This window comes from Paenibacillus swuensis (genome assembly GCF_001644605.1).
Taxonomy (GTDB): Bacteria; Bacillota; Bacilli; order Paenibacillales; family DY6; genus Paenibacillus_N; species Paenibacillus_N swuensis.
Map to the genome: position 1 here is coordinate 370,687 of NZ_CP011388.1, position 206,814 is coordinate 577,500.

Genomic DNA, 206,814 nt, shown 5'->3' on the forward strand with positions numbered 1-206,814 from the left:
TTGCTAAAAACATCTTAAAAGCTTTTTCATTTGCATGTAGAATCTCCGGTTTAGATTTTAATCTTGGAGTCTCCAACACTTTTCCTGTAACTGATATCGGCCGGCTCACACTTGTTCCAGATCTCATTTTATTCCTTGCTGTTACCAGTAATGAATTAGGATCTTGTCTTACTTTAAGACCAAAATCTCTTGGCGTTTGTCTGTACTTATTCATCTTGCTTATTTCAAGTTTCAGCTCATTTGCTGCAGATGTTATATAGCCGTACCAGTCTATGGCATCTTTCGCCATCCATACTTTAAATAAATCATCGTAGTTTGGTCTGTAACCAAACCATCTCCCCATTTGAAGTAAAGTATCATACATCTGTGAGTTACGATAAAAATAACTTACGCATAGCCCTTCTAAGGTTAGTCCTCGTGATAGACTGTTTCCTCCAACTGCTATAACTCTGAATCCATTGTCTCTATAAGCGTAATAATTCAGGCTTGCAGCTCCAGTTTTCTGGTTTACTGCTCTAACTTCGATAGGTGATATAGCCTTATATAAATATTCCTTAATTAACAACATCCAGCTTACAGCGCATTTCTTCTCGAGCTCATATTCATCCCAAACATTCTTAAGGAAAACAATTGAACCAATTTTATCCCATTGTCTTTCATCAAGTCCTCCATAATTCCTTATGTCAGATTTCACTTGATCAATCCATACATTAATATTTTCTTTAACTGAGACTTGCACATCAGTGAATCTACTAACATTTATTAGCATAGATCTATGTTCATTATTATCCTTACGTACATCTCGTATTGCATTAACTAGCATAAAGTACCCTATGGCAATATGAAGGCTTGTAGGTAATAAATCCACTTCATGATTTTTCTTATGCTTAAATGGTAAGTAATCTTCTATTTCATCAGTTTCAATTTTAATTAAACTACCATAATATTTAGGTTCATCTCCGAATAAGGCATCTGCACCAATGTAACTAGTAGGAGGTGATAATACATATATAAAATCTCTAGGGAATAAATCATCGCCTAACATTTCTTCGGATGTTTCAGGATTAATAAATATATTAGCAAACGGTGTAGCCGTAATTCCAAGATAGGAGGCTCTATAAAATCTCTTTAGAATTGAACGTATAGCAGAATTTATGGCAGTCGGACTTTCATCTTCTTTTTTAGTATTTACAGATGCACTATCTGCTTCATCATCAATAATCAAAAGAGGTAAATCAATCATTCCATTTTGATCAGCATTGTTGGAACAAAGCCAACTTTCTAAATTTTTGAGAATTTGTTTATTCTTCTTTACAACAAATAATGCAGGTTCATTTATGTTCTTTAGTGTCAAGTCATTACTGTTTAATATTGAAGAGTTGAAGTCAAAGAGTACAGTTGTAAATGCTGAAATTCTTTTAGTTGAATCTATTTTCCCAACTCCGTCAAACACATTCTTCACTTCTCGATTGCCTTTAATTTTTAATAAATCTTTACTTAAACGCCCAGCAAATTCTTTATCTAATCGTTCCTGGGTTTGCATTCTTAAATTTTCCATTGTTCCTGCAAGCACAATAATCACCTTGTAACCGGTATCTGCAGCTTTATTACAAATAGCAGTATAATTAGCTGTTTTACCTGATTGAACATCTCCTAATACTAAGCCTCTTCGTTGCCAAGAATTTATGTTTTTAGGATCTCCAAGTAAATCTACAATTTCACTAGACACAATATCTAGGTTTGAAGTAACTCTAGTATTCCAACCTTTTAAATCTTCAAGGTATCTTCTATAACGTTGCCAATAATAAAAGTCTGTTTCTGCACGACGGCCTGGCAACCAAGATTGGTGATCGCTGTGTTCATCGGATATGTATACTCCGACATCCATTGCAATCATTAATGATGACTTTAATTTCTTAACAACATTTTCGAATTCATCATCTGACACTGGATACAGAAGATTTAATGTATTCCGCAATGTCGTAGCTTCTGACATAAAATCCTCTTCATTTGGAGGTGTATCCGGAAATTTAGTATTTATTGCTGCCCATATAAATTTATCTAGAGTTTGTACATTGGGATTCATTAATTAACCTCCTGCATTAATCTCTTTATTACTTCTGGGTGTTGATTAAAAGGGTCAGATATAGAAAGCCTGCCCAGCATTTCGTTCTTTTCCCTTTTGTCTTTACATCCACTTAAAATATGTTTTAGCATTTTAAGGATCTCAGCATCCATAATGTTTTCTGTATTTGTAATTTGTTCGTCATTTGTCAGATCTACATATAACTGGTTTAACGGTAGATTAGTTTCTATTTGCCTTATTAAATGATTCAGTGATTGTTTCTCCGATTTATTTAAATTCTCAAGTCCATCAAAGAGTAAATGATCCCTATTAATCTCATAGAATACTCCTTTACCTCTAGTAATTATTCTATTCCACATATGTATATTCGAATCGTTAGTTTCTTTTTTACCACGGTATGTCCATGTCCTTTTGCTGCGATCAGCTAATCTTTCAATGACAATTGATAAATTTTTTTTTACAACTTCGGGAGGAATAGCCATGGATTTCTTAATATCAAGCGTCCATAGGTAGTCAAGGGAATTAGGTATATCAACACGAACTCGTGCTAATTTTGACATTTCGTCTTGCCGCATCATATTAAACCATGTTCCTGAAACAAGCAGCCTTTTGTTTCTGTAGATGTAAAAACCTTGTTTCTTACGCAATCCATCTTTTCCACCGAGTTGTTCTAGTTCTAATTGTGTGAGGTTAGAGATATGAGGTAGTATAAATGGACTTACCGTCACTTTCTTTCCTTCAATATTAATGACTTCCTCTTCCATGATCTGGTTGCTTTTCTCTACTAAAAATGGATCATTTGCTTCAACCTTTAAATTATTAATAGATATTTTAATTTTCTTTAATCCTTTTTCACCTGAGATATACCTGTGAAACACTAAAGAAAGATGGTTTCTAACAGTGTCCATATATTTGCCCATGCTTAATTCAATATTTTTCTCACCCAAGATAAGTCTATCTAGATCCTGCATTATAACTAATGTCCCAGCCTTAAGTAACATAAGCTGACTAACTTGAGGTAATTCACTCACATCATCCAGGTCTAATAGCTTTAGTGACCATTCTCCTGTATTAATCACCAGATCCAAATCCCATTGAGCTCCTAATAATGATGAACCTACTTTAGTTACAACTGTGAGTTTTTTGCATTGTGAAAGCGCAGCTGTTTTTAAACCGAGACCGAACCTTCCTAAGTCTTTAGTTCCTCTAGTGGCCGTTGGGTTTTTGCTTCCGTATCTCATCGCATTTATTAAACTATCTTGATCCATTCCATGTCCGTCATCAAGAATAGATATATACGGATTGATTGGAAAAAAGGCAATATCAATATTCGTTGCTTTCGCAGCAATACTATTATCAATTATATCTGCAATTGCAGTTTCTATAGAGTAACCAATCGACCTAGTTGATTCCATCAACACTGGGGCAAATGGAGGTACTGATATAATATTCATTTCTACTTCCCCTTTGTATTAATAAACAATGTATTATTAACTTTTCTTTCAAAATGCCAATGCAATCTATATTTACATATTTGCTCAACCCAAACGTATATCAATTCTGATGAATCAATATTATTCGGAATGTTAAACTCAAATCTTCCACCCTCAAATGACACTAACCCCTTAGAACTCCCACTCCATTTGGTCATAGGCATCCTCGCGATTAACTTGGCTACTTTAGCCTCATCATAATCCCATAACTTCTTTGTTTCAGCATCGGAGAAATCAATCTTCTTTCTATAGTCCTTCTCCATATAGAAGCGATGGAAATAGGGTGCAACTTCTTCTGGGGTAATAGCATCCGCCCAGTGATCTGGTCCGCGCTCCAACATGGCTGCTAATACAACCATCTTGTAACTCTTGGTCATCACAGTTCCTTCGACCTCACGGATCCAATCTTGGTGTTGCAAGTACACCTCAACCTCGTGCTCATCTAATTCCCCTGCCCAATGCAGGAAGCCGAGATAAGACTTAAATTCCTGCACATACTCCCGGCTATTCGCATGTCCATGGAGGTGTAATTCCAGATAGGTTGGACGTCGTCCAAGCTCACTCTTTAGCTTGAAGTATGAGAACTTAAGGTTATCTTTCCTTGGTTGCCGCTTCCGGAACAGTTCCTCAAGTAGATTGATTACTCTTAATTCAAGATTGATTTCGCAACTAGCCACTGTAGAAGGCACAGCGGATTTATTATTACGTTCCGTACTCTCCTCTGCAATTTGGAACAGGCTCATCTTCAAGTCAGCGTAACGATAGTTCCCGATCAGGTCGATGATGGAGCAATGCGATTTGCCCCCATGTAACCTTAGGCCCCTGCCCACTTGTTGGGTGAATACGGTTAATGACTCGGTTGGTCTTGTGAACAGTAGTGTATCTACCGATGGAATATCTACACCCTCATTAAACAGATCTACGGTGAAGATCAGCTCCAACGTCAAGTCCTGAATCCCTTGAATTGCCTGAACTCTGGACATTTCTCTTGTATTGGAATGCAGAGCCAGAGCTTTAACACCTTTGCCCTTGAAGAATTGCGCCAAGAAATTTGCTTGCCGAATGGATGAACAGAAGCCGATGGTTCGTGTTTGCTTATGTTGTGTCCATGCCTGATATATCTTCTCCGCCATATCATCCTTGAGCTGCGCCGCCAGTAATTCTTCCTCGTCATAGCCGGAACCAACCCAAGGGATAGCACTATAATCCGTCTCGTCATAAACCCCGAAATACCGAAATGGACTTAACCACTGTTGTTGTATTGCATCCAGAAAATGCAACTGATACGCCACATTCCCATCACAAAGGCCATATACATCCTTGCCATCCATCCGATCAGGTGTCGCGGTAATCCCAAGCATGAACTCAGGCTGGAAGTACTCCAGCACCGATTGATACGATCTGGCCGCAGCATGGTGAAACTCATCCACAATGATAAGATCAAAGGCATCTGAATTGAACCGTTCACGATGCTTCTTCATCCCAAGTGTGTAAATGGATGCAAACACGCAATCCGCCGTCACATTCTTCTCTTGCCCGTTATAAAGTCCGACGGAACGATCGGGTAGCACTCTATGGAATGAAGCCGAGGCTTGTTGAAGAATTTCTTCGCGATGGGCTACAAACAGAACTCTTTTATAACTTTTTGCAAAAAATGCGGCCAAATACGTCTTCCCAAGCCCCGTTGCCATCACAACCATGGCCTTGTTATAGTCTTCCTCTACGGTTGCTGCTAGAGCCTCAAGGGCCAACTGTTGGGCAGGACGGGGTTCAAGGAAGGTTATTGTTTCCTCAATAATAGGTTCTGTAATCGCAACAGGTGCAGAAGTATGTAACTCCAGTTCATCTAACTCGATCACCAGCCTCTCAAGCTCTGGATTTCGTTGTTTGTGAATCTCGTATTCCTTCTCATATTCCGCAATGGTCAGTTCGTTAAGAGGGACTGTCCACTCATGATGGAAATTGTGCATGAATTTATCCAGTGCATCTTGGAACGTTGTCGGCTCCGCTTGAGCATTCATTGCTAGATTCCACTCAATCCCTAACTTAAACGCGGAACGGGACAAGTTGGATGAGCCCACAATAAGCAAGCCCTCATTCTCTTCAAAATCAAGCAGGTACGCCTTCGGATGAAAGGATGCACCCCGGCTGCGCCATAATCGGGCTTCTATTCTCGGGTCGATCTGAAGAAGCTTTCTTAGGGCATCCGGCTGCGTAACAAAAAGATAATCCCCACCCAACACTTTAATCTCCGTGCCGTATTGAGCGGCCTTCCTTAAGTGTGGGGCAAGGATCTGCACGCCGGAAGCCATAACGAACGATGTCATGATATAAATCGATGTGGCTCTCTCTATCGCTGGGATTAGTTCATCTGCCAAGTTCTCTGTAATCAGTTTGATATTAGGCATCTTGAACGTCGATCAGGAAGATCCGGTCGTTGAATCCTCCGCGTTTCTCTGCTTTAGCCTGACGTAGTTGTTCCAATTGTTGAGGTGTGGAGCCGTGAACGGCGGTCAACGCATGAACAAGCTCAAGCAAATCTGCTAACTCCTCAAGGGATTCTAGATCCGTGCCTGCTTCAAGGTATTCATTGAGCTCTTCCCCAAGTTTGTTGCGAAGTTCTACTACATACTCCGCGTTATCCAGGATGCGTGTGTTATAGGTTTTACCGCTATTATTTATAATTTGAGGGATGAGATCCCGGACAAGTTTGTTGTAGGTTGGCATGGTGTAATCTCCTTTATTATGCGTCTAATGAACTATGTAAGGACTATATTCGACAAGATCGCCTATTATCCTTTTATCACCAGTTAAAGAGTTTATTCCCTCCCACACCTACCCCCGCCGCCTACTCCGATACTTCTGTGCATGCAGCTCTTTCCGCATCCCAGCCGAATACTCGAAGTTCTCGAGCTTCTCATACAACAGCTGCGACTCCTCGCGTAGCACCACGTTGTCCGTCAGGATCGCCTGTGCCAGCAACGCATCCGCCTGATGCTTAAGGATCTCCTGCCCCTCGTTCAACTCACCGCTGTCGAATGCGTGCATCGCCCGCTCGATTGCCTCGGCGCTTTTTGTAATCTGAACTTGTTGATCAACGTAGGGGTTCGCGGGTTGGTCCAGAAGGTCCACATTTTGCGTATAATGCGCCTGGATGTCCATGTTCTCTTCTACCGCTTGCACGGTTCCTGTCACGTCCATGTACTGTAACGCTGCGCCCAACACTCTGTGGATGCCGGCCGATTGGCGGGTAGAGCTGATCTCGATCAATAACGATTTCACCTCATGATGATACAGGTCGCCTAACTGGAACGTGAGTTTGTTAGAATCACCCGCCGGAATGCCGTAAATATTCATGATGCAGACATGGGGTTCGGGGGTGAGTTGGAGTTGGAGATTTTGCGCGAGAACGGTGAGGAGTCCTTCCAGTTCCTTATGAAAGATAAAAGGAATCCGCTCCGCCTTATCAATATAGTAGAAGTTCCCGCCGCCGTTCTCGCTGATTGCTTCCAGCACCTCTTCGTCGAAGTTCTCGCCCACACCCATGGTGGTCACGCCGATGCCCGCGGTTACATACTCTTTGGCGATACTGCCCAGTTTCTCCGGTTCGATAATCCCACGGTTCGCTTGGCCGTCAGACAGCAGGATCACCCGGTTCACGTACCCTTCCCGCTTGTTCATCGCTACATACTGCAGCCCTTTCAACAACCCGCCGCTTATGTTCGTGCAACCGCCCGGCTGGATCGTCTGGATTCTCCGCTTCAACTCGGACTTGCGCTCGGCGAACTGTGGCTCGAACACCGTACTCACCTCATCCTCGAACGTCACCATACTGAGCATATCCCCCTCGTTCATCTGGTCGACCACGAACTGGCAGGCTTTCTTGCTGTACTCCAACGGGTTCCCCGACATGGATCCGCTCCGGTCCAACACCAGGCAGAGGTTCAGCGGCGCGCGCTCCTTGACCTTCTTATCTCCAATGCCTTTCATCTCCAGCAACAGATACTCCTTCTCCACACCCGCTTCCGGCCAAAAAGGGCGATTCCAAGCATACGTAAACTGTACAGGTTTCATAGGTACATTCCTCCATTTTTATGTCTTTGCACCCATCTTACCTGAGACTTATGTCACGGGGATGTCAGAGATCATATGTTCTTGCCTATATAAAAATAAAAACCCCGGATCGGGGTTAAAGTTCTCTCGATTTCCATAGACCATAGATTCCCGCCGATAAACTGAAAATGATACAGAATATATTAAAAGCCTTCTCAAACGGAGACATCCAAGTATCATGGAGAAAGATGAGTGAAATGCCGCTCGCCAGTGCCAGTATAGGTAGTAGTCGTTCAGACATCCTATGACCTCCTTTCGTACTTGCTGATATAATGATCTTACACAACACTTTTGACAACTGTATGTCATCAGATCATGCGTTCGCTGACAACCCAACGTCTCATTTCCCTGCTATAATAGACCTATATACATATACCTTGGGCCAAAGGATGATGACCTTGAAGTTTATCATTTATGATCTGGAGTTTACGGTGCTGCGGAACAGGCAGCATCTGTCGGAGATTATTGAGTGGGGCGCGGTGATGATGCGCGTGGATGAGGCCGGCGGTGAGCTCTATATGGCGGATTTGTTCCACACCCATGTACGTCCGCGCAATCATCCGAATCTGTCGCAGATGACCCAGCAGTTTACTGGCATCACGCAAGAAGATATGAAGGATGCCCCTTCCTTTCAAGAGGCCGTGGAACAATTCCGTGAATGGGCGGGTTCGGACGAGGAGTACTTCCTGTGTTCCTGGGGCAACGACGACCGGTTCCAACTCATGCGCCATTGCAAAGACCAGCAGATGGACCTGACCTGGATCGCAAACCACAACGACCTACAATACTCATTTACCAAGAAACACAGTGAAGACACCCGCCAACGCTATGGTCTCAAAAGAGCGCTTGAACTGCTGGACTTCCCCTTCACCGGACGGCAACACTCGGGGCTGGATGACGCGTTCAATACGGCGAAGATTTTCCGTCACCTTTACCCGGAGCTGAAGCTGGAGCGCAACATCGCTTCCGAGGAGCAATTGGTTGCATCCGAGACGGTGTACAGCACGGAGGAACCGGAAGGCAATTTCCCGCTTAGCGGATTGAGCGCCCTGCTCAACTTGAAGATCGACAAAGAGCCTATGCCTTCGGCATAAGCTCTTTTCTTTGTGCGCGTTTATGCAGCTGTTTACGCTTTATAAATCAGAGGATTCAGCACGCTGTTCACTTCATCCCCCGGCTGCAAGCCCGGCATCCAAGTCCGCAAATCACCCTTGCGCGCGTTCGTGTCCGGCTCAATGACTTTAGTGCCGTCCTTGACGTAGATGACGGTCATCACTTCCCGCGTGTTCGGCGTCGGGTTGCCCGGCGCGCTGTGCAGCGTCCATCCCGCATGGAACGTGGCATCCCCGGCGGTCATCGCGCCATAACACACTTGCGGCAGATTCTCACCTTCGATGTACTGTTTCAGCGTCTGGTGGGATTGATCGGAAATCTCCAGCTTGCTGATATACCCCCGGTGGTGCGAGCCAGAGACGAAGGTCATGGATCCCACTTCCTCGGGAATATCCACGAGCGGCATCCACAACGTAATGGTCTGGTCCGTATCGACCGGCCAGTAGATCTGATCCTGATGCCACGGCGTATGTCCGCCGCCCGGTTCCTTGAACAGCGCCTGGTCATGGTACATCCGAACACCGTATACCCCCATCAACTCCGCTGCTACTTTCGCAAACCGCCGGGCGAGGACGAAGGACCTTAGCTTGTCGCTTTTTTCCCACAAATTCTGTATCTGCAGAAAAGCCTTCCCATACGTATCCCGCTCCTCCAAAGGCCGCGTTTCCCGGTTCAGCCGAATCACTTCCTCTTGAATGACGGGTCTGTATGCTTCCACCAGGGGGCGTGACGCGAGCTTCGGCAACAGGATATGTCCCTGCGCCTGGTAAGCTTGAATCTGCTCCGCGGTTAATGTATAGTCCTGCTGTAATTCTTCGTTAAGTTGAATAATCTCGTTCATGCGTATCCACTCCTTGAGCTCTGATTAACCCCATGATACTATGGATTTATTCGTATAGCTTTGCAGAATGGAGGCATAAAGTTGGACTTTTCCGATATCCCAAAGAATGCTCCCCAGACCTATCCGATCCTTCGGGAAACCGACTTCGGCGAGGTATCCCCGAGCGTCCATTGGGCGCAGCTGCATACGACGCGCAAGAAGCAGGAGTATCCGCTTCGGCGCATCTATGATCACGAGCTGCTGCTCTTGCTGGACGGCCGTCTGACCGCGCGCATCCACGATCGGGAGTTCAGCCTGTCTTCAGGCGAGCTTCTATTCATCCCCGCCGGTGTACCGCACGAGCTCCGTGTGCATTCGGAGGAGGCTTTGTTTTTGGGGGTGCATTTTGACTATTATGATGAGTTGGAGATTGCGTATGATTTGGATATTATCGTGGATGAACGGTCGCCCCGAGTGGAGGATTTCTGCGCGGAGGCGGTGATGCCGGGTTGTTCGCCTTGGAGCGCGAGCCCGGTGCTGCCTTACAGTTCGGAAATTCTGGCGGACATGCAGCGCCTGATTCGCGAATTCGGTTCGAAGCTGCCCGGCACACCCGCCGTATGCAAAGGGTTGATGCTCCAGATCCTCACGGGATTGTACCGCATGCAGATGGATCAGGCGCAAGCGCTGCCCCCGAATGCCGGGGAACGCTTGTCCGTTGTGACTTCGTGGCTGGAAGAGCATTACCGCGAGCCCTGCTCCAACCAGACGCTGGCGCGGCTCATTCATGTACATGAGGACTATATGGCCAAGCTGTTCAAGCAGATGTACGGGATGACGCCGAACAAGTATCTGCAGTTCATCCGTCATCGGAAGGCGAAGGACCTGCTTCGGCACACGGATCTCACGGTGGAGGAGATCGGACGGGATGTGGGTTACGAGGATTTGCATTATTTTAGCCGGACGTTTCGCAAGTGGGAAGGGGTATCGCCGAGGGGCTATCGAAACGCGGATCTGTTCTATTAGCGTGAAATCATTACTTCTTCAACCCAGCCGCGAAGAACGGACCGTTAGCCATCATAGTCGTCAGGATCCGAGCCATTTCTTGAGGAGACTCCTGCCTGCCGCTTTCCAACCATTGTTGAATGACTCCTATGATGGCGGTCCCCATGTATGCAGATAAATACATTCCTGGAACCAGTGAATTTTCTTCTTTAATAAACGCGTTAGAATTATTCCCGTACAGGGTTTCCCACATAAACTCTTTCAATTTCGTATGAAACGATAAATCCCCCCTCGGACCTAAGACAGCTTTCATAAATTCACTGTTTATATTTAAATACTCAAATAATGAAACGGTTAAGGAGAAGGGTGTTAACGTCTGCGTGTCTGTTTCAAGTGCAGCTATTACATCCGGGAATTCTTGCTGAGTAATTCTGGACATATCCACCATAATTTCCTCTTCACATTTCGTCAGCAAATCAAATTTGTCTTGATAGTGCGCATAGAATGTACCTCTGTTGATCCTCGCTCTAACCGTAATATCTTTAACCGTAACGGACTCAAAACCTTGCTCATTGATTAAGTCTACTAATGCTTGCCGAATCGACTCTTTGGTCCGAATGACACGTAAATCATGAATATTGCTCCGCAAGAAAACTCCTCCTTTACATTTTACCCAACACATTGATTACAGGTGTTCCGTAACCAACACATTCGCCATTATTAGTGATTGAACAGAATCGGTTTCGGTCCTATACTTTGACTTGTAATAAACAACAGGTTGTTCATTATTATATCTTATTCGTTTCAAAATAAGTAAAATGTTTCACCCCAAATTGGGAATAATGAAAGGAAGGTAGATGGACCATGAACAAATTTTTAGGTAATTCTTCAGCAGTCCTTACAAATTCGGAGGATGTTCAACCAGGCTTGAACAACATCGTCATAGATACAGTGCATTACGGGTATCAGGAAATGATTATGGAGAAAGATGTCCCCGTTGTCATGCGTGACGGCGTGACTCTTTATGTGAATGTAACCCGTCCAAATAAACCTGGAACATTCCCTGTTGTGATGTCAGCGGACACCTATGGGAAAGATAACAAACCGAAAATCACGAACATGGGACCGATTTGGCCCACTTTAGGTCCGATTCCCACATCCAAATTTACACCGGAAGAATCACCGGACCCTGGTTTCTGGGTACCCAATGATTACGTTGTAGTGAAAGTGGCGCTTCGCGGCAGTGCTAAATCGGAAGGCGCGCTCTACCCTTGGTCACGTCTGGAAGCAGAAGACTATGCCGAAGTGATTGAATGGGCGGGTGTACAGGAATGGAGTAACGGTAACGTCGGAACCAATGGTGTTTCTTATCTGGCCGTAACCCAATGGTGGGCTGCTTCTCTCAATCCGCCACATCTGAAAGCCATGATCCCTTGGGAAGGTCTTAACGACATGTATCGCGAAATTGCCTTCCATGGCGGGATTCCGGATACAGGCTTCTTCAGATTCTGGTACGACGGTATTGTCAGAAGATGGCCCGATAACAACAACATTGAAGACTTGAGAGCCAAACAGCAAGAACATCCCTTATTCGATGAATACTGGCAGGGTAGACAAGTGAATCTTACCGATATTCAAGTGCCGATGTTCGTATGCGCAAGCTGGTCAACCCAAGGGTTACACAACAGAGGTACTTTTGAAGGCTTTAAGCAGTCATCATCCGAGCACAAATGGTTGAAGATTCATGGCCGTAAAGAATGGGAAACTTATTATACCCGGGAATCATTGGAGCAGCAAAAACAATTTTTTGACTATTTCTTAAAAGGAATCGAGAACGACTGGATGGATACGCCGCGTGTATCTTATGAAGTGAGAGATACATTCTATCAAGGTCATAATCAGGTGGGCACGGCTTGGCCATTAGCGGACACAATGTATAAGAAGTTATATCTCAATGGCTCAGCGATGACATTAGACGAACAACAACCTGAAGAATCCACGAAAGTTTCTTATGACAGCGAAGCGGTAGCAGCTCATCAAGATGAAGTGAGATTCAGCACAACATTCGATACAGATACCGAATTGACGGGTAACATGAAACTGAAATTATGGGTTTCCGCGGAGGATGCGGATGATATGGATCTGTTCGTTGGGATCAAAAAATTAAATCGCCGCGGTGACGAAGTGTATTTTCCTGATTTTAATCATATTGAAAACGGTCAAGTCGCCACTGGTTGGTTACGCGTATCTCATCGTGAATTGGATATGGATAAATCAACGGAGGCACAACCTTGGTTAAAACATGAGAGAACCCTGAAATTAAAAGATCAGGAAATCGTCCCGGTCGAAATCGAAATCTTGCCTTCAGGTACACATTTCAAAGCGGGAGAACGTATTGAAGTTGTTGTTAAAGGCAGCGAGGTTGTGAAAGGAAGCAGCGCGCCAGGATTGAAAGTGCGTTATGAACATACGGAAACGGTCAACAAAGGAACGCATGTGATTTACACCGGTGGAAAGTACGATTCTCACCTTTTGGTACCAGTAATTCCAAAGAAATAATAACGAAAGGGTGACATGTCATGTTAATTACCTATAGATCCTCTCTTGAAGGAACTCTGAACATAGCAGAATCATTTGAGAAGAATTGTTGGATTAACATGACCGCTCCTTCCACAGAGGAATTAGCACAGGTATCTCAATTCTGTAATATCCCTATGGAATTCTTAAGAGATCCGTTAGATTTAGAAGAAACCGCTCGGATTCAATATGATGAAGAGACGAATTGCACCTTAATCATTATTGATTTTCCTACGATCGATATGAATTACGATCAATTTGATTCCTATATTACCATTCCGATCGGAATCATCTTGGGTACAGATTACATGGTTACGATCTGCAGCCAGTCCACCGGCTTTCTAGAAAGTCTGGTCAGGAGAAATGTGAACACGTCCATGAAGAGTCGATTCGCATTAGAAATCTTATTCTTAATTTCAACTCAGTATATTGAGAAATTAAAACAGCTCAACAAACAACGCCATAAAATTGAGAATAATTTGCGGAATTCCTTAACGAACAAGCAGCTCTATGACCTCATGGAAATTGAGAAAAGTCTGGTGTACTTTCTAACATCATTGAAGGGTAACGGGGATATTATCACCAAATTATTTCGCACGCATTCCGTAAAGTTATACGAAGAGGACAAAGAACTCCTCGAAGATGTAATCATTGAAAATAATCAAGGCATAGAGACCACAGAATTATATACCAGAATTCTGAACAGTATAACGGGGTCCTATTCCTCGCTGATCTCGAATGAATTGAATAACACCATGAAAACTCTTACGAAATTCACAGTCTTCTTAACCCTTCCTACGCTTGTATTTAGTTTTTTCGGTATGAATGTTACCTTACCTATTGCGGATCAGTCCCCCTTATCCTGGATGTTTACTTTGATTATAGCCGTCCTGTTTATCGTCTTAATCGGATTAGCCTTCCGGAGAAGGAGGATTTACTAATTCGTTACGTATACATTAAAAAAAGCAGTCGCTTTTCAATAAAATCGGACTGCTTTTTTTATATTTTATCCCGTCAGCACAGCCCCGCAACCGATACAGAACAGCGAGCCCGGCTCGTTTTCTTTGCCGCAAGAGGCGCACAGCACGGCGACTTTATCCTGCGATGCAGGCACAGCCTCGGTAAATTCCGCATCCGAAGATACCGCTACAGGCTCATACTTCTTTCCGCACTTGGAGCAGAATGTCGCATCCCCCGGAATCACATGGCCGCAGGTACATACTCGCTCATTCTTCACTTGCAGAATCTGCTGTTCCACAACCTGAATCTCCGATTGCAGTTTCACAATTACGCTGCAATACTCGTTTACCGCGGACTCCGAAGACGACAAGTCCCCCGCCTGAAACGCCGCGAACACCGCTTGCCCGATCGCCGTGTGGTTACGCTCAATTTCCCGTTCCTTGGAGGAAATCTGCGACTTCAACTTCGTAACCTCCAGCGTTTGCTGCGCCATTCTGGCGGCGTCGGTTGCGCCTTGCTTCATTTTGTTCAAAAAAGACATAATCCCCTCACCCTTCGCTTCATAGTCGTTCTCTTCTTTATTAACCCGATTTATATGATTATACCCTACTTGGCCGCAAACAAAATAAGGGAGCCTAAGCCCCCCGCTATTCAGACCTATTTATTTAAATCCAATATACTTCTTCCCGCACATGGAACAGTAGTAGGCTTCCTGTGAGATTACGGTGCCGCATACGCACACTTTCTCCCGCTTCAGGTTCATGATTTGTTGCTCCAGCGCCTCGATATCTTTCTGCAAATGGACGATGACTTTACAGTGCTCGGTAATGGTAGTCCTGGACGTGACCGGATACGGCTCTCCCGCTTGGAACGAGAGAAACACCGCCTGCCCGATAAGCATCTGGTACCGCTCCACTTCCCTTTCCTTGGATGCGACCTGTGATTTATATTTGGTGATTTCCACTTTATTCTGGGCGAGCTTGGCTGCGTCGGTAGCGCCTTGTTTCACTTTTTGGATGATATTCATGGGTCATGCGCTCCTTTCTTGGAGGTCCTATACTTCATCTTATGCGGCGCGCGCGGCATTCATCCCATGAACTCGTTGTCCCTATTGCAAAAGAACCCCTAAGAACTCGGTTCTAGCGATCCCTCCGATACCAAGGCAGCCTGTGGATCGGGGCCGAAACCATCTTCCTGCAAGGTCCCGTCTCCACACGGCCGTCCTCTCCCGTCCAACGTCCCTCGGGAAACCGGATTTCCCGCTCCACACCGCCTTTAATCAGCACCGGCGCCACCAGAATGTCCTCCCCCAGCATAAACTGGTCCTTCACCTCATCATAACCCGCATCCGGGAACATGTAGCTCATATGCCGAATGACAGGCTCGCCTGTTACGGCCGCATGTTCTGCCCACTTCATGATTTCCCCGTCCATCCGCTCATGCAACCGGGCCGCTTCAAGCACATAAGATTGATGTTCATCGTCCAAAATACGCCAAGGCGCCGCAGAAAACTGCATCATCGGAAACAGCGCCGAGCATTGAGCATAGCGGACGATTAATTCCTGATCGAGCGAATCCGAATTCTCGAGAAAATTCAGATATTCCCCGCCGCCGATCATATCCGGACAACTGAACGCATACCCCAGCAGCCCTTGGGCCAAACCATCCGATATCAGATGCGCGAGCCCGTTCCTTCCCCACTGGTGATGCTTATCCTTCAGCCGCTGAGCGAGCGGTTGTCCCGCCAGCTTCCAGCATGCGCGGTACTCGTTCAAGGGATAATGCAAACCCACTTTGGCCCAAGCTTCGCATTGATCGTTCCGCGTACCGGGAATCGCGCTCTTATCCGCGGGTTCATAGGAGTCGAGATCGCCCGCATCCAGCTTGAATCCATCCACCCCGTACGTTTGCATAAGCTCATCCAGTTGTCCCCTCAACCACTCCGACGTTTCCTTATTCGTGCAATCCAGCACCGCGCTGTAACCGTTCCACCACTTTCGAATGGCGGTATCCCCATGGGCATCCTTCAAGAGATAACCTTTGCGCTCCAGCTGACGAAAAGTCATCGAATCCGGACTGACTAGCGGGCACACCCATAACATAATTTTAAATCCCATCTCATGCAGCTCGTCACACATCGCTTTAGGATCCGGAAACCGGCCGGAATGAAATTTCCAGGTGCCGTAAGGCTCATGCCAGTTATCGTCAATCATAATGACGCCGGGCGGGTACCCGTGCCGCAGCACGTTGCGCGCATAGTCGAGCACCTTCGCCTGCGTCGGTTCATACAGAAGCTCAATCCACAGATTATATTGCGGAGCCGTGAACAGAATTTCATCAGGAAACGTGCCGGATGGCGGAAAATACGTCTTCGAAGCATATCGAAAACCTTCCCGCAAATCGCCAAGCTCCTCTGTGCATCGCACATCACCGCTGCCCGTTAAGGTTATAACCCCTTGTTCCATCTCATAGGCAAAAGGTTCCTCCGACCATATCACCCGCCCCCGGTTAGAGAGCAGCAGCGGACTACCCTGATTGCCGTCGAGTTGAACGGAAAGATCCGCGTGTACAACACTATCTTTAGAATAAGGCATGTCGATTCCGTCTGCCGCTTTACCGCCCCACCAATATTCGCCTGGCAGGAGTGGAATTACTAGTGTTCTGTTGGACATCTGTGTACCTCCGATTATTAAAAGTTCTATCATCAGGGTACCATCAGGAATGGGTGCCGCCAATCTTAACATATTGCTATGGTATAACAATATTGACAATCATTGATATTACATGTTGTTATTAAATCATTCGCAGATTCAACTCTCATATAACAATCTTGCTGATTCCATGGAGGGCTGCATGTTGGTTAAGGACTATCAATCATTTTCTTTTAGGACAGAAGATAGCCCGTTTATGACGTTAGATTCCATAGGCTGGAGTTCGGTTGACGGGGTAGAGTACAGCTTCGACGGCAGGTTGCGGCCGGATCAGGGTCATGTTATTTTTCAATACACGTTATCGGGGGAAGGCCGAATTGAAATAGGGGAGCAGGTATACCGGTTACCGAAGGGCACCGCGTTCTTTGTGCAAGTTCCCGGCGAGCATCGTTACTATTATGAACAAACGTCTGAACCCTGGGAATTTCTATGGTTGAATGTGAAAGGTGCGGACGCGCAGATGTTCTGGGATCGGATTCAACAACGTTACCAAGGCGAACTTGTCGAACTGCACCCGCAATCGCAGCCGATTCAAGCCTTGTGGGACATGTACCGGAGAATTCAGAATGAGCAAGCGCGGGATAAACATAATCTATCCGTTATGGTTTACAATTGGATCCTCCTGTTTCTGGGAACCCATGCCGAAGATCACCCTTATCATGCACCAGTACAAGACAGTAACTTGAGGATAATTGAACAAGCGCAGCAGTACATGAAAAATCATTTATCGGAATCTGTAAGCTTGGACGACATTGCAGAGCATTGCGGTACGAATAAGTATCAGCTGTGCAGAATATTTCAAAAAACCGTACAGGTCACCCCCCTCGACTATATGACCAAACGTAGAATTGAAGCGGCCGCTTATGCGCTGCGGAATACAAATAAACCCGTTTCTCAGATTTCCGAAGAGAACGGGTTTGGCAGTGTAAGCTATTTCGGGAAGAGGTTCCGGGAACAGGTGGGTCTGTCGCCGACGGGTTACCGGGAACAGTCCATTCCGTATCCAACTTCCCGATTGTATGTAGACTAGGCTGAGCCAAGTCTATTGCTGTTTGTCTTCAGGCTTGGCTTGCTGATCTGCGTTGCTAGGCGCTATAGGCTTGGCTTGAGTCTGCGGCCCATCATACGATACAGGTTTGTCGTGCGTCTCATGCTCGTTGTGCGATACTGGCTTGATATATGTTTCATGCTCGTCAGGAGAAACAGTCTTGATGTTCGTCTCCGGTTTGTCTGGCGATACCGGATTGATACGTGCCTCAGGCTCGTCATGCGATACTTTATCAAGCGAATCATGCTTGTCACGCGCTTCTTCCTTCGACCCGCCGAACCGTTTCTTTAACCGGCCCCATAGGCCGCCGCCCAGGAACTCGTTGGCGTTCTTGAGAATCTTCTGAATCAGCTCCAGCACATCGTCATCGCCCGCCCAATGCTTACGAACTAAGTCCGCATTCGTGTTGTTCACGACGCCGCTAATCGCGAAAGCCGCAAGCGATAAATCATCCGCGAATCCGGCGGGTCCTGTGAGCAGTTCCGGCAGCATGTCCACCGGGGCTACGAAGTAAGCGATGACTCCGGCCAGCTTGGCTTTCTCCGCTGCGGGGACCTCCGGGTCCAGCGCGAGCCTGCACAGCAGATGAAACAGGTCCGGCGCGAACAACACATACTCCGCGACCTTATTGGTCTTTCCCTCGTCCGTGGCGAGCCAGTCCTTGATTTTGATACGGAAATTTTGATAGAAATCATGATTCATGCCCATACGTGGATCCCTCCCGAAAGTCGATATACATAGTATTACACCGCTTCTTGGGCTCCAAACCTTGGATTAAGATGATGGGACGTGTTCTGCCGGCGTTCTGTACCTATTCTGACCGTATCAGGAAATTGTAGTTTCGGTCTTGCTATACAGGGACTTCCAGCGATCCAACTGCTCCAGCAGCGCCACCCGGTACGATACCGGTTCCAGAATTTCCGCCGACGGACCATATTGATACACCCAATTCAGGAATTCCCGATCGTCATTCACCGTCACCTCGAACAGCAACCCGCCGTCTGGCAGATCCGTAATCCGCGGCCGCACGAACAATTCCTCCTCTTTAATGTAACGCGCCACATCCGGGTAGAATTTCACCTTGAACTTGATCTGCTTGTCGCCCCGCTCAATGGACCAGGTGTTCTTCAGATAGGATTTGATGTTAAAATCTTCTCTCTCATACGTCTGCGGCATGATTGTAACCTCCCGAAACCGCGAAATCCGGAACGTCCGTACGGCGCCGGCGGTGTGGCAATAGCCTAGCAAGTAGAATCTTTGGTCCCGCGGAACCAGATAATACGGGTCGATGATTCGCTCCGTCTGGGTGTTACGGCTCTGGGTATGGTAGATGGCTTTGATGGATTTATGCTCAAGGGACGCTTGCAGGATCGTATACAGATAGTTGGGGCTGTCCTCCCTGTAGGCGGGTGTACCCATCTGGATGACTTCGGTAATCTGTTCTAGAATCTCCTTGTGATTGGACCGCTGTTTATTATATGTGGCCATGACTTTCTCATAGGCGGAGTCGAACCCCGGCGGCAAGAGCGTCTGCACCTGGTCCATCACCTTTGGCAACATCGAGAACACCAGCGCCTCCTGCTCCGTCCAATTGAGGGGATAGATGGCGAAGTTGCCCATGAACGTGTACCCTTTGCCGTACCCTTCATTCGTCAGGGGTGTAACGATGGCGAGTAAGTTCAGATCGCGGTAAATGGTTCTTTCGGTGGCCTCGCATTTCTCGGCCAGTTCTTTGGCGGTGATGCCGGGCTTGCTTTGTATCGCGATAATCATGCGGATGAGGCGGATCAATCTCTCTGTCATTTCTTTCGCTCCCAGTTGTTGGTTTGTTACCATAGGAGGTATTCTGTGGAAGCAGGCCGATTCCTTCTTTCTCACTGCATTAAAGTATGGCTTAGGATGGTTTAAAAGTAATATATAATACATAGGCAATCTCATACGCTATTCCAACGAATAGGGTGGGTAAGCCGAAGGCAAGAACACCTTTTATGATTTCGCTAATTTGCCTATATTTAAACCCCTTGTAGAGCCGGTTCATCACCTTCCACATTGCGTGTACCATTACAGAGGATATTAAAATTCCTCCTGTTATTAATTCCATTCCGTGTACCTCCATATCATCTGTCTGTTATATTTGACGCAATCTGGACTATAAGGTTACAACTTTATAATCAAAAATTCAGCCCCCCATCTTCCTTCCTGTTCCAAAACATTCTATGATAAATATCTTCGTTGAGCTAAACTATTCCTATCAACTACATATAATCAGGAAGCGAGGGAACCAATGATTGAAATAACTGTCGAATTAGTACGCCGATTAATGGATAGTCAATTCCCACAGTGGAGTCATTTATCTATAAGGCCCGTAGAAAGAAGCGGACATGATAACCGCACCTTTCGTCTCGGTGATGAATTGTCCATTCGTCTGCCCAGTCATGAAAGCTACGCTTCGGCTGTTGAGAAAGAGTCGCTGTGGCTTCCTGTATTCCAGCCTCTTCTTTCCTTGCCCGTTCCTGCTCCCGTTGCCAAAGGCGAGCCGACGGACGAATATCCCCTCCCATGGTCGGTCAACCGATGGATCGAAGGCGATACCGTCTCGCGCTCTAATATACGCGATCTTAACGAATTTTCCGAAGACCTCGCGGAATTTCTGAAAGAGCTGGAAGCGATCGATCCGAGCCGTGGTATACCTGCAGGCATCCAAAACTTCCATCGAGGAGGAAACCTTGCCGTTTACGACCATGATACAAGGTCCGTCATCGAGACTCTTTCCGGTGAATATGATCCAATGCTTCTTACAGAAATATGGGAACTATCACTTAAAACAAGATATCAATCAGTTCCGCTCTGGGTGCACGGCGATATCGCAGTAGGCAATCTGCTTGTGAAGGACGGACGACTGTGTGGCGTTATTGATTTCGGAACCATGGGTGTTGGAGATCCTTCATGCGATCTTGTAATGGCATGGAACTTCTTTGACGACGTCAGCCGCGAGAGATTCATTAGTCGCATGAACATAGATGAAGACACCGTCCATCGCGCTCGCGGCTGGGCCTTGTGGAAAGCACTCATAACCTACGCTTGGAATGACAAAGGCTCAGAACTTTCAGATTGGGGTAAGCATGTGATTCATGTGATTATCCGAGACTACAAACGACTTTAAATTCTCTTATATCATAAAACAGGAGGTTCTAAATCCCATGATTGAACATATTGTTATATTTAAGTTTAACGAAAAGGTAACGTCGGAGCAGGAACAAGCCTTACTGGATCAATTGCTGGCTTTCAAAGGTCAGATTCCGGGCATCGCCGAGCTGTCCGCGGGCATCAATGTGACGGAAGAAACCGAAGTTGCCCATGGCTTCTCCCTAGGCTTGCGGGTAACCTTCGAGACGCAGGAAGACTTACGCAATTATGGTCCGCATCCGTTGCATCAAGCTTTTGTCGCTTCGCTCAGCGGGTTGCTCGAGCAAGTGATTGTGGTGGATTACCCGATTCTATAGGTTGGTGAGGGGGCATGTGATGGTTATCTTCATTCTGGATTTATTCAATCTTGGGGAAGCAGCCGTCCGTGGCACCTCGCACCATGTGAAAGCATGCATACCGGATGCGGTGGTCATCGTTGCCGAGTCCGGCCAAGCTTCCCTTGTCCTGAATGAAACTTTGCGAAGCCCTGAGTCGATGGGAGAGGCCGGCATCGGTGAATATTTCATAACTGTTGTGGCCGGAGAGTTATTTTCTCCGGCCCTTCTTTCGTTGGCGGAGGGCCGATTGGAATCCGGTTGCGCAGGGGTGGCAGCCCCGGAACAGGCACCCGGTGCAGGGAACAGCAAACCCGTCCCCCGCGGTCCCTTCCTCTGGCGCAGGGAAGCTTGCTTTACGGGGGAGGGGGAGCGGCTTTATTTTGCAAGTAGGGAGAAGCTGCCGTTCGAATGTTATGTCTTGCTTGAGATGCAGCTCCGGCTGGGCAAGGAATGGACCTGGACGGAGTGCGCCCTCGACATGTGGACCCGTCACCCCGTTCCCCCGAAATGGCATAAATCCATGGCTCAATGGACGTATATGGAACCGCTGTTATCCGCACGTTCAACATATGGCATTACTCCTGTTGGTGCTCTGCCCTATTTCAGCATTGTTCTGTGCTTTCATAATGACATCTCGTACTTGTCTTGGAGCATCCAAAGTGTGATGAGGCAATCCTTCCCGAACTGGGAATTGATTCTGATGGATGACGGTTCCACGGAATCGAGCGACGGTATGATGAGAGACTACGGTAGGGATGTCAGGGTTCGGATGCTGCGCAGTGATCGTAATGAAGGGAAAGCCGCAAGTCTCAACAAGGCCTTGATCCAAGCTCAAGGAAGCTATCTTCTCGAGTTGGATGCGGATGACTGGCTTGATCCTGCTTGTTTGTCTGTGCTGCACCGGACTATAACCTCTCAGCCGGACTTAGGTATGGTGTACGCGGACCATATCCTCTGGAAAGAACGTCCGGACGGGCAACCTGTATTTCATCAATATGTACCCGCCATGGCAAGTTTCTCCGCGCTTAAGCTGCTTCGCGATGCTATTCCTCTGGCTCCGCGTTGCTATCGCATCGAAGCCTTACGCTCGCTTGGCGGTTGGTGGGAGCACGGTCCCGGAGGAGGACGGTTGTATGAAGACTTTCAAATGATGGCCAGACTGGCCGGTCACTACACGGTCGAGCGCATCCCGGAGCCGTTGTACCATAGGCGCTTGCGGGAAGACAGTGTCAGCGCCAGCCATACCAGCCACTATGCGGAGTGGAGAGATTGGTTCAGCCTGTTTGTGAAACCGTTAGAAGTCTAGATCGGCGGAAGGCGCACAAATTCAACCCGGCTGACCGATACAGACACAGGCGTCACTTGTTCATACGCGGTTGGTGTTTGTTGTACGGTAATGATGGCCGGTTCTACCTGCAGGATAACGCCTCTGGTCAGTTGGGAAGCTTGATAAATCTCAGCTCTCCGTCCTGTAAAGGCGCGCAAAGCTTCTGTGAATGATGGCATGAGGAACCTCCTTTCTTCTGGGAACATATCGTCTGTCGCTATTCAATCGTGTTGATCTGACCAAATGGGATGAATACAATCGCTCCCGTCGGTTCATTCATGCGCGCATAGTCGCTTCCTACTTCAGCCAGGGTCCCGACAATCGGACCGGCATCGGTCTCCAGAGCAACGGTTGTACCGAGCCGCGGTGTCAAGATCGAGATGATGCCTTGGAACGGAATGGGACTCACGATGCCGCCGCCCCGGGCTAAATCTGTAAGCCGCGATTGCTGCAAAATCGTGATTTCCCGAGCCAAATTCTGCGATACCGTTGTAAGGTTGGCTATAGCGGCCGCTGTCTCCAGTCTGCGTTGATTGTAATCTGTCATGAAATAGGCCAGCTGTCTGGAAACCCTGCGAATTCTGTTCAACAGTTGAATCGGCGTGATGCGAAACCTGGACAGCTTCCGTTTCTTTTTGGGTTTTCTTTGGCAACCGTGAATGACGACCTGTTTACCGCGTGTGCCCTTCTTTAACTTCAACGTTCTCATTTCGCACCCCACCCTTTCTTGCTAGTTGGTTTACTGATAGTTGGTTAATCATGACGAACAATGCGTATCGGGCCCGGTTAATCCAAGAATTTCGGAACGCCATCCTTTGCCTTTGACGCACCTTAACTTCATGATTATCCGCTAATGCTCTGGCCACCGTGTCCGGCGCGTTGGTTACATTCGTAATATAGGCTAAATTTCCAAACTTCCGCAGCTCCGGCATATCCGAGGCGATCACGGGCTTTCCAGCGGAACTATACTCATAAAACTTCACCGGATCACAGCCTTCGATCATCGGAGTCAAACGAAAAGGAATCAAGGCGGCATCGAACCAGCTTAAGTAGCCGGGTAACTCCTCGTATGATTTCATCTCCAGTTTGGTCACCCGAGGGTGCTTCACTTCCAGGTCATAGAGCCGGTTCGCTCCGATTAACACAACAGGATAACGTTCCGCTACGGCGTAAACCATCTCCAGATCCATCCAGCTGGTCACCGCTCCGTAATATCCGATTAAAGGCTCATCCTTGGTTTGAGGTAAGTCAGAAGGTCGTGACAGTCGCTGGGCCGCGCTTTTGAAATGCTCATAATCAGCCGCATTCGGTAACAACACCGTTCGAATTCCGCGGGAAGCATGCTCGTTATAGATTGCCTGCGCCGAGGCAAAGGTAATCGCCGTTTTCCGTTCCATAACGGGTACGAGTTGATGCCAAGCCGAAAATTCATCCGCCGCCAGATCACAAGAATCAAACACCGCCAGATCATGATCATTGGAGTCGATAAACCACCCTTGATTTACCGCGCACCAGAACACCACCTTACCTCGAATGTAAGGTTTATAGTCTACACTGCGATGAATGACCCTGAAGTCAGGAAGCTCCGGATAAGGCTGGATGACCGGTTCATGCTGGGGAAACAGATCCGCCGGATTAATGAACACGACGTTGGCACCGGCTTGGGCAAAAGCTTTCATCATCTGATGCGGCCTTTGATGCATAAACTGATAGTCAATGGCTGGCGGGTAGATGATGGTGATCTCCGTCTTCATGGCTTCTCACCTATCCGTATATTTTTCTGTAACCGAGACTTTATCACAGTATGTATAGGCCTTAGCGGTTGATTGTGTATCTACCTAGTTTGTCATCCGATTTCCTGTACCGACATAAGCTGATAACGGATGAAAGGAGGGATGAAAGTTGAGGATTCTCTTTCTGAATTGGGCTCCCATCATCACATTCGGGCTTGCTGCAGGGTTTCAACAACTCGGACACGAGGTTGAGATTCTACGCCCGGAAGAAGATTCCACGGAAGGTATGCTGCATCGTATTGCGGCGTGCAAGCCTGATGTGCTCCTGACTGAAGGCGGCGTGGGCCGGGAAGATGTCATCTTTCCCGTTCTGGAACAGAGCGGCATTTCCCACGTGTACTGGGGCATCGAAGACCCTGTCGCCTATAATCTGTCATTGGCGTACGGGAAGCGGTCTGTGTTAACCTTGACGACCCATCGCGAGTGGCTGCAGGAGATTTATGAGCCTGCCGGTGTGGAGGCGATTTGTATCCCTTTTGCCTGTAATCCGGCGTTTCATAGAAAGGGTTTGTTGCGCCCTGAATTTCACCATGAGCTTGTGTTCGTAGGCAATAATTACGAGAATCATCCCCATCGGATTGAAGGTCATCGAATCTTGTTTGATGCTTGTCTACAGGCTGATTTACCGCTCGTGTTCTACGGCGATGACAACTGGGTGAACGGAAAACTGGGGTACCAGGTGCCGCCGAACGCTTACAAAGGATATTTCGGTTATCTGGATTGGCCCGATTTATGCGCTTCATCCGCTTTCATTCTGGGCGTGCACAGCATTGGCAACTCGTCTACGATGCAGTCGATGCGTACGTTCGAAGTGTTGGGCTGCGGCGGATTTTTCCTTACACAACATACCCCTGCTATTGAGCACATGTTCGAGAATCATAAACATCTGGTGTGGACTCAGAGTCCCGAGGAAACGGTCGAGTTGGTTCGCTATTACCAGGCCAGACCAGACGCCATGAAACGGATTCGTACGGAGGGGCAAAATCACGCTTATGCCAACCATACGTACAGGCATCGGGCGGAGGATATTGTGGCGCGGTTGGGAGCATTAACGGGGTTGAGGTAATGTAAGGCGTGGCGGGGCAATAGCATGGTTAACGCAGCTTTGCGACGTTGAATGCTTGGAGGGCGGCAGGTGAAAGTGGCTTAGATTTGTGGAAGCGGAGGTATAAAGCACGGGAAGGTGGGAGTGTAGCGCATGGGAACTGAGGATAGCCGATTTTTTAAGGTTTCGGATCCGCATTCGGATGAAGTGCTGTTTCGGATTCCCCACTATTGGTGGAGCCGACTCTATGAATATGAATGGGCCAAAAACTTTGTCAGGCCTGGGGATGTCGTGCTGGATGCCGCTTGCGGGATCGATCATCCGTTTAAGTTTTACCTTACCACGGTCACGGATCAGGTGTATGCCTGTGATATCGATCCTCGGATTGTGATGCCGGAACAGGTTATTGAGAGCATGAGGGGGAGCTTCTTCGGGGCTGAAGCGGCGGAGGTTGTTCGGAATCAGTATGTGGATCGGGTACAATTCGCCCATGCGGATTTGACGCGGCTGCCGTATGCGGATGCTTCCTTTGACCGGGTTTTCTGTATCTCGGTGCTGGAAGAAATGCCTGCTCAAGCCTGCCTTTCCGCGCTTAAGGAATTTCGGAGAGTGCTGCGGCCGGACGGACTTGTCGTGCTGACATTCGATTACCCCAATATCGACCTGGCCTTGTTGCGCGAGCAGTTGGAGGAAGCCGATCTGGCTGTCGCCGGCCCGGTTGACTGGGAGCTGCCGGAGGATGCGCTGTACACCGAGATGTGGGGCGGGTTGTATTGCTTCCGTGCTTTGTTGAAACGAAAATAGCTTAAATCGCTGTGCTAATATTTAATTCTTCGCAAGTCTTTCAAGCACTTCACGGTGACGTTTCATAACCTCCATTGCCGCTTGGCTTACGGCTTCCTTGGAAGGGATAATACTCCCTGTTTGTTGTGACTCTTCTAGTTCTTCACGTTTGATGACCCTGTTTTTATCATCCTTCATACAGTCCACCTCCTCTATTAGTAATTTACCATATTTTATAGTATTATTGTTCAATAATTTCTAGCAGCATAGCTTTCCGCTCAGCAAAAAAACTCTGTGGTAATTCTCCACAGAGTTTGCTTATTTTGAAAAGTCGCCTAAGACCAATACCGCCGCGAGATGCAATGCTCCTTTTCCAGCCTGAAGCCCTTCAGGTCCACCAGCTCGATACTGGAAGTGGATTCCGGCGCATGAATCATCCGCCCGTCACCTGCATAAATGCCTACGTGATGCACCCTGCCCTTCCCCTCTTCATGAGCAAAAAAGAGCAAATCCCCCGCTTCCAAATCCGCCTTCTCCACCAGTAAACCATGTCTGGCTTGATCGGATGCGTCCCGCGGGATGTTAATGCCGAAAGAATGATGCATGTTATACGCAAATCCGGAGCAGTCGTACCCGAACGCGGACATGCCGCCCCAGAGGTAATGGAGCCCGAGAAAGCGGCGGGCTTGCTCAACAATGGTCTGACCGGCAGTGGCGTTCGGCTTGGAATTACCCGACATGTCCTCCATTGAAAATGGAGATGTTCTGCCAGTGTGGAAATTCGGTGATGACCCAGGCACCGGCTCCGCCGAACCCGTAAGGATCCGAACATCGTCCGCCTTAAAGAAGCCGGTTCCTTCCGTTGTCTGCACCTTCACCCAGTCGCCTGCGGCTTCAAGCACCGGGAGCTTCGTCAGGTAGCTCAGCTCCAGCCGCGGCTGCGGCTGCGCCTCCGCGGGCAAACCCCCGCCACCGACCGCCTCCGCGGCACCGTAAAGCCACGCCGTGCCGGCGACCACCTCCGCCCAGGCTGCGCCCGGCGGAGCAACCATCGCCGCAGCCAGCTGCGCGCGCGGCACCCAGCCGGGGTACCCGGCTTCGTGCTGTCGCGTGCTTTGCTGCGGCAAGAGCACCTTAACCCATTGCTCGCGTTCCTCCGCAATGCGTACGGTCACCCCATAAAGCGCCTGCGTCTGCACCCGGTTCGACGCGCACAGATCCAGTCTGTCCGCTATCGTCATCGCGGACAGCCACTCCCGGATGCCGGCCGGCCGCGCCAGGGCCGGAGCATCCAGCGCCCGCGGGGACTCCGGTGTCGTCCACACCGTGGCTACGGACACCGCTACCGTCATTTGCCGCATTTCATGTTCGTCAGCGTTCATCATCACGCCCTCCTCGCCTAGAGGCTATATCTTTCATCTCCTGCTGTTCTGCGCTCACCCTCTACGCCTGGCTTTAACCTTAATCCTCGCCTTCCACTTTCCTGCGCCATTTCCCTCTTCTTTACGTTTCGACAAAATATTGCCCGGGCAATATCTCGCTCATTCCTCGCTTCACTCAACCTTTACGAGCTACATCCCCGCCCCGACCGAAGAATGCCGGAGCACATCCCGAATGCCCAGCCCCGCTTCCTGCGGAAACGTCATCCGCCGGCCGTCATACTGCACGCCGCCGACCACAATGTCGTTCATCAACATCAGCGGCGCGTCGAAGTCGAAACGGGTGATGTTTTTTTTGCTTGCCGCCAAGTGGGCTGCCGCCGTGACCGCCACCCTTGACTCAATCATGCTCCCCACCATACATTCCACGCCGCATTCCTCCGCGAGATGGTTAATCATCTGCGCCTTATAGATCCCGCCCGACTTCATCAGCTTAATGTTGATCAGATCCGCGGCCCGACGCTTCAGCACTTCAAACGCCTGCCCCGGCGAAAACACGCTCTCATCCGCCATAATCGGCGTTTCCACCGCATCCGTGACCGCCTTCAAACCCTCGATATCATGCGCCTTTACCGGTTGCTCCACCAGCTCAATGTCCAGACCCAGATCCTCCATCCGGCGTATGGCGCGCACCGCGTCCTTCACCTGCCAGCCTTGATTCGCATCCACGCGGATCTTCACAGCGGGCCCTACGCACCGGCGAATTTCCTCCATCCGAGCAATGTCCTCGGCCATACTGTCCTTGCCCACCTTGATCTTCAACACATTAAAGCCGTCCTGCACATACCTGACCGCATCCTCACCCATTTCCTTCGGCGAGTTCACGCTGACCGTGAAATTTGTTTCAAGCTCATCCTTGTATCCGCCCAAAAACTGATAGAGCGGCAATCCGCAGCACTGCGCAATCAGATCGTACACCGCCATGTCCACGGCGGCTTTGGCGCTTGAACTGCCGATCATGGATTGGTGTACCGCTTGCAGAATCCGCTCATAGCCGCGTACATCCTGCCCGATCAATAGCGGTTTGAACGTATTCTCAATTGCCGCATGGATCCCTTCCAGACTATCGCCCGTAATCACAATCGTGGAAGGAGCCTCGCCCCATCCCGCGCGTCCATCCTCGGTTGCCAGCCTGACGATGATCGATTCGGCATGATATACCGTGCGAAGCGCGGTTTTGAACGGCTTGATTAGCGGCGTGGATTGCCTCATGATTTCTATATTTTCAATAATCATCGTATGTAGTCCTCCTTAGGCGTAAGTCCCGGGCTCATGACATTCCAGCCGCTTCTCGTACGTGTTCATGGTTGCTTCGATGCCGAGCGGTAACGCGATATTCGGTGAACAGTGTCCGATGCGGAATCCCGCCATGACCGGCTTGCCTGCAGCAACGATGTGATCCTGTATGACCTCATCCAGTGATAATGACACTTTCCGCTTCCTCGGCGCACAGTTGTTGAAATCGCCGATCACCATCCCGGCCGCGTCCGCAAACTTCCCGGCTAACCGCAATTGGTTCAGCATCCGGTCGATCCGATACGGTTCCTCATCAATATCTTCTATGAACAGCAACGCTCCGGTGGTGTCGATTTCATATGGCGTGCCCAGCGTGCTCACGATTAACGATAAATTCCCGCCAATCAACGGGCCCGAAGCGACACCTTCCACCAGTACATCCAAAGGCGCGATTTCTTCCGTATAACACAATACCCCCGGCTGAACCAGGAGTTGCAAATTCTGAACGGTGAGTGGATTCACATCCATTTTGCACAAATCAATCATCATCGGTCCATGAAACGTCACTAAACCCGACAATTTGCCAATCGCCGCATGCAGGAACGTAATATCGCTATATCCCCAGAACACTTTCGGATTCGCCCGTATCATCTCATAATCGAGTCGATCGGCGATTCGGGGCGTACCATACCCGCCCCGCGCGCACAAGATCGCATGAATCCCCGGATCAGCGAACATCGCGTTCAACTCCTCCGCCCGCTCCGCGTCCGTTCCCGACAAGTACCCGTGCTGCTTCAACACCGTATTTCCTACTTGCACCCGTAATCCCAGCTGTTCCAAATAAGCCGCAGCCGACTTCATCTGCTCCCAGTCCCCGGGACTTGCAGGCGCTGTGATTCCCACGGTATTTCCCGGGACTAATGCCCGCGGTTTGATCCGATGTACGCTCATAGATGTCCTCATTTCTGCCCAATTCTCTAGAAAAAAAGGGGAAGCCACCCTAAAGGCGCACACCCCTTATTTCCTAATTGATTATGATTTCAAATCGGTCCACTTAAAGTCGATAAATCCGAACGGATGACGGACCACACCTTCAAGTTTCTCCGTTTGCATGTACACGGTGTTGTAGAAATATAACGGGAGCACAGGGGCCTCATCCATCAAAATCTTCTCCGCATCATGCAGCATCTGGAACCGTTTCGGTTCATCTGGTTCATTATATGCGTCTTTAATCAATTTATCATACGCCGCGTTGACCCAGCCTGTCCGGCTGAACGGGTTGGTGGACTGGAAACCGTCCAGGAAGTTGATCGGATCGGCAAAGTCCGGCAGGAACGAAGAGCGGGAGAGTTGCAGCTGCAGTTTCTTTTGCTCATCGGATAATACCTTGCTTTCCTTGTTCGCCAGCTTCACATCGACGCCCAGATTGTCTTTGAACATCGCTTGCAGCGCCTGAGCCACCCGTTGGGAAACGTCGTTCGTGTTGTAAGTCAGGGTCACTTCCGGCAGTGTCGTGTAACCCGCTTCTTTCATACCTTTGTCCAAAAGAGTCTTCGCTTCCGCCGCGTCAAACTTGATCAAATCCCCGCCGACTTCGCGGAAATCCTTGCCGGACGGCTCGATCAGCCCCGGGGAAACGAAGGCCACCGCTGGCTTCTGCTTCTGCTTCAGTACCAGATCCACCAGCTGCTGCCTGTCCACCGCGGCCACAAACGCTTTACGGATGTTCGCATTTTTGAACGGCTCTTTCGTTACGTTGAAACGGTAGAAGGCGACGCCCGCGCTTTCTTCCACGGTCACCTTCTTCTCTGCGAACAATTGGTCGCTGAGGTCGGCCGGAATGGAGCCTGTCGTATGCAGCTCGCCCGTTGAGTACAGTTGGTAGGCAGTGTTGGCGTCATTGACCATTTTGAACGTAAGTCCGTCCAGCTTCACATTCGCTGCATCCCAGTATTGGTCGTTCTTTACCATCTTCAGTTCGCTGTCGTGGGCCCATTCCTTGATGGTGAACGGTCCGTTGCTCACGATCGTTGCGGCTTCACCGGCCCAAGCGGCATTGCCTTCCACTGTTGCTTTGTGCACCGGGAAGAACGCCGGGCTGGCTACCATGTTAATCAACCAGGAAGCAGGCTGAGCCAGGGTAACTTCAAGGGTTTTCTCGTTGACCGCTTTAATCATGACGCCGTCCGCTGCGCCCTTACCGGAATTGAACGCTTCAGCGCCTTGAATCGGATATGCCAGGAAAGCCGCATCCGAAGCCGTTGCCGGATCCAACAGCCGCTTCCATGCGAATTCGAAATCCGCCGCGGTCACAGGGTCGCCGTTGCTCCATTTGATACCGTCGCGCAGGTTAAATGTGTATTTCAGGCCATCCGCCGCAATCGTCCAGTCCTTCGCCATCGCGGCTTCCGGCTTCTGGTCTTTGCCCAGGCGGGTCAGGCCTTCAAAGGCATTGTTCACGACGTCGTAGGATACTTGATCGAAACCGATCGGAGGATCCAGGGAAGTCGGTTCGCGCGTGTTGTTATACATGACAATTTTGGCTTCCGCCTCCGCTGTTTTCTCTTCTTTCGCCTGCTCTTTGTTATTTCCCGCCGGCGTGTTGCCGTTGTCGGTTGTGTTGTTATTGCTGTTGCAGCCTGCCAACACAGCTCCGAGTACGAACGTTAAGACGATCACCCATACCGATAGTTTTTTCATTCGTTTTGTTCTCTCCTCTTAATGATTTATTTGTATTTCTATCGCACAGCCGCAACATAAGCCTTCTTCGCGGGTGGCTGGGATATTCGCTTGGCTCTCGGATCTTGCAACCAACAGGCAACCGTGTGATGCCCGCTCAATCCGGTGTTATCGGGTTGGTATACGCCGCAAACTTCCATGGCATGACTGCATCGCGCGGCGAAAGCGCAGCCTTGCGGCGGAGCGAACAAGTCCGGCGGGGTGCCGCCGATCGGCTTGAGCGGTTGGGACCGATCCATATCCAGCCGCGGAATGGAATCCAGCAGGCCTTGGGTGTACGGATGCTGCGGGTTGTAGAACAGCTCGTGCACCGTGCCGCTCTCGACAACTTTGCCGGCGTACATCACATTCACGCGATCCGCGATGTTGGCTACAACGCCGAGGTCATGCGTGATAATGAGGATGGCTACGCCTGTTTTCTTCTGCAGGAACTTGAACAAATCAATAATCTGCGCCTGAATCGTTACATCCAGCGCCGTAGTCGGCTCATCGGCGATGAGAATGGACGGGTTGCATACCGAGGCGATCGCGATCATCATGCGTTGCCTCATCCCGCCGCTGAACTCGTGCAGGTATTGCTTGAGGCGCATCTCCGGGTTGGAGATGCCCACAAGACCCAACATCTCGATCGCCTGTTTGCGCGCGGCCGAACGGGAAAGCTTCTGATGGCGGATGATGCCTTCCATTATCTGTTCCCCGATGGATAGGGTGGGGTTGAGCGCCGTCATCGCGTCTTGAAAGATCATGGAGATTTCGGAGCCGCGAAGCTCCCTCATCTGCTTCTCGCTCAGCTGGGTCAGCTCCCGGCCTTTGTAGCGAATGCTGCCCTGGTCGATGCTGGAGCTGTGCGGCGGCAGAAGGCGCATCACGCTGCGCGCGGTGACGCTCTTGCCGCAGCCGGATTCGCCTACGATGGCGAAGGTTTCGCCCTTGCGCAAAGTGAAGCTGACACCGCGAACCGCTTGCACGCGGCCGCCGTGCGTGGTGAAGGAGACGTGCAGGTTCTCGACTTCAAGCAGCAGGTCGGATGCTGTTGTTCCCTTGATGTCGTTCAAGTTTTCCAAACCCCTCGATTTCTTCGGGTCCTTCAGGTCCTTCAGGTCCTTCAGGTCCTTCGGATTCGTTATGTCGTTCAAGTTTTCCATGCGCTTACCTCCTCAGCTTCGGATTGAAGGCGTCTTGCAAGCCGTCACCCAGCAGATTGAACGCCAGCATCGTGATGGAGATGAAGAACGCCGGGAAGAACAGCCGCCACCATTGTCCGGACAGGATCGTTGTCAACCCGTCGTTCGCCATCACGCCCCAGCTCGCCATCGGCGGTTGGATGCCGAGACCGAGGAAGCTCAGGAACGCTTCCGCGAAGATCGCCGACGGCACGGAGAACGTGACCTGGACGATGATGACGCCCATGGCGTTAGGCAGCAGATGCTTGCGGATAATCTGGCTCGGGGAAGATCCGAGCGCTCTGGCCGCGAGCACGTATTCCGAGCTCTTCAGGCTTAGCACCTGGCCCCGCACGATCCGGGCCATTCCAATCCAGCCCGTAGCGCTTAGCGCGATAATAATGGTGAGCAGCCCCGGGCCCATAATGACCATCAGCAGAATAACAATCAGCAGGTAGGGAATGCCGTACAGCAGATCCACGAACCGCATCATGATGTTATCAATACGACCTCCGGCATAACCGGAAATGCCTCCGTACACAATGCCGATCAGGAAGTCGATCAGCGCCGCCATCAAGCCGATGAACAGCGAAATTCGCGCGCCGTAGAGAATCCGGGCATACACATCGCGCCCTAACTCATCCGTGCCGAACCAATGCGCGGCGGATGGCTTCTGATTTCCTTCCAGCAGCACCTGTTTGGAATAGCTTTGGTCCGTCAGATACGGTCCCGCCACAGCAAGCACCGCAATCAGCACAATCAAAATCAATCCGAGCATCGCCAGCTTGTTCTTGAGCAGCCGTGTCCAGGCTTCCTGCCAGAAGGTCATTCGCGGACGAACGATGGCTTCCCCCATCCCGGCTCGCGGTTGCATCGGTACGAATAATGAATCCGGAACGTTCATGGTCAGGCCTCCCTTCGGTGAAGCTTAATGCGGGGATCAATGAATCCGTAGGCGACATCCACCAGAAACATCATGAACACCAACAGCGCGCTATAGAACACCGTTGTGCCCATAATTAATGAATAATCACGGTTGTTGATACCGTCCACGAAATACTTGCCCATCCCCGGAATCGCAAAAATCTTCTCAATCACGAAACTCCCGGTCAACACGTTAGCCACCAAAGCCCCAAGCAATGTGACCACGGGCAAAATCGCGTTACGCAACGCATGCTTGACGATAATGCTGAACGGCGACAGCCCTTTGGCCCGCGCCGTTTCAATGTAATCTTCCGTCAGCACTTCCAGCATGTTCGCGCGGGTCAAGCGCGCGATGATGGCAAGCGGACCGGTCGAGAGCGCTAAGGCCGGAAGAATGACATGCTTCCAGCTCCCCCACATCGCGACCGGCAACAGCTTCCATTCCACCGCGACGTACTTGATGAGGAGCGTCGCTACAACAAAGTTAGGCACCGTGATGCCGATCACGGCAAAGATCATCGCCATGTAATCGATGATGCCGTTGCGGCGTAACGCCGCCAGGGTTCCCAGCAGCACGCCGGAAACGACGGCGAATCCGATGGACACCATCCCCAGCTTGAACGATACCGGAAAACCCCGTTCAATCATGGAATTCACCGTATTGGGGAAATGGCCGATGGACGGACCCAAATCCAACTGCAGCAAGGACTTCAGATATAACACATATTGTACCGAAACCGGTTTGTCCAAATTGTAAAATTCCATCATGTTCTGCACCGCGGTCGGATTCGAATTCCGCCCGTCTTTCTCAAACGGAGACCCGGGTACCGTATGCATCAGAAAGAACGTTACGGTAATGATCAGCCATAAGGTGACAATCATGGAGATAAATCTGCGAAGTATGTATTGTGCCATGCTATGCCCTCACCTCACCCGTTTAGTTAACAGAAATTCGTACGCATCGCCAGCTCCGTCATGACCAGCATCGCTTGGTAAGCCTCAAGGATATCCTTGGCCTGAAAAGAGACGACGGGACGGTTCCCCTCCAGGGTGGTGCCCGGCATCAGATGAGCCCATTCGGCCTGGCCGTAGTTGGCGAATTCGATTGTCAGCAGCGGACGGTCCGGCGGTACGAGCGGCTTTACGCGTTCGCGGCTCGCCAGCGCTTCCTTCGTCTTCGCCTGCAGGAGTTCGCCGCTCTTGGCCGGTGTCAGACTCAGCGCCGAGGTGCGGGAGATGCGCTTCTTGACCACAGCCGTCGTGACGCCGGGGATCAGCGCTTCCGCTTCCAAGGCGGTTTCGTCATCGCCCGCCACCAGCAGCACCGGTACGCCGTAATGTCCTGCCACGTAAGCGTTAAAGCCCAGCTCGCCCACGGCGACATCGTTGATGTACATGTTCCGGACGCCGAAAATCATGGTGTGGCTCAGCACGCCCTTCGTGGCCGCCATCGTGTGGTAACCGAGGAAAGCCGCTCCCCCAAAGGAGGCGTCCAACCCCTGTACCATCGAATACGGCTTCACATCCCCGGTAATCAATTGTGTCTCCGGATGAAGTTTTTCAATAATCAGATTATTCATTTTGGAATGACTGTCATTCACGATGACTTCCGAGCATCCCTCCTGAAAAGCGCTGCCGATCACGTGGTTCGCTTCATCGGTCATGATGTGCCGGCCGCGTTCATAATTATGCTGCCTGGAATCTACAAAAGTGGAATCTACTAAACCGGTTACCCCTTCCATATCAATCGAGATATAGAGTTTCAATGTGTTGGCCTCCATTCAAATCCAAATATGAAAAAAACCCAGCAAACAGCATCAGGAAGACTCTTCCTGCATGTCCGTTTGCTGGGTTTTATTTACGGGTATGTAGTCCATACGTATAAATAAAGCAGCTTACACTGTACCGGAAGAGGGGAGTACCTGTTCTTTCCGACCGTTAAGTGTGTGGTTATACTTCTTCTGAGCATCCTTATACGCCACAATCAAAGCCTTCTGTGAAGAACCGTGATACCGTCTGCGTATTTCTTCCGCTATGGGTTCGTAATGGAGTATATTGTGTCCGATAAAGATGGAGCGCACGAACTCGGATGTCAAAGGAATGGTCGATGAACATCCCGCGTCAACTATCTTATGACTTGCCGTGTCAACAACGAGCCCGATGAAGAACGCGCTGTACCTCTGTGTAATCGGATTGTTCACGGATGCCTGGGCATCCCCGATGACATAAACCGTATCCTTGTCGTATAGCATTCCTACCAAACTCCTTATTCAGCATTCAGACACGATTCCGAACGGGATATATGAAGGATGTGCTTCCTACGACCGTCGGACGCCAGAACACTCTATGTGTAACATAGTCTAACATAGCATTAACATGTTGTAAATCATTTTAAGAACGTATTGTAAAGCAACCCCGCAAGCTCCGATTCCGCCTTGAAAAATACGGATGCATCCTTCTTCTGATGAAGACCGTTCATAATAAGAAGAATGCCCCATTGCTCTTCCGGGTGGAAATACATATTGCTTAAGAGACCATAGGCGTCGCCGGAATGTCCGATGAGCCGCTTGCCGGGAATCAGATCTTCTGTGATCATAAACTGAAGACCAATAGTACGAAAGAACCCTTCATGCCGGTTACCTGACCAATGAGTGTTATGCATAAGCTTGGCTGTCTCCTGTTGGAGAATACGCGTCCCCTCTAAGGCTCCCCCCTCGGCGTGCGTGCGCATGAAACGGCTTAAGTCCTTTACCGTGGTGCGCAGCCCGCCTTGCGGACTGAAAATCGCGCCGTTCGTTCCCGGTACGTAATCGCTGAAATCCGTCGCATTCGGTTTGTGTCCGCCGAAATCATCGGTTCCAACCGTAAAACGGCGCTCATCCTCGACATATTCGTAGAGCACCGCGACAGCGTCCATATCAGGGATATCCTGAATGTTAAAGCTGGAATCTGCCATGCCTAGCGGGTCAAAAATATGATTGCGGCAATAGAGATCAAATCTCTCATTCGACAGTTTCTCTATGATGGTAGCGAGCAGAATAGCGCCTGTGTTGGAGTACTCAAAGAAATGAGGGTCCCCGGGTTCTCCGTCCCCCCACAACCCCTCGGAATAATAAGCTCCCTCCGGTTCAATCAACTCTCTCAAGTGTAGCTTAGGCGGATTTTCGGTCCGTGAGTCAATAACAAAGCGAACATATTCATCTTGCAATCCCGATGTGTGGGTCAGCAGATGCTTCAGTGTCACCGGCTTGTCCGGGTGTTTGGGATTGCGAACCGTGAAGCCCAGAAGCTCTCCCGCTTCCTGATCCAGCGCGGCCCGACCTTGCTCGACCTGTTGCATTAGGGCCGTCGCAACAACGGTTTTCGAGATGGAGGCAACACGGAAAACGGTCTTCTCCGTAACCGGTATACGGTTCGCCAGGTTCGCCCAGCCGTACCCGCCGGTCCACACGTCTCCCCCGGGCTTCAGCACCGCCGCGGCCAGCCCCACGACATGATGCTCCTCCATGATGCGTTTAATTTCCTCGCTCGGTGCGCTCATTTCGCTTCCCCCAATTCAGTAAGTTTCTACTATTATACACTTACATAAAGTTCTTGGTCAGCTTGTGAATATATGTACTGGGATGCAGGTTGGGATGCCGGAAGAAGGTGTTTGGATCCGTTATTTTGCTGGAAACGTTCAGGTCGTATTCAATCATGGTCTTCACCTTATCCGCCGTTTCCTTGTTTTTCACCAATACCCCCAGCTCAAAATCATGACAAGCACTGCGTTCATTAATGTTGTACGAGCCGTGGAAGAAGCAATCCGCGCGTTTATCGTAAGTGATTTTCCAGTGGGAGAAGCGCTCCGTATGGCTATAGTCGTAGAAAGTCACACCTTTCATGAAAGGCCCGTACATATTGCTGCGGACTGCGGATTTGTTCGTCGGATGGTCATTGACCTCGAGCGGGTTACAGATGGTGATCCACTTGGCTTGCTCCTCATCCAACGCCTGCAGACATTCCCAGAAAGCCTGATCAATCAGATAGGGATTGACGATGATCGTTTCATCGGACACATTCTGGATCAAAGAAAGATAGTATTGTTGAATCAAATTGACGGGATTTCCAGGAAAACTGGACAGCAGCGTACACTCATCTTCCCCGTACCGTCTGTCCGTCTCGGGCGCATAGAACGAATCCTTAGGATCGAACACATCCCCGCCTAACACCGTCCACTGGAGTGCAAAAATTTCATTCAACGGCAACGCCAACGCTCCCTGAATGCGTACACAACCGTCATGCCATTGCTCTGTTTCACTGGGCACGCCTAATGGGTGATGGTCCACTTCTGCTGTAATCGGCGTATGAAGCGGCGTTTCGTACAGATACTGATCCCCGATATTGATGCTGCCGAGAATCGATGTTACACCGTCAATTACAAGAAATTTTCTGTGGTTCACCACGTTAAGACCGGTGACGATCGCCGCTTGCACTTGGTCCTCCAGAAACAGATGGCTTTCGGGCACACCGGCGGCTGCAAGCTCTTTTCGCTTGGCGGTCCAATCCCGGTCGGTGTAGTGTTCATCGAACGTATTGATTAATTTTGCGCCCGCGGCAATTAATTGTTCGGACAAACTGTGAAAGTCGCCAAAGCTTAGATTCTTCGCATAGCCGAGCGCCGTGATTCCGTAATCGGCCATAATACGAACCTGAACGCCGCGCTGTAACGCTTGAAGCAGAGCCTGAACAACTTGATTTCCGGCTCGGTCGTTAAAGAACAGCATGACCGACAGATGGATGTAACGCTCAGCTTTGTTGATTTCACTCAGCAGCACCTTCAGGCAGTCCACACCGTTCACGTAAGCATCCACCCGGTTATGCGTTGTCGTTTTGGGGGCCAGTGCATTTAGTTTTGCTAGATCGATTTGGTTCACAAGGTATGCTAGTTGGTGGAGGAATTCGGTAGGTTGTTGCGGCATATCCGCCAACTGCTTGACCGATGTAAACACACCCCCGATATGCTGTCTGTATTGGGCTGCTCCGGACTTGTCCATGTTAGCGTCCGCATAGGCTACGGCAGGTTGCGCCTCCTCCAGCACGTTCTCCAAGGCGCCGTTGGATACATAGTAGTTCATAAAATCGAGCATCCCTTGTTGCAACTCTTCGCTCCAGTCAGATACTGCGATCGCGCCGTTCTCTGTACTCGTTCCTGATCGATTCGTCTCCATCTCGTGCCATCTCCTTATCCGTACTTGTCGCTATACTTATATAAACCAATTAGGCTGTTCTTATCTAAAGATTTAATGTTTCCATTTGATCCGTGTTTTTCCAGTCTGGGTTAGTATGCTCTTTATGCTGGAGTATTAGGAATATTCAACGCATTAATAATTTAATATGTAGGTATTAAGGTACGCTCATTGTATCTGTCGGCACGCGAACATTTATTGCTAAAGAGCACGGGTCGAGCTATACTATGGAACATTAGGTCGTGAAGCACACGCCACATCATAGACAGATCTGGGAGTATTCATCCGGATCGGTCTGCGGTGTGGCGTTTGTTTTTTCTGGAAATTACGCTAAAGGGTGTGTTTATAAATGCGATTTGATTTTGAACAACAATTTACTTTGTGGATGGAGGCATTGGTTTCCGCAGAAGTGAATCCCAGAAGGCGAGAATTATTGTTGAAAGGTTTAGGTCATGGAAGTGTAGAGTTTTTAAGACAAATTTGGTTTCCGATTGTTGGTCATTTTGATCATTTGCAGCCGGAATGGGAGGTGCGTGACTTTGGAAACGGGTATCGTTATATTGACTTTGCCTACCTTCCCGGGGGCCGTAAAGGGGCCATTGAAGTTCATGGGTTTGCCTCGCACGCCAGGGATTTGGATGTTCGCAGATTTAAAGATCTGTGCTACCGCCAAGGATATTTGGGTTTGGATGATTGGACTTTCTTGCCTGTTGCTTACCCTGCCATCATGGACGAACCTAAACATTGTCAGCAAATCGTTTTGTCGTTTATAGGCAAATTTCTGGCTGTGGACGTCCATGCTTCATTAGATTGGCTGGAAGCCGAAACGGTTCGGTTGGCCCGCCGTCTCCTGCGCCCTTTCACTCCGGATGAACTATGTGCACATTTGCGTATTACCAAGCAGCACAGCCGACGTTTATTATCCAAGCTTGTGGAATTAAAAATTCTTAAAGTAGCAAGCGGAACGGTTCGGTATCGTACATATCAACTGATTTATTGATTTTACAACAAAATAGGCTCTTTGTGCTTATGCTGTGGTGCTGGGGGCTGAGGGCTGGGGTGCTGGGTTGGTGTGCTGGGGCTGGGTGTCGGGGCTGGGGTGCTGGGTGTTGGGTGCTGGGTGCTGGGTGTTGGGTGCTGGGTGCTGGGTGCTGGGGCAATTGATACTTTGTGCAAAAAGCTTAGGTGCTTGGTACTAAATTAATGTACTCTCCATTCTCTAACGAACTCCAGTGACCTTATTGAGCCAATTTTGGCCACTTTCCCACGCTAACGAACTCCAGACACGCTATTTCATCAAATGCACCCTCGGAATCATCTCTTTTGACACTTTAGCGTCACTGGAGTTCCTTAGAATCTAGAATGTGTTCATTTTCATCCATTAGCGTCACTGGGGTTCCTTAGAGATTCAAGAGTTAGAACATTTCTACTAGTGTGCCATCATTCGGACTCGATTGCTTATGCGCTCGCATGTTTATGTTGTTTAGGTGCTTGGGTGTTATGTGCTATGCACCTTCGTGCTTGGGTGCTGGGATGCTAATTTGCTGAGTACAGTTACTCTCATTTTCTAACGAACTCCAGTAACCTTATTAAGCCGATTCTGGCCACTTTTCCACGCTAACGAACTCCAGACACGCTATTTCATCAAATGCATCCCCGTAATCATCTCTTTAAACACTTTAGCGTCACTGGAGTTCCTTAGAATCTAGAATGTGTTCATTTTCATCTATTAGCGTTGCTGGAGTTCCTTAGAGAATCAAGAGCCATCATTCGGACTCGGTTGCTTATGCGCTTGCATGTTTATGTTGTTTAGGTGCTTGGGTGATATGTGCTATGTACCTTCGTGCTTGGGTGCTGGGATGCTAATTTGCTGAGTACAGTTACTCTTATTTTTCTAACGAACTCCAGTGACCTTATTAAGCCGATTTTGGCCACTTTCCTACGCTAACGAACCTCAGACACGCTATTTCTCCAAATGTCACCCAGTAATCATCTCTTTAGACACTTTAGCGTTACTGGAGTTCCTTAGATTCTGGAATGTGTTCATTTTCAGCAAATAGCGTTACTGGAGTTCCTTAGATTCTGGAATGTGTTCATTTTCATCCATTAGCATCACTGAGGTTCCTTAGAATCCAGCAAGTGTTCATTACAAGCCAATAGCGTTACTGTTGCAGCTTCAGTGGACGCAAGAAAACCGCCCATCCGAGATGAGCGGCTATTTAAACCAGCCTTTTTCCTTAAACTGCATGATGGCTTCGATTCGGTTACTTACCCCAAGCTTATCCAGAATGACGGATATGTAATTACGCACCGTGCCTGTGGTAAGAAACAACTCATTCGCGATTTCTTTGGTGTTCTTGCCGTCGGCGATGAGGGTCAGCACTTCTTTCTCCCGCTCGGTTAGCGGATTCTCCTGTCCATACGCGCTGTCCACAAGCTCGGATGCGTATATGCGGCGTCCGGCCATGATGCTGCGTATGGATTCGGCCAGCTCTTCACTCGGGCTGTCTTTCAGCAGGTATCCGTTCGCTCCCGCCTTCATGGCCCGCTCAAAGTATCCCGATCGGGCGAAAGTCGTCAGGATCATCACCTTCACACCGGTGCCTTTCAACTCTTCAGCCGCATCCAGACCGCTCTTGACGGGCATCTCGATATCCATAATTACAACATCCGGCTGAAGTTGGCGTACCAGTTGTATGGCTTCCTCACCGTTACTTGCACGGCCGATCACGGTCATATCTTCCTCCAAATCCAGCAAAGAAGACAAGGCGCCAAGCAACATTCGCTGATCTTCCGCTAAGACGATTCGAATCATACTTCCGCCTCCGTTTCCGGTTGTTTGAAGACGTTGGGCACTTTAATCACCACCGATGTTCCTTCATCAGAGTTCAGTTCGAGCGTGCCGTTTACGAACTCCAGCCGTTCCTTCATGCCTCGCAGCCCGTTGCCGCGAACATAGACCGAAGCTCCTGCCAGCCCTACGCCGTTATCCGAAACCGTCAGGACTAAATCCGTCCGCGTCGGTTCAATGGTAATCTCGCATACCGTTGCGGAGCTGTGTTTCACGATGTTGGTAATCGCTTCTTTCAGGCACATACTAAGCACATTCTCAGAAATTAAGGACGTGTTATTCAACTTAGGATCCCCTTCAACACGCAACTCGATATCCGCCGCCTTCAACATTTGTTGAATCCGGAAGATTTCATCCTCTAGCCGTGTTCCCCGCATCTGGGTAACTAATTCCCGAACTTCCTTCAATGCGGTTCTGGCCGTTTGGCGCACATCACGAATTTCAGCTTGGGCTTGTTCAGGATTAATGGTGATCAGTTTACCGGCGAGATCGCTCTTGAGCCCGATTAATGAAAGCTTTTGGCCCAGTGTATCATGTAAATCCCGCGCAATCCGCTGACGCTCCTCCATCTTGACCAGATCCGAAATCCGCTTATTCGCATCCTCGAGCTGCCCTTGAAGCTTGTCGCGCTTATTCTTGTTATAGGTGCTCACCGGCATCAGAATGACGGCAATGAGGCTGACCAGAACGAACGGAAGCTGGGTAATAAACACCGGATTCAGTGAAACAAAACCATAGTTGATGGTGACGACAGTAGAAATCAGATGGATGGTGTACAGAATAAGAAATCCGACCCGGTGCTGTAAATTCCCGATGAAGAATGCCAAGAACAACGAGAAATACACATAGCCGAACAGCAGGGTCATCGCGATGGAAATCATAATCTGTAAACTCGTCCAGAAATAGACCAGCCAGCCCCGGGAAACAAAGGACAGCACATAACAGATAAAGAATGCGATGATCATGGCAATGCCGATCCCGACCTGATACATGGAAGAAGAGCGGAAGATAAAGTAGAAGGGAAGAATATAGAAGACGACCCAAACATATGGGCTAAGACCTGTATTTCTGTGAAAAATCTGGTACCACTTCTGCATGGTCGTCTCCTTCTTGCACCTTGCGTCTCAGCAGCTTTAAGGCTATTCTCCCTGCAGACCTGGTTTTTTGGGTTTCATGGCGGACATGAGGCCTTGTTGCTGGGTTGCCCCGCGTTTCAATTCCCTGTAGCCGATAAATGTCTTGTTCTCTTCATCCCAAAGGCGGAAACGAAGCGACTTCAAGCTCGTCGACAATGTAATAGTTGTTGCTTTATGAAGCGGAGGTACAGCGTTATGCGCCTTCTCCAGGTTATAGTTAGGTACTTTAGGGCTTAAATGGTGAACGTGGTGGAAACCGATATTACCTGTAATCCACTGCAACACCTTAGGCAATTTATAATAAGAGCTTCCGTCTACAGCCGCTTTCACATAGCTCCATTCTTCTTCATTCTCGAAGTAGGAATCCTCAAACTGATGCTGCACATAGAATAGCCAAATGCCCAGCATGCCGGAGAAGAAGAAGATCGGACCCTGAATCAGCAGGAAAGACTGCCAGCCAATCGCCCAGATCAACAGAGAATACAACGCGACCAACGATACATTCGTAACGTAGGTGTTAATTATTTCCTTGCGGCGGGCCCCTTTACGGTTGAAACGATATTGGAACAGAAACACAAAGATCGGTCCGATGCCGAACATGACGGCCGGATTACGATAGATACGGTAAGCCAACCGTCTTGTGAACGAAGAGGACTTGTATTCATCAACGGTTAGAACCCACATGTCGCCTACACCGCGCTTATCCAAGTTGCTGCTCGTTGCGTGATGCACAGAGTGTGTATGTTTCCATTGTTGATAAGGCACAAGTGTCAGCACACCCATGATGGTTCCAAGTATATCATTCGCCAAACGGCTTTTAAAGAACGATTGGTGACAGCAGTCATGAAACAGAATAAACGTGCGAACGACAAAGCCCGAAGCAACCAAGGCGATCGGCAGCGTAATCCAGTAGGATACGGATAGTGTCAGGTAAGCCGTGTACCATAACAGCACCAAAGGCACCAAGGTATTCACAAGCTGACGGATGCTGGATTTCATATCGGTTTTTTCAAAAGGCGCTACATTCTTCTTTAGGTGAGATATACTTTCCTGTTGTTGATTCATCGGATGTTTCCTCCTTGATCTGACGCGTGCAAGTGCAGGCTTAGCAACAATACGCGTTATCATATACTTCCATTATATAAAATACCCCGATTATCCGGCAGTCATAAACGTCAGTACAAAGAGATGACAAATGTCATATAGACAATCATCCCGATATGATAGATTAATTCTTGACTTCCCCTTGATTCTGCATTATATTGGTAAAAAGTTGAACGACTTACGACGGAAGCACCCGTAAGACGAGGCGGTCTATGCCTTGTTTACGGGTGCTTTTTCTGTTGGAGTCTTATATCACGAATGGAGGTTGATGTTTCATGTCCATGTTCCACAAAACCATCGGGTTGACGCTGTTGATCCTTGCCCTGCTTGGGAATCCGCTTTATAGCTCCGTGGCCAACGCCGCGGCAATGGATCTTCCGGAGAGTACAGCCGCAAATCTAAACAAATTAATGAATGCGGGCGAGGCAGTCAACGCAGAGAAGTTAAAGTCGGCGCATGCCGAGTACAGCATGTTCAGGCAACAGGAAATCGAGCTGGGCCGTCTGATTGCTCATCACCATAAGACGAACGAAGAAGCTTTAATCCTTCTCCGCAAACAAATACGTCAGATTGACGCCATGAAGCTGGCCGCCATGCAAGCCGAATTAACCGATACGAAGGAGCGAAGCAAGCCCTTATACGCTTTGTCGGAATCACTCTATAAGCAGCTGAAGCAGGCTAAATTAACGAAGAATAAAGCGCTGGTCTCGCAGCTGGAAGACAATATTCTTCGAATTAAGCCCGCCATTCTGCTGACCCGGCAAGATGTGAAGAATAAGGAAACGTTCCTTAAAGAAGCCAAAGCTTCCGCCTACAAGAAGATTAAAGACCTTCGCGCGATGGCAGACGAAACAACTGTCACATATGCACAACTGAAGATGGATAAGAGTGTGGTCAGCAGCACACTGAAGCTTTTTTCACCGCAGATGAAATATTTGGGGAAAACCGCGAAGGCCGGAGACTCCGCGGCTGCGCTGCACGCCCTCCGAACGCTAACCGACTATGTTCGGATCGTCGTAGAGAAGCAACAAAGAATGTATACGCTTGAGCAGAAGATCGGCACCATCATTAGCAATGCTCAAGTCCAACTATCCCGACACAGCCAATAGGTCGGACAGGGCGCACAGGAACAATAGAGTACGACACAAAGAAGAACCTCCGGATGAGGTTCTCCCAGGGTACTTATTTGTTTATTCGATGGAGCCGGGATAGATGTTTTTGCCATAGAAAATTTCGTCCATCTCCCATTGCACGCTCTCCGTAATATCCTTCTGCTCCTCAGGTGACAGCTGATCCTTCGTATAGCCAAACAGGTAATTGTTCAGATCGAAGTCGCGCAGCTTACACTTGGTGTGGAATATATTTTCTTGGTACACGTTAACATCAATCATATGGAACAGATCTTTCACATCGTCCGGTATATAGTTCTGAATCGAACTGATCTCATGATCAATGAACAGTTTATGACCGCTCGTATCCCGGGTAAAGCCCCGCACTCTGTAATCAATCGTCATAATATCCGTATCGAAGGAATGAATGAGATAATTCAACGCCTTCAGCGGTGAAATTTCGCCGCATGTGGAAACGTCGATATCCGCCCGGAATGTGGAAATCCCTTCATCGGGATGGTACTCGGGGTAGGTGTGTACGGTGATGTGACTTTTGTCCAGATGCATGAGCACATGGTCCGGATAAGGTCCCGGCGATTCCTCGAAGGAAGCATCCGGCGCCTCTTCCAACGGCCCCTCGGATACAAGCATCGTTACGCTCGCTCCCTGCGGCTCGTAATCCTGCTTGGCCACATTAAGCACATGCGCGCCTATAATATCCGCCACCGCTTTAAGAATCTTGGTTAAACGATCGGCATTATACTGTTCATCGATGTACGCCAGATAGGTTTCGCGCTCTTCTTTGGTTCGGGTATAACAGATGTCATACATATTAAAGGATAACGATTTGGTTAAATTATTAAAGCCGTGCAATGTAATCCGTTGCTCTTGTGTAAGACTCATAATGTTCTCCTTTGCGATAACCAAGTATAATAAATCTCTTTATTTATTACCCCGCTATTCGATAACATACCACTTTGCATTCGAGAAACTGATATTCGCTCCCCTATAATGACAAAAAAAAGGCTATACTCGGTCCTGATGACCTTAGTATAACCCTTCTTCAGCAATTATGAATTTATGTTTGTGTAAATGTGAACGGCGTCCCGGAGAAACACCGCTGTGCCTGGTTGTTCCTTGTCATAATAGGCTGTGAACCTCTCATCCTCGACGTACATCTGCGCTAAACCGGCATGCGCTTCAGCGCTGTACTCGGGCCAGTAGAACATCAGCCATTTCCGATGAAGCTTGGCGACTTCCTGCGCGAGTTCGCCGGACGGGTCACCCGACCTATAGGCTTCGGCCAGCTTCGTGTGAATTTCTTCCCCAAGGGCAGTCACGGCGTCATGATCTTCCTGTGACATGTTCTTTACTTTATGATTGGATTTATTCACGATGTCGTCCCCGTACTTCTCGCGAACTTCTTTACCGTATTTACGTTCATTGTCATCAATAAGATTCTGCTTGAAGCCTTCAAACTTTTCTTTATCCGTCATCGTTATTCTCCCTTCCGTGGATGCAATGGTTTTCTCAACGTTAGCGATCAGTTGATCCAACTGCATGCGTTTCTCAAGAAGCTTCTCACGGTGTTCGACCAGTGCCTGGGCTCCGTTATACATGGGGGCCGAAACGATCTCATGGATCTGGTCAAGGCTGATCCCCAGTTCGCGATAGAACAGAATCTGCTGCAGCCGGTCGACTTCGGCCGCACCGTAGATTCGGTACCCGGATGAGTTGATCCGCGCCGGCTTCAGAATGCCGACTTCATCATAATACCTGAGGGTTCGGGTGCTGATTCCAGCTAACAAGCCCAGCTTTTGCACGGTGTATTCCATGGTCTCGCCTCCTGATAAATCCACTTTACACCTTGACGTAGCGTCAAGGTCAACAGGAAACTTTATATAATTGTATGTTCAATCATATCGCGTACCCGCTCCGGCAAAGCATTGGCCTCTTCCTTCGTAAGCGTGGAAGTTTCAACCGGCGGCAGAATCGTGACCTCCACTTCTGCCGGACGAATGAGGAATCCGAAAGTGTTAGCTTCCATCACCTTGTAAGAACCGTTGATCCGGATTGGTACGATGGGCGCGCCGGCTTTCGTGGCGATCTTGAAGCCGCCCCCCTTAAATTCTCCGATTGCATCGCCTTTACTGCGGGTCCCTTCGGGAAATATAATGATGGAATGCCCTCCGGACACCAATTCCGCGGCTTGCTGCAAGCTCTTCATGGCTTGTCGCACATTCTCCCGGTCCACAAAGATACAACGCAAATGATGCATCCATGTGCTGATGATGGGCATTCGCAATAATTCCTTCTTGGCCATCAAGGCGCCGGGGGTGCCGACATATCCGAGCAAGATGGGAACATCGAAGTTCCCCTGATGATTGGACACCAGCACAGCGGCTTCCTTCGGCAGATGTTCGGCGCCTTTCAGCGTGACCTTCACACTGGCCACACGCAACAAGGATCGCGCCCAGCGGCGCACAACCGCGGCTGTTAACGCATCTCGTTCTTCCAACTTCCCTTCACGCTCCAGCCGATTCGCCTTCCAAAGCGACGGCATTAATGCAATTAAATATATCCAGAAATAAATAAACCACACGATCGTTCTCATGCTGTATCCCCTCTCAAAAACCTATACCATTATACCTAGTCTCCTCCCAAAATACGAATCATTTCTAAGAATGCCAACCTTCCCGGCAAGCCATACTAGAAAGATCTTAAACTACTGGAGGTCACATCCATTCATGAACCCACCATGGATTATTCCCGCAACGGAAGGGCTCGGTTTCCGCATGAAGCAAGGTCAGATTGTGCGTGTAACCGACATCGAAGGGGAACAGGTTGCCGATTTCGTGGCCTATCGCGCAGATGATTTCTCCGAACGTCTGGACCCCGGAGTGACGATGGACGCACTGCACGCCATGAAAGTAAATGCGGGAGACATCCTGTACTCGAACAAATACAAGCCTTTGCTGACGGTCATCGCGGATACCGTCGGCAGACATGACTTTATCAATCCGGCCTGCCGCCAGGAAATGTATGTACTTCTGTATGACAAACCCAATCACAGGAGCTGCTATCAGAATTTGAAGGACGCGCTTGCGCCCTATCAGACTCCTGTTCCCGACCAACACTACCCTTTTAATCTGTTTATGAATACGACCATCGACGCCGACGGACAAATCAAGATCGAAAGACCCTTATCCAAACCAGGCGACTATATCGAACTTCGCGCCGAAGCCGATTTAATTGTGGCAATTTCGGCTTGTCCCACATCGGAAAGTGCCTGCAACGGCTACAAATGTACGCCTATTGGCGTTGAACTGGTACACTAAGCCCTTCTAAGCCGGACATCCCTTGAATACAATGTCTATGACTTGTACAGCGACTCAATTCAAGGAGTGATGTCATTGAACGCGTTCTTTACTTATATGTTCCTAGGTTTATCCCTGTCGGCTCCCATTGGTCCGATTAACGCCGCTCAATTGGATAAAGGAGCCCGATACGGCTTCACCCATGCCTGGTTAATCGGACTCGGGGCCATGTTCGCCGATGTCTTGTACATGCTGTTAATTTACTTCGGTGTGGCTCATTTCCTAAGTACCCCTTTTATGAAAACCTTTCTTTGGATGTTCGGTTGTTTTATTCTCATTTATACAGGCATTGAAACGTTAAAAAATATGAAGAACACCCCGGAAGCCGACTCCCGTGAAACCCAGACCGGTATAAGCTCGTTCCGTACCGGTTTCGTGATGGCTATGCTGAATCCACTGAACATTCTGTTCTGGCTGGGGATTTACGGCTCCATCCTGGCGGACAGCATCAAGAACCATTCCTCGGAACAAATGCTTTGGAACAGCTTGGGGATCTTCGCCGGAATTCTGCTCTGGGATTTCATCATGGCCTCTCTCGCTTCCACCTTTCACCGTATGGGAAACCGCAAAGTGCTGCAAATCATTTCCGGGCTGGCCGGATTATCTTTAATCGGTTTTGGTTTCTATTTCGGTTATCAGGCGGTACTGCAGCTCCTGTCCTAAACGCATAGACATTCACCTACACCCCCTTCTCATCATAGTATGCTTTCGTACAGATGAGGAGGATTTCAGCATATGAGTAATCTTTACACCAAGAGCTGGCTCGACGCCAACCTTACCGAAAGACCCCTATGGCAACAAGACGCCTTTACTCAATTTGGCGCGATGATTGCAGATCCTGATCAGAGCTATCCGTGTGTGCCGGGCCGGCAGGGATTTCTGACAGATCAATTGCGTTTCGGCTTTGCCGGCGATCCCCGTAGCGAGTCCAGTACGGAGGAAGTTGCCGAGCTGCTGGTTCAGTACGGTGAATGTTCCCGTGAAACCGGCAAGTACGCTTCCCTAGTCATTTTCTTCGACACCCCTTACGAGTTGCGCGCTGACTCCACGGTTGAACAATATGAAGAGTTATTCTGGTCGTTCCTGAATCGCTTGACCCAGCTGGATACCAAGCCTTGGCCTGAGCATATCTCTAAAGATCCGTCCGACCCGACTTGGGAGTTCTGTTATGACGGTCATCCCTATTTCAGTTTCTGCGCCACGCCCGCCCACATCATTCGCAAGAGCCGCAGTTTCTCCTACTTCATGATGGCGTTCCAACCCCGGTGGGTTTTTGAACATATTAACGACTCCACCCCTTTTGGCCGCAATATGAAAAAAGTGATCCGCAGCAAGCTCCAAGCCTACGACGGCATACCTGTTCATCCCGCGCTCAAGTGGTATGGCCAGGAGGATAATCAGGAATGGAAGCAATATTTCCTGCGGGACGACGAAACTTCACCTTCCAAATGCCCTTACACGGCGATGAAAAATAAACTAAAATCGCTAGGCTTGTCCTTCCACAAGTGAATAGAATCAGCTTGATTCCTTTGCAGCCCAATGATGCTTCATCCCTAAAGTGATGACCGCAACGATGAGCAGGATGCCTAGACTTGCCCAAAATCCGGGACGGCTGCTTGGCTCCATCAAGGTCCCGGACACCGCGAAGAGGATGAACCCTATAGCGATCCAAGTGCGAAGTCGCCCCCAGACGGACGGTTTGCCCAACTTCAGATACGACGCCGCAATGATGAGCCAATTGTACAGGAGTACCAGCCCTCCCGCGGTTACAATGTGCTCGAATATGCTCTTAGGCATCCATAAAGCCATAGCAATCGAAACGAGTAAACCTAGCGTATTTACACCCAATGCATATAAAGGCAGCTTTCGTTTACCCACGGTGTCAGCTAGTTTAGCCGGCGCGTCCCCGTCCTGGGAAAGCGTGACCAGCATCGTTGACACCGCATAAAGGGAAGCTACAAGGATTGAAAAGCCGGCAATAATGAATACCCCGTTTAGCAAATGTACGAAAAAGGGAGTTCCCGTGACCTCCAAAGCTAAAGTCAGGGGACTCTTGTCCGGGGTTACGTCCTTAGGCGAGATGTACACTAAAGCCAAACCGATCGACACGATGTATAGCAAGCCCACAGCCAACAGCATGACTCTGCCCGCTTTCAGCGCTTCCTTCGGATGTCGCAGGTTCATCGCCATAAAGCCCATGACTTCAATGCCGCTAAACGCATAAAAAGCGTACAGAAGTCCCTTCCACGCTCCCTTCCAGCCAGGGCTGAGCCATTCGTCCATCCGTTGCCCGGAGAGATCCATTTGTTTCGGGTTTCTGAACAGAGCAATGACGACGATGGTGATGAACATGAGTACAGCGGCTATTTTGATAATCGCAAAAAAATCTTCCGCTTTATTAATCCCTCTGGATCCTATAATGACAACGATTAGGGCGAGCAACGCGTAAAATCCTGCGTAAACCCACAGCGGAACGGAAGGAAACCAGAATTGGGAGAAGAGACCCAAAGCCGTCAGCGACGCTCCTAAGATCAACATCTCGGAAGCCCAGTACAACCAGCCGGTACTGAAGCCCGCCCAACGCCCGAAGGCTTTTTTGGCATAGGTACGAAACGAGCCTTTCTCGGGATGTTCTGCCGTTAATTCCGCCAGCGCGGCATAAATGAAATAGGTGATGATTACAACGAGCAGAAAGGTCAATAGAACGTAGATACCGCTTTTCTCAATGGCAATACTGGACCCAAGAAAAAAAGCCGTCCCCATCGTGCAGCCCACGCCAAAGAGCGTAAACTGCAGCCAGCTTAACTTCCCTTGCTTCGGTTCATGCTTATGCTCATCTGCTGATGGACTCACCGGAACGCCTTCTTTCTAAATGAAAAACCGGATCCGGCACTTGGCCAAACCCGGGATTTCTGATGGTTTAGTTCATGTAGTTCGGTCTTTGGTTCGGGTTCTGATAAGAAGGCATGCTTGGTTCGCCTTGATGCTCCGCATAGCCTTTCACCATCTGCTGCATATCCGACTGCTGTAGCTGCGGGACTTGGTAGTATGCATTTTTGTTTTGGTACAAAAAGATTTCGTAAGCCATCTCAATGTAGTTCTGGACCTGCGAAGCCAATACTCGTCTGACCACCGGATTTGTAGCTTCCACCGCGGTCATCGTAAGCAGGGATGCGCTGGACTTGATCAAGCCCAACATATGTCCGCTGATTCCGGCATCCTTCACATCCGCCAAGGATTGATTCGGTTTCTTCGGCTGGCTCGGCTTTAAACCGTACGTAACTTGCGTGGATCCCTTCATCATATACGTTGACGTTTCGCGGCTTGGCTTCCGGCCAGTAGAGAAGCTTTCAACCGTTGTGTCGTATTCGGACAGGATGAAGTGATATTGGCGATCCAGAATGTCCAGAAGTTCCTGATCCTTCACGAACGTGCGGAAAATCATATATTGATCCAGAACGTTGATCATGCCCGCCAACACCTCATGAAGGTCAAACATTTCGTGACCGCCATGATTCAGTTGAGGCTGTATATTTTGGGATGAGTAAGTCTGACCTTGTTGTTGCATTCCTTGTTGCATAGCCTGGTGCTGTTGATGTTGCTGCATGCCTTGCGGCACATGTTGCTGCTGTATGCCTTGCGGTTGATTTCCGTAGCGTTGCTGATGCACTGTAATGCCTCCTGTCAAATATTTGAACTTTGTCGCATAGGACTATGATATTATGCTTGATTTGCTTTTGGATCATTCACAAACTTTGGACAGCGATCGTTCGTGTATAATTCTTCAGTTCATGTCTGAACCTAAGGGGTATGTATGTATATCCCACGTATGGAGGTTATTACATGAAAGCTGTAACTTATCAAGGCGCTAAGGATATCCAGGTGAAAGAGGTGGAAGATCCAAAGCTTCAGAAGAAAGACGACATTATCGTTCGTATTACTTCTACGGCCATATGCGGCTCTGATCTTCATATCTATCAGGGCGCGCTTCCTACAACGTTAAAGGATTATGTTATCGGACATGAGCCCATGGGGATTGTGGAAGAGGTCGGACCTGAGGTTACGAAGGTGAAAAAAGGGGATCGCGTCGTTCTTCCGTTTAACATCGCCTGCGGACACTGCTTCTACTGTAATCATGAGATGGAGAGTCAGTGTGACAATTCCAACCGCAATGAAGCCATAGATACAGGCGGTTACTTCGGGTTTACCGAGCGTTACGGCGGTTATCCGGGCGGGCAAGCCGAGTACTTGCACGTACCCTACGGCAACTTTGTGCCGTTCGTGATTCCGGAGTCCTGCGAACTGGAAGACGAGGCGCTGCTGTTCCTCTCCGACGTGCTGCCGACTGCTTATTGGAGCGTGGAAAATTCCGGCATGAAGCCCGGAGATACGGTGACTGTACTGGGTTGCGGGCCGGTTGGTCTGATGGCGCAAAAATTCGCGTGGATGAAAGGCGCGAAGCGGGTTATTGCGATCGATAACTTGCCGTATCGGTTGAATAAGGCAAAGACGATGAATGACTCGGAGATTTTCAACTTTGACGAGTACGATAATATGGGCGGACACATTAAGGAGATTACACAAGGCGGAACCGATGTGGTCATTGACTGCGTCGGCATGGACGGCAAGAAGACCGTCGTGGAGAAGATTGAGCAGAAGCTGAAGCTGCAAGGCGGGACGTTGAGCGCCTTCGAAATCGGCATCAATGCGGTGAAGAAGTTCGGAACGATTCAACTGACCGGCGTGTACGGTGCCAACTACAATATGTTCCCGCTGGGTACTATCTTTGAACGAAATATCACGCTCAAGATGGGACAAGCCCCCGTCATTCACTACATGCCCGAGCTGTTCCGGAAAATCACGGCAGGCGAATTCGACCCGCGGGAAATCATTACGCACAAAGTGCCGCTGGAACGGGCTAGTGATGCTTACAAGATGTTCTATGAACACGAGGATGAGTCGATTAAAGTAGTATTGAAGCCTTAGGGATGGACACATCTGGTGCGGACGCCATGCAATTTCTAGGTAATACGGACACCAGCCAGGTCGTTCCCATGCCATGCGAATGTAATATGTAGTGAAATAGTATCTATTTGCGGGTTTCGGATACATTTCTGGATTTTAAGTAGTATGTCACTACTTACATATTCCGGAAATGACGGGAATGGCGCGTAACTGGAAAAAGAAGATGTGTTTTGCTACCTCATCTGACGTCAAAAACACCATGGGGCGAAACAAGTAGCGATACGCTACTTATTTCGTCTGCATGGTGTGTGTTTTTTTGGCGTGAGTAACTGTGCTATTCAAATCCTTCGTAACTCTCTTCATCCGCCATCGCCTGAATTTCGTCCGAAGTGATTGAGATATAGCGGTAGCCTTCTTCAGCGTGTTTCTGAAGCGCCTTTTGCTTGAAGTATCGCGGACTGGCTTCTCCTGCCTCTTCATCATAGACCAGAATGATGCCGTCCGACTTGCGGAACAGGAGCTCATCCCTCGCTGTAAATTGCCAAACCCCGCTGTATCCTTGCTTGCTCACCGAACCGTAATAGTCCACGCCCTTCAGAATGTTATGATAATATTCCTTCTTGGGGTCCTTCCACTTCTCCTCCGGATTCATGAACGCGGTCAGGATGGACAGCTTCAGGTCGGGATAGTCCTTCTTGAGCGCAATGACCGCTTCGCACGCCCATAAGTCCACACCGTACTGTCCCGGGGTTATCACCCACTCCAGCCCTTCCTCCACGAGGGGAAGAAGTTTCGCGGTTATGGCTTTTTGGATATAAGGAATGCCCGGATGCTTCTGATCGTAAATACTCAGTTCCTGCGCACGATAGCCGGTAATCAACAGATTCTTCATTGTTATTTATGCGTGCCGAAATCGACCATAGTTTCTTTCTTGTTCTGAGGGGATTGCGAACGGTCCCGGGACCCTTTGTTGACCTCCGCCTTCTTCTTGTTGGAGATCGCTTTCGGCGCGCCCGGCACCGGTTTCTCAACGCGCTTCTTCGGCTTTTCTTTCCACCGGGTCCAGCCCTTCTTGTCGGTTCCCCGACCTGTGCCGCCTTTGGCTTTAGCCATCTATGTTCACTCCGTTCCGTCATGGACCTGTATCTCTTGATTATTTAACCAAGTCTGATGAAATATACACTATATTGTCCAATCTGTATAGACGGAGCCTGCGGCTGGCCGGTTACTGAAGCAGCTGTTGAAGTACTACTGCGGCTTGCGCCCGCGTTACAGGAGCCTTCGGCGAGAATTGCGCCGCAGCCGTTCCGCGCATCAAGCCGGCGCTTACCGATTTCTTAACGGCATCCGACGCCCAAGCGGAAATGCGTTGTTGATCTTTGTACGAAACGGCCTCAGCGGTAAGCTGTATCCCGTGGTAAAGTTCATAGGCCTTGACCATCAGCACCGCCAACTCTTCACGGGTAACCATTCGATCCGGCTCAAAGGCAGCGCCATTGCTTGTTCCTGTTGCCAGCTTGGCGCGAACCAGCGATTTTACCGCTTCGGCATACGAAGCCTTCGGGTCTACATCCGCGAATACAGCTCCCGATGAATCCGATTTCAATTGAAGCGCGCGGGTAAGCCATACCGCAAGTTCCCCTCTCGTCATGTTTGAATGTGGAAGAACGGTTGCCTCGTTACGGTCAGCCCCTTGTTCGCCTCGGAAAACATGCTTAGCGAACAAGGTTCTGAAAGCTTCAAACGCCCAATGCTTCGGCGCCACATCTGCAGGTTTAACATCATAGCTCATCAACGCATACTTGCTGAAGTGAGACAATTCGGTTGTGATTTCTTTCTTGGCAGCATTCCATTTACCGCCGACATATTCCCATAGGCTGGCAGCTTCGTTCCAGCGATAGATGCCTAACAGTTTCGCATGTCCGGAGCCTGCGTATGCGAAACGGACTTCAACCGGTGTGTTGAACGAGTCTAGCTTGTGCTGCTTGCCGTCTTTCGTGACAGCAAATAGTTCAAGATTGAACACAGATCCGGCTAAGGATAATCCCTTATCCTGCTGAGCTTTCGCAATTACCGTAGCTTGATCTGATGTGATTTCCTCCAGCTTCATATGGACGGTCGCCGTCTCCAGCTGCGACGATGCGAGCAACTGTGTCAGTTGCTTCAATGTGCCGCCCGGGATACTGACGGAGACCGAACCCTTCGAGATCTGCAGGCTTTTCTCCGCATGACGGATGACATCGCTTGCGGACAATACCGCTTCATTCTTACCCTCCGACAGCGCGACATTTATGACTCCAGCTTGCGCAGCCTCCACTGTAATCTGTTGCTGCTTGGATGCAGGCTGCGTCTTTACCTCCGGCCCGTTCGTTCCCGATTGCCCGCCTGTTCCAGGTTGCTCCGGTTGCGGTTGCGGCTGCGGTTGCGGTTGCGGTTGCGGTTGCGGTTGCGGTTCTGGTTGAGGTGTCGCAATCTTATCAGTAGTTACCTTAACCGTATTGCTATCTTCCGACCATAACCCTGCCGGAGATTGGGTTCTTAGCATAAAGTTATACTCTGTTCCAGGCTCCAAGCCCGTAACTGTTGTTTCGGAACTCGTCCCCGGAGCGGCCTGAACCATGTTCCCGTTCATGTACAACTGAACTTGTTTCACATTGCCTGAAGGCTTCGTCCAAGCGAGCTTCACCTCATGCTCCGAATGTTCCACGGCGCTGAGCACCGATGCCTCGGGCTTCATCTTCGACGCGGCGATGGTCTGCGACGTTACGTAGACGAGCGAAGCGTTCCAGTATATAGCCTGTTCGTTCACGGTCCAATCGCCGTAGCTGTCCGCGAATGCTTTAGCCTTAAAACGGGAATAATTCTTACCCTCATTGCCGTTCGGCCCACCCGACAGGTATCCAGCAGGCGCGGTTGCCAGTCCATCCATCTTGTAGATGTTACTGAAAGGCTTAAGCAATGAATGTTCCCCGTATCCCGACACGAAAGAGAAGCTCAACGGATTCGTACCCAGCGCAAAATTCAAATTGTTCCGAAGCACTTCATAAATCTCGGAATCATCCGTCCCCAGCGCTTTGGAGAAGGAGTGCAGCACTTGCGAAGTGTTCAGCATGCCGAAGCCTACACTGCCCCAGAAGTACGTTTCACCGGCATTATTCTTCCAGGCGCCTGAAAGACTTCTGGACTTCAGCATGGCTACAAAGTGATTGAAGTTGGACTTCACATAATCGATAACACGTTGATCCGCTCCGGGCGTAAGAATGTAATCCAGGTAACCCATTCCATGATCAATGCCTAGATTCAGGTTGCCGAATATACGATTCTCCACATCCACATCGCTCGGTTGGCCTGAAGAGGAAGGCGCAGGGTCTGCTTCATAAGTCAGATAATGCTCCAGCATATAGTCGCTGTACGCTTGCTCCCCGGTCGCCCTGTACATAGCACCTGCAGCCTGCAAACGGAAGAAGCGGTCGTCTTCGAAGTAGTCGGCTGTGCCTTTTTTGCCTTGAATCATAACGGGATGGTCTACCAGGTACTTGAATCCTTTACGAGCCGCGCTCAGCAACTGATTCGCATAATCCGCGGTTTGCGGGTTCTCCCTGTAAATCACGGCAGCATGTGCCAGTGCGGATACCGCGGCTCCTGTGCTGTATGTCGGCTTCACGTTAGTATTGCCCGCATCATCTGTGTCCGTGACGTACCTTTTGAAATCATTACGCAACCGCGCTTGCTCCGGATCGCTCAAATCGGTCGCGAACGGATTCGTGTTCATATCCATGACAGCCGAATAGAAGCCGCCGCTAGCCTCGTCTTGCATGCTCAGAATCCAGTCCAGTTCCCACTTTGCTTCGTCCAAAATATCGGGAAGTCCGTTGCCCGACTCCGGAATCCGGTTCTGACCGTCTGTGAACATCTGAGGCGCTTCTTCGTAAGCGTACAGAAGCTGTTTCACGGACCAGCCTGCAGAGCGCATGTATTTCCCGAAGTCACCGGCGTCATACCAGCCTTTACTTACATCCCGCTTGGGCCCGTCAACGTTCCCCGCGCGCATATCGGATTCGAACGGAGCGCTGAAGTCGTTCTCATCCGGGAATTGCTCGGCGTAGCTTCCGCCGAAGAACATCGGGCGGGCATAGATTCCTGCATAAGCGGGATCCAGATCTATCCCTCCGCGTTGGTAATAGTAATATTTCATGCTGTCCGCCAGCAGGTTATCAAAGACGTTTTCCCCGATCTCGAAAGGATGCGAAGCTTCCGAATAACCTTCCACCTTCAGCACATATTCGCCGGGAGTTTGCAGATCATCAAAGCGCGCAATAAGCACTTTCTCGCCGCTGGCAACAGGATCCCAAGCTGTCACCAGCTCTAGCGATCCTTCATAAACGGTTTCACCGTTGGTTGTGTTCTCGATCGTGAACGCAGTGCCCTCATCCGCGAGCAGATTTTCCGCGAAACCCGATACATTCGCGTACTTAGGCATCGTTGTCAGATAGCCGACTTGATTCACCTTCAGCGGATCATAGCTTCGCTCCTTATCGGGTGAGGTGATGCGAATATTGGCAATCCAGAACGATTGGGCTGCGGCATTGTTCGACCAATCCGGTCCAAATCCCAACGTCCATAGATGGTCCAATTGGAAGGCCGGTTTCTGGTCCGCCAGCGCTTTCAACGGGATGGAAACGTGTTGCCAGTTCCTGTTACTTTTGGTAGCGTTATCATCAATCTGTATCGTTTGGCCCACCTTGATCATCAAGCCTGCGGCCCGCTCATCGACACGATCTCCCAGTTCCACCATAAACGATTCCAAGCCTGTTTCTCCCAACACTTCGAATTCCAGCGTTCCATTCTCATAATAGGCGGACAGATCGTTCGTCGCCCATCCTGAGATGGCAAGTTCGCCGCCCCACCAGCCTGAATTTCCACCGGCTTTGTCGAAGGCTACGGAAGGCAGGTACACCGTGTCGTTAACACTGCTGCCGTACGTCGCGAAAGTAACCCCTTCATCCATCGGGAACGTCGCCGCGCCGCGCTTATTAATTTGACCGTCCGCCCAACCCATCAACGGGGTTGTCCGATCCTTGAATATGCGAATCTCTTGCAGGCGATTGTAGCCTTCCGGCGGTACGGCTCCCCCGGCTTGTCCTTCAACAACGGGATCGTTCGCATACGCTGTCAACACAGAGGAACACACCGACCACAACATGATCAAGACTAGAAAACCCATCTGTTTCTTCTTCACGCTTTCACACTCCTATTAGGATAAAGTTTAGTCCGACTGTCATGTATCCGCTTTCTTTTTGATTATAGAAGTGTGAGAGTTGGGCGTATATGGTAATTTATTATGTTTATGGCACTCTGTTACGCAAAAAAAAGAACACCTGTCCAACGACAAGTGTTCTCTTGATTAAATTTCAATGCCTTCAAAAGCCGCAATCCTCTCGCGGACTTCCTCCGGAATTCTCGTGCTCTTGCCGCTCTTCGTGTCGATCAGAACAATGGCCCCGCGCCCCGCCGCTTTCAACTGATTATCTACGACGACGGCGTATTCAACATCCAGCGAAGACCTGCCGATTGACGCCACTCTGACATGGAGCTTCAGCGCATCCCGCAGATAGAGTTGAGCCAGGTACTGGCATTCCAGGTCCGCGACCACCGAAACTTGATCATCCCCGAACAAGTCCGTGGTCAACCCAATATGCTCGAAATACTCAATCCGTCCCTGTTCAAAATACATAAAGTAACTCACATTATTCACATGCCCCAGCATGTCGGTCTCACAGTAGCGAATTCGGATCGGAATGGAGAAATGGAATTGCTCTAGCCAGCTTTGCTTATCCGGCTGAATGAAAGTGGGTTTTCTCATGTTGGTGTTCCTTTCGGGTGTTTTTTCTAGTATCGTACCATTTCAGTTGAGCAAAAGGTAGCTTGATTTTTCATACAATATCATGCTAAATTTGGGAGGAAATCCAAGGGATAGGAAAACAAAATATGTCTGATTACCATACTCTTTATGACGAATATCGCCCGTTGTTATTCCATATCGCATACAGGATGCTGGGATTGTCTCAGGACGCCGAAGATATCGTTCAGGATGTGTTCGTCTCCTTACAGCAACAGAATACCGTTGAAATTACCAATATGAAAGCATATCTTTGTAAACTTGTCTCCAATCGCTGTTTAAATGAGCTCAAATCATCGCGCAAAGCAAAGACGACTTACATCGGCCCTTGGCTGCCAGAACCGATCGTAACGGCGGCGGAAGGCAATCCCGAAAAGTCTCTGGAGCTCCAGGACGACATCGCCTACGCTTATCTAGTCGTGATGGAACGGCTGACACCGATGGAAAGGACCGTATTCGTGCTGCGGGAAACCCTCGGCTTCGCTTTCAAGGAAATCGGCGAATGGATCGGCACCTCTGAAGTGAATTGCAGGCAGCTGTTCAGTCGCGGGAAACGAAAGCTGGACGCTAAGGTAAACGACCCCGGTGTACCCATTTCTCGGATAAAACCTGAATCCCGGGCACTTAGTGTTTCGTTCAGCACCGCTTTTCGCGCCGGAGATATCCCTGCCATCGTTGAACTGCTGAGTGAAGATGCCATCATGCATACAGACGGCGGAGGTATCGTAAAAGCTGCAATCAACCCGATTATCGGCCGGAGTCGTGTCAAGGATCTGCTGGCCTTTTCCATTTCCAACTATCTTCGAACTGGGACTTTCAAGAAGGTACTTGTTAACGGCCAGGAAAGTTTTATGGTCCTGTATGACGGTAAACCGCACGCCGTGTACACTCTGGTTGTAACTCCTGACGGAACGGCCGTTTCACGTGTATATGTCATGATGAATCCGCACAAACTTCTGGGTGTTGCCCGTTTGCTCGAGAGGCAGTCCTAACGGGTTTATTTTTTTACGAACATTGTCACAAATCAGTTCCTTCAGTTGTCTTCTTTTAAGTACTGACTAAAAACAAAGTGGAGGAACCATCCAATGAACAAACTGCTTGTCATCAATGCGCACCCTGAAGTGAATTCTGCTTCTTCCTACAGTTTAAATGTCCTAAATCATTTTATGAAAATCTATAAAGAGCGTCATGCCAATGACGAGGCTATCGAACAAATTAACCTTTACAATGATGTTATCCCCATGGTAGACCAAACGGTTTTAAGCGCATGGGGAAAACAAAACAACGGCGAGGAATTAACAAGCGAAGAGCAAGAAGTAACCGGACGGATGAGCAATATTTTGCAGCAATTCAAGAGTGCCGATAAATATGTAATCGCCTATCCATTGCATAACTTTAATATCCCGTCCAAACTGAAAGATTATATGGATAATATTCTGATCGCAAGAGAGACGTTCAAGTACACCGAAGACGGGTCCGTTGGTCTTCTCAAGGACGGACGCAGTATGCTCGTTATCCAAGGCAGCGGCGGCATTTATACTAACAATGACTGGTATACGGAAGTGGAGTACTCCCATAAGTACTTGAAGTCGATGTTTAACTTTCTTGGCATTGAAGATTACAATATACTGCGGGTTCAGGGAACGTCCATCTTGCCCCAAGATGAAATCTTGCAAAAAGCATATCAAGAGGCGGAAGAAGCCGCTTCCATCCTTGCGGTAAAATGAGTGAGAACCGGACTCACAGAGCACACAAAAAGAACTCAAACTTAAAGTTTGAGTTCTTTTTGTGTGCTATTACCCGCGCTTGCTATACAGATCGGACCACTGCTCCTCCAGCCAGGTGTCGAACTCCGCGCCCTTCTCGCCTTCATACGCGTCGTAGATGTCGATTCGCATCTTCTTCAGCTTCTCCTTGAACTCTTCGAAGGTGTGACCCGCCGGCAAGCTCTTCTTGATTCTCAGCAGAATTTTCGGCAAACCCTTGAACAGCTCCGGCTTGTTCTTCGAAGGCAGCTTTGCGTCCTGGCCCAGCTTCTTCAGACTGTGGAATGCGGCTTCTTGCACTTTATACACGAGATCATTGTTCATGATCTTAGTCAGCATCGTAATGGTTTGGGACGCGTGAATGTTGCCCAGCGCTTCCACCGCATCCAGACGCTCGCGCCAATTGGACGCGCGGTGGGCGGATTTCTTCAGTTCCTCAAAGTTCTCAGGCAATTCGGTTGTTGTCTCTCTGTTATTCAAAAGATTCATGCTCCTTCGCGGTATGTTCATAGTCACATACTTTATTAGAAACATTGTACCATAACCTGTTCCAATTTCGTAAAGTTACTGCAACCCCCGCTTCCGCCGGGCTTTGCGGTAATCATGAGGGTTGTGGCCGTACACTTTGCGGAACAGCCGCGCGAAGTAGGAGAAGTTACCATAACCCAAGGCCGCAGCGACCTCAGAAATGGATTGATCTGTCTCGGTGAGAAGGCTTGCGGCGCGGTGCATTTTCTGCTGCAGGATGTAGTCCGTCAACACCTCTCCCGTCTCCTTTCGGAACAATCGCGACAGATAGGCGGGATTAAGGTACACGTGTGCGGCCAATTCCTCTCTGGAAAGCTCTTCACTCAGGTGCGCGGCGATATAAGCTTTAAGCTTTAGCACCACGGGGCTCTCGGCCGGAACGGGCGCACTCCACAGCGAAGAGGCGGCTTGAATGAATTCCTCTGCCCAGCGCTTGAATTGCGGCACAGACCGGGTGACGGCATGCGGGTCTGAAGACATCCCTTTCTCATAAAGGAGCTGTGCGGAAAATCCCTTGCGCTGCAGCACATAGTAAACGGCTTGCAGCAACGCGTGATAGAGCATCGTCAGCGTTTCCACGGTCATTCTCTGGCCATCGCCTTCACTAAGCTTTACATCCAATTGATGCATGATCGCATGGACGTCCCCCTCTTCCACAAGGTCGGCCCATTCTAACTGTTTATGATGACCTCCGGACTCGACTTCTTCGGAAGTAACCGGGGCACCGGTTTCATAGAAGATGACCTCATTCGTGCGGGTCACATTGCGATATTCCATATCCCGAAGACCAAGGTAAGAGGTCAGTATTTCCGCCAAAGGAACCGTATTCCCCACATAACAAGACACCTTGCAGTAGAAGTAAGCTTTACAAGCCGCGATCCATTCACTGCAGAGCTGCTCCGTCAACACCGATTCCGGTTCGCATTCGCCCGCATACAGGATCAGCATCACATTCCCTCGCGGATCCTTCACCGCATGGCCCGGCATTTGCTCCAGAATCATTTCCTCCGCGGCTTTCAGAACAGCGAATTCCAGAATGTCCTCATCCCAATCGTTAAGCGGTTTCTCCCAGCCTTCCACGCTGATGAAGACCAGACGAACCTTGCTAATGAGGTTCACATCCAGCGTAATTCCGTAACGCAGCAAGGAATCCTTCATAGCTTCCATGTTTCGGGCCGTGCGCCGCTCCAATACATCCTGCCAGAACCGCTCGATCAACAACGGTTTGTGGCTGTTCCATCGCTCGGCGATCTCACGGTACTCCTCGTCGGATTGCGACATTCGCTTGCGTTCCTCCGCTTTCTCCATGGCTTTCATCAGCGCCATCTCCAGCTCGGTGTAGACGACCGGCTTGAGCATATAGTCGCAGCCGCCCAGTTGGAGCGCCTTCTGCGCATAGGAGAATTCCGAATGACACGTAAGCACAATCGTCTCCAGTGCCAACCCCTGAGCGTCTACCCATGCCATCAGATCCAATCCGCTGCCTCCCGGCATTTCGATATCGCAGATCATAATATCCACCGGATCTTGGGTCAGCACATCTTGAGCCATCGCGGTATGGTAGGCTTCAAACACCTGATTCACACCGATTACATCCCATCGCACACCGGAACGAAGTCCTTTCACCGCGTATATTTCGTCATCCACTATGAGTACATTCATGTGATGCTCCCCGCCTTCTCCAAATCTGATCTTGTGCTGATGCCGACATCGGGCAGACAAAGCGTAATTACAGCCCCTCGCGGACTTGCGGTGCTAAACCTCATAAACACAGCGGTTTTGTAATACAAGCGGCACCGGCGCACCACATTCCACAACCCGACATGACTGCCCTGAGGCTCCACCCCGTGCACGCTGTCCTCGAGAAAAGCCACCCGTTCCGGCGTGATGCCCTTGCCGTTGTCCTGCACCTCGATGCACACGGCTCCAACTTCCAAATCCCTGTAAACACGCAGCTTAATTTCAAAAGGTCCCCCTTGTTCCACCGAAAACCCGTGAACCATAGCGTTTTCTACTAACGGTTGCACAATGAGCGGAGGAATTTCAACCCCTTCCAGCTCAGGATCGATATCGAACGTAAAGTTCATCATCATCGGGAACCGGTAACGCTGGATCGTTAAATAGCTGTTGATATGATCCATCTCTTCCCGGATCGTAATCGTAGTGACTTGGGTGCGTGTCGTGTAGCGAAAATAACGGACCAGGTGCAGGGCCATATTTTGAATAATGTCATAGTCGCGGGTTTGAGCCAGGTTGTACACGATATTCAGCGAATTCATGAAAAAATGCGGGTGAATCTGCGCCTGCAAGTGCTTCAATTCGGCTTTCTGGGTCCGGATCTGCTCCTCATAGATATCGATTTTCAGATGCTCAATCTGGTCGACCATCCCGTTGAACGTTTCCTTGATGGTCATAAACTCCGGCAAATGATGCGCCTCCAGACGGGCGGTCAGATCACCGGAGCGGATTTTGCGCATGCCGCGGATGAGACTGTGCATCGGATTGACTATGGATCGCTGCAGATAGATCAGGTAAAGCACGAGCATGATGCTTGCGGCCAACGGTACCATATACGTCAAGTTACGGAAGAACGGGAGCCCTTCCAGTAACGTTCTCTCAGGCAGCATGAGCAGCAAATTCATATTCACCATCGCTGACGTCCGGTTGACCAAGAGGTAAGACTGGGGCAAGTTCACGATATTGTAAGCGGACGCCTCCTGATTCAGGTGCGGCTGAAGACGGTTATGCTCCAGCGCCTCCGTCACGACGGGACCGGCTTTGGACATCAAGCGCCCCTCACGGCTAAGCAATAAAGCCTCGCCTTTGCCTTCTTTACTAAGAGCATGCAGCGGCTGCATGAGTCGGTCCAGATTCACCCAAGTGCCGATATAGGATTGGTAATTGGTGCTCACAATCCGCACCAGAGCCGTCCCGTCTTCCGATTCAACGATATTCCACTCGCTAAGGAAGGCGGGGTCCTCTTGCTGCAGGCGAAGAAGGTTATGAAGCTTTACTTCGATCGCCTTCTTTTGGATAAAGGATACGGATTCTTGCTGGGCAACGAACAATTCATCATAACGGGAGCTATAGGCAAACAGCGCATCCGCCGCCTGATAGTAATTGGTATTGAGGTAGAGATCGTTCACCGTTTGGGTTTTCGCCAGATAATAACCCCAGCTGTCCTTCTCGTTCTGGCTTAAGGAGATGAGGCTCTGATCCTGCTCCGCGGTTTTGTACAGATAGTTCTGGATTTCCTCCAGCACTTTGTCCATATCGTTCATGTACATTTTGAGTAAATTCTGGTTGGATTGGGCCACTTGGGAATGCACGACCTTCGTCGCGTACAAATTGTTGAGCAGCAGTAAGATCAGCAGGGGCAGAATCACCATCCCGAATCCGATAATCAATCTGACGCGTAATGTGGCTTGCTTCATAGAGCTTCCTTCCTTTGGACAATCCATTCATCAAGCTGGCGCTGCTTCTCCGCAATGACTTTGTCGGCACCTGCCGCTTTCAACTTCTCCATGTACATGGGCAAAATAATGCTCGGATCCTGCGCACCCGTATACACCGCCGGCGTAAACTCTTTGTCGACGAGGTTGCAGGTGGCAATTTCCGTCTTCACTTTGTCCGGATTGAACACGAAGCCCAGCGCTTTGGACCGTTCCGCTTCATCGTTGAACCGTCTGTATTCGGTCCATAAATTCGGGTCCTCGTTATCCCACAGGTACGAATTCAGCTGGTTGCCGAACATCCACGACTGGTTCAGGTTATAGCCTACAGTTCGGGAATCAACGCCCTCAGGGTAGCTAATCATATTGCCGTTCTTCTTCACATAATGCTGGCCCTCAATGCCCCAGTTCAACAGGTTCAAAATATATTTATCGCTATAAAGTAAGTTGAGAAACTGCATCGCTTTCTCGGGGTGCTCCGACTTCTTGGCGATAGCGAACATGGCGCTGGTCGTGTCCGCCGTGGTGGTGTAGGGCTTGGTGAGCGGGATCGTGACCATCGGCATGCCTGTATCCCGGGAAGCCTGAAATTCGAAGCCCGGCTTCAGGGATTCCGCGTAGGCGAACGCTTGGCCGGCTTTCACCGCTTCGAACTCATTGTCCTTGGTCGTCGCGGCGTCTTCGTTGAAGTAACCGGCCCGTTTCCACGCGTACATTAACTCGGCGTACTTGCGGTACTCGGCTGTCTCGACCATGTTCACGACCCGCATGGAGGACTCCGAACGTTGCAGAACACCGGGGCCTTCGCCCAGCATGTCGAAGGTGCCGTACTGCATCATGTAGGTGAACGGACTGCGGTCGGCTTTGGCTTGGAGCGGGACGATGCCCGGCTCATGCTGGCTGATCTCATGAAAGACGGGCCCGAGGTGCTCGAGCTTTGTGATCTTGGTTATATCGACGTTGTACTTGTCGACTAGATCTTTGCGCAGCACCATGCCTTTGGAGGAAGCGAACTCTTTGTTCGTTACGATGCCATAGATGCGTCCGTCCACTTTGCCGGCTTCGACGATGGATGGATCCAGGACTTGGCGGATGCCCTGTCCGTATTGTTGCAGGAGCTCTTCCAGGGGCAAGTAACGACCCTTGGAAACTTCATCGCCGAACCGCATCCAGCCGGCTGTGAACACAAGGTCGAGCTGCTCGCCTGAGGCGTACATCAGACCGGTTCGGTCCCACCAGATGCCGAGATCGATGGGCTTGATGTCAAGCACGGCACCGATCTTCGGCTCGAGGTATCGGTTAATCTGCTCTTCGACTTCCTCCAGATCGGGCGGCACCACGGCTGCGGGAAACACCATGACCAAGCGGTCGGCGTTAGTTGGGGAAGCCGATTCCGGCGCCGGCTTAACGGTGTCCTTTGCCGCGTTGGATGCCGGAGTGGATGTGCCGTATGCGGATTTAGTCTCGGATTCGGTCGTGTTGTTGAAGAGTCGCATGGATTGCACAACAAAGAAACCGACCAATAGAAGAGCGGATATAATCGCAAGCGTTTTCAATTTAGGTTGTTTCAGGCGTTTCATCTTTCATCCCCCACCGTTGCAGCGCTGATGTGTCAACTATTGTAGTCTATTGTATCGCATTTCACTGCCAATTTGGTGACCTAAAAGCGTAATATTGTGACTTAGCTATTGACGCGCCAGCTACTACGTGTTACATTGTAGTGGTAGTAAGTAATACATGTTAGCAGTGATACAGAATAGCAAAGGGTGTTTGTATTGGAAAACCTAACGGAAATGCTTAAAGGAGTGCTTGAGGGCTGCGTCCTTGAAATTATAAGCCGCAAAGAAACCTACGGCTACGATATCACGCGGCAGCTTAACGCCCTCGGCTTCACAGATGTTGTGGAGGGAACGGTGTACACCATCCTGATTCGGCTTGAAAAGAACAAGTTGGTGGAGATCACCAAGAAACCCTCCGATATGGGACCGCCGCGAAAGTTTTTCGCGATCAACGACGCAGGGCGGCAGGAGTTGCTGAGGTTCTGGGAGAAATGGAAGTTCGTATCATCAAAAATGAATGAGTTAAAGGAGAAAAAAGGATGAACTTTTGGGAAAAAATTACCGGCAGCGACCTGACTAAAGAATTTAAAAGCTATGAATCGCGAGTGGCAAAGCTGCCGGCTGATTATCAAGCGGCATGGAAAATAATGAATGCCAATCTGTGGTCTCAGTCCGATTTCACGGGCCGCAGCCTGATGCCGATTCTTGACGGTGTGCTTGGATTGTTCGAAGAAACGGCGGCGGACGGTCAGAGTGTCCAAGAGGTTCTGGGTGACGATATTAAAGGTTTCTGTTCAGCGCTGGCCGGTGAAGCTGGTGCCAAGACATTTCGTGACAAGTGGCGCGAGCAGCTCAACAGCAATATCGCTAAAAAATTAGGTAATTAGGAGGCGGGATACAATGAGCATACGAGATATTATCGAAGGCAAAAAAGAGTGGAGAGCGCACGTCGCGCGTGTCAAAGCGATTCCGCAAGATTATCAGATTGTTTATAAGGAGATTCAGAAATATCTCTTTAAGGTCGGCCCTGTGGAGTTAACCAACGGGACGGGTTTGCTCTCAGGGATTATTGATCTGTTTGAAGAGGGCGCAGCCTCGGGAAAAGGCGTGCTTGAAGTGACGGGCAGGGACGTAGCCGCTTTCTGCGACGATTTAATTAAAGATTCAAAAACATACTCTGACATCTATCAAGAAGCTATTGCCCAAGAAGTGAACAAGAATATGAAGAAGTAGAAGAGATCCTGTTGTTAGCAATAACAAACGGGCACCTCAATGGAATTGAGATGCCCGACCACCATACATTAATCTACCAGCCTGAATTGCCCGCGCCGCGGTTCACAGTGAAGTTGGTGATGTTGTTCAGTCCGCCGGAAGCCGCTCCGCTGACTTTCACATTGCTGAACGCAGCGGATCCGTTGGCATTAAGCTCGATGCCATAGCTCCCCGCTCCGGTAATATTGATGTTGTTAAACGTTACGTTGTTGATCGTCCGATTATAGGACATCAAGATGCCTTGATGCGTACTGTCCAGAATGTCCATGTCGCGCACCACTATCGGCGCGGTGATGTCGGACGAATCCGCATAAATCCACAATGCCCCCAGCTGTGAGCCCCAGTTCGGCTCATAGCCGCCTGTACGCAACAACGTGTTGCGTTGTATCGTCGTGGTCCCGCTGAAAGGCGCCGGGTTAAACCGGGAACTTACCGCAATACCGGATGAGCCCGTTACAGTATCGCTGATCAGGTTATCTTCCGCCCGGTTGGAAGTGCCTCCATAAATGCCGATTCCGTTGGCCAACAATGGCAATTGAATCGTATTAAATTTGAAATTGTTGAACTGATCCGCCTGACCCTCGGAGAACATAGCCGCGCCGTCGTCCCCCGTATTACGAATATGACTTTGCTCCAGACGAACATTAATCGCTCCCGCATGCAGGTTCAATCCGTCCGCGAAGGTGTCGCGAATACGTACGCCGCTAATCAGCAACCCGTTCGTCGGGCCTTTCACCCAAAAACCTACTTTGGTGTGCTCGATCCAGATATTTTGAATCAACGAACCGGTACCGAAATTCCCTTCAATGGCGGTATGGAAGTTGGCGTCATCCCGGTATGAAACATCTCCGATGATGGCAAAGTCATGCATCTGCACATTGCTGCCCGTCCCCATGAAACCGCCGAAACCGTTGGAGCCTGTAATGGCGGAGTACCAAGGACCCGCTCCGCGAATGGTTACATTGTCCACGTTAATGTAGCTGCTGATTTTGAACTTCCCTTGGGGAATCCAAACGCCTTTGCCTTGAGATTTGGCAGTGTTGATCGCATTCTGGATCGCCGAGGTATTGTCTGTAGTTCCGTTGCCAGACGCGTTATACGGCGCCGCACTGATGTCGATGAAATTCGCAGGCATCGCGTAAGCCGCATCCGCTTTCTCCAGTTCGACCAAATCAATCGTATAAGAAGCAGCCGTATTGCCGGCATCCTTCTGAAGCTTAATGATGTCACCCGAATTTACATTGGCAATGAGAAACCTTCCGTCATCAAAAAACCGATGCGGCGAGCCGTTGGAAGGGTTGTTGTTATAAGGGTAGCCGCCGTAAACCCAAGCGTATTTCGAAGACAATTGCAGATCCTGTGATTTCGTTCCGTTAATGTACAGGGAAAGGGTAGCATTGGTCCCGTTACCCGCCGCGTCATCCGGAATGGAGTAGCGCACTACCAAGGCGTTCGCTGCTTTTTGCGCGGTAAATTGAACATAGTGGCCGTTGGCTGTCAGTTGCACCGCTTTACGACCCGAAGCTTCGGATGGTAGCTGCAAATACGTGCGGCTCGGCCCCAACACAGTACCGTTCGTCGTTCCGTTCTCCGCTTCATAAGTGGTGTACGGCATCGTTGCTCCGCGTGTGTTCAGCGCGGCTCCGGTGTTCCCCGATAAGGAATCAATCTGAACATTCCCTGTATCGCCTGCCGCATATTGATAAGCAATCGTGTTCAGTCCGTTACGCAAAGCCAGCGTCTCATTCTTCACAGCCCATGTGGTCCAATTCGCTGTGGCCGGCAACGATGTTGTCACCTGTTTAACTCCGTTTACCAGGACACTCAGCGTTTTCGCTGAACCGGAGCCGTTCGCGTAGCGTAAGCCCACGCTTGCGTTACCTGCAACCGCGTTAACTGTAAATACGGTACGTGCCCCGTTAACAGTTAGACCACTGACATAGCCTGTTCCGGTATAGCCGGCATTCGCTGTGTTTATCGCTGTCCCCCCGGACAAGAACGCTTCTTCCGCTTCAATCGCACCGGCAGGTGTCGGGTCTGGCGGCGTCACAACGGTGCCCGCAGTAAGCTTGATATTGTCCACGTTCACGTTGCCGCTGTCTGTGGTATCGAATTTCAACGCAATCGTGTTATTTCCGGCGTTCAATGTAACACCCTCAACCTGCGTGCCCCAAGTATCCCAATTAGCCGTATTCGTTAAGGAAATCTGTCTTAGTTTAACACCGTTCACGTATAGGCTCAGGGTCTTCGCGCTTCCCGTGCCGTTCGCGTAACGAACCGTCACATCATAAGCGCCTGCAGCGGTCACATTCACGTTAAAAAGCGCAGATGCGTTTCCTTTGTTACTGTCCGTGTAACCTCCTACGAATCCCGTACCCGTATAACCCGGATGGTCACTTGCAACTTGAGTCCCGCCCGTTAATGAAGCGCCCTCAGCCTCATAAGTGCCGGCCGGCGGCTGCGTATTGGTCACCGCTTCCATGGAAAGCTGATCCACATTCACGTTACCGCTGTCTGTTGAATCAAATTTATAGGAGATCGTGTTGGTACCCGAACCAAGCGCCACTGTTTCCGCCATGGTTACCCAAGTGTCCCAATTCGCCCCATGGGGCAAGGTGGTTTGCTTCACCTTTGTGTTGTTCACATAGATGCTTAGCGTCTTCGAACTTCCCGTACCATTCGCGTAACGAAGTATAGCGGTGTGGTTCCCGGCCGCAGCCCCGTTTACCGTGAATTGCACTCTGGCGTTTCCTTTATTCGCATCTGTAAATCCACCTACAAAGCCCGTACCGTTATATCCCGGGTGATTCGTTGCCGTTACGGCACCTCCCGATAATGCCGCGTTTTCTGCTTGATAAACCGTCGGTGCGGCTTGGGCAAGCTGCGGAATGAAGCCCATCACGATCAGTTGTGCCAGCATGATACACCCTACCAGCCCGCTTCCGAGCTTCCGCATTCTTGTTGCTTTGTTGATTCTGTTCTTCACAATATTCCTCCTTTGCAAAATGAAAACTGGATTGAAGGCTTCATTAGTTATGTAAAATATCATGATGTGTAAGCGCTTCATATGGTAATTATGATCATTTTCACACCTCGCTTCTGCCACGATTGATACCTGAAAGGGAAAGATAATGACTTCGCGTGCAAAAAAAGAAAAAACCACAGTCAATGATGATAACGACTCAAGTAGATCAAGCCGTTATCATCATCGAAGTGGTCTTCAACTTACTAAGGTTTATGTCCCTGGTGTTTCCTGTGTACTTGGCTATCCGGTACCGCAGGCGCCTCATAGTAAACGCCAACATCAGGCTCATCAGCGGTTCGGAACGTAAAGTTATTACCCATCGTGCTGAAATGCTTCCCTACCTTGGTGTTCCGCACAATCAAGTTGTCCACGGTAACGCTGCCCGTCACACTGTTGCTCACATGTGTGCCCCAAGTGCCGGTTCCGTCAATGACCAGATTCTGAATGAGCACCCGGTGCTCGCCGGATTTATTGATAGGATGCGGACCGTTGATGTAGAGACCCTGATACGTACTGTCGGTCACTTGATTGTTCCTAACGATGATGTCCGAATCAATCGGCTTATCTCCCGTGAAGATCCAGATGGCGCCGAAATCCTGACTCCAGTTGTGTTCACGACCTCCTGTGCGAATCAGCGTATTACGTTCAACCACGGTCGTTCCGCTGAAAGGTACCGGATTAAACCGCGTAGAGATGGCAATGCCCGCGCCGAAGCCGACCGTGTCGGACAAGATATTGTCCTGTATCGTGTTATCCTTCCCTCCGAAGATGGCGATATTATCCGCCAGCCAAGGCAGCTGTACGGTGTTAAACCGCACCGTGTTCCCGTCTGTGGTGGCATCCTGATCGGATACGCCCTCCGGTTGAGAGGACCATACCGCAATGCTGTCGTCTCCCGAGTTGCGGATATGGGATTGCTCCACCACCGAGTGCTTCGTACCGGTGGAGAAGTTCACGCCGTCCGCATACGTGTTGCGGATGCGCAAGCCTCCCGCGTACAGACCGTCCGTGCTGACGCCTTCGTCGCTGCGAACCGACCAGACCCCCGCTTTGGCATGCTCGATCCAGATATTCTGGAACACCGAACCGGTACCGAACGTACCGTCAAATGCCGCTTCGCGCAGTTCATCGCGCCGCGCCGTCACGTCTACATCAATGGCCAAATCATACACCCTAATATTACTGCCTACGCCCATGAATCCTGCACCTAACAGCTGTGTATACCACATACCGGCTCCGCGTAACGTTACATTCTGAACGCTTATCGGCCCTTGACGAAGCTCGAAGGTTCCCGATGGAATCCATACACCGGCATATTTCTTACCTGCATGGGATTGAACTTCAGCTATAGCAGCTTTCACCGCATCGCTATCGTCCTTGCCGTCATCTCCCACAGCACCGAATTCCGTAACGGATACATAATCCTTTGGCTTACTGTAAACCCCTTCAACCTGCTCCAGTTCGGCCAAATCCAGAACATAGTACTCTGCGGCATCATCCGCGTTCTTCTGGAAGCGAATCGTTGCTCCCGCCGCGACATCCCCGATAAATTTGTGGGACTCATCATAGAAACGATGAGCGTCTCCGTCCGCCGGATAGTTGCTCCAAGGGTATTTCCCGTATACCCAGCTGTACTTGGAGGATAGCTGAAGCTTTCCGTGCTCCTTGCCGTCTACATACATCGTTAGGGAAGCATCCTGGCCTTGACCGTCCTCACTGTCAGGCAGAATATACCGGAGTGTCAGGAAATTGGCCGACTTCGCCAGCTTCATCTCCACATAGTCGCCGGTCTGATTCAGCTGCACCGCCTGACGTCCTGATGCTTCAGAGGCGAAGGTTTTGAACGTCCGGTTCGGCTTCAGCACTTCACCGTTCGTCGCGCCATGCTCCGCTTCATAGGCGGTGAAAGGCAAGGTCGCGCCGCGATAATCCCGATTCACCGCATGATGTACGGTCAAGGCATCAACCGCGAGGGCTCCTTTGTTGTCCGCTTCATTTTGCAGAAAAATCGTATTCATTCCCGCTCGCAAAGTCAGACGGACATCCATCGTATCCCAAGCGTCCTTCGTACCTTTAAAATGCAGCTCATCCACCCGAAGTCCGTTCACATATAGCGCCAGCTTCTGCGGCTTATCGTTGCTGTAACGAAGGGTAGCCGCGTATTCATCGGTCTTCTGCGCATTCACCGAAAAGATTAGATTCGCACCCACGCTGCTAAACCCGTCCGCATACCCTTGACCGGTAAATCCGCTTCTCTCCTTTCTGACCCGCACACCACCTGTGGCAAAAGCTTTCTCCGCCTCCACCCTCACAGAGCCCGCCAAAGGCTCCAGCGTCCACAGGGTGGATTCACGGATCGCGGCTCCCTCGGCACTCAACTTTCCGGAAGCGTTCAGTGCGCCTGGTTTCCCTCCCAGGTTGCTGATAAACCGCTGACGGCCCGCATAGTCCGCAAACGACCATCTTGCGCCGGCACCCACACCATCTGCAACAGCAGAAATGATTCCGTTGGCATCAACCGACACATAATGGCCGCTCAGCCTGTTTTTCAACCGACGCAGGCCGTTCTGATCCTCAAGCAGCCAATGAGAAGCTCCGTCATATACCGTAGCCCGACGGGTAATAAGCCTTCCGTCTTGTTCCGCCAAATATAATCCGTTCTCGCTGCTCCGAATCTGCACATAATTCGTATGCGCGATGACCGGGGTAAGCGCGGAAGCATCTTCCGCTTCTTCCTCCGGTACATTCGCCTCGGCCGGCGCCGCTTCGAATGTCCATTGAACGGAAGCATTCTCTACGGAACGGAGTTCCAGCTGCGGGAAGCCCAAGCCGTCCTGAACATGGATATAGGCATCCGTGTAGCCGTCCGCCTGACCGCGAACCACATAAGTGCTTTGGGTCACGGTCCGTTCCACGACCCACTGCGCCTTCGTGCCCGCCGCCTGCAAGTCCTTCGACGTTTCCAGATAACTCATCCCGTTCTCGGTGGACATGTAGTTGCCTGTAGCGCGATTCTTCAATAAGTGAACGCCGTCTACCGTCTCCCATTGCCAATGTCCTGTAGCATTATCCGCAGCAATGTTGCCATAAAGGATGACGTTATTCTGATTCTCGTACAGGTATTGACCGTTACCCTTGCTCTTCACGCGAATAAAGCCTTCAGGCAACTCGATTGGCTGCTCCGGCGCAGGCTCTATGGCCGTTACAGGCACAAACTCCCACTTCGGGCTTCCCCATTCCCGGGGAATCACGCCGTATTGAGCATGCTTTAATTTGTTCTCCACATGAATATATTGTCCGTCAGCACTTGAACCCGCACTGCTTCGAATCAGCTTGAAGCCTTGAAAATCCTCAACAATCCAATCTCCGTTTACGGAACCTTCCGAAATCTCCGAAGCCTTCAAAGGATCTCTGGCGCCTGTCACGCCTTCCAGATTCATGTAATGGCCTGTTGCTTTGTTTTTGAATCGTTTTTTGCCGTCCGTATCTTCAACTAACCATTGTGCTTTCTCATCTGTCATCCCTGCATTCCCGTACTTCACAATACCGTTCTCTTCATATAAGTACAGCTGCAGGTAATCGTTCTTGATTCGAATATATGGGGAAGCCGGAGGTTCTTCCGTTCCGCCGCCGCCCGGGAGAGGGGGCTCATCCGAAGCGGGCTCCAGCTTCCACAGCGCGCTGCCCCAGCCTGGTTGTGCCCAGTTATTGCTTGTGGCGAACCCGCTCTGCGTCTGCACATTGATCAGGCGGTCCGGATGATCCTTACTGAAGAAATTCATCCAGCCCGGTTGCCCGGCCGCCTCCACCAGAGTCCACACTTGTGAAGAAGCCCCTGATTCGACCCCCAACACATCCAGAGGCGCCGTGATGTTCTCAGGCGCAATCACATTCCGCATATCCATTACATGTCCCGTAGCGCGGTTCGTTACCTTCGTTGCATCACCTGTGGTTTCCACAATCCAATGGGATGAGGTGTCATTGGAAGCAGGCGCCCCATACTTCACTTTCCCGGCATCTTCATACAAATACGTGCCCTTCCACTGGTTTACGATTCGGACAGGCGCTTGATCGTAAGCGGTTTCAAGTTGCCATACGGCGCTGCCCCATGCGGGTTGGGCCCAGTTGTTGGCTTGCGCAAAGCCGTCTTGCGTCTGCACATTAACCAATGGGTCCGCATAGTCCGTGCTGATGATATTCACATAACCGGATTGACCTGCGACTTCCGTTACGTTCCATTCATCGCTGGTCCAGCTCTCTTCCACCTCGGTAACTTCAAGCGGCTTCGTTATATCCGCCGGCGCGGTCTCATTCTGCATGTGAAGCAAGTGACCTGTGGCACGGTTGCGGATGCGCTTCGCTCCGTTGTGTTCCTCCAACGTCCATTGAGACGCAGGATCGTTTATCGCTGTGTATCCATAACGGACCTTGCCTTCCGACTCGTATAGGTAGTTGCCTTTCCACTGGTTCTTGATTCTCACATAAGAAGCTTCTGCTGAAAGCGAAGTTGGCTCCAGAGCGGGACTGCCCCCCGTCCCCGGGTCCGCAAACGCGGACAGCGGAGACAGAGACAGAACTGCGGTTAAAGTCAGAGCCCAAAATTTCTTGAGGGATTTCATCCGATAAAGTCCTCCTTAGAATGGGTTCGATACCATCACACAGATTTCAAACAACTTAACCTTTCGTCGCCCCGTCCGCCAAGCCGGAAATCAGGTAACGCTGCAGGATCAGGAACACGGTCGCAATTGGAATCGCGATCAGAATCGTGCCCGCCGCGAAGATCGTAAAGTTGTTCGCAAACTTATCATTAATAAAGCTGAACAAACCGAGCGCCAGCGTGAACTTCTCGGGCGACCGCAAAATAATGCGCGGCGTCAGGAAGTCCATGAACGGCGCCATGAACGTGAACAGACCCACAACAGCGAGAATCGGACGCGTTAACGGCAGCAGAATGCGGAAGAAGATCGTCAGATGCCCGGCACCGTCCATCTTGGCCGATTCGTCCAGGTCCCGCGGCAGGGTGTCCAGGTAGCCCTTGACCAGAAACACATTCATAGGCAATCCCCCGATCAAGTAAATCAGGATCAGCCCCGTGAACGTATCCAGCAGGTTGGCCAGATTCAGCAGCAAATAAATCGCCACCATGCCCATCAGCACGGGGAACATTTGCAGAAGCAAGAAGGTGTAAATCCCGTATTTGCGCCCTATAAATTTGAATCGGGAGAATACATAAGCCACAAGCGATACCATCGCAACGGATGCCGCCGCATTGGCGAAGGCAATGATCAGTGTGTTTTTGTACCACAGCACATAATCGCTTCGGGGGTCCGTAAATAACCATTTATAATGCTCGAGCGACCAGTTATCGGGAATCATTTTGGCGCTGAACAGGGAGGTTCCGGGGTTTAGAGAGATGCTGAGCGCCCAGAGCAACGGATACATAATCAGCGTAAACATAAACAGGACAATCGCATAAATGCCCGTGAGTTCAAGTTTGGATTTCAAGGATGATTTCATGTTCATCTTAATACATGCCCTCCTCTTTGAAAGACCGGGTTCTGCGGAATTGATAGAAAGCGAAAATCGCTACAAGCAGCCCCATAATAATGGAAATGACCGCGGCCATCTTGTAATTGTTCTCGTTGAACGTCAGGCTGTACACCCATGAAATGAGAATATCCGTCGCCCCGGAATTCTGACCCGGCACCGGAGGACCGCCCTTGTTAAACAGGTAAATAATATTGAAGTTATTGAAGTTATACGAGTACTGCATGATCAGCAGCGGCGCCGTGGCATACATCAGGTGCGGGAACGTAATACTGCGGAACTTGTCCCAGCGCGAACCCCCGTCCACATCGGCCGCTTCGTACCAGTCTTTGGAGATACTCTGGAGCACACCCGTAAACAAAGTAAATACATAAGGAAAGCCCAGCCACACCTGGATAAAGATAATGGCCACACGCGCCCAGAACGGATCCGTCAACCAAGGAATGAAGCCGCCCAAATGGCTGAAAATATCGCGGTTTATCGCCCCGAACGTATCGTTGAACATAGCCGCAAACACGAGCACGGTCATAAAGGAAGGCACGGCCCATGGCAAAATAAACACCGTCCGAATCACTCGCTTAAAGCGCACGCGCCGGTCGTTCACCATGACGGCCAAGAACAAGGCAAGCGCAATCTGCAACGTAGTCGCCACAAGCGTCCAGATTACCGTCCAGGACAGCACGGAGAATAAACTCTTCGTCCATACCGCTTCGGTGAACAGCGCTTTGAAATTCAGCAAGCCTACCCAATCCAGCAGGTGCGCCGGCGGGGAGTTATACAGATTGTAATTCGTGAAAGCCAGGCAAATCATAAAGACTAACGGAAATATAACGATCATCGTCAGCATGACAAAAGTCGGGACCACGACAAAATACGGAAAGCCCCGGTCATAGCTGTTGTGGAACGATTCCCGGATCGAAGGGATGCGGAAGCCGTCCTGATGCAATTGCGCATCCTTGCGGGCATCCGCAATATTCACCGCATAGAACAGGGCAGCAATGGCGGTCACAAGAACGGACAGAATGCCTTCCACCAGGAGCGCTTGCGAATCATCCACGTCCGGCGTGTCGCCTAAGGTAATGAGACCGATGAAGCCGTTGATGAGCGGAACCAACAGGGTGGCGGCGAAGACGGCCGCTACACTCAGGAAGAGAATTCCCTTTATCCACCTGCGGTTATACAGCTGACCCAAGCCGGGTATGATGGACAGCAAACCGGCTGTAAGTGCTCGATTTCCTGTACGTTGCTGTGCGGGTTTCCCTACAGAAGGGTTGATATGCATAATAATTCTCCTTCCGGCGATGGTATCGTGATTTTAGGCAGAAAAGAAGAAGGGACTTTGTACAAGCCCCTCCTGTCTTCTTGGAGAATTTACTTCGTTGCCGCACCGGCCATTTTCATTTTGTCCTGAACCAGTTTAACCGCATCATCCAGAGATGTCTGAACGTCTTTACCCTCAGCTACGAATTTCAGCGCGTTCGCCATAGGCTCCCACACATGATCCAGCTCTGGTACTGTCGGGAACGGTTGACCGTATTGAATCTGACCCGAGAAACCAGCCACCATCGGATCGCTTGTCAATTCGCTGTTCGACAGGACTGTCTTTACCGGAGGCACTTCGCCGGTTTTCTGGAACCATTCGAGCGAGCTCTCTTCGTTCGTAATGAAAGCCGCAAGGTCAGCCGCCCATTCCGGATGCTTCGAGAACTTGGAAAGCATGTAACCTTTTACACCGATGAAGGAAGTCGGGTGTTTGTCGCCCTCAAGCGTCGGTAGCGGAGCTACAACGAGGTCGTCGCCAAGCGCTTTTTTGTAATCCGTGATCGCCCATGGACCGTTAATCACCGCGCCTACATTGCCTTGCGTGAATAATCCGCCGACGATGTCGCCGTTTACGCCTTTAGGCAGGTAGCCCTTGGTGTACCAGCTTTGGATCAGGTTCGCGCCTTTAACTACGCCTTCTTTGTTCAATCCGATATCATTAATGTCGTAAGTTCCGTTGTTGTCTTTAAAAATGTATCCGCCGCTGCCGCCCAGCAGAGACCATGCAAAGTAGAAGTTAGCCGCTTCGAACAGGAAGCCGTACTTCTGTTTCTTCGCATCCGTTAACGTTTCGCCGAGCTTCTCCAGGTCCGCAATCGTCTTCGGCGCCTCGGGTACCAGCTTCTTGTTGTAGAACAACGCGTACGTTTCGGTAACCGCCGGCAAACCGTACAGTGTGCCCGCTTGGCTTAACGCGGCAAGCGATTCAGGCGTGTACAAATCCAACGTCGCTTGCTCCGCTTTCAACGGCTGCACAAGTCCCTTCACAACCAAGCTTCCGATGCCCGGCTGGTAGAACAAATCCGGTCCTTTGCCCGCAGGGCCGTCGAGCGCAAGCACCTTCGGCTGTTCGTTCATTGGAACGGGTTTCACGTTCACTTTAATACCGGTTTTGTCTGTGTATTTCTCCGTGATGGCTGTGAAAAACTCCATTTTGTCCGCGTTATCATCCTGCCATACCGTTAGCTCAGCCGGTTTCTCCGGCATGCCGCTCGGGTCGGCCGCCGCGTTCTCGCCTGCCGTGTTGTTCGCTCCCGCATTGGCGTTCGCCGCCGTGTTCTCGGCTTTCGCGCCGTTATTGCCGCTTGCGTTGTTGTTTCCATTCCCGCAGCCTGCCAATCCGCTGACGGACATCATCAGGCACAGTGTAAGCAGCAGTCCTTTGCTCTTTCTCATGTTCTTGTTTCCTCCCCTAAGTGCGTTCAACTCGCGTCCCCCTGTGGAAAGCGGTTCATGCTCTCATTGTAGAATGTCGGGCAGGACGTCACTACTAACTTAGTGACCTGAAAGGTAACGATTGTTACATGACTTCATCTTCCCTTATAATGTAACCATTGGTTAATACACGGAAAGAAGGATGCCCGATGTCACGAAAGCTGTACGGAACCTTGATTTTGCTCAGTCTGATTTGGGGAGGATCGTTTTATTTTATCAAAATACTGCTGGAAGACTTCGGCCCCTGGACCATTGCCTTCTTCCGCTCGGGAACAGGACTCGTCACCATTATCGGCATCATGCTTGTGCTTCGGAAACCGTTCGGATTCAAGCGCATGGCCTGGGGTCCGATGGCGATTGTGGCGATGCTGAACACGGCCGTTCCCTGGGCTTTAATCGCTCACAGCGAGACCCTGCTCACCAGCGGGATGGCTTCTGTGCTGAACGCGACCACGCCGATGTGGACATTGTTGGTAGGGCTTCTGTTCTTCGGGGGTGTGTTCAACCGCATGCAAGGACTGGGTTTGGTGATGGCCACCTTAGGGCTTATTGTGCTCCTGGATGTGAATCCGGTGTCCATCATTTCGGTTGACCCGATCGGATTACTGGCAATGATGGCTGCGACTTTCTGCTACGGATTATCTTCGCAACTGTCCAAGCGTTATTTAGGCGGCATGTCCATGTATCAGATCGCTTTTGGCACCTTGCTGTGCGGTATGATCGGCAGCGGGTTCGCGGCGTTTACGTTCGAGCAGGTAAATTTTGCTCCTTTGGCATCGTTGCATCATGTGGGTGTATTAGTGGGGTTGGGAGCTTTCGGCTCGGGCTTGGCCTATATTCTGTTCTATTCATTGCTCCAAAAGGGATCCCCCGAATTCGCAGCCAGCGTCACTTATCTCGTGCCTGCAACAGCCATTCTGTGGGGGGCGACATTGCTTGGCGAGGAGCTTCGTTGGAGCTTACTTGCGGGTTTGGCTTTGATTCTGGGAGGCGTGTACATGGCCAACCGGAAACCGCGAAGCGTTGCGGCGGCTGTAGGGAACGAGGCTTGATGGGGATTCGCTTTAAACGGGCATATATAGTAAGATGAAGCTACATCATAAAGACGCAAGAGGTGCCCGATGCCCATTAGTTTCACACAGTCCATAGTCACACGATTAAAGAAGGAAATTACCGATATGGAGCAACAGAGCGCAAGCCAAGACATCAAGAAAACCAAAGCGCTCTCGAAGATCAAACAGTTGCAGAAAGACGCGAAGCTCTCCAAAAATCCGAACGATCTGAGTTCCAAAATGAGCCGGATCACGAAGCTGGAAGCTGAGGTTAAAGAAATCACGATTTCGCTGAACGAGATGTCCAAGCAACTTGTCGCCAAGAAAGCCGCGTTAAAGGAGCATTTGGCTAAGGGGTAAGTTAAAAGCCGTTTCCGATTTTTGGAGACGGCTTTTCTATTGAGCTCATCTGGAAATCATTTGTTTCAGGGGCAAGTGTTGTGATAAAATAATCCAGAACTATTTTCTACCACTTTAATCATAAGGATGGGATAAGAATGAGTGAAGGTACTAAGTATGGAACTTGGAAACAACTAAAAAAGCAAGCCGTTAATGCTAGATCCAGAGTAATTTACAGCGGGTTAATGATGTCATTTGCTCTTCTTCCGACCATTTACGGAAGTGATTGGCCTGAACGGTTTATGTGCTAGGAACTAACGTATATTCATGAAAACTAACCCGAGATAAAACACTTTAATTAAAGTGTTTTATCTCGGGTTATCTTATTTCCGCCGCACCAACCGTTCCCCCGGCTCTAGCACCGGGACTTCCACTTGCACCGTCTCCGGATACTTAATCCCGCTTCCCGTGTTCAGCACCACAACCGTCTCGCCTTCGTGGATCCATCCGGCTTCACGCAGTCGCCGGGCCGCCGCGAATGCCGCCGCTCCTTCCGGACAAACGAACGCGCCCTCCAAACGGGCCACCGTTAACTGCTCCTCCAGGAGCTCTGCATCTTCGATGGCGATGGCGCAACCTTGCGTGTTGTACACGGCGTCCAACACGAGGAAATCGCCCAACGCCTTCGGCACGTTGATCCCAAAAGCCGCCGTAACCGAATCCGGCCAAAACTCAGATTCCCGCTTCCCTTCCTGCCACGCCTTCACGATCGGCGCGCAGCCTGCGGCTTGCACCGCGACCAGCCTCGGCAACGGCTCTTGCACCCAACCCAGCGTGACCAGTTCCTGCAACGCTTTATAAATCCCGATGAGACCGACGCCGCCCCCCGTTGGATAAAGAATCACGTCCGGGAGCTTCCAGTCCATCTGCTCCGCGATTTCCAGCCCCATTGTCTTCTTACCCTCGATCCGGTAAGGTTCTTTCAACGTCGATGCATCGTATAAGCCAGACTCTGCTACCGCTTGAGCCACAATCTTGCCGGCATCGCTTATTAACCCGTTGACCAGGTTCAGATTCCCTCCGGACACGGCACATTCAGCTCTCGTAATCGCGGGCGCCGCCACCGGCATGACAATCGATGAGCGCAGCCCCGCCCTCGCGGCATACAGCGACCATGCCGCTCCCGCATTACCGTTCGTCGGCATGGCCAGCTCGCTCACGCCGAGCTCCTTCGCCTTCGAGACGCCGACCGCCGCGCCGCGCGCCTTGAAGCTCCCGGTCGGGATGACGCCTTCGTCCTTCATCCATAACCGGGAAAGGCCCATTTCCTTACCCAAGCGGCTCATGGGCAATAGCGGGGTCATGCCTTCACCCAGTGTCACTATGTTTTCGGGTGAAGTGACCGGCAGCAATTCTTGATAGCGCCAAAGTGTCGGTGGCCGGCGAATCAAATCCCCAGGCTTTAACTTCAACTTCAACCGCTCCAAATCATATTCAACCAACAAAGGAGAACCACAGGTACATAATTGCTGAATTTTATTGGCGGGGTAAGAGAGGTTACATTTTGGACAGATTAAATGGGATAAATAACTGAATGCCACCGCGCGCTCAACTCCTTTATTTCTCTGCTTTAAGTTCTTTCAGCGCCTGCTCAATATAAGTATTGTCGACGACCTCGGATACATTGAGCTTCTCTTTCAGACCGCCAATGGACAACAGCAGATCCGCCGTTCCTTGCTGCGCGTCAATGATTTCCTGGGTAATGGCGACATTAGACGGTTCCGAATTCTCAAGTACGCGGCGCATCGTTTCGTTGTCTTGCTTTTTCAATTGGGCATAGAAAGTAATCGCTTCATCCTTATTCTCCAGTTGCCAGCGTGTCGCTTTCTCCGTGACCTTCAAGTACAGCACGACCAACTCCGGATGTTCCTCGGCAAATTCGGTCCGAACCAACTGGAATCCCGGCGTATACGAGCCTACCGTTTCTCCGTTTGCAAGCACACGAGCCCCGTTCTTCAACACTTGAATGGACTGGAACGGTTCCCAGATCGCCCAAGCATCCACTTTCCCCGTTTCAAAAGCGGGCTGGCCCTCATCCGGCTGCAGCTGAATAATTTTCACATCCTCGGGCTTCAGACCCGCCGCTTCCAGCACTTTGTAGAGCAACCCATATGCGCTGCTTCCTTTGGCCACGGCAATTTGCTTGCCTTTCAAGTCTTGGATTTTCTGAATAGGACTGCCCTTCGGAACGAGGATCGCATCCCCTTTTTCCCCTTGACTTGCAGTCGCAATCTCTTTGAACCCAATCTTTGCCGCCTGCCCCGCCAGCACCGGAATGTTACCCACACGGCCGAAATCCAGCCTGCCCGAAGCAAACGATTCGAAATACGCAGGTCCGCTCTGGAACTCCACCCATTTCACCTTAGCCCCGACTTTGGAGAACTCTTCCTCAAACCAACCTTTCTCTCTTGCCGCGAGGATCGGCCAGATACTCTGCTGAATGCCGATATTCACAACGACTTCTTCTTTGGGTTCGGCGGGTGCTGCATTCGATGGGGTTACTTCTGTATTGGTTTCTGTCTTAGCATCTGTCTTGGCTTCTGGATTATTATTTTGTACGTTGGCGTTATCGTTTTGAGCGCACGCACTTAGAACCCCAAACACCAACAGTACTAATAACAATAGTAACGCCTTCCCCTTAACCATACTCATCTCTCCACACCATCCCTTTATTTATATTGATTTCTCCTCCAAAATAAAACAGCTCCCCAACACCCTGTAAAACAGAGCGCGAGGAGCCATCAGTCATCTGGTAGGCAACGATATTGAATAAAACCAATATATTCCTATAATTCCGATGTGTCAACAATGAATTAACTATGTTACGGTTATGGCTAATAGCGCTTAATCATCAAACTAGATTTATCTCAACGTCTTCATGCTTTCATTCAATAAGGTAGTCTGTACATTCACCTGTTCTTGTGTGGCGGAGTCATTCTGCATAAGGGCATTGGCATTCCCAATTTGCAACGCAAGCGCTGATTTGCTTGCACCATTATAATAGCGCGGATTGCTGTACACCGCATTCGCGTTGGCAATGGCACTGCTGAGCGCATTTTTGAGCACTGGCACATTCGTCTGCGGCGTCCCGTCATAGACGCTGAATTCTAAAGCTGCGGTCCACGCTGTCCCTGGGGCTTTACCAAAAGTCAGCTTATAATAACGGCCACTGGAACTCACCTGATGCATCTGCTTCATCGCATAGCTTGTCGTGTTCAGTTGATCGACAACAAGCCTCCACTGTGCAGTTGCCAATTTCGGGTCGTCATCGGTCGCTTCAATTTTGTACTTCCAGATCATTTCGGGCGTCGATGTCGTCATCACAACCTGTAGGGCAGACACTTCACGTACTGCGCCCAAATCCACATAGACGAAACGGCCAACGCCGCCTCCACCCCCATTCCACATCGTGGACAAGTCTCCGTCTACAATGACTGACGCCGACTTCCCGTTGCTGTCCACGGTCGGTTGCTTTAACGCCAGGTTCTTCTGCACTTGCTTGGCATACACCTTGAACTCACTGATGGAAGCATATTTCGTGCTCGGTACGGCATCAAACCGCAGACGCACATAACGCGCCGTATGGCTGCCGATCGGGATGATTTCCTGAATACGAGCTGTTCCTGGTTCAGCAGAGATATCCGTATAAGTGACATCGTCGCTCGAAACTGAAATGGTATACGGCAGCATGGCTGCGTCATTTTCAAAGGCAATCTGGAAGCCTGCCAAATCGGTATTCGCGCCCAGGTCCACCTTCCACCACGGATTGCCGCCCGCTGACTGCGCTTTCCATGAGGTAAGAGTGTCATCGTCCAGCGCAAGACTGGCGTCGTTCGTGTTTCCAGAAGCAGCGGCCGCCTTGTACAGCGCGACATTATACGACTCGTTCGTCGAATTTCCATACAGCGTCAACTCGTTAATCCCTAAGCTACGTGCTGCCGATTGTGCCGGGGCATATACCCGCACATATCGTCCGACAGCGGATGTCTGGAAGCTTTCTACCGATCTCGCCGCGTCCTTCGTTTTATCCACGATGGTCGTCCATGTCTTCTCATCACCGGATACTTCCACTTTGTAGGGAGCCGGCGTGCTCAGTTGAATTTTGCCGCCGGTGAGCGAGAAGTTCTCGCCAAGATCTACTTCAAGCCTTTCATCCCGGAGCGAGTTACTGGAACTCCAGGATGTCGAGACGCTGCCATCCACCGCCTTCAAGCCCGATAGCGTTGCTGTGGAGGCGAGTACTGTTTTACCTGCCGCGATATTGCTGGCTTGGGTAAGTTTGACTGCCTTCACAGCCTCATTCAGCCAAGTGACTTGCACATTCACCTGTTCTTGTGTGGCCGAGCCGTTCTGTATCAACGCAGCGGCAAGTCCGATTTGCGTTTCAAGCGCTGTTTTACTTGATGGACTGTAATACATATTGTTATAAACCACATTCGCGTTGTCGATGGCCTTGCTCAGCGCATATTTTTGTACCGTTGCATTCGTCTGCGGCGCACCGTCGAATATGCTGAATTCCAAAGCTGCGGTATAGGCAGTCCCCGGCGCTTGTCCAAAGGTCAGCTTATAATAACGGCCACTGGAACTCACCTGATGCATCTGCTTCATCGCATAGCTTGTCGTGTTCAGTTGATCGACAACAAGCCTCCACTGTGCAGTTGCCAATTTCGGGTCGTCATCGGTCGCTTCAATTTTGTACTTCCAGATCATTTCGGGCGTCGATGTCGTCATCACAACCTGTACGGCAGACACTTCACGTACTGCACCCAAATCCACATAGACGAAACGGCCGGCACCGCCTCCTCCCCCATTCCACATCGTGGACAAGTCTCCGTCTACAATGACTGACGCCGACTTCCCGTTGCTGTCCACGGTCGGTTGCTTTAACGCCAGGTTCTTCTGCAGTTGCTTGGCATACACCTTGAACTCACTGATGGAAGCATATTTCGTGCTCGGTACGGCATCAAACCGCAGACGCACATAACGCGCCGTATGGCTGCCGATCGGGATGATTTCCTGAATACGAGCTGTTCCTGGTTCAGCAGAGATATCCGTATAAGTGACATCGTCGCTCGAAACTGAAATGGTATACGGCAGCATGGCTGCGTCATTTTCAAAGGCAATCTGGAAGCCTGCCAAATCGGTATTCGCGCCCAGGTCCACCTTCCACCACGGATTGCCGCCCGCTGACTGCGCTTTCCATGAGGTAAGAGTGTCATCGTCCAGCGCAAGACTGGCGTCGTTCGTGTTTCCAGAAGCAGCGGCCGCCTTGTACAGCGCGACATTATACGACTCGTTCGTCGAATCGCCATACAGTGTCAACTCGTTGATTCCTAAGCTACGTGCTGCCGATTGTGCCGGGGCATACACCCGCACATATCGTCCGACAGCGGATGTCTGGAAGCTTTCTACCGATCTCGCCGCGTCCTTCGTTTTATCCACGATGGTCGTCCATGTCTTCTCATCACCGGATACTTCCATTTTGTAGGGAGCCGGCGTGCTCAGTTGAATTTTGCCGCCGGTGAGCGAGAAGTTCTCGCCAAGATCTACTTCAAGCCATTCATCCCGGAGCGAGTTACTGGAACTCCAGGATGTCGAGACGCTGCCATCCACCGCTTTCAAGCCCGATAGCGTTGCTGTGGAGGCGAGTACTGTTTTACCTGCCGCGATATTCTCTTGCTCAATGCCATACAGTAGTTTCAAAATAGGCTGATACTTGTTATAAATTGCCGTAGCAACCTGTACCTCGTTCCCTGTGCCTACACTTGGGTAAACCTTCTTGTTTTTCGCCCATACTTGTGCAAAATCATAAACTTGATTATTAATCGCTGCAGTGTCAACTTTAGCGCCGCCGTTAAGCTCTGCTGTTATAGCGTTAATTAAAATCTCCCAGCGCGGCCTGTTATAATCGCTAAGCAGACCAGACCATTGTTTGTTCGCATAGTTATCCAAACTGCTTTGTTGACCCTTGTTCGGCTGCCAGATCGTATTGGCGATCCGAACATTCTTGTCGTTGACCCATTTCTCGCTCTCAGTGGCTCCGAAGCTCTTGGCCTTCTCCAGCCAACGGCCCAGTGTCAGTTCCGTCCGTGTTCCGACGACTTGATCCATATCTATAAATACATCAAGGAACATATGCGAATATAGTTGGAAATCGGCGATATGTTTCTCGTTGTAAGCTTTGATCATACTAGCATAAATATCATTGGAAATGTCCGCCAAAACCTGTCTGGTCACGTCTACCAAATCGTACCGATACCCGTTAGAGCCCCCTACTTCAGCAGCCGCTTTAATCATGTCAGGCCAGGCTTTTAAAAAGTCGCTCAGCTTATATACAGGTTTGTTGGCCCCGTAGACTCTGGCCAAGTTTCCTGATCCCGTTGCTGTGCTGCTCACAGTAAGAGTAAGGGATGGCTTGGCGTTGATAACGGACTGATGCGGGCCTTGATATGGATATTTTGAGTAAGAAGTCTTCTTCATAATGTCCCAAGCTTGCTCCGCATTACTGCTCTTCTGGCCATAACGGCGTTCGATATAGTCATGCATCCACAACTCTGCGTTAACCGGGGTATCATGCCAGCCCATTTCCGCCATCAATTGGTACATAATCGGATTGGTTTCCGAACCTTCCGGCGCGATGCTTATACCGATTAATCCGTTATTACGATTCATATTGAGGTCTTGTACAGGTGTGGTAGCAATTCGCTCCAAATTGCCGCCCATACCTTGATTGCCGCCAAAATTTTGTAGCATTCCCCAGGCATAATTCAGTCCGCCGAAGGGCCCTTTCTGCCTGTACTCCGCTTCCAGGTCAAGAATGAGTATATTTTTACGGTAAGGCGAATTGATCAACTCCGTCCTGAGTGCAGCATTCATGCTCCAAGATGTCATGCACCAGATGGAATCCGGGTTATACGCAACCATTTCTCCATACATATTATTGACGCTGGATAGATCAATGCCTGTTGGAAGCCCTGTCTCAAGCGCAAAGTCTGAGCTGTAAAATTTGGGTTTGAAACCCAGCACCTGCTCTTGTGTTGCAAAGAACTCCTGAGAGAACGCTTTGTAAAACGGATCCGTAGGGACAATGTACAGATTAGGCAGGCCTGGAACCGTCATCCTTGCATCCACATACTTCACCGGACTTCCGTTATAGGTAGGATTGGCATCCTTGACTTCACGCGGTACGACCCCGAAAAACATACGGACTGAAGGCTGTATACCGAGCGAGAGCGCTTGACTGGACACCGTCTTGGACAGGCTCAGGAAACGATCAATCATCCCGTCTGTCATCGGCTCGCCATGGCTGGCGTTATTGTTCATATTGCACCAGGCCGGAGAACCGGCAAACCGTGATGCAGCCGTTTTGTCTATATTGAATTTCGGCAGCACCTCACGCCAGACAGCCTCCCAGCCAAGATAGTGAAGATACACGTTGATGCCGTTCATCGCATACCAGTCAATTCGGTTTTGCCAGTCAGCCTCATCGTAAAACGCCGTCGTATACGATTCTACATCGTTTCCGTACCAACGCCATTTGTAAGGCGAGACTACAACTTCTTTCGTAATATTGACAGGCAATTGTTCCGGCATGCTGACAGTGTTGTCCCCTGTCTTCGGAAACGCATAATCCACTTTCACATACTTTTTCAAATATTTATTGAAAGCGCTTGCAACGGAATAGCCCTGATTGCCCCTCAAAATAATTTTGCCTGTTATCGAGTCATAATCCAGTTCGTACACGTCTTGATTTGCAGCTGTTGTAATTTTCTCCAATTTAAAACGGTTAATGTCCAGATTCGGAGCTACGCGCAGCATTAATTCTTTGACTGCCTGCTCTGCCTCAGCTTCCAGCTTCCCTCGCGTATAGCCATCACCCGTGTCCGCCGAACCTGTCAAGGGCAAGGCCAACTGAAACAACAAAACGAAGGTGAGCATGCTGACAATCATCTTGACACTCTTATTCATCATTATTAAACCCCTTTCGTGTTATGATTGCTTGCACATTCATTGTACAAAGAATCAGGGGCGAGTTATATTGCTTAGTTTTGCAAAAAATGTTTGTATATTTTGTGAATTTGTAAATTAGACAGAGGTTCTATGAAACTTCTTTAAGCCACGCAATCGTTGCATCCAAAGAACGCTGTCCGTCCAGATACGCAACGGCTGCCTGTGTAAGTCGTTGTTCAAACTTTGGATCGATAAAATCGAGCTTGATGGGACGAATTGTTCCTTGCTGAAAGGCAAGCTGCATGGTGCGCATGTTCTCTTCCAGCGGCAGCCCATCCATATTCACATAACCGGCTGCAGGCGTTTGCAGCATGCTGACCATCTTCTGCAGCGTGTCTTCCCGATACAAAAATGCGATAAACCGTCTGGCCTCCTCTTCATGCCTGGTATTCGCCGATACAGCAAACCCGACTGAACTGATGACGCGCACATCCTTCATTGTCTTCGTTTCGTTCAGAATTCCGTCTACACGCTTTAATTGGAACGTTTCCGGCAGATATGACGCCATTTCATTGCGAAGCCACATTCCGCTTGGAATATAAGCAATGTTGTGCGCCAACCATTCCTTTTGCGTATGTATATGGTTCATCTTGACCGGATATTTCAGTAATAACCCTACTTGGGCGAGCTTCTCCAGTCTTTTCATATATCGCACAAAAACTTCGCTGTCATACAAGGCAGGATCAGCCGACAGCAGCTGTTGAGCAACCTGCTCTCCTCCCTCTGCAATTAAACCCGGAATGAGCAAGCCCCGAATTAGATACAATGGAAACTGTCCCGGGTATCCAATAAGGGCGATGCCATTCTTCTTCATTTCTCTCCCTGTTTCCAGAAGCGATGTAAAATCATCCAGCCCTCTCTTCATATAGCGGTCCAGCAAATGTTGGTCATACCACATGCCCCATGAAGTTAGCATATATGGCAAAATGTACAGTTTGTCTCCGTACCGTCCGATTGTCTCAGGCATGATGACCTCTCCCAGCGTTTGAGTGGGGGAAACCTCCAAGTTGTCCAGCCATGCGCTCACTTCCTTGAATTTACCCTCCATCTGGAATAGAGCTTTGGGGAAATTCGCACCGTCCGTAAACACAAGATCTGGGGCATTCCCTGACAGCCATTTCAGTTTCATCTGTTCGTTTACGTTATATCCAATATTGGCAGTCACTTTGATGTCCGGATTTTCTTTTTGAAATTGTTCGATAGCATCGCGCCAGAACGCACGGCCGTAACCGCCTTCAAATATTTGAAGCTCGATGGTTTTTTCAAGCGGTAATGCATCCGTGGTGTCCGTTTCTTTTGGAGCAGACAGCTCCAAATAGAGGTGAGAAATACCATATCCTGCACCGATTGTACAGATAATGAGAAGGATAAGCGCCAGGCTGACCGTCGTATACTGTCGTTTCATAATCTTTCCCCTCAGGTTCGCATCTGTTTGTAAACAGATGGTGTTATACCCGTATGTTTTTTGAAAAACTGGCTGAAGTAACGCTGATCCGGATACCCTACTTTTTCTCCGATTTCGCCTATGGAATACTTCGTGTTGCGCATCAGCTTGGCCGCTTCACGAATGCGGATCCCGGCGATATAATCAGAATAATTCATCCCCGTTTCCTCTTTAAAGAGATTGCTTAAGTAAGAAATATTTACATAGAAGGTCTTTGCCAAACACGTTAAGGATAGATCCTCCTCCAGCCGTTCTTCCACATAACTTTTAATTTGTCTGATTAAAGCATTCTCATTATGTTCATGCAAGGTTAATAGTATCGTTTGCATCGTATGATCAAGAAGACACTGCATGTCCGCTGCCGAGATGCCGCCGGGAATGTCCGGATAAATATGATTGATGACATGCCCTCGTTCTTTGAAATAACATTCCTGGCCGAATCGTATCGATTGCCATATTTGGCGAACCTGGCTGTCGGGGGTGTTATATCGCTTAAAAAAAACGAACAGGTCCCGAATCAAGTCCTCAACAGCAGGAAGGTCATTGTTCTCAAGCGCGCATTTCAATTTGCTCTCCAGTTCATACGGAAAGGGAATGTTGTTTTCTTGTTTGATTTCTTTTACACGGATGAGCGTTTCGATGAGAAGCTCCGCATCAATCGGCTTTAATAAGTAATCCAGCACTTGGTTGCGCAAGCTTTTCTGAATATATTCAAAATCATCGTAACCCGTCAGGACAATGACATTCGTAGCCGTGAAGGTCTTGTTGATTTCCTTCGACAGCTCGATCCCGTCCATACCGGGCATCATCAAATCTGTAATGACCAAATCTACAGAGTGCTCATGCAAAAACTCTAGCGCGGCTTCCCCGTCCTCCGCTTGGGCAATGACCTGCCAACCGAGCTTCTCCCAATCAATTAACTTTTGTAAGCCCAGCCTGATCAAGGGCTCGTCATCAATCAGCATTACTGTTAGCATCATCCATCCCCCTTTGGCAGTTCTACGGCGATTTGCAAAATTTTACTCATCCATACATGCTTGCTGACCTTGCCGGTAACTTGAGTTCCACACAAGTCCCCTCATGGTGAGTGCTGTTAATTTGCATACCGTAGGCTGTCCCGAATATGAGTTGAATCCGGCTTTGTACATTTTGCAATCCGATATGCTCTCCATGAAGCTTGGCATCCTTGTCCTCAAGAGCTCTCCTTACATGATGGAGTCGCTCTTCATTCATACCGGCACCGTTATCCTTGACGTAAATATGCAAATTTCCATGAAGCAGTTCCGCAGTCAGTTGTAGCAATACCTTTCCTTTTTTCTTCTCTATGCCATGCTGTAACGCATTCTCAACAATCGGCTGTAACGTTAGCTTCAGCACTTGGCATGACATGGAGGCTGGTGAAGCATGGATCTCCACTTCAAATTTGTCTTGGTAGCGCATTTTTTGCAAATAGAGATAGTGGGTCACATGAGTGATTTCTTTCTCAAGGGTGACAAAATCATCAGTGCCACTAATACTGTAGCGCAGCATTTTGGCAAGGGAGGTTACACTGCCAGCAATCTCGGTTTCGTCGTTGATCACAGCCTGCATACGAATGGTTTCCAATGTGTTATAGAGAAAATGGGGATTTATTTTACTTTTCAATGCTTCCATCTCAGCAATTTTGCGTTGCATGTCAATATTTCTGTTGGTCTCAATCAATCCGCCGATTCTGCAGACGAGCTCATTAAAGTTGCCTGCCAATTCTCCCAGTTCGTTTTTGCCCTGTGCCGGTACTGTCACAGTCAGGTCTCCCTCCTGAGCCCGTTTCATCGCAGCACGCATCTTCCGGATCGGAAGCACAATACTCTTGGCAATCATGGCCGAGCATAGGACAGCAAGCAATAGAATCGCTACGGCCAATATGACGAACAACACGATTGTCATAGTTCCCATTTGCGTTACTTCGATGTAAGGCAGCATGCATACGACGCGGAACCCGGTTTTGGATGAAACATTCTGTACGTACAAATACTTTGTTCCCATAAATTCGACGACATGGCTTCCATTGGTTTGTTTCTGAAGTCGGGAAATCAACTGTGTTTCCCAACCTTTTTCGAGATTGTTTTCGGCAGCGTACAGCATTTGGTCACTGCCTGTAAGAACGAACCAGAAACCGTTGCTGCCTACCTGTGTATCATTGGCAATCCGGTCCAGTACGTTTAAATTGCAGTAGAGCAGCAAATAGCCAATATAATAGCCGGAATTAAAATCCAATAGCTTGCGTGCCACAGAAAATACGGGAGTCGGCGGTGCGAATTGAAAGTCAGCGATATGTTTAGGCAGCACCACGGTTTCACCGTGGGAGCGTAAGAGCGGTTCTAACATTTCTTCTTCTAAATAGAGATTGTTCATTCTTACCGGCCCATAAATGCTTTTCGTATATGTTTTATCGTCGTTGGAAATGATCGAAATAAAATCGATATTATCGGTCACTGTCAGCACATCATCCAGAAACGTGTCGATAGCTTGTACAGCCTGTGAAACCGTTTTTCCCCGCGACGAAGAATTTTCCATGATTTGAATGAGATGGTTCTGAAGCTCCTGATTGTTGTAGCTCATATACGAAATCGTTTCCATTTCCCGCAAATACTCATTAAGTGAAATATTAATATGTTTAGCAAGCTGCGTCGTTCCCGCCGTCACTTCCGTCTTGATCTGAGCCATCTGTATAAAGAATAAAACGCTGCCAAAGAGCAGCAGCGGAAATAGGATACAGGCGGAATACATAATCATCAGCTTCGGCTGCATCTGGATATCGTGAAACAAAGATTGCCAGTAGCGCTTCACAGGTGTCCTCCCGTCTCCTGTATAATGGAATAGCCGTCGGCCGTAAATCGGGTATTTAATCCGGCAGGTCAATTATATGATAGAAATGTTACCAAACAACCTCTAGAAAAGATAGTATGATTTACTTGTTTATGTGAATCACCCTTTGACGCCGCTTCCCATCGACATCCCATCCTGCAGCTGTTTCTGAAAAAAGCCATATAGCACTAATACAGGCAGCATAGCGATGGTTAATCCGGCGAATAAGGCGCCGTAATCGGTACGATATTGCATGGCTGTAGATAAGAATGAGATCCCGATGGGAATCGTAAATTTCTCCTCTTCCGAAATGAACGTGATGGCAATCGGGTACTCGTTCCAAAAGTTAATTACATTTACAATAGCGGCTATTACTATACCCGGCTTAACCAAAGGTAAGGCGACCCTAATAAACATTTGATAATACGAAGCTCCGTCCAGTACGCTTGCTTCCATTAAGGAATGCGGAATCGCTTTGAAAAATCCGCTCAATAAAAACAGCGTAAAGGGGACTTGCAACACAGCATAAATGATAATAATCCCGGTCAGACTGTTCGTCATGTGCAAAGCTTGGGCTTGAAAGAACAACGGCACCAGCAGCAGAATAGAAGGAATCATCATTCCTGCCGTATAGACGAACCCCATGATTTTTGAACCCATGAAGCGAAACCGGGACAAGGCAAACGCTGAGGTAGACGCCATCAAGAGGACCAGCACCAATGCGCCAGCCACTACCAAAAAACTGTTCATAAAATACAAGTAAAATTTGGAGGAGAACCAGGCGTTGTAATAGTTGATCCACTGCGGTGAAGCAGGCAGCGACCAAGGGTCTGCAAAAAATTCCGCATTTGTCTTCAGCGAAGAATTTAATACCCACAGCAGCGGCAAAAGCACCGTCAAGGCGCTCAGCAGAAGGAACAGCCGGAGTACGATCCCTTGTGTTTTTTTCCAAACGATATTGTTTTCTGCCATCTTTATAACTCCTCGCTATTTCGTTCCAGTACGCGCTTAACCAATAAAGCCAAACCTGTTGAAATGATAAGCAGAATGACTGCTGCAGCGCTTGCGTAACCTACACGGTTGGAAGCAAAGGCGAAGCGGTAAATATACGACCCCATGACTTCCGACTGATAATTTGGTCCGCCGCCCGTGGTGGACATAATAATAACAAAATTCAAATTCAACGTGGTGTAGAGCACTGTAATAATGACAAATTTAATTTGTTCCATAATTAGCGGCAAGGTGATCTGGAATAGCTGACGTGTCTCACTTGCGCCGTCGATTCTCGCAGCCTCGTAAATTTCTTCGGGAACATCGTTGATGGCAGCAATAATCGTAATCATAAACAATCCGATACCCGCCCATGATGCAATCATAATGACAGACGGGATGACCGTTTTGTATTCACCCAGCCAGGCATGGGTCCAGCTCTCGAAGCCAACCAGCTTAAGCAGCTCGTTCACAAATCCGTTATTCGGCTGCAATACAAAAGACCACAATATACCGATTACCACTACGGAGATCACGCATGGCAGGAACAACACGAAGCGGTAGAAGCCCGCCTCTTTCTTTGAAATCAACTTTCGTGTCAATAAAGCGGCAAGCAGCACAGCCAATGCTAAAATGAGTATCTCCTTACCCAGAAGGATCAACATATCGTTCATAATAGATTCTTTAAAAATGGGATCCTTGAACAATTCCATATAATTCTGTAAGCCAACGAACGTGCGGACATCCGAATAACCCGACCATTCGTACAAACTTGTTTTGATGCCTGAATATAAAGGGATGATTGCAAATATTACATACAGTGCAAACGTGGGAACTGTAAACAGCAGCAAAAATCTGCTTCGGGCACCATTTCTTATATCTAACTTATTCATAAACACTCTCCTTGGAAAAATATCCTGCAAACCGGGGTTTGCAGGATACGAAAGAAATTACCTTACTTTTACCGCCTCTTGTTCAGCGCTTTCAGCTACACTATCCACTGTCGCTTCGCCGAGAATAATCGCATTGACTCCGTTTCGAAGCACATCCTCGACTTGTTGAGGAATGTTACGCGGCTGCGGTACGACAGCAACGTTGCTGTCGGCAAGCCAATTCTGTACGCTCTTGGTGCTGTCTGCCACATTCAAATTTGAAATATCAATATTTAGTGCCGCAGGGGAACCTGTCATCTCTACAAAACGTTTCACATTCTCTTCGCGGTACAGGTAACCCAGGAAAGCAAGCGCCGCCTCTTTGTTTTTGGCTTTAGAGGAGATTGCTATATTGATGCTGTTCACGCCGACAGCATAAGGCTGCCCGGCATCCTGCATCACGGATGGAATGAATTTCATATTAAAGCCGGAGGGAATATCCTTCTTCATCTCCGACTCTAGCCATAATCCGTTCGGAATAAGTGCCGCGTTATGGTTAAGCCACTCCATTTGCGATTGCGTATGATTGAGCGCCACCGTGCCGTTCAAGAAGTAGCCTGCTTTTGCGAGCTTTTCATATTTAGTCAACGCTTTCTTAAATGCAGGGCTTGTAAAGACGCCGGGCTTGAGGGAAACAGCATCTTGCAGCAGCGTACCGCCTTCAGAAATCAACTGCTGATACAACGTGCCTCTTAGCAAGTATTGGTATTGACCGGCAAAGTCCATCAAGCTTACTTTCTGCTTCTTTAGCTGCTCTCCCAGTGCCATCAGTTCATCGAAGTTGGAAGGAACCTTCAGGTTATTATCGGTAAAGTATTTGTCATCGTACCAAGTCCCCCATGTACTAAGGATGTACGGAGCGCGGTACACTTCTTTATTCTCATCCACGAGACCCTTCATAATTGAATCTTTCACAAGCTTTCCTTCACTGATGGCAGCGCTGCTGTAGAAGCTGCGCAGATCCAGAAACTGCCCGTCCGCCTCCATCGCATCCCAAGCCAGATCGGGGCCGTCCAGAAAGACTAAATCCGGCGTATCTTCTCCCAGCCAGCGGGTTTTCATCGTTGCATTAATTTGCGCGCCCATATTCTTTTTGATTTTAAGATCTGGATTTTCCTTTTGGAAGCCGTCGATCATTTCGTTCCACCATGCATCGCCATAACCGCCTACAAAAACTTGAAGCTCCAGATTACCGCTCAATCCTTTGGAGGCAGTCTCGCCAGATGCGTTCTCCGTCGGCGTGTTCGTTGAAACCTTGGAATTTTCCGCAGATTTCGTACTGCACCCGGTAAACAGCATTGCGCTTACAAGTACGGTTGTCATAACCGTTGTGATCATTCGGAACCCCTTTTTCATTGCCAATCCCTCTCTTTTGTAGACGCTTTCGCACCTTGTTAACGTTATGGAACCGTCAGTAGTTATCCCTTGCCGATTCCAACGTTTCTACTCTAATCATAAATTTGCAGGCGATTTGGAGAAACCATCGGATTTTGTATAAAATGTTTGATTATTTTGTTTTCTGCGGCAATGTTACGGGTCTTCCAAGTGTTGCTGATTCATAAGCTCCCAGCGCAACCTCCACTGATCTCAATCCATCCTCGCCGCTGATCGGGACCGGGTTCCCGTCAAGAATGGCCTGAACGAAAGCTTTGAGCATGTACAAATCCATGTTATCGCCCCAGTAGCTCCATTCCCCTTTTCCTGTCTCCTCACTATATACAACATTTTTTTGAGCGAAAGAATCGATTGAAAGGACGCCCTTCGTCCCGACGATTTCCATGGTTACGTCTCCCCAAGTCGGGTAACTTGCGGTGCGTGACCAGCTCGGATCCAGGACAGCAAAAACGCCATTGTCGAACTTTACATGTACCATGCCCGAATCATCAATTTTCTTGCCGTAAAACAAGCTCTCCGCATAGGCGTGCACTTCAACTACCCTGGAGCCAAGGAACCAATTCATCAAATCCATGACATGAACGGTATGATCCATGACCGCTCCGCCCCCTGACAACGTCTTGTCGGCAAACCATTCGGGCTGCGGGAAGCTTCCGCGGTTTGTGCCTTTGATGGCTACTATATTGCCGATTTCTCCGTCGTCAATGGCCTTTTTCGCCTGAACAACAGCAGCCAAATACCGGCATGGAAACGCTGTCATCAGTTGTACATCATTTTCCTTACACACCTCGATCATGCGCTCCATCTCTTGCACGGAAATGCCGAGCGGCTTCTCGCACAGTACATTCTTACCGGCGCGTGCGGCATCTATTGTCATTTGTGCATGGTACGCATTTTCCGAACAGATCACAACGGCATCCACATCCGTAGCCAGCAGATCGTGATAGTTTTCGTAATACGGCAGTTGGTAACGGTTTAGTACGTCTTCCACCCGGCTTCTGTTCTCGTCAGCAATGCCGACAATAACGACATCGGGCATCTGCACCAACGCGTCCAAATAACTGTGCGCATGCAAATGAGCAAAGCTTATCATGCCGACCTTCAATTTATCCATTCAGTGTCCCTCCAGTTCCATCAAGATTACAACATGACAACGTTCCCGGTACGTGCGGATTCAAGTGCAGCTTCCGCAATTCTTACGGCCTGACAGGCGTCCTTCGCCGTAACCCTTGGCTCTTGCTGCTCTTGAATGCATGCAAGAAAATGGGCCAGCTCCAGATCGTATGGGCTCTTGTAGCCTGGACTTTGCGGCACTTCCGCAAATTTGGAACGATCGAAATTCACAGACGCCTTACGGATATGCAACGATTGCGAAGCCATGCTGTCATTCTGAATGATGCCCTTGGAACCGGCGAATTCCGCAGATGTGCGAAAAGATCCGGGATATCCCCAGAATCCTTCCAGATTGGCAATGGTCCCGTTATGGAAAACCAGGGTGACCAGCGCATAGTCCATTTTCTCGTCTCTGTGATTCAGGCAATAGACCGACTTCACCTCGCCGAGCGTCCAGCGCATATAATCGATATCGTGCACCATCAGATCCAGAATGACGCCGCCGCTCTTCTCCATCTCTTTGAACCATAGACTTTTATTTCCCGGATGCTCGCCTACCCGTCTGGCATGGGCGACCCCTACCCGACCTACCCTGCCAGCGTCAATTTCCTGCTTCATCCGGACATATTCCGGAAAGAAGCGCACCACATGGCCAACATACAGTTGAACTCCTTTGTGCTCGCAATACCGGCTAATTTCTTCTGCATCATTCGACGTCAACGCCAGTGGCTTCTCACATATAATGTGCTTGCCGAAATCCGCTGCCTTGCACACATAATCCTTGTGCAAATAGCTCGGCAGCGTAATGCTGACGACATCCGGGTCCACGGCGGTTATCATTGCTTCCAGCGATCCAAAAGCTGTCGTTCCCGTCTCCCCGGCCAATTCTTCAGCCATCTCCATTCGGATATCACAGACGCCCACCAGCTTCACAGCGGGCATTTTGGCATAGCTGTGCGCATGTATGCTGCCCATTCCTCCACATCCAACTACGGCGACTTTCATCGTGTTATCTCCTCCTTTTTGCTGCGATCCGCTTGCGATGATTGAACAGGTTGAAATACATTGGATCTTTTTTTGCCAGCGTATATAATGTTTCTAATAATAACGATAAAGGCTTTCGGCTATTTTAAACATGACGCCATTTATCTCATTACTATTCATATTTGTTCCAGCTCGAATCGGAGGGATTCGCATGAAGAATTTGAAGGAGCCGATCTACTACCAAAGTCCGCTGCTCAGCCTGAAAGTATCCTCCTTCGTCGTTTCCCACGGAGAGCAGACAGTAGATCGTCCATGGCATTATCATAAAGAATTGGAGTTCATCCTTGTTCGGCAAGGACATCTTGAATGTTTAACGACCGAGCAGGTGTATACCTTGAACCAAGGCGACGTTTTGCTGCTGGGATCCTCTCAACTTCACCATACTAGAAAGATTGGAGATCAAACCCTGGACCATATCGTGCTTCATATAGATCTTGAATCCTACTACGAGCCTGCTATGATGATGTATTTCCCGTATTTTTCGGAGCTCCATGCGCCTCTCAGTGTACTCAATTATATTTTCCAGGAAAATCAGCTGGTGAAGGAAGAAATTTCGCGTACGATCCTACTTATCTATGAAGAAATGCATACCAAAACGATAGGCTATGAAATGGCGGCAAACATGCATGTCCGACAGCTGCTTCTGCTTCTGCTGAGAAGCGATCATGGCTTAAAGTTGCGCGGATACGACAGGATGGATGCTGCCATCTTCCGCCAGGTTACCGACTTCATTGACGATCATTTGTCCGACAAAATTGAAATGGAGCGCGTCTGCTCCCTTGTCAATATGAGCTACTCTTATTTCTCCCGCTATTTCAAACAAGCCGTCGGGATGTCTTTCACCGAATTCGTCAACTTGAAGCGAATCAAAAAAGCCGAACGGCTGCTCGTGACGAAAAAATCCAGCATTACCGAAATCGCCTCCCTGGTAGGTATTGAGAATATGGCGCATTTCTATAAGCTGTTCAAGCGCTTTAACGGGTGCACGCCCAAGGAGTATATGAATAGATTGAGAACGCGTGGAGGGCTGCCGCAAGTAATAAGCAATTCGTGAGCAGTTTGGACTATCCGACGCATGCTGCTCCGGTATATGGCAGGGCATCGGGAGGAACGGTTCGAGGAATTAAAGCAAAACCACAAGAGCGATAATCACTTTGTGGAAATGCTTAACTTGTAAATAATATTTATTTCTAAGTAAACTTAAATATATTGGCCAATACAAGTACACCGGCTTCAACGAAGATTAGGGTCAAAGTACCCGCTATAGTCAAGGTTGATCGTAAAGCCTTTTTCCCGTTCGTGACGTCTCCAAGCCCGATAACACTGAACATAAAGACAATGATGGTGAAACCTAGTACCAAGTAATGTTGATTAAAAGGCAAAAAAAATTCGCTCACACTAAAGAAAAATAAAACCCAACAAACAAACATAAGTAAAAACGACCATAAGTTTATTTTTCTTATCATCCTCTTGCCCCTTCCACTATTCACTTACCTCACCGCTATGCACCCGGATACTCTGGATCAACCCGATACTGATCATATTGATCAACAGCGAAGTCCCCCCGTAACTGACAAACGGCAGCGTAATTCCCGTCAGCGGCACGAGCCCGATCAGCATCCCGATATTCTCAAAAATCTGATAGATATACATCGTAATAATCCCCACCACTATCATCGCGCCAAAATAAGAATCACTGGACAAAGCGACCATGATCATGCGGTAAATTAGGAAAAAATACAAAAAGATCAGCGTCGCGCTCCCGACAAAACCGAACTCCTCGCCCACCACCACAAAGATCGAGTCCGAGTAAGCATACGGAATGGAGCCCAGTTGCGTGGAGTCCCCTTTCAGATAACCGTCGCCGAATAGCTGTCCGGAACCGATCGCCTGTATGGCGTTGTCCACATGATACGAATCGCTGGAATCCACCCTCTCCGGAAACAGCAACGTATCCACCCGGGTCATCCAATGACCATTTCCATGCGACTCCAAATAGGTATACAGGCTGTCGTGGTAGACGTTGTACAACATCAGGGAAGTTCCCATTACAGCGGCCAGAAACGCGATCAATACGGCAAAATGAGTCAACTTCATATTCCCGATCCACATCGCTGCCATAAAAATAAAGAAGTAACTTAACGCGTTTCCCAGATCAGGCTGGAGCACCACTAAGCCGAAGGGGACGATAGCAAGCAACACGATCGGGATAAAATCCGCTAAGAATCGCAGATGTTCTTGATTTCTTTTGGAAATATAGGCGGCAATGGTTATGATCAGTATGAGTTTAAACAGCTCCGCAGGCTGAAAGCTGAGTCCCCCCGGCAGGGAAAACCATCCTTGCGCGCTGTTATATTTGGCACCGATAAAGTAAACCAACACCAGCAAGAGCAGCCCGACCGCGTACGAGATATAATGCACCTTGAGAAAAATTCGAAAATCCACCAGGCCAACGAGTACCATAACGGCGAAGGATAAGATGTAGAATTGCAGCATTTTGGAATGCAAGCCTGTGAATTCCTCGGATGCGTTCAATGTGGCGCTATATAAGATGCCGTAGCAAATGACGCTAAACCCGATGAGCAATACCACGATCGAATAGTCAAATTTCTTGAGTTTGGATAAGAGAAACATGGGATTCACCTCAATTTTGTTAAACCTCATTAACTATACCAGTTTCCAAATGGTTATAAAATAGGGAGAAAGTAACATCAACCTCATTCAGGACATATGTCCTTCCCCATACCCTTGGTTGTGTCTTTTAATGAAGATATAACTTTTATACATGAGGTGACCACTAATGAAAGGCATTCTATTCGCATTGATCGGCGGGGCGCTCATCACATTGCAAGGTGTGGCGAACTCCCGGATCAGTCAAGACATCGGCACCTGGCAGGCAGCGACGCTGACCCAATTCACTGGGTTTATCCTGGCCCTGATTATATTGATGTTTGCTCGGGACACCAGTTGGAGAAAGCTGAAGAAGGTGAAGCCGTTGTACTTGACGGGCGGCGCTTTGGCGGCCATCATTATTTTCAGCAATGTCACGGCCATGCATCATATCGGGGTCACCCTCACGGTAGCCGTCATTCTCATCGCCCAACTGGGCATGACTTTTCTGAGCGACAGCCAAGGCTGGTTCGGTCTGGCGAAGCAACGGATGAGACTGCCGCAGTTTGTAGGCATCGGGATGATGATCGCGGGCGTGGTGATCTTAAGCTGACAGGCAGGAAGCAGGAGGTATCGCACCACATGAAAGCACTAAACGATCCGGTTCAACTTCAACATTATCTGCAACTGCATCGCATCGAGTCTATATTTAATGAGGGAATTCAGCCTTATTTGTCCCTGTACTCTTATGACCGTGGAGAAACCATCTGTGCCCAAAGCGAACCTTCCCACCGCCTCTATGTGCTAGTGAAAGGGAAACTGAAAATTTATACGACTTCAGCCGAAGGCAAGACCCTCATTCTCTCGTTCAAAACCCCGCTGGAAGTCATCGGAGACATCGAATATGTGCAGAATATTAACACCATCAACACCGTGGAGGCCGTTTCGCCGGTCCATATGATCGGGGTTCCTTATAGCATCCTAAGGCAATATGCCGGTGATTATGCGCCTTTTCTGCAATTCCTGCTGGATATCATCACACGCAAATTTCACAAGAAGTCCAATTCATCAAATTTCAACTTAATGTATCCGGTGGAAGTGCGGTTGGCAAGTTACTTACTGTCTGTGATTTATGACGAACAGGATGGCGCGCAGAACGGCCGCTTGAGCACATCAAACCTGACGGACGTCGCGAATTTAATCGGAACCAGCTACCGCCATCTAAACCGGGTCATTCACCAATTCCGAATCGATGGGCTTATAAATCGAAGCAAAGGATTCATTGTAATCACCCATAAAGAAGCTTTGGAAGCACTGGCGAACCGCAATATTTACGAATAATAATTCACCCTTAGGAGTGTGTACACCATATGATACTTGGATTACTGCTGGCAATACTCGCGGGAACTCTGGTCAGTCTGCAAAACATCTTCAACAGTAAAGTTAACGAACACGCTGCGTCTTCGACAACAACGACTTTAGTTCTTGGGATGGGGTTTGCGGCTTCGATGACGCTTGGGCTGTTTTTTGAAGGAGGACAACTCTTTCACTTCCACAATATGCAAACTTGGTACTGGTTCAGCGGCATCATCGGGGTAGGCATCGTCACGTGCATCGTGCGGGGGATTCGGCTGCTCGGTCCGACCTATGCGATCTCCATCATTCTGATGTCTCAGCTGGGATTCGCTCTGTTGTGGGATTCTCAGGGGTGGTTGGGCGTGGAACAGGTTCCTTTTACCTCGAGACAGTTGATTGGCGTGTTGGTGATTGTTGGGGGTATTCTGGTGTTCAAAATGACGGAAGGCCGTGGAGACGAGCAACAGGTTAAGGGCTCGGCCGTGGAGAGTACGTTATAAATTTCGCTCATATACTACTTTCTCTTACGTTTGCTTAGAGCTTTCTCCACGTTTTCTCCCACGCGAAATTCAACAATTCTTCGAACTAACTCATAGGGCATCGGCTGATCTAATGGAAATTGCACAGAGCCTTTGGCCCCTTTATACTTCGACAACTCCTTCTGAAACGCCGCGATCCCGCTCGGGGCCGGATAAAACCCGATATGATTTTTATATCCCGCAAAATGGACCAGATTCCCGTGTAAATCAAACGTAGGCATTTGATAATTAATTCTCTCTGCAGCTTCGGGTGCGGCTTCTTGAATGGTTGTTCTAAGCTGTTGCAGGATGGTTTGGACCTCTGCCGGGAACGTTGAGATGTATTGGTCAATGCTGGTATAATTGGTCGGCATGAACTAAATCCCCTCTCGGTTATTGTACTGTCAATTATAGTGCTGACATCCTTCATTGTACCCATCTGCAGCCTATTTACAATGCTTGGTATTTTAAATAACATAAAGAGGTTGCACTTACATAGAGAAGGAGATGAATCGCTCTGAACACGTATACGAATCATTTAGAAGATTGCTATGTCTCGCTGGAAGGTAATGAATTGCGAATCGGAAACAATTCCATCGAAAGAATCTGGAATGTATCCGATGGGATTCCTACTGTTGTCTCTCTCAAGAATAAAACCACGAATAAGGAATGGTTTACAACCGAGGAAACCCATGATTGGTTATCCAACATGAGTAAGAAATATGCCTTCTTTCATTCCTCTTTCATCAACGGGGACAAGTTAAGCCTGACGGTAGACGCGAATCCGGATGACGATTACGGCATTGCCAAGAAGTATCTGAGAGTACAGGTAAGCCTTGAATATAAGGATTGCACAATCAACTGGATTCATATGATATATCCTGAACTCCCCATCTTAAGATCCTTTATTAACGTAATCCTCAGGGATGACGCCGTGCTGCACAAAACCGAAAAGTCAGAGGATTCACCGGTCCGAAGGGCTTACTTTAACGAGCTCACGGACGATTATCAGGATAGTTACCCTCTAGAGCCAAGACACTGCGGATGGAAGAGCGTTGAATTCAACGACGTGACCGATGATTTCGATAACTTACTACATACCCAGCATGGACTGTTCTCCAGACGAGAGCATCGGTTTGTGAAAGGAAACCTTCTTTTTGTACAAGATCACCTATCTAAAGAAGGACTGACCTTGATTAAAGAGGGACCCACACCGATGGATTATCTCGGAGGCTTGGAGAGTGATTTCTTCATTAAAGGAATCAACGTGTTTACCGCGGGATGGAGTTTTGACAAGAACGACTTAAATACCCACAGAACATTAAGCACCTACGGCAGCACCGTATTGTTGTGGAGCGGAGATGAAGAACAGGCTCTGGCTTCGCTTAATCAATATCATAATGCCATTCATATATTTAACCCTGATAAAGACGCCTTCATTATGTCGAATACCTGGGGCGACCAGTCATCGGACGGCAGACTCAGCGAGAAATTCCTTCTGGACGAGCTTGAGGTGGCGCAAAGAACCGGAGTTACGTTCTATCAGATCGATGACGGCTGGCAAAATGGGACCTCCGCCAACTCGGTTCTTCCCGGCGGCGCTTGGGGAATGGGCTATTATAAACATAATCCCGACTTCTGGGAGGTGAATACCCGGAGGTTCCCTAACGGACTCGAGCCAATCATTGCCTCCGCTAACGATAAAGGAATTAAGATGGGACTATGGTTCTCTCCGGACTCCATTAATGATTTTGAGAATTGGGAGAAAGACAGTGACGTACTCATTCATCTGCACAAACAATATGGAATCGCCGCCTTTAAGATGGACGGAATTGAGTTTACATCCAAAGCGGCTGAGGAGAATCTTACGAAGTTATTAAGGAGAGTTCTCCAATTCACGGATAGCAAAGTATTCTTCAATATGGATGTAACAGCCGGTATTCGAAGCGGTTATTACGGACAGCTACAGTATGGCTCTCTGTTCCTGGAGAACAGGTTTACAGGTAATTTCGGCAGCTGGCCTAACTATTTCCCACACTGTACTTTGAGGAATATCTGGATGCTGTCCCGTTATTATCCTTCCTATCGTTTACAAGCTGAATTCCTGAATGTGAAGAGAAATGTAGAGTTATATCAAGGAGATGTCCTTGCGCCTTCCGCTTGCGGACTTGAGTACGCATTTGCGATCACGATGTTCGCCAATCCCCTTGCGTGGATGGAACAGACGGGGCTTGACGAGGAGTCTGTCGCTACTCTAGAGCGGATCATACCTGCATACAGAGAAGTCCAAAGCGATATTCTGGCTGGACATGTCCTGCCGATCGGCGACGAGCCCAATGGCACCACATGGACAGGCTTCCAATCCGCCTCTACGGATCACTCCGGATATATTCTTGTGATTAAAGAATACAATACGGACGCAGCACAGCGTTATAAACTGTGGAATTTGAAGGATGCGACATTGCGCTTGGAGCGTATTCTGGGGTCAGGAACACAAGAGAAAGTCGAAGTAGATTCGGCCGGTCATGCCGCTTTCCAGCTGGATGGATCGTTTCAATATGCTTTATACAGGTATTCCTGCTAACAACTATGACCAAAAAAAAGGAAGCAGAGCATTTCGAGATAACCTCGAACGCTCTGCTTTTTTAGTTTACCAAGTCCAGTTCGCTGCTGATGCAGAGGAAGTATTCACGCCGTTATTGCTTCCGCTCTCCCAAGTAATCGTGCCGCCGGAGCTGCGTTTAACCGCTTTGAACTCATAATTTCGGTTGTTGTGTACCTGGATGGTTACGCGATATTGACCGGCTGTGCCTGTACTTGTCATCTGGGTCATATAAGGCGTAACGGGCTGCCATTTCCCTAATTCCCAGCCTAGACTATCTGTACAACCGGAGCAGTTGCCTCCCGAAATATATACCTCATCCCCTGAAGTAATCGGTACACCTGACACCGTGAAAGTAATCGCTTTAGGCGTTAACACGATCCGAGGCTTAATGAGCCCCATGTCGCTGGTCGCCCCTCCTGTACTGTTCACAAAAGTATCCATCCGCAGATGTGTGTAGCCTTTGAAATTACGGTTAAATAAATGCTCTGCCACTTGCTCGTATTTCCCTGTATCACCTGAGAAAGCTAGTGCGTTTTCGCCAAAAATATTGACACCCTTAGCTTTAGCGATATCCGCTACTTTAATCACAAGATCTTTAGCATAGCTATAGACCGGAGATCCGGTACTATTCTGTGATTCCAGACAGGTAAAGGTTAAATCTGCATTTCTATCCTTGAACTTTTGAAGAATCTGATCATAATTGTAGTAGCCTGCGGGTTGCTCCGCGGAATGCAGCATAGTGTTTCCGGATACTTCAGCACCTTTCCAGTGGACACCGGCAACTTTAGCTCCAATGCGAACACCAAAGGCATCCAGCTTCGTATGCGCCTTGGTCATAAACGTGTCGAAGTGAGCCAAGAGCTCGCCCTGATACCAATTCAAGTAGTCTTTGCCGTATTGGGAAGTTACCCCGTTCCCTGTCCAGAAGGTATTTCCGTCGGTAGGAGGTGAAACTTGATTCCAATTCGTCAAGCTGGATCCCCAGCGCGTATTTAACGTCGCCAGATTACTACCCGTTAAGGCTTGCATGCTTGCGATAAAATCATTTTTGGCCGGTGTGGAGAAGGATTGCCAGCATCCGCGATTCGGATAACCGCAGCCGCTGTCATGACTGTTGTAGGAAGGATAACGCAATTCGCCGGCGGGACCCATGCTGATGTAAATTTTCTCAATGATGCTTCCATAGCTTGTAAGGAAGTTGTCTTTAAAGGATTGCATCGCTTCTTCATATTGCGTGTATGCGCCTGAATACCAGATGGATAAATATTCATTGCTGTAGTTGCCTTGCTCACTCTTGAACTTACGGTCATCCGCGGTGCCGCCGGACCATACCCAGGATGGAAGAGGAATGTTACAATCATCCCCGACATTGCCCCCGCATTGATGAAAAGAAAGAATAGGAATCCATTTCATTCCCGCTTCCTGAACCGTTTGAGCGAGCTTCAAATAATTCGCATTCGTATCATTCCATACGAAACCGTTATTGGTTGGCTCGAATTTACCCCACCACACATCGGTCGTTACCGCGGCAAAGCCGTTATTTTTCAGTGTGATGAGTTGATTCTTGAAGTTGTTCCAGTCTGTTGTGGTGGTTGGGAGATTAAGCGGAGCCATGACGAATGTTTTGTAGCCTGCATTCATGCTGGCGGAGGCCGTTGGCTGAGGAACCGTGATGATCAGTGTAAACATAAGCAGGATGGCCAAGCTGACGGGCATAAAGCGTTTCAAAGCTTGGTTCTTCAACCATGGTTTCATAAAAAAAATCCCTCACTTCGCAATAGTGTAAGTACTTATGTAAGCACTTTCATCCATTATAAGGAAGGAGAGATAACGGTGTCAGTGTACATTATTGATGCAATGGTCGTAGTAAATTAGCTACTCTTACGCCTCGGGATACTTTATTGGAAAAGCCATCGTGCTCATTAAAGCGTTCTCAGCCTGGGTGGAGTCCAGACGGCTGTATTGGACAATGACCGGCAGGTCGCTCGTCACCTGAATCGCATAGGGAACGCCGACCGGAATCGTTGCGGATCCGTTCGTAAGCATACTTGTCCGGATATGCCGGGTCCTCCGTCCCGGCACCCCAACATTAATGCCCTCTATGGGATCCCTGTCCTCAAAAAATATCGTAAATTCTACCGTCGCATCCATGGACCCGCTGTTCAGCACACAGACCGATTCGTGGCTGACCAGCTTGCCTGCGCTGTCCTCAGGAATATAACCGTCAGGAATATACCAAACCGTGAAACCTGCAGAAGAGTGCATCGTCAAACCTCCATAAATTAATAGTCATTATGGCGAAAGGCTGGTAGCCCGGTAGTCCTGCGGGGAAATACCCAGTGTCTTGCGGAACACTTTAGAGAAATAGTTGGGACTTTGATAGCCCAATTTTTCGGCCACGTCCTGGATTTTGTATTGAGCGTCGGACAACAGCTTCTTCGCCGCATCCATTTTCACCCGCGTAATATAGGCCGTCAGCTGTTCGCCTGTCACCTGATGAAACAGCCTGGACAAGTAGGACGGGCTTACATATCGGGCTTTCGCCAGTACGTCCAGCGATAAATCCTCGCTTAAATGCGCATGAACATACAATTTCACTTGATCGATTAGGGATTCGGACGGATGTTTACGGACCGTATCCATCTTGGCTGCAACTTTGCGATAGTTGTCCAGTAAGAAAGAGATGACTTCCTTCCTGTTTTTGTGCGCGTGAAAATTAGACATCTTCTCAGTAACCGGGACGGTCAGTTCGTGCCCCAGACTGTAAAGCAGCATCAGGTTGACCAGATAATGGCTGATTCCCATATAGATGATCCCCAGGCTCTCCGGGCTTGTGCGTTCAGCCGGCTCACCGCCCATAAACACTTGCCCCAGAACCTTCTCCAACAGCTGCTCATCCCTCGATTGGATGGCATCCGTCACTTTAGAGATCGCATCATTAATATAGCCGTATTGAATGGCTGCAGCAGCGGAACCGGCCATAGTAACGGGCATCAACAGCACCCCGGGCGTCAAAGTGAATTTGAGGCTGGATGCCAGATAGCGGAATCCCCCCGGCCATTCCTCCCAGGACAGGAAGCTTGGGGTAAGCGCGAACGAAACGACAGCGCCGAGAACCCTGTAGATCGTCTCCTGCGTATCGGCGAGCCTTTCACGGAGCAAAGGAATCATCTCTACCCCGACATCGCCGCCGGCAGGTTGAATCACCATCGCCCATAACCCGTCATCGGTATGGAACGATGCCATTCTTCCGTTGTTGTTCAGCATATCGTGTACCATGTTCTGAACGGCGAATTGGACCAGCGCCCGGTCGTTCTCCGCGAAACGGCCGGTCCATTCGTCCAGCCTGCAGATGACCGTAGCCGCCGGACGTTCGGCTAGGAACGGGAGATCGAATCTGGAGAATGCCTCCGCCACCTTCTTCACCGTCCCGAATTCCTCCCGGTTCAGCAGCCGCCGGAAAAAATCATGATAGACGGACGGCAGCGCTTCTTTCACCTGCCGCCGGGCCGATTCCAGCGCCATCATACGCTCGTAGTGCTGTTCCAGCTCGGCGATCGCCTTCATAAGACTGGCGATTACATCCTCGTCATCGGCCGGTTTGAGCAAATAATCGGTTGCGTCCAGCTGTAATGCCTTCCTTGCATACTCAAACTCAGAGAAACCGGTCAGAAAGATCACTTTGGTTGTAGAAGAGCGGTGCCGGATTCGCTCGAAGAACTCCAATCCGTTCATTTCCGGCATGCGGATGTCCGCGAGCACGATATCGAACGGCGTTTCCGTAAACAGGGCCAGCGCTTCCGGAGCGTAATAACTGAACTTGATCTCTCTCAACGGCAGGCCTGAACCCGTCACCATCTCGGCCAAGCCTTCCGCAATCACCGGTTCATCATCTACAATGAGCAGACTATACATGGGGGATCCCTTCTTTCTATGCAATTTCTCCGAATTTCATCGATGATGCGGGAACCTCAAACGATACACACAAGCCGCCTTCTTCCAGGTTCCGGATGCGGAGCCCGGATCCTTCCCCGAACGTATGCTTTAATCTCCAATGGACATTCCATAGTCCGCAGTGGTTCGTGTCGTTCACGGACTGGTTGAGTGTGGCCGTTAACTGGTGGAGCGCCTCTTCTTCCATACCCGGGCCGTTATCTTTCACTTCTACAGATATATAGGCTCCGCGGCGGCGGATACAAATTATGATTTGTCCCGGCCGGTTCACTTTCTCAATCCCGTGAAGCAGCGCGTTCTCTACAAGCGGCTGAATAATTAATCCCGGGACAACCGTCTGTCCGAGCCCTTCTTCCATCTCTGCCTGATAGGAGAGCTTATTGGAGAAACGAAGCAGCTGGATTTCCAGATACGTAGACGTATACTTGATCTCTTCTTCCAGCAATACGTCCTGTTCCGAACGTTGCGTGACGAAGCGGAAATAGTCTCCGAGATATTTGCATAATTTGGCGACATTCTCCATTTCCCCTGATTTGGCCATCCGGTATCCGATATAGAAACAGTTGAACAGAAAATGAGGATTAATCTGCGATTGCAGCTGTTTCAACTGGGCCTGCTGCATCCGGATTTTATTTTCCAATACCTCCTCGATCAAATTGCGGAGCTGTCCTACCATTCTGTTGAACTGCCGGTAAACGTAACCGAATTCATCCTCTTTCAAATTAGGAATGTATACGTTTACATCTCCTTTTTCAACGGCTTTCATCGTGCGGACCAATCGGTTAAGCGGTTTATGAATCTGCTGGAAAATCAGCAGGGAGTATACAAACAGGAACGCGAACGAGACCGCCGCAAGAATCCAGAACGAATTGCGAATCCGGTTAACCGATCCGAGAACCTGACCTTCTTCCACATACGAGATGACAGTAAAGAACTGGTCTTTCGAGCTTTGGACCATATAACGCACCCCGTTCCACTCGATCTTCTTGAGCTCGGGGCTTTCTTTCAAGGTTTCATAGATTACTTTATCTGCGTTTGTCAGATATTCCCGCCCCACATACCGTTTGGAAGCATTATCCACCAGGAAGGTATGATACTTGTCGTCGGCATCGTATTTTTTGAGGGACTCCAGTATTTTGGATTGCGAGATTTCCACCCCCAGCAGATAACTGACCTCCGTTTCATCATTGTGTGTAATCGCTATCGTATAGGTAATCGAATTATTGTCTATAAACCTGTCCATCATGGAAAATTTCCCTATATGCCTGTTCAAGAAGCCCCTCTTGCTGTCCTCAATCTGTGCGAGACCGCCCTTGTTGACCGACAATTGCTTGCCTGAGCGGGGCAGCAGCAGAAACACATCCGTAATATAGTCGCTGGAATAATAAACGATATTCATTTTGGACTGGATCTGATTGGAAAGTTGAAGCACTTCATAGGTTAATTTGGTATCCTGCATCAGCATAAGGCTCGGCAGATCCGGGTCGTTATTCAGCGCCACCAGCATTTGATTGACGTTCTGGAGCTCATCTTTTAAATACTCCAGAAAAAACTGCAATTTGCTGTGTGTCGAAGACTGCGTTTCCGAAGAAATGGTGCTGCCCGCCTTCCACGTGGTGCTCAAACTCGTTCCGTACAGGGGGAGAGCGACGATCAGAAAACCTAGAAACACTTTCATGAACACGCTCATACGAAGCCATCTGGCTATTATGCTCATTGAACCACCTCAGCACCATCATATCACCGGAAATGCCAAACAAACAGGAGTAAAATCTCCTGTTTGCCGCTTTTGCCGCGCTACCCTTTCACAGACCCGAGTACGATCCCTTTGACAAAATATTTTTGCAGGAACGGGTACACGAGCAGGATCGGAAGCATGGCCATAAAAATTTGCGCCGAGTATAAGGAGCGTTTCGCTACCTCGGAAATTTGCTTGGCCCCGTCCAGTGTAATCGCGTTCTTCGTCTGTTCGAGCAGAATCTGCAAGTACGTTTGGAGCGGGTAGTGATCAGGGCTCTTCATATAAATCAGACCGTCGAACCACGAGTTCCAATGCCCCACGACACTAAACAACGTCAAGGTGGCAATAGCCGGCATAGAGAGCGGCACGTAGATTCGGATCAGGGAGACCATATGACTCGCCCCGTCCATGAATGCCGATTCTTCCAACTCTTTGGGAAGCTGGCGGAAGAAGTTCAACAGCATGATGACATTGAATACAGGTACGGCACCCGGAAGCACCAAGGCCCAGATCGTGTCCATCAGATGAAGCTGTTTCATCAGCATATAACTTGGGATTAATCCCCCGCCGAACAGCATCGTAAACACAATAAACCACACATAGACGCTTCTTAAGGGAAAGTCCCTGGATTCTTTGGACAGCGGATAAGCGAGCAGGAAGGTCAGGATCATGTTGATCGTAACACCCAGCGCGATTCTTTCAAAAGTAACCAGAAACGATTTAAGGTACTTAGTATTCGTAAAGGCCTCCGCATAGGCTTCCGTCGTAAAACCGATCGGCCATAATCCTACGAGATTCGCATTCGCCGGTCCCTTGGAGCTGAAGGACACCGCAAGCAGATGAAACATAGGAAGGACACAGAGCAGGCCTATGGCCAGCAGTATCAGGTAATTGGCAAAAGTAAACAAGCGGTAGGCGTTGGAATCATAAGCTTTCACCAGAGGGTGCCTCCTTTCTAGAAAATCCGGTAATTCGCAAACCGGTAGGCCAGCGCATAGGAAACGGAAATGAGAATCAGACTGACCACGGATTTGAAGAGTCCCACAGCTGTCGCTAAACTGTATTGGGCATCTACGAGTCCGATCCGGTAAACATAGGTGTCGATAATATCTCCCGTATCGTAAACCAGCGCGTTGTACAGGTTAAATATCTGATCGAATCCGGCATTCAGAATGCCCCCGATGCTCAGCGTGGCCATCAGAACGGCCACCGGCAGAATGCCCGGAATCGTAATGTTCAGCGTTTGCTTCCAACGATTGGCCCCGTCAATCACGGCTGCTTCATACAATTGGGGATTGATTCCGCTTAGGGCTGCCAAATAAATGATGGTGGAAAATCCGAATTCTTTCCATACGTCCGTACTGATCAGTACGGCGCGGAACCATTGCGGATCGCCGAGAAAAAAAATCGGGTCGACAGAGAACCATGACAAGATCTGATTGACAGCTCCTCCCTGCATGGAAAGGATATCGATCAAGATCCCTCCCAAGATGACCCAAGACAGAAAATGAGGGAAATACACCATCGTCTGGACCATCCGCTTCACCAGCGTCTGCCGAACTTCGTTCAGCAGCAAGGCGAACAGGATTGGAACGAGAAAACCAAACAATATTTTTAAACCTGCAATAATAAGCGTGTTACGAACCACCGTCGCCGTATCCGGGAGTTCCAGCATGAACTTGAAATACCGGAGTCCGACCCATTCGGAACCGAAAAAGCCTTTGGTCGGATTGTAATCCTGAAATGCAATGGAGATGCCCACCATAGGAACGTAATTGAAAATGATCAGGAATACGATGCCCGGAAGCATCATTAGATGGAGCGGCCATGTTCTATGCAGCAGCAGCCCTCTTCTCGGCCGCTTGGTTACGCGCGGCGGCGCGGTCTCCCGTACCGTTCTCAGCATTGGCAATCTCTCCTGTAGTATGGGGCAAGGCTGTGCGGCAGCAGCCGCACAGCCCTGTACCCAAGTGAATTCATTTTAACGTGCTTTCATCCATTCGTTAACTTCCTCAGCAATCTTGGCTCCGCCCAAATCGTTGTATTTCTTCGCGAAGTTGTCGAACTCGCTGACAGGCACGGCGCCCATAATGATTTTGGTCAACGTTTCGAATTCCAGCTTGCTCAAAGCCGAACTTTTGGCTTGCATCTCAGGTGTAGGAGCGTCAAAGAACACCGAGTACTGCAGTTTCTCGTATTGGCCTAGCAGATATTCGGCATCGTAGAATACTTTGCGGAACGCCCACGCGGTATTTTTGTCAGCAGCCATGACGTTGTTCTTATAGTTTTCGATAGCTGCCGAGCTGACCAGCTTGGATTCGTCCTTTTCATCGATGGCCGCTTTAATTTCCTTGCCGGTCTGAATGTTGCGGACCGGAGAATCGAACGTGTACGGCTTCATGTACTGATGAGCGCTCATATCCTTGTAGACGCCTTTGCCGGCTTCCTTCCAGAATTCGCCTGGTTCGCCTGTGTTGTCCTGCATCATTTGGGTCACGTTCATCGTTTTGATCAACGCTTCCGGATGCTCATAACCTTTGCGGATTACAATCCAGTTGTTTGCAAAAGGCAGCGCCTTCGGCACGACTTTGCTTCCGTCCAGCGTAGGCGTCAAAGCCACGTCCCAATCCGCTTTCGGATTGTTCGTCAGGGAATCTTTCAAAGGCCAGATCGGATAGTAGAACGGTCCGAAGACGATACCGATTTTGCCTTCTGCAATGGACTGCCCCACCTTCGGAAGGTCTTTAACCGCAAATTCAGGATCGAAGGCTCCCATTTTGTAAAGTTCCTGCATTTTGGTCAAAACATCTTTCATTTTCGGATTCAGGCTGTCGTAACGGGCGTTGCCGTTCTCATCCTTCAACCAAAGGCCAGGGTAAACGCCCATGCCTGCCGCAATGGCGTCCAGTGTCGTCGTTCCCGGAAGCGCGGCGGGACCGCCTGCTTCGTTGCCTTTATCCATCCCGATGGCGTACGTATCTTTCTTTCCGTTACCGTCCGGATCCTGCTCCACGAACGCTTTGGCTACCGCTACCAGTTCATCGATCGTCGTTGGCATTTTCATGCCGACTTTCTCGAGCCAGTCTTTGCGCACATACATCAAGGATACGGAATTCCCCATATCGTAAGGAATTGGAATGCCATAGATTTTGCCGTTCTTGGTTGCAGGTACGAAAGCGGCGTTATCCTGGAATCCCATGTTCGCTTTCAATTCAGGTGTAGCATACTTTTCCCAGACTTCCGTCAAGTCTTCCACCTGGTCATTCTTGATCAGCTTGCTCAGTTGGTCCAGCGTCACCTGCGTAGCGTCGGGAATATCGTTGGAAGCGATGTCTAAATTTACTTTCTCATTGATTTTGGCGCCGTCCGCCACCCACTTATTCGAGAATTCGATATTGAGGAATTCTTTCATGTAACGGGTGTGCAGATTGTCGTCGATACTTTCCCCTGGAGCGAATTTCATAACGTCATTCACGCCCGACCACACGGTCATCTTGACCGGTGTTTCGTACTTGCCCAGCGGATCGATCTTTTCCTCCACGGCCGGTTTGTCGTTCTGCGGTGCAGGTGTGTTGTTCTTCCCGTTCTCACTTGCTGTGTTATTTGCGTTTCCGCAAGCCGCTGTTAATGTCAGCGACGCGATGGCAGCAAGTACGACTGCCTTCTTAGCCCATGATGTCTTCTTCATGCTTTAGAAACCCCTCTCTAATGCAATATTGGTCTACTTCTTCATGATAACGGAGCCAATGATGGGTTAATAGAATAATATTTTGCGGTTGCGGCGTTTTATTGCACTCTTCCTGACACTTCGAAGAACCGGGCCGTAAATGGTTTGGTCAAATGGACCGTAAGTTTGCCTGCCGCCTTGTTGTAATAGAATGGAGCTTGAAATTCTTCTGCCTGCGGGTACAGCTGCCGAGTCGACGTTTCCCCGGAGAACCAGTCGTTCAGTGGAATTCCAAACCGGTCCTCGGCGGATCCGAGCCTCCATACGGCAAGCAGCATCCGGTTCTGGTCTCTGTTCCATAAGCCCAAGGAGCCCCATGCCTGCTGCTCTTTAAGCTTCAGGAGACCGGTCGGGTACACTGGCACAGAATGATGGATATGGCCCCTTTCCTGTTTATAAAGTGCGGTGGCTTGTTGAATGAGTGCCATGTTATGTGCGTCGGCGGCATACAGGTGCCCCGCGAGATACAGGTTGCCGCACAACCCGTTGATCATGTTGAACACCGTCTCCTCGCCATCTTTCATTGTGGCCTGATACGATTCGCTGAGCACGACTTCCGGTGTATTCTGCTCCAGAAACGGAAGCGGGTACGGATAGGCCCAGATGCCGGCCTGTTCCGGGAGAATCGCGGCCAGCGAACCTTGCAGAATGGAAGGGTAGTTGTAGTAGAATTCCTGGTCGCTTGTGCTCTGCAGGTGAAAATGGGAAAGGGCGGCATAGTCTTCCCTCATGCCACCGGATCCGCAGTTTTCCAGAATCAATTGCGGATGCCTGCGTCGGATGGCGTCAATAAACGAGTAGAAGGCATCTGCGTTTCTGCGGAGGTCGTCCACCGAGACTCCGTCCGGGCTGTCGGCAACAGGAATGAAATCGTTATAGTCGTTCTTGATGAAGCGGATCCCCATCCCTGTCAGGCGGTCGAACAGCGCCTCAAAGTAGGCGCAGACTTCCGGGTTCGAAAAGTTAAGGAACACGCGGTCCGGTCCGCCGATTCTTGCGCCGTTCCGATAGAGATACCAGTCCTGGTCCTTGGCGGCGATGGAAGATTCCACATGGCACATTTCAATCTCCAGCCAGATCCCCGGCAACATCCCGCGTGAGGCGATATAATCCAGTATCCCCTGTAATCCGCCCTCGCCGAAGCGTTCATCCACCGGCAGCCAGTCGCCTAATTTCTGTACGGGCGCGTCCGTATGCTCCATGAACCATCCCGCATCGATACAGAAGCATTCGGCTCCCGCTTCGGCAGCCGCATCGATCAGAGGAATCAGCCTCTCCCGGGTTGGCATACCCCAGATGCCGTTCATGAAATCGTTGTAAACGAGCGGGAACTCGCCTTCCCAAGCAGGCGCCGGTTTCAGCGTACTTCTGCGGTAGCGGGTCAGTTGGCTGACCGCTTCGTTAAAACCGCCTTCCGCGCAGCCGTAAGCTGTCGGAACGGAGGTATAGCTCTCCCCCGGAAGCAGCTGTTTCTTCCAGCCGCCGAATCGTTCGCTGCCGGCATCCGTGTGAACGTATAAGCAGCCGCTGTCATCGTTCCAAGAACCGCGGAAGCCAATCTCGATGTTCCACGACGTCGAGGTCTCCACCTGGAAGTACCATACCTTCCCGGTTTCCATATCTTCCAGAACCAGCATCGGCAGGTATTTGGCCGTACTGAAACTGCCCACAGAGGAGAACCGGATCGTATTGGACGGAGGATGCGGCGAACCGTGGTACAGACCGAGATCCTCCAGGTTCCCCGTACGCCATTGTCCTTCCCCGTGCCAAGTCTGCATCGCATAGTGGACCCGAATTTTCTTAGGGTCCTGCCAGTGCCTGACGCCGTCAGTGGCGATGCCGCTCAGGCTCATCGAGGAGAGGTGGTTCATCAACACTGGTTCGGTGCCCGTATTCACGACCGTTGTCGTTTGCCGGATCACATTGGCTCCCGGAATGAACGTCATCCGGACTTGAATCTGTAAATTATAGGCTGCATGCCGGTACGTGAGCAGCAACCCGTCTTCCCGTTGTTCTTTGCTGAGCAGGATACATTCGGCCGGTATGGAGGTCATCCCTCCGAGCGGTACAGGGAATACGCCTCTCGGCTTTCCCGTCAAACCCAATTGAAAATTAGGAAGGGATATGGGCGCCACCCGGTCTTTCCTGTTTCCAGAAGTATTTAGGGCTGTCTGCACGAGCGTCTCTCCGTGCTGGGCGAATTCCAGATGCATGCCCTGATGGTCCACCATCCATTTGGTGTTTTCCTGAACGAGAGTCATTCTTCGCTGCACTTCCTTTCTTGTTCATAAACGTTACGGCTGTGCCATTTGCCTTGCTTGTACAGGGATGATGTTATAAATGTTCTGGGCGTTCCGAAACATGATTTTCTCCGCCAATTGCTCCGCTTGCTTCAACGTAAAGTAGCCTTGTTCCACCTTCTCCGACAACACGCGTGTAAGCACATGGCGGAATGCCATCGATGCCCCCACCGCTTCCTCGGAGGTCCAGGTGTCGCCGCCCCAGGCCAGCGTCCGAATGTCTGGCAGCACTTCAATATACATGTGCAGCGCCTGAACGGCTGCTGACGTAGAAATCAAAGGCAGCCAGTTGATGTCGATCAGGACGTTCTGGTAGTTGTGCGCCAGTCCCGCCGTCTCATGAATCCAGGGAAATCCCCCGTGGAAGAGAACGAACTTGTTTCCCGGATGCGAAGCGATAAGCCCTTCCAGATTCAGCGGGTTGGATCCTTCAAGAAGCGCTAATCCGGTATGAATCTGAATAGGCAGATCCAGCTCTTCCGCAACCTTGCATGCCGCGCCGAGTATATAATCGCCGAAGCGGTTCTGCTCCTCTTGGGTAAGCTCCGACGGATGCTTCAGGTACAACGCTTCCGCTTGCTCGCGGGTTACGGTCTGGAAGCGGATCGTGCGCTGATAAGCCGACGCGCATTTCAATCCTGCGATCGAAGGTCTGCGCCGTACCAGTTCTTCCCTTAACAGCTCCAGATAGGTGTCCAGATCGGGAATTACAGACCCTGCGTTCGCATGCGGATTACATCCGTCATGATCGACCGAATCCGGGTGGAATCCCTGCATCCACATGTCCAGCCGGTATACGGCCGTAACCATATCCGGGTAGCCTACATCGCTCCCCGTGTTCCAATAGCAGTCTTCCAGAAATCGGATATACCCTGCTTTCTCCTGCAAGAGGCGGATATGGTATCCCGGTTCCTGATGGGCCCGGCGGATTTTTTCGGAAAGGCTGTCCCAATTATCAGGCGTAATTTCCTCCTCCCCGTAAATGGAAGATACGGCTTTCTCCAACCAGACAAAATAGGAATTGCAGCGGATCTTCTCAAGCCAAGCCGCGCGGGCGCCCGCCTCCGGGGTCGGCGGAGCGGTATACCATCCCACATAAGAGCAGGAGAACAGCGTATCCAGGGACATGCCTGCATAAAAATCGTCATCCCTGTGGTGTTCATGCGTACTGAAAATCGGGGTTTGTGCTATAAAGGATGCTAAATGCTCACTTGACTTACTCATGTTTCATTCCTCCTGTTTTTACGCCTGTACCAATTTATCCTGGACCGGATACGACTCGATGCGGATCCTTTCCGGATAGCCTTCTTCCAGCACCAGCTCCATGGAATCCGGATATCGGAGCAAGCCTTCCAGTATACCGCCGTTTTCTTTCCACTTTATATCCACCCAGCCGTCCTTCGTAGGAAGCCGGCCTTCCGCCCATTGGACGGTCTGGAACGGGACGGTAATCTTCAAGCGCCCGTGCCCTTGTTCCATGATGTTGACGCCCAGAATCAGCTGATACAGAATATAGCCGGGCGAAGCACCCCATCCATGGCACATACTGACACGCGGTTCTTCCCACAAATAGGTGGGCACATTGCCCTGGTAAGTACTCGGGGTCACGCAGAAGGAACTGGCGTGATCGTAAGTCTCCCACCAGGTCACCGCGCCCCGCGCCACCATGCCGCCCCAGTAATTGCGAATCAGTCCGGCGGCTTGCTTGCGGCGGTTTAGCTTCAGGAACACTTCCAGGACGATGTGCTGGAAGAAGGCGCCTTTCACTTCAGCTGCTTTACCTGTGTTGTAATAATCGGTAAGGAACCGGTCAGCTTCCTCCTCCGTCATCAGGTTCGCCCAAATCGCCAGGAAATTGGTCTGCAGCGAGACGTGCTCTGAAAGCTGGTTTCCGTCCATACAGTCGGCATAAGCACCTTTCTCTTCGATCCATAGATTGGTTCTAATCGCAAGCTGAAGTGCCTCTGCCTTAATCCGCAGCTCCTCAGAATAGTCCGTCAAGCCGAGAGCCTCTGCCAGCGGAACCATGCACTGCAAGGCTTTGTAGTAAATACAAGAGATGGCCGTAACCTTATCCCTCCGGTCGAGGTGCTCCGTCCAGTCGATAAAGCAGAAGAACCCGGGGCGCGCCGCATTAGCGAACAATCCCGTGTCATCGGCCTGTGCGTCGAACCACTCTACGACGCGTACGAGATTCGTCCAAATCTGCTCGAGAAACGCACGGTCCTGCGTATACATGTAGTACTCATACACGCCGATCAGCCAATGTCCGTTGAAGTCCGGAAGCAGCATCTTGTTCGTTTCCGGGCCGGTACCGGGAATCCACCCTTCCTCCTGCTGAATGCGAGCCCCCTGCAGCAGGCATTTGCGGAGAAGCTTCGTGTCGCCGTACATATGATAAATTACTTTGCCCATCACCACGGCATCCGCTACCCACAGCGCCTTTTCCCGCCAAGGGCAGTCCTCCAGATGGTCCTGGCTGTTCATGACCGTCGTAATTTGGCTGATGTCCCATATGCGGTCCAGCATGGGATCCGACGTCCGGAACGTACCTGCCTCCGGAAAATCATAATGCTGGTTCTCGAAGCGGAACATCAGCAAGTCCACCGGCTGCGGGGTCGCCATCAACGTCAGCTGAACATACCGGCAAGCCCTGCGGCCGTAAGGCTGGAGCACGTTCAACCCTTTCTTGAGCAAAAAGGTGTCGACATACTGCAGTTCCAGCGACTCGCCGTAAGCGAGACGGACCACACCGCCCTCAGGCGCATCCATGCGCAGTTCAGGGCGTCCGACGACTTCGGTTGCGAAATCGTAGACGATGCCGGGCAAAGATCCCGGGACAGAAGCATCAATCCGAATCGGGAAGGCAACGGCAAATTCATCGGAAGCTACCTGCACAGCGTCCAGTCTGCCGTAATTCCTTTCCATCCGAACCACCAATTTAGGAGACACCCATTCTTTGTGCAAAAAAGGGATTTCCCTTGCCAAAAGCCGCGGCCACGGGCCATCCGGATCGTTGGCTGCCGCAGCGATGACCGCCGGCGCCCAAGCAGAATCGTCGTATTCGGGCTGTTCCCAGCCGTCCTCCCGTTCCGCTGCGTAAATTTCATTAAATCCGCCCCAGCGGCTGATGCGCATCGTCCGGGTTTCGTACCGCGGTGAAATTCTGCATTTCCATGACGTGTCTGTAACCAGCGGGTTGCCCGCCATATCTAGACTCACAATCAGACCGGCCTCGCCCTGCATCTGTTCAATGACGATATCCTTCTCCCCGAACCGATAACCTACCACCGTGATGCAGTTGCTGCCGGGCTGCAGGAATTCAGTCACATCATACGAATCGTAATACTGCCATTCCGGCGAACAAGGGCTCGGCCCCCGCCCAATCAAGTGCCCGTTTACGCACAGCAGATATTCCTGTGAGGCTGAGATGTGGAGCTTGGCATCATTGACTGTGCTCAATTGAAAAGTCTTGCGAAAATCTACATAGCTGTTGGTTAACGTCGAGAGGCTCTCATGCCAGATCCAGCTAGCTTCCGGATTCATGGGGACTCCAACCCCTCAGCGACAGGCTGCTCCCAATGAAGCTTTGCCCGCCTTGCGATCTCACTGAATTGATTCTCGAGCAAAAGCTTGCCGTACTCCGCCATCCCGGTATGCGCCATATGCCTCCAGAACTCCCAAGGCCCGACCTGCCTCCAGCCTTTCAGCTGCATGCGGAGAATCGCTCGCTCGCTGTCCGCATAAGCTTCCCTTGTCGCTTCATCCCATTGCAGCATCTGTTCCGCTAACGCGGCCAGCCTGTCAGTGATCAGCTCCGCATATCTCTCGCCGAGTTCGGGGGATGACCCTTTCTCGATGTCATCCGTAACGCCATAATCCGGATCCTCTTTGATCCGGTCCATAGCCACCAAGTCCGGATGCAGATGCCATAACAGCGACGTTTCGCCGATGCCTGCGTGATCTCCCCAATACCCTGCATCCAACGCCAGCCAATATTCCGGAACGCCCAGCACAGGCACCTGCAGCCGCTCCGTCATGCGCACGGCCGCCTCGCGCACCACTATCTGCTGGTTGTGGCCGTAATGGCCGGTGACGATAATAATCGCTTTAAACCCGTTGCGGACCGCTTCTTCGCACAGCTTCTCGATCCAAGGGCGAAGCATCACATTGTCCCAGTCGTATTCGCCTTCGATGATGACCGTTGCGGGTTTGTCCAATCCGCCCATGCCCCCGTACAACGGAGGATGGACCACGCCGCCTCCCGCTTTGCGCGCGGTGCGCACCAGCAGCTCATGCGCCTTGAGCGAATCGAGCCCCAGCGCGTTGTGTTCCCCATGCCATTCCACGGTGCCGAGAGGCAGAAACAATACGGGCAGTTTCGCCTGCGCCCGCCTGAATTCGGCCGGAAGCATGCGCTCCCATTGAATTTGTTCTCTTGTCAGTTCCTGTTCCACTCTGCGTACCCCCTGTAAGTAGTGTCCATTTCATCTTAAGACAGTTGCCGGGGGGCGGTAAGAACAATATTTTTACCTTCGGATACTTTCTTGCCGTGTCTCTCTTGAATAGAAAATCAGCCTTACTCTTTAGAAAATACGCCAAGAACCGGTCCGTCCGTCCGTGCTACATTGGGTGCAGATCGAATATCACCTGAAAGGACTGTTGAACATGAACGTATTGAGCAAAGAGACTGTGGAAGCTTACCGGGAGTATGGATTTGTGCAGATCGACGATGTGCTTTCGCCGGAAGAAGTGAGGGAGCTTGCTTCGTATATGGAAGAGGCGATGGTGCAAAAGAATGAACATGCGGTGAACCAGGACGCGCCTGGCGGAAGCTACTATAGAGTGCTGAACCAGAAAGTCAATGTGTGGAGAGACCATGGAGGCATGGCGCAATTTTCATTTCACTCCAAGCTCGCCCGAATGGCGTTAGAGCTCACAGGTGCGGAAGGCATCCGCTTGTTCCATGACCATGCGCTGTGGAAAATGCCTCAGGATTCCAAGCCTACCCCCTGGCATCAGGATTTCCCCTACTGGCCGATGAACGAGCCAGGCGCATTGTCGATCTGGATCCCTGTTGACGATGTGGATGAAAATAACGGCTGCATGATGTTTGTGCCGGAATCGCAGAAGAAAGGAAAACTGACGGGGATCGATTTTTTAAATCCGCAGGACCTGTTCGAGATTGCCGACATGAAGGACATGGAGAAAGATAAACCGGTCAAGGTTCCGCTCAAGGCGGGCAGCTGCACGTTCCACAACGGCCTGACGTTTCACTACGCGCATGCGAACCTGACGGACCGTCCAAGACGCGTGCTGGCGATCATCTACATGCCGGACGGAACCACCTACAGCGGCCAGCCTCACCAGATGACGAACGATATAGGACTGGTTGCGGGCGAACCGATCAAGGGACCGCTGTTCCCACTGCTGGCCAAAAAATGAGTTAAACTTAAAGCCGTTCCCGTTTACACTACTCCGGCAGTTGGTTTACAATCAGGAATAAACCGCTGCTGGAGGGATCGGCCTTGCATAAACTCAGAAATACGGATTACTTCCCGACTGCGGGTCTGCAATTTCACTGCGACCGGGTTATTCTTTCCCCCAACGTTACCGTCACGCCCCACTCCCACGAGTTCATTGAGCTGGTCTATATTGAAGAAGGCAGCGGCCGGCACAGCTATAAAGGCAACACCTCCCGGATCGGCGCAGGTGATGTGTTCATGATTGAGCCGGATGTGGAGCATGCGTACTACGTCGATGCTTCCGGACCTCTGATTGTCCACAATCTGTTGATCGGACCCGCTTTCTTACAGCAGGAAATCCAGTCGCTCTCCGCGCTAAGTTCGTTTATTGAATTTTATTTTGTGGAACCGATGCTCCGGGGATCCTTTCAATTCAAAACATTCCTAAGCCTTGAATACACCCAGCAAGTGCATCTAATGGAACAGCTTAAGCGCATTTCCGAAGAATACAGGGACCAGCCCGTCGGATACTCTCTGGCGATTAAATCCCAGCTGGTGACTCTATTTATCTTTCTAACCCGGTGTTACGAGAATAAGAACGGCCCCAAAGCCATACTGTCCCGCGACCATGACCTCATGGATTCGATCTGCGCTTTCATTCATAAGCATTACGCCCAGCCTTTGTCGCTCGATCAAGTGAGCAGGCTCTGCGGTATGAGTACCGCTTCTTTCTCCGCTAAATTCAAGAAACACGCCGGCAAAACGATGATTGAATACCGCAACGACATCCGCCTTTCTCAAGCCCTTCAGCTGATTACCGTTACGGACATGAAAATGAGCGAAATTTCCAGCGAGGTCGGCTTTGAAGATGTCAGTTTCTTCAACAAGCAATTCAAACAGATGTACGGACAATCCCCTTCTCAATTCAGAAAAAGGCAGCCGAGCCATTAAATCCAACGCTTCAGCTGTCGGTACCGCGTCGGCTGCTCTCCCGTCTGTTGCTTGAACCAGCGGGAAAAATAATGAACGCTGCCGTAATTCAGCCTCTCCGAAATCTCCGTTACCGTGAGCTCGGTCTCCTGCAGCAGCCGTTCAGCCTGCTGCAATTTGCATTGCAAGTGATAGGCATGCGGCGAAACGCCATACGCCTTGCGGAACATCCGAGACGCATAGTCATGGCCGTACGGTGTCCACTCCTCCAGCCAACCGGGCGCATAAGCTTCACAGGCATGCCGTTCCAGCTGATGCCGGACCCAAGCCGCCTCTTCCTTATGATGGAAGGAATGGGTCCCCGCCGTGTCCAGCCAACGGTACAATTTGGCCGTCCATTGGAGCAGCAGACAAGACAGCACGATGGAGGAATAGCGGTCCCCCACCCGGTACTCCCTTACCATTTCTTCGAACAAGGTCTTCGGCCACATGCCCGGACTGCTGCAGTACGGAATGCCCTTCAAACGCTTCCCCGCTTCAAGTACCGGATGCAGCCGATCCATGGATTCTGCAGGAAGAATGGTCACATGGTGCGATCCCGCAGTTACATCCCCCTCTACCGAATCAGGACTGAAATGCAGTCCGTATAACACAAAAGGATCCTCCTCGTCCGCCTCAAACCGGTGAGGTTCACCCGGACCGTAGTAGAATAACGAGCCCGGCTCCGCCTCATACCGGTTCCCCATGATCTCGGCTTTCCCGCGCCCTTTTTCCACATAAATGAACTGATGGTCACAAATGATTCTAGGCCCGAACGTTTCCCCCGGCGTACAGAACAGCCTGTTCACGAAATGCAGCCTGGGTTGCGACGCCCCGTTCATACTGCCGCTTTGCTTCATAAAACCCCCTCCTTTTTCTATAAAAAAACTCCGGTAAAGTGCAAATCGAACACCGTAAATGCAAAGACGGAACCTGCTTTGCGTACTATGCTAAAGATAATCAATGAAAAGGAGGCAATACTCATGACCCAACCGTTACAAGACAACGACAAGAAACCGATCTCGTCCGAATTAACCGACGCAACTCCGCTTCTGAATGACCCTCAGGCATTGCAGGCACAAGCGAAACAGGACGGTGTGCTGTTCTTCCGGGGATTGCTTGACCGTCAGGCGGTATTGGATGTGCGTAAGGCGATTCTGGACATCCTTGATGAATATGATCTGCTTGACCGCAGCCGTCCATTAATGGAAGGGTCTGCAGACCCCGATCAGGTGCACCGTTATACTGCTGAAGAAATCGCTTGGAACGGCGTAGGCGTGCCTCTGGATATTTACCACAGAGTGCAAAAACTCGAAAGTTTTCACGCCTTAGCCCACAGCCCGGCGCTGATTAGTTTATATACAAATTTATTCGGCGCCGAGCCTTTTGTCCATCCGAGACATATCGGGCGGATCATGCTGCCCCATAAAGATCAGAAGCCGACCCCTTCCCATCAGGATTATCTGCATATTCAAGGGACGGAGCATACGTGGACCTGCTGGGCACCATTGGGCGATGTGCCCCGCGAACTCGGCGGATTAGCCATGCTGAAGGGGAGCCAACAGTCCGGTCTGCTCGGGGTTACAGCGGCACCGGGAGCAGGCGGGCTGGAATCCATCCTGTGCGGACTCGACTATGAATGGCAGACCTGCGAATATCAAGCCGGGGACGTCATTACGTTCCACAGCCATACCGTGCATAAATCGATGCCGAACCAGATCCCGGGCCGGGTCCGGTTGTCATGCGACTTCCGTTATCAACCGGCTCATGAACCGATCGAATCCGCGTCGCTTCTGCCTCACGGGCCTTTTGCCTGGGATGAGCTCTATGAAGGATGGACCCGCAGCGAGCTGATGCATTACTGGAATAAGATGAATTTCGACTATACTACCTTTGATGAATCGATTCGCTGGCAGAAGGATAAGATCTGCTAGGAAGTCTTGCATCGTAACAGAAAGGTTGCGGGAAACATTCCCGCAACCTTTTTTTGTACTCTATAGATTCCGACTTAGTAGCTGATTTGCGGGTTCCACCAGACCGATTCTTTCAAAGCATCGTTCTTTGCGTTTACATGGAAGTAGAGCACATCTCCCTGATTTACCGAAACGGTCACATTGTGTACGGCAGACTCCGCAGCAAAAGAAAACGGATTTAAGGAAGCCGACCACAGTTGAGTCCCGTTCTTCATAATTTTCACATCCGCTCCGTCCCCTTGGGTCCGGTCATTTACAATATATTGCGGGCTGCCGGTAACCGTCAGCGTTCCCGTGACTGGGGATACCCACTTCATTACGGCATCGCTGCCTACAGCCGGATTGGACGCTACCCTTGAAATTTTGGCGCCTCCTCCCGACCAGTAATCGTTGAAAGCCTGATCATGCACATAAGTCATCGGGCTGTAAGAAGTCCCGTTATACGTTTCGAAATACCAGTTCCCGACTCCGCCCACATAGCTGACGAAGTTGGGCTCCTTCAGGGTCACGGTTCCCGCAGCAGGCCTTAACGCACCCGTCGGTCGTGTGACGATACCGGATCCGAGCCAATTCGTATATTGAATCTTATAGTAGTAAGTTTGCCCGTTCACAGCCGTGGTGTCTTCGAAATGCATGCTGACCGGATTCGTATTGATTTTTGTATAATTGCCGTTGTAGCTCGTGCTGCGGTAGACGTTTGCTCCCGTATCCCGGCGGTTCTGGGCCCAATACAGATCGACTTTGCCATTGCCCGGAATGCCGAACGGAACCGCGTCATTGACCGGAAGATGACCTGCTACCGTAATGCGGTCAATATCTACCGTGCCGGTAAAGGCCGTGCTGCCGTCACTGCTGAACGGATAAATGCGAAGCTTGTTGATGGTCCCCGACCAGTTTCCGTTTGCCCCGACAGGGAACACGTAGTCCGTAAACCCGGTATCCCCCGGCTGTATTTGAATTACCGTGCTTTTATTTGCATCCCAGGCCGAATCGGACTCTGTAGTCCATTGAATTTTAGCCTGGAATGCGTTGGTCGCATTCTTGGCATACATCCGGATGGACTGATTCCCTCTCGCCTGGATTTTCAGATTGCCTTGAGATTCAACGTAAGGGGCGGTACGGTTCGTCATCGTCAGTTTCAGTGCCCCGCCAGTAACCGAAGATGAGTCGATTTGCGCACCGGCCGTCCACCCTTCCGCATTCCCGTTCTGATTAAATTCCCAAGGGAGTAAATCAGGACCCTCAACCACGTCGATCGAGTCAATATTGACCGTGCCTGACGTAGCGTTCAAATCCAGACGCAGGCTTTGGAGCACCCCGGCAAACTGATAGTTATTGCCCAGATCGAACCAATACGTACGGTATTGTGTATCGTTAGCGACAATCGGAATCGTAAGCTGCTGATTTCCACTGAAGGACGCATTCTGATCCGTCGTCCAGAACAGCTGCGCGGAGGTGCCCGCCGTATTGTTCTTCATCACGACACGGACATAATGGCTGCGTTTTCCTCGAAGGTTGAGCTGAGCCAGCGAAACGATGTAAGGATCATTCCCTGTAATCGTAAAATTCAACTGGCCGTTCACCGACGCGCCCGTTACATTGTTAGTCACTGTCCAGCCCTCGAAATTCCCGCTGGTATTGAAAGACCATGCGGCTGAATTCCCCGCAACCGGCACGGAGACGGCAGCAGTGACAGGACCGCAGTTATCGTTCGTATCGCAGGCCGCGATCTGATAATAGTATGTTTTGTTATCAAATAAGTAGTAGTCCTTGTATGACGTTCCCGATGAGGCAGGCAAGGCAGCGATCATCTGGCTCTTGTCGGCAGCGAACGAGCTTTTCGTGCTGCGGTAAATCCGGTACTCCCTGACATTTCCTGCCGAGGAAGCATTCCAGTTCAGCGTCACGAAGTCTCTGGAAGAATCCAGGACGGCAGTGACACCTGTGAGCTGTGCAGGTGCCGTAGTCGAATTAGCGGCTGTAGCTGCTGAACTTTGACTCGAATAAGCTCCCTCATTTCCCGCTTCATCCAAAGCAGACACTTTGTAGTAGTAGGTTGTGGACGGATTCAGACCGCTGTCGGAGAAGCCCGCCCGGTTGGAGAATCCGACGAAATTGGCCGCCGACGGGGTAAAGCCGGAAGAAGTGCTCCGGTATATTTTATACTCCGCCACACCCTGATTAGCTATAGCAGGCCAGCTTAAACCGATCCGATGACTGCCTGAAGTACTTGCAGCCACAGTTCCTACGGCGCTTGGCGGCGTATAATCAGGCGTGCCTTTGTAGATCGCCGGGGTTCCGAACACGACCCAGTCAGCATTGCTGGTCGTCTTCCCTTTGTTGGAGGCCAGCGTAATCTGCACGGTTTGACCCGCATAATTCGTTACATCGATCATCGCGGGCTCCCAACGATGCCATGCACTGTAGTGCGGCTGGGAATAATCTCCTGTAAAGACAGCAGTTCCGTTCACCAGCACTTTCACCTTGTAACCGTCGGAGGTATTGGCTCCGTCTGCCAAACCGGAATGGATGGCGATATTCAGACGTTGTCCGTTGGTTACGGAAGGCAGGGCAACATTGCTGTAGACCGCCGTTGCATCTCCGGTGTTAGGAGCATGAAGAAAAATTCCGTCTTTAGCTATACCGCCAACCGTATAGGAGCCGGCAGTACCGGTAATCGTGTTGGAAACGACAGCCTGTGAGAAATTCGCCTTCATATCATAGACCAGGGTGCCTGGCGAGTCGATATCGAAACGGGCCGGCCGGCGCTGATTGCCAAAGGCTGCAACGAAATCCTGCATCGCCGTTTCAAACTGTGTATTTTTAATCTCATACGGGGAAGTAACAGGATCAAACCAACTGAGCGGTGAAATGTAGTGCGCCCCGCCTTCATAGGTTTTTACCAGCCCGTCGTAATTGTAAGCTTTATCAGTCTTCTGCATAGGATTATACTCCGGTGAGCCCCAATTCTTGTTGTAGCCCAGTACCTGTTTCATATAATCCTCATCTTTGGTTGAATCTCCATACAAGGTTACACCCAAAGATCCCGGAGAGAGGTCGGCGGTAGTCAGAATCGAAGACGTTAAGTAATACCCTTCCGATCCCGAAGTAATATGGTTTTGATGAGCGAATACACGGTTAGCCGGCAAACCCGCTTCGATCAGCCAGTTCGCTAAATCCTGCAAATGATGCTTCAATAGCGTCGTTCTCCATCTTGTCCACTCTTCCCAGAACGGATTCCCGTCGGCTCGGGTACGAGGAGGATCCACCGCACTCCACGAAGCAAAGCTGGTGCCCATCGCCGTATTAAACTGGCCGATGGAAGTGAACACCGGGCTGCGTGCCTCGCCCTTATACGCTCCGTTCACAGGGTCATACATCCCGGTGCCTGTGAGCCATTCCTTCCACTCCGAGATGGATAACGGATTGTAATCCGAATATCGGGTGCCGTCCCATACATACTGCCAATCTTCCGAATCCAAGCTGACGCCCACTAACAGGTCAGGGTGAGCAGCCCTCCATTCGATAAGCCGCTGGGCTACCTGCTGGAGATTCCGCTTTTTGAAAGCATAATGCTTCAGGTTCTTTCTTGAATACGTCATATAGTTGTGCTGATCGATACTGCGGAACATATCCCAATTGTTCGTATCCCACATCGTCGTTCTCGTATCATCCTGCAGCGCGTGCATCAGTCCGGCATCACCGGCCCATCCGCCCGCGTTCAGTTGGATCAGCAACGGCTTCTGGTTATCCTCGGCATATTTCAGCTGTTGATCCAGGAAGTTGGGATCCCAGTTATAATTCTGTTGATGCGATAAAGTATCTAAACTTAGATATGAAGTTTGAGTGCTCAATCCTGACTTCACATAGGGTGAATCGCCGATCGAAGTGACAATTCCGTTGTACTCCGCGTTGATCCGCTGTTGGGGAGGGGAAGGCCAGGTGTTAGGCAAAATATAATACGTTTCATCGTAAGTCGCAGCAGAAGCTAAGGAACTACACCAGGCAGACAACAACATCACACTTAGAAATCCGCACCTTTTTTTCACACAAATAAACTCCTCTCGTTTATGCATAATGGATGAAAACCAAACCGCGAAATTCGATCACCTCCCTCAAGTTTCTATGATTCCATCATATATTGACTGAAAACGGTTACATAGGATGATATTTTTACTTTCGAATACTATCTTGTCACTTTGCGACAAGCGTCTTGTCGTAATATAAATAGGCCCGGTCTATGGACCGAACCTTGCTCTACGTATGAGATTTCAACAGTTACGCCATCGATGATGCACCACTTTGTCCACCTATCAAGCCTCCGGATAAGTCTCTCTCACGAACTTCGCGCATTGAACAATGAGTTTCTTCAACACTTCGGTATCAATATCCGCTACTTTGTTGATATAGATGCAGCCTTTGGCTAGCGTATGCTTGCCGAAGTCCGTCAACAGCGCGTCCTGCGTGTTGTCCCCGGTGGCGATATACAAGCTGATCTTCGCTTTGCGAGGCGAGAACCCAACGAGCGGCGCATCGCCTTCATGCCCTGAGGCGTACTTATAGTGATAGGAACCGAAACCGATAATACTCGGTCCCCACATCTTCGCTTCATAGCCCGTCGTCTCCGTGAAGATATCCAGTAGCCGATACGCATCCTCCCTCTTCTTCGGGGACTCCACCCCCTCAATGAACTCAATTACACTATGTTCGGTTTCTTTCGTCTTGGTTTCATACATAATCATTCGCTCCTTTGGGTCTTTTTACAAGTATCAACACGAACCGGACCACGCGCTTTTTACACCCTTCGGAACTGTAGATGGGCTATTGGCTACCTACCGTGTTTACACATTCCAATGAATTAACAGTCCTGCGTGAGCCAAGCCGCCTCCAAAACCATACATTAATACTTTATCACCATTCTTAATTCTCCCAGTTGTAACTCCTATATCTAAGGACAATGGAATCGTTGCTGAGGATGTGTTTCCGTAGTTGACTAAACTGTATAATGTTCGTTCTATAGGGAAATTGCTTTTTTCACAAATAGACTCCAGCATTCTTAAGTTTGCACTGTGAGGAACAAACCAATCCACTTCATCCAAGTTAATCGAAGCGTTATTCATAACGGATTGCATTCCTTTCGGTATCGTTTTAACAACCCATTTATAGACCTCTCTACCATTTTGTACAATATAGCCGCTATCGGTTAAATCTTCATTGTGCATTCGGTTTGATAGAATTGTGCAGTATAAATGATGTCCACCCTCTCCTTCTGATCCCAAATGTGATGAGATAAAACTTGGTTGGTGTTCATCATATTCTACAAGAGCGGCTCCTGCGCCATCACCGAAAAGTATACAAGTAGTTCGATCCGTATAGTCCGTTATTTTGGATAAAGTTTCAGCACCAACAACAAGAATTTTTTTGTTTAAACCAGATGTTATCATACCATTTGCTATGTGTAAGCCATATGTAAAACCTGCACAAGCAGCATTTAAGTCAATGGCTCCAGTATTCTTAATGTCCAACTTAGTTTGAAGATATGAAGCTACACTAGGAGTTTTGAAATCAGGAGTTATTGTACACACAATGATTAAATCTACATCCTCAACAGATTTACCGTATCGTTCCATTAAGTTTAATACAGCTTTATAGCTAATATCGCTCGTAAACTCTTCTTCACCGGCTATTCTCCGCTCTTTAATACCTGTTCGCTGAACAATCCACTCATCATTCGTATCCACCATTTTTTCTAAATCTTGATTTGTTAATCTTCGCTCTGGAACATATGAACCTATTGCAGTAATCCTTGCTTTGGAACTTGACATTCTTATCACCTCTTTAGATTATATGTTTAATATCTCATATTAATACCTGGTACTAATTTATTACAGAATCTTACCACTAACATTATATTTCTCGCAACTCTATTCACCACGAAAACGTTTAATATCTCGCATCGGAGGCATGCCGACATCCGGGCATATTCTCTGTTAAATTCCGAGGGGCTTTCACAACCCAAATCCAGCATCCGCCGCTTCAGTATCCCCTGAGAGCAGGAGACGACGGGCTTCTTGTAATCTCACTTGTTTTTGAAATTGGAGAGGACTCATGGCCGTTATTTCTTTAAAGTGATGATGAAGTGACGAAGGGCTCATATTTACAGCAGCGGAAAGCTTAGAAATTTGTAGCGGTTCGTTGAAATCACGTTCGATCCATTTGACAACATCTGCAATTCGTTCAGCATGACTCCCGGCCACGCAAAATTGTTTCATAGATTGACCTTGTTCATCTTGCATAATTCGATAAAGAATCTCTTGCGTAATTAGAGGAACAAGTACGGGAATTCCTCCGGCGTATCCAGGAGACGAACCAGCCGAACAACCTATGCGGTATCACCGACCGCGGCCGTTTATTGTGCTACCAAGTATGCTGTACGCGCCATAACGGAAGGATTGCGTCAAGAAGTTGGGTCGGGTATCCGTGTTACGTCTATATCTCCAGGTGTAACGGAATCTGAACTTGCCGATAGTATCTCTGACGATCAAGCGAGACAGGTCATGAAAGAGTATCGAAAAATTTCCATTCCTGCTTCATCTTTTGCTCAATCCATATTGTTTGCCATAGAACAACCGCCGGAAGTTGACGTAAATGAAATCATCATCAGACCGACTGCAAGTTCCGCTTAAAACACAAAGAAGAGCTACAGCGTTTCATTGCTGTAGCTCTTCTTTGTTGTGAATATCTTACTTCAACGTAAGTTCCTTTTTCCACGTTAATTCCTCACCTTGCTCATCCTTAAACAGAATTACAATCTTTCCTGTCTCGCCTTTCATCGAATCCGAATAGAAGAATCCTGTCATTTGTCCGTTGCCGCTTATGCAAAATCCGTCTGCACCGCTTGCTCCGTTTGCAATCGCATCTTGAACTGAATTGATAATCATGTTGTCCTTGGACAACCACTGCATTTCGGCAAGGGCGAACCCTTCCGGAAGCTGTTTCACGGCAAAATCAAAGCTGTTCCCCTCAATAGGCTTCTTTGTCTGGTCTATGAAAACCTGAATGTCCTTGTCAGTGTCGGTTGTAGTCTCAGGTTCTGTTTCAGCTGAATTATTTCCAGTGGCTTCATTCTCTGGCGTCGTTAAAGACGAATTCGTCTCCGGTGCGGCGTTGTTGGTCTGATTACTACATGCACTGGCCATCAACAGTAGGATCAGTGCTGAAATTAAAATCAAATATTTGTGTTTAATCATGGGTTGTTCCTCCAATTGATTAGCTTTCAATCCAAAATCTTTTTACGATATTACCGTCATCTTCTGTAAAGATGGTGTCCGGTACTCCACCGTTTTACTGCCGTTAAAACTCTTTTGTCATCGGTTACTAACCAGTATGTAGAACTTGGGACCCAATCTTCGGGGATATGCTCGCGATTTTCATTTCAAAAAGAAGTTCAATCATACCTGCAAAATCAGCCGGGTCTTTGCTAACTACCCATCCATACCATTGCTTCTCCACTAGCCTTCCATTCCTCATTAAAAGCTAGGTATTCCTCTCGATATTCAATACTCGGTTTTGCCAGAAATACAGTCTGCAAGATCAGCACCTCCTCGATGGGTTTAAGCGTTGTTCATGTTATTGTCCTCGCTTATGTACTGAGTTTAATCCCAAATGTTTAAATACTTTCGAAACAAGTGATTTAGAATCTCAGTTGGATCCTCTTGTTCAACCTTAATGAGGTTAGCATACCCAGTCATTCTTTCAATCTCTGTATCTATAAAATCATGAATTACTTGAATGCGAGGTTCCAAATCCATTTCATCGCCAGACATCTTTCTAGCAAGCAGAGCATCTATTTCTTGCTTCAGTTCGGTCCTACCTTGAAGAATGTCATCCACCAGTTCCTGAAACAAGATTGGGGGATTTGCGTTATATTTTTCGATCCACAAACAAGCCATAATCGGTCTGAGGACATAAAAATATTTCTTAATTTTAACTAAATCACCTTGCAGATACTCTCGAAAATTTCCTTTTGCCATACTTAAGTAATGGTGCAAGGATGCCTTTGGTGAGAAAACTTCTTCTTTGAGACTCTTCATCTCATCCCTGAATCCATAACCCTCGTAATAGATAATGCTAGATTCAAGCCACTCGAGGAGAGGCGGATTCGACTTTCTAAACAGCTTTAGCGCTTTCCTGATATCCCACCCGTTTATATCCAAAAGATTGTTGACTGGTTCCTCAATGACATCTCGTTTCTCATCAATAGACAGGTACCAAGCCGGTTGTTTTATGTAAACGAATCGAACATCGTAATCACTATCTTTGGAAGGAAAGCCCCAGGCTCTGCTCCCCGATTCTACCGCAAACAACACTTTAATCTGGTGTAATATTTCGATCTCTTTGAGTTTAGCTAGAATCGTTTCATTCATGGTATGCTCATCTCCTTTTGAAAACATTATACCATCGTTATGAGCGCTCCATTATTTTTTAAAACGAGCTTACCTTTGACACTCCACAATTGCCGTATCCTTCAACACGAACCGCACTACGCCGCTCAGATGTTCCTCGAATGTATCGTAAATTCGTCCGGCGCTTTTGCAACCTTTAGGGACTGTATGAGGGCTGTTGGCGACATAACCGATTTGACCAAGCGCAGTCACCTCCGCCTTAATCGCCTCCTGATCGAACGCATTATCCGGCTCCTTGCGCAGCACAATCACCTGCCCCGGTTTTACGAACCCCGTTCCGAGATGATGCTGCATGCCTGTGATGGCAATATACGTTAGTTGTTCCACATTCACGTTCCCCTTTAGCAAGATGATAGTGCCTATTGTATCAGGAGCACGTGACCACGCAGTGTCAGCGAATGTCCGTTCGCAAAAAAATTCCGCAGAAGTTCTGCGGAATTTAGATTCATTTGGATGTCTTGGCAACACTAATCCCTATTCCTGTACAAAAAAATTAAAAAAAGAATAAACATAATCAAAACTAAGGACATGCTGTTAGTTATCAAAAAAGCATACCCCACACCCTCCATCGCCAAGCTAACGGCATACACTTCCATCAATCCAATACCTATAAACAACAGCCAAAAGGTTTTCTTGTTTAAATCCTTAACTGATTTGGTTCTGATGATTTGAAGGATTTGAGGTATCCAGCCGAAAGAAAGGATAACCCCGCCGATTAGCTGAAACATGGCAAATATCATGATATCCCCTCCCATTGTTAATGATATGCTATGGAACAGGAAAAGACACCCGAGGGTGCCTTTTGTTCTGTGTGTGATTGGCGCAACTTAAATCTACTCAAGGTACATTGCTTTTAGTTGAGCGCGTTCCTGTTTGGTAATGCCCAGACCCTGCTCAAGGAATACGTCGATGGATCCGTATTTCGTTTTCATTTCTTGGATGGCGGCGCCCAGGAATTCTTTTTGCACACCCATTAATGCGGTAATCGCTTTGACCATGTTCTCGTCTTTCACTTTTTGCTTAACGCCTTCAATCATCATCTTGTTCGCTTCCGCACGGTACACGTTGCTTAATAAATAATCTTCCATGACCGTCTTCTCATCTACGCCAAGCGCCAACAAAATCACGGCCGAACCTACACCCGTACGGTCTTTACCCGCGGTACAATGTTGCACAAGTGCCATATTGTTCTTCTCGTTCAGCAGTTCCATTAACGTTACATAAGGTTCCGGTTTCTCAATCATGCTTTTGTTGCCCATCACAAGAAGTCCTACCGCCGTTTGTTCATCTTTCAACATGCCTGAAGCCATAATGCTGTTCAGATCGGCTCCTGAACCTGTATTCCCTTGATCTGTGCGAACATATTTAACGCCTTTAAGGACCGGATCCGGCATCGCTTTGACTTCAGAGTCATTACGGTAATCTACATTGGTCTTCAGGCCCATACGCTCGACATATGCCAAATCTTTAGGTGTAAGATGTCCGAGCTCCTCCGCACGATACAACTTGCCCCACTTCACGGTTTTTCCGTCTGTCGTGCGATATCCGCCCAAGTCACGGAAGTTGAATGCGCCTTGCAGGTTCACTTTGCGCTCAGCCGTCGTTACGGTGGCACCGTTGCCGGCTTTAATTTTGAAATACACGCGGAAGCCCGGTTTCGGATCTGCCGTTACATAACCGCCGAAGCTTGTATAGGTGTGCGCCAACAGTTTTCCATCGGATTCAATGTTGTCGGGAGAAGTGCTCCAGTAAATTTTGGCCGGCCCCAGGTTGCTACTTGTTTTCCAGTGGATGACCATCTTACCGTGATTGGAACGTTCCACACTTGCTGCAGAGAAATGACCTTGTACTGGGGCAGGTGCTGCGGATGCTGCGACCGGTGTCAGCGCGCCCACCATAAGCGATAAAGATAAAACAATAGTTGTCATGCGTAATGATCTAATATTCATCATCAGTTCTCCTCGAATCAGATTAAGTTCATGTTGAACACTTGTCTCATTCTAGGCCCTAATTGTTTTCTGAAAAACATGATGATGTAAAGTTTATATTAAAATATATACATATCAAAAAAGCCAACAACCCGTGTTGTTAGCTTCTCGTCACCTCTACAGGAAATCTTAACACCGTTTTCAACTTCGCTGGTTCCGTCTTTCGGGGGTCGGACAGGTAGATTTCACGATGAATTTTGCTTGACCGAGTATACCCCTGTTCCGTACAAAACCCTTCCATCCGTTCAAAACTCGCCGGCTCCTCGTCAAAACTTCCTCGATGCATCATCTGACAACTCAGTCCATTTTCCACATGCCCAAACCGGATCCTCTCAAGCAACGGATTAGACTTTTTCCTTTTGGAATGTTCCACATATCGTTCATAATTCTCTTCCGTTACAAAATCGGGCTGGCGGATCATAATCGTATACTTCAGATTGCTTTTGTCCGTCGCGGGCTTAGTGTAATCAAGCAAATCCCATTCGCCTTCAAGCGGAAACACCGTGTATTCATAGTATCCTTTCGGCACATGATCACTTTTGTATGACATTCTCACAGCATAACTCACACTGTACAAAGCTTCGATCACCCTGCCGAACTCCTCGCCGTTAGGGTCCCCCGAACCGCTGACCATGAAGAATGACATCCGCGGGACGTCTACGATTTCAGGTACCGTTTTTGGTACATAGAGTTGCTTATAATCTTTTTTGTAGTCTATTTTGGGGCTCAAGGTTAGGCACCTCCCATCAAGATCTTAATTCATAAAAATACTGCACAATCGGATGCTTTGCCTTCATCTTCTCGGACATGTTTAGAATCCGTTTTTTTCCAACTCGCTTGTCCACCAAAGCCAGAATGTTGAGTACGATGTCTTTACTTTCAATGCTTTCCTCGATTGGGCTGGATAAAAACGTATTAGCGACAACGATAAAATTCGATTTGCTTAAGGATGACTGTGCTGACAAAAGCTCTTTTGCATGTTCAGTTATTTTTCTGCTGCGTGCAATAACTTCTAGACGATGCTCCGGCACGAGCCCCTTGGTATCTTTGCGAACCTCTTCAATTTCTTCGTTGTTAATCGGTAGTTGGATAGCTGGATCATTCTTAATCTCTAAATCCGTCTGGTACCATTTCATTGAGTTATGTATATCATTCATATTGAGTACATTCTTTTTGTCGACCATAATATAACAAATTCCTGGCTTGTCGGGTAAATAACGGTATCCGGTTGCGCTGTATTCGACCCTTCCATTTAACGCAGGAGAGAGGAAACTCTCCAGTTGTTGCTTTATTTTACTCCAAGCCATGTAATCCTCCTGTGTTCTGTAACAAAATATATCTGCAATTCTATTATACACAATCTGATAACAATGAATGAAAGGAGGGACATCGGTCTCAAAACTTTAGGTTAATACTCAGATGGTTACACGAACGATATATCTCTCGAAGGTTATGGGTAAGCCCCTCTCCGTTGCGTTTTTCTCAAAGATCTGCGTGATTTCTGACATAGACTCTTGCAATACCATTTCATATATCAAAGGCTTTTGACCATAAACACTCATTTTCACAATATCGATAGGTTCATGCAGGTATTCCATACTTCTGACGGTTTCAATCTCGGCCTGAGTTAATCCACCTTCCTTTAACCTTTCAGTCAAGTTATCAAGTATAGGTTTACCTATTGGGGACGGTTCATAAAGTTCTGGGAATAACTCCGACAAACCCGAAGTACTGCGATCACCGGGGTGAAGACCAATGAGTTTGCCGCCTTTTTTAATGATTCTTTTTGCGTCAAGGTAAGCCGATGTTGGACCTCTACGATTATACGCACAGTCAAATTCCTCATTATCAAAAGGCAGCCTGCCTTTCGTATTTACCGTCAAGAACGTGGCATTGGATCGACCTGCTTGATTCCCCTGATGTATAAAGTCTTCTGTTATGTCAATACCTACTAGATGCTTTGCCACTGGTGTCCATTGCAAGGCGAACTCCCCGTGTCCACAACCGATGTCCAATACCTTCATGCCTGGAACCATCAATGCCACCTCATTAGCAAAAATCACTTCTCCGTTGGGCGTTGTAATCGTCGACTTCCAGGGATACGAATACTGTCCTGTTAAACTACCTAGCTGGGCGTACCATTCGATGGAATGAGGGCGTACCCATTCAGGATGAGTCTTGGGATTGAACATATTGTTTATGCACCTCCGATTTGTAAAAAAATTTACCATAATTAGTAACTATGTAGTTTATAGGTGAACTAATTTTCTATTGCGGAATTGTACGCTGAAGCGTATGTAAGAGAATTGAATGCGTATGTCTTGCCGACGATTCCATTTAACACTTCTGAGGAACATGCTAACTTTAAGGAACGGTAACGGTTAGCCCCAATATTTTGACCGCGATGTTATATGAATTACAAATATCCTCAAATGATCTTGAATGCTCCGAATCACAATAACCATTGTGCTTGGGAAGATGCTCTAAGAATAGCAGGACTTGAGGGATTGAATGAGATGCATGGCTGGTTGTTGTCCTTACGCTGACTATATGGGATGGGATAAACTTACCGAAGACGGATGCTGGGGAGAATTTAAAGAAGGAATTTATTCGGATGACGAACTAAGGGAGAAAGGGAAGATCTTCGGGGAGACATTTATTCGCAAAAGATCCGAGGGTTTGATGCAGTTGCTGAAAGAAGCTTATTGTAGGAAGATGGCACTCCAGTCCTCACGTAATTATATTGCGCAGAGCAGCCCACATTGGTACATGACACAATTATTTCCCAATAGAGTCTCTAAAAACAAATTCTTTCTCATCGTCTTCCTCATCAAAATATATCACCTTTTGGTTTAGTCTATTAATTAAATCTCTACTTAATCCATAGGTGTTAGATAAGCAAATGGTATCAAATTCTTCGCTCTAATCTTTTTGGGACCATTTTCGGTTGATATAATAACATTACAATTTGGACTGTAATCACTTAACATCTGTCTGCAATTACCACAAGGAGAATATACGATATCACTTCTATCACCGCCTATGGCAACAATACAGTCAAATTCACTTTCTCCATTCATAATTGCATTACTGATAGCAACTGTTTCTGCACAAGCTCCATATAATGAGTATACATTTATCCCCAAGTAGACTTTACCGCTTTTACATCGTAATGCACAGCCAACTGTATGATTAAATTTTTTATGGTCATAATTTCTTTTTATAATATCTCTTGCCATACTAATGAGTTCTTCATCCGATGATGTTATTTCTTCAAGTAACATAAGATTCTCCTATTCAAGTGCGAATTGTCAGAAATAATTTTTTTACCCTTCTAGAACACATCCACCGCCAACGGTGCCAACGATGTCGTTCCGAAATTATCGGGCAAGGGGACGGGTCGTGTTCAAAACTGGGCACAAATGCTGCTTCTACTAACTGTGCTCTTCCTATATGATGTCTCAATTATAATCGCTATCATCAATTTCACTTATGGCAAGTTCAAATTCAGCTTGGCTGGGTTGAACTGCCTTTTCTTTTTCAGGAAAGGCTTTATCGAATGCTTCAAGTTGGCTTTCATCGGTCTCCATACACTCACTAAAAAATATTGTTCCGCTTACGCTGTCAAATGCACCTTGATAAAGTGGTAACGCCATGATTCCTGTATAATAATTTCCATCGGGCATAGCAATGCCATATTTTTTGGACCCAATAAAACCATATGGTTTGTAATGGTAAGGGTACCCTCCAATGATGATAGCAGTATAGCCAAGTTTTTTGGCTTCTTCAATAGAATGTACGATCAATGCACGCCCTAATCCTTTGCGCTGTAACGCAGGAAGAATACTGACGGGACCAAAAGTTATTGTCTTGTGTTCGATTCCATGATTATTAATTACTTTGGAATGTGAGTAGAATATGCTCCCAGCAATCTTTCCATCAAGTTCTATAACAAAGGACAATTCCGGAATAAAATCGGCATGTCTCCTTAAATTGTGAATAATTAAATGCTCATTACAACCTGGACCGTATAAATTCCAAAACGCCTCTCGAGTAATTTCCTCCACAAGATGGTAATCTTCGGGGCGTTCATGCCTTATTACAATATTCATTTTTTATATCCTCCAAGACAAAATGATGTTCTAGCAAAGACAATACTCTTATCGAAACTACTTCAATTATAACAAAATGCGAAGGCATGAGCATAAATAGCCATTAACTTCAATTAACATCTTATGATTTTAGAGTATATCGTCAGTCCATAGTCACCTTTTATCTTGTCTCTTTATCTGATACATTTTCAATTGTTATACCTTCGAAGTGTGCTTTATCCTTATATTGCAAAAGGACTTCCTTGATATCATTAACGTTGTACAAGCTGCATTCAAAAGGTAATTCCAACCCTTCATAGTAAGTAACTATTGAAACTCTTATTGCTGGGATTAAATAATCACCCCAAACATAAAAGACAAAAAATCCCCCTCTATAATGCTTGTTTAAATATGTAATCAAAGAAATTTCAACATAACCAAGCACTTGCTCTAGTTCACTTATTAAAATACTTTCTTTTTTTATCAACTTGTTTAAATTTTGAATGGTGCAGAGGATTATAGTTAGCTTCAGCATTATATTGTTCTTTATCGTTAGAGAATAATAAGTTAGGTTTCTCTGATACCGCTATTATTTCATGGTAGGCTTTTATACCTTTACTCTTTAGAAATTCTATCATTTTATTGTCACTGCCTTCAGATTATGGATACACCTAGCTACATGCTTACCAAACAGATAGCCTTGTTCTAAAATCATTTTCGTCGGTTATATACTCAACATTCTCAAAGCCTTTATCAATGGCATTCAGATACAAGTCATCAAGTATCTTGTTGTCTTTACAATAAACTGTGACATATGAGGAATCGACTACTAATAGAACCAACTGGCATTGGCTTATTAAAAGGTAAGTACATCTTCAATGCTCTCACCTTTTGGAAATGCTTTAAAATTCGCAAAAATTATATAGTAATTGCTTGAGTTAAGAATTTCACTGAGATCTTGCCCCTTCATCCCATATATCTCACCTTGAAACAAGGGCTCACTTCCCCCAGTGTCCTGATATGCTTCTTCTCCTCCAATATACCAATCGAATTGACTTATGTTGAAAGGCAACAGTACATCTCCAAGATAGTTGCCCCACTCGTTCTGTATCTCTAATTGAATCCCTCTTTTCATTTATACTCTCCTTATGATCTGCCTGTATATCCACATTAACGCAATACTTCGTCAGATTTAAAATTCCTTATTCAGCTTCTAAACCATATCTTAAATTGTTTGGAATCATTATTTCATTTTTCCATTGCTCAAAAGAGTCATAAACAGTTGTTACTGGCCAAAAAGGATCTGGTTCTACTGACCCGCGCCATGTTAAATGAACCTGAGCGTATTTCTCTCCTTCTACGTATTTAAAGAGATATTCATCCCTATCTCTTCTTCTTGCCACTATCTCAACATTTTCACCATACAGCACATGATTTTCACACATTTCTTTCTGTAATTCATGAAAAAATTATAGATTCTGAAGATTGCCAGGGATCAAGAAAAATTTCTAGTTGCATATCGGCACCTCTTTTTATTGTTATGCCACTAACCCAAAAAGTGAGCTATTTCCCCAACTTTTTCTTGGCAACATAGGTTATACAATCAGTTGTCAGCTTTACTGCTTTTCCATTTCTTTCAATTTCATATTCTATTTGTTTTACAAATTGCTTTTTTATTTCCCATCCAGCATATTGTTGATTTAATAATTCCATCATTCTTTCAGTAGAAATATTCACTTCAAACATTGGATCCAGTTCTTGTTCATTTTCAAGGATTATTTCTTTTATGTTCGATCCAATAATAATACAATTGGTTCCATTTGTTTTGGTTCCAATAGTCATTTCATTAAGTTTTCTTTCCAATGCCCTTTCCGAACTTACATGTTCCAGGGCAGATACAGCAATAATAATGTCATACTCCTCTTGTTCAATGGTGAATTCTTCAATGTCTGATAGTCTTGTTTCAATAAATTCTTCGACCCCAAATTTCTGACTATATAATTTTAATTTTTCTATTGCAGACTCTAATAAATCAACGCAGACTACTTTACCACTTTTATTTCTCATAGATTCCGCTATAGGGATGCTATTTCTACCAATCCCCGATCCTAAATCTAGTACACATAAAAATTCTTGTTCTTTATACTCTTCTAAAAGATCTGTTACAGTTTTTACTGGTCTGTGAAGCCAGGATCCTGGCTCAAATAAAGTGTGATTATTGTAACAGAAGTCATGATATTTTTTTTCTTCTGATCTTATCCCCTCTACTCTGTCCATACATTTACCTCAGTTCTCTGCATGTTTTTCGTATATTCACTTCTCTCGACGAATTCGAGTGTGCCCGGATGTATCATACTTTAATTTATATATTTACTTCATCCCAGTTTCCAATTACATAACTTAATTGACATAATACAATGAATAAGTAACTAATATTTATTGATAAATTTAATTTATGCCTTCTTAATAGTATCTTGTGTTCACTTCCGGTTATCATCTCATTCTTTAATTTAAACTTTAAATTTCTATTCACCTTCATTAACTCTAAAAATTCAATTATTCCCATTAGACTCCAAAGCAAAGTAAAAACAAGTAAAAGAGCATTAGCAAGTGACAGTAGCATACCAATTCCTACATCTGTTGTTTTACTATATTTAAAACAGAGATGGACTAACAATGTTACCGTAAATAAACCGATTCCAATAATACTAGACATGGGTGTATGTGTTTTGTTTGTTATGTTTTTCACACCTTTCAATCGCTATTGAGTATTTGACCAATAGGGGAAATCACTTCCCCTTACCTCAACTGCTCCAAAATAGAAGGATCCTTGATCTTCGTGTCCTGTGCTAGCATGACGACTTTCGATAAAATTTCAGAAGTTCGCGGGTCTTCATCCAGAAATGGAAGGAACAGCTTGCCACGGTGCTGAGATGGAACTGCCAAGATGTAGAGTGTGCCCGCAGCCTGCTTTTGGACGGTACCACTGCCGAGATGCACCCCATAGTCCTCTAATGCCCCTGATATTCGAGCAAAATTCCCCTCCAACCGCACATTCTCTATCTTCAGCAACCGCAAAGATTCGATAATAATAACCTTACGCAACTCTATAGTCGTTAGACTGGCTTCAGGATCGACCCCGCCGACGTGCGCGGTGCTTACAACCAAATCTACATCCCGCATCACTTCAGAGAAGATGATGGGAGGAACATCGCTTATTGCAATAGGCTTATAGGTATCCCGGTGGATGAACGAGACCGACTCCAGTGTGGGCGCCTCAATCTCCGAAGGAGCGAACCAATCCGCCACTGCATAAATTTGAGTAATGATATTCTCCTTGTGATACACCTTCTGAAGTCCCTCTTCATAGCTGACGGTCCACATCCTGGATTTCAATAATGCTATCGTACGATTCATTTGAATTTGGTGTCCAGCATACCGACGGGAATGGGATCCACTATCCAGCTCGTCTGCATTAGGCACATACAGCTCCCGGAACACTTGTTTGAAGGGTTGCTGCAGCTGACGATCGAACAATAGCTTCTGATACGAACTCCATTGACTGCTCTGATACAAGTGAACCGGGTGCGCTATCCAAATTCGATCCTCAGTAGACAGAGCATAGGCTTGTCCCGCAGCATTAACCAACTGCCCAGCATGATAGAACCCGAGAAAACCATCTTCCCCCGTTCGCCATATAAGTGAATGAACAAGCGTAGCCAGCGTTGGATTATGCGACAAATTCATCAATTCCTCATAGGCAAAATCCGCCTGCGACTCCATACTCTTCTCTAACTCTATGATTGCGCGCTTATGTTGGTTTCTCAGACCAGTCACAGCTTCTTTAAGCGACAGCACATAAGGATGTTTACTGTACTTGGCTGGCAACGTCTTCAATTTCTTCCCTTGCTTCGTCGTCTCAATCGCAGCGCGGCCATCCCTATCAACAACCAATTTCACTTCCAGGTCGTCAATAACCGTTGGCTCGAGCATAGGAGCCATGTCTTCGAACTTTCTGGATTCCATATCCCACTTCATCCGGGTCACATCGGCATAACCTGCATTTCTGGACAAGTTGTCCAACGCGATTGCTACGGCTATCGCTTCACTGGCGCTGCGTTGTGCGCCGAATTTTTTGCTTTCTTGGGCGAATCTCTGGATAAACTCATACCGCTCACGCACACCGCTGCCCCGTACGTCACCGATTGGAACTAAGCTATAGCATAACAAGTGGTCTTTGTTTCGTTTGGCGATGACAGATGCTTTCATTTCTTGCAACTCTAACTTGCCCAGAACGGCATCCGCGAACAGCTGAGAGCGCCGATGATTCGATCCGGCTGAGATATATTTGGCACAGCGGTACAACATATTGAACCGCTTCTCGCCCAATTGTTCATAAGCGGACATAAACCAATGAATGTCGAATGCCCCGTCGTTAAACTCCTTTGGAGAGATTGGAGAGTAATGCGCGACAACAGTCTCTTTCTCAGCAGAGAAGTCCTCGTTCACATGAGCATGGAAGTACCATGCTGCACTGCGCAACCCCGGCCAATCTAAGTACGCTGCGATCAGCTCGATCCACTGCGGCGCATACATGGCCGCTTCTAGTAAACGTTCATCCGTAATGCGTGAATTCTTCAGCATGCGAGCCAGCTTCTCTACATCATCACCACTTGCCGGATGACAGGCACGAAGGAGGTGGCTGAAGGACTCTCTTTTGCTTCGATTACCATAAATGTATCCTCGTACGAACGTTTCTTGATCCAACCTTGATAAGATGGCAATGAAATATTCCATGCCCTCATAGTAGACAATCCGACCGGCTAAATTCGATAATTCCGTAGCCAGATCTCCGCGATTCAATTCTATATCCAGGATAAGAGGAACAATCGTCTCTTTAAATCGTTGCAGCGTAGGGGACTGAAGCGTGTTATCCATCTTCTTGTTGGTCATGTTCCACATATGATTCATGCTTTGTTGATCTCTTGTTAGAAGTTCCCGATAGATCTCTTCGTCTTCAATGAGTCCCAATTCCCGTGCTCTTACCCAATCCTTAAGTTCACACATACCATGATTAAATTCCGTAATATGATAGTAGTTATGTTTTAATGCAAAATACGCAGCAAAGGAATGATCATCATACACAGCATCCCCTGTCCTCCGAAGCCAAGGCTCTACAAGTAACGGCCAAGCATCGGATTGTCCATGAATTTCTCTTCTCTGCAGGCTTACGATCACCTGATTTAACACCCGACTCGAGAATTGGAACCGTTCCCCCACCTCACAGTCCCGATAGTAGGCGTATAACAATTGTTGAACTTGATGCCTATAAGGAAGTTCCCGTATAAATTTATGGAATTCATGCATCTTGCCCATGGGATACAGCTCAGCCAGCCATTCTCTTCCCCAATCTCCCAGTGCGGCGTAATTCGCGGCTTCCCAACCTCTTAATTGATCAGCATCATATTGACACAAGTCCTTGCTATGGAAGTAAAACTCCATTTGCATGACTTCTTGCACCGTAAATTCATGATCCGCGTAATACTTCTTCCACACTTCGGCCAACGGATACCCATCCAGCTCCGATTCCCTTGGCTCCTGATCCCAACGTCTGTTCAACTTGTGAAGTTGTGCTCCCAGTAAGTAATGCTCCTTCTCCCCGGCATAATACTCTGACGTATACTCGAACTCGCGATGTTCATGGACCAATCCCGACAAACCTTCTAGAAACTGCTTGATGGTGTCCAGGGGCATATTGAATAGCTCGTTGACTCGATCATTGGCATCGTATGGCCATGGATGTAGCTGCTGCTGTTTCCCCGCGTCGTACAGTCCGAAGCCGTTATGCAGACCCTTCTTTTCACTGTGCTTCAGTCGTTCCATATAGGTCCTTTCTTTATCTGAAGGCTCCTGTAAGGATGAGAGATGATGCTGTACACGTTCGAACCTATCGTTCTCCTGCTCGTCTTCCTTAAGCATACATAGCAGTTCAAGAGCGCCTAATCGCTGCAACTCCACAGAACTTGTGATCAGTGCTTGAATGGTTCGTTCCAGTTGTGTCCCATCTAACTTCAACAAGACTTGAATAGCACTTTGGCGAAGCGTACCTGTCTTCAGCTTCAAGAGCCCTTGCACGGACTCTGCCTCTTGCGAAGTAAGGGTCATCTTATTGAGGCGTTCTAACGCGGCTTCACGATTGGGAACACTTTTATCCGCCAAGGAATCTAATAGAAATTGACGTTGCGCATTGTCCGTCAGATCCGGAGTGAATTGTTGTATCAAGGCATTTCGATATTGAGGACTGATTCGATCCTTAAGCGCAATCATCTGAGCCAGCAGCGCAGCATCCTTATCATAAGCCGCGAGATACATCAATTTATTCATAATCGCATCCGTCGTATGGTTGTAGGTTAACCACTGGAATACCCTCGAATTGCCTTTAACTTCTTGCTTGGGCATGTTCATTAGCATTTGTCGGAATAGATCGAATTGACGGGTCCGTTCTCCTTTGCTTTCTAGCAGAGGTGTCTTTTCAAAATGGTATGTATCCTCTTCCGTATGATAGTACCAGCCCATGGGCCACTGATGACCGTAATTCGCTACAATAAGCGACTGTAATTCCAGGTCGGTTTGCGATAAATAAGGAATGGCCAGCTTGTAACGAAGCTCTTTGTTGCGGCTCTGCACCAAGACGTATTGTGCGGTAATTTGCTGGTACAGTGCTCCATTCTCCATAATGGATTGTATAGCTTCTTGCAGATGATCTTCCTCGTAAACAGCCGTTGCCCACAATGCAAAATAAAGCTTGTGAACATCCTCGCTCTTCTTCCATGCCTGGCGTTGAGATTCATCCTGAAGACATCTGTGCGCGTACTCCAAGCATTGAGTCACGACCCTAGTATTGGCTGCTTCCAGATTCAGTCCCGTCCACACACCCAATGCACGAATGACAGAGCTGTACCGAATGAAATCATGATCCACGATCACTTGCAAAAGATACACGTAAGCCGCCATCGTGCCCTCATCCATCGTTTCCACGATACTTTGTCTTAGACCTTCTTGCAGCCTTGCAGCGATTAACAACTGGCCAAGCATCACATGTGCTTCTGTCCGATGACTGAACACGATCCCGCGAATCATATTCCGGTTCAGCAATACCGTCTGGTTGTCCCCGAACACAATCTCCTTCAGCGCCGCGAAGATCTCTTCGTTGTTGCGGTCCAACTCATACGCGATCATATAAGTCATAATCGAATCGAACCTATAATCATGTAATGGTTCCGTTCTAGTGAAATATGATGACATGGAAAATCCAGTGGCCATCAAGTTATATAAATCGAACATCAAGGACAGCATGTTGCCCAAGTGAACGCGAGAATCCCTCGTCCGGAAAGGCCGCCGCAAATAAGAACGACTGTACGGGTACTCCGTAATATGTTCAGACAAGTAGCTCACAATCTCCGCTGCATATTCGCCGGCGATCGTTCTGGTTATGGGGATAAGCGGAGCGAAATATGCCTGACCCTCACCTTCATCCAACAAACGCTCAAGCAGCTCCGCCACCTCATCATGAATGGAATAGCTCACGCGAGACTCTATATCCTTAAATTTCTTAGCGATTAATTGTTCCAATTGTATAAATGCATCATTGTCATCAATCTTCATCTCCACTACTCCCTTCACCACAATCGACCGGCTAACATCGTAAATTTAAGGAATGTAACGGTATCACCCGCCTGCAACTGAATTTCATCCGCAAGCTTCTCTACTTCCACATCTTCGATAAACACTCTATATAATCCATCTTCAAAAGCTAACAAAGCCGCCTCAACAGCACGTTCCGGATCCGCGTGGCGTTCATCGTATCTAGCTCCGAAACCAACTTTACCTTCTGCCGCTTGATCCGTGATCTCGTTTGCCGTTAAGAATTGAATGAACAAGCTCTCCTTAGCTCGCTCTTGATAAGCTTGAACGTTGGAGATGACTAAAATGGAGATTAAATCTTTTAACGTACGAGGATTCGTATTGAGTTTATATTCTACGTGGGTTAGCATGGGCTTGCGCTTACCTACGCTTTTGACAGTGATATGAATGTTCATTAGGGCTCCTTAAAATACCGCACAATGAGTGTGGAAAACTCTTATATCTATTATCTATTTTTTTGGCTAACTACGAAAGTTAAAGTTAACAACTTATCCAGCAGGTTACTCAAGCACTCATGTAGGTACATTACGCCAAATTAAAGAATACGAGTGACGGCCTGCTCCAGCTCGCTTAACGTTCGCTTCTACTGCCGGAAGTAGAGTATAGTAGGGTTAGTTGAATATATATTCTAGGGGGCTGCAGCCATGTCACAGGAGATTTGGATTAACCTGCCGGTTAAAGATGTTGAAAGGTCAACTGCCTTTTTTAATGAGATTGGATTCCATGCGGTGAGCTTGGGTAATGAGAGAGCGCGGCTTGCCATAGGCCAAACAACGATTCTGCTGTTCCCGGATGCGACATTCGAGAAATTTACCGGTTCCAAAATTTCTGATACTACTCAAAATGCAGAAGTTATATTCTCCATTGGCGCCGAAAGCAGAGAAGACGTAGATGCCTTTATTCAAAAAGTAGAGCTTGCCGGAGGAAGCATTTTTGGCAAGCCTAGTGAAACGGACGGCTGGATGTACGGCGCAGGATTTGCTGACCTGGACGGTCACCGCTGGAACCTGCTGTACATGGATGAGAGCAAGATGCCGAAACGCTGAACATGGAAGCGCCGGCCACCTGCTCTAGTTGGTCCGGCGCTATGCCATAATGCCTATGCTTTTGAAGCGATTGCCCTCTATTCGATATAAGAACAGAATTAAGCAAGGCTGTCCCTCAAGGTTTAGTTACCTTTTGGACAGCCTCCTCTTTGTTGTGGATATCTTACTTTAAAGTAAGTTCCTTTTTCCACGTTAACTCCTCGCCTTGCTCATCCTTAAACAGAATCACAATCTTCCCTGTCTCGCCTTTCATCGAATCCGGATAGAAGAAGCCTGTCATTTGTCCGTTGCCGCTAATGTAGAATCCGTCCGCGCCGCTTGCTCCGTTTGCTATCGCATCTTGAACCGAATTGATAATCATGTTGTCCTTAGACAGCCACTGCATTTCGGCAAGGGCGAACCCTTTCGGAAGCTGTTTTACGGCAAAATCAAAGCTGTTACCCTCGATAGGCTTCTCAATCTGGTCTATGACAACCTGAATGTCCTTGTCCGCGTCGGTTGTAGTCTCAGGCTCTGTTTCGGCTGAATTATTTCCGGTGGCTTCATTCTCCGGCGTCGTTACAGACGCATTCGTCTCCGGTGCAGCGTTGTTGGTCTGATTACTACATGCACTGGCCATTAATAGTAGGATTAACGCTGAAGATAAAACCATATATTTGTGTGTATTCATGGGTTGTTCCTCCGATCGGTTATCTTTCAATCCAAAATCTTTTTACCGCATTACCATCTTCCTCTGTAAAGCTTGCGTCCTGTACTCCACCATTATTGAGTATCGTTCTCTCGGATGCTATATTTCCTTCATCACATACAACAAGGACTTTTCTAATACCAAGTTCTTTTGTTATTTCCAATGACATGGCGAGTAGTTTAGTAGCGTAACCTTGCTGTCTCTCGGTAGGGCGAATCCCGTATCCAATGTGACCTCCACCATTAAATAACTTTTCAGTCAAACCATGTCTGATATTTACTGCCCCTAGAATTCTTTGGTCATCGGTAACTAACCAGTATGTAGAACTTGGAACCCAATCTTCAGGGAGATGCTCGCCCTTTTCATTATCATGTAAAAATTGAATCATATCTTTAAAGTCAGCCGGATCCTTGCTAACTACCCACGGTACCATTGTTTCTCCGCTAGCCTTCCATTCCTCGTAAAAAGCTACGTATTCCTCTTGATATTCCATACTCGGCTTTGCCAGAAATACAGTTCTCAATATCAGCACCTCCTCGATCCATTAACATTAAAAACACGTAGATTGTTCCACGAGCCATATATCTTTCGAAGGTTATGGGTAAGCCACTCTCTTTATCAATTGATAATGCGCTTTATCCTTATATTGCAAACTGATTTCCTTAGTTAGGCTTAATTAATCTAAACTTTATCATTATTATATAGCCTATTAGAATGCTAAAATTTTATTATACCTAAACTTAAAGTTAATTGGTTAAAGTAAACCGTCTTGGTATATTGATTTAAGTTGCTCCATCCATAAATTAGCGAATACGGACTGTCTGGACTGCCTTTTAACGTTGAAAATATGTGATCTGAGTACAATAATGTTAATTTTAATTGCCCTCCGACTATTAATAGAATTAGAAGTAAGAGGCCTAATGAGTAACTGCCTGTTTTAATTCTTCCATAAAAGAAGAAGTAAGACTTAACTCCGATCAGAACTAGAAAAATATATATATATTGGTACAAACAGAATTATAAATAGAATAGCAATGTTACCCTTTCCATATAATTCACCATATGTAATAACCCTCAGGGTTAATAAGTCAATTATAGAAATAATACTTAATGATAAAATAAACAGAACTATAATTAATAAAGTGATCTGGATCCCAAGTCAAGGACACTTAAAAAAAGAGAACGTTAAGCAACTGACAATAGATGATTCCTGTATTGAACAGGGGTCATCTTTTTTAATCCCAATTGATATCTGTGATGATTGTAATACTTAATATAACGATCTATTTCATGTTGCAACTCTTTTAGTGATGTGCAACTTCGACTGTCTACATGGTCTTTCATGTGACCAAAAAAAGATTCCCGAGGAGCGTTATCCCAAATATCCCCTCGTCTGGACATGGACTGACCTAATCCCTTTTGTTTTAGAAGTTTTTGATACGTAGGGCTGGTATAATAACTTCCTTGATCTGAGTGAATAAAGGCATCGCTGTGTAATTTTATTCTTCTTTGTTTCATGAGCCTATCTATGGAATCAGTGGCAATGGATAGATCAATGCGGTCCGAAACGTTGTACGCCAGAAGTTCTCCATTAGAAGCGTCCAATATAGTTGACAGATACCCCATCTCTTTGTTGTCGTACGGAAGATACGTAATGTTGGTAAGTAAAACTAGACCAGAAATGCCCTTCTTGAATTCCCTTTGCAGCTTGTTAGGAAGAGTTCGATGTTCTAAGGTAGCTTTGGCCATACGTTTGTAAGGTTCGGTTTTCTATGCGGACACACAAGGTTTAGTTTTTTCATAATCCTACTAATTCTCTTTTGGTTGTAGGTGATGTCGAATTCATTCTGAAGAACCATCTTAATGGAGCGAGAGCCCGTTTACACGTTTCATCCCGTATATTTACATCAAAACCGTTGGCCTTAAAAATTTCTCTTGGAGCTTTGTAACATATTGATCGATGAATAACTGTTTAAATTCATCCGAATACGTTATTGCTTTTTCACTTACATTGATTACGAACTTGTTCCGAGGTAGGATTTCACGTTCCTTTTCGGTAAAATACTTTTTGCTATGTAATCCCCCAAATGCTTACTATAGTATACAAAAAGGTACCCACAGCCTAAACACTTTTTTTCAAAGTGTCCAGTCTATGGGTACCAGTTTAATAAGAGATGCTTCTTTCTTTAAAAAGGTTATTATTGAAAATTAATTTCGAAAACCGTAGAACTATAAAAAATAATGAAGATCGAAAATACTCTAACGAGGGGGCGATATTGCTCCCATTAAAATGGGGCATGTTTTTTTCATAAACCATGAGTTTCAGAGTTACCCTTCTAGAACGAATCCAATAAAAATGGTTCCAATCATTTCCAAATATGATTAGTTCTGAAACTACCTATATTTCGGGTTACTTTCATTTTACTTCCGAATAACAATTCTCTTACTTGCGTAGCAACCTCATTCGGAGAATGATTATTGGTTGTATGGATGTATATTGTCTCAGCATAATCGATTAGCCAATGAGCGAATTCTTGATGAGCCTAAAATTATCACCCGTCTCTCTATCTATGTCACCACGGTTGTACAACCGATAATTTTTATCGTTACAATAAAGTTAGTGAAACGAAAATTTATGAAAGTTTCGCACTTCTGTAAATCGCATGGCATGACCGTCCCGCAAAAGCCAATTCCAGAATTTATCGCGGCAGTAGCGAAATGAAATAATAGGTTACATCGATCATGGCATTCCAGTCATGGATGTCGCTTAGAAACTATCGTTGTCCGTACAACACTACAAATCAGAAATAAGTGATTCCCCCGGAGGGGGTTTAAATTTAACCCAAATGTCATCCTACCGATCTGGGAAGAACACAGAAAGTTTAGTAATCCCCAGTTCTGAACACACTCATTTGCAGATACCGTCTTGGTTGTGAATAAGAGATAATGCTCTTACCTTTAGGCACCTTGCCGCAGCTGGCGGTGAATAAGCTTCCAGGTTTCCAGAGAATACATAAAGAAAGGGTCCAGTTTATCCAAATTGTTACGCTAGGAGCGGGCAATAAATGATACTTAGCTCTCCAAATTTTCTTCAATGCAATCCATCTCAACTAGCGCATAATTTTCCATCAAATCTCTGCAGTACACATAGAAGGAAGAGTTAGAAACATGGTGATTAATGCATTGTAGAATCTCAGTCTGCGGATATCACGCGCTATAATGGCTGTGGAGAAGCCTGTAAGGTTGTCCACACCCGAAATGAACAATGAATCCGTCCTGCTTAAGCTTACATTGGAGGTGCCCTCGGCATTTTTCGCTGTAAATTTAAGCGCTTTTTGTTTGCTAATAAACTTTCCCCAAAATCTTCACTAAAAAAATATCTTTACTCTTACTTATATATTGGTTCTGAGACGCTTGTTTCACATGTAATCACATCTTGTACTGAGTTGGTAATCATGTTGTTCTTGGACTCAAAGAATTAACGAACCCAGCCACCTTTAAGGGGTCATGGATTTCTCAAAACTATATGCTAGATAAGTTAACGAACTTATCCCATTCATTTAATCTGAGGTTCAATATTTTTGTGATTTTCTCGTAATAATTATAAGAAACTGAAAAGTTAAAAAGATCTGTTCCTTCTGCATTGTTGACTTTCTCAGTTAGAATTTGCTCTGACATACAATGTTCGATAGTGTTCCAATTTTCAATATGTTGACTTCCAGATAAAAATCGATCCCATATCTGAAGTTCATCACACAAAACAGAAAAATATAATAAAGGGGTTGTACTATAATCGTATTTTACTTTTGAGATATTATGGTGAGCTACCGCGCTACATGCCGGAATGATATGTTTACTCAAAACTCCCCTCGGATATTGTGAGTTTCGAGTAAATTCTTCGTGTAATGAAGGGTATTTTTTAGTTTCATTACTTAACCAGTACCACACAGTTGAATATTTAAATAGCATTAATCCACTTGCAACTCCATGGTCAACAACTGGGATTTCATTATATCCATTTTTGGCCATGAAGTAAGTGTAATCCCTCAAGTCTACTCCCGTCGCTTCATACTGTGATAATATATCTAACCCTGAAGTTGTATTAAACCCTAAATCCCTAAGCCAAGGTATATTATCTAACTCATTTATTATTTGTTCTGCTATATTTATATTATTCGTTGGCTTTAGAGGGTATTCACCCACAAAAGACTCCCATATACCCTTAAATAACAACATACTTTCTTGAGACATGTTGCCAATAAACTTTTCAATGCTACTCTGATTATATAAATTATCATAAGATAACACCGACTTTTGATTTTGTTCATCCTTATATTCCGAATACAAATAGCCAATATCATGGAGTAATGAAGCAAAGGTCCATTGAAAGATAAACATACGAATTGGCTTAGAACTATTAATTGATCTATCTATAGCTCCCTTTAATATAGTAACAGTATCATATACATATATCCCCAATAAGAATAGATAAAGAGTATGAGCAGTGTGATCAGTTTGTTTATTATAAGTAATTCTACGTTTTAATTCTAGGGTAGCGACTTCTGAGCGTATAGGAAGCATCTCTGAAAAATCAGTTAACTTGAGTATTTTCTGTGCTATACTTTCAGCTTTCTGTATTCGTTGTATATCAGATCTAATCTGAAAAAAATCATGAAGTTCGACTGCTAAGCCTGGAATCATAAATCTCAAATAGCCTGCTGCCCCCGAGGCCTTTTTAAAATGCGTGAGTAATACCTCATTAATTCCAAATATATACATTATACACCCCTTAAGAGTTTAATTTCGCCCGTTATAACCAGCAGGTGCTGTTTTAATTTCAACTGGTAGTCTTGGTTGAATTGTTGTTTTAAAAATTGTAGGATCTATTTCAAATACACTCACAGCAATCTGGTTGTTTCCATGTACATGCGCAATTAATCTATCATGTTTCGTATATGGTGCTTGTGCTGTTGAACCCCCAAACTCACCGGAATTTGCCAATATAACTGGTTGATACATATGATAATGTAGTGCACCTACCATAGTATCAAATGTATGTACATCTTTGTTCATCGCTGCTACAACAAAAATGTCTGATACTTCTCGTAAATCTGCCACTAAAGACAGATCGGTGGCGTCAAAGCAAATTGAGCCGGCAACATGGACCGATAAGTTATCACCTTTTTTAAATTCCACAAGAACCTGGTAAGGTCTATGTCCCTTTATACCCATGGTTTTCTCTATAGCTGTCATATGATATTTACCTTGGCGTACTTCAATAAATTCCCTTCCAGAACTGTTTTCTGATCTTAATAACCATAAAGCTTGGTTAACTGTTTCCTTAAGTGATTCATGGTGTATAAATGTCATCCCAGCAAAGATACTAGCTTTTGTTGAATCCGAAAGTCTTCGTAATAGCCAGATGTCATCCGGATGAATTGATAATTCAGGGAATACAATCAAATCTACTACATTTGATTCTTTTAAACTTTGTGCTTCAATCCAAGCCTTTAATTGGAGTCTAACAATATTGCATACTGATGCAATATGAGAACGGTGACGAGCCCGATAAGATTGTGTCCAATTAATAGGATCTTTCTCATTAAAATCATTTACTTTTGGAAGTAGAGTTTGGACAATCGCAACTCGAAATAACAAATTATTTTTCTGATAGTTTATTGTTGGTATAACATAAACTGGTGTCTTAGTTGATTTACCAAACAACTTAGATTGGTGTTTAATCCTTATAATGATTAACTCTAAAAGATCGGATGTGTTTTTAATCTTGTAAAAGTCATTTATTAAGTTCCCATGTAAATTTATCCCTGGCCACTGAAGCATTCTAATTAATAATTCACTCAACCAAGGGGTAATTGGGTCTTGGGTAGAACTTAATCCTTTTGCTGAATTTAACAAGCCTAGTCTACGACTATACCATGTCGATCTTAAACCATTATATCGCCCAACACACTCACGTGAAAGAAATGTTGAAGCAGTGAAATCGTTTTCTCCTGTAAAACATGCCCTTAATATACTCCCCAATCCATATAGCCAAGCTTGATTTGATTTTACCCATGAAGGTATAGCATAAGTGGAGCCACTTTCTTCAACTTTATTAATTGTAATTTTTAAATAGTTATCATTATCAAATTTCAAATGTTGTATCTCATTCCAGTTTTCACATTTAATTTGAATATTCCTTGGGGTTAGACCATTATTCAAAGCATTTTCAATACCTTTTATTTTTAATAGTTTATATATTAATAGTAACAAGGCATTTTCCTGAAAAAAAGGGTTTTTATTACTTTGTATTAACTTGAGTAATGGAATTTCTTTATTTTCTAGCAAATTAACTTTTGTTAGTGTTAAATCCTTAATTTCAGCAGGTACATATTGGTACCAATTAGAATTACGTGCAATTCTAACTTTGCAGATTTCTACGGCAAGATCAGAACGATTCTGCACTAATAAAATAATAACTTTCTTTTGTTCTTTATCATCCATCTTACGAAGTAATCGTATAAACCAATGTACAAATTTTTTTTTATTTGGATGAAGTTGCTGTGCAATAAATGCTATTGATAACCACTGACTATTTTTTACCTCAATGTCTTTATATAATAAGACCTTATGTAATAGGTGGTATAGTTCAACCCCTTTCTCATCTTCAATTTCAAATGAATCGCCAACTGAAGCTAATAATAGCAGAGCTTGTTGCTTAACATACCATGGGGATTCTGCCCTTTCTACTAAAATACGCTTAGCAAAGGCTGACAACTCCTGACGAAAAGCCTCAATATCTACTGAGCTTGGATACTCATTTTCTGAACGAAACCCTATTTCAACTGCTCCAGCCCTCAATATATCAGCTACAACATACTCTATAGTCTTAATTTCTTCCTCAGTTAAATTAGAATTTGGCTCCGGAAAGAGTTTATGTTCCAGTGACTCAATTACAGTCTCAAGCAACTCTATGTTTGGGTACAAATCTAACCCGCACTTCAAGAGCAAGGTTAAAGAAGGATTGCTAGCCCAACAAGCAATTAATTTACGTGCAGTTGTTTCATATTCATGATCAAGCATTTGACCTGAAGAAACATCCTCCAGTAGGGATTCTTCTTCCCCCAATTTTTCATGAAGATCTGTCATTCCTCGGCGATATCGCAAAGATTTCACAATTCTCGTGGCCACAAATCGTTTTAAGGTATCATCTCTAACATCTATATTAGCGGTTGAAACTTTGGATAATAGTAGTTTATTTCCTTTATTCTCTTCGATATTCAAAATTCTTTCGGAAATTTGTAGTAAATTGTCTAGTCCTCCTGCAATTTGTTGCAGAGAATTCACATCTGGAGTACCGCTCAATACACCTTGAAAAATTGTCATTAAGGATGAAATATTATTCTGTGTTGACATTTGATCAAATGAAATTATTTTCGTTTTTCTATCATTGACTTTTAGCATTTTCTTAGCTTTAATACCATTTAAGTAATTCTTTAAGCATGCATTAATATAATTGCATATTACATCAGAAATCTTGTTTATATCTTGACTATTAGTCGTCTCAACAACAATTCGTATGTCATCTACATATCTACAGTAATCCCTAATAATAATTGATTCCATAGAATTTGAGTTAATTTCATTACCAACAAGTTGATCAAATTCTATTAAATATGCATTTGAAAAAAAACCGCCTGCCACGAGTCCCTGTGGTAACCCATCCTTTAGATCTTCCATCATAAAAAGACTATTATAATTACTAACTTCCCAATCCCAATTAAAAATTTTTTTTAATGCTTCCCAGAATTTAACATCATCATTATACTCGACACCAAGATTATATGTTTTTAAGTAATTACTATATATCTTCTTTAACTGTAAGATTAAAGAGTTTCGATCAATATTGTTAAAGAATCCCTTTAAATCTATAGAAATAATATGTAGTCTTTCATTTGATCTCAATTTTGTTGAATAATGTTGACATATTTTATTAGGTCTGGACAAGAACAACCGATAGTCATCGTAAAATTTACGATAAGTTAGTGAGTTTCCCCATCCATAACTTGCTTTGTCATGTTGTCCTTGCATTTTAATCCAACTGCAGTGTAGTCTGTTTCCATAACTATATATTCCTTTAGACTGTGCTTCTAAAAAGTTTACCTCCTCCGAAGGTCCTTGAGCAGTTTCAATAGAATCTGCTAAGCAAAGCATAGCTGCAGTTGCAACGGTTTGATCTTTAATATTAATATGTGCTAATGGACGGAGTTTCTGACTTTTCTCTGACTCATTCAGAGGTTCTTTAGGATGCCATAGATTTTCAGGAAGGTGATTTGTATCCTCAATTGTTGAGAATACCCAATTTGAATTTTTAGGTGCAGGAACTAATTTCATCTTATCTGGAAAAAAAGTGTTTTTTTGTAGCTTTTCAGACCATTTATTTATATTATTCTCCAAGTTTATAGTCGAGGCATCAAGCTCCAAAACATCAGCATACCAGTTATGTCTTCTTATATATTTTTGTGTTTTCTTCCACGCTTGAGACAAAACAACAAAATCTGATAGGAAGTTAATATTAGGAGCAATATTTGAATATTTATCAATAATATTTGACACTGTGACACCCCGTATCCACAATTTCGTTTTTTATATAATTACCAGCTTAATATCATTAAATGTTGAAAAACACATAATATGACTTCAATTACTAGGTCCCATGGATACAGAAAAAACTAATATTTTTGCCTGAACATTGCATTATTATCCAGCCCCTTAATGGATGATGTCCATTTTTCATCAAGAGGAATAGTGTTTATAGCGTCTTCAGCCATTTGAAGTTTTGCATCCATCGAATCTATAAGGTGTAATGCTACAGCTTCTGCCAGCTGTGGTTGTACTGGGCTTCCCCATTCCGCAATGTTATGATGAGAAAGAACTAAATGTTGAAGTAACATAACTTTTTCAGAATTGACTTCCAATTTATTTAATATTGTTGCTTCCAATATCCAGTTAGTAGCTATAACAATGTGTCCAATTAACTTACCTTTAGTACTATAATCAGTTACCACTCCGATACTCGCTTCATATTCTTCAGTTTTTGCTATATCGTGGAGGATAATTCCAGCAATTAAGAAGTCTTTGTTTAAAAAAGGGCGTTGATTACATAAAAAATCTCCAATCTCAAGCATGCGAACTATATGATAAGCAAGTCCAGCAAAATATGAATGATGATGTATTTTAGCTGCAGGATAATGTTCTAATTTCTTTTTTGCTTTCTTTACACAAAACTCAACAATTGTTCTTATTTCTTTATCTTTTATCTGACAAATATGCAAATTTATTTTATTTATTAATTCACTAGCTTCTATCGGTGCGCTACGGATATAATCTGTTATTTTAACATTATCCTTTGAATTGACATTTTGGATATTGTTGATTTTAACTTGAAGCCTATCACGAAAATTTATTACAACCCCCTTTACCTTAACTAGAGTCATCACTTTAAACATATCTGTTTCATCGGGATTAACATCCCAATATTTGGCTGATATTTGTCCACTTGAATCGCTAAGAACTAAATCAAAATATTTTTTTTGTAGTGTACTGTTAGTTGTGTGCTTTGTCTCAAGTTCTTTTAATAAATAATAACCTGCAAATTCATAATCAAGTTTCAAATTTTTAATAAGTGTCAAAGTTTCCCCCCCCTATACTATTGGAATACTCATATTATAAATATACCATAATTTAACGATACATTATGACACATGCATTGTTTTAATGAGCTATTATAAGATTTGTCTTCAAACTAAGAACTTGAACACTATTGAAAAAATTTCCAGTTTATGAATTCGTGATAAATTTATTACGCAGCTTAAAGACCTAGCAATCATATAAAGAATCAGCCAAGAAAAATCAATAAGAAATCTTGATTTTTACCAGCATTACGATTACATTTCATGTTTTTTTGAGTCATTTGTCCACATCCATTAGTAGTGTTTGTCACTCCACCTCCTCCCGCCCCAATCACAATCTCCATAGGGCTTTCAAGCCCCGCTGAAACAGAAATAATCCGTGGGAATCAAAGGAAATACAATAAAACGAGCAAATAAAGTTTGATGTGAAACAGGAAAAAAGCAGGAGATAAAGCAGGATTTAAGGTGGAGGGAAGGCCTGATAAATCAAGGGATTCAAGGTTATATGTCCCATAGAATTGGAGTATTAAAAGAAAGAGAGCCGAGCGAAGATCAGGACAAATACCTGAAGATCGGTCGGCTCAGTAGTGAACTTTATTTGCCCAATGATAGAGGGTATAGTGACTCTAAGCTCTTGTCATTCTTTCAAGCCCTATCGGACTTTGACTGGACATACAGCAATGGTGCTTACAGCAAATACGGTGGAGGTTCGCTGAACCCTGATGGACGGATGCAATTTGTGGGTACTAGGGCCGCATTGAAATCTTTCCCGATGGTGCTAAATGATCATGCAGGCATCCCTAATGACCAAAACAGAAATATTGCTTAGAATACTAAACCAACACCCCCCAACAAGCTTAATGGGGGGTGGAACAAATTTTATAGTCTTCCCCATCTAAACGAATATGGAGCAATCTGCACGTTGTACCATCTTTTAATTTTCATACTGTACTCAGCTGCACATTGAAATAGCGGCGTCATTCAAGAAGACTTTTCCGAAACACAAAATGGCCCACCATTTGATGGGTGGGTTTTATTCATACTGTTTCCGGTACTTTTCCTTTGATATCTCTCATAAATTTCTGCACTTCTAATTCGCGATCAAACAATACTTCTGACAATGATCCGTTTTGAGAAATTAGTTTTAGCAGCTTATCCTGTTTATCGAAATAATAAGTAAAATCAACAATGGCCCCATCATTCAAAGCACATCGTGTTTCTACAATTAGTCCTGTGTAGCCATTTGAAAACTTTACGAACTCATAATTCGGAAGCTTTACATTTGCAATCAACTCTGACGGCAATATAACGTGGCCTTCAATTAAGTTGTATAAATATCGAATATCCACTATCTCATTCTCCTCCCAACTCAGATTCTAAAATTTTATCAACAAAACCATACAATTCTTCAACCTCAGTCAATGCTGTTTGGTATTCTTCTGGACCCCAATCAGCTCTTTGCCTAACTCCAACAGCTTTATTTACACGAAATTCTAGATAAGCAGCCAGCATGGCTGCATTGTCCTTGAGCTGACCCGGCATCCACGAATATTTCCCTTTAAATAACCGTGAAGACGCTAAGGTATTCGCTTCTTTTTTTATATTATATTTCAAAATCAACTCTGGAACCATCTCAATTTTGATTCGGTCATCAAGATTTCGTTTTTTGCGGTGAATAAATTTGTCCGGCCGAAGAATTTTCTCTGAAGCTGAACCTTCTTCCTGTCTTCGTACCATCTGCAAAAGCACATCTTCTGGATAATTAGGCAATACCTCTTTTAGTCTTTTCAACTTCTCTGCTTCCTCTGCCTGTCTTCTCTTCCGCTCCTTGATCAAGTCTGTATCGATAAATGATTTGGTAACAAACTCGCCTTCACCCTCTTCAAAAGCATGGCCAGTACTCTTTTGTATGATTCTCTCCGTGACGTTCTCGCGATCAAGTTTGTTCTCATTTTTCTCTATCCACTTGATGATATCGCTCTTATCTTTCTCATTTTGGTAATACCGCCACAGTTCTTCCAGACCTAACTCTTTATGATGTACAACACAAGCTATATTGTCTTCAGGTGACTTTACTTCTTCCTGATCAATAGATCGTAATACACGACCAATAAACTGCTCGTAAGGGAGGCTATTTCTAAAAGGCCTGAATATGGCAGCTACACTTAAGTATTTGTGATCATACCCCTCACCTAATTTAGCTACGTGTAAAACGACTTCTACCTTGTGATTTTCAATTGCGGAAAGCCTATTTTTGAGCTCATCAGGAGTCAACCTACTATGTACTAATGATACATTCATTCCATTTTGCTCGTAAAGTTCCACTAGTTGCTCCGCATGATAAATGCTACATGCAACTGCGATAATCTTATGAGGTAAGCCTGAAGATCTTTTTTGAGTGATAAGTTCAATGCTCTTTTTCACAACTCTCAAGCTGCAAGCTTGCGAGTAAGCAACCGATCTCGTTATCCAATCTTCATCTTTTATGCCCATCTCCCTAATTTGATCAATGGAATACATAGTTCCGTCATTTCTATCGAGTGTCAAAAACAACTCATCGGGAATATACTCAACTCTTTCAAGTGTTTTCACAAAGCCATTCGCCATAGCTTTACTAAGGGGGTAATTATAGACACAGTTCCCAGTAATTAGTTCGCCGTCTGATCGTTTCGGAGTACCTGTTACCTTAACTACCTTTGCGTTAGAGAAATGCTCTACAGCTCTCTCCCAAGTAGGAGCGGTCGAATGATGTGCTTCATCAATAATAATCAAATCAAAAAAGCTCGGTTCAACTCGATTAATTAGAGATCGCTCCAACCTCTCTTGTAATTTATGGACGTTCAATATTACTATATTTGCTTCCTTAAGCTCCCAATCATTCGTTTTATTATTATATTCAATCACCGATGGTAACTCATCAAAGCGTCTAAAGACATTTCTAGCGATCCAAAAATTCCTCGGGTGCTCCGGATCTAATGAGTCCAAAACGGCATCTTTTATCACCAGCTGAGGGGTGACTATCAGGACCCGTCCCAATGAAACGCCAAAAGGCACAATTCCCATCAGTCCAGTTTTACCTACACCTGTAGGAAGTATAATAATTGCATGTTCACTTTTACCATTAATATTAAAATGGTCATAGACTGCCTTATATGCCTCAATCTGAGGTAATCTTAATCCTTCATTAGTTTCGATGTTAGGAATAGACTCCAAAAAGTAATTATTATCCATTTATAGGCCTCCCCTTGGAATGAATATATTTTAGTTCGATAAAAATAGAGTAAATCCCTTCATAATAGACATTCTTTTATAGAATATTGCGAGTTCGGTCCTAGTGATGCAACTAGTAATTGAGAAATTCCCTATTTAGAACGGGTGAGAGGAGCACTTAAGATGTTAACGAAAGATCCCAACGTTTTGTGAGCCTTTCTGACACACCAAAATAATTATAATCAGCACTATGTTATGGAATATAAAAGTTTGGTAATTTCAGCTAAGCCCTAAATATATGACGAAATACCACTTCAGTCTTCTCAGTTACTTCATCCTCAGTAAAACTTTCACTATCAGACAGTTCCAAACATTTGGATTACTTCTTGCGAGGTCTGTAACTATAGTATCTAAGGTAAGTAAGGTGTTTTTGTAGGGAGGATAAGTGAAGAATAGGGTTATTTATTTGGGGAATAGGTTGAAAGCTGATTTTACGTCAATATTAAAACTATCAACCTCCAGTTTTTCTATCTCCGCCGATACGGTAGGGGCTGTTACAAGCCTTAACTTTCACTATTGATTAATAAATTATCTTCACTAGTGGGTGGGGATACAACAAAGGACGAATATCAACAGCCCCCTTATTGAACATATAGTAAAATAAAGAAGCGGGACTTTACCCGCTCCGTTGCTGTATACGCCAATACACCACAACTATTAGTCTTGCCTGACCAACAAAGCCACACACTCCACATGCACCGTATGCGGGAACATGTCCACCGGCGTCACCTCCGCGACGATGTAGCCGCCGTCGGCAAGGACCCGCAAGTCGCGCGCGAGCGTAGCCGGGTTGCACGACACATACACGATGCGTTCCGGACGCATCGCCAGCAACGTGTCGAGCAACACGGCGTCGCAGCCCTTGCGCGGTGGGTCCACCACGACGACGTCGGCCGCGATGCCCTGCTGCTTCCATGCCGGAATCACTTCCTCCGCTTTGCCTACGGCAAAGGTGGCGTTCGTGATTCCGTTCAGCAGGGAATTGCCGCGGGCGTCGTCGATGGCCTCGGGGACGATCTCAACGCCGTACACATGCTTCGCATGTTGTGCCAGGAACAGAGTGATCGTCCCGATGCCGCAGTACGCGTCAATTACGGTCTCCCGACCGCTCAGCGCCGCGTACTGCAACGCCTTCCCGTACAACACTTCCGTTTGTACGGGATTAACCTGATAGAAGCTTCGCGCTGAAATCGCGAACTTCACATCGCCAATGGTGTCGTGGATTACATCACGCCCCCACAACACCCGCGTCACGCCGCCGAAAATCACATTCGTTCGCGCCGTGTTCACGTTCTGGCAGATGCTCTGCACCCCCGGCACCGCCGCACGAATGCCCTCAATCCACTCGTCCACGCGTGGGATGCGATCACCGTTCGTCACGAGTACGACCATCACCTCACCTGTGGCGAACCCATATTTCACCACCACATGACGCAGCAACCCGCTCCCGGAAGTCTCATCATAAGCCCGCACGCCCAGACTCCGACCAATCTCCTTCACCTGGCGCACCACATCATCGTTCTGCTCATGCTGAATCAGACATGCTTCCATATCAACAATCCGGTGCGACCCCTGCGCATAGAACCCGCCAACCAGACCGCCCTCTTCCATTCCAAAAGGCACCTGAGCCTTGTTCCGATACCGCCAAGGATCCTGCATACCGAGCGTCGGATGCACAATAATCCCTGCTTCCCCGCTACCGTAATCATTGTTCTCGGTTCGAACGTTTGCTTCACCGCTGCCCTGTTCATTGCTCTCAGTTTGAACGTTCACGTCCACCGCCGCAGCATCCACCACATCACCCGCACGCTCGTCCTTCTTCGTCACAAACCCAGCCACTTGCAACTTCCCGATCCGCTCCAAGCTGTCCACCACTTGCTGGCGCTTATGCACAAGCTGCGCCTCGTACGTCATATGCTGCAACTGGCAGCCCCCGCATTGCTTATAAATCGGGCAAGGCGCTTCCGTCCGCTCCGCACTCGGCACCTGAATCTCCAGTAACTTTGCATAACCGTACTGTTTCTTCACTTTCATTACCTTGGCCCTTACCGTCTCTCCTGGCAATGCTCCCTGCACAAAAAGGGTAAAGCCCTCCGCGCGGCCTACCCCTTCGCCATCATGACTCAATCCAAAGATCTCGACGGTCACTTCTTGATTTTTTTCTACTGGCGCAACAGATCTGCTATCAATGGCCCCAACACCTGTACTATTGCCTACATTACTCCCTGAACTGGCACCGATATGAGCACCTGCTCCTTTACCGGCTTTACTTCCTGCACTGACACCCTCGCGAACCCCTGCACCTTTGCCCGCTCCCGCGCCTTTACCCCGTCTTTTGCTCATGTAAAACCGTCCACTCCATTGCTGTCATTTATCAATCCATGTATTGTTTAGGCGGAATTTCCCGTCCTCTGCGATCAAAGTATTTTATCTCACCAGCAAAACTGTTCTGCGTCCGCGAAGCCAGCTTCGCACTGACCATAAACATATTTCCCGTCGGCACAGCCAGACTTAAGGAATCAGCATCATAGAAGCTAGCCTCCGCACGCGCGATCCCCACTAAATTCCTACCTGCGATCCACAAATATTGCCCTTCCTCAGTTTCCATTACCCGGCTGCGTATATTCATGGATCCTAAGCCTTTTCGCTCAAACTTCAACTTTCCGAAGGGACCTTGAGATAATTCCGCATCCCCGACCTGTCCTGTTTTATTTACTACATATAACACTAGTTTCTTATCAACTATATCCTTGATACCATGAATCGATACAGGACTGCCTACAAATTCTTCAATGCCAAATTGAATGTCCACGCGATTATTCGGAATATTGTATTCATATAAAGGCAGCACCAATTTGAAAGCGAACCATATGCCACATACGATCAAGACCAACATACCTACAAACTTCACTTGAAAAATCCATTCGCGCTTTCTCATATCAGGGTTGCGTATATCCATGTGTCGCACCTCTCAGCCTTATAGAAGCAGTCACCACGTCCTACGTATGATCCCCATAAGCACTCTTCCCGGTCTCATCCATATAAATGTTCAAATGCGAAGGCAACACCTCGAACGTACAAGGCAACACCCCGCCCAGCTCGCCGTCCAAGTTGATTTGCACGTTGTCGATCGCTGTAATCTGCAGATGCTTCGTCTGAAAATAAATCACATGCGGATCATTCATATGCTCGCCGCGAAGCGCCATGCCGGCCAGACGGATGAACTCCGCCAGGTTACATTTGCGCAGGATCAACACATCGAACATCCCATCGTTGAGCGATGCATCCGGTGCCAACTTCTCAAAACCGCCGACCGAGTTACTATTCGCGACCAGAAACAACATGACTTCCTCATGAATCTCGACACCCTCCGCCGTTACATACAGCTCAATCGGACGCAGCCGCGGCAATTTCTCCAGACCCTTCATATAATAGGCCAGTTGCCCGATCATCGTCTTCAGCTTGGAAGGCACCTCGTACGTCAGCTCCGTCATGGAACCACCGCCGGCAATGTTGATGAAATACTTGTCATTCGCCCGACCCACGTCAATCGGTTTCGCATACCCCGCGATAATCAAATCACAAGCCAAATCCAACTGCTTCGGAACCCCCAGCGCACGGGCAAAATCATTCGTAGTTCCCAAAGGCAAAATCCCCAGCGCCGGACGATTCTCCATCCCCGCCATGCCGTTGATAACCTCGTACAATGTACCGTCTCCGCCAGCCGCGATGACGATATCGAACCCGCGCCGAATCGCCTCGGCCGCCGCTGCGCTTGCATCCCCTTCACCGGTGGTCGCATGGCAAGAGGTCTCAATGCCGCCTTGCTCCAAGCGCTGCAGAATTTCAGGCAACCTCTTCTTGATTTCTTCCCTGCCCGAGGAAGGGTTATATATTAATCTTGCTCTCCGAATCAACGTCTCTGCCATGCGATCCTCACCTACTCAGCTTTTATACGTACATTTTTGGAATAATGGAATCCAATCGTATTCATGTCTTTAATGCCGTTCTGGTAAGCCGGGATAACGCGCTCTCCACCCGATGATTCAACCACTCCGCCACCAGCGGATGAGGGAGCAACGCCCGACCGTTATAACGATATTCTAACCCTTGCAGCCTCGTCGGAATCACCGTTTCCGTAAAATACCCTTCACTTAGGAAAAAAGGCGCCACCACCACATCCCAATCCGGACGCTCCCGTTGCCAGTATTTCACCCGTTCCGCCGCCTGCTCCGGCAATAACATTGCGGTATCCGTCGCCGCAAAGCCGCCGAGTTCGCCCAACTGCTTCGCCAAGGAGCTGAGCACCTGCTGCCACTGTTCGTGAAAACCCTCTTCTTTACTGCCATGTCCGACTAGCAAAAGAATTTCCCGCTCCGGTCGCACCGACAGCTCCCGAACCTTCTCCCATAGCATAGCCGCGATTTCGGGTTCATCATCCATCGGCCGGCACCAGTGCACCCGCGCATTCACGCGCATCAGCTCCAGATCCGTCTCCAGCTTCGGTTCCTCCACCACGCCAAGCGACCAGGAGATTTCATCGACATGCGTGCTCCCCGAGGATACGAACAGCGGCACTGCAATAATATCTGTGACGCCCTGCGCCTCTAGACGATCAATCCCGTCCTGAATGAGTCGTCCCTCCACAATCTCCAGAAAAGAAGATTCTACAGGAATAATCGAATGTCCATGGTCTCGATCAGCCGGCATCGCCCGCGGCTCTTCATCCGATGGGCCGCCACCTAGCGCTGCCGCTGGTTGCCCAAACCGCATCTGCGCCACCGCTTCATCCACCAAACGAACCCATTCCGCGCTCCGCGAACCGTGGCTGATGACCAGCACGCCGGGGCGTATTTTATCCATTATACTCATCCGCTCCGAAACCCTCCTATCCGCTTGCTGCACGTACATTTCATCTATATATGATGCTACCCGAATCTGCCCAAGAAATCAACAAACCGTGCCCTTGTGTGCGCTCCATTAAAAAAATAAAGGAACCCTTCCGAGTTCCCTGATTTACAAGCATATATTCGTGGTGATATGATAAGTATAGAAGTAGGAGAGAGTGGCCCACTACCACTCCCCCGACACAATTGTGAGCGGGAACCTCCATTTTACCAGAGATAGTCCGCGCCGGGGCCAAACCAGAGCGGGCTATTTTCGTTTCTTCAAGTACGTTAACAACGCGAGAATGAACATCCCCAACATCATCACTTCCGAGAAAGTAAACGTCATAGGCATCACCTCCATCCGGAGGCGATACTTCCCTACCCAAGTCAACTGTGCGTTTATAATTATATCAGATGATGTAATATTTTGGACACATACAATTTACAGCCCATTAACCCCAGCCACCACAAACGCCATCACGCCCAAAACCACGGCCGGTAAAGCTTTACGGAACGAATCTTTGGAACGAATATGCGAAACAAGGGCGCCAAGCATCGTACCCCCTACCCATAGACCCGCGAACACAGCCCAAGCCGGATACCACAATCCCGCGATCATACCGAGCGCCCCAACCACTTGCACCAACCCTGTCACCGTCAGGAACCACATCGGCAATCCCAAGTGCGAGAAACCCTCCACCTGTGATTTCACTCTTGCGATTTTGCCTCCCCCTGTAACCAGAAAAACGACCGCCAATATAACCTGCAACACGATGGACAACATATGCATATACAATGCCCCCCTCTCAGCTCTAATCAAAAAAACCGATTCTCCCCTGAAGGAAAGCCGGTTTCTCCATGTTCATGTGATGAATAGTATAGATGATTAACGACCTAGGCGATCTAGCGCCATTTTGTACCCGTCGTTGCCGTAGTTCAGACACCGCTTCACCCGCGAAATCGTTGCCGTGCTTGCGCCCGTCTCCGCCTCGATCTGGTTGTACGTCGACCCCTTGCCGAGCATACGCGCCACTTCCAGCCGTTGGGACAAAGATTGAATCTCGTTCACCGTGCACAAATCATCAAAAAATATATAACATTCCTCAACGCTCTTCAACGTCAAAATGGATTCGAATAACTGATCAATGGATTTATCATTCAACTTCTTCAGCTGCAACCGTATCAACCCCTACTATGACATAAAGATAATTTTACTTTATTTGCTTAAAGGATTCAAGCATTGACGCTATATTGCAGTGCATCGCGAAACTGTTTCAGCGCTGAACAGCAGAGTTCCCCACACTTTAGGCTCATCTCCCGGAAAAACTTCCCTCCACCCGAGACAAACGTCCATACGGCCGCAACGCCCATGACATAGACTACACTATCATCCCTGTGCTTGAGCGGAGTTTTCCAACCAGGCCGCAAGGGAATCCACTATTCGATGGAAAAAGGGTGTGAAAATACATGCATAACGATAAATATGCCGCATATCGGAGCAACGACGTGGTGGTTTACCAACCAAAAGTAACCGCTTATCACGGACAGCAACGCGGATTGTTCGGTTCTCCTGGCGCGGGACCGGGTCCAGGCTTTCCGGTCGCCGGCCCAGGCGGAGGTCAAGGCGGCCTGTTTGGCGGTGGCGGTAGTGGCGCGGGCGGCGGTTTCCCTACGGGAGGTTATTCGCCTTCGGTACCGACATTTCCTGCCGCGCCGGTCGAAACCGTCTCCGCTACAAGCGGGGGATTAGCCTCGGCCAAGAATCTGCTGTCATCCATGCCGAACTTGAAGGACATTTCCGGCTTCGTGGACCGGATGGGCGGCATCGACGGAATCCTCTCCACCATGACCAAAGCGCAAAAGCTGATGTCCAGCATGCAGCAAATGGCGCCGATGATCAAACTGCTGGCGGGCTCCTTCGCCAAGTCCAAGTCCGGCGACACCAGTGACGCCGACGACTATCGCCCGCGCCGCAAACGCCGTAAGCGCAAAGGCACCAGCACCGCCCGCCGCAAAACCAGCGCCAAGCGCAAACGGTAGGTTAGCTAGGGCCAGGCCGCTCAGCACACTCATAAGTCGTACTCCAGCACATCGAAAACTCCGTTTCGGCAATAAATGCCGGGACGGAGTTTTTACGCCTTGCAAGACAAATACATCCGGTATGCCTCGCCTCCAAGAGACGCAACGTAACCGGATGTGAATCTAGTTTTATACTATCGCTATGATGTTAATATTTTTATCGGTACGGGGGTTCAAATAACGAGTCTGGCGCGGTGTACTCATATTTTAATGGGGTGCTGACTTTATCTCCATAGATTGCGTAAATATAATAGGTATGCGTCACACCAAGCCGAGAACGATCCCAATAAAAACTGTTTGCAGATGGTTTCTCCCAATTATCGTAATAAACCAAGCTTTCATCATGATTAATCACTTCATTTATGACATAGGAGTCAGGTGCGCCATTATCCGACCTATGCCGCCATCCAAAATTATATAGCATTATATACTCGTTATTCTCGTCTTCTTCGGACATTAAAACATTCATATACACATCATAAGGTCGCAGATTCGAATAAAGTGGTTTTCTTTGTAAATCAATCTGCTTGGTCACGGCTAAGGTGGAGGCTTCTGTCCCTGTCAATAAAGTATAGCTTACTTGGGCACCTCCCCTTTCCTTGTAAATTGGCATATCAATAAACTGGTTATATACATAATGTTCATCATGAACCTTATTTGTTTGGAAACAACTTGAGTTGTGTTGGGGATTACATTGATAGCTCACAAATTTTTCTTCTTCGCTTGTACCGCTGTATGTTTTCGCAGGCTGTATAACGCGACCGAACACACTGAGGCTCGTTTCCGCGAATGTTCCTCCTCTTGTGATCTTGGTGTCAATCTTCATATTGGCTCGTATCAAGGCATTGAAGACGGCTTTGCGTGCCGCAGGATATTTGCTTAAGAGCTGTGTGGCTATCTGATCCTGATTTCCAAGGGCTAGCATCGTCTGGGGAGACAGCAGCTTGTAATAGTTTATAAGCTTCGCTACCTTATTGTTGTTTGCATCCGGCCTCTTCAGAAGCTTTTGTAGAATTTTGGCCTCGCTGATATACCACCTTGAAGAATCCTTACTTTGGATCATGGCAAAAAGTTCGGTTGACTCCGTATTTCTCCAATAGTCGTTAAAACCTTGTTCAAATCCTTTGTAGCTTGGACTGCCGAATAGGAACTCCACGGCATCCGCAAGTCGGATTCCGCCTTCAATCCCTGCTTGCTTAGATAGTTTCTGCAGCAATCCCTGTTTGGGTTGAAACGCTTTGTAGAGTTGAACTAAATCACGACTATCTCCGGTATAAGCGATTCCCAACAGCTTGATGCATTCCAACAGCTCTTTTCTAATAGCCTGCTGTTCTCCAGCGGGAAATTGAGATTTCACTTCATTCCAGAGCGGGTCCACCAAGGCCAGATGATCTGGGTTATTAGAATCCAGAGCTTTAATCTGGTCTCTAAACGCCTTGACAGCCCTAATCTCTTCGTCGCGTTTCTGGCAGCTGGCGGTTTCCGCGCACTCTCTGTTATTTAGCGCGTCGTACCACTTCACCCAACGCTGCACAAGCTGCAGGGGAGGAAATCCGCCCGCACCCGACGAGTTTTCCGCTCCGTTCGCAAATGCGGGAAACGGAATCGTGAAGAGGATACACAGCATGGTAATGAAAGTTACCAGTTTTTTTATGCTTCTCACCCACTCATCTCCTCTATCATGTATAATGATACACTTTGTATCATTATACATTTACCACAGTTTCCGTATTCTGTAATGAACACAAGGTCATGCGCAAATTGCCCCTCCCTTGGTTACATTGTTCGACAGCATGCTAGTGCTTCGGGCGCAAGAAACGATCTGGTCGCGCGTTTGAACAAGTAGTGTTTCGCTACTTAATTCGGAGGGATAGGCAAAACTCCAGAATTTAAGTAGCAAATCACATCTTAATTCCCGCGAATCGGCCCTTTTGGCAGGATTTCAGCAAATTAAGATGTAAAACACTATTTAAATTTTGCGCGTTCGCCAATATGAACGAATTAAATAGTGATTCACTATTTAATCATTCATATTGGCGCCTTTCATTCCCACCTTCCACTACGACCACTCTTCACTCCACACTGACCGATCCTGCACCTGATTTACTTAACCGCTAACCTACTACCGCTCTATTAGCACATTCTCCCTGCCTCCATCACCTTGGCGCATGTCTACCCAACGGTTACCTGCTACCATGCCGCTAACAACTCCCTAACGCTATCAATTACTTAACATCCCTTACCCTGCCACTACCTCCTGCCGATTGCCACTACTCCCTCGCCTGCCACAACAAAAAACCGGTCCTAACCCCAAGGTTCCTAAGGAACCCCAGGTCAAGGACCGGCTCTTTCACTTGCAAATCTTAAATCCTAAAGCTTATATCTTACGCGCCGTCATTTTCGCTTGCGTGAACAGCAGCAGGTAGTCGTGGCCGCCGGCTTTGGAGTCGGTGCCCGACATGTTGAAGCCGCCGAATGGATGCGCGCCGACTAGGGCGCCGGTACACTTGCGGTTGATGTACAAGTTACCGCAATGCATGTCTTCGAGCGCGTACGCGATGCGGTCTTCTTCTTTGGAGAAGAAGGCGCCTGTCAAGCCGAACTCGGTGTCGTTGTACAGCGCGATCGCTTCTTTGTAATCTTTGGCTTTGCCCAGCGCCAGAACAGGTCCAAAAATCTCTTCCTGCATAATACGCGCTTTACCGTCCACATCCGCGAACACGGTAGGCTGAATGTAGAAGCCGTTGCCTTCCGCTTTGCCGCCGCCCGCGATCAGACGACCTTCGCCTTTGCCGATTTCGATATATTCGAGAATTTTCTCATAGGCATTTTTGTCGGAAACCGGTCCGATCGGGAAGTTCTCTTCTTGCACACCAATGCGCAGCGCCTTTGTTTTCTCAGCTACCAGCTCAACAACTTCATCGTACACAGACTCGACGATGAACGCGCGGGAGCCCGCGGAACACTTCTGCCCCTGGAAACCGAATGCCGAAGCGACAATCGCGGAAGCCGCTGCTTCCAGATCCGCGGTCTCGTCAACCACGATACCGTCTTTGCCGCCCATCTCCGCAACGATCCGCTTGATCCAGATTTGGCCCGGAGCGGTTTCAGCCGCCAGACGGTTAATGCGAAGTCCTACTTCTTTGGAGCCTGTGAAGGAGATGAAGCGTGTTTTCGGATGCGTCGTCAAGTAGTCGCCCACTTCCGCGCCGCTGCCCGGGATGAAGTTCAGCACGCCCGTAGGCAAGCCGATTTCTTCCATCAGTTCCACGAACATGTGCGCGATCGCAGGAGTTACGGATGCAGGTTTCAATAATACCGTGTTACCGGACACGATCGCTGCTGTCGCCATACCTACACAGATTGCCAGCGGGAAGTTCCACGGCGGAATAACAACGCCTACGCCCAATGGAATGTAGCTAAGCTTATTATCTTCGCCAGGCACTTTCGTCAAAGGCTTGTGCTCGTTCGTTTCGCTCAAGCGAATCATTTCGCGCGCATAATACTCCATGAAATCGATCGCTTCGGCTGTGTCGGCTTCGGCTTCCGGCCAGTTTTTGCCCGCTTCGAAGATCATCATCGCCGAGAACTCATGCTTCCGCTCACGCATCAATTCGGCCGCGCGGAACAGGTAACCCGCACGCTCTGCCGCAGGGACGCGCTTCCAGCTCTCGAACGCGGTCAAAGCCGTTTGCATCGCTTTCTCCGCCAATTCCTTGCTCGCTTTGCTGACCGATGCGATCACTTCGTCCGTGTTACCCGGGTTGATGGATACGATGCGGTCTTCCGTCGTAATCTTCTCGCCGCCGATATGAAGAGGGATGTCTTTACCCAGAGTTGCTCTTACTTTCGTTAACGCGTCTTCCATCGCTTTCTTGTTCTCAGGTTGGCTGAAATCGACGAAAGCTTCATTTTGGAATGGGGAAATGCCTGTAGTGTTTGTGTGAGTTGTCATAAGTTAGCTCTCTCCTTTTCTGTATATCCTTTAGTATATGATGTCCGGCGAACAATGCCTACTGCCTACTATAACCAACCGCGGAGGCGGGAGGCCTCGGCCATTTTGCGCAAACCTACAATGTAAGCCGCCAGGCGCATGTGCACTCTCTTCGTGCGGGAAGTGTCGTATACGTTGTGAAAGGCATCCGTGAGAATGCGATCCAGCCGCTCGTTCACTTCATCCTCGGTCCAATAGTAACCCTGATTATTCTGCACCCATTCAAAATAGGATACGACAACGCCCCCCGCACTGGCAAGCACATCCGGTACAATCAGCACGCCGCGTTCGGACAAAATCTCGGTCGCCTTCGTCGTCGTCGGTCCGTTGGCCGCTTCCACCAGAATCCGGGCTTTAATATCGTGAGCGTTCTTCTCGGTAATTTGGTTCTCAATAGCGGCCGGCACCAGAATATCGCAGTCTTTCACCAGCAGCTCCTGATTCGTAATACGGCTTGGGAACAGGTTCGTCACGGTGCCGAAGGAATCCCGCTTATCCATCAGCTCGTCAATATTGAGGCCGTCCGGATTGTATAGTGCGCCCACAGCGTCCGAAATTCCAACCACTTTAGCCCCTGCATCGTACAAAAATTTCGCCAAAAAGCTCCCTGCGTTCCCAAAGCCCTGAATGATCACGCGTGAACCCGGAATCGACATGCCCATAGCCGCCGCCGCTTCGCGCATCACAATCGTAACACCTTTCGCGGTCGAAGACTCGCGGCCGATGGAACCGCCGAGCACGAGCGGCTTGCCCGTAATGAAGCCCGGGGCGTCAAACTCGCGGATGCGGCTGTATTCGTCCATCATCCACGCCATGATCTGCGCGTTGGTGAACACGTCCGGCGCCGGGATATCCTTCGTCGGCCCCACGATCTGGGAGACCGCGCGAACGTACCCGCGGCTTAAACGCTCCAGCTCGCCCATCGACATCGTGCGCGGATCGCATTGGATGCCGCCTTTGCCGCCGCCGTAGGGGAGGTTGGTGATGCCGCATTTGATGCTCATCCACATCGACAGCGCCTTAACTTCTTCCTCGGTAACGTCGGGATGGAAGCGAATGCCGCCTTTCGTCGGTCCCACCGCGTCATTATGCTGCGCGCGATAGCCTACGAACACCTTCACTTTACCGTCATCCATACGGATCGGGATCCGCACAGTGAGCAGACGAAGCGGTTCTTTCAACAGCTCATAGTATGAATCGTTATAGTTCATCACTTCCAGAGCCGTGCGGATCACTTCCTGTGTGCGTTCAAAAACACTGATGTTTTCAGCAACCGGCACCACCCCTTGCGCAACTTGAAGCGATGCGTTCTGAGCGGATTCGGCTGCGGTCTTCGTACTCGTGGTCGTCATGGGAAGGTTCCTCCGATTGGTTTATTTCGCTGCGGCTTCGGATACGCTCAATACTTGCTTGATCCGCTCAATCGCCCAGTCCAGATCCTCTTGGGAAATCACCAGCGGCGGGGCAAAACGAATCGTCGTCTCATGCGTCTCTTTACACAACAAGCCCAGTTCTTTCAGCTTCTCGCAGTAAGGACGAGCCGCGCCGGACAGTTCCACGCCGATGAACAAGCCGCGTCCGCGGATGTCGACGATCGCCGGGTTGTTGATCTCGCGCAGTTTGGTGATGAAGTATTCGCCCAATTCTAGGGAACGCTTCACAAGTCCTTCTTCTTCGAGCACATCCAGCGATGCGATCGCTACAGCGCAACCAAGCGGGTTACCGCCGAACGTGGATCCGTGGGAACCTGGGCCGAATACGCCGAGCACTTCTTCGTCCGCCGCAACCGCGGAGATCGGGAACACCCCGCCGCCAAGCGCTTTACCCATGATGTACACGTCCGCTTTGATGTCTTCCCAATCGGTTGCGAATACGCGGCCTGTGCGTCCAAAGCCGGTTTGGATTTCATCGGCAACGAACAGCACGCGGTTTTCTTCGCAGAGCGCTTTCGCTTGCTTCAGGAAGCCTTCTTCGGGGATTACGATGCCCGCTTCCCCTTGGATCGGTTCTACCAGGAACGCGGCTGTGTTCGGCGTGATCGCCGCTTTCAACGCTTCAATATCGCCGTAAGGAATGATGCGAAAACCCGGTGTGAACGGCCCGAACCCTTCTTTGTATTCCTCTGAGGAAGAGAACGAAGTAACGGTAATCGTCCGTCCGTGGAAGTTGCCTTCGCAGACGATGATTTCGGCTTGGTTGGCCGGAACGCCTTTGATATTGTAAGCCCAACGTCTCACCGCTTTCACTGCCGTTTCAACCGCTTCAGCGCCGGTGTTCATCGGCAAAATCATGGTTTTGCCCGTCAGAGCGGACAGTTTCTCGTAGAATTCGCCCAGTTGATCATTGTGGAACGCTCGGGATGTTAATGTTACTTTATCTGCTTGATCTTTCAGCGCCTGAATGATGCGCGGGTGGCGATGCCCCTGGTTCAGTGCGGAGTATGCGCTCAGCATATCCATGTAGCGGTTACCTTCGGGATCTTCGACCCACACGCCTTCCGCTTTGGAAATGACGATAGGCAATGGATGATAGTTATGGGCTCCGAATTTCTCGGTTTGTTCGATTATACGGTTCGTTTGTGTCATAGGATGAAATCCTCCTTATTGGTTTTCGCGTGTTTTTGCAAAATAAATCAACTTCATAACCATTATACAAGCAAGAACGATGCCAACTTTTTGGATGGGGATAAAAGAGTGATGAGGTTTCTTGAGTGCAAATAATATTGGCAGTGTGCAAAATTTGGTTGCGGGTTGTGCAAAATATTTTGGCGGTTAGCGTTTTTGGTGGTACAATAGGTTGGGTAGAGTTAGATATGTGAAAGTGATTGTGCCGGTCCTCGAGGGATCTGGAGTAACAGGAAGGCAAGGTGTGTTATGGCAATGCAGGACGATACCGCTCATCTGGAAAAAATGCTGTCTTTATACCGCAGTGTCACCGACAAAATCAACGAAGGCGTCCACGTCGTCGACGAATCCGGGCGTTCTCTCATCTATAATGCCAAAATGACGGAGCTCGAATCCATGAGCCGCGACCATGTGCTGTGGAAGCCGCTTGAGGAAGTGTTTCAGTTCTCCGGCGATCAGGAAAGCACGTTGCTGAAGGCTTTGAACACGGGGCAGCCTGTGCAGAATGTGCGGCAGACGTATTTTAATGATAAGGGGAAGAAGATTACGACGCTGAATCATACGTATCCGATCCTCGAGGAAGGGCGCGTCATCGGGGCGGTGGAAATCGCCAATGATGTGACGAAGCTCGAGCGCCTCGTGCGAGGCACGATGCTCGAGGGGAAAGGCGAAGGAGGACTGCGGTACGACTTCGCCTCCATTGTGGGGCCGAGCGCGGCTTTGCGCGAGGTAATTCGCCACGGCGAGCGGGCGGCGCGCACGAGCTCCTCCGTCCTCGTGGCCGGTGAAACCGGTACGGGGAAGGAGCTGTTCGTGCAGAGCATCCACCAGGCGAGCGCCCGGGCGGAACGCCCGTTCATCTCGCAGAACTGCGCGGCCCTGCCGGACACGCTGATCGAGAGCTTGCTCTTCGGAACGGCTAAGGGCGCGTTCACGGGGGCGGTGGAGCGCCCCGGGTTGTTCGAGCAAGCGGAGGGCGGCACGCTCTTCCTGGACGAGATCAACTCGCTGGGACTAGCGCTCCAGGCGAAGCTGCTGCGCGTGCTGCAGGAGAAGGCGCTGCGCCGCGTCGGCGACACCCGGGACCGCGCGGTCAACGTGCGCGTCATCGCCGCGCTGAACGAGGACCCGATCACCGCGGTCACGGAGGGGCGGCTCCGCAAGGATCTGTACTATCGACTCGGCGTCGTCGTGTTGATGATCCCGCCTCTGCGGGAGCGGCCGGAGGACATTATGCCGCTGGTCCGGCACTTTATCGCGAAATACAATGCATTGTTCCAGATGCAGGTGACGGGGGTGGATACGGAAGCGGAGCGTTTCTTGCTCGGCCATGATTGGCCGGGTAATGTGCGTGAGCTGCAGCATGTTATCGAGGGGTCCATGAACCTCATGGACGACGAGAGCCTGATCGGCATGGACCATATGCCGATCTACCACGCCAGCCGCGTCGTCAAAGCGTTGGCGGCCGGGTTGCCGGCTGATGGCAGATCCAGCGCCACCGGCAGCGTACCCGTGACAGGCGGCATTGACGCTGCCAGCAGCAAGCTCACGACAGGCACGTCCCCATCCAACACGGGCTCCACGGACGGCTTAATGGCCGACTTGCATGAGATTAAGCCGCTTAAGCAGAAGCTTGAAGAATTTGAGCGAACCTATCTACAGCAAGTTGTTGCTCTCCAAGGCGGCAACATCTCCAGAGCGGCCCGCGAACTGGGCATCAGCCGTCAAAGCCTTCAATACAGGCTAAAAAAATTCCAGCCGTCACACCAAACCCAGCAACAGCAAACGCAAAATTAATTTGCTCCTCACCGCCAAGATTTTTGGCGGTGGCTTCTTTTTTTGCACCTCGCCTCGCTAACAGTCCTAATGGTAAGTTAATTATCTCATTTCCACTCATTTGGGAGTTATCCCATTCACTCAGCCCAAATCTGGTACCCCTCAACTACACATCACCTTTACCTCTGAACTAACCCGATACCTATCTCATTTCCACTCATTTGGGCGTTATCCCATTCAATCAGCCCAATCTGGTACCTTTCAACGACACATCACCTTTACCTCTGAACAAACCCAATACCTATCTTATTTCCGCTCATTTGGGCGTTATCCCATTCACTCAGCCCAAGTCTGGTACCTTTCAACATCACCTTTACCTTTGAAACTAACCCGATACCTATCTCATTTCCACTCATTTGGGCGTTATCCCATTGACTCAGCCAAGTTCTAATAAAGTTACGTTGATATCTGGGCCATAGCGCAAAACAGGATTAGATGGTCCAGGCGCGCTGAGCGATTGGGATAACGGGGCCATGGCACAAAAACAGGATTAGCTGGTCCAGACGCGCTGAGCGATTGGGATAACGAGGCCATGGCGCAAAAACAGAATTAGCTGGTCCAGTCGTGCTGAGCGATTGGGATAACGGGGCCATGGCGCAAAAACAGAATTAGCTGATCCAGACGCGCTGAGTGAATGGGATAACGGGGCCATGGCGCACAATCAGGATTAGTTGGTCCATGCGTGCTGAGCGAACGGGATAACGGGGCCATGGTGCAAAAAACAGGATTAGCCGGTCCAGGCGCGCTGAGCGATCGGGACAACGGGGCCATGGCACCAAAACAGAATTAGTTGGTCCAGGCGCGCTGAGCGATTGGGATAACGGGGCCATGGCACAAAAACAGAATTAGTTGGTCCAGGCGCGCTGAGCGATTGGGATAACGGGGCCATGGCGCAAAAACAGGATTAGCTGGTCCAGACGTGCTGAGCGAATGGGATAACGGGGCCATGGCACAAAATAAGGATAAGTTGGTCCAGACAGGCTGAGCGAACGGGATAACGGGGCCACGGCACATATACAGGATTAGCCGTCCCAGGCGCGCTGATTAAACGGGATGGGAACGTTACCAAATGGATTTCCCCCCTAAAACTTGGTATGATAATTGCTTCTTAGTAAGGTTAGAGTCAAACTTATTTTATGAAAACGTATACAACAACAGTTGCGAATTCTCATCAAGGAGCGAATGCGATGATTACACAGACGGATCAACCAAACGAACTCAAGCGGACTATGACCAGCAGGCACATGTTCATGATCTCGCTGGGCGGCGTGATTGGGACAGGTTTCTTCCTCGGGTCGGGTTACACGATCCAACAGGCCGGGTCCATTGGGGCCATCCTATCCTACATGGTAGGCGGATTTATTATGTATCTTACGATGGCTTGTCTCGGAGAACTCTCCGTACACATGCCTGTCTCAGGGTCATTTCAAACGTACACTTCCCGATACATCGGCCGAGCCACCGGCTTTACGGTAGGTTGGATTTACTGGCTTGGCTGGGCGGTAACCGTGGCGCTCGAATTATTAGCATCAGGTCAGCTCATGCAACGCTGGTTCCCGACCGTGGACATCTGGGTATGGTGTTTGGTGTTTGGAGCTTTCCTGTTCATATTGAATGCATTATCCGCCAGATCGTTTGGCGAAGCGGAATTCTGGTTCTCCAGTATCAAAGTAATTGCCATTCTATTGTTCATTATACTGGGTCTGGGTGTGATGTTTGGATTGGTTCCGATGAACGGCGGCGCGGCAGCCCCGATGTTCTCAGCCTTTACGAATGAAAACAGTTGGTTGCCGAATGGTTGGACGGGGTTGATTTTGACCATGATTACGGTGAATTTCTCGTTCCAAGGGACAGAGCTGATCGGCATTGCGGCCGGTGAAAGTGAGGATCCGGAAAAAACCATTCCCAGAACGATCCGCATGGCGGTATGGCGCACTCTTATCTTCTTCTGTCTGGCCATCTTCGTCCTGGCGGCTTTGATTCCTTGGGAACAAGCAGGCGTGATTGAAAGCCCGTTCGTGATGGTGTTTGAATCGATCGGTATTCCTTATGCGGCGGATATTATGAATTTTGTGATTTTGACCGCGTTGTTGTCGGTGGGGAACTCGGGATTGTATGCGGCAACAAGAATGTTGTGGTCACTCTCCAAAGAAAACAATTTGAACCCGGTGATGACACGCGTCAATCGTCGCGGGATTCCGGTGAACTCCTTGATGCTAACGATGGGTATCGCGTTCTTGTCCCTGCTGTGCAGTGTGGTTGCGGCGGATACCGTCTTTGTATGGTTGATTTCCCTGGCGGGTCTAGGCGCTCAAGTCGGTTGGATTGCCATTACGGCATCTCAATTGGCCTTCCGCAAAAAATACATCGCCAGCGGCGGCAAGCTCAAGGATCTGAAGTTCCGGACACCGTTGTATCCGTACCTTCCTTTGCTGGGTTTGACTCTGAACATTCTCGTTCTGGTCTCTCTCGCGTTCGACAAGGATCAACGCATCGCCCTGTATTGCGGCATTCCGTTCGCGGCGCTGTGCTATCTCTACTACTTCTTCTTCGTGAAAGGCAAAACCGCCAGAGCGAAAACCGTAGCCGAGAAGAATATGCTTTAGGTCAAAATAAAGCTAAAGCCCAAACCTTTTACGGGTTTGGGTTTTTTAGTGCTGAGACTCTGATTAGTTTTAATAAGATGGCTAGTTTGTGCGCTAACGAACTCAGGAAACGCTATTCGACCGATTTAAGCAGTTTGGCGAATCTAACGAATCGGAGACACCTTATTTGCATAATAATGATGGTTTTAAGCCCATTTGCCACGAATAGCGTTGTTCCAGTTCGTTAGATTTGTAATCTAACTTATTTCACCCAAATAACGTCACCTGAGTTCGTTAGCCGGCTGCACCGCAACCCACAACAAAGCCCGCCTCAACGAGGCGGGCTTCAATCATTACAATATACGCTGTCCCAACAAGGACGCGATCAGTTCAACAGCCAGCCGGGCTGTTTTGTTGCCGGAATCCAGGGATGGATTCACTTCAACAAACTCCGCGGATGTGATCTTTTTCGACTCGCACATCAGCTCCAGTGCAAAATGCGCCTCCCGGTAACTCACGCCCCCCGGGATCTTCGTGCCGGTGCCCGGCGCTTCCAGCGGATCCAGGCTGTCGATGTCGAAGCTCAGGTGCACGCCGTCCGTGCCGTTCGTCACGATCGCCAGCGCTTCGTCCATCACCGCGGACATGCCTTTGCGGTCGATGTCGTGCATCGTGAAGCATTTGATCCCGGAGCTGCGGATGAAATCCCGCTCCCCTTGATCCAATTGCCGCGTGCCGATCAGCACAATGTTCTCCGGCTTCAGGTTCGGTCCCGCTCCCTTAATCTGCGTCAGCAAGGACGGCCCGCGCCCCATAGCGACACCCAGCGACATCCCGTGGATGTTACCGGACGGGCTGGTCTCTTCGGTGTTCAGATCCGCATGCGCGTCAAACCAGATGACGCCCAGGTTCTTATACTTTTGCACCAAACCGCCCAGTGTACCGATGGCAATACTGTGATCGCCGCCCAACACGAGCGGGAACGCGCCTTGATTCACTACACCCGCAACTTCAGCCGCCAGGTTCGTGTTTAACTCTATAATTTCATTTAAGTATTTCAAATTAGGATGCGTTTCCCCCGACTCGCTCGGTACAGGCAAGGTCACTTCCTTATCAATATGGAAACCCAACTCTTTCAATTGGCGGTTCAAACCTGCTAGACGGATGGCCTCCGGCCCGAATTCAGTACCTCTGCGGCCTGCTCCGTATCCGAAAGGAACGCTAAGTATGGATAGTGCCTTCGTTTCAGTGCTCATCATAATTCTCCCTCTCCTTATCGGATCTCTCTACCTATTCTACAAGCAATAACTGTGCCAACTGCCTTCTCTACTCCCAAAATGGGTCATGTCTGCGCTCAATCTATACCTTTGCGTCCGTCATAATCTACATTGTTTTGCGCAATACTGATGACAAAATATGCATCTCTTCCCTATACTTCGTTACCGTCCTTCGCGAAAGTTGAATCCCGTCCCGGTCCAAAACATCCACAATTTTCTGATCCGAAAAAGGTTTGATTTTATTCTCGGTATCGATCAATTGGCGAATCTTGGCCTTCACGGTCACACTGGATGCCGCTTCTCCGCCCGAGGTCTGCAAGCCGGAAGAGAAGAAGAACTTCAGCGGCACCACGCCCCGCGGGGTTTCAACAAATTTATTCATGACCGCGCGGCTCACCGTGGATTCGTGAAGTCCGAGCTGTTCGGCGATTTGCTTCAGTTTCAAGGGCTTCAACCCTTCGACGCCCCCTGTCACGAAACCTTCTTGCTCCTGCATAATCGCTTGGATGACACGGTACAACGTTTCCTCCCGATGCTCCATGCTCCGCAACACCACCGAGGCGGCACGCGTCATTTCTTTCAGATACGTAACAGTAGGTTGACATCGAATTTGTTCGGCCATGGATGCGTATTCGGTGTTAATGGTTACTTTTGGAAGCGAGCCCTTCAGCAAGAGTATGGTAATCTCCTCGCCTTGTACTTCAATCCTGGCGTCTGGCACCACATACACATTTCGTTGCGGCGTTAATGCCAATCCGGGACGCGGATCGAGCTTACGAATCATGGCCACGGCTTCCTTCACTTGGTCCAAAGATATGCCTAGTTCAGCAGCTATCCGATCCAGTCGCCCCTGTGCCAACAAGGTTAGATACCCGCATACGATCTCGCGAGCTCCCACCGGCACAACCGCCTTCCACTCCAGCTGAATCCGCAGGCATTCGCTTACATCCCTTGCCCCGACGCCGGCAGGCTCGAGTCTGTGCACTTGCCGCAGCGCTTCTTCGACCATCTCCGAATCCATGCTCAATGCCACGGCAACTTGCTCCGTCGTAACATCCAGATAACCCGAATCATCCAGATTCCCCGCCATATAGACGGCCGCCCGAAACACTTCCTGCGGTAAATGACTCATACGCAATTGGCTAACCAAGCTATCCTCCAGCGTATGTTCATAAGCGGGGATTCGGTGCATCACATCGGGCTTCACTTGGGTGGCCGACGGCGATTTCTTCCTATTTTGCTTCAAAAATATGGATCTATGTTTGGGTTCCTGGACGTTCAATAACGGGTTGTCATTAGCCTGCTCGTAAAGGTAGTCTGATAGTTCGCTGTTCGAAAGCTGCAGCATGTGAATGGATTGATGCATTTCAGGTGTGATGGATAGTTTGAGTCCTTGTTCCAGTTGTAATCCTGCGCCCGCTTGCATGTTCAAACCTCCTCTGTATCAAAGGTGGGCTGTATAAAAATACACTGCGGCTCATAATTATGTAACCGCTTTCATTTCTTAATTTGATTATACATTTCAGGCTTCCCTTTTGTCACTGGATGGATGTGGAATGTGCATGTTTCTATTGGCGCCTAAAAAATAAACTCCCAACGCCAAAGGCATCGGGAGCAACCATTTCGAACCATTTAGTTCTGCGAGTTGAATTCTCTCGGTATTCTTCGTGCCACTTTGGTGCGGATTGCGGCTTCAATGACTTGTTTACGTATGGAACGAACGATATCCGTATTAAACACACTTGGGATGATGTAATGCTTGTTGAGCTCATCCGGTTTGATGATGGAGGCGATCGCTTCCGCGGCTGCCAGCTTCATCTCCTCGTTAATGTCCGAGGCACGGCAATCCAAAGCGCCGCGGAACATGCCCGGGAAGCATAGCACGTTGTTGATCTGGTTCGGATAGTCCGAGCGTCCTGTCGCGATGACGGCGGCAATATCCTCGATTTCTTCCGGCGAGATTTCAGGCGTCGGGTTTGCCATCGCGAATACGATCGGATCCTTAGCCATCGTGCGAATGTCGTCTCGGTTCAACAGGTTGCCTCGCGATAACCCGATGAACACATCCGCTCCGCGCAGCGCATCCCGCAGGTCACCGGACACCCGATCCGGGTTCGTATTGGCCGCGTACCATTGCTTCATCGGATTCGCATATTCGTCATTAGCGTTCAGGATCCCCTCAACATCCACACCCAACAGATTCTTCACACCCGCCGCCAGCAAAATCTTACTGCAAGCAATCCCCGCAGCCCCGATCCCGCAAACGACAACTTTGAGGTCGTGAATGTCTTTGCCGACGATTTTCAGTGCATTGATTAACCCGGCGTAAAGGACAACGGCCGTACCATGCTGATCGTCGTGGAACACAGGGATGTCCAACTCTTGACGGAGGCGGGACTCAATCTCGAAGCATCGCGGCGACGAGATATCCTCAAGGTTAATGCCGCCGAAGGCAGGCGCTATATGTTTAATCGTTCGGATGATTTCTTCAGTATCTTGCGTGTCCAGGCAGATCGGGAAAGAGTCCACGTCCGCGAATTGTTTGAAGAGCATCGCTTTGCCTTCCATGACCGGCATGGCCGGGTGAGGCCCGATATTACCGAGGCCCAGAACAGCGCTCCCGTCCGAGATAACGGCAACCATGTTCCGTTTCACGGTCAGCGTATGCGCTTTCTGCGGATCATCCTTGATCGCGAGACATACTCGCGCCACATCCGGCGTATACACGCGGGACAGATCGTCGCGGTTTTGGATTGGTGTTTTGGGCGTGATGGAGATTTTGCCCCCCAGATGCAGTAAGAAGGTACGGTCGGATACGTGAACGAGTTTCACATCCGGTGTACGTCCGAGCGCTTCCGTGATGCGGTCGATATCCGCTGTGTCCGACACATTCACTGTGAGATCCCGCACCGAGATGGATTTGTTCCCGCTGATAATATCAATGGCGACAATATCTCCGCCGTTCTCCGAAATTAAAGATGCCACCTGGCCGAACTTGGTCGACTCCGAATTAAACTCCAAACGCAGAATGACGCTCTTCCCGCTGTAGGACGATTGCGATTGGATAAGTGTTGTGGGGTTCATGGATTGGCCTCCCGAATTTTATTAAGGTACTGTCCTTAACAAAGCAAGATCTGTGCCACCTATTGAAGCTTTATTCCTTTTTGCCCAAAAGAAACCATTAGCACACTTCCCGTTCACTCTACTCTAAAGTAACCTTCGTGTTGTTAGGAACGATCTGTACCCACGTCTGCCCCGGCAGGAAACCCGCTTCCTTCCCGTCCTTATATGCGCGAATGGCTCCGTCCTTGTTCTCCCAGGTGACCTCTTGCGCCACGCCTCTGTAAATGAGGAGCCCTTTGCCCGGGCCGTAGATGTCGACGTCGCGACGTCCGACCTTGTCCGTGATGCGGTGGTCGGTGTAGGCGATCAGCAGGGATGTGGCCGTCAGTTGCTTCCCGGTTACGCGGTCCTCATGCGGCTTGCCTTCCATGAAACGCTTGTAATTGCCGCTGGCCGCATCGTACTCGTAAGCTACATCGTAGCCGGCAATGTAGGGAATGCCGACTTTGGCGGCAGGAGCACCTACAGGCACGGCGTCCGCAGGCGCGAACGTTAGCTGCATCGGCACCCAGTCCTCCCGCTTTTTGCGGTCCGTGACCGCCTCGCGGATTTTGGGGACGCTGCTGTACAGGTTGTGCGGCGCTTTGCGGGATTTGTCCCGCCAGTAGTATTTGTCATCGCCGTACACTTGGTCGAAGTGATCCAGCTTGTGGCTCTTTAGGATGTTCATCGCCTCTTGGCTCCACCCCGCGTGAACCATGACGGCATCCAGTTCCTCTCCCAGCTGTACAAAATACGGCCGAATACTCCGCACAGGCCCAATCGTATCTACGGTCCGGCTCTGGTAGACGGCCAGGAAGCGCGTGATTTCGCCTTCGGCGAGCACCTCGTAGACGATGTCGGCTTGATCCAGGCCGCTTTGCGGGCGCGCCCGCGGGGAGTTCTCGACCATGAACATGAGCGGTCGGAGCTTTAACGCCGCGGGTAGACCCAGCCCCGTCAAGGGCGCGGCGAATTGCTCCGCGGGCGGCGTTGGTGTTGGCTCCGGCGTCGGCTCGGGCGTTGGTGCGGGTGTTTCGTTCTGCACCGCGGGCTCCTCCGCGACGGGCGTGTTGCTGCAGCCTGCGGCTGTTATCATGAATGCGGCCGATAGGGCCAGTAGCATTTGGCGTTGGGAAGAGATGGTCTTCATAGAAGTGGCACCTGCCTTTTCATGTTAGTAGTGATGTGGAGCCTTGTCCGATTCGGACGCTTAGGTTATATTCCACAAGCAGGCGGTGAGTCCTTTTTTGGGCGGGGAAAATGTGGGGGGAGCTGGTGACGAATCATTTCAAAATATGGTATGTTTTTGAAATCAAGATAGGGGGTTTAGGGTGAATCGTACTTATGTATTTGTTGCTTCGTTGGTTCTAGCGCTTGGTCACGTTGCGGTGAGCTATCAGATGTTGACTATTTCGTTACTGGAGCCGAGCATACTTCCCGTGGAAGCAGATAACGTATCCGCGGCGGGGTTGGGCTTAGTGGTCATCCCAATGTTGGTGCTTGGGTTGCATGTGATACTGCATCTTGTTATTTTTGCGATATGTCTCATGAGATATAGGAAGAAATCTTTTATGTTTACGATGCTGTTACCCTCGAGGGGTGTTGCATTTTTGAATGTGATTAGAGCGCTAGGAGCTGTTATTTTCTTAGTAATTGCAATATCATTGCTGAGCAGTAACGTTTATCCGTTATGGATGATTCTTTACGGTTTAGTGGTGTACGTGGTTTATTGGGGCTGGGTGCTGCATATGGTATCGGATCGGTTGATTGAGCGAAGATAAAGGAGTGTTCTCATGTTTCTTATAGGAATTTTACTAATTGTATTTGGAGTGTTGATGTTGATACGACCTAATCTCATCTGGCTCCTCACTGAAAGTTGGAAGTCCACGGAAATATCAGAACCCTCAAGTCTATATCTCATGTCCACCCGGTTTGGCGGAATCATGTGTATTCTTGTTGGAGCGGGAGCAATCGCAGCTTTCTTATGGAGTAAAAAATAGCCAATACCATCAGCAAAACAAAAAACTCTATCGAGGCCACTCAGGATAGGCCACCGTGTTCTTGGCTCTGTTGGAATTAAAAGTTCGCCTGCGAGGCTGGATCCTGTTGCTTGGTCAACTGCCAAGTATTATTTGCGTTTCAGCGCCGATGCTGGGTTATCCCTAAGAAACAGGTGAAAATTATATTAGTTTTTCAAAAAAAAATTATATAATAACAATTTTTGTAATTATATAAATTTCAAAGAACGTTTGTTCCTGTAATGCACAAGGGAGTGAGGATAGCAGGTTGCCTAACTCACGAACATACATTAACCCTCATTTTGCAAATATCACTTCATTGCCCTCTTCAATCACACCACTGAGCGTTCGGGATAACCCAGCATTCCAGTACAAATAAGGATTACTAGTTATCACTCATACTCTATCTCCTTTCTATCATATAAAAAGACCCAGCGACAGAGCCGCTGGGCCACACTACGTATTTCAACTAGTCGTCGCTGGACAAAATGCCGAAGAAACGCAAAATGTACAAGAACAAGTTAATGAAGTTCAGATACAAGCTCAGTACGGCAAAAGGAATTTCCTCTTCCGACAGTCCGTGTCTGTATTGGGAAATATCGTACAAGATGAAACCGCTGAAAATCATGATACCCAAGCCTGCGATGCCCAAGCCCAACGGACCGGAGAAGCCGCCGACGAACAATCCGATAATGCTCAGACCGATCAGCGTAAGCAAGCCCACCATCAGCATTCCGCCCAACCAGCTGAAATCACGTTTGGAATTGTAAGCGTAAGCCGTCAATCCCGCGAAGATGATCCCTGTCAGCAAGAAGGAAGAGGTAATCAGTGACGATCCGCCTACGTTGGCATAATAAGATACCGATGGGAAAATCGTAATCCCGCTGATGAAAGAGAACGCATACACGAAACCGTAACCGATCGCGCGATTCCGACTGCGGCGAAGCATGAATGCGGAGAACAGCATAATCAGTTCAACCACAACCAGCGGCAATACCATCCAAGCCGGCACAAATTCCACGCCTACCCAAGTACCCGCGAACGAAACCAGAATAGAAATCGTAAACATGCGAAGCAGCTTGTGGAAAGAGGAATTATAACTGCTTTCCGCTTGTGACACTTTGGAGCCATATTCGTAATTCAATGTGTTCAACCACCTTTATCTGAAATGAAGTGATACCCTCTTCGGGCTTTACAATACATTGTATCATAGGAGAAGGAAAACATGCCTTAACTTTTGTGAATTTCGTATCATTTGCGAGAGTTTGAGAAAGGCTAGATATATATATTTTTCCCAAAATAAGGGAGGTTCAATCATGAACAACGTCACACCCGCCTTTTTGCCGTATCTCAGAGATCATTGGCTGCCCATCGCTTTAATTGCAGGCCTTGTTGCGGCGTTGATGTATATTTACCGTAATCGTATTAAGTTGTTTTTCTTGGAGTAGTGGCGGATGACCCGACGTAAGACTCAGACAAATAAATAGCAATCCACTACTTAAATTAATGAAAATGTATTTATGGAGAGATTTAGATCGTATTATACATCTTAAAAAATCATTTTGACCCCAAAAAGACTGAATACACAAAATTAAGTAGTGAAATAGTAACTAATCTAGGGCAAACGCGTAATTTTCTCAAAATAAGATGTAGAACACTATTTATTCCCATTACCCGAACGGGTGAGCACATAAAAAAGAGAGCGGTCGCCCGCCCCCCATCACTCACCAAAAAACTACATTAACGCCTTCATCGCAATATCCGAACGCATATGCTTGCCCTCGAACCGGATACGCTCTGCGTCCGCATAAGCAGCTGCCCGCGCCGCCGCGATATCCGCGCCCTTGCCGACTACACCGAGCACCCGGCCGCCGTTCGTGACGAACCCGCCGTCCTTCATCGCCGTACCCGCGTGGAACACCGCGCATTCCTGCACTTCATCCAATCCGTGAATCGGCACGCCTTTCGGATACGGACCCGGATAGCCTTCGGAGGCTAGCACAACACATACTGCCGCTTCCTCGCTCCACTGGATATCAATCTGCGCCAACTGCCCCTCAACCGTTGCCAGAAAAATATCCACCAAATCCGTCTCCAACCGCGACAACACCACCTGGGTCTCCGGATCGCCGAAGCGCGCGTTGAACTCAATCGTCTTCGGCCCTTCCTCCGTCAGCATCAAGCCCGCGTAAAGCACGCCGCGGAACGGACGGCCTTCCTGCACCATCGCTTCAGCACATGGAATGAGAATCGTCCGAATTGCCTCGTCCACCACCGATTGCGGGATGTGCGGTACCGGCGAATAAGTGCCCATGCCGCCGGTGTTCGGCCCTTTGTCGCCGTCGTACACTGGCTTGTGATCCTGCGCTGGCACCATCGGGCGCACCGTGTTCCCATCGACGAAAGCCAGAATCGACATCTCCTGACCGGTCATAAATTCCTCGATGACGACTTGATTGCCGGCGTCGCCGAACACTTTTTGGACCATAATTTCTTGCAGTGCATGATCCGCTTCTTCCAGCGTAGCCGCCACAATCACGCCTTTACCCGCCGCCAAGCCGTCCGCTTTGATAACGATCGGGGCTTTTTGCGTCTGAAGATACGCTGCTGCAGGTTCGTATTCCGTGAACGTTTCGTATGCGGCTGTGGGAATGTTGTACTTTTTGAGCAGATTCTTGGTGAACACTTTGCTGCCTTCAATAATGGCCGCGTTCGCGCGAGGCCCGAACACCGGAAGACCTCTGTCTTCCATATGATCCACAATCCCCTCGGAAAGCGGATCATCCGGTCCTACCACAACCAAATCCACCGCGTAATCCAAAGCAAATTGGCTCAACTTCTCAAACTGGTTCTCCTGAATCGGCACACATTCCGCGATTTGCGCAATTCCCGCATTTCCCGGTGCGCAGTAAATCTGCTCCACTTTGTCGCTTTTGTTTAACGCCCAAACCAATGTATGCTCCCGACCGCCGCGGCCAATGACTAGAATTCGCACGAAATCACTCCTTCAATAGTGTCCAAACTAATGGTTAACCCCGTTAATATTCAACAATTCTAGTGTTTAAAATGACGCACGCCGGTGAACACCATCGCAATACCGTATTGATTAGCGACCTTAATCGACTCTTCGTCCTTAATGGAACCGCCCGGCTGGATGACCGCTGTGATGCCTGCTTTGGCCGCAAGCTCCAACGTATCGCCCATCGGGAAGAACGCATCCGAAGCCAGCACGGAACCTTGCGCTTTGTCACCCGCTTGCATGATCGCAATCTTCGCCGCGCCCACACGGTTCATTTGCCCCGCGCCTACGCCGATCGTCATGTTATCCGCCGCGAGTACAATCGCATTGGATTTCACGTGCTTGACTACTTTCCATCCGAACAGGAGCTGCTTCAGTTCCGCTTCCGTAGGTTTGCGCTCCGAGGCTACAGTTAGGTCAGCTTCCGTCAGTTGCAGCGTGTCGCGGTCCTGAATCAGCATGCCGCCTTCAACGGTGGTGATGACAGGTGCAGCAGATTTTGCAGAGGATTGCTGAGTTGCGCCGCCTTCTCCCACTTCCGAATTACCAAGTCTCATCAAGCGAATGTTCTTCTTCTGGGACAGAATTTGCAGAGCCTCTGGCGTAAAGTCCGGCGCAATGACGATTTCCAGGAAAATTTCGTTCAGCAGCATCGCCGTTTCTTCGCCGATTACCCGATTCGCCGCCACAATCCCGCCAAAGATGGAAGTAGGGTCGGCCGCATAAGCTTTCTCGTAAGCCTGGTGAATGTTCTCGCCGATGCCAACGCCGCAAGGGTTCATGTGTTTTACAGCTACAACCGCAGGCTCCGCGAATTCTTTAAGAATTTGCAGCGCCGCGTTCGCGTCATTGATGTTGTTGAAGGAAAGCTCTTTCCCATGCAGTTGTTCCGCTGTAGTAATGTTGCCCGATGCCGCTAACGGTTCGCGATAGAAGGCTGCTTTCTGATGCGGGTTCTCCCCGTAACGCAGATCCTGCACTTTCTCGTAAGTTACCGTGTAACGCTCCGGCAGCGGCTCGCCCGTCTGCTTGGATAAGTAGTCAGAAATCAGCGCATCGTAAGCAGCGGTGTGACGGAATACTTTGGCGGCCAGACGTTTGCGGGTTTCAAGCAAGGTATCGTTGTCCTGGCTAGCGCGGATATCTTCCAGCACCGTTGCATAATCCGCGGCATCCACCACGACCGTGACGAATGCATGATTTTTCGCAGCTGAGCGAAGCATAGTAGGTCCGCCGATATCGATATTCTCGATGGCGTCTTCATAGCTGACACCCGGTTTAGCGATCGTCTCGGCAAAAGGGTACAAGTTCACGATCACAAGATCGATATAATCCAAGCCCAGCTCTTTCATGGACGCTTGGTGTTCTTCGTTGTCGCGAACGGCGAGCAGCCCGCTGTGTACAGCCGGATGCAGCGTCTTGACGCGTCCGTCCATAATTTCCGGGAATCCCGTCACTTCGGAAATACCGATAACCGGTACGCCATGCTTCTCCAATAAGCTCTTCGTGCCGCCTGTGGAGATCAATTCTACGCCAAGTGAAGCCAATTGCTCGGAAAACTCAACAATCCCCGTTTTGTCGGAAACGCTGATTAACGCTCTGCGAATCGTCATGATTTTAGTTCCCCCTGTGTTTTTGTGATGATGTGTGGTGCTAATGTGATGTGATCTGTTGTGATGCGATGTGTCGTGATAGGTGTTGGGCAAAAATTTGTAATGAAATAAATGATAGCGTAAGAAAATTACGTTATTGTATATTCGGTCAAAATTAGCGTAAGAAAACTACGCTATTCTAGCTAATCCGGTCCTGGACGGGCTAATTATGGAGAAATGGGTGAATTTAGCGTAATTTTTTTACGTTATTTCTGGTCAGTTTAGCGATAACGTAAGAAAATTACGCTATTGGATTTAGAGTGTGTTACGGGCAATGCTCATTGTGCGGATACATAACCATAAGTGCGTCCATGCGGCTGAGTCTGGTGTTGGGAAGTAACCAGTTTGTTACAAGCAATGCTTATCATGCGATACTCATCCATAAGTGCGTCTATGCGGCTGGGTCCGGTGATGGGAAGTAACCAGTTTGTTACAAGCAATGCTCATCTTGAGGATACTCATTCATAAGTGCGTCCATGCGGCTGGCCAGGTTATGGGAAGTAACTAGTGTGATACCGGGCAAAGCTCATCGTGCGGATACCCATCCATAAGTGCGTCCATGCGGCTGAGTCCCATATCCCCATAGCCTGCTCGCTAATGCTCGTACGCTACCGGGATGTCCACCCACACCTCGCGGCTTTCGGCATTCAGCCGTACGCGCCCTTCGGCGATCCAGCCGATCACCTGCGGGTAGAGCTCATGCTCGACCGGCTGCAGTCGCGCGGCGAGCGTAGCCGCGGTATCGCCGTCTTCGATGGACACGGGCCGCTGCGCGATAATCGGCCCCGTGTCCATCCCGCCGTCCACGAAGTGGACGGTGACGCCGGTCACGCGCACGCCGGCGTCCAGCGCTTGCTCCATCGCTCGAATGCCGGGGAAAGCCGGCAAGAGCGATGGATGCACGTTGATCATGCGGCCGAAGTAAGGCGTCACGAGCGTGCTCGTGATGATGCGCATATAGCCGGCCAGCACGATCAGCTCCACGCGCGCGCCCTCAAGCGCCGCGAGAATCTCGCGCTCGTACGCCTCGCGGGACGGGTATGCCTTCGGGTCGAAGGCATGCACCGTCACGCCCAAGGCGTGCGCGCGCGCAGCGACAGGCGCCTGCGGCTTGTCGCAAACAAGAAGCTCGATGTGCGCATCGAGCTTCCCTGCGGCAATCGCATCCGCGATCGCCTGAAAATTGCTGCCGTTGCCCGAGGCAAACACCGCCAGCTTCAACTTACCGCGCCGTCTCATACGGTCGCTCCCGTAAAGGTAACCACGCCGTCGCCCGGCGTCACGCGGCCGATCAGATGCGCGTCCTCTCCTAGCTCGCGAGCGATACGCAATGCCTCGGAAGCTTGCTTGGCCGGCACGACCACAACCATGCCCACGCCCATGTTGAACGTGCGGAACATATCGCGATGCGAAATCTCGCCTTTGTCCTGCATCAACTGAAAGATCGGCAGAATCGGCCAGGACCCGTACTCGATGTCCACATTCACGCCGGCCGGAAGCACGCGCGGAATATTCTCAATGAAGCCGCCGCCCGTAATGTGCGCAAGCCCCTTTACCTCAACCTGTTTAATCAGCTCCAGCACAGATCGAACATACAACTTCGTCGGTTCAAGCAGCACGTGCCCCAGCTTCGCGCCGCCCAGTTCAGCCACTTCATCTTGCAAGGAGTAACCGTGCTGCTCGAGCAATAATTTACGCACAAGGGAGAATCCGTTGCTGTGTACGCCGCTGGAAGCAAGACCGATAACCGCGTCGCCCGGAGCGATTGAACGACCGTCAATCATCTTCTTGCGATCCACGATGCCTACCGTGAAGCCTGCGATATCGTACTCGCCTTCGCTGTACATGCCCGGCATTTCCGCCGTCTCGCCGCCGATTAACGCGCAACCGGACTCAAAGCAGCCGTCGGAAATCCCTTTGACAATCGCTTCAATCTTCTCCGGAATGACCTTGTCGCATGCCAGATAATCCAGGAAGAACAGAGGCTCCGCGCCTTGAACGACAATATCGTTCACGCACATCGCGACCGCATCAATCCCAATCGTGTCATGCTTGTCCATGGCAAAAGCGATCTTCAGCTTCGTCCCGACCCCGTCCGTACCCGAAACGAGCACAGGCTCTTCGTATTTGTCCTTGTTCAGTGCGAACAAGCCGCCGAAGCCGCCCAGATCCGCCATCACTTCAGGACGCATCGTGCGCTTCACGTGTTTCTTCATGCGTTCAACGGCTTCATTGCCTGCGGCGATGTCGACTCCCGCGTTTTTGTATGCGTCAGACACAAGTTCCACTCCCTTGAATTCATATATAGTTTTACGATCTAGCAGCCGCAGCCCTCTTTGGCATTTTCCGGCAGCACAGTAGGATAATCATTGTCAAAGCAGGCAAAACACATGCCCCGGTTCATCTCGCCCTCATGGATGCCAACCGCTTCCATCAGCCCCTCTTTACTGAGAAAGCTAAGCGAGTCCGCATTAATGGCCTGCCGAATCTCTTCCACTGTCCTGGACGAAGCAATCAGTTCCTTCCGATCGGGTGTATCGATGCCGTAAAAGCATGGGTTGATGAACGGCGGCGAGGAAATCCGCACATGCACTTCGGTCGCGCCAGCTTCACGAAGCATATTCACGATCCGCAGCGAGGTGGTCCCGCGCACGATGGAATCATCAATCATCACGACGCGCTTGCCCTCAACAACCTTGCGCACAGCGCTAAGCTTCATCTTCACGCCTTTCTCCCGCAGCTCCTGGCTCGGTTGAATGAACGTGCGTCCGGTGTATTTATTTTTGATCAGACCCAGCTCGTATGGAATGCCCGTCTGCTCCGCAAACCCGATGGCCGCGGAAATCGAGGAATCCGGCACGCCCGTCACCACGTCCGCGAACGCGAACGATTCCAGTGCCAGCTGCTGCCCCATGCGCTTGCGGGAGGAATGCAGATTCACATTGTTGATATCACTATCCGGCCGGGCAAAATAAATATACTCCATCGAACAAATCGCCCGCCGATTCATATCCGTGTACCGGTCCTCTGTGAGGCCGTCCTTGTCCAGAATCAGCAGCTCGCCCGGCTCGATGTCACGGACCCACTGCGCGCCGACCGTTTCCAGCGCGCAAGTCTCGCTCGCGAACACATAAGCGTCGCCGAGCTTGCCGATGGACAGCGGACGCAATCCGTGCGCGTCCGCGGCCACAAACATGCGGTCGTTCGTCATGATGAGGAAGACGAACCCGCCGATCAGACGGTTCAAGGCGTTCTTCATCGCCTGAACAATGTCGGATTCGGTCGAGCGCGCGATGAGATGCGCGATGACCTCGGTGTCGCTGGTGGTCTGAAAGATCGACCCCAACTGTTCCAACTCCGCGCGAATGTCCAGCGCGTTCGTGATGTTGCCGTTCGTGGCGATCGCCAGATCTCCGCCGCGGTACTTGAACACGAGCGGCTGCGCGTTCGCAAGCTTGCTCTCGCCCGCCGTGGAGTACCGCACATGGCCGATGGTGATCGAGCCCTTCAACGTATCCATGATATCGTTATTGAAGACCTCTTTCACCAGGCCCATGCCGCGGTGGTAATTGAACTGCGCCCCGCCGTCGGAGGCGCAGATTCCGGCGCTCTCCTCGCCGCGGTGTTGCAGCGCGTGAAGTCCGTAATAGGATAAAGCGGCCGCCTCGGAATGTCCGTAGATTCCGAAGACGCCGCATTCTTCTTTCAGCTTATCGAAGATGCCGTCAGGGCCAGCGCCCTGATTATAGTAATCGCCGGTCCAGCCGGGATGGCGGTCTGTGTTGTGTTCCGCATCTAGGTTGCGATCCGAACGTTTCTCCGAACCGCTAACCCCTGCCCTGTCAAGATTGCGCTCGCTTGAACGCTCCGCCAACGCAACGTTCATCCCCGCGCTTGAACTCATCAAACCCTCCGCCTGTCTTATTGCATCAGACATGGGATCGCATCCTTCCAGACTTGTTCTAGCTGCTCCACCTTCGCATCAATAACCGCCGCGCCGTTCACTTTCACCTGCAGATCCGTGCCGCCGACCGTACCGATGACCTGGAGGGGAACGCCTGCACCTTCAAACTTGGCTTTCAGCGCATCCACATTTGCCGGCGCAACCGACAACAGAATGCGTGATTGGCTTTCACTGAACATCGCGATATCGCTGCGCAAGCCTGCCGCCGCGAACTCAACGGATGCGCCTACGCGCCCGCTAATGCAGGATTCCGCCAACGCTACAGCCAGTCCGCCTTCGGACAAGTCATGCGCTGAGGCTACCAATCCCGCTTGGATCGCATCCAACACGCCGTCCAAGAGCTTCTTCTCCACATCCAGATCCAACGCTGGAGGACGTCCTTCGGTTACGCCGTGTACCGCGTACTGGAACTCGGAACCGCCAAGCTCCGCGCGCGTTTCGCCTAGCAACACGATCACGTCGCCTTCGCTTTTGAAACCTTGTGTCGTAATGTGGTCCGTATCATGAATCAGACCCACCATCCCTACAACCGGCGTCGGGTAGATCGCTCCGCGCGCATTCTCGTTGTACAAGGACACATTGCCGCCGATGACCGGTGTGTTCAGCTTCCGGCAAGCTTCCGCCATACCGTCTACCGATTTCTCCAGCTGCCAGAAAATTTCCGGCTTTTCCGGCGAACCGAAGTTCAGGTTGTCCGTAATCGCAAGCGGCTCCGCACCGGAACAAACAATGTTACGAGCCGCTTCGCTTAACGCGATCGCGCCGCCTACTTCAGGATCCAGGTAAACGAAACGGGAGTTGCAATCCGTCGTCATCGCCAGCGCCTTGCGTGTGCCCGGCACAAGAACAACCGCAGCGTCTGATCCCGGTTGAACGGCCGTGGATGTGCGCACCATGTAATCGTATTGACTGTAAACCCACTCCTTGGAAGCTACCGTTGGCGATGCAAGCACCTTTTTCAGCGCGCCCGTCACATCCGTCACTTCTTCATAGCGGTTCGTATCTACAGAAGCGTTCGCTTCGTAATAAGCAGGTACTTGAGAAGGCTTGTTGTACACCGGGCACTCATCTACGAGCGCATATACCGGCATGTCCGCTACGACTTCGCCATGCTGCATAATTTTCAGGCGTCCATCATCGGTTACCGTACCGACCTTCTCGCACAAAATACCCCAACGCTCGAAAATTTCCTTCGCTTGCGCCTCATCCTTCGGCTCGACAACGAACAGCATGCGCTCCTGGGATTCAGACAACATCATCTCATACGCCGTCATACCGACTTCGCGCTGAGGAACCTTGTCCAGATCCAACAACATGCCGTTGCCCGCTTTGGAAGCCATCTCGGCGGAAGAACAGGTCAGACCTGCCGCGCCCATGTCCTGGATGCCAAGCACGATGCCCGTATCAATAAGCTCCAGGCAAGCTTCCAGCACCAGCTTCTCCATGAACGGATCGCCGACTTGCACCGCCGGACGCTTCGCTTCGGACTCTTCCGTCAGCTCTTCCGATGCGAACGTAGCGCCGTGAATGCCGTCGCGGCCCGTTGCCGGACCTACATAGAACACAGGGTTGCCTACGCCTTTGGCTACACCGCGCTGGATTTTGTCATGATCAATCAATCCGACACACATCGCGTTAACCAACGGGTTACCTTCGTAGCTCTCGTCGAACATCACTTCGCCGCCGACCGTCGGGATGCCGATACAGTTACCATAGCCTGCAATACCGGATACCACATGCTCGAACAGGTATTTCACACGTTCGGATTCCAGCTTGCCGAAGCGCAGGGAATTCATCAACGCCACAGGGCGCGCGCCCATGGAGAAAATATCGCGGATAATCCCGCCCACACCTGTTGCCGCGCCTTGATAAGGCTCAATGGCGGAGGGGTGGTTATGGCTCTCGATTTTGAACACAACCGCTTGATTGTCCCCGATGTCCACGATACCCGCGCCTTCGCCCGGCCCCATCAATACGCGCTCGCCCGTCACGGGGAATTTACGCAGAACAGGCTTGGAGTTTTTATAGGAGCAATGCTCGGACCACATGACGCTGAATACGCCGATCTCGGTGTAGTTCGGCTGACGTCCCAGAAAACCGCAAACCTTCGCGTACTCGTCATCCTTAACGCCCATTTGCTGATAGAGTTTCTGTTCCGCGATCTGTGCCGCTGTCGGTTCCTTAGTTGTTAACTGCTGCGCCATGACGTTCCCTCCAAGTGTTCAGAATCGATTTAAACATACGTACGCCGTCTTCCGACCCCAGCAGCTGATTCATCGCCCGCTCCGGGTGAGGCATCATGCCAAGCACATTACCGGCTTCGTTACAGATTCCGGCAATATCATCTACAGAACCGTTCGGGTTCTCGCCCGCGTAACGGAATACAATCTGATTGTTCGCTTTCAACCGCGCCAGTGTCTCATCGTCACAATAATAGTTGCCTTCGCCGTGAGCAATCGGAATATTGATCTCTTCGCCAGCCGCGTACTCGCTTGTGAACGGTGTCGCATTGTTCTCAACACGCAGCTTGGTGGAATGACAACGGAATTTCAGGGATTCGTTACGGCGCATTGCGCCCGGCAGCAATCCTGCTTCCAGCAGAATCTGGAACCCGTTGCAGATCCCGATGATCGGCTTTCCTGCTTCAGCTGCCTTCACAACCTCGTTCATGACCGGAGCAAACCTCGCAATCGCCCCGCATCTCAGATAATCGCCGTAGGAGAAGCCTCCCGGTACGATAATCGCATCATATTTGGAAAGGTCCGTTTCGGTGTGCCACACGTAATCTACGCTTTCGCCCACGTCCTGAACCGCTTTGTAACAGTCAATGTCGCAATTGGAACCCGGAAATACTATAACTGCAAAGTGCATGTGATATCCCCCTAGTCTTTAGAAATGTTATACAGCCTGCAATTCGTATCTGTAGTCCTCAATTACCGTATTGGCCAGCAATTTCTCGCACATCGCTTTCACGCGCGCTTCCGCTTCGCCTTGATCCGCCGTATCCAATTGAAGCTCCAGGTATTTACCGATGCGTACACTGCCCACTTCCGCGAATCCCATGGAATGCAATGCGCCTTGGACTGCGCTGCCTTGCGGATCTAGAACATTTTGCTTAATTGTGACATAAACTGTTGCCTTTAACATCGATAATGACCTCCCCGGAATGATGCGCTCTTCGCGCCGATGATCTTCTTCGTACTTATATGTGCAAAATAATGCCTGACTTGCAATCTTGCCAATCCCCTAAATATTCAACTTCACGCCGCTAACGAATCGTAGCAACCTTATTTCCGCAAAATCTACTGTTTTAAAACTCTAACGAATCACAGCAACGCTATTCTATTAAAATGAGCTTGTTTCACTGGTTTACAGACACATTAGCGTTACCTGGATTCGTTAGAAATCAGAAGAGTTGAAATCCTGCCAAATAGCGTTACCTGAGTTCGTTAGAATCCTGATACCGTGCTGATTAGTTAAACGCCAAGTCACCCTGCACATGACCCAATAGTTCTACTTTAAGCAACAAGCACCTTTTACACCGTCAATCTGCCCAAAATATCCTTATACCGCCGCGATGTTTCTTCCACAACCGAAGCCGGAAGCGGTGCGGGCTCGCTGTTCTTGTCCCATCCAGAACCGGCCAGGTACGTGCGCACGGGCTCTTTGTCCATCGAGTCAATCTCGATATCAAGCGCATAGTTTTCACGAGCCCAGAAACGGGACGCGTCCGGTGTGAAAATTTCATCAATCAGGATCAACTCGCCGTCTACCATTCCAAACTCAAACTTGCAATCCGCCAGAATGATGCCGCGTTTCTCGCAATACGCTCTAGCAAACTCATAAAGCTCGATACTCTTTTCCTCTAACTGTTCTGTCAGAGCAACGCCGACCATTTCCTTCATCTGATCCACGGAAATATCCTCGTCATGTCCCACATCGTTCTTCGCCGCCGGCGTGAACAGAGGCGTCTCAAAACGTTGATTCTTCCGCATACCTTCCGGCAATGGGATCCCGTTCACTTCGCCGTTCTGCTGATACTGTCTCCATCCGCCGCCTGTAATGTATCCGCGCACGACACACTCGATATCGATTCGTTCCGCCTTGCGGGTTACCATGATGCGGTCTCTCAACACGTCCCGGCCTTCCGCGGTAATCAGTTCACCAAGCTTATCAACATCGGTATGCACCACATGATTGCGAATAATGCCTTCCGTTTGCTTGAACCAATACTTGCTGAGCAGGTTCAACACGTTCCCTTTATCCGGTACCGCCGGGCTGAGCACGTAGTCGAAAGCCGAAATTCGGTCAGTTACCACGATAAGGAACAGTTCCCCAAGGTCGTATAGCTCCCGAACCTTTCCTTTGTACAGCAGCGGAACATTCACATAAGGTTGTGCGGTATCAATCGCGGTTGCGTTCATGAGCTTTAACTCCTTTATTCTATAGTCCGGCTCGCCTCTCCCGGCTGCCTTCCTAGATCAATTCAAGCTTCTTAAAGATCGTATCCACATGCTTCAGATGCCATGCCGGGTTAAAGCAGTCCGCAATTTCTTCCGCCGAAAGATGCTCCCCGATTACTTCATTCGCTTCAACGATGTCACGGAACGAGCGTTGCTCTTCCCACGCCAGCATCGCTTGCGGCTGCACTGTGTCGTATGCTTGCTCGCGGCTCATACCTTTGTCGATCAGCTTCGTCATCACGCGGCCCGAGAACGGGACCCCGTACGTGCTTTGCATGTTGCGTTTCATGTTTTCCGGGAACACCGTCAAGTTCTTGATAATGTTACCCAATCGGTTCAGCATGTAATTGAGCAAGATTGTTGCATCCGGCAAAATCACGCGCTCCACCGACGAATGCGAAATATCGCGTTCATGCCAGAGCGTCACGTTCTCGTAAGCGGAAATCATATGACCGCGAATGACACGAGCCAGACCGGAAATATTCTCGCAGCCGATCGGATTGCGTTTGTGAGGCATGGCGGAGGAACCTTTTTGACCCTTAGCAAAAGCTTCTTCCACCTCGCGGAACTCACTCTTCTGCAAAGCGCGAATTTCCGTTGCGAACTTGTCCAGGGATGTCGCTACCAGCGCCAAAGTGGCCATGTATTCCGCGTGACGGTCACGTTGCAGGGTTTGGGTGGAGATCGGCGCAGGCGTTGTGCCTAACTTACGACACACGATGGCTTCTACTTGCGGATCGATGTTGGCGTAGGTGCCGACCGCTCCGGACATTTTGCCGAATTGTACGCCGTTTGCCGCATGCTGGAAGCGCTCCAGGTTCCGTTTCATCTCTTCATACCAGAGCGCCAGCTTCAAACCGAACGTTGTCGGTTCCGCGTGAACGCCGTGGGTGCGCCCCATCATCGCCGTGTCTTTGTGTTCAATCGCTTTATTTTTCAGAATTTCGATGAAATTCGTGATGTCCTTCTCCAATATGCCGTTCGCCTGTTTCAAAAGATACCCCAATGCCGTATCCACAACATCCGTGGACGTCAGACCATAGTGAACCCATTTGCGCTCAGGCCCCAGGGTTTCGGACACCGCGCGGGTAAAGGCGATTACATCATGACGCGTTTCCAGCTCGATTTCGTTAATGCGGTTAATGTCGAAGCCCGCGTTCTTGCGAAGCTCCACGGTGTCTTCTTTCGGGATAACGCCCAGTTCCGCCCAAGCTTCACACGCGCACAATTCCACTTCCAACCAAGCTTTGAATTTGTTCTCTTCTGTCCAAATGGCCGTCATCTCGGGCCGGCTGTAACGTTCTAGCATAAGTTTAAGTCCTCCAAATGTTTGTTTTCTCTATCCATTGCAAGGCGGCATCCGTAGATTTCGCGAGTACGTTGACGTGGCCCATCTTGCGCTTGGCGATGGCCTCGGCTTTGCCGTAAAGGTGAAGCTTCGGATGTGCTGCCTGATCTTGATCTGTTGTATTTATTGTGTTTGTTGTCTGGACTGGATCCGCTCCAAAATGCCGGATGATCGGCTCAACATGTTCCCCGAGCACGTTCACCATCACGACCGGGGTCAGCAAATCCGTAGACCCCAGCGGTAAATTGCAAACCGCGCGGATATGCTGTTCAAACTGGGAAGTCACACAGGCTTCCATCGTATAATGCCCCGAATTATGCGGGCGCGGCGCTAGCTCGTTCACGTACAACTCGCCGTCCTGCGTAACGAACATTTCCACCGCGAGCAGCCCGACCGCCTCCATTGAGGATGCGATGCGGACGGCCAGTTCCTCCGCGCGCGCAGCCACTTCAGGCGATACTCGCGCAGGCACGATGGACAGATGCAGAATGTTATCCACGTGGACGTTCTCCGCGGCAGGGAAAGCTTTCACCTCGCCGCGAGGGCTGCGTGCCGCGATAACGGACAACTCCATGCTGAAGTCGATGAACTTCTCCAGCACCAGCTCCGTCTTCGCCTGGCTGAGGGTGTTAAACGCGTCTTCGATCTCGTCCGCGCTTCGGATCACCCACTGGCCTTTGCCGTCGTAACCGCCTGTCGCGGTCTTCAGCACGCATGGCGTGCCGAACCGCGCTACCGCCTCCCGTAGCTCATCCGCGCTGCGGACTTCGGCGTACGGCGCAACCTTCACGCCCGCCGCCTCGATGGCCCGCTTCTCGCGGAGCCGGTGTTGCGTCGTGTGCAGCAGCTTGCTGCCTTGGGGAACGTAACTTTCCCCAGTCAGCATCGCGGCCACGTCCGCGTCCACGTTCTCAAACTCGTACGTGATGACGTCCGACCTGCGCGCCAATTCGCGCGCGGCCTGTGCATCGCCGTACGAGGCGACGATCTGCTCGGACACCTGCCCGCAGGGGGCGTCCGGCGTCGGATCCATCGCGATGAAGCGGTAGCCCATCGCGCTTCCGGTCAGGGCCAGCATGCGTCCCAGCTGGCCGCCGCCGAGAATGCCGATCGTGCTGCCCGGCGGGATCACGCGCTCGGCACCTCCGGCTTGTCCGGCCGCACCGCGTATATCACGCTCTTCAGTCACTCCCGCCCCACTGCTCACGCCAGCACCGCTCACGTCCGCTCCACTGCTCACACCAGCACCGCTCAAGCCCGCTGCTTCGCTCACATCTGCTCTCGCTTCGCTCATAGCTCGACCGCTCCCAGCTTGTCGCTCGTCTCCAGCACCGCGTCCCGCGTGCGCTCTCGGCGCTCGCGCACCTTGCGCTGCAAATCCTTGTCGCTTGCGCCAAGGATCTGCGCGGCAAGCAAGCCGGCGTTGATCGCGCCCGCCGGCCCGATCGCGACCGTGGCGACCGGGATGCCCCCCGGCATCTGCACGATCGAGAGCAGCGAGTCCAGTCCGTTCAGAGAGGACGACTTCACGGGCACGCCGATGACCGGCAGCTCCGTCTTCGCCGCGACCATGCCCGGCAAGTGCGCCGCGCCGCCAGCGCCAGCGATAATAACTTGCAAGCCGCGCTCAATCGCCGTCTCTGCATACTGGAACATCAAATCCGGCGTACGGTGCGCCGACACGACCTTCTTCTCGTAAGGGACGCCTAATTCGTCCAGTACGCCGCAAGCGCCTTTCATAGTCTCCCAATCCGATTGGCTTCCCATAATAACTCCGACTCGTGCTGTCATGTGCGATCAACCTCTCCCTGTGCGCTATAATGCGAATACCCCCGTACAAAACAAAATCGCCCAGCGCTGATCACAGCCTTCCGGACGACGAAACAAAAAAATTACAGGCGTCAATCCCGAATTTCTCTGGTTCTCGTAGTCCAAAAATTTAAGGTTCTTGGGTAGAAACGTCCGGGCCTTATCCCCGAGTATATACGAGTGTATTCGATTGATTTCGACAAATAATGCTATATCTCTTATGGCAAATACCTAACATGTCCATTATACCTCAACGGGTAAAATAAAACGAGCATGTTTAGTCTAACAGCCCCCCTCCCCCCATGTCAACCAAAAGGCGAACAATTAATTATTCATGTAATATTATAGTTCGGAAAACGTTAGCAAAATTACTTTCGACATATAGTAAGTGTATTTCCCATAAATTGGTCATCTGATCTCGCTATGATACAATGAATGTACTATGCACACCCGAAGGAGGCTTTTCTTATGAAAATCGCTATTGCCGGAGGAACCGGATTTGTCGGAGGACATTTAACGGAGTACTTTGCAACACGCGGTGATGAAGTGATTATCCTTACCCGGAGTGTGCCCGCGGCATCGCGCCGTGATGTCCGGTATCTGACCTGGGAGGACAAATCCGCGCTGACAACGGAGCTTCAAGGGTTGGATGCATTAATCAATCTCGCCGGTTCTTCCATTAATCAACGATGGACGCCCAAAGGCAAGGAGCGCATTCTGCAGTCCCGTCTTACTATAACCTCTAAACTGGCTGAACTCACAGCCACCCTGAAACCTAAACCGGCAGCCGTCATTAACGCTTCGGCCATCGCCATTTACGGTACCTCCGAAACTGACACATATAATGAAGAAAGCCCTGCGCGGATTACGGATTTCTTGGCGGATGTGGTGCGGCAATGGGAACGGGCGGCGGACCAGATTCCAGCGGAGAGATTGGTTAAATTACGATTGGGATTGGTGTTGGGGAAGGATGGCGGTGCATTGGGCAAAATGGTGCTGCCCTACCGCCTAGGCGCCGGCGGCCGGATCGGTTCGGGCGAGCAGTGGCATTCCTGGATTCATATCGACGATCTCGTTCGACTCGTCGATTTCTGTATCCGCGATACGTCTATGCGCGGACCGGTGAACGCCGTGGGCCCGGAGCCGGTGACGAATGACACCTTCGGCCGCACGATCGGCCAAGTGCTGCACCGTCCCCATTGGTTGCCGGTGCCTTCGTTCGCCATGAAAGCCGCGCTGGGCGAGCTTTCCTTGCTGTTGCTTGAGGGGCAGCGCGTATTGCCCGCCGCGGCGCTTGCCCATGGCTTTTCCTTTCAGCATCCGACGCTGAAATCCGCTTTAGTAGATTTACTGCATTAATTACTGCATGCCCATCCTATATGCATAATTTACCTCCTTTTACAGAACAGTATGGTTATGTCTGTAGAAGGAGTGTTTGATTTTGCCCAAAATGAGATATCGCATGGCATTGCTGTTCCTCACTTTCGTGCTGATGTTGGGTTCCGCATGCGGAAATGACAAGAAAGAGAAAGCTCAACCAACGGATGAGAACGCGACCACAGAAGATCAAGCTGATCCCACCGTTTCAAAAGTCAGCTCCATTAACATCATTACACTGCAAGTCGAATTTAACAAAGCGTTGCCGAAAGAAGCGGTGGAACTGGAGACGGCGAAAAAGAATTTTGTATTCGATAACGGCCTCTCCATCGTCAATGTCCCTCAGCTAAAATCCGGATCTAAATCTACGTATATCGTACCTGTGACCTCACAGCAAGCCGGAACAAACTATAATCTCACCTACAATGGTAAGAAAACGGTGAAGTTTCAGGCGAATACAACCAAGATTCCGTTCCATCTGTCCAGACAGGTAACAGCGGATACGTTCGAGTTGGAGTCGTTCCGGGATGATGGTGTGACGGATTACGGGTATGTAATTGAGGCATATCGTAAAGGCAGAGGGGACCTGGCGTTCGAGTTGGATAACGAAAATACGGCCAAGGGCAAATCATTTCTGATTATCTCCTCCCTGCGCGATCGGGAAGTCGTGATTACACCGGCAGGCGGCAAACCCATCCCAGCAAAATATGTCCCCTTCACTCAGTCAACGGATGGTCTCCAAGAACCTAAGTTTCGTTTGCCTGAAGGACAGGTGCTGCAAAGCGGTACTTCCTATACGGTTTCCGCGGACTGGATCGAAATGAGAGATGACAACTTCGTCGCGGAAACCGTTGAACCTTTGAAGATCATAAGCGGTGCCTCCGTATCGGATACAGCGGTCAATATTACCTTGTTCGCGGATCCGAAGGATGAGTTATTCGCCGGCCGTTCCGTAAAGCTCACCAGTGATGCGGGCGAAGTGATGGCAATGTATAAGTATCAGTCGCGCAAAAATGCAACCGGAACGTTCGAGCTTCAGGACGGGGCGAAGCTGAAAACGGGTGTGGTTTATAGAGTGGAGCCGGTAGGCAACTGGGCGACCGCCGATAATGTTGAAGTGACTACTACACCTGCACCGAAGAAGTAATACTATTAGCTGTTGATTGGCTGCTCGAACGATGGAAGGACACTCTAACGAATCCTGGTGACGCTTAAAGCCCTTATTGACTTACATTGGAATTCTAACGAACTGTAGAGGACCTTAGAACATGAATCTAACCCGATTTGGTCCAAATAGCCCTCTAAGCCTCATATAGATTCGTTAGAATTCCAATTGTGTGCATAACGGCTTCTAAGCATCGCTACGATTCGTTAGATTATTCCCTTCGCTAAAAAATACAAAAAAACCTGATTTGTCTTAGAGACAAATCAGGTTCTTTCTGTTGCTTGGCAACGTCCTACTCTTCCAGGACCCTGCGGTCCAAGTACCATCGGCGCTGAAGGGCTTAACGGTCGTGTTCGAGATGGGTACGCGTGGTTCCCCTTCGCCATTGTTACCAAACTGTTGAAGGTTTGATCCTTCAAAACTGAATGTGAATGAATGAGAGCTTTGCTTGCAAAGCTAGCTTCGTAAGCATGCTCAACGCGTTAACCTGTTAATTCAGGTAATTTGGATAAGCCCTCGACCGATTAGTATTCGTCAGCTCCATGCATTGCTGCACTTCCACCCCGAACCTATCAACCTCGTCGTCTTCAAGGGGTCTTACTAATTGGGAAATCTCATCTTGAGGGGGGCTTCGCGCTTAGATGCTTTCAGCGCTTATCCCGTCCGTACATAGCTACCCAGCGATGCCTCTGGCGAGACAACTGGTACACCAGCGGTACGTCCATCCCGGTCCTCTCGTACTAAGGAC

At 48.8% G+C, this 206,814-nt stretch carries 174 protein-coding genes, 2 rRNA genes, 3 pseudogenes and 1 riboswitch (2 of these 180 cut by a window edge); of the genes and pseudogenes, 43 read left to right on the forward strand and 136 right to left on the reverse strand.

The window, feature by feature from the left end; translation table 11 throughout:
• From SY83_RS01695 to SY83_RS22955, 6 genes are all read right to left on the reverse strand, one after another.
• A protein-coding gene (locus tag SY83_RS01695; protein ID WP_068603654.1) for a Z1 domain-containing protein crosses the window boundary here: on the reverse strand, positions 1 to 2,086 show its 5' portion. Its footprint begins 632 nt before the window's first position; 2,086 of the gene's 2,718 nt are visible here — the first part of the coding sequence; it begins with the start codon at positions 2,084 to 2,086; its stop codon lies off the left edge, out of view.
• Positions 2,086 to 3,540 (reverse strand): ATP-binding protein, encoded by a 1,455-nt coding sequence (locus SY83_RS01700; protein WP_068603657.1) that lies wholly within the window; start codon positions 3,538 to 3,540, stop codon positions 2,086 to 2,088. The genes SY83_RS01695 and SY83_RS01700 overlap by 1 nt, the downstream gene beginning before the upstream one ends.
• A gap of 2 nt (positions 3,541 to 3,542) precedes the next feature.
• Positions 3,543 to 5,987, reverse strand: coding sequence for a DEAD/DEAH box helicase family protein (locus tag SY83_RS01705; RefSeq protein ID WP_068603659.1), 2,445 nt, complete (start codon positions 5,985 to 5,987; stop codon positions 3,543 to 3,545).
• A complete protein-coding gene (locus SY83_RS01710; RefSeq protein WP_068603663.1) occupies positions 5,980 to 6,306 on the reverse strand; it encodes a nucleoside triphosphate pyrophosphohydrolase in 327 nt (108 codons plus the stop codon). The genes SY83_RS01705 and SY83_RS01710 overlap by 8 nt, the downstream gene beginning before the upstream one ends.
• 108 nt (positions 6,307 to 6,414) lie before the next feature.
• The gene (locus SY83_RS01715; RefSeq protein ID WP_068603665.1) at positions 6,415 to 7,653 is read right to left on the reverse strand and encodes a vWA domain-containing protein; all 1,239 of its coding nucleotides are present in this window, start codon (positions 7,651 to 7,653) and stop codon (positions 6,415 to 6,417) included.
• A 115-nt stretch (positions 7,654 to 7,768) separates the two neighbouring features.
• On the reverse strand, positions 7,769 to 7,933 hold the full coding sequence (locus SY83_RS22955) for a hypothetical protein (protein ID WP_157279762.1): 165 nt from the start codon (positions 7,931 to 7,933) through the stop codon (positions 7,769 to 7,771).
• 157 nt (positions 7,934 to 8,090) lie between these two features.
• On the opposite strand from SY83_RS22955, the gene SY83_RS01720 reads away from it, so the two are divergent.
• Complete coding sequence (locus SY83_RS01720; protein WP_068603667.1) at positions 8,091 to 8,786, forward strand: 3'-5' exonuclease; 696 nt, start codon at positions 8,091 to 8,093, stop codon at positions 8,784 to 8,786.
• 32 nt (positions 8,787 to 8,818) lie between these two features.
• Here the strand turns inward: SY83_RS01720 and SY83_RS01725 are convergent, their stop codons facing one another.
• A complete protein-coding gene (locus SY83_RS01725) occupies positions 8,819 to 9,646 on the reverse strand; it encodes a phytanoyl-CoA dioxygenase family protein (protein WP_068603669.1) in 828 nt (275 codons plus the stop codon).
• Between the two features lie 81 nt (positions 9,647 to 9,727).
• On the opposite strand from SY83_RS01725, the gene SY83_RS01730 reads away from it, so the two are divergent.
• Positions 9,728 to 10,651: a helix-turn-helix transcriptional regulator gene (locus SY83_RS01730; protein ID WP_068603672.1), complete on the forward strand. Its 924-nt coding sequence runs from the start codon at positions 9,728 to 9,730 to the stop codon at positions 10,649 to 10,651.
• A gap of 10 nt (positions 10,652 to 10,661) precedes the next feature.
• Here SY83_RS01730 and SY83_RS01735 read toward each other — a convergent pair whose 3' ends face one another.
• The gene (locus SY83_RS01735; protein ID WP_082882250.1) at positions 10,662 to 11,279 is read right to left on the reverse strand and encodes a TetR/AcrR family transcriptional regulator; all 618 of its coding nucleotides are present in this window, start codon (positions 11,277 to 11,279) and stop codon (positions 10,662 to 10,664) included.
• A 215-nt stretch (positions 11,280 to 11,494) separates the two neighbouring features.
• On the opposite strand from SY83_RS01735, the gene SY83_RS01740 reads away from it, so the two are divergent.
• Together SY83_RS01740 and SY83_RS01745 are read left to right on the forward strand one after the other, a co-directional pair.
• On the forward strand, positions 11,495 to 13,189 hold the full coding sequence (locus SY83_RS01740) for a CocE/NonD family hydrolase (RefSeq protein WP_068603677.1): 1,695 nt from the start codon (positions 11,495 to 11,497) through the stop codon (positions 13,187 to 13,189).
• A gap of 20 nt (positions 13,190 to 13,209) precedes the next feature.
• Positions 13,210 to 14,148 carry a magnesium transporter CorA family protein gene (locus SY83_RS01745; protein WP_068603679.1) on the forward strand — a complete coding sequence of 313 codons (939 nt, stop codon included), beginning with the start codon at positions 13,210 to 13,212 and terminating at the stop codon, positions 14,146 to 14,148.
• Between the two features lie 65 nt (positions 14,149 to 14,213).
• Here the strand turns inward: SY83_RS01745 and SY83_RS01750 are convergent, their stop codons facing one another.
• The 3 genes from SY83_RS01750 to SY83_RS01760 form a co-directional block, all read right to left on the reverse strand.
• Entirely contained in the window at positions 14,214 to 14,708 is a 495-nt protein-coding gene (locus SY83_RS01750; RefSeq protein ID WP_068603681.1) for a zinc ribbon domain-containing protein, read from the reverse strand.
• Positions 14,709 to 14,828: 120 nt separating this feature from the next.
• On the reverse strand, positions 14,829 to 15,194 hold the full coding sequence (locus SY83_RS01755) for a hypothetical protein (protein ID WP_068603683.1): 366 nt from the start codon (positions 15,192 to 15,194) through the stop codon (positions 14,829 to 14,831).
• 112 nt (positions 15,195 to 15,306) lie between these two features.
• Positions 15,307 to 16,839: a glycoside hydrolase family 31 protein gene (locus SY83_RS01760; protein ID WP_068603685.1), complete on the reverse strand. Its 1,533-nt coding sequence runs from the start codon at positions 16,837 to 16,839 to the stop codon at positions 15,307 to 15,309.
• Positions 16,840 to 17,074: 235 nt separating this feature from the next.
• Here SY83_RS01760 and SY83_RS01765 point away from each other — a divergent pair, with 235 nt between their 5' ends.
• Positions 17,075 to 17,908 carry an AraC family transcriptional regulator gene (locus SY83_RS01765; RefSeq protein WP_197479937.1) on the forward strand — a complete coding sequence of 278 codons (834 nt, stop codon included), beginning with the start codon at positions 17,075 to 17,077 and terminating at the stop codon, positions 17,906 to 17,908.
• Positions 17,909 to 17,920: 12 nt separating this feature from the next.
• On the opposite strand, the gene SY83_RS01770 is transcribed toward SY83_RS01765, so the two are convergent.
• From SY83_RS01770 to SY83_RS01780, 3 genes are all read right to left on the reverse strand, one after another.
• Positions 17,921 to 18,634, reverse strand: a complete 714-nt coding sequence (locus SY83_RS01770; protein ID WP_068603689.1) for a YkvA family protein — start codon at positions 18,632 to 18,634, stop codon at positions 17,921 to 17,923.
• A gap of 117 nt (positions 18,635 to 18,751) precedes the next feature.
• On the reverse strand, positions 18,752 to 19,729 hold the full coding sequence (locus SY83_RS01775) for a helix-turn-helix transcriptional regulator (protein WP_068603690.1): 978 nt from the start codon (positions 19,727 to 19,729) through the stop codon (positions 18,752 to 18,754).
• Between the two features lie 91 nt (positions 19,730 to 19,820).
• Positions 19,821 to 20,027, reverse strand: coding sequence for a hypothetical protein (locus SY83_RS01780; RefSeq protein WP_068603693.1), 207 nt, complete (start codon positions 20,025 to 20,027; stop codon positions 19,821 to 19,823).
• Positions 20,028 to 20,210: 183 nt separating this feature from the next.
• Between SY83_RS01780 and SY83_RS01785 the strand changes: the two genes are divergently transcribed.
• The 3 genes from SY83_RS01785 to SY83_RS01795 are packed head-to-tail and all read left to right on the forward strand — an operon-like array spanning position 20,211 to position 22,756.
• A complete protein-coding gene (locus SY83_RS01785) occupies positions 20,211 to 21,089 on the forward strand; it encodes an aminoglycoside phosphotransferase family protein (protein WP_068603695.1) in 879 nt (292 codons plus the stop codon).
• Positions 21,090 to 21,126: 37 nt separating this feature from the next.
• Positions 21,127 to 21,429, forward strand: coding sequence for a Dabb family protein (locus SY83_RS01790; RefSeq protein WP_068603697.1), 303 nt, complete (start codon positions 21,127 to 21,129; stop codon positions 21,427 to 21,429).
• Positions 21,430 to 21,448: 19 nt separating this feature from the next.
• Complete coding sequence (locus SY83_RS01795) at positions 21,449 to 22,756, forward strand: glycosyltransferase family 2 protein (protein ID WP_068603699.1); 1,308 nt, start codon at positions 21,449 to 21,451, stop codon at positions 22,754 to 22,756.
• On the opposite strand, the gene SY83_RS01800 is transcribed toward SY83_RS01795, so the two are convergent.
• Genes SY83_RS01800 through SY83_RS01810 form a run of 3 tightly spaced genes read right to left on the reverse strand, consistent with a single transcriptional unit; the run spans position 22,753 to position 24,531 of the window.
• Positions 22,753 to 22,956: a hypothetical protein gene (locus SY83_RS01800; protein ID WP_068603702.1), complete on the reverse strand. Its 204-nt coding sequence runs from the start codon at positions 22,954 to 22,956 to the stop codon at positions 22,753 to 22,755. The two genes, SY83_RS01795 and SY83_RS01800, sit on opposite strands and share 4 nt — an antisense overlap.
• Before the next feature lie 38 nt (positions 22,957 to 22,994).
• A complete protein-coding gene (locus tag SY83_RS01805; protein ID WP_068603705.1) occupies positions 22,995 to 23,486 on the reverse strand; it encodes a hypothetical protein in 492 nt (163 codons plus the stop codon).
• A complete protein-coding gene (locus SY83_RS01810; protein WP_068603708.1) occupies positions 23,449 to 24,531 on the reverse strand; it encodes a glycosyltransferase family protein in 1,083 nt (360 codons plus the stop codon). The genes SY83_RS01805 and SY83_RS01810 overlap by 38 nt, the downstream gene beginning before the upstream one ends.
• A gap of 148 nt (positions 24,532 to 24,679) precedes the next feature.
• On the opposite strand from SY83_RS01810, the gene SY83_RS01815 reads away from it, so the two are divergent.
• Together SY83_RS01815 and SY83_RS01820 are read left to right on the forward strand one after the other, a co-directional pair.
• Positions 24,680 to 25,636, forward strand: a complete 957-nt coding sequence (locus SY83_RS01815; RefSeq protein ID WP_068603710.1) for a CgeB family protein — start codon at positions 24,680 to 24,682, stop codon at positions 25,634 to 25,636.
• Between the two features lie 132 nt (positions 25,637 to 25,768).
• Positions 25,769 to 26,419 carry a class I SAM-dependent methyltransferase gene (locus tag SY83_RS01820; protein WP_068603711.1) on the forward strand — a complete coding sequence of 217 codons (651 nt, stop codon included), beginning with the start codon at positions 25,769 to 25,771 and terminating at the stop codon, positions 26,417 to 26,419.
• Between the two features lie 21 nt (positions 26,420 to 26,440).
• On the opposite strand, the gene SY83_RS22960 is transcribed toward SY83_RS01820, so the two are convergent.
• The 12 genes from SY83_RS22960 to SY83_RS01875 all read right to left on the reverse strand — a co-directional run bounded on the left by SY83_RS22960 (position 26,441) and on the right by SY83_RS01875 (position 39,109).
• Positions 26,441 to 26,596, reverse strand: coding sequence for a hypothetical protein (locus SY83_RS22960; protein ID WP_157279763.1), 156 nt, complete (start codon positions 26,594 to 26,596; stop codon positions 26,441 to 26,443).
• A 137-nt stretch (positions 26,597 to 26,733) separates the two neighbouring features.
• The gene (locus SY83_RS01825) at positions 26,734 to 27,780 is read right to left on the reverse strand and encodes a C40 family peptidase (RefSeq protein ID WP_231891353.1); all 1,047 of its coding nucleotides are present in this window, start codon (positions 27,778 to 27,780) and stop codon (positions 26,734 to 26,736) included.
• 189 nt (positions 27,781 to 27,969) lie between these two features.
• A complete protein-coding gene (locus SY83_RS01830) occupies positions 27,970 to 29,073 on the reverse strand; it encodes a dipeptide epimerase (RefSeq protein WP_068603713.1) in 1,104 nt (367 codons plus the stop codon).
• Positions 29,074 to 29,088: 15 nt separating this feature from the next.
• A complete protein-coding gene (locus SY83_RS01835; protein ID WP_407944604.1) occupies positions 29,089 to 30,024 on the reverse strand; it encodes a S66 peptidase family protein in 936 nt (311 codons plus the stop codon).
• An 81-nt stretch (positions 30,025 to 30,105) separates the two neighbouring features.
• Entirely contained in the window at positions 30,106 to 31,773 is a 1,668-nt protein-coding gene (locus SY83_RS01840; protein WP_068603717.1) for a peptide ABC transporter substrate-binding protein, read from the reverse strand.
• Between the two features lie 38 nt (positions 31,774 to 31,811).
• Positions 31,812 to 32,957 (reverse strand): ABC transporter ATP-binding protein, encoded by a 1,146-nt coding sequence (locus SY83_RS01845; protein ID WP_082882252.1) that lies wholly within the window; start codon positions 32,955 to 32,957, stop codon positions 31,812 to 31,814.
• Positions 32,958 to 32,961: 4 nt separating this feature from the next.
• On the reverse strand, positions 32,962 to 33,879 hold the full coding sequence (locus tag SY83_RS01850; RefSeq protein ID WP_068603718.1) for an ABC transporter permease: 918 nt from the start codon (positions 33,877 to 33,879) through the stop codon (positions 32,962 to 32,964).
• A gap of 2 nt (positions 33,880 to 33,881) precedes the next feature.
• On the reverse strand, positions 33,882 to 34,814 hold the full coding sequence (locus SY83_RS01855; RefSeq protein ID WP_068603721.1) for an ABC transporter permease: 933 nt from the start codon (positions 34,812 to 34,814) through the stop codon (positions 33,882 to 33,884).
• Positions 34,815 to 34,840: 26 nt separating this feature from the next.
• Positions 34,841 to 35,665: a M55 family metallopeptidase gene (locus SY83_RS01860; RefSeq protein WP_068603724.1), complete on the reverse strand. Its 825-nt coding sequence runs from the start codon at positions 35,663 to 35,665 to the stop codon at positions 34,841 to 34,843.
• 129 nt (positions 35,666 to 35,794) lie between these two features.
• A complete protein-coding gene (locus SY83_RS01865) occupies positions 35,795 to 36,151 on the reverse strand; it encodes a DUF3870 domain-containing protein (protein WP_068603731.1) in 357 nt (118 codons plus the stop codon).
• Positions 36,152 to 36,285: 134 nt separating this feature from the next.
• Positions 36,286 to 37,440: a serine hydrolase domain-containing protein gene (locus SY83_RS01870; RefSeq protein WP_068603733.1), complete on the reverse strand. Its 1,155-nt coding sequence runs from the start codon at positions 37,438 to 37,440 to the stop codon at positions 36,286 to 36,288.
• A 40-nt stretch (positions 37,441 to 37,480) separates the two neighbouring features.
• On the reverse strand, positions 37,481 to 39,109 hold the full coding sequence (locus tag SY83_RS01875; protein WP_082882253.1) for a phospholipase D-like domain-containing protein: 1,629 nt from the start codon (positions 39,107 to 39,109) through the stop codon (positions 37,481 to 37,483).
• A gap of 367 nt (positions 39,110 to 39,476) precedes the next feature.
• Between SY83_RS01875 and SY83_RS01880 the strand changes: the two genes are divergently transcribed.
• Positions 39,477 to 40,127, forward strand: coding sequence for a transcriptional regulator (locus SY83_RS01880; RefSeq protein WP_068603734.1), 651 nt, complete (start codon positions 39,477 to 39,479; stop codon positions 40,125 to 40,127).
• Positions 40,128 to 41,342: 1,215 nt separating this feature from the next.
• On the opposite strand, the gene SY83_RS01885 is transcribed toward SY83_RS01880, so the two are convergent.
• The 3 genes from SY83_RS01885 to SY83_RS01895 are packed head-to-tail and all read right to left on the reverse strand — an operon-like array spanning position 41,343 to position 44,179.
• The gene (locus SY83_RS01885; RefSeq protein WP_068603736.1) at positions 41,343 to 41,942 is read right to left on the reverse strand and encodes a response regulator transcription factor; all 600 of its coding nucleotides are present in this window, start codon (positions 41,940 to 41,942) and stop codon (positions 41,343 to 41,345) included.
• Entirely contained in the window at positions 41,939 to 43,075 is a 1,137-nt protein-coding gene (locus SY83_RS01890) for a sensor histidine kinase (RefSeq protein WP_068603737.1), read from the reverse strand. The genes SY83_RS01885 and SY83_RS01890 overlap by 4 nt, the downstream gene beginning before the upstream one ends.
• A 42-nt stretch (positions 43,076 to 43,117) precedes the next feature.
• The gene (locus tag SY83_RS01895) at positions 43,118 to 44,179 is read right to left on the reverse strand and encodes a Delta(5) desaturase DesA (protein ID WP_068603739.1); all 1,062 of its coding nucleotides are present in this window, start codon (positions 44,177 to 44,179) and stop codon (positions 43,118 to 43,120) included.
• Positions 44,180 to 44,493: 314 nt separating this feature from the next.
• Here SY83_RS01895 and SY83_RS01900 point away from each other — a divergent pair, with 314 nt between their 5' ends.
• Positions 44,494 to 45,327 carry a hypothetical protein gene (locus tag SY83_RS01900; protein WP_068603741.1) on the forward strand — a complete coding sequence of 278 codons (834 nt, stop codon included), beginning with the start codon at positions 44,494 to 44,496 and terminating at the stop codon, positions 45,325 to 45,327.
• A gap of 81 nt (positions 45,328 to 45,408) precedes the next feature.
• Here the strand turns inward: SY83_RS01900 and speD are convergent, their stop codons facing one another.
• From speD to SY83_RS01915, 3 genes are all read right to left on the reverse strand, one after another.
• On the reverse strand, positions 45,409 to 46,230 hold the full coding sequence (speD, locus tag SY83_RS01905; RefSeq protein WP_068603743.1) for an adenosylmethionine decarboxylase: 822 nt from the start codon (positions 46,228 to 46,230) through the stop codon (positions 45,409 to 45,411).
• A 167-nt stretch (positions 46,231 to 46,397) separates the two neighbouring features.
• Positions 46,398 to 47,162: a MerR family transcriptional regulator gene (locus tag SY83_RS01910; protein ID WP_068603745.1), complete on the reverse strand. Its 765-nt coding sequence runs from the start codon at positions 47,160 to 47,162 to the stop codon at positions 46,398 to 46,400.
• A gap of 62 nt (positions 47,163 to 47,224) precedes the next feature.
• Complete coding sequence (locus SY83_RS01915; protein ID WP_068603747.1) at positions 47,225 to 47,941, reverse strand: lysophospholipid acyltransferase family protein; 717 nt, start codon at positions 47,939 to 47,941, stop codon at positions 47,225 to 47,227.
• Positions 47,942 to 48,074: 133 nt separating this feature from the next.
• Between SY83_RS01915 and SY83_RS01920 the strand changes: the two genes are divergently transcribed.
• The 3 genes from SY83_RS01920 to SY83_RS01930 all read left to right on the forward strand — a co-directional run bounded on the left by SY83_RS01920 (position 48,075) and on the right by SY83_RS01930 (position 50,213).
• Positions 48,075 to 48,665 carry a DUF1989 domain-containing protein gene (locus tag SY83_RS01920; RefSeq protein ID WP_068603749.1) on the forward strand — a complete coding sequence of 197 codons (591 nt, stop codon included), beginning with the start codon at positions 48,075 to 48,077 and terminating at the stop codon, positions 48,663 to 48,665.
• A gap of 75 nt (positions 48,666 to 48,740) precedes the next feature.
• Positions 48,741 to 49,367: a LysE family translocator gene (locus SY83_RS01925; protein WP_068603751.1), complete on the forward strand. Its 627-nt coding sequence runs from the start codon at positions 48,741 to 48,743 to the stop codon at positions 49,365 to 49,367.
• Positions 49,368 to 49,439: 72 nt separating this feature from the next.
• Positions 49,440 to 50,213 carry a YqcI/YcgG family protein gene (locus SY83_RS01930; RefSeq protein ID WP_068603753.1) on the forward strand — a complete coding sequence of 258 codons (774 nt, stop codon included), beginning with the start codon at positions 49,440 to 49,442 and terminating at the stop codon, positions 50,211 to 50,213.
• 6 nt (positions 50,214 to 50,219) lie between these two features.
• Here SY83_RS01930 and SY83_RS01935 read toward each other — a convergent pair whose 3' ends face one another.
• Both SY83_RS01935 and SY83_RS01940 read right to left on the reverse strand, forming a co-directional pair.
• Positions 50,220 to 51,557 carry an amino acid permease gene (locus SY83_RS01935; protein ID WP_068603755.1) on the reverse strand — a complete coding sequence of 446 codons (1,338 nt, stop codon included), beginning with the start codon at positions 51,555 to 51,557 and terminating at the stop codon, positions 50,220 to 50,222.
• A gap of 67 nt (positions 51,558 to 51,624) precedes the next feature.
• A complete protein-coding gene (locus SY83_RS01940) occupies positions 51,625 to 52,284 on the reverse strand; it encodes a spore coat protein (RefSeq protein WP_197480026.1) in 660 nt (219 codons plus the stop codon).
• Positions 52,285 to 52,547: 263 nt separating this feature from the next.
• Here SY83_RS01940 and SY83_RS01945 point away from each other — a divergent pair, with 263 nt between their 5' ends.
• The gene (locus SY83_RS01945) at positions 52,548 to 53,690 is read left to right on the forward strand and encodes a zinc-dependent alcohol dehydrogenase (RefSeq protein ID WP_068603758.1); all 1,143 of its coding nucleotides are present in this window, start codon (positions 52,548 to 52,550) and stop codon (positions 53,688 to 53,690) included.
• A gap of 313 nt (positions 53,691 to 54,003) precedes the next feature.
• Here SY83_RS01945 and SY83_RS01950 read toward each other — a convergent pair whose 3' ends face one another.
• The 4 genes from SY83_RS01950 to SY83_RS01965 form a co-directional block, all read right to left on the reverse strand.
• A complete protein-coding gene (locus SY83_RS01950; RefSeq protein WP_068603760.1) occupies positions 54,004 to 54,561 on the reverse strand; it encodes an SLOG family protein in 558 nt (185 codons plus the stop codon).
• Positions 54,562 to 54,563: 2 nt separating this feature from the next.
• Positions 54,564 to 54,782 (reverse strand): DUF3934 family protein, encoded by a 219-nt coding sequence (locus tag SY83_RS22965; protein ID WP_157279764.1) that lies wholly within the window; start codon positions 54,780 to 54,782, stop codon positions 54,564 to 54,566.
• Positions 54,783 to 54,894: 112 nt separating this feature from the next.
• Complete coding sequence (locus tag SY83_RS01960; protein WP_068603762.1) at positions 54,895 to 58,908, reverse strand: glycoside hydrolase family 9 protein; 4,014 nt, start codon at positions 58,906 to 58,908, stop codon at positions 54,895 to 54,897.
• A gap of 165 nt (positions 58,909 to 59,073) precedes the next feature.
• Positions 59,074 to 59,532, reverse strand: a complete 459-nt coding sequence (locus tag SY83_RS01965) for an acyl-CoA thioesterase (protein ID WP_068603764.1) — start codon at positions 59,530 to 59,532, stop codon at positions 59,074 to 59,076.
• A gap of 125 nt (positions 59,533 to 59,657) precedes the next feature.
• On the opposite strand from SY83_RS01965, the gene sigJ reads away from it, so the two are divergent.
• Both sigJ and SY83_RS01975 read left to right on the forward strand, forming a co-directional pair.
• Positions 59,658 to 60,560: an RNA polymerase sigma factor SigJ gene (gene sigJ / locus SY83_RS01970; protein ID WP_068603767.1), complete on the forward strand. Its 903-nt coding sequence runs from the start codon at positions 59,658 to 59,660 to the stop codon at positions 60,558 to 60,560.
• A gap of 93 nt (positions 60,561 to 60,653) precedes the next feature.
• Positions 60,654 to 61,295 carry an FMN-dependent NADH-azoreductase gene (locus tag SY83_RS01975; protein ID WP_068603768.1) on the forward strand — a complete coding sequence of 214 codons (642 nt, stop codon included), beginning with the start codon at positions 60,654 to 60,656 and terminating at the stop codon, positions 61,293 to 61,295.
• A gap of 69 nt (positions 61,296 to 61,364) precedes the next feature.
• Here the strand turns inward: SY83_RS01975 and SY83_RS01980 are convergent, their stop codons facing one another.
• From SY83_RS01980 to SY83_RS01995, 4 genes are all read right to left on the reverse strand, one after another.
• Complete coding sequence (locus tag SY83_RS01980) at positions 61,365 to 61,814, reverse strand: HEAT repeat domain-containing protein (RefSeq protein WP_197479938.1); 450 nt, start codon at positions 61,812 to 61,814, stop codon at positions 61,365 to 61,367.
• Positions 61,815 to 61,898: 84 nt separating this feature from the next.
• A complete protein-coding gene (locus tag SY83_RS01985) occupies positions 61,899 to 63,524 on the reverse strand; it encodes a helix-turn-helix domain-containing protein (RefSeq protein WP_068603773.1) in 1,626 nt (541 codons plus the stop codon).
• Positions 63,521 to 65,296 (reverse strand): sensor histidine kinase, encoded by a 1,776-nt coding sequence (locus SY83_RS01990; protein WP_068603774.1) that lies wholly within the window; start codon positions 65,294 to 65,296, stop codon positions 63,521 to 63,523. Before SY83_RS01990 ends, SY83_RS01985 begins: the two co-directional genes overlap by 4 nt.
• Complete coding sequence (locus SY83_RS01995; protein WP_068603776.1) at positions 65,293 to 66,894, reverse strand: ABC transporter substrate-binding protein; 1,602 nt, start codon at positions 66,892 to 66,894, stop codon at positions 65,293 to 65,295. Before SY83_RS01995 ends, SY83_RS01990 begins: the two co-directional genes overlap by 4 nt.
• 213 nt (positions 66,895 to 67,107) lie before the next feature.
• Here SY83_RS01995 and SY83_RS02000 point away from each other — a divergent pair, with 213 nt between their 5' ends.
• The 3 genes from SY83_RS02000 to SY83_RS02010 are packed head-to-tail and all read left to right on the forward strand — an operon-like array spanning position 67,108 to position 68,106.
• Positions 67,108 to 67,416, forward strand: a complete 309-nt coding sequence (locus SY83_RS02000; protein ID WP_068610758.1) for a PadR family transcriptional regulator — start codon at positions 67,108 to 67,110, stop codon at positions 67,414 to 67,416.
• Positions 67,413 to 67,760, forward strand: a complete 348-nt coding sequence (locus SY83_RS02005) for a DUF1048 domain-containing protein (protein WP_068603778.1) — start codon at positions 67,413 to 67,415, stop codon at positions 67,758 to 67,760. The genes SY83_RS02000 and SY83_RS02005 overlap by 4 nt, the downstream gene beginning before the upstream one ends.
• Positions 67,761 to 67,773: 13 nt before the next feature.
• The gene (locus SY83_RS02010) at positions 67,774 to 68,106 is read left to right on the forward strand and encodes a DUF1048 domain-containing protein (protein ID WP_068603780.1); all 333 of its coding nucleotides are present in this window, start codon (positions 67,774 to 67,776) and stop codon (positions 68,104 to 68,106) included.
• A 73-nt stretch (positions 68,107 to 68,179) separates the two neighbouring features.
• On the opposite strand, the gene SY83_RS02015 is transcribed toward SY83_RS02010, so the two are convergent.
• From SY83_RS02015 to SY83_RS02035, 5 genes are all read right to left on the reverse strand, one after another.
• Complete coding sequence (locus tag SY83_RS02015) at positions 68,180 to 71,131, reverse strand: CBM35 domain-containing protein (protein ID WP_197479940.1); 2,952 nt, start codon at positions 71,129 to 71,131, stop codon at positions 68,180 to 68,182.
• A gap of 242 nt (positions 71,132 to 71,373) precedes the next feature.
• Positions 71,374 to 75,789 (reverse strand): CBM35 domain-containing protein, encoded by a 4,416-nt coding sequence (locus tag SY83_RS02020; protein ID WP_068603783.1) that lies wholly within the window; start codon positions 75,787 to 75,789, stop codon positions 71,374 to 71,376.
• Positions 75,790 to 75,844: 55 nt separating this feature from the next.
• On the reverse strand, positions 75,845 to 76,687 hold the full coding sequence (locus SY83_RS02025) for a sugar ABC transporter permease (RefSeq protein ID WP_068610763.1): 843 nt from the start codon (positions 76,685 to 76,687) through the stop codon (positions 75,845 to 75,847).
• 7 nt (positions 76,688 to 76,694) lie between these two features.
• Positions 76,695 to 77,999 (reverse strand): sugar ABC transporter permease, encoded by a 1,305-nt coding sequence (locus SY83_RS02030; RefSeq protein ID WP_068603785.1) that lies wholly within the window; start codon positions 77,997 to 77,999, stop codon positions 76,695 to 76,697.
• 89 nt (positions 78,000 to 78,088) lie between these two features.
• Positions 78,089 to 79,435 carry an extracellular solute-binding protein gene (locus tag SY83_RS02035; RefSeq protein WP_068603788.1) on the reverse strand — a complete coding sequence of 449 codons (1,347 nt, stop codon included), beginning with the start codon at positions 79,433 to 79,435 and terminating at the stop codon, positions 78,089 to 78,091.
• Between the two features lie 188 nt (positions 79,436 to 79,623).
• On the opposite strand from SY83_RS02035, the gene SY83_RS02040 reads away from it, so the two are divergent.
• Both SY83_RS02040 and SY83_RS02045 read left to right on the forward strand, forming a co-directional pair.
• Positions 79,624 to 80,526, forward strand: coding sequence for a DMT family transporter (locus tag SY83_RS02040; RefSeq protein ID WP_068603790.1), 903 nt, complete (start codon positions 79,624 to 79,626; stop codon positions 80,524 to 80,526).
• Positions 80,527 to 80,595: 69 nt separating this feature from the next.
• A complete protein-coding gene (locus SY83_RS02045; protein ID WP_068603793.1) occupies positions 80,596 to 80,886 on the forward strand; it encodes a hypothetical protein in 291 nt (96 codons plus the stop codon).
• A gap of 362 nt (positions 80,887 to 81,248) precedes the next feature.
• Here the strand turns inward: SY83_RS02045 and SY83_RS02050 are convergent, their stop codons facing one another.
• From SY83_RS02050 to SY83_RS02100, 11 genes are all read right to left on the reverse strand, one after another.
• Positions 81,249 to 82,466 carry a threonine synthase gene (locus SY83_RS02050; RefSeq protein ID WP_068603796.1) on the reverse strand — a complete coding sequence of 406 codons (1,218 nt, stop codon included), beginning with the start codon at positions 82,464 to 82,466 and terminating at the stop codon, positions 81,249 to 81,251.
• Positions 82,467 to 82,482: 16 nt separating this feature from the next.
• Positions 82,483 to 83,577 (reverse strand): aliphatic sulfonate ABC transporter substrate-binding protein, encoded by a 1,095-nt coding sequence (locus SY83_RS02055; RefSeq protein ID WP_231891354.1) that lies wholly within the window; start codon positions 83,575 to 83,577, stop codon positions 82,483 to 82,485.
• Positions 83,578 to 83,787: 210 nt separating this feature from the next.
• Complete coding sequence (locus tag SY83_RS02060; protein ID WP_068603798.1) at positions 83,788 to 88,896, reverse strand: discoidin domain-containing protein; 5,109 nt, start codon at positions 88,894 to 88,896, stop codon at positions 83,788 to 83,790.
• Between the two features lie 127 nt (positions 88,897 to 89,023).
• Positions 89,024 to 90,340 carry an ABC transporter substrate-binding protein gene (locus tag SY83_RS02065; protein ID WP_068603800.1) on the reverse strand — a complete coding sequence of 439 codons (1,317 nt, stop codon included), beginning with the start codon at positions 90,338 to 90,340 and terminating at the stop codon, positions 89,024 to 89,026.
• A gap of 11 nt (positions 90,341 to 90,351) precedes the next feature.
• Positions 90,352 to 91,356: a response regulator gene (locus SY83_RS02070; RefSeq protein WP_068603802.1), complete on the reverse strand. Its 1,005-nt coding sequence runs from the start codon at positions 91,354 to 91,356 to the stop codon at positions 90,352 to 90,354.
• 46 nt (positions 91,357 to 91,402) lie between these two features.
• Positions 91,403 to 93,208, reverse strand: a complete 1,806-nt coding sequence (locus SY83_RS02075) for a cache domain-containing sensor histidine kinase (protein WP_068603805.1) — start codon at positions 93,206 to 93,208, stop codon at positions 91,403 to 91,405.
• A 138-nt stretch (positions 93,209 to 93,346) separates the two neighbouring features.
• On the reverse strand, positions 93,347 to 94,198 hold the full coding sequence (locus tag SY83_RS02080) for a carbohydrate ABC transporter permease (protein WP_068603807.1): 852 nt from the start codon (positions 94,196 to 94,198) through the stop codon (positions 93,347 to 93,349).
• A gap of 2 nt (positions 94,199 to 94,200) precedes the next feature.
• Positions 94,201 to 95,109, reverse strand: coding sequence for a carbohydrate ABC transporter permease (locus tag SY83_RS02085; RefSeq protein ID WP_068603809.1), 909 nt, complete (start codon positions 95,107 to 95,109; stop codon positions 94,201 to 94,203).
• Positions 95,110 to 95,166: 57 nt separating this feature from the next.
• Positions 95,167 to 96,504 (reverse strand): ABC transporter substrate-binding protein, encoded by a 1,338-nt coding sequence (locus SY83_RS02090; RefSeq protein WP_068603811.1) that lies wholly within the window; start codon positions 96,502 to 96,504, stop codon positions 95,167 to 95,169.
• 151 nt (positions 96,505 to 96,655) lie between these two features.
• Positions 96,656 to 97,657: a Gfo/Idh/MocA family protein gene (locus tag SY83_RS02095; protein WP_068603813.1), complete on the reverse strand. Its 1,002-nt coding sequence runs from the start codon at positions 97,655 to 97,657 to the stop codon at positions 96,656 to 96,658.
• 26 nt (positions 97,658 to 97,683) lie between these two features.
• Positions 97,684 to 98,661, reverse strand: coding sequence for a Gfo/Idh/MocA family protein (locus SY83_RS02100; protein WP_068603815.1), 978 nt, complete (start codon positions 98,659 to 98,661; stop codon positions 97,684 to 97,686).
• 190 nt (positions 98,662 to 98,851) lie between these two features.
• Here SY83_RS02100 and SY83_RS02105 point away from each other — a divergent pair, with 190 nt between their 5' ends.
• Positions 98,852 to 99,754, forward strand: a complete 903-nt coding sequence (locus tag SY83_RS02105) for a helix-turn-helix domain-containing protein (protein WP_068603817.1) — start codon at positions 98,852 to 98,854, stop codon at positions 99,752 to 99,754.
• 428 nt (positions 99,755 to 100,182) lie between these two features.
• Here SY83_RS02105 and SY83_RS02115 read toward each other — a convergent pair whose 3' ends face one another.
• A complete protein-coding gene (locus tag SY83_RS02115; RefSeq protein WP_068610765.1) occupies positions 100,183 to 101,334 on the reverse strand; it encodes an FtsW/RodA/SpoVE family cell cycle protein in 1,152 nt (383 codons plus the stop codon).
• 166 nt (positions 101,335 to 101,500) lie between these two features.
• Here SY83_RS02115 and SY83_RS02120 point away from each other — a divergent pair, with 166 nt between their 5' ends.
• The 3 genes from SY83_RS02120 to SY83_RS02130 are packed head-to-tail and all read left to right on the forward strand — an operon-like array spanning position 101,501 to position 103,166.
• Entirely contained in the window at positions 101,501 to 101,923 is a 423-nt protein-coding gene (locus tag SY83_RS02120; protein WP_068603820.1) for a DMT family transporter, read from the forward strand.
• A gap of 29 nt (positions 101,924 to 101,952) precedes the next feature.
• Entirely contained in the window at positions 101,953 to 102,651 is a 699-nt protein-coding gene (locus SY83_RS02125) for a Crp/Fnr family transcriptional regulator (protein ID WP_068603823.1), read from the forward strand.
• Between the two features lie 29 nt (positions 102,652 to 102,680).
• A complete protein-coding gene (locus SY83_RS02130) occupies positions 102,681 to 103,166 on the forward strand; it encodes a DMT family transporter (RefSeq protein WP_068603825.1) in 486 nt (161 codons plus the stop codon).
• 14 nt (positions 103,167 to 103,180) lie between these two features.
• On the opposite strand, the gene SY83_RS02135 is transcribed toward SY83_RS02130, so the two are convergent.
• Together SY83_RS02135 and SY83_RS23435 are read right to left on the reverse strand one after the other, a co-directional pair.
• On the reverse strand, positions 103,181 to 103,558 hold the full coding sequence (locus SY83_RS02135) for an iron chaperone (RefSeq protein ID WP_068603827.1): 378 nt from the start codon (positions 103,556 to 103,558) through the stop codon (positions 103,181 to 103,183).
• Positions 103,559 to 103,733: 175 nt separating this feature from the next.
• Entirely contained in the window at positions 103,734 to 103,895 is a 162-nt protein-coding gene (locus SY83_RS23435; RefSeq protein ID WP_231891355.1) for a hypothetical protein, read from the reverse strand.
• On the opposite strand from SY83_RS23435, the gene SY83_RS02140 reads away from it, so the two are divergent.
• Positions 103,894 to 105,768, forward strand: coding sequence for an alpha-galactosidase (locus SY83_RS02140; RefSeq protein WP_231891356.1), 1,875 nt, complete (start codon positions 103,894 to 103,896; stop codon positions 105,766 to 105,768). The two genes, SY83_RS23435 and SY83_RS02140, sit on opposite strands and share 2 nt — an antisense overlap.
• A 66-nt stretch (positions 105,769 to 105,834) precedes the next feature.
• On the opposite strand, the gene SY83_RS02145 is transcribed toward SY83_RS02140, so the two are convergent.
• The 11 genes from SY83_RS02145 to SY83_RS02195 form a co-directional block, all read right to left on the reverse strand.
• Positions 105,835 to 107,544 carry a family 14 glycosylhydrolase gene (locus SY83_RS02145; protein WP_068603831.1) on the reverse strand — a complete coding sequence of 570 codons (1,710 nt, stop codon included), beginning with the start codon at positions 107,542 to 107,544 and terminating at the stop codon, positions 105,835 to 105,837.
• A 126-nt stretch (positions 107,545 to 107,670) separates the two neighbouring features.
• Positions 107,671 to 108,054: a sensory rhodopsin transducer gene (locus tag SY83_RS02150; protein WP_068603834.1), complete on the reverse strand. Its 384-nt coding sequence runs from the start codon at positions 108,052 to 108,054 to the stop codon at positions 107,671 to 107,673.
• A 27-nt stretch (positions 108,055 to 108,081) separates the two neighbouring features.
• Positions 108,082 to 109,704, reverse strand: a complete 1,623-nt coding sequence (locus SY83_RS02155; RefSeq protein WP_068603836.1) for a response regulator transcription factor — start codon at positions 109,702 to 109,704, stop codon at positions 108,082 to 108,084.
• 16 nt (positions 109,705 to 109,720) lie between these two features.
• Positions 109,721 to 111,460, reverse strand: coding sequence for a sensor histidine kinase (locus SY83_RS02160; protein WP_082882257.1), 1,740 nt, complete (start codon positions 111,458 to 111,460; stop codon positions 109,721 to 109,723).
• A gap of 80 nt (positions 111,461 to 111,540) precedes the next feature.
• Positions 111,541 to 112,422 carry a carbohydrate ABC transporter permease gene (locus SY83_RS02165; protein ID WP_407944605.1) on the reverse strand — a complete coding sequence of 294 codons (882 nt, stop codon included), beginning with the start codon at positions 112,420 to 112,422 and terminating at the stop codon, positions 111,541 to 111,543.
• A gap of 17 nt (positions 112,423 to 112,439) precedes the next feature.
• Positions 112,440 to 113,297 (reverse strand): ABC transporter permease, encoded by an 858-nt coding sequence (locus SY83_RS02170; protein ID WP_068610767.1) that lies wholly within the window; start codon positions 113,295 to 113,297, stop codon positions 112,440 to 112,442.
• A gap of 168 nt (positions 113,298 to 113,465) precedes the next feature.
• On the reverse strand, positions 113,466 to 115,172 hold the full coding sequence (locus tag SY83_RS02175) for a type 2 periplasmic-binding domain-containing protein (protein WP_068603843.1): 1,707 nt from the start codon (positions 115,170 to 115,172) through the stop codon (positions 113,466 to 113,468).
• 98 nt (positions 115,173 to 115,270) lie between these two features.
• Positions 115,271 to 117,472, reverse strand: a complete 2,202-nt coding sequence (locus SY83_RS02180) for a glycoside hydrolase family 36 protein (protein WP_068603846.1) — start codon at positions 117,470 to 117,472, stop codon at positions 115,271 to 115,273.
• Positions 117,473 to 117,505: 33 nt separating this feature from the next.
• Entirely contained in the window at positions 117,506 to 118,735 is a 1,230-nt protein-coding gene (locus tag SY83_RS02185; protein WP_068603848.1) for an amidohydrolase family protein, read from the reverse strand.
• An 18-nt stretch (positions 118,736 to 118,753) separates the two neighbouring features.
• Positions 118,754 to 121,057, reverse strand: a complete 2,304-nt coding sequence (locus SY83_RS02190) for an alpha-L-rhamnosidase-related protein (protein WP_068603850.1) — start codon at positions 121,055 to 121,057, stop codon at positions 118,754 to 118,756.
• The gene (locus SY83_RS02195; protein ID WP_068603852.1) at positions 121,054 to 121,968 is read right to left on the reverse strand and encodes a creatininase family protein; all 915 of its coding nucleotides are present in this window, start codon (positions 121,966 to 121,968) and stop codon (positions 121,054 to 121,056) included. The genes SY83_RS02190 and SY83_RS02195 overlap by 4 nt, the downstream gene beginning before the upstream one ends.
• A gap of 163 nt (positions 121,969 to 122,131) precedes the next feature.
• On the opposite strand from SY83_RS02195, the gene SY83_RS02200 reads away from it, so the two are divergent.
• On the forward strand, positions 122,132 to 122,956 hold the full coding sequence (locus tag SY83_RS02200) for a phytanoyl-CoA dioxygenase family protein (RefSeq protein ID WP_068603855.1): 825 nt from the start codon (positions 122,132 to 122,134) through the stop codon (positions 122,954 to 122,956).
• An 83-nt stretch (positions 122,957 to 123,039) separates the two neighbouring features.
• Positions 123,040 to 123,927 carry an AraC family transcriptional regulator gene (locus tag SY83_RS02205; RefSeq protein ID WP_068603857.1) on the forward strand — a complete coding sequence of 296 codons (888 nt, stop codon included), beginning with the start codon at positions 123,040 to 123,042 and terminating at the stop codon, positions 123,925 to 123,927.
• On the opposite strand, the gene SY83_RS02210 is transcribed toward SY83_RS02205, so the two are convergent.
• Positions 123,924 to 124,805, reverse strand: coding sequence for an AraC family transcriptional regulator (locus SY83_RS02210; protein WP_068603859.1), 882 nt, complete (start codon positions 124,803 to 124,805; stop codon positions 123,924 to 123,926). The genes SY83_RS02205 and SY83_RS02210 overlap by 4 nt on opposite strands.
• A gap of 123 nt (positions 124,806 to 124,928) precedes the next feature.
• Here SY83_RS02210 and SY83_RS02215 point away from each other — a divergent pair, with 123 nt between their 5' ends.
• Positions 124,929 to 125,879 (forward strand): phytanoyl-CoA dioxygenase family protein, encoded by a 951-nt coding sequence (locus tag SY83_RS02215; RefSeq protein ID WP_068603862.1) that lies wholly within the window; start codon positions 124,929 to 124,931, stop codon positions 125,877 to 125,879.
• Positions 125,880 to 125,953: 74 nt separating this feature from the next.
• On the opposite strand, the gene SY83_RS02220 is transcribed toward SY83_RS02215, so the two are convergent.
• From SY83_RS02220 to SY83_RS02235, 4 genes are all read right to left on the reverse strand, one after another.
• A complete protein-coding gene (locus SY83_RS02220; RefSeq protein ID WP_068603864.1) occupies positions 125,954 to 129,967 on the reverse strand; it encodes a fibronectin type III domain-containing protein in 4,014 nt (1,337 codons plus the stop codon).
• Positions 129,968 to 130,231: 264 nt separating this feature from the next.
• The gene (locus tag SY83_RS02225; RefSeq protein ID WP_068603866.1) at positions 130,232 to 130,654 is read right to left on the reverse strand and encodes a DUF1801 domain-containing protein; all 423 of its coding nucleotides are present in this window, start codon (positions 130,652 to 130,654) and stop codon (positions 130,232 to 130,234) included.
• 105 nt (positions 130,655 to 130,759) lie between these two features.
• Positions 130,760 to 131,743: a ketoacyl-ACP synthase III gene (locus tag SY83_RS02230; protein ID WP_068603868.1), complete on the reverse strand. Its 984-nt coding sequence runs from the start codon at positions 131,741 to 131,743 to the stop codon at positions 130,760 to 130,762.
• Positions 131,744 to 131,926: 183 nt separating this feature from the next.
• Positions 131,927 to 132,214 (reverse strand): helix-turn-helix domain-containing protein, encoded by a 288-nt coding sequence (locus SY83_RS02235; RefSeq protein ID WP_068603869.1) that lies wholly within the window; start codon positions 132,212 to 132,214, stop codon positions 131,927 to 131,929.
• An 87-nt stretch (positions 132,215 to 132,301) separates the two neighbouring features.
• Here SY83_RS02235 and SY83_RS22495 point away from each other — a divergent pair.
• Positions 132,302 to 132,604 (forward strand): annotated as a pseudogene (locus tag SY83_RS22495) (SDR family oxidoreductase); the annotation flags it as partial.
• A gap of 57 nt (positions 132,605 to 132,661) precedes the next feature.
• Here the strand turns inward: SY83_RS22495 and SY83_RS02240 are convergent.
• The 9 genes and pseudogenes from SY83_RS02240 to SY83_RS02275 form a co-directional block, all read right to left on the reverse strand.
• On the reverse strand, positions 132,662 to 133,168 hold the full coding sequence (locus SY83_RS02240) for a hypothetical protein (protein WP_068603871.1): 507 nt from the start codon (positions 133,166 to 133,168) through the stop codon (positions 132,662 to 132,664).
• Between the two features lie 19 nt (positions 133,169 to 133,187).
• Positions 133,188 to 133,509, reverse strand: a pseudogene (locus tag SY83_RS23210) (GNAT family N-acetyltransferase).
• A gap of 64 nt (positions 133,510 to 133,573) precedes the next feature.
• Complete coding sequence (locus SY83_RS02245; RefSeq protein ID WP_068603873.1) at positions 133,574 to 134,344, reverse strand: nucleotidyltransferase domain-containing protein; 771 nt, start codon at positions 134,342 to 134,344, stop codon at positions 133,574 to 133,576.
• A 69-nt stretch (positions 134,345 to 134,413) separates the two neighbouring features.
• Entirely contained in the window at positions 134,414 to 134,710 is a 297-nt protein-coding gene (locus tag SY83_RS02250; protein WP_068603876.1) for an HIRAN domain-containing protein, read from the reverse strand.
• A 140-nt stretch (positions 134,711 to 134,850) separates the two neighbouring features.
• Positions 134,851 to 135,123: a PQ-loop repeat-containing protein gene (locus tag SY83_RS02255; protein ID WP_068603879.1), complete on the reverse strand. Its 273-nt coding sequence runs from the start codon at positions 135,121 to 135,123 to the stop codon at positions 134,851 to 134,853.
• A gap of 93 nt (positions 135,124 to 135,216) precedes the next feature.
• Positions 135,217 to 136,311 carry a tyrosine-protein phosphatase gene (locus tag SY83_RS02260; RefSeq protein WP_231891357.1) on the reverse strand — a complete coding sequence of 365 codons (1,095 nt, stop codon included), beginning with the start codon at positions 136,309 to 136,311 and terminating at the stop codon, positions 135,217 to 135,219.
• A gap of 160 nt (positions 136,312 to 136,471) precedes the next feature.
• Positions 136,472 to 137,101, reverse strand: coding sequence for a GyrI-like domain-containing protein (locus SY83_RS02265; protein ID WP_068603880.1), 630 nt, complete (start codon positions 137,099 to 137,101; stop codon positions 136,472 to 136,474).
• Between the two features lie 16 nt (positions 137,102 to 137,117).
• The gene (locus tag SY83_RS02270; protein ID WP_068603882.1) at positions 137,118 to 137,678 is read right to left on the reverse strand and encodes an SF0329 family protein; all 561 of its coding nucleotides are present in this window, start codon (positions 137,676 to 137,678) and stop codon (positions 137,118 to 137,120) included.
• A 108-nt stretch (positions 137,679 to 137,786) separates the two neighbouring features.
• Positions 137,787 to 138,563, reverse strand: a complete 777-nt coding sequence (locus SY83_RS02275; protein WP_082882260.1) for a class I SAM-dependent methyltransferase — start codon at positions 138,561 to 138,563, stop codon at positions 137,787 to 137,789.
• A 358-nt stretch (positions 138,564 to 138,921) separates the two neighbouring features.
• On the opposite strand from SY83_RS02275, the gene SY83_RS23215 reads away from it, so the two are divergent.
• A complete protein-coding gene (locus SY83_RS23215) occupies positions 138,922 to 139,227 on the forward strand; it encodes a hypothetical protein (protein ID WP_197479942.1) in 306 nt (101 codons plus the stop codon).
• 20 nt (positions 139,228 to 139,247) lie between these two features.
• On the opposite strand, the gene SY83_RS02285 is transcribed toward SY83_RS23215, so the two are convergent.
• From SY83_RS02285 to SY83_RS02320, 10 genes are all read right to left on the reverse strand, one after another.
• Positions 139,248 to 139,655 (reverse strand): cytidine/deoxycytidylate deaminase family protein, encoded by a 408-nt coding sequence (locus tag SY83_RS02285; RefSeq protein WP_068603886.1) that lies wholly within the window; start codon positions 139,653 to 139,655, stop codon positions 139,248 to 139,250.
• Between the two features lie 177 nt (positions 139,656 to 139,832).
• On the reverse strand, positions 139,833 to 140,483 hold the full coding sequence (locus SY83_RS02290; protein WP_068603889.1) for a GNAT family N-acetyltransferase: 651 nt from the start codon (positions 140,481 to 140,483) through the stop codon (positions 139,833 to 139,835).
• Positions 140,484 to 140,643: 160 nt separating this feature from the next.
• Positions 140,644 to 140,997: a hypothetical protein gene (locus SY83_RS02295; RefSeq protein WP_231891358.1), complete on the reverse strand. Its 354-nt coding sequence runs from the start codon at positions 140,995 to 140,997 to the stop codon at positions 140,644 to 140,646.
• A gap of 148 nt (positions 140,998 to 141,145) precedes the next feature.
• Positions 141,146 to 141,304 carry a DUF2691 family protein gene (locus SY83_RS23730; protein ID WP_407944606.1) on the reverse strand — a complete coding sequence of 53 codons (159 nt, stop codon included), beginning with the start codon at positions 141,302 to 141,304 and terminating at the stop codon, positions 141,146 to 141,148.
• A 14-nt stretch (positions 141,305 to 141,318) separates the two neighbouring features.
• Positions 141,319 to 141,597, reverse strand: a complete 279-nt coding sequence (locus SY83_RS23735) for a DUF2691 family protein (RefSeq protein WP_407944607.1) — start codon at positions 141,595 to 141,597, stop codon at positions 141,319 to 141,321.
• Between the two features lie 67 nt (positions 141,598 to 141,664).
• Entirely contained in the window at positions 141,665 to 141,892 is a 228-nt protein-coding gene (locus SY83_RS22970) for a hypothetical protein (protein ID WP_157279768.1), read from the reverse strand.
• A gap of 133 nt (positions 141,893 to 142,025) precedes the next feature.
• Complete coding sequence (locus SY83_RS02305) at positions 142,026 to 142,739, reverse strand: class I SAM-dependent methyltransferase (RefSeq protein ID WP_068603891.1); 714 nt, start codon at positions 142,737 to 142,739, stop codon at positions 142,026 to 142,028.
• Positions 142,740 to 142,824: 85 nt separating this feature from the next.
• On the reverse strand, positions 142,825 to 143,220 hold the full coding sequence (locus tag SY83_RS23220; protein ID WP_197479943.1) for a hypothetical protein: 396 nt from the start codon (positions 143,218 to 143,220) through the stop codon (positions 142,825 to 142,827).
• 41 nt (positions 143,221 to 143,261) lie between these two features.
• Positions 143,262 to 148,127, reverse strand: a complete 4,866-nt coding sequence (locus SY83_RS02315) for a DUF4132 domain-containing protein (protein ID WP_068603895.1) — start codon at positions 148,125 to 148,127, stop codon at positions 143,262 to 143,264.
• A 14-nt stretch (positions 148,128 to 148,141) separates the two neighbouring features.
• The gene (locus tag SY83_RS02320; RefSeq protein ID WP_068603897.1) at positions 148,142 to 148,561 is read right to left on the reverse strand and encodes a hypothetical protein; all 420 of its coding nucleotides are present in this window, start codon (positions 148,559 to 148,561) and stop codon (positions 148,142 to 148,144) included.
• A 249-nt stretch (positions 148,562 to 148,810) separates the two neighbouring features.
• Here SY83_RS02320 and SY83_RS02325 point away from each other — a divergent pair, with 249 nt between their 5' ends.
• On the forward strand, positions 148,811 to 149,212 hold the full coding sequence (locus SY83_RS02325) for a VOC family protein (RefSeq protein ID WP_068603899.1): 402 nt from the start codon (positions 148,811 to 148,813) through the stop codon (positions 149,210 to 149,212).
• Positions 149,213 to 149,375: 163 nt separating this feature from the next.
• Here the strand turns inward: SY83_RS02325 and SY83_RS02330 are convergent, their stop codons facing one another.
• The 6 genes and pseudogenes from SY83_RS02330 to SY83_RS02355 form a co-directional block, all read right to left on the reverse strand.
• On the reverse strand, positions 149,376 to 149,882 hold the full coding sequence (locus SY83_RS02330; RefSeq protein WP_068603901.1) for a hypothetical protein: 507 nt from the start codon (positions 149,880 to 149,882) through the stop codon (positions 149,376 to 149,378).
• A 19-nt stretch (positions 149,883 to 149,901) separates the two neighbouring features.
• The gene (locus tag SY83_RS02335) at positions 149,902 to 150,393 is read right to left on the reverse strand and encodes a GNAT family N-acetyltransferase (protein WP_068610772.1); all 492 of its coding nucleotides are present in this window, start codon (positions 150,391 to 150,393) and stop codon (positions 149,902 to 149,904) included.
• 692 nt (positions 150,394 to 151,085) lie between these two features.
• Positions 151,086 to 151,777, reverse strand: a pseudogene (locus tag SY83_RS02340) (IS3 family transposase); the annotation flags it as partial.
• Positions 151,778 to 153,422: 1,645 nt separating this feature from the next.
• A complete protein-coding gene (locus SY83_RS02345; RefSeq protein WP_068603904.1) occupies positions 153,423 to 154,679 on the reverse strand; it encodes a hypothetical protein in 1,257 nt (418 codons plus the stop codon).
• An 18-nt stretch (positions 154,680 to 154,697) separates the two neighbouring features.
• The gene (locus SY83_RS02350; protein WP_068603906.1) at positions 154,698 to 158,516 is read right to left on the reverse strand and encodes an RNA-directed DNA polymerase; all 3,819 of its coding nucleotides are present in this window, start codon (positions 158,514 to 158,516) and stop codon (positions 154,698 to 154,700) included.
• 116 nt (positions 158,517 to 158,632) lie between these two features.
• Positions 158,633 to 159,592 (reverse strand): 3'-5' exoribonuclease YhaM family protein, encoded by a 960-nt coding sequence (locus SY83_RS02355; protein WP_068603909.1) that lies wholly within the window; start codon positions 159,590 to 159,592, stop codon positions 158,633 to 158,635.
• 505 nt (positions 159,593 to 160,097) lie between these two features.
• On the opposite strand from SY83_RS02355, the gene SY83_RS02360 reads away from it, so the two are divergent.
• A complete protein-coding gene (locus SY83_RS02360; RefSeq protein WP_068603911.1) occupies positions 160,098 to 160,421 on the forward strand; it encodes a hypothetical protein in 324 nt (107 codons plus the stop codon).
• 208 nt (positions 160,422 to 160,629) lie between these two features.
• On the opposite strand, the gene SY83_RS02365 is transcribed toward SY83_RS02360, so the two are convergent.
• The 8 genes from SY83_RS02365 to SY83_RS02400 form a co-directional block, all read right to left on the reverse strand.
• Positions 160,630 to 160,941, reverse strand: a complete 312-nt coding sequence (locus SY83_RS02365) for a hypothetical protein (RefSeq protein WP_068603914.1) — start codon at positions 160,939 to 160,941, stop codon at positions 160,630 to 160,632.
• Between the two features lie 4 nt (positions 160,942 to 160,945).
• Positions 160,946 to 162,823: a DEAD/DEAH box helicase gene (locus SY83_RS02370; RefSeq protein WP_068603916.1), complete on the reverse strand. Its 1,878-nt coding sequence runs from the start codon at positions 162,821 to 162,823 to the stop codon at positions 160,946 to 160,948.
• 696 nt (positions 162,824 to 163,519) lie between these two features.
• On the reverse strand, positions 163,520 to 165,205 hold the full coding sequence (gene rlmD, locus SY83_RS02375; RefSeq protein ID WP_082882261.1) for a 23S rRNA (uracil(1939)-C(5))-methyltransferase RlmD: 1,686 nt from the start codon (positions 165,203 to 165,205) through the stop codon (positions 163,520 to 163,522).
• A 31-nt stretch (positions 165,206 to 165,236) separates the two neighbouring features.
• A complete protein-coding gene (locus SY83_RS02380) occupies positions 165,237 to 165,800 on the reverse strand; it encodes a type 2 periplasmic-binding domain-containing protein (RefSeq protein ID WP_197479944.1) in 564 nt (187 codons plus the stop codon).
• A 61-nt stretch (positions 165,801 to 165,861) separates the two neighbouring features.
• Positions 165,862 to 166,791, reverse strand: coding sequence for a diacylglycerol kinase (locus tag SY83_RS02385; protein ID WP_197479945.1), 930 nt, complete (start codon positions 166,789 to 166,791; stop codon positions 165,862 to 165,864).
• A 61-nt stretch (positions 166,792 to 166,852) separates the two neighbouring features.
• Entirely contained in the window at positions 166,853 to 167,734 is an 882-nt protein-coding gene (locus tag SY83_RS02390; protein ID WP_197479946.1) for a sirohydrochlorin chelatase, read from the reverse strand.
• Positions 167,735 to 168,193: 459 nt separating this feature from the next.
• Entirely contained in the window at positions 168,194 to 168,541 is a 348-nt protein-coding gene (locus SY83_RS02395) for a DoxX family protein (protein ID WP_068603920.1), read from the reverse strand.
• A 96-nt stretch (positions 168,542 to 168,637) separates the two neighbouring features.
• The gene (locus SY83_RS02400) at positions 168,638 to 168,928 is read right to left on the reverse strand and encodes a YerC/YecD family TrpR-related protein (RefSeq protein WP_068603922.1); all 291 of its coding nucleotides are present in this window, start codon (positions 168,926 to 168,928) and stop codon (positions 168,638 to 168,640) included.
• 290 nt (positions 168,929 to 169,218) lie between these two features.
• Here SY83_RS02400 and SY83_RS02405 point away from each other — a divergent pair, with 290 nt between their 5' ends.
• A complete protein-coding gene (locus SY83_RS02405) occupies positions 169,219 to 169,791 on the forward strand; it encodes an aminotransferase (RefSeq protein WP_157279769.1) in 573 nt (190 codons plus the stop codon).
• A gap of 196 nt (positions 169,792 to 169,987) precedes the next feature.
• Here SY83_RS02405 and SY83_RS02410 read toward each other — a convergent pair whose 3' ends face one another.
• The 4 genes from SY83_RS02410 to SY83_RS02425 form a co-directional block, all read right to left on the reverse strand.
• On the reverse strand, positions 169,988 to 171,544 hold the full coding sequence (locus SY83_RS02410; protein WP_157279770.1) for a hypothetical protein: 1,557 nt from the start codon (positions 171,542 to 171,544) through the stop codon (positions 169,988 to 169,990).
• A 663-nt stretch (positions 171,545 to 172,207) separates the two neighbouring features.
• Entirely contained in the window at positions 172,208 to 173,785 is a 1,578-nt protein-coding gene (pruA, locus tag SY83_RS02415; protein WP_068603930.1) for an L-glutamate gamma-semialdehyde dehydrogenase, read from the reverse strand.
• Between the two features lie 68 nt (positions 173,786 to 173,853).
• Complete coding sequence (locus SY83_RS02420) at positions 173,854 to 175,176, reverse strand: Glu/Leu/Phe/Val family dehydrogenase (RefSeq protein ID WP_082882263.1); 1,323 nt, start codon at positions 175,174 to 175,176, stop codon at positions 173,854 to 173,856.
• A 21-nt stretch (positions 175,177 to 175,197) separates the two neighbouring features.
• Complete coding sequence (locus SY83_RS02425; RefSeq protein ID WP_068603932.1) at positions 175,198 to 176,409, reverse strand: ornithine--oxo-acid transaminase; 1,212 nt, start codon at positions 176,407 to 176,409, stop codon at positions 175,198 to 175,200.
• 288 nt (positions 176,410 to 176,697) lie between these two features.
• Between SY83_RS02425 and SY83_RS02430 the strand changes: the two genes are divergently transcribed.
• Entirely contained in the window at positions 176,698 to 178,245 is a 1,548-nt protein-coding gene (locus SY83_RS02430) for a sigma-54 interaction domain-containing protein (protein WP_082882264.1), read from the forward strand.
• Positions 178,246 to 179,471: 1,226 nt separating this feature from the next.
• Positions 179,472 to 180,890: an amino acid permease gene (locus SY83_RS02435; protein WP_068603935.1), complete on the forward strand. Its 1,419-nt coding sequence runs from the start codon at positions 179,472 to 179,474 to the stop codon at positions 180,888 to 180,890.
• A 332-nt stretch (positions 180,891 to 181,222) separates the two neighbouring features.
• Here SY83_RS02435 and rocF read toward each other — a convergent pair whose 3' ends face one another.
• The 4 genes from rocF to SY83_RS02455 form a co-directional block, all read right to left on the reverse strand.
• Complete coding sequence (rocF, locus tag SY83_RS02440; protein WP_068603936.1) at positions 181,223 to 182,128, reverse strand: arginase; 906 nt, start codon at positions 182,126 to 182,128, stop codon at positions 181,223 to 181,225.
• Positions 182,129 to 182,252: 124 nt separating this feature from the next.
• Positions 182,253 to 183,572 (reverse strand): RNA polymerase factor sigma-54, encoded by a 1,320-nt coding sequence (gene rpoN / locus SY83_RS02445; protein WP_068603938.1) that lies wholly within the window; start codon positions 183,570 to 183,572, stop codon positions 182,253 to 182,255.
• Between the two features lie 206 nt (positions 183,573 to 183,778).
• Entirely contained in the window at positions 183,779 to 185,230 is a 1,452-nt protein-coding gene (locus SY83_RS02450) for an NAD-dependent malic enzyme (RefSeq protein ID WP_068603940.1), read from the reverse strand.
• A gap of 118 nt (positions 185,231 to 185,348) precedes the next feature.
• A complete protein-coding gene (locus tag SY83_RS02455; protein ID WP_068603942.1) occupies positions 185,349 to 186,401 on the reverse strand; it encodes a DUF3048 domain-containing protein in 1,053 nt (350 codons plus the stop codon).
• A 181-nt stretch (positions 186,402 to 186,582) separates the two neighbouring features.
• Here SY83_RS02455 and SY83_RS02460 point away from each other — a divergent pair, with 181 nt between their 5' ends.
• Positions 186,583 to 187,032: a hypothetical protein gene (locus SY83_RS02460; protein WP_068603945.1), complete on the forward strand. Its 450-nt coding sequence runs from the start codon at positions 186,583 to 186,585 to the stop codon at positions 187,030 to 187,032.
• A 54-nt stretch (positions 187,033 to 187,086) separates the two neighbouring features.
• Complete coding sequence (locus SY83_RS23715; protein ID WP_407944620.1) at positions 187,087 to 187,251, forward strand: DUF6199 family natural product biosynthesis protein; 165 nt, start codon at positions 187,087 to 187,089, stop codon at positions 187,249 to 187,251.
• Between the two features lie 487 nt (positions 187,252 to 187,738).
• Here SY83_RS23715 and SY83_RS02470 read toward each other — a convergent pair whose 3' ends face one another.
• Positions 187,739 to 188,413 carry a Bax inhibitor-1/YccA family protein gene (locus SY83_RS02470; RefSeq protein WP_082882265.1) on the reverse strand — a complete coding sequence of 225 codons (675 nt, stop codon included), beginning with the start codon at positions 188,411 to 188,413 and terminating at the stop codon, positions 187,739 to 187,741.
• A 172-nt stretch (positions 188,414 to 188,585) separates the two neighbouring features.
• Here SY83_RS02470 and SY83_RS23605 point away from each other — a divergent pair, with 172 nt between their 5' ends.
• Positions 188,586 to 188,717 (forward strand): hypothetical protein, encoded by a 132-nt coding sequence (locus SY83_RS23605; protein ID WP_269453470.1) that lies wholly within the window; start codon positions 188,586 to 188,588, stop codon positions 188,715 to 188,717.
• Between the two features lie 287 nt (positions 188,718 to 189,004).
• Here the strand turns inward: SY83_RS23605 and purD are convergent, their stop codons facing one another.
• The 12 genes from purD to purE all read right to left on the reverse strand — a co-directional run bounded on the left by purD (position 189,005) and on the right by purE (position 203,506).
• Positions 189,005 to 190,264 carry a phosphoribosylamine--glycine ligase gene (gene purD / locus SY83_RS02475; RefSeq protein WP_068603948.1) on the reverse strand — a complete coding sequence of 420 codons (1,260 nt, stop codon included), beginning with the start codon at positions 190,262 to 190,264 and terminating at the stop codon, positions 189,005 to 189,007.
• A gap of 59 nt (positions 190,265 to 190,323) precedes the next feature.
• Positions 190,324 to 191,901, reverse strand: a complete 1,578-nt coding sequence (purH, locus tag SY83_RS02480) for a bifunctional phosphoribosylaminoimidazolecarboxamide formyltransferase/IMP cyclohydrolase (RefSeq protein ID WP_068603950.1) — start codon at positions 191,899 to 191,901, stop codon at positions 190,324 to 190,326.
• Positions 191,902 to 192,534: 633 nt separating this feature from the next.
• Positions 192,535 to 193,179: a phosphoribosylglycinamide formyltransferase gene (gene purN / locus SY83_RS02485; protein WP_068603952.1), complete on the reverse strand. Its 645-nt coding sequence runs from the start codon at positions 193,177 to 193,179 to the stop codon at positions 192,535 to 192,537.
• On the reverse strand, positions 193,176 to 194,219 hold the full coding sequence (purM, locus tag SY83_RS02490; protein WP_068603954.1) for a phosphoribosylformylglycinamidine cyclo-ligase: 1,044 nt from the start codon (positions 194,217 to 194,219) through the stop codon (positions 193,176 to 193,178). The genes purN and purM overlap by 4 nt, the downstream gene beginning before the upstream one ends.
• A 38-nt stretch (positions 194,220 to 194,257) precedes the next feature.
• Positions 194,258 to 195,877, reverse strand: coding sequence for an amidophosphoribosyltransferase (gene purF / locus SY83_RS02495; protein WP_231891359.1), 1,620 nt, complete (start codon positions 195,875 to 195,877; stop codon positions 194,258 to 194,260).
• A complete protein-coding gene (purL, locus tag SY83_RS02500; RefSeq protein ID WP_068603956.1) occupies positions 195,862 to 198,108 on the reverse strand; it encodes a phosphoribosylformylglycinamidine synthase subunit PurL in 2,247 nt (748 codons plus the stop codon). The genes purF and purL overlap by 16 nt, the downstream gene beginning before the upstream one ends.
• Positions 198,086 to 198,775, reverse strand: coding sequence for a phosphoribosylformylglycinamidine synthase subunit PurQ (gene purQ, locus SY83_RS02505; protein ID WP_068603958.1), 690 nt, complete (start codon positions 198,773 to 198,775; stop codon positions 198,086 to 198,088). Before purQ ends, purL begins: the two co-directional genes overlap by 23 nt.
• Positions 198,776 to 198,802: 27 nt before the next feature.
• On the reverse strand, positions 198,803 to 199,051 hold the full coding sequence (purS, locus tag SY83_RS02510; protein ID WP_068603960.1) for a phosphoribosylformylglycinamidine synthase subunit PurS: 249 nt from the start codon (positions 199,049 to 199,051) through the stop codon (positions 198,803 to 198,805).
• Between the two features lie 389 nt (positions 199,052 to 199,440).
• Positions 199,441 to 200,328, reverse strand: a complete 888-nt coding sequence (locus SY83_RS02515; RefSeq protein ID WP_068603961.1) for a phosphoribosylaminoimidazolesuccinocarboxamide synthase — start codon at positions 200,326 to 200,328, stop codon at positions 199,441 to 199,443.
• 52 nt (positions 200,329 to 200,380) lie between these two features.
• Positions 200,381 to 201,676 carry an adenylosuccinate lyase gene (gene purB, locus SY83_RS02520; RefSeq protein WP_068603963.1) on the reverse strand — a complete coding sequence of 432 codons (1,296 nt, stop codon included), beginning with the start codon at positions 201,674 to 201,676 and terminating at the stop codon, positions 200,381 to 200,383.
• Between the two features lie 4 nt (positions 201,677 to 201,680).
• Positions 201,681 to 202,793 carry a 5-(carboxyamino)imidazole ribonucleotide synthase gene (gene purK / locus SY83_RS02525; protein WP_407944621.1) on the reverse strand — a complete coding sequence of 371 codons (1,113 nt, stop codon included), beginning with the start codon at positions 202,791 to 202,793 and terminating at the stop codon, positions 201,681 to 201,683.
• 212 nt (positions 202,794 to 203,005) lie between these two features.
• Complete coding sequence (gene purE / locus SY83_RS02530; protein ID WP_068603966.1) at positions 203,006 to 203,506, reverse strand: 5-(carboxyamino)imidazole ribonucleotide mutase; 501 nt, start codon at positions 203,504 to 203,506, stop codon at positions 203,006 to 203,008.
• A gap of 116 nt (positions 203,507 to 203,622) precedes the next feature.
• Positions 203,623 to 203,724, reverse strand: a riboswitch (purine riboswitch).
• A 268-nt stretch (positions 203,725 to 203,992) separates the two neighbouring features.
• Here purE and SY83_RS02535 point away from each other — a divergent pair.
• A complete protein-coding gene (locus tag SY83_RS02535; protein WP_068603967.1) occupies positions 203,993 to 204,883 on the forward strand; it encodes a TIGR01777 family oxidoreductase in 891 nt (296 codons plus the stop codon).
• Between the two features lie 91 nt (positions 204,884 to 204,974).
• Positions 204,975 to 206,048, forward strand: coding sequence for a hypothetical protein (locus tag SY83_RS02540; RefSeq protein ID WP_407944622.1), 1,074 nt, complete (start codon positions 204,975 to 204,977; stop codon positions 206,046 to 206,048).
• A gap of 297 nt (positions 206,049 to 206,345) precedes the next feature.
• Here the strand turns inward: SY83_RS02540 and rrf are convergent.
• Together rrf and SY83_RS02550 are read right to left on the reverse strand one after the other, a co-directional pair.
• Positions 206,346 to 206,462: ribosomal RNA gene (gene rrf / locus SY83_RS02545) — 5S ribosomal RNA — on the reverse strand.
• A gap of 108 nt (positions 206,463 to 206,570) precedes the next feature.
• Positions 206,571 to 206,814: ribosomal RNA gene (locus tag SY83_RS02550) — 23S ribosomal RNA — on the reverse strand (it continues 2,683 nt past the right edge of the window).

Excerpts from the sequence above, each read along its gene's own strand:
- SY83_RS01700 (WP_068603657.1), bottom strand. The coding sequence starts at position 3,540 with ATGAATATTATATCAGTACCTCCATTTGCCCCAGTGTTGATGGAATCA.
- SY83_RS01705 (WP_068603659.1), bottom strand. The coding sequence starts at position 5,987 with ATGCCTAATATCAAACTGATTACAGAGAACTTGGCAGATGAACTAATC.
- SY83_RS01710 (WP_068603663.1), bottom strand. The coding sequence starts at position 6,306 with ATGCCAACCTACAACAAACTTGTCCGGGATCTCATCCCTCAAATTATA.
- SY83_RS01715 (WP_068603665.1), bottom strand. The coding sequence starts at position 7,653 with ATGAAACCTGTACAGTTTACGTATGCTTGGAATCGCCCTTTTTGGCCG.
- SY83_RS22955 (WP_157279762.1), bottom strand. The coding sequence starts at position 7,933 with ATGTCTGAACGACTACTACCTATACTGGCACTGGCGAGCGGCATTTCA.
- SY83_RS01725 (WP_068603669.1), bottom strand. The coding sequence starts at position 9,646 with ATGAACGAGATTATTCAACTTAACGAAGAATTACAGCAGGACTATACA.
- SY83_RS01740 (WP_068603677.1), top strand. The coding sequence starts at position 11,495 with ATGAACAAATTTTTAGGTAATTCTTCAGCAGTCCTTACAAATTCGGAG.
- SY83_RS01745 (WP_068603679.1), top strand. The coding sequence starts at position 13,210 with ATGTTAATTACCTATAGATCCTCTCTTGAAGGAACTCTGAACATAGCA.
- SY83_RS01750 (WP_068603681.1), bottom strand. The coding sequence starts at position 14,708 with ATGTCTTTTTTGAACAAAATGAAGCAAGGCGCAACCGACGCCGCCAGA.
- SY83_RS01755 (WP_068603683.1), bottom strand. The coding sequence starts at position 15,194 with ATGAATATCATCCAAAAAGTGAAACAAGGCGCTACCGACGCAGCCAAG.
- SY83_RS01760 (WP_068603685.1), bottom strand. The coding sequence starts at position 16,839 with ATGTCCAACAGAACACTAGTAATTCCACTCCTGCCAGGCGAATATTGG.
- SY83_RS01765 (WP_197479937.1), top strand. The coding sequence starts at position 17,075 with ATGACGTTAGATTCCATAGGCTGGAGTTCGGTTGACGGGGTAGAGTAC.
- SY83_RS01770 (WP_068603689.1), bottom strand. The coding sequence starts at position 18,634 with ATGGGCATGAATCATGATTTCTATCAAAATTTCCGTATCAAAATCAAG.
- SY83_RS01775 (WP_068603690.1), bottom strand. The coding sequence starts at position 19,729 with ATGACAGAGAGATTGATCCGCCTCATCCGCATGATTATCGCGATACAA.
- SY83_RS01780 (WP_068603693.1), bottom strand. The coding sequence starts at position 20,027 with ATGGAATTAATAACAGGAGGAATTTTAATATCCTCTGTAATGGTACAC.
- SY83_RS01785 (WP_068603695.1), top strand. The coding sequence starts at position 20,211 with ATGATTGAAATAACTGTCGAATTAGTACGCCGATTAATGGATAGTCAA.
- SY83_RS01790 (WP_068603697.1), top strand. The coding sequence starts at position 21,127 with ATGATTGAACATATTGTTATATTTAAGTTTAACGAAAAGGTAACGTCG.
- SY83_RS01795 (WP_068603699.1), top strand. The coding sequence starts at position 21,449 with ATGGTTATCTTCATTCTGGATTTATTCAATCTTGGGGAAGCAGCCGTC.
- SY83_RS01800 (WP_068603702.1), bottom strand. The coding sequence starts at position 22,956 with ATGCCATCATTCACAGAAGCTTTGCGCGCCTTTACAGGACGGAGAGCT.
- SY83_RS01805 (WP_068603705.1), bottom strand. The coding sequence starts at position 23,486 with ATGAGAACGTTGAAGTTAAAGAAGGGCACACGCGGTAAACAGGTCGTC.
- SY83_RS01810 (WP_068603708.1), bottom strand. The coding sequence starts at position 24,531 with ATGAAGACGGAGATCACCATCATCTACCCGCCAGCCATTGACTATCAG.
- SY83_RS01820 (WP_068603711.1), top strand. The coding sequence starts at position 25,769 with ATGGGAACTGAGGATAGCCGATTTTTTAAGGTTTCGGATCCGCATTCG.
- SY83_RS22960 (WP_157279763.1), bottom strand. The coding sequence starts at position 26,596 with ATGAAGGATGATAAAAACAGGGTCATCAAACGTGAAGAACTAGAAGAG.
- SY83_RS01825 (WP_231891353.1), bottom strand. The coding sequence starts at position 27,780 with ATGAACGCTGACGAACATGAAATGCGGCAAATGACGGTAGCGGTGTCC.
- SY83_RS01830 (WP_068603713.1), bottom strand. The coding sequence starts at position 29,073 with ATGATTATTGAAAATATAGAAATCATGAGGCAATCCACGCCGCTAATC.
- SY83_RS01835 (WP_407944604.1), bottom strand. The coding sequence starts at position 30,024 with ATGAGCGTACATCGGATCAAACCGCGGGCATTAGTCCCGGGAAATACC.
- SY83_RS01840 (WP_068603717.1), bottom strand. The coding sequence starts at position 31,773 with ATGAAAAAACTATCGGTATGGGTGATCGTCTTAACGTTCGTACTCGGA.
- SY83_RS01845 (WP_082882252.1), bottom strand. The coding sequence starts at position 32,957 with ATGGAAAACTTGAACGACATAACGAATCCGAAGGACCTGAAGGACCTG.
- SY83_RS01850 (WP_068603718.1), bottom strand. The coding sequence starts at position 33,879 with ATGAACGTTCCGGATTCATTATTCGTACCGATGCAACCGCGAGCCGGG.
- SY83_RS01855 (WP_068603721.1), bottom strand. The coding sequence starts at position 34,814 with ATGGCACAATACATACTTCGCAGATTTATCTCCATGATTGTCACCTTA.
- SY83_RS01865 (WP_068603731.1), bottom strand. The coding sequence starts at position 36,151 with ATGCTATACGACAAGGATACGGTTTATGTCATCGGGGATGCCCAGGCA.
- SY83_RS01870 (WP_068603733.1), bottom strand. The coding sequence starts at position 37,440 with ATGAGCGCACCGAGCGAGGAAATTAAACGCATCATGGAGGAGCATCAT.
- SY83_RS01875 (WP_082882253.1), bottom strand. The coding sequence starts at position 39,109 with ATGGAGACGAATCGATCAGGAACGAGTACAGAGAACGGCGCGATCGCA.
- SY83_RS01880 (WP_068603734.1), top strand. The coding sequence starts at position 39,477 with ATGCGATTTGATTTTGAACAACAATTTACTTTGTGGATGGAGGCATTG.
- SY83_RS01885 (WP_068603736.1), bottom strand. The coding sequence starts at position 41,942 with ATGATTCGAATCGTCTTAGCGGAAGATCAGCGAATGTTGCTTGGCGCC.
- SY83_RS01890 (WP_068603737.1), bottom strand. The coding sequence starts at position 43,075 with ATGCAGAAGTGGTACCAGATTTTTCACAGAAATACAGGTCTTAGCCCA.
- SY83_RS01895 (WP_068603739.1), bottom strand. The coding sequence starts at position 44,179 with ATGAATCAACAACAGGAAAGTATATCTCACCTAAAGAAGAATGTAGCG.
- SY83_RS01900 (WP_068603741.1), top strand. The coding sequence starts at position 44,494 with ATGTCCATGTTCCACAAAACCATCGGGTTGACGCTGTTGATCCTTGCC.
- speD (WP_068603743.1), bottom strand. The coding sequence starts at position 46,230 with ATGAGTCTTACACAAGAGCAACGGATTACATTGCACGGCTTTAATAAT.
- SY83_RS01910 (WP_068603745.1), bottom strand. The coding sequence starts at position 47,162 with ATGGAATACACCGTGCAAAAGCTGGGCTTGTTAGCTGGAATCAGCACC.
- SY83_RS01915 (WP_068603747.1), bottom strand. The coding sequence starts at position 47,941 with ATGAGAACGATCGTGTGGTTTATTTATTTCTGGATATATTTAATTGCA.
- SY83_RS01920 (WP_068603749.1), top strand. The coding sequence starts at position 48,075 with ATGAACCCACCATGGATTATTCCCGCAACGGAAGGGCTCGGTTTCCGC.
- SY83_RS01930 (WP_068603753.1), top strand. The coding sequence starts at position 49,440 with ATGAGTAATCTTTACACCAAGAGCTGGCTCGACGCCAACCTTACCGAA.
- SY83_RS01940 (WP_197480026.1), bottom strand. The coding sequence starts at position 52,284 with ATGCAACAAGGAATGCAACAACAAGGTCAGACTTACTCATCCCAAAAT.
- SY83_RS01945 (WP_068603758.1), top strand. The coding sequence starts at position 52,548 with ATGAAAGCTGTAACTTATCAAGGCGCTAAGGATATCCAGGTGAAAGAG.
- SY83_RS01950 (WP_068603760.1), bottom strand. The coding sequence starts at position 54,561 with ATGAAGAATCTGTTGATTACCGGCTATCGTGCGCAGGAACTGAGTATT.
- SY83_RS22965 (WP_157279764.1), bottom strand. The coding sequence starts at position 54,782 with ATGGCTAAAGCCAAAGGCGGCACAGGTCGGGGAACCGACAAGAAGGGC.
- SY83_RS01965 (WP_068603764.1), bottom strand. The coding sequence starts at position 59,532 with ATGAGAAAACCCACTTTCATTCAGCCGGATAAGCAAAGCTGGCTAGAG.
- sigJ (WP_068603767.1), top strand. The coding sequence starts at position 59,658 with ATGTCTGATTACCATACTCTTTATGACGAATATCGCCCGTTGTTATTC.
- SY83_RS01975 (WP_068603768.1), top strand. The coding sequence starts at position 60,654 with ATGAACAAACTGCTTGTCATCAATGCGCACCCTGAAGTGAATTCTGCT.
- SY83_RS01985 (WP_068603773.1), bottom strand. The coding sequence starts at position 63,524 with ATGAATGTACTCATAGTGGATGACGAAATATACGCGGTGAAAGGACTT.
- SY83_RS01990 (WP_068603774.1), bottom strand. The coding sequence starts at position 65,296 with ATGAAGCAAGCCACATTACGCGTCAGATTGATTATCGGATTCGGGATG.
- SY83_RS01995 (WP_068603776.1), bottom strand. The coding sequence starts at position 66,894 with ATGAAACGCCTGAAACAACCTAAATTGAAAACGCTTGCGATTATATCC.
- SY83_RS02000 (WP_068610758.1), top strand. The coding sequence starts at position 67,108 with ATGCTTAAAGGAGTGCTTGAGGGCTGCGTCCTTGAAATTATAAGCCGC.
- SY83_RS02005 (WP_068603778.1), top strand. The coding sequence starts at position 67,413 with ATGAACTTTTGGGAAAAAATTACCGGCAGCGACCTGACTAAAGAATTT.
- SY83_RS02010 (WP_068603780.1), top strand. The coding sequence starts at position 67,774 with ATGAGCATACGAGATATTATCGAAGGCAAAAAAGAGTGGAGAGCGCAC.
- SY83_RS02020 (WP_068603783.1), bottom strand. The coding sequence starts at position 75,789 with ATGAAATCCCTCAAGAAATTTTGGGCTCTGACTTTAACCGCAGTTCTG.
- SY83_RS02025 (WP_068610763.1), bottom strand. The coding sequence starts at position 76,687 with ATGAAATCATCCTTGAAATCCAAACTTGAACTCACGGGCATTTATGCG.
- SY83_RS02030 (WP_068603785.1), bottom strand. The coding sequence starts at position 77,999 with ATGCATATCAACCCTTCTGTAGGGAAACCCGCACAGCAACGTACAGGA.
- SY83_RS02035 (WP_068603788.1), bottom strand. The coding sequence starts at position 79,435 with ATGAGAAAGAGCAAAGGACTGCTGCTTACACTGTGCCTGATGATGTCC.
- SY83_RS02040 (WP_068603790.1), top strand. The coding sequence starts at position 79,624 with ATGTCACGAAAGCTGTACGGAACCTTGATTTTGCTCAGTCTGATTTGG.
- SY83_RS02045 (WP_068603793.1), top strand. The coding sequence starts at position 80,596 with ATGCCCATTAGTTTCACACAGTCCATAGTCACACGATTAAAGAAGGAA.
- SY83_RS02055 (WP_231891354.1), bottom strand. The coding sequence starts at position 83,577 with ATGAGTATGGTTAAGGGGAAGGCGTTACTATTGTTATTAGTACTGTTG.
- SY83_RS02060 (WP_068603798.1), bottom strand. The coding sequence starts at position 88,896 with ATGATGAATAAGAGTGTCAAGATGATTGTCAGCATGCTCACCTTCGTT.
- SY83_RS02065 (WP_068603800.1), bottom strand. The coding sequence starts at position 90,340 with ATGAAACGACAGTATACGACGGTCAGCCTGGCGCTTATCCTTCTCATT.
- SY83_RS02070 (WP_068603802.1), bottom strand. The coding sequence starts at position 91,356 with ATGCTAACAGTAATGCTGATTGATGACGAGCCCTTGATCAGGCTGGGC.
- SY83_RS02080 (WP_068603807.1), bottom strand. The coding sequence starts at position 94,198 with ATGGCAGAAAACAATATCGTTTGGAAAAAAACACAAGGGATCGTACTC.
- SY83_RS02085 (WP_068603809.1), bottom strand. The coding sequence starts at position 95,109 with ATGAATAAGTTAGATATAAGAAATGGTGCCCGAAGCAGATTTTTGCTG.
- SY83_RS02090 (WP_068603811.1), bottom strand. The coding sequence starts at position 96,504 with ATGAAAAAGGGGTTCCGAATGATCACAACGGTTATGACAACCGTACTT.
- SY83_RS02095 (WP_068603813.1), bottom strand. The coding sequence starts at position 97,657 with ATGGATAAATTGAAGGTCGGCATGATAAGCTTTGCTCATTTGCATGCG.
- SY83_RS02100 (WP_068603815.1), bottom strand. The coding sequence starts at position 98,661 with ATGAAAGTCGCCGTAGTTGGATGTGGAGGAATGGGCAGCATACATGCG.
- SY83_RS02105 (WP_068603817.1), top strand. The coding sequence starts at position 98,852 with ATGAAGAATTTGAAGGAGCCGATCTACTACCAAAGTCCGCTGCTCAGC.
- SY83_RS02115 (WP_068610765.1), bottom strand. The coding sequence starts at position 101,334 with ATGTTTCTCTTATCCAAACTCAAGAAATTTGACTATTCGATCGTGGTA.
- SY83_RS02120 (WP_068603820.1), top strand. The coding sequence starts at position 101,501 with ATGAAAGGCATTCTATTCGCATTGATCGGCGGGGCGCTCATCACATTG.
- SY83_RS02125 (WP_068603823.1), top strand. The coding sequence starts at position 101,953 with ATGAAAGCACTAAACGATCCGGTTCAACTTCAACATTATCTGCAACTG.
- SY83_RS02130 (WP_068603825.1), top strand. The coding sequence starts at position 102,681 with ATGATACTTGGATTACTGCTGGCAATACTCGCGGGAACTCTGGTCAGT.
- SY83_RS02135 (WP_068603827.1), bottom strand. The coding sequence starts at position 103,558 with ATGCCGACCAATTATACCAGCATTGACCAATACATCTCAACGTTCCCG.
- SY83_RS02140 (WP_231891356.1), top strand. The coding sequence starts at position 103,894 with ATGAGTAAGAAATATGCCTTCTTTCATTCCTCTTTCATCAACGGGGAC.
- SY83_RS23435 (WP_231891355.1), bottom strand. The coding sequence starts at position 103,895 with ATGTTGGATAACCAATCATGGGTTTCCTCGGTTGTAAACCATTCCTTA.
- SY83_RS02145 (WP_068603831.1), bottom strand. The coding sequence starts at position 107,544 with ATGAAACCATGGTTGAAGAACCAAGCTTTGAAACGCTTTATGCCCGTC.
- SY83_RS02150 (WP_068603834.1), bottom strand. The coding sequence starts at position 108,054 with ATGCACTCTTCTGCAGGTTTCACGGTTTGGTATATTCCTGACGGTTAT.
- SY83_RS02155 (WP_068603836.1), bottom strand. The coding sequence starts at position 109,704 with ATGTATAGTCTGCTCATTGTAGATGATGAACCGGTGATTGCGGAAGGC.
- SY83_RS02160 (WP_082882257.1), bottom strand. The coding sequence starts at position 111,460 with ATGAGCATAATAGCCAGATGGCTTCGTATGAGCGTGTTCATGAAAGTG.
- SY83_RS02170 (WP_068610767.1), bottom strand. The coding sequence starts at position 113,297 with ATGATGCTTCCGGGCATCGTATTCCTGATCATTTTCAATTACGTTCCT.
- SY83_RS02175 (WP_068603843.1), bottom strand. The coding sequence starts at position 115,172 with ATGAAGAAGACATCATGGGCTAAGAAGGCAGTCGTACTTGCTGCCATC.
- SY83_RS02180 (WP_068603846.1), bottom strand. The coding sequence starts at position 117,472 with ATGACTCTCGTTCAGGAAAACACCAAATGGATGGTGGACCATCAGGGC.
- SY83_RS02185 (WP_068603848.1), bottom strand. The coding sequence starts at position 118,735 with ATGAGTAAGTCAAGTGAGCATTTAGCATCCTTTATAGCACAAACCCCG.
- SY83_RS02190 (WP_068603850.1), bottom strand. The coding sequence starts at position 121,057 with ATGAATCCGGAAGCTAGCTGGATCTGGCATGAGAGCCTCTCGACGTTA.
- SY83_RS02210 (WP_068603859.1), bottom strand. The coding sequence starts at position 124,805 with ATGAAGCAAAGCGGCAGTATGAACGGGGCGTCGCAACCCAGGCTGCAT.
- SY83_RS02215 (WP_068603862.1), top strand. The coding sequence starts at position 124,929 with ATGACCCAACCGTTACAAGACAACGACAAGAAACCGATCTCGTCCGAA.
- SY83_RS02225 (WP_068603866.1), bottom strand. The coding sequence starts at position 130,654 with ATGTATGAAACCAAGACGAAAGAAACCGAACATAGTGTAATTGAGTTC.
- SY83_RS02230 (WP_068603868.1), bottom strand. The coding sequence starts at position 131,743 with ATGTCAAGTTCCAAAGCAAGGATTACTGCAATAGGTTCATATGTTCCA.
- SY83_RS02235 (WP_068603869.1), bottom strand. The coding sequence starts at position 132,214 with ATGCAAGATGAACAAGGTCAATCTATGAAACAATTTTGCGTGGCCGGG.
- SY83_RS02240 (WP_068603871.1), bottom strand. The coding sequence starts at position 133,168 with ATGATTAAACACAAATATTTGATTTTAATTTCAGCACTGATCCTACTG.
- SY83_RS02245 (WP_068603873.1), bottom strand. The coding sequence starts at position 134,344 with ATGAATGAAACGATTCTAGCTAAACTCAAAGAGATCGAAATATTACAC.
- SY83_RS02255 (WP_068603879.1), bottom strand. The coding sequence starts at position 135,123 with ATGATATTTGCCATGTTTCAGCTAATCGGCGGGGTTATCCTTTCTTTC.
- SY83_RS02260 (WP_231891357.1), bottom strand. The coding sequence starts at position 136,311 with ATGACAACTATTGTTTTATCTTTATCGCTTATGGTGGGCGCGCTGACA.
- SY83_RS02270 (WP_068603882.1), bottom strand. The coding sequence starts at position 137,678 with ATGGCTTGGAGTAAAATAAAGCAACAACTGGAGAGTTTCCTCTCTCCT.
- SY83_RS02275 (WP_082882260.1), bottom strand. The coding sequence starts at position 138,563 with ATGTTCAATCCCAAGACTCATCCTGAATGGGTACGCCCTCATTCCATC.
- SY83_RS23215 (WP_197479942.1), top strand. The coding sequence starts at position 138,922 with ATGGGATGGGATAAACTTACCGAAGACGGATGCTGGGGAGAATTTAAA.
- SY83_RS02285 (WP_068603886.1), bottom strand. The coding sequence starts at position 139,655 with ATGTTACTTGAAGAAATAACATCATCGGATGAAGAACTCATTAGTATG.
- SY83_RS02290 (WP_068603889.1), bottom strand. The coding sequence starts at position 140,483 with ATGAATATTGTAATAAGGCATGAACGCCCCGAAGATTACCATCTTGTG.
- SY83_RS02295 (WP_231891358.1), bottom strand. The coding sequence starts at position 140,997 with ATGCTGAAGCTAACTATAATCCTCTGCACCATTCAAAATTTAAACAAG.
- SY83_RS23735 (WP_407944607.1), bottom strand. The coding sequence starts at position 141,597 with ATGAAAAGAGGGATTCAATTAGAGATACAGAACGAGTGGGGCAACTAT.
- SY83_RS02305 (WP_068603891.1), bottom strand. The coding sequence starts at position 142,739 with ATGGACAGAGTAGAGGGGATAAGATCAGAAGAAAAAAAATATCATGAC.
- SY83_RS02315 (WP_068603895.1), bottom strand. The coding sequence starts at position 148,127 with ATGAAGATTGATGACAATGATGCATTTATACAATTGGAACAATTAATC.
- SY83_RS02320 (WP_068603897.1), bottom strand. The coding sequence starts at position 148,561 with ATGAACATTCATATCACTGTCAAAAGCGTAGGTAAGCGCAAGCCCATG.
- SY83_RS02325 (WP_068603899.1), top strand. The coding sequence starts at position 148,811 with ATGTCACAGGAGATTTGGATTAACCTGCCGGTTAAAGATGTTGAAAGG.
- SY83_RS02330 (WP_068603901.1), bottom strand. The coding sequence starts at position 149,882 with ATGAATACACACAAATATATGGTTTTATCTTCAGCGTTAATCCTACTA.
- SY83_RS02335 (WP_068610772.1), bottom strand. The coding sequence starts at position 150,393 with ATGGAATATCAAGAGGAATACGTAGCTTTTTACGAGGAATGGAAGGCT.
- SY83_RS02345 (WP_068603904.1), bottom strand. The coding sequence starts at position 154,679 with ATGTATATATTTGGAATTAATGAGGTATTACTCACGCATTTTAAAAAG.
- SY83_RS02360 (WP_068603911.1), top strand. The coding sequence starts at position 160,098 with ATGTCCCATAGAATTGGAGTATTAAAAGAAAGAGAGCCGAGCGAAGAT.
- SY83_RS02370 (WP_068603916.1), bottom strand. The coding sequence starts at position 162,823 with ATGGATAATAATTACTTTTTGGAGTCTATTCCTAACATCGAAACTAAT.
- rlmD (WP_082882261.1), bottom strand. The coding sequence starts at position 165,205 with ATGAGCAAAAGACGGGGTAAAGGCGCGGGAGCGGGCAAAGGTGCAGGG.
- SY83_RS02380 (WP_197479944.1), bottom strand. The coding sequence starts at position 165,800 with ATGAGAAAGCGCGAATGGATTTTTCAAGTGAAGTTTGTAGGTATGTTG.
- SY83_RS02385 (WP_197479945.1), bottom strand. The coding sequence starts at position 166,791 with ATGGCAGAGACGTTGATTCGGAGAGCAAGATTAATATATAACCCTTCC.
- SY83_RS02390 (WP_197479946.1), bottom strand. The coding sequence starts at position 167,734 with ATGAGTATAATGGATAAAATACGCCCCGGCGTGCTGGTCATCAGCCAC.
- SY83_RS02395 (WP_068603920.1), bottom strand. The coding sequence starts at position 168,541 with ATGCATATGTTGTCCATCGTGTTGCAGGTTATATTGGCGGTCGTTTTT.
- SY83_RS02405 (WP_157279769.1), top strand. The coding sequence starts at position 169,219 with ATGCATAACGATAAATATGCCGCATATCGGAGCAACGACGTGGTGGTT.
- SY83_RS02410 (WP_157279770.1), bottom strand. The coding sequence starts at position 171,544 with ATGTATAATGATACAAAGTGTATCATTATACATGATAGAGGAGATGAG.
- pruA (WP_068603930.1), bottom strand. The coding sequence starts at position 173,785 with ATGACAACTCACACAAACACTACAGGCATTTCCCCATTCCAAAATGAA.
- SY83_RS02420 (WP_082882263.1), bottom strand. The coding sequence starts at position 175,176 with ATGACGACCACGAGTACGAAGACCGCAGCCGAATCCGCTCAGAACGCA.
- SY83_RS02425 (WP_068603932.1), bottom strand. The coding sequence starts at position 176,409 with ATGACACAAACGAACCGTATAATCGAACAAACCGAGAAATTCGGAGCC.
- SY83_RS02430 (WP_082882264.1), top strand. The coding sequence starts at position 176,698 with ATGGCAATGCAGGACGATACCGCTCATCTGGAAAAAATGCTGTCTTTA.
- SY83_RS02435 (WP_068603935.1), top strand. The coding sequence starts at position 179,472 with ATGATTACACAGACGGATCAACCAAACGAACTCAAGCGGACTATGACC.
- rocF (WP_068603936.1), bottom strand. The coding sequence starts at position 182,128 with ATGATGAGCACTGAAACGAAGGCACTATCCATACTTAGCGTTCCTTTC.
- rpoN (WP_068603938.1), bottom strand. The coding sequence starts at position 183,572 with ATGCAAGCGGGCGCAGGATTACAACTGGAACAAGGACTCAAACTATCC.
- SY83_RS02450 (WP_068603940.1), bottom strand. The coding sequence starts at position 185,230 with ATGAACCCCACAACACTTATCCAATCGCAATCGTCCTACAGCGGGAAG.
- SY83_RS02455 (WP_068603942.1), bottom strand. The coding sequence starts at position 186,401 with ATGAAGACCATCTCTTCCCAACGCCAAATGCTACTGGCCCTATCGGCC.
- SY83_RS23715 (WP_407944620.1), top strand. The coding sequence starts at position 187,087 with ATGTTGATACGACCTAATCTCATCTGGCTCCTCACTGAAAGTTGGAAG.
- SY83_RS23605 (WP_269453470.1), top strand. The coding sequence starts at position 188,586 with ATGAACAACGTCACACCCGCCTTTTTGCCGTATCTCAGAGATCATTGG.
- purH (WP_068603950.1), bottom strand. The coding sequence starts at position 191,901 with ATGACGATTCGCAGAGCGTTAATCAGCGTTTCCGACAAAACGGGGATT.
- purN (WP_068603952.1), bottom strand. The coding sequence starts at position 193,179 with ATGAGACGGCGCGGTAAGTTGAAGCTGGCGGTGTTTGCCTCGGGCAAC.
- purF (WP_231891359.1), bottom strand. The coding sequence starts at position 195,877 with ATGTCTGATGCAATAAGACAGGCGGAGGGTTTGATGAGTTCAAGCGCG.
- purL (WP_068603956.1), bottom strand. The coding sequence starts at position 198,108 with ATGGCGCAGCAGTTAACAACTAAGGAACCGACAGCGGCACAGATCGCG.
- purQ (WP_068603958.1), bottom strand. The coding sequence starts at position 198,775 with ATGCACTTTGCAGTTATAGTATTTCCGGGTTCCAATTGCGACATTGAC.
- purS (WP_068603960.1), bottom strand. The coding sequence starts at position 199,051 with ATGTTAAAGGCAACAGTTTATGTCACAATTAAGCAAAATGTTCTAGAT.
- SY83_RS02515 (WP_068603961.1), bottom strand. The coding sequence starts at position 200,328 with ATGAACGCAACCGCGATTGATACCGCACAACCTTATGTGAATGTTCCG.
- purB (WP_068603963.1), bottom strand. The coding sequence starts at position 201,676 with ATGCTAGAACGTTACAGCCGGCCCGAGATGACGGCCATTTGGACAGAA.
- purK (WP_407944621.1), bottom strand. The coding sequence starts at position 202,793 with ATGCTGGCCCTGACCGGAAGCGCGATGGGCTACCGCTTCATCGCGATG.
- purE (WP_068603966.1), bottom strand. The coding sequence starts at position 203,506 with ATGACAGCACGAGTCGGAGTTATTATGGGAAGCCAATCGGATTGGGAG.
- SY83_RS02535 (WP_068603967.1), top strand. The coding sequence starts at position 203,993 with ATGAAAATCGCTATTGCCGGAGGAACCGGATTTGTCGGAGGACATTTA.
- SY83_RS02540 (WP_407944622.1), top strand. The coding sequence starts at position 204,975 with ATGAGATATCGCATGGCATTGCTGTTCCTCACTTTCGTGCTGATGTTG.